We start from the raw sequence: 206,111 nt of genomic DNA on the forward strand, positions 1-206,111 counted from the left end.
ACTAAAAGCCATGGACTTTTTCCTTGGGTGAGCCATAGGTACGGTAGGTAACATCCAACAATTTCGGCTACAGCTGTTAGAAGGAATAGCAGAACGGTTCTGATTTCAAGCATTGAGAATATCTATCCTCATAAATACATGTTTATGTAACAAGCCTGCTCTGATTAGCGATAGCTGTCATCGAAGGAATATAGGCTTCGAAATGTGTTATTACGCCAGCTAATAGCATATTCTAAATGACAGCGTATTTGTTTTTTCTTGTCGGGTGATAAAATTAATGAAAACTTCCGGATTTTGCGCTATCAATTTTGAAACATTTCTCACCCTTGAGCGCCAATCAATCAAAGCCTCCGAAAGTGCATGCTGCGCCTAAGAGCCGCTAAAATAGTAGAAAACTTGTTAATATCCCCGGAGCTTTAGCATGAATAATGCGATATTTGACTTACCGAAAACAAGGCTATGTGCCGCCGTTGTTTTGGCGTGGGGTTATGCTGATCAATTAAAAGTCGAAAACGCCACAACAGCACTACAGGCCGCACTTGGTGCTGGCTGGTCTTCAACAAGTGCTTTTCAATTTATGGCCGGGAAGACGGCAAAAGCCGCTCTGGATACCGCAGACTCCGAAGAACAAATTTCACTGCTGGTCGCTTACCAGCTTGCCAAGTTAGTCAGCCATGAATTTGGCCTGGGTGCCGTCAATAAGCCTGATCATATAGACCGGGCTGAGTTGATGGCCGCAATTTCAGCTAAGCACTAACCCTATCTCTTAACAAGCTTTAACACACGTTTTTCAGGTTCTTGAATAATTGGCTGTTCTGGCGATATTGCTAGGTGAGCGGGCCGGGGCTGATCAATATCAATACCGTATTCCAAAAGTGCCGCTCGGTGCTTCTTAAGCGTTTTTTGTGAGTACAGTGTTGAAATATCCTGATCGTAAAACCAAAGCGATGCCGTAAGCATTACCGAATGCGGCTCTTTTTCCGAAATGGCTTTTAAAATCGACTTTGGATGTTCCGGAGGATAAGCCGGATCCGGTGCAACCACCCAGCATTGCACTGGGATCAGTTCGAACTTATGTGTCTTCGCATGCTTCCATAGAAAGTAAAAATCTCTTGCCTCTTTTTCAGTGGCGAATTCCGCCGCTCGCTCCCGACCGCATATCCTGTGTTTAGCTGAAAGATATTGGCCGTACTCGTATTGAAAGTGCCAAGGCCATGCGTCATCTTGAACCGGGTCGTAAATGCCTATCAAATAACTTAGTTTCAGAATATCCATACCTGTGATACACCGTCAGAAACATGAACAGCCCTATTTATTTCGCCACAAGACGTTTCAGTATTTTATAGGCCATTGTAGAGCTAGCCCAATGTATTCGATTTCGTTGCCAATAATCATAGGCCTCATCTTCGCCGCCGAGGGTTAGAAACCCCTTATGTTTTGATTTAGGTTCACTGTGCTTAGTTTTGATAAGTTCTTTTGCAATATTCGGGTATTGCTCAATTGCGACTGTCAGCACATCGATAGCATCATCCTCTTGATCGAGCTGGAGTAAAGCAATCACCTTGGAAAAGACAATATCTGGGCCCGTGTCAGTGCTGTATTGGACACTCAAATTTAACGCTGACCGCCATTCATTAAGATTGAGATAACACTGCATCAGATGGTATCGACAACCTAAGTTGTCGTTTTGATTTACTGATACAAGACGGGCAAAGATTTCGATGGCCGCAGCAGAACCTCGATTTTCTAATAACGATAAGCCTAACGCATGGTAGGCTCGCATAAATGGCCTATTGTCTAACTCCAGCCAATTCATGTGGCTCGTTTGCCAGGAAAAGTTTGATGGGATCGCTTCCAACCCAATGCGTACAGCCTCACGCCAACATAAATAGGCTTCAAGGTCTAATTCATCTTCGGAGAATATGAGAGCCAAATGGTGTAACGCGTCTATGTAATGAGGGCATACAAACAGCAGTTTACGTAGCGTTTCTTCGGCTTCAACGAGGTTCCCGGACGTATACAATTCAACTGCATCATCAAAACTGTCCTCCGCTCCTTCTGGAAGGTTATGACGAAAAACCCATGTGTTTGGTGATTCTTCAATAAGCTTTATCATGACTTTATGAATGCGAGCGCTGGCAAAAATATAGCTGATGTAAAAAGCGACGTACTTTAACCGTTTGTCATCTGTCACACCAGCACAGTTGCAAACATGCCTCTTATTCAGGTTCTAAGAACCAAATCCATTCGGATTTTTTCAATATTGGTGTCATTAGTTTTTCACTAATTTGGGACACTTTTCACTTTTTGTGGCCACCGACATTTCTTGTCATTTCAAATTAACCCCAAATTCATCAAATGCAATTATGCATGGCAAACATGTATTTATTCGTTGTTGCTTTGCGTTTTAATTGCTTCTAGTCTGCCCTACAATGCATTTGAAAGGTCTCAGATAGGGAAAACATCAAAAAGCCAGTGTGGTTGCGTTTAGTTCGAACGACTCGGAGACACCAATAAGCATCTGGAGGAAAACAATGAAAAACCTAATATTTTGGCTGGCACTACTTGCTTCTGCGCCACTTTTGGCCGATGGCGATCACCACGTTACAGGCATCGGGCAGGAAAAACTGGGTACGGCGAACTTTGCCGTTTCCTGTTCACCGGCAGCGCAGTTAGAGTTTAATCGCGCGGTCGCGATGCTACACTCGTTTTGGTACGACGAAGCCAAGAAAACCTTTGCTCACATCGCCGAACTCGATTCCGATTGTGTTATGGCGCACTGGGGCATTGCAATGAGCCTATACCGCCAGTTATGGGCAACACCGCCCACCCAGGCGGAATTACAAGAAGGACGTGAGGCGTTAACGCGGGCACAAGCTTTGCCGGTGAAGACCGACCGCGAAAGCCTGTACCTGGATGCTGTCGCCCAACTGTACCGATCAGAAGATGCGGACTATGGTCGGCGCAAACAAGCTTACACGCAAGCTATGGCAAAGGTGCAAGCGCAGTTCCCTGACGATCCTGAAGCCAATGTGTTCTATGCCTTAGCCTTGATTTCCACAACCGATCCTCATGACAAGAGTTATGCACAACCCAGAATGGCATTGACGCTCTTACAAAAGGTATTGAACCAAATTCCTGACCATCCCGGCGTAGCCCATTATATTATTCACGCCAGTGACAACCCCGATTTGGCCACACAGGGTTTGGCGGCAGCGCGCGCCTACGCACACATTGCCCCCGCAGTACCCCATGCACTGCATATGCCCTCGCATATTTTCATTCGATTGGGCTTATGGGAAGACGCGGCGGCGTCAAATCTGGCCGCCTATCTCGCGGCCAAAGACTACGCCAAGGATAACTTTCCAGGCAAGGTGTGGGACCAAGAACTTCATTTCATGGATTACTTGCTGTACGCCTATCTACAAGACGGCCAGAACGACAAGGCACAAGCGTTGTGGAAAGAAGTAGCCAAGATTAAAAAGACCCACCCTGAAAATTCGACGTCCGCCTACGCTTTAGCTGCAATACCGGCTCGTTATTTCGTCGAGCGTCACGCATGGACAGAAGCGGCCAAACTCTCAGTGCAGCCTCGCGATTTTCCCTGGGACAAGTTTGGTTGGTGTGAGGCTATTACGCAGTTCGCACGTGGTTTGGGGGCGGCCAGAAGCGGTGAGATACAAGAGGCACAGATCAGTGAGGCGCGACTGGGCGTTATAAGGGATGGGGCAAAAGCCGAGAACAATGCCTATGCTGCGGACCAAATCGAAATTCAACGCTTGGCCGTGGCGGCCTGGATAGCGCAAGCTGATCACCGGGAACAAGAGGCGGAAACGTTACTGCGTAAAGCGGCTGATCTTGAAGACGTAACTGAAAAAGACAATGTCACGCCTGGCCCCATCTTGCCAGCTCGTGAATTGCTGGGTGATTTACTTCTTGAAATGCACCGCCCGCAAGCTGCGGCAGAAGCTTATCGGCTGTCGTTACAAAAATCACCGAAACGCCGGTACGGTCTGCAAGGATTGCGGCTTGCCGAGCAACAATCGCAAGCTCAAAGTAACTGATGGCAAGTTTCTAAGCTACGCTCCATTTAGCGCGGGTTGGCGGCGGCCCGCGCTATTCTCATACAGCCTACGATCCTGTGAAGTAATGCGAGACTGGCTAATACAAGTCTCTTTTTGGTTTTCGCCCTTCCAATAGATCGATTTCGCTAGTCAAAAATTCGACCATGCGATCCCGAAAAATGCGGACTCTTGCCGTGGTGCGTAAATCGACATGACTCAATACCCAAACGTCCTGCCCCGGTTCTATATGCTCGACAGGAATGCGCTCCAATTCAGCCACCTCATCACCCAGCGAACAGGGCAGCAAGGCTAATCCCAAGCCCTCCTTACACATGTTAAACATGGCGACACCGGAGTTCGTCCGATAAGCGCGTTTGAGCTTGGGGAAATTCTTTTTAATCCAGAACGGCAAGGTGACACCGTCGCCTATCCAGGTGATGCAGGGGGGCATATCTAGTGATAAGTTTTCTATTAGCTCCGAATGTCCGTACACTTGGAATGCCATCTTGCAGATGTGTTTACCGACAACATTAGGCGGCGGTTCGTTAACGGCTTGAACCGCAATGTCTGCTTCGCGATTAGCTAGATTTAGCACATGGTCAGCCGTGATCAACTCGATATCGACTTCGGGATAATCGCGTTTGAAATCGCGGATGACCGGCATCACAAAACGCTTGGAACACACATCGGCAACATTGATTCTGATGATCCCTGAAACTTCTTCGGTGTCGATCTCGATTTTTCGATGAATGGCATTGGCTTGTATCGCCATCTCTTCGACTTGCGTGACGATTTTTTCGCCCACCGGCGTAATGACCCATCCTTTTGCCGTGCGATCAAACAGCGGTTTTCCTAACGCGCTCTCAAGGGCAGCAATGCGTCGACTGACGGTTGATTGATTGACACCAAGCCGAATGCCGGCTTCCGTGACATTGCCTGAACGTACAACCTCGATGAAGTAACGCAGATCGTCCCAATTTGTATCATGCATATTTGCAAATCCATTATGTCGGTTTTGGTAGACGCTATGCATTTTAATCGGCATCGTGCTGTCTTACAATGAATTTGAAAGGTCGCAGACCAGGAAAATCTCCGGGAGTCGATAGTGCTACCGATCACTGGTTGAAGCGCTGATTTAACCGGTTCAAATAAAAACGATGGCGTTTGCCTAAATAAACAAATTGACACTGAAAGTGTGTCTTTCAGGGGAGAGTCGAATGAAACTTAAATATTTGCGTCCGGTGCTGCTGATCGCGGCACTGGGCATTTCTGCCTGCGCCGAAACCAGTCGGTCTGTTCATACCAACCTGGCGTCAGGGAAAGCCAAAGTCACCCTCTTGTATAAGGGGCATGTACAAGAGGTTGAGGGTAAAACTTTCTTGCCGTGGTCTACCCATGACGGCGTCCGCTCCTTGTCCACCTCGGTTTTTTTAATTGAAAGTGGTGGCAAAATATTAATCGGCGACCCAGGCGAAGTGAGAAAGGGCGAATGGCCGAAAATCATGGATAAGTTAGCCGATATGGGCATCAGCCCTGAAGACGTGGATTATGTGTGGATCGACCACCACCATCCCGACCATACTATGCATTTAGGTGCATTCCCCAATGCACCGGTGGTCGACTTTTGGTCGATCTATAAAGATGAGATATGGTCGGATCATCCCGATAATTTCGAGATTCTTCCTGGTGTAACGGTCGTCAGGACCCCAGGTCACACCGAAGAAGATAGCAGCCTTTTAGTGGATACCGACGACGGTGTCATGCTCATCACCCATATGTGGTGGCATAACAATTTGACACCTGTCGTCGATCCCGTGGGCGAAGATCAGGCCAGTTTAGACAAGTATCGCAAAGCGTTGCTCCGAAAAGCCGATTTATTGTTTCCAACACACGGCGAAATTATGAAAAATCCTTTCAAGAACAAGGAATGGGATGGTAAACCTTATGTCCCCTAAGAGTTTGACACGGCCCAGACCATTCGCCTAACGCCAACCGATTGCATGAAAAAACTATCGAGAAGAGTCTAAGGCCGAGCAGTATATTTGTTAGTCCAATCCTTTCAAAATCGGTAAGCGGCCAAAGTAAAAGTGCAATGTTTCATACGTTTTACTGAATCGCTTGCCGGATTAATTCTCAACAGCGAGGCTTTTAGCTTGCGTATGCCGCGAGTGAGCTTAACGGTCGTTAGTAATGGGAGATTCGCTGCGTTTCCAGTTTTCGGCAGTGTTTCGGTTTTAACGTTGTTTTACCTAACGAAATTTCCGATTAAGCAAAATATTCGCTTGATCATGACTGACGAGTACCAATTTACCTTGGCATGCAAAGATGCATATCCATCATGCTAAATTAGAGATTGGTAATACGTTTCAGATTTGAGTTATTTTCCGTACAATTTATCTGTCTATTCTGGGGTAGGCAGTTAACTAATTGGTCTCTTCGATTTAATCTAAGGAATATGACTATGGAACAAAGCATGAACGAACTGATGAATCACACGGTCGACATGGGGCAGGCGGAAATGTTTTCCAAGGCCTGGTACAACGAATACTTCCGGCGTGCCGCAGAAAGTCCGACCCACTCACGTTTTTGCGAAGCTGTTTATGGCATCGACTTGTGCCAGCACGGCATGATGGACACCGACGAGATGGATTTTCTAGCCTCATTGCTTAAGCCCGGCGAGAAGGTGCTGGAAATCGGGTGTTCCAACGGCCACATTACAGAATACCTGCACGAAAAGTCGGGCTGCAACATTTTGGGTCTTGATTATGCCGATGCCGCCATTGCCCAGGCACAGGAAAGAACCCGGGATAAAGCCGCCGCATTGAATTTCCAGGCGGTGGACTTGATTCATGACGAATTGCCTGGCTGCGATTACGATGTCATCCTGGCCATTGATTCGATCTACTTCATGGGAGATTACAACAGGACGCTGGCCAAACTCAACGCCCGGCTGCGGCCTGGCGGTCGTATGATTATCGCAGCGTTTCAGGCCAAAGAAGAGCATGATTCCGATACGATTCTGTTGGCCGGCCATACGCGTGTGGATCAGGCTCTACAGACATTGTCATTCCGCTATGTTCAGCACGACTTCACTCCGAATATTCGCAATCACTGGATCAAAAATTACGAATTCTCCTGCAAACTTCAATCCGATTTTGCGGCAGAAGGCAACGCCTTCCTGTGCGAAGCTCGTATGGCCGAGAATGGTTGGTTCAAGGATCATGCCGAGCGTGGGACGCTGGTCAGATTCCTGTATGTGGTTGAAGATAATGCGAATATCGGGCTCTGTTAGGCGGAGATCCTCTCTGCAATAAGTCGAAGGTAAAGGGCCGCAGTGCTACTGGTTATCTTTTTAAAAATTACCGTTATTGATTGCAAAGGAAAATGACTATGTCTGGTTACGTTGATGAGGTTGTCATACCGTATGATCACGATCTTGGTCCTGTACTGTTCGAGCATTACGGCGCTGATACCGCAAGACGCATCGCCGAACAAACGCCGACCGACGTGCTGGAAATCGCTGCCGGCACTGGCATCGTCACGCGTCACTTGCGCACCTTGTTAAAGAAAGAAGCTCGCTTGACCGCCATCGACATTAGCGACTCGATGATGGATGTAGCGCGGCAAAAGTTTCAGCCCGGCGAACAAGTTGTGTTCCAAAACGCCGACGCCACGGCATTACCGTTTGATGACGAGGCCTTTGATGCTGTAATTTGCCAATTTGGCATCATGTTTTTCGACCGGGATAAAGGGTTTCGTGAGGTTTACCGAACCTTGAAGCCGGGCGGTCGATACCTATTCCGAGTGTGGGACTCCGAACGCTACAATCCCTTTGCGAGCTTGAGCTTTGAAGTGCTCAAACAATATTTTCCGTCGGATACTCCTCAGTTTTTATTCGATCCGGTTTCCTGTCATCAAATCGATCCGCTCAAGGAACAGTTGATTCAAATTGGCTTTGATCCGATTGTCATCTCTGTACAGCGTCACGTCTACGATATTCTTGATGTAACGGCCTTTGCGCGGGCTTTGGTGTACACGCCAGTGATCTTTGAAATCAGAGATCGAGGTGATGTCGATCCCGAGGAAATCGTAAAAGAACTGTCGGATGCCTTCAAAAAGGAGTTCGGTTCCAGTCCGACGCGCTATCCGATGCAAGCGATTCTTTTCGAAACAGAAAAGCCCAAGGTTTGATCTCAGCAAACAACAACATTCACTTTTGATCGATCCAGAAAAACCTATGAGACACACGTTATGAAAATAAAATCTATGAAGCTCAATCTTCGTTTCGTTGGGTTGGCGCTGCTGTTAGGACAGAGTGCATCGTATGCGATGCCCGGCATGGATATGCCATCCGGCGCAAACGCCCAAGCGCCTTCGTTGGCCAAAAGCATAGGTGCACCGATCAACTCGGACGCAGCTGAATTCGAAATGACCTACAGTGCCGACGGCAAAACGGTGTTGTTCGTTTCCACGCGTCCTGGCAGCATCGAGTCAAAAGGCAATCCTTACAGCTTTGACATCTGGATGGCGCACAACGTCAATGGTGTTTGGCAAACGCCGATTCATTTGGGGCCGGACATCGACCCCAAAGTCGGCCCGAACATTAATACTGAAGCGTGGGAACTGGAACCCAGTCTGTCCGACGACGGCAACGCGATTTATTTTACCCGCTATCAACCCGGTAATTTTTCAACTGGCGATCTGTATGTGGTACAAAAAATCAATGGGGTATGGCAACAAGCCAAAAGTTGGAATGATGTACCCGAGTTACCTCATTTAAACACTCCGACAGGTGAAGAACATTGCCCAATCATCGCCTCGGATAGTCTGATCTATTTCAGTTATCAGCAACCTGGCGTGACCCAAGACAGCGATATTTGGAAGGTCGAAAAGAAAAACGGTAAATGGCAAAAACCGCAAAGCCTGGGATCGAGAATCAACTCTCCGTACCGCGACCATTTGCATTGGACAGGGTTGTCGAAGGATGGCAAAAGCCTGATCATCACCAGCACACGCACCGACATGGGCTCGCGTGGCGGCCATGATGAATGGATTTCTCACCAAAATACCAAGGGTGAATGGCAAGAGCCATTGAATCTCGGCGATACCATCAATACCGCCGGTGAAGACATGTGCTGGTCATTCACGCCGGACGGCAAGAAGTTTTTTGGTGGCTGGGGGCCTCAAGGGTCATACAACATGGACGTGCTATGGGTCAACAAGGACGATGTCCCGTTGCTGAAAAATTTCGATCCTATTGGTCCGCCGCCAAACCTGATGGCCAAAAACAAGGCGACAGTCAGCAGTAGTAAATAGGCGCTAAGTTCTGCGAAAAGAAGCCATTTCATAATTATGGACACACCTCGGATTCTGCGAATTTGAGGTGCCTGATACTACACATCCGCAGGACAATACATGACATTGCATTTGAATGAAGTCGATACCGGCAAGTTGGAACAACTCCAAGGCAAAGTGATGAATGATGTCGCCGGTTCCATGGGGCTGTTGATGGCGTATATTGGCGACAAACTAGATTTGTACAGCGCGCTACTGGAAATTAGTCCGGCCAGCAGCCAGGAACTGGCCAACAATACCGGCATGGACGAACGCTATCTGCGTGAATGGCTTTCCGCCAATGCCGCCGCTGGCTACGTCAATTACGATGCCGCGTCCGGTAAGTTTTCACTGTCGCCGGAACAATCAGTCATTTTTGCCGCCGAAGGTCATCCAGCCTGCATGCAGGGATTTTTTCAGGCGGTGATGTCGGTGTATGTTGACGAGCCCAAGTTGACCGAGGTTTTCCGTTCCGGCAAAGGATTACCTTGGCGTGATCACAGCCCTTGTCTATTCTGCGGCACCGAGCGCTTTTTCCGGCCGATGTATGCGATGAACTTGATCGACCACTGGCTACCGGCGCTAGACGGTGTGCGAGAAAAACTCGAAGTCGGCGCTCGCGTCGCCGATGTTGGTTGCGGCCATGGCTCTTCGACAATCCTGATGGCTAAGGCGTTTCCCAACTCAACCTTCCACGGCTTCGATTTTCACGAACCCTCGATCGAACATGCCCGTGAACGAGCGCGTGACGCCGGCGTCTCAAGCAACACTATTTTTGAGGTAGTGACGGCGAAGGAATATCCGGGCAAAAACTATGACTTGGTGACCATCTTCGATGCCCTACACGACATGGGCGACCCCATCGGCGCGGCTACACATGTCGCCGGTACACTGGCTAAAGGCGGAACTTTCATGCTGGTCGAACCATTTGCTGGCGATAGTCTGGAGGAGAATCTTCATCCATTGGGGCAAATCTATTATTCGTTCTCGACCATGGTTTGCGTGCCAGCGTCCAAATCGCAAGAAGTCGGTCTTGGCTTAGGTGCCCAGGCCGGACAGAAACGGCTCACTGAAGTGCTGAACGCCGCTGGTTTCGGTCAAGTCAGACGCGCCGCTACGACGCCGACCAATCTGGTGCTAGAGGCAAAATTATAGGCGCGGTGAAGCGTGCCGTTACCGTCAGCATGGCAGGAGAGAAAATTCTTAAAACGCCGTAGAAATAATGCTCGGAAGGACTGATTAACTCCTGATTTTTTCAATACTCCTTGCCCAATCGTGAGCCGGCAAAGGATGTCGTGGATGATAGTGACAATCGGTCACTTCCGAAAAACTCCCGCATCGATATTGTAGTGCTTTAACTTCTGATGCACAGCGCGGCGGCTTATGCCAATCTCACTGGCCACTGCTGTGACATTGCCGTTATGTTTGATTAAGGCGTCCTGTAAGGTTTTGGTTTCTACCTGGCTGGCGGCGAACCGTTTTTTGCCGCGAAGATTACTTTCGTCCGTCGAAACATCGCCGTCAGGATTTACATCTACGCCGACCTTGGTGATGATTTGTCCGGGTGAAAACAGAAATGCTCGTTCCAGTACATTCTCCAACTCCCTAACGTTTCCCGGCCATTCATAGGCCATGATTTGTTGCCAGGCCTCGTTACTCAGAACCTTCGGGGGCTTGCCATAACGATGGGCAATTTGTTTCAACAGATAATTGACCAATGCAGTAATATCTTCGCGGCGTTCCCTCAAAGGCGATATGCGGATGGTCACAACGTTAAGCCGATAATACAGATCCTTGCGGAATCGCCCTTGATCGACAAGTTCCAGCAAGGGGCGGTTCGAGGCGGTTATGATACGAACGTTGCTATGTAGGACCTGCGCACCGCCAACGCGCTCGAATTCGCCTTCCTGGAGTACACGAAGAAGATTGGCTTGAGAGAGGAGCGGTAAGCTATCAATTTCGTCAAGAAAAAGGGTGCCCCCTTCTGCGCGTTCAAAAAATCCGCGCCTGAGATCGTGCGCACCGGTAAAAGCGCCTTTTTCGTGGCCGAATAAGGCGCTTTCGAGCAGGCTTTCCGGAATGGCGCCGCAATTAACCGCGACAAATTTTTGTGTGCTTCGATCACTGAGTGCGTGGATGGCCCGCGCGATGACTTCTTTGCCAACCCCCGTCTCGCCGTTAATCAGCACATTGGCCGACGTGGGAGCAACCAATTCGACTGCTTGCAACGCTTCGCGCATCACCTCGGATTCGGCGATCAGCTCCGGCCGATCCAACCCGCGCTTTTGACCCGAAACAGCCTTTGGATTCCATGTTCGAGCCATTTTTTCCGAAACGCGCGCGGCGACCTCGGCAATCGCTGAACGCGAAACAATCATGCCGCCCTCGTTGAAATATTCGTCACCTTCTTCAATCTGGGCGGCTTCACGATCAGTGTAGATCGTAACTTCGCATTTCCCGTCACCAGTGGCGATACGCTTGTTGAGCACAACCTTTGCGTAGCCGAAATTTCGGGCCGCAATGCCACCAAACACCGAAGCGGTGGTGCGACATAGCTCCGGTGCTTCCTTAACGCGCTCGCCGAATGGGCAATGGAAATTTTCCACGCATAAGCAGCCTGCCGACTCACTTGGGACCTGGGAGAAGCTCCCACCAATTTGTTTCTTGATATGTGTAATGATCGACACATATTGCTCGGGAGTGATTTTACCGGGCAGCCCCAACTGTCGGCGGGCATGGGCTTCAAGATAACTGCTGGCAGTCAACCCTAAGTCCTGGATATGATTGGCCGTCCCTCTTTCACTGTTATATTGCCCCGCCAATTTGACGCTTTGGGTAATAAACATCTGTAGGAAAGATATGGCGCTTAGCTCGGGCAATAAGGTGTCGGACATAAATTAAGCTCCTGAGTTTGTGCCTGAACAGCTAACTTAAAAGATGGCATTTTAACTTCATGGGCTCAAATGGGCTTGACCAACGCATCCATCTTTCTATGCGGAATAATCCATCAAGAACCATAGGTTTGTTTGAAATCTGTTATCTTCAGTTCTTTGATCGCGTTCTACGGACTGTTTGAGCTTCAATAATCGGTGGAGCAATTCTGCTTTTAGAAATTTTCGCCCCAAATTATGTCGTATTATCGAGCCTGCGCCTAAAACCTGATCGGTAGACGTACGAACCGCATGAAAGATCAAGGTTCCGTTCAAGTAAGGCAACGCACCTAATATATCGTGGGTAGTATTATAAGAATGACTAACATAGAATTGCCTATCAACAACGATAGACCCCAAACTGGTTTCTTGAAAAACATGATGACCCAATATAGCGGTCGGTCTATCTTCTACCGCTCGACTTAACCAGTAGTAACTTTCTTCAACGCCTAAAGAAAAATGATTAGGGTAATTGTTCAAATCATTGAATAAATCGGCAAATAAGTCTGATAAAACTTTGCAACTTTTCAAGGCACCTTTTAATTCCAGGCCTGGTTTGATGTTTTCATCTTCTCTGGAATATTCCGAAATACCCTCGATGCCATGATCTTTGTACTGACGCCAGCGGTTGTACAGTATTTTTTGATAGACTTTGGATACCGAAAGGAGAAGATCCCGCTGCTTAGCGTCGTGTTGCTTTTTTCGGATTTCAGATAACTCTTCTATTTCACTTGCTGACAAATTAAGGTGATCGCCAGGCTCGGCGTTTAATAAGGCCAACGCTTCGGAGGTTTGCGCTTCTTGAAAATAAAACGCTTTAAATGTATCTGTGCTCGCATTATCTGGAATGTGGCCGTGGGCCAAAACGTCGCCATGCATGACGGAAATATAATTGTTTCTAATAAATTCAGTCACCAACTGCAAAGGGTATTCTAGGTAAATTGCAGTAATGGTCGCCAATTCCTTTTCGTTTTCTTCGCTTACTTCTTGTGAGATGGGTTCTCCACTTTTTAATTTTGATAGTTGATCGCTATGCAGGCCAATGAGCTTTAAAACCTCGTCTGAAGTCGGCATGGCTGCACAAGGAGTTAAAGTTGAACAAATTAAAATCGGAAAAATAAAGAAATATTTCATTGCCATCAAATATTGTATTTTTCATTTCTGTACAGTGGAGCATGGGCTATTTTTGCTTCCAATACAGGTCCAGTTTCTAGCGGTCGTGTGGTTTTAGTCTCAACCGCCCCTTGTTGATCATGGAAAGCCTCGGCTTGTCCATGAATCCAATACACCAGAAAAATACTGAACGTGATGAGGCCAATTTGCTGAAATGCCGGTTGTTTTGCAATAGCGCTACGTTGATGGAGACTAGGGATAAGATCGGCTATGGCAACGTATAAAAAGCTTGATGCCGCCAATGCCAAAATGTAGGGTAACATTTCATGCAGGTTTGCCAGACTGAAATAGGCCAGCATTCCCCCGACCAGTGTGGATAGACTGGACATCAGGTTATAGCGTAATGCGTTGGCACGGCTGTAACCGCTTTCAATAAGAATAGCAAAGTCACCTATTTCCTGGGGGATCTCATGAGCCGTTACTGCGATGCTGGTAATGATCCCCAGATGTATATCCGTAAGGAAAGCCGCCGCGATAAGGACGCCATCGACAAAGTTGTGGATGGCGTCGCCCAAGATAATCAGGGTGCCAGCCGACCGATGGGAACGTCCCCTGTTATGAGCAACGCAATTGCCAGTATGACAGTGTCGCCATAGCAGCAATTTTTCCAACAGGAAGAAACCGATAATGCCTGCCAAAACCGTGGCCATTAAGCTTTGTGCATGTTTTTCGCCGGCAGTGCGTAGTGCATCCGGCAGGAGATCCAGAAAAGCGACGCTCAACAAGGCCCCAACGGCGAAACTAAGCCCATGAGGTAAGATTCGTGGGTGGTAGCGATTTGGAATCAGTAAAAATAAGCCTGCCGCGCCGACGCTGAGCAGGCCTCCAGTTAGGGTGAAAATGATGATCCAAACGAGTGTGCTCATGGGAGGTTGGCCTGAATTATTCTCTAACCAGTGATGCGATCCGAACGCCGCATCAAGCGGCAGATGAAGAGGATGTCGTGCTGCTAGATGCGTGATGATGGCCCCCGCAACATCCACATCCTGGGCCATGACGATGACTAGCCTCGTCGAGCGGGCGTTGAAGCGAAGCCATTGCTTGGTTTCTGCCTACAGCCATGTAACCGTGAACGGCAGGCGCCGATAAAATTCTTTTTTCCATGATGCTGCCGCACTGGGGGCATTCGGGCGCATTACTGTTGACGGAATGGCGAAATTCCAAATCAGAGCCGCAGTTTTCGCAATGGTAATCATAAGTTGGCATAGAACATTAACTCCAATGTTTAAGGCGCAAAAAAAGTACGCATGGGTTTTGATCGATCCCGGGCTTACGCCCGGGAAAGTACTCCGAGATTGAAGCAGATCAGTTGTTTTCCCGATCAGGGTTAGGCTGACCAGCGAGAAGGCTGCTTGGCGGTAACACCGAATTGAGCAGCAGTGACATCCGTGCGAGCTCGTTTTTGCGCATCAAAAGTTGGAGCACGCAGACGGCGAGTTTCGACTTCCCATACCCAACCGCTAATCAAGACATCTTTCGGAATTAATGGATGGTTACGGAATGTTTCAACAGTTTTAATGCAGGTTTCGTCAACATCATCCATCATGCCAATCCATTTAGCGAAAGCGCCTTTATCGAGTTTAAGCTCTGACAAAGTCGGGTCCAGCGTTAATGAATCAATATCGACTCCTCTAGCACGAAGCATCTTTTCCAAATCGTTCGCGTTAGCGGAAAGCATGCCGCATTGAGTGTGTTGAACGATAACAATTTCCTTGGTCCCAAAGAAATTGCATGTCAGCATCGCTGAACGAATTGCATCATCGGTAACAATCCCACCCGCATTACGGAAACAGTGAGCATCACCACCGCCGACCGGCGAATCCACCTTGATTCCGAGGGCTTCATCAACCGGTAGACGCTCGTCCATACAAGCAAGAACCCATAGACTACGGTCGTTGTGACCATCTGGCCCATATTGACGACGAGAGGCCCAATGATCATAGGCCGCGATACGGGTGGTTAGTTGGTCTTTTAACGATGACATAAACATCTCCTGAATTGGTTATTAGTTTTTGGGTACGTCCAAGTAGCCTGCCCGTACCCATTTTGTTGGCCGTGGCCGTGGTAGCCCGACGAAGATGTAAAATGCATTGAATGTGCCATGTTGATATTGATATAAATATCAATAACTTGCGCATTCTCTGTTGAGTTCAAGTGAGAACTTATAGTTCCCTATCTTCTGATCCGATAATCCCAAATAGATGGATTCTTTCTGAACCGCTTAAAGCGAGAATAAAAGATTCCCACTGGGAAGCGGTGTTACCTATCAACTATTTAAATCAAAACGGAGTGAACCAATCGTCTGGCGAGTGCTCTTTTAGGGGGTATTCAAAACTTATGGGGGGCAAAGGTGTAGCCAATGCTCACCTCAAGTCGGGGGCACTTAATATTGAATGATATTTTTGGTAATGGGATGTGCGTTGACCGACGGGTAGCATCGATTAAGACAATTCGCCTCTATTGCCATGGACATTTATGCTGCGACCCAGCACAAGCCTATTTCTGGTAAATATCTGGCATCTCAGGTTATTCAATAACTTCTTTTCCAACTTGTTTACCCCAACTAAATTCAGAATGTCTGTTTTCAGGCGTGATTCTGCCAAGTAATTGAGTCAAGATACATCTACGTTGAGAATCTGTTTTTTACTTTTATTTGGCACATTAGGTGATTCTTTCATGTTATTTCTTAATATTTTGGCATAAATACAATTTTGCCAAATTTTATCTCATAACAAATTACGGTCTATGAGCTCAAGAATCCTGACCACTACCGCATGCACCGATTGCGCCCCCATTCCGTGAACGGTATAGTCCTTAACAAAATGCGTTAGGTCGCTACCGTCTGGCCAGGTCTCATTTTTGACGGTCAACTTAAGGATTTCAATAAAGTCATCCCCTAAAACTTCCTCATATCCTATTCCGCGAAGTAGTAATATAGGCAAATCCTCTTTATATGGAGAGGATTTTTCATCCGCCGGGGGCGTATCTCTCAGCCTTCGTTGCGCTTCAAAGATATATAAATATCTTTTATCTACATTTATCTCAACACATAGAAATTTTCTACGGATAAACTTATCTTTATCCATAAATGAAAACTGTCGCATCATGCGCTTACGTTGTTTACAGGGCACTTTCGGAAAAAAGGAAAACCATTCTCCCTCTTCTTCGATTCCGTTGCCAACGCAAATAGTTTTTATCTTCCAGGTTGGCCTTATCTTTCTAAGATCATTAATAATTTTGACAAAGGTCTCCAAATCCGGGGAGACAGTCGATTGAGGCCGTTGTTGTGTTGAAAACTCTTGACCAACGGCGGAGCTATTGCCTGACACACCGCCACCTGTACTGGCATTCACTAAACTATCGTCATATTCCTGATTCTTAAATTCTGATTGGTGGGTACTATCCCGCATTTTTTCATGCTTCAGTTTTACACCACGAAGCCCCTCAAATTCTCGATAATCAAGTTCGGAGGTTATTTGAATAGCATTACTTAGTGGCGGTTCATCGCTAACACTTTCTCCATGCTGATCTTGGGGATCATCGTTGGCGGGGCCATGGACAAGCGTATTTGCCCCAGGAAAGGCTACTGGAGCATTTTCTGGCGGAGGTGCTCCTCCAGGACATATTTCGTCACTGTAGCTCAAATTTGCGAACGGAAACGGGCCAGAGCAACCGATAATCTGACACGCCAAAAAAATAAAACCATCTTGTGTTTTTAGTCTACGGCCTTTAAGTTTGAGCCGCGTTTTCCCATTAAATGGAAAATCAGTTCTTGGAAAGCCAAGCCATCCATCAGAATAATTGATCCGATCGACCGTGATCTGTTTAAAAACTCTTTGGACAGCTTTTAACGCTAATCCATTGGGTTCGAAAAGAATTCTTCCAAGTATTGGAGCATCAGCTTGTTTATATCCATGTCGGTATACAAACCGTCCTGACTTGGTGGACGTATCAAACCAAGGGTGCTCATGGATTCTATTAAAAACGCGCACGTATAACTCTTCTTTTTGAAAAGCACCATTAAAAATTTGCTTGCTGGAAAAAGCCGAATTAGTAAAATAAAATCTAATTAACTCCATATCGTGAATTATTGCCGACATTGGAGTTGGTCCATTTTTCAGAATAAATCGTGCAGCACTCTCTCTATCTGACTTAACTAGAAGACCATTAAGTAATTTGATTCCCGATCGTTTTCTAATATCGCTAAAATGGCTTGCTAGTAGTTTTGATTGATCTGCCAAATTCGCGTCATGGAGAGTAGCGTCTTTCACCGCTTCCAAATCTGATGTATCTAACTCAAAGGTAATGGTTTCTGATTGCTGCCACTGACTTAATGGCACATGCTTACCATTTCTAAAAAACTGACCTAGAAAAAGGGATGGAAGATAACCCACTGCAATACCAGCACGGATTTGACCTATATACGCTCTTTGAAAAGTACCCGGGGTGGTTGGCGTAAAAAAACATTCGATGAGTGGGTTGTCTGTTTCATCGCTATTGGGCGAAATCCCACCAAACCAATCCAAACTCAATAAATCTTCAGAATGCTTTAGGTTACGAAATTTCTTAAGATTAAGTGCAGTACCGTTCATATCCTTCTGAATTTGTCCGAAAGATCAAGATAGCTGATGCCGGATGTTTTTGTAATAAATAGCGTTGCTGATATGATTTGAACGCTTTGGCGTTTGATCTAGGCGATTGGGCGGCTTGAGATGAATGGCAATAATATTGCCCTGTTTTCAGATTAGTGTGACATCCTTCAGTGTCTACTTTTCCTGGATGCGCAGCCCCTTGATAGTGAACGGCCAGGATTAAAGCAATCATTACAAATCGAGAAATTATGCCATTGTGTTTCACGCTGCCTTCGCAGGAAATTTCGAGTAAATCAATCTAACGCTTCCAAATCCCGTAACATACATTTTTTTGATCCAAACCAGCAGAGGTTATGGCCTCTCTGAACCGAAGACCTATGGCGCTTCGACGCAATCCTCGTTTGGTTATCGAAGACGTAAATACCTGGCGAACATGATCTAACGGCTGAAGTATAGGTCTTATTTCGTTCCAATACCACTCAAGTTGCCCTCTAATTTGTGCGGGGGTAGTGGCAAATCCGTAACCGTTAAAGACATCATTTTCTGGGCTAATCCTCCGTATTTGTTCTAGTGTGAAGTTCGCTAGTTCGTCTTGACTAAGTTTAAAGATTCGGCCTGCTACGAACATCAGTTTATCTCGGATCAAACAAGCCCGGGCCGTCTCATCGAGAACGCCTTCGATTTGCTTATCTATGCTCGTCAGCACTGCCTCGTATATTTCATCTGAAATTGGTTGTGCGGGTGGCACACATAATTTTCGTCCAAATAATTTTTTGGCTTTTAATGCGCTAAACGTGCCTTGTCGAGTTGTCACAACGTCGATAATCGACTGACGCTCGTCGTGGCTAGTTGCTATGCATGCAGCCCCTGCTTCGCGCTGAATTACATTGTCATACCAGAACGATAAGTGTTCGGCATCGCCCTTCAAATCACAATACCTCAACTTACATTCGGTGATTAGAGCAACAAGCCTTTCCGGCCACTCATATAAGATTTCAGCTAACACGGCAAATACTGCTCGACGTTCTGATAAATCAGCAATTTCCAATCCATTTTTTGGCCAGCCAACCAAACTAGTCGTATCGATTAATTTCGATTTATTTAGTCGCTCCAGTGTCTGTTTTGATGTAATACCGGCAATCAAGGCTCTCAAGCCTTCAAAGTACGAAAGGGAATGCATGTTTTGATTGTCGGCCCACTGAGTAAAGCCATTTTTTATTGCATTTTCCAGTTTGGCCTGGAAAGTCACGATCGACTCTTCTGGTACTGAATGCAATAACGCTATTGGGTTTCGATAATCAAAGCCACATTTCCAGCAACAAACATTAAGCCCGGCCACTGGAAACACAGCTCTCGATTGCATGTCCGAGCGATGCGGGGCCAGTGGCGATTTGCAATTCGGGCAGGTATCCAAAAGATAGCAACGATGCTTTGTACACAAAGTCGCAAAAGCCAAGCGCCATGTCCGTCGAAAAAAGGGCTCGATATCTTCTTGGAGGCATTTGGGGCAAAACATAAGCCCAGGTCGGCGCCGGGAGCGATGAAAAATACCGATTGGAATTATCCATCGACACATGCCGTTTGGCGTGTGACGTTCGAAAAGGGTTCCCTCTAAACTTCGTAGCGTAGTTTGTTCAATACGATCTAATGATGCCCCGGAAACCGTCGATAATATTTTCAAATCTTCCAACGGTGCAAGCTGATCTAAGTCCCTATTCCAGATGTTTGTATTTTGCCCAAACAACATGGCTGACATTGTCTGGATCTTAATACCATGCGCATGTGCTAATCGAATAATCCATGAGCTGAGCAATTCGTCGTCTTTGGGCTGAAGATGTACCGGTAATAACGCACCACTGAGCCCGGATAACATGTCATAGCAACTCGATATCGATATTTCCCTTACGAGAAACATAGGGGCAGCTTGTAATAACTTCCATGCTGATGCGCTCTTCGCCATTTTTTATGGCCTGTTTCGCCGCACTGCGTAATATTTTCGCGACCTCACCGATAACGCCTTCGCTAAGACCATATAGTTTACTTGCTATTTCGCCTTTATATATTTCTGACGGCAATTTCAAGGGAAGAATATATTCAAAATTGTAAAGTAATCTTCGAAAGTCCTCGCCTTGTTGCCAGCGAGGTAACGTCCGTAAAGGAAAACGGCTTTGCAACTGAGCGTCGCTACGAATGGCGTGTTCTGCCTCCAACGTGCCCGCAGCGACAATGCAGATTTGTAATTCATTACTGATAAACTTCAACATATTGAGCATAAATCGTTGCTTTGTTGCGCTACCCGCCAGTAGCGCATTTAACTCATCGACCATCAGTATTTTTGTCTGGAGTCTGGGTAGTATTGCCAGCAACTGCAACAATTTTCGGTCGGAAGAATCATTCGGTTTGACTACTGCCCCCAATAACATCAATAAGTTATTTAGAAAAATATGCTCGCTCGGCCCCGGTGGTGATTGAATATAAATAACCGGCGCATACGCCGTGTCATATCCGCAACGATCTTCTGCCGGGTGACGCTTTAAAAACTCTCTCAAAACTTCGGTTTTGCCATTATCTGACCGGCCTACGATTAAGAAGTTAGGCATTCGGTTAACTTTGGGATGCTCTAATAAATCTTCCATCTCGGCCAATAACTCGGAGGCCCTTTGATACGGAATAAAAAAAGGCTTATCGATGTGGGTAAGTCGCTCCTCGTCAGACGAGTTCAATAATTCCACCGCCCGTTGGGACAGTCGCCTATTATTCCCGCTCATTCAGCCTCCCTGATCCCATCAAACGGGATAAACTCTTCAAACTCTGGAAAGCTTTCCGTCTGTGGAGATTCCTTGTTGGACGTTTTTGAATTTTCTGAGGAAGCTTTGGATGCCGAACCCCACTGTTTTTGTTTTTGTCGTTTCACCCTAGCCGCCTTCGTTTGCTGAGCTTCATCCGCAACCAAAGCACGCATCCTATCGACAGTTTTGAATATCAATTCCTCGTTCGTCGACGCTATGGACTCCTTCTTAAGTTGACGTTTGGCTTCTTTGAGCTCCCACAAACTAATTGGAGGGCGCGATAAATCTCTATAGGGAACCTCGATATATTTCTCAGATTTAGGGTCGAACATCCATATCTTGCTGAGGTTGCGGGGGTCATATCGGCAAACGTACCTCGCCTTGCCAGTACCTAGCTTGGAATCTTCGTCACTAATGAAATATCTAAGCGCATCACACCAATACTGGACGCTGTTGAATTGGATTCCATATCGTTGAACTGTCGGCATAGGCGTAATGATCGGCATAAAATCTAATCGCAGCCGCTCTTCATCAGGAACCCGCATAGGAATTCCTGTACCAATTCCATTGTCTGTTCCATAAATGCCCCTATCCCATTTTACAATTGGCGGCAGGCCATCATTTCCGGCGTGTGGAGATTGATGGTACACACCTAGCAGAAAAAGCGTAAACCACTTTTCAAGGGCATCGAATGTCATTACAGCTTTGCCTTCCGAGTCATATTCCAATTTCTCGTTGACGCTTGAGAACGTTGTACCGGGAAGCTCGTTATGTACCTCGTGCATAAATGTACGAAAAGCCCGTTCGACATGTCCTCCATAGTGGGGTCTTCCTCTGGGGCGTCGTTCGACGATAATGCCGTATTGCTTCGCTGCTAATCCCAGAAGATTGCCCCGAAATTCTTTTGCATTATCCGAGTGAATGCGGGTCATTACTCCCCAACACGGCCATGACATATCATCCAATCCGAGCGCCATTAACAACGACTCTTTTCCTAAGATAGCTCTGGACAGGCACATTCCAGTCGCGAGTGCGCCGGGATGGTTGAGCGACATGTAATAGCCGACGCACATTTTGCTATACACATCGGTAGCGATCGTTAGAAAGGGTCGAATAATAGGTAATCGACTCACGTCATCGACTAAGATAACGTCCATGGGCGTATGGTCAATTTGGACAACCGCCAAGGGGAAATCTGCGCCAGGAAACGAGCCCTGTATAGGATCAAAATGTTCTGCCGCCGCTTTAGAACCGCGACGGCGGCGCATCCGTTGCTCTTCGCTAATTTCCAATATCCTATTGCTTACGGTCTCAGGGTCTGGTTCTTGAAGACCTTTTTGTTTGCATCTTTTGCGTGCCTCTTTTGCAATCTTGGTGATGGTTCGGCGCTGAGGGTCCATATATAGCTCGTTGATCACCTGTTGGATAATTTCTTCCACCTGAGGGTTAAGCCGCTTGGAACCAGTATCTTTTCGGGCTTTTCTGATTAAAGATGAAAGCAGCCCCGTTGACTCGTAATCGTCGATCCAGCGATACACGGTAGCAATATTCCTATCCACTGCATCAGCAACCTTTTTTACATCTGCCCTAGTGCGCCCGTTGTTGCCTAATGCAAGTAGCGGCTCTATAGCGGAATAGATTTCAAGTGCTCTCTCCCATTTGTCAGCGCCGATTATTCCTAAATCCGGCAGGGGCGCTACTGGCTGTTTCAGATCTGGAACTACGTCGCTGGCTTTAACCGTTTTGGTTTTGCCTTCATCATTTTTAACCATTAGATAAGTGGCGCTTACTAAATCAATTACCTGGTAACGTACCGATTCAAAATAAACAACTGCACCCGGAAGAATTCGTAGTCTTGCAAGCTTACTCATCACTCACAACCCATATCACAGACTGCATTGATAAAGGAATTGTTAAATCGCATTTCACCCATAATCGAGAAATCATGCACCAAAGTGTCCATAAAGCTTCACCCCGTAGTTCTCTGGACGAATAACAAACCTCTAGTAATTTTGAAATGCTGGTTTCGCCTAACTCTTCCAAAACCTCTATTAACTTCTCATAGTGATGCTCATGGAAATAGGCGTGGCGATAAGACCATAAAAATTGAACGTTTTTTAGGTAATCAGTCCTGATCTCTCGCTCGGTGAGTACCCGGAATTCATAGTTTTGACTTTTGGCGTAAGCGCGTGCGGCTTTAAACTTTGGCTTAAGCAAGTCCTTCTGTTTCCGTAAATCACTACGATATTTAACTTCGCACAATAATGGTCTACGAGCGCCTCCCTGTTCGATTCCATGAGCACCATCAGTTCGATAAGTTACTAACAAATCTGGTGTGTAGCTCCTTCGCTCACCTAACGCATCTAGGTAATCGATTTTGACTGGCTGACTCTGGTACCAATCTACGCCGTAGTCCCAATGAACGAGCAACAGCAGGTCTCGTTCGAGAGAGGACTCGAACTCCTGTCCGTTAACGTTCCCGGTAAGGCTTCGCACATTCGTTGGAATGCGCCGAACAGCTCCGGATGATTTTTCAATTTTTAGCCATGAATTCACGAGTCGCATTTTACACCCCTATAAATCAAAATAGTCGCATAAAGCGATCTGGTTTACAGGCGGCAGCAACCCCAAACCTGGCGAAATTTCCCTGGCTCATCACGGCGCCTTGTTCCTGGACGAATTACCGGAGTTTGATCGCAAGGTGCTGGAAGTCTTACGTGAACCGTTGGAAACCGGCCATATCACGATTTCCCGCGCGAATCGCCAAGCCGATTTTCCGGCACGGTTTCAGTTGATCGCGGCCATGAACCCTTGTCCTTGCGGCTACTTGGGCGATTCGTCGGGGCGTTGCCGTTGCACCTCTGAGCAAATCGCGCGCTACCGGGCCAGAGTATCGGGCCCGCTACTGGACCGAATCGACATGCACTTGGAAGTCCCCAGGGTGCCGATCTCGGTGTTGCGCGAGGGCGCATCGGCCGGCGAGGAGCGCAGCGAGATCATTCGCGAGCGCGTGGCGGCGGCTCGAAACATCGCCGATAGCCGTTGCGGCAAGGCCAATTCGGCATTATCAGCGGCGGAAGTCAAACGCTACTGCACTCTGACGGACGCAGGCCACCGGCTGCTCGAACAAGCGATGGAAAAGTTCGGACTGTCGCACCGTGCGTATCATCGCATTCTGAAACTGGCCCGCACCATCGCCGACCTGGCCGGTTCCAATACGATCGAAATTCCGCATCTAAGCGAAGCCATCGGCTATCGAAAGCTGGATAGAACCCGAGGCGGGCCAAACTCCGGCGCATAAAAAAGGCGCGTTGCCTCGACAGCAACGCGCCTACAAGCCTAGACCGACGAAGCTTACAGTTTGTCGGCGTTTTTGCTCAAATACTCAGCCACGCCTTGCGGATTGGCGTTCATGCCGGAATCGCCTTTGTTCCAACCGGCGGGACAAACTTCACCATGCTCTTCATGGAATTGCAACGCATCGACCATGCGCAACATTTCGTCGAAGTTGCGACCCAATGGCAAATCGTTAACCACTTGATGGCGCACGACACCTGCTTTGTCGATTAGGAAACTACCGCGAAACGCTACGCCGCCAGCGGATTCAACATCGTAATCTTTGCAGATACTGTGAGTCAGGTCGGCGGCCAGGGTGTAACGAACCGGACCGATACCGCCTTGGTTAACCGGTGTGTTACGCCATGCATTGTGAGTAAAGTGCGAATCGATGGACACGCCAACGACTTCGACACCACGGCTTTTGAACTCGTCGATACGGTGATCCAAAGCGATTAGCTCGCTAGGGCAGACGAAGGTAAAGTCCAGCGGATAGAAGAAAAGTACAGCATATTTGCCGCTCGTGGCTTCAGAAAAACTATAGGAGTCGACGATCTGACCATCGCCCAGAACCGCAGGAACCGTAAAATCGGGGGCTTGCTTACCAACTAAAACACTCATTGAGTTCCTCCAAAATTTTTTAAAAACAAAAGGTTAACAGGGGGGAAACGCCTTTGGGGTAAGGCTGAAGCTTATTCTACACTAAAATACTGGGTATTCACCCAATAATCCAGGCAAATTCTACTTGCAAGATGATGCGATTCGCGCTAACTTGTAGGCAAAAGCTTACACAATTAACAGACAGTCTGCGTGTGTCTGACTTTAAAATTCACCTGCAGACCTTTTGTGAATTTTCTGGTTGGGGTATTAAGTATGGCAAAAGTAAAACACATCACAGAACCCGATGCATTCGGTTTTCAAGTTCGCATCGTTCGGCGCGGCAAGGAGAGCAGCCGTTATTTTTCGCATAAACTTTGGGGTAGCAAAACCAAGTCGCTGAAAGCCGCGATTACTTGGCGCGACCAAATGTTAGTGGTATTAAAAGGCAGCAAGACCCGATTCTTGAAGCCGCCGAAAAACAAAACCACCACCGGCGTAACCGGAGTATCCAGAACCATTAAGTTCGACCATCGCAAGGACAAAAGCTATCTGTGCTATACCGTGTTCTGGGTCAAAGACAGTAAATCCCGCAACAAAACCTTCCAAGTCGGCAACGTCGACACGGTAACCGCCGACGACGAGTTACATGCATTTCGAACCGCCAGACTATTCCGTAGCTGTTACGAACACGCCATCGACCACGATGCCTATTTCGATGACAGCAAGTTCGCGAACTGGAAAAAACTGCGTTTGTACGAAAACGAAATGCTAAACGCGGTCAGCTAAAACGGCCTAGGTTCAGTCGATGCGCATCTGAATGCGCATCGACAAATCGACGGCCTTAATGTTTTTGGTCAAGGCACCAATAGAAATAAAATCCACGCCGGTCTCGGCGACCTCTCGAATATTTTCCAGCGTGATATTACCTGACGCTTCCAATTCCAACTGTCCTTTGTTCTTCGCGACCGCAACCGCCATATCGGCTAGCGAGAAATTATCCAACATAATTCTATCCGGACTGGCTTGCCAAGCCACTTCGAATTCCGCCAGGTTTTCGACCTCCACCTCGACCGGCACACCGGCATAAACCCTAGCAGCCGCTATAGCCGCCGGAATCGATCCGGCCGCCAAGATATGGTTCTCTTTAATCAAGACAGCATCGAATAATCCGATTCGATGGTTAACGCAACCTCCGCAAGCCACGGCGTATTTCTGCGCCACTCGTAGTCCGGGTAAAGTCTTGCGGGTATCCAGCACCCGGCAACCAGTACCTTCCACCGCGTCGGCATATTGACGCGCCAGCGTCGCGGTAGCCGACAACGTCTGCAGCAAATTTAACGCGGTCCGTTCGCCGGTCAACAACGCTCTGGCCTGACCGCGAACCTGGCACAGCTCGCCGCCGGCCGGCACCCGGTCGCCGTCGCCGAATTGCCAATCCACAATCACATCCGGACTCAACTGGCGAAACACCGCATCGAACCAAGCCCTACCGCACAGCACCATGGCGTCGCGCGCGACAACGCTGGCAACCGCCTGAGTTTCCGACGGGATCAGCGCAGCGGTCAAATCCCCCGTACCGACATCTTCGGCGAGGTAAGTAGCAATTTCGGAGTCGGAAGGCCCAGTAGTCATTAGAATCGCCAATCGTTTAGACAAAGCCGTTATTATACCCGGCCAATGTGTCGAGACCGGACTACCCGATGATAACTCAACCGCCAGCCGATGAAAGCTCGCTACCGATCAACCATCACTTGCTGCTTTGCGCCAGGCAAGTTCCATCGCCGAATCACGACGCTCGCCCGAACCCGACCGACATTTCACTGGTCGTAATCCATTGCATCAGTCTACCGCCCGGCGAATTCGGCGGACCGCACATCGATCGGCTGTTTTGCAACCAATTGAATCCCGACGACCACCCATTTTTCGCCGAAATTCAAACGCTACGGGTTTCCGCGCATTTATTGATAAATCGGGAGGGCGACCTGTCTCAGTACGTTGCGTTTGACCGCCGCGCTTGGCACGCGGGGATTTCACGCTACCAAGACCGCGAACGCTGTAACGACTTTTCGATAGGCATCGAATTGGAAGGCGCGGTGGATTGCCCGTACACCGACGAACAATACTTGAGCTTAGCGACGACGATTAAAGCGCTGTTAGCCAACTACCCCGGCTTATCCCACGAACGCATCGCCGGTCATAGCGAAATTGCCCCGGACCGCAAAACCGACCCTGGGCCATTTTTCGATTGGCGACGCTTGCGGCAGTTGTTAGCAGGGGAATAGCGAAGGATTTGCGGATCGATTCACCGGTGGGATTGCAAGATCGCGCAAGCCATCAACCCGGCTTTACGTCCAAATGCATGGCCTTGATAATGGTCAACAGCTCCTTCTGCTGTTGCTCCAGCGGAGCAAGCTCCGACTCCAACTGAGCGATGCTTTCGGCGACGCTGCCTTTGGATTCGTTGATCTTGCGCAGCATGACCAAACGGCTTTCTATCTGCTTTTTATGATCCTTGATTTGGTGCATCAATGGCGTCAACACGCTGTTGCTCCAAGTCACCGCGTCTTTTTGGGCTTGCTGCAAAATGTTTCTCGCCTTGGCGATCAAGGTACTGTACAGCTTATTCACCACGATGCTTTGCTCGGTCATCGTGGTTCGGGCGCTAGTACGGAACGCTTCGCCTTCCTCGAAAATCTGCTCCAGCTCGAATTGATATTGCTTGATCGAGAACAATTGCGGCTCGATTTCCTTGAAGCCGTATTCGTCCTGGAATTTCTTATGTATGGCTTTAATCAAGCGCCGAGTTTCCTCGGTCATATCCACCGAGTCCTGTAACAAATCACGCAACTCGTCGAACAGTTTGCGCATATTTTGCTTCATACCGTAGGTCGTCAGACTTTTACTCATATCGTGACGCGTACGCTTGATGATGTCGTCGATTCTTTCCCTGGAAAACGAATCGATCAGCATCTTGGCCTGCACCGCAAACACCTTGCGACTGGCCTGGAAATTCTCGACATTCGCCATGTAGGCGTTTTGCCGGTCGCGAGTTTCCGCCATTAGCTTGCCGGTCATCTCCTGGTTTTCGAAATCCATTTGCTTGAACTCGTCCAGTTGCTTACTGGCATTACTGATTTTGGCTTCCATCAGCTTGGCCGATTCGCTAACCAAAAATCCGATTTCCTTCTCGACCACGCCTTTCAAAATATCCCGGCGCTGATCCAGAATATCGTCGGACAAATAATTTTCCAGCAAATCCAAACGACTCTTGCGCAGCAGTGCTTCGTCGCCCTTGACCTTGGCCAGCAAGGCCTGCTTGGCGGATACCGGAAACACGACATTCCGATCCAGATTCAGAATAGACGCGGAGGTTTCGATCTGCTTGCGTATCGCCGCGTCGTAGCCGACTTCGCCGATCAAATCGTCCCACATCGAGTCGATTTTGTTCATGACGACCGCCAGGCCCTGCCGGCGCGAACCCGCACGGGAACTGCAGACATGGCTCTTCCACATTTCCAGATCGCTCTTGGTGACGCCGGTGTCGGCCGCCAACACGAACACGATGGCCTGAGCGCTGGGCAACATGCTCAAGGTTAGTTCCGGCTCGGTACCCAACGCGTTCAGGCCCGGCGTATCGAGGATACACAAGCCTTCTTTCAACAAAGGATGCGGAAAACTGATCAGCGCGTGACGCCAGCAAGGCACCTCGACGCTTTCCGGATTAATGATGCCTTGTTCCGCCGCTTCGCGTTCGTTCCATAAGCCCAGCTTGTCGGCCATTTCCCGCGAAATCCGCTTGGTAGCGATCAACTCTTTGAACGCCTCCTGCATCTGGGTGGGCGAATCGCAATTCAAGTCGATCTGAGTCCAACGGTCCGGATTACGCTTGTAATCCATCAGCGAGATGTCTTCCAAACGACTTTCGATATTCAACAAACGGATATAGCTGCCGCCCTTCTCGTCCCAAAACAACTCAGTCGGCGACATCGTGGTCCGTCCCGGCGAGGACGGCAACAAACGCACGCCGGTCTCGGCAAAAAACAACGCGTTAATCAACTCGGTTTTACCGCGCGAGAATTCCGCGACGAAGGCCAATGTCACCCGATCGTTTTGCAAGCCCTGCAGAATATTTAACAAGGTGTCGGTACTTTGCGGATCGCTGAAGCGATAACGCGTACGCCAGTCCCGGTACATGTCGATAGCCTGAATCAGTTGTTCGCGCCAATGCGCGTACTCATGCAACTGTTCCCTAAATTCCAGATTTCTCATGGCTTGCCTTTGTGCTGACGGTACTCGATTTGAGGGCTGATAGTAAGGGCTAAGTGTAGACCATTCTCCGTGAGAGAGCCCGGCCGCACTTCGGCCTAAAGCCCGTATTGCTCGCGATATTCTCGGATCACCGACAACTTATCGGCATAGCCAGCTTCCCGCTCGATAAATACGACAATGTCCGCCAATGTAATAATGGGCAACACCTGAATACCGAACTGGGATTCCACCTCTTGCACCGCGGATCTCTGATTCTGGCCCTTTTCCTGACGATCCAACGCTATGACCACGCCCTCGGGTTCAGCGCCCGCCGCGCGGATGATGTCGACCGACTCCCTAACCGAGGTGCCTGCCGTGATGACATCGTCCAGAATCCAGACCCGCCCCTGCAGCGGCGCCCCTACGAGTACCCCACCTTCGCCGTGATCCTTGGCCTCCTTGCGGTTGAACGTAAACGGGATGTCGCTCTGCATCCTGGCGTAGGCGATTGCCGTCGCACTCACCAACGGAATTCCCTTGTAAGCCGGCCCGTAAAGCACATCGACCGAAACACCCGCGTCTATGATGGCCTGAGCGTAAAACTGGCCCAACCGATCGAGCATCGCTCCGGTATTGAATAATCCGGTATTGAAAAAGTAAGGGCTGCGCCGGCCGGATTTGAGTTGAAAATCGCCGAATTTAAGAACGCCGCAATCCAAGGCGTAACGGATAAACTGGTATTGATAGTCTTGCATGGGCCTATACTAGCGACATAAAACTTGGAATTATACCCGCGCCCTATTCAGGCACGAACTTTTCTAACAACACGTCCAGAAAATCCCAACCGCGCGCCGAACAACGGTAAAAGCCGTCCGCTAGCTCCAGCAAGCCTTCCGCCAGCCCATTCCGCAACGGAGCGGCTAGCGCTTCGCCGGACAAGCCGGTAGCCACCTCGAATTCGCTCAAACGGAAACCGTCCCGCAAGCGCAAACGATTCATCGCAAACTCCAGCGGTAGTTGGTCAAGCTCGATCCGGGATCGGCTGACAGTCCAAGGCTCGCGCAAGTATTGCTCGGGATTTCGCGGTTTCGCGGTGCGGACAATGTTGCTCGGTAAGGCCTGACTGATCTTACCGTGAGCCCCGGCGCCTATTCCTAAATAGTCTCCAAACTGCCAATAGTTACGGTTATGCCGACACTGATTGGCGGTGGAGGCGTAGGCGGACACCTCGTATTGGCTGTAACCGTGTTCGGCCAGCCAAGCCTGACTACGCTTCTGCGCGGCAAAGATGACCTCGTCGTCCGGCAAGCGGGGCGGAAACTTATGGAAATAAGTATTCGGTTCTAAAGTGAGCTGATAAAACGAGATATGCGCGGGCCGTAAACCGGTTGCCAACCTTACATCGTCGAAGGCTTCGGCCTCGCTCTGTCCCGGCAAGCCAAACATCAAGTCTAAATTGAAATTTTCGAAACCGGCCGCCACCGCGATTTCCGCCGCCGTGATCGCTTCCGCCGCCGAGTGAACCCGGCCGAGGGTTTGCAAATGCCGATCTTGAAAGCTTTGAATGCCTATCGACAGGCGATTGATCCCCAGCGCTCGAAATTCGCGGAATTTGCCACTTTCGAAGGTACCGGGGTTGGCCTCCAGCGTGATCTCGCAGTCGACGGCCAGCGACACTAGGCCGCGAACCCCCGCCAGCAAACGATCCAGCATCGGGGGCGAAAACAAGCTGGGAGTGCCTCCGCCCATAAAAATACTGACAACCGCCCGATCCAGGCCAAAGTATTCCAAATCCCTTGCCAAATCGCGCAACAACGCCTCGATATACTCTGCTTCAGGAATCGATTCCTTCACCGCGTGCGAGTTAAAGTCGCAATAAGGGCATTTGCGGATACACCAGGGGAAGTGAATATACAGACTAAGTGGCGGCAAACGGTTCGACCTCACCAGACGCCGGCATTCGCCATCGAAACCCAAGGCTCTTGCGGCGGTAGGGCACCGCCCTTTTGCAACAATTCTATCGATATTTGATCGGGCGAGCGAATAAACGCCATCCAACCGTCGCGTGGCGGCCGGTTGATCGTCACGCCTTGGTCCAACAAGCGCCGACAGACCTCGTATATGTCGTCAACCTCGAAGGCCAAATGGCCGAAATTACGGCCTCCAGCATACTCCTCGACATCCCAATTGTACGTCAGCTCCAACAAGGGAGCGTCTTGAGCGCTAGCACTCGCCAGATCGGCCGGGGCAGCCAGATACACCAATGTAAACCGCCCCGCTTCGCTGTCCATTCGCCTAACTTCGCTCAAGCCAAGCTTGGCGCAGTAAAAGTCCAACGACTCTTCCAGGTTGTTTACGCGGACCATCGTGTGCAAATAGCGCATAGCTAATCTCCATCGCAAAACCGCCATTATCGCCGACACCCAGCGGTCTACGACGAAGATTTTACGAGGTATCGCTAATTGGCTTTTCCGTATTGCTCAATCAACCCGGCGATGGACTCCAGCGGCAACTCTTGCTGAACCGCACCGAGTTTGACCGCTTCCTTGGGCATGCCGTAGACAACGCAAGTCTTTTCGTCCTGGCCGGCGGTACGGGCACCAGCCGCCAACATATCGCGCAAACCGCGAGCACCATCGTCGCCCATCCCGGTCATGATGATACCTAACGCGTTTTTCCCGGCGTATTTCGCCACGGACCGGAACAACACGTCGACCGATGGGCGGTGCCGGTTCACCAACGGACCGTCCTGGACCTCGGCAATGTACTGGGCGCCGCTACGGATTACTGTCATATGCTTACCGCCCGGCGCAATCAACGCCCGGCCCGGAATCACCCGATCGCCACTGACGGCCTCCTTGACTTCGATTTGGCAAATGCCGTTGAGTCTGGCCGCGAAGGCGCCGGTGAATTTCTCAGGCATGTGCTGCACAATCACAATGCCGGGGCTAACCCTCGGCAAATGTGTCAATACCACCTCCAAGGCCTGAGTACCGCCGGTCGATGTTCCTATAGCGACTAGCCTGTCGGTGGTCGCCGCCAGCGCGGAAGGCGCCGATGTCGGCTGGCTTGGTTGATGATGACTTTTAACCTCGGCGGCATGCGATGCCATCGTCATGGCTTTCATCCTCCGCATATCGGTCAACGCCGCCGCTTTGATCGCGTGAACGATATCGCCGCTATCGTCTTCGAGAAAACTCTTTAGTCCCGCTTTCGGTTTGGTAACGATACCCACGGCGCCGGCCGCTAATGCCTGCATCGTGGTTTCCGCGCCTTTTTCGGTCAAGGTTGAGCAGATCACAACCGGCGTGGGACGTACCGACATAATTTTCTTTAGAAACGTGATGCCGTCCATTCTCGGCATCTCGACGTCCAGGACTATCACGTCCGGCCAATCCTGATTCATTTTCGCCATAGCGAATATCGGGTCGGAAGCCGCCCCGATCACGTCGATCTCTTGGCAATGCCCTAAAAAAGCGGTCAGCACTTGCCTGACAACCGCCGAATCATCGACGATCAACACTCGGATTTTGGGTGATGTCATTTGTCGCGCCTGTTTGTGTTAACCTCAGCGGCCCCGCCTCAAACGACGCCGCATTCGAAACCGTGACCGTGACAACCGGGACCTAGAATTTCTCGGGTTTACGGTAAATAGATGGCCGAATCAGTTGCAATTCGGTATTCAAGCCGTTTAGGGACTCGGAATGACTGACGAAAAAATAGCCGCCCGGCTGTAGCGATTTCAGTATCCGCTCCAATAGACGTTGTTTGGTTTCAATATCGAAATAAATCATCACGTTCCGCAAAAATATCACCTCGAACCTACCCAAATCCGGCAGGTTGCCGATCAAATTGGCGTAATCGAATTTGACATTCCTCCGTAGAGCCGGGTCGATCAATAGAAAACCGTCGTACTCACCCGTGCCTTTCAGGCAATATTTTTTCAACAAGTCAGGCGGGATTTTCTCGGAAGCCTGACTAGGATAAAGGCCTCGCTTGGCTTTATCCAAGATGCGAGTGGAAATATCGGTCCCTAGAATTTCCCACTGCATGCCGCGACCGTATTCCGCTAACAACATCGCTAAAGTATAGGCTTCTTCACCGCTGGAACTCGCCGCGCTCCAAACCCGAAAGCTTCGATATGACGAGTATTGCGGCAAAATGCTGCCGGTGAAGAAATCGAAATGGGCGGGCTCGCGAAAAAAATAAGTTTCGTTGGTCGTCAACAAATCGATGGCGATCACTCGTTCGTTTTCGAAGCCCGGCTTGGTAAAAAGCTTGAAATACTCGGTATAGCTCGACAAATCGTAATAACGCAGGCGCTTTTCCAATCGCCCCATCACCATGACTTGCTTGGATTCATTTAGGACAATTCCGGCATTCTTATACAAATAGTCCTTAATCCACAGGAACTCGTGGTGTTGCAATACCGGAGCATTGCCGTAGTGATTTGCCGGTTTGTTCATTACCGTGAATTATTCAGCAAACGCATTTCCGGGGATATGATCGGCCGCTTGTCCCAGCGCCGCCATTTCATCCACCGAAAGCACTTTGTCGACGTTCAATAAAATGACGAAACGATTATCCCGCTTAGCCATCCCGTTGATAAAATCCGGCCGAATACCGGCGCCAAAGCTAGGCGGCGGCTCGATTTCATGCCCGGCAATCTCGACGACCTCGTTGACGGCATCGACGATAATGCCCAAATATTGGCGATTATCGTCGTTATCTCCGACCGAGGTTTCCACGATGACAATCCCCGTCCGCTTGGCGATCATGGTAACCCCTTTGCCGAAACGCGCCAGCAAGTCGATCACGGGCACCACGCTGCCGCGCAAGTTAATCACGCCACGAACAAATACGGGCATCATCGGTACTTCCGTTAGGTTTCCGTAATCGATAATTTCCTTGATGTTTAGTATCCCCAAGGCGTAAACCTCACCCCCTAATACAAAGGTCAGGTATTGGCCGGCCGCCGCAAGTTGTTGCCCGACGACCAAGTCCATAGACTGCGAAGATCTTGTTGCCAATGTGCCCATATGCCCTCCTAGAAGCGCTCGAATTGGTTCAAATCGAATTCAGGCTCGTAATTTCCCACGGGCTCCGAAGTTACCATGCTGTGAGTAGGCGTAGTCTTACGCGGCGTCTTGATCACGGCGCGCCTACTGCCACCCTGTTCTCGGTGACCAATTTTGAAGAAACTCATCAAACTCTGCAGTTGCTCCGCCTGCCCAGTCATTTCCTCGGAAGTGGCCGCCAATTGTTCGCTAGCCGCCGCGTTCTGTTGGGTAATCTGGTTCATTTGGTTCACGGCGTTGTTGATTTGGCCGACACCCGCGGACTGCTCGTGCGAGGCAGCCGCGATCTCTTGGACCAGGTCCGAAGTCTTAGCGATGCTGGGCACGATTTCGTCCAACAACTTGCCGGCGCTTTCCGCGGTTTTCACGCTGTTCTCAGCCAATTCGCCAATTTCCTGTGCCGCGACTTGACTGCGTTCCGCCAACTTCCGTACCTCGGCCGCCACCACGGCAAAGCCTTTGCCGTGATCGCCGGCCCTGGCCGCTTCGATCGCGGCATTCAACGCTAACATATTAGTCTGATAGGCAATATCGTCAATGATGCCGATTTTATTGGCGATCTCTTTCATCGCTTCGACAGTATGCTTGACCGCCTCACCGCCCTCCATGGCTTCTTTCGAAGCCTTACCGGCCATACCGTCGGTGACTTTGGCGTTTTCCGCGTTCTGATTGATACTGGCCGCCATTTCCTCGATGCTGGCGCTGGTTTCCTCGACGCTGGCCGCCTGCTCACTAGCGGATTGCGATAGCGCTTGCGATGTCGAGCTAATTTGCTCGGAAGCATTGCTTAGCTGGTTCGTCGCATCGACAACTTCGCTGATTGTTTGCGACAACTTGGCAATCGTGTTATTCACAGTATCCTTGAAGTCGGCCAATTGCCCCTTATAGTCGCCGTTGACGGTACGGGTCAGATCGCCTTGTTCAACCAGTGACAGCACTTCGACCGCTTCGTTGACCGGCAAAATTACTCGATCCAATGTCTCGTTTACGCCTTCAACGATTTTGCGGAAGTCTCCCTGATGTTTGCCCGCATCCGCCCGAGTCGACAACTGCCCCTCCATGGCCGCCTTCGCCAACATGTTGGCATCGGACACCAAAGCGTTAACCGCTTCAATGCAGGTATTCAGGTTGTTTTTAATCGTATTGAAATCGCCGTTGTAACTGTCGGTAATCTTAGCCGGAATGTTGCCTCGGGATATGTTGTCCACATAATCCGCCGCCACGTTCAACGGCCCAATCACCGCATCCAGGGTTTCGTTGACACCTTCGACAATCTTGCGGTAATCGCCTTGGTGCAGGGTCGCATCGGCGCGAGTCGACAGTTTGCCTTCCACCGCCGCTTGCGACAACATCACCGCGTCCGCCACTAACGCATTGACCGCGTCGATACACGTGTTCAAATTATTTTTGATCACATTGAAGTCGCCGTTGTAACTGTCGGTGATTTTCGCCGGGATGGCGCCTTTTGCAATGCGGTCTACATAGTCGGCCGCCACGTTCAACGGCCCAATCACCGCGTCCAGCGTATTGTTTACACCCTGTACGATCTTCCGATAGTCACCTTGGTACTGGCTCGCATCCGCGCGCGTCGCTAACCGACCTTCGATCGCGGCTTTTTCCAAGCTCGCCGCTTCGGCAACCATATTGCCGATTGCGTCGATACAGTTGTTCAGGTTGTTTTTAATCGTATTGAAATCGCCGTTGTAACTGTCGGTAATCTTAGCCGGAATGTTGCCTCGGGATATGTTGTCCACATAATCCGCCGCCACGTTCAACGGCCCAATCACCGCATCCAGAGTTTCGTTGACACCTTCGACGATCTTGCGGTAATCGCCTTGGTGCAGGGTCGCATCGGCGCGAGTCGACAGTTTGCCTTCCACCGCCGCTTGCGACAACATCACCGCGTCCGCCACTAACGCATTGACCGCGTCGATACACGTGTTCAAATTATTTTTGATCACATTGAAGTCGCCGTTGTAACTGTCGGTGATTTTCGCCGGGATGGCGCCTTTTGCAATGCGGTCTACATAGTCGGCCGCCACGTTCAACGGCCCAATCACCGCGTCCAGCGTATTGTTTACACCCTGTACGATCTTCCGATAGTCACCTTGGTACTGGCTCGCATCCGCGCGCGTCGCTAACCGACCTTCGATCGCGGCTTTTTCCAAGCTCGCCGCTTCGGCGACCATATTGCCGATTGCGTCGATACAGTTGTTCAGGTTGTTTTTAATCGTATTGAAATCGCCGTTGTAACTGTCGGTAATCTTAGCCGGAATGTTGCCTCGGGATATGTTGTCCACATAATCCGCCGCCACGTTCAACGGCCCAATCACCGCATCCAGAGTTTCGTTGACACCTTCGACGATCTTGCGGTAATCGCCTTGGTGCAGGGTCGCATCGGCGCGAGTCGACAGTTTGCCTTCCACCGCCGCTTGCGACAACATCACCGCGTCCGCCACTAACGCATTGACCGCGTCGATACACGTGTTCAAATTATTTTTGATCACATTGAAGTCGCCGTTGTAACTGTCGGTGATTTTCGCCGGGATGGCGCCTTTTGCAATGCGGTCTACATAGTCGGCCGCCACATTCAACGGCCCAATCACCGCGTCCAGCGTATTGTTTACACCCTGTACGATCTTCCGATAGTCACCTTGGTACTGGCTCGCATCCGCGCGCGTCGCTAACCGACCTTCGATCGCGGCTTTTTCCAAGCTCGCCGCTTCGGCGACCATATTGCCGATCGCGTCGATACAGTTGTTCAGGTTGTTTTTAATCGTGTTGAAGTCGCCGTTGTAACTGTCGGTAATCTTAGCCGGAATGTTGCCTCGGGATATGTTATCCACATAATCCGCCGCCACGTTCAACGGCCCAATCACCGCATCCAATGTCGCATTGACCCCTTCCACCAATCTCCGGAAATCGCCCTGATGCTTGCTGGCATCTGCGCGAGTTGCCAATCGCCCTTCCACAGCCGCACTTACCAAATGGTCCGCATCTTGAATGACCGCTTTCAAGTTACCACGCACCAATTCGATCGTGTCATTGATAAACGCTTTTTTACCAGGCAATTTCTCCATACTGGCGTCGAAATCTCCCTGACCGAACTTTGTAAAGACTGCCATCGCTTTCTTTTTGACCGCGATATGGCCGTTAACCATATCGTTGACGCCTTGAGCCATCGCTTTGTAATCACCCTGGAATTTCGCGATATCGACCACCACGTCGATATCGCCTTTTTCGTGCTCGCTGCTCATGCGCTCCATTTCGGCCAGCAGCGCTTTGACGTTGTCGCTCATTCGCTTCATAGCCGCCATCACACTGACGTGATCGCCGTCTTGCAACTCGATTCGAGACGAAAAGTCGCCGACGGCCACTTTCGCAGCAAATGCCGCGACAAAACCCGGTTCTCCGCCCATTTGACGCATCAGATTACGGGTAATCAGCCCTCCGATCGCACCGATGATCGTTATCCCCAACAAAGCGATCAGGCTGGAGAGGAGCGCTGCACTTCCACGTATCGCTTCCGCGGATGCGGAGGAATTTTTACCCAAATCGGCGTTGTATTCGCCGTGGCGCCTAAAATTATTTACGGTCCGGTTCATTAAGGCTTGATTGTCAAGAATCAGATTCTTAGCCTCCGATTTTTGGCCGGCACGCGATAACTCGCGCACCCTGTTCCAAAATAGTCCGTATTCGGCCAACCCGGCTTTATCCGCATCAAGAAGTTTTTTATCTTCGTCGTCGGCCAACAGCGGTTCGTAATCTTTTATTAATTTATCGATTTTGTTGTCGCTCTCGGCAAAACCTCGCTCCAGTTCATCCATTGCCGCCGGCTCGCTTTGCAGCAAGTGTTGCCAAACGTTAGTGCGCATTTTTGCCAGTTCAAAACTAATGTCGTTCAGAATAAGCACGCTCGGCAAAGTATTCTCCGTGTTGAAATTGGCTGCGGTATAGACACGGCCGATCTGAACATAATTAAATCCAGCTAGCCCCCCCAAACCCAAAACCGCCGCTAAAACCAGAAGCAGCATTCGTTGTTTAATCGTCATTTTTTCAACCCCATGCCCACGGAAACTTTCGTTTTTGCTTTCCGCAGGATAAATATTCGCAAACTTGGGTAATAGAACAAGCGATGCTTTGACGCAAGCATCCTTAAAACCGACCCAACCAACATTCATCCCTGCATTAACTGTTACGCCGCAAACCCGCGCACCATATACTGCTCGAAGGCACCCACCAATACCGGGATATCCAGTATCAATGCCACCTCGCCGCTACCGAGTATTGTGGAACCGCCCAAACCTTGAACGTGGCCGAACAATTTACCCAGTGGTTTAATAACTGTTTGAAATTCGCCCAATAATCGATCGACAACCAGCCCAGTCTTCGCACCGGCCACCTCGACCACCACCACGTTGGCACGCCGCGCCGATTCGCCAGGAACGCCGAATAATTTCTTCAAACGGATGAAAGGCAGGACTTCACCTCGCAAATCCATATAGTCGTGCTCGTCATCGTCATGGCTGAGTTCGACGCACTCTACGACCCGGTCAAGCGGAATCACAAAGGATGCCTTGCCGACGCCAACCAAGAACCCGTCGATAATCGCCAACGTCAGCGGCAAACGGATGCGCACGGTGGTGCCGACGTTCTGCGCACTATCAACCTCTATCGATCCGCGTAAATCGGTAACATTCCGCTTGACCACATCCATTCCGACTCCACGTCCGGATAGATTGGAGATTTGCTGAGCCGTGGAAAATCCCGGTTCGAAAATCAATGCATAAACCTCCTGATCAGTCAGTTTGGCATCCGGCTGAATTAAACCTTTTTCGATGGCCTTGGCCAGAATCCGCTCCCGATTCAAACCACCACCGTCGTCCTGCACTTCTATGACAATCACGCCCGACTCGTGATAGGCATTGAGCCGCAGGGTGCCTTGGGCCGACTTGCCATTCTCCCGACGGACTTCGGCTGATTCGATACCGTGATCCATCGCATTGCGGACCAAATGCATTAACGGATCGCCGATTTTTTCGACCACCGATTTGTCCACTTCGGTCTCGCCACCGGAAATCGCCAGCGCAATGTCCTTTCCCAGCTCCTTGCTGACATCGCGAACCACGCGCTGAAAACGACTGAAAGTGGTGCCTATCGGCACCATTCGCAGTTGCAAAGCACTGTCCCTGACTTCTTCGACCAAACGCATCATTTCCCCGGTCGCTTCCAGCAATGCGGTCTGTGCGGTCTGCGACGCGCGCAGGTTCACACCCGCGCTGGATATCACCAACTCACCGATTAAATCGATCAGCTTGTCCAAGCGCTCCGCATCGACACGAATACTCTGGTTTTCTCTGGCCTTGTTGTCTTTAATCTGCTTTTGTTTTTCCAGCGCGGCATTCACCAAGGGCTGCTGGACGGATTGTTGCTCGACTAAAATTTCACCGATAGGCTGAGCGGATTTGGTCGGTTCCGTAGTAGCCTGCTGTTGACTTAAACCTTCCTCAAGCTCCCGGCGCGTTAATACGCCACTTTTGACCAGAAGTTCGCCCAAATAGGTATCGTCTTCCGGCAATGCGCGGATCAACTCGATGTATTCACCTATAGCGCTTTCCAGTGGCAAAATGTGAATCAAGCTATCCTCGCGCACGAACTCGAATACATTCTCCAACGCCTCCTTGCCGGCTTCGCTCTTAATGTCGATTTCGAAGCCTAAATAATTGGTCTCGGGGTCCATCTGCTCCGCCGGAGGAATCGCTTCGCTGATCGTGGTTAGATTGACCAGGGTTCCCAAGGTGGACAAATAGCGAATGAAAGACAACGGATCCATGCCGTTCCGCAGGCTATCCGAACCGAAGCGCAAGGAAATATGCCAGTTGCCGCTTTCCATAACGCCTCCGCCTCCGATGGTCTCCACACGATCGGGGCCGGCGGCGACCACCTCTTTGGCGAAATCCGGCTGCTCCAGAAACGGGCGCAGTTTGGCCAGTAATTCGTCGCCAGCTACCGTCAAATCGGGGTCTTCGTCGGTATTGCCATCGGCAACTGCTCGAATCAACAGCGCAATCTGATCGCAACACGGCAACAAGATGGCGACCAACTCCGGTGTAACCTCCAAAACGCCGTCCCGCAAGGCATCCAACACACTCTCGACCACGTGAGTGAAACGTACAATGTGGTCCAAACCAAACAAGCCGGACGAGCCTTTTATCGTGTGCGCGGCCCGAAATATCGCGTTGATGCGTTCGGACTGATCTTCACCGTTCTCGATCGTCAGCAGGCAATCTTCCATGTCCTGCAACAATTCCAAACTTTCGATGGTGAACGTCACCAAGGCTTGCTTCATTTCGTCGTCGATACTCATCTGTCCCACCTCTTAGTTTTGTGCCAGGACGACCTGGTCGCCGAATGCGGTCGTCAGATTCGCCAATTCCAAAATATCCAGCACCGCTTTGCTGTGCATGACGAACCTTAACTGTTTGCCGGCCAGACCAGCCTCGCGCTTCGACAAGATCAATAATTGCAGGCCCGCCGTATCCATTTCCGCGACTTGCGAAAGGTTAATTTCCAAGTCATCGCCGGTACTTAGAAAATTGAGCAAATTCCGCTTTTGCTCGGCGGCCGTAAAGATGGTCAATTCATCGTCTATAGTGAGCGTTTGCATTGCGAGTTACCTCCGTTCTAACCGATCGGTCGCCGAGCTCAAAGCCAGCATTCGGATCAGGGCAATATCAATTTGGAAACAGCCGCCAACATTTGCGCCGGTTGAAACGGTTTAACAACCCAAGCTTTCGCACCGGCGGCCTGGCCTTCCTGCTTCTTGGATTCTTGCGACTCGGTGGTCAGCATGATCACCGGTGTAAACTTGTAAGCCGCTAATTGCTTGAGTTCCTTTACGAACGTAATGCCGTCCATATTCGGCATGTTGACGTCGGAAATGATCAAGTGAATCTTTTGGCCGTTCAACTTGCTCAAGCCATCCTTGCCGTCCACGGCCTCAATGACGTCATATCCAGCGCCTTTCAAAGCGATTGCGACTACTTGTCGAACGGAAGCCGAGTCATCAACGATTAAAATAGTTTTTGCCATATGTCGTTACCTTAGAAGAAAGTGATTTCGGAAGCGTGGTGTTCGTTAACCGGGGAGCCGGCGCCGTGATGCACGTGCTCCGACTCCATAGTGTAGCTGCTCGTCAGCGCATGCAAGATTTCGTCGGCCACCAGCGGCTTCAACGACAAGGTGCCGCCGGCATGACTCAATTGAACCTGACGCGGAAAATCGTTGATGCTATCGCGCACATGGACTAACACCTGGCCAATTCTGTCTTGAAACTGAAACTGCACAATCGAGCCATTGATTTCCTGCTTGATCATCTGCGCGGACTGATTCAGATTGACCGCGTTATTCTGCAAATTTTCAAACGCTTGCTGCAAACCAGCTAATACGGTCCTGATGTTTTCGCTGGAGGCCGCGACAACAGCCGCTTCTTTTTCGGTACTTTTTTCGACCGCGCTCAAGGTCCCGTGAATCGCGGTACTGACCTGATCGACCTTGGCGCCGATTAATTTACCGGTCTCGCCGGACTGATTGGACAACTTGCGGACTTCGTCAGCCACCACCGCAAACCCGCGCCCCGCTTCTCCGGCTCGCGCGGCTTCTATTGCCGCATTCAATGCAATTAAGTTGGTCTGTTCCGCAATTCTGGCCACTTCCTTGGCCATATTCTTCAATTCACCGACGAAACCGCTGAGGGAGCGAATTCTTTCCAATACCACGACATTTTCTTGTAGCGCGGCATCAAGCGCTTGAACGACTTGCTGCAAACGCGCGTTACTGGAACCGAATATATCTTGGTCGCCACTCTGCAAGGTCGCCGATGACGCGCTGAGTGCGACATCCAGGTTTCGAATGATGCCGCCGAAGCGCATCGTCAACTCTGAAACGGCCTGCTCCATTTGTTGGCGGGAAGATTCGATATGCGCCGACCAAATCGGCGTAACTTCGGTAGCAAAACGTTCGATCCCGTTGGCGTACTTCTCAACCTCGGTCAATGGCAATACCGGAGCGGGGGGGGGCAGGTTGCGCTGTTCCCGCAATAAACGCCGATAGCCAACCCTAACGCCAATCATTACACCGCCAATAAGTACCACCGCCACTAAAACTGCAATCAGATAGATAGGCACTTGCCGGACCTCCACTATTTCGACGGACCCGTTGATACCGCATCTCACCTACGGTTGCGGCGACAACCCTGAAAAAAGTATAGACAGCAATTACCTTGACAACCATGACGGAAAGAATAATTTGTCATGGCTATCGCATTGCCAACAGTAATTTTGTGGCGAAATGGGGATATTTGAAATATTGCGCGACAAGACCCCGCTATTTTTTATAGCTGTGAAACAATAACCAGATTAACTAGAATCCTTACACCTTAATCCAACAAACCTTACGTTATGAATGCTTTGCCAGAAAAAACCTGTTCGATCGATAAACTGATCCGTCACCCAAAATTGATTGCCTCCGCACTGGCCGGACATAAAACCCAGCAACGCCGAGACGGCCTATATGCCTATCCCGGAGAGAGATTTTTTTTGGAAGGGATCGAGTTCGAGATTATCGGCGTGGATCGCCAACGCCTCGGAGATATGACCGATGCCGACGCTGACGCCGAAGGCTATCCGGATTTAGCAAGCTACAAGACAGTGATTTTAAGCATGCATGCCGGCATGCAATGGAACGAGGACGGCTTGGTTTGGGTTCACCGCTTCAGCCGTCGCCTGGAATAACGATGCCTTTCTCGGCGAGTTCGGTCAACATCCTCGCGCCAAACTCCAAAACCGAGGTGCGATCGAGCTGCGGGAACTCTTCACCGAGTTTATCCAGGCAGGCTCGCCCCGGCATTGCGCCGCATTCGTCCAAGATTTGCAAGGCTCGAATTGTTAACGGCGTGGTTTTCAGAAAATGCACGTCGTCATCGATATCGCGGTAAACAATCAAACATGTCGGCTGATCGCCCGGCATTTCCGGTAGAAACGCCGGAGAAATAGCTTGTACTGGAAATTGGTAAAGCAAGGGCCAAGCCAGTGGCGACAGCCGGACGACGCGATTCAGCGAATCGGTTATAAAGTCGGCATCCCCAATCGTGGCTTGCTCTTGGGCGATCGACAACGCCATTTCCACCCATTCGTAATGAGCTAACTCCAGTAGGAAAGGGTAATCCGCTGGGTTATCCCGTTGGTTTTGCAGATAATCGAGAAACTCTTCGGCGATTTGCGAAAAGTATGGCGTTCGGCACGGGTGACGGGCATAAAAATCCTCGGCCATCTCCCGCCATTGCTGGTCGGTCAGCACGGTTTTCAAAACCGGGAAGTTGCTTGCTAAGAAGCTGTCAATATTGTTGAAGAACAATTCGCGGTACATCGCCATCCTGCCCGAATCGACGTCAGCCGGCGGCCGGTTGGCTAGGGGCGCGCGAATATAGCCGGCAAACTCGCGTTGTGTGGTCGAAAAGTCGACCACCATCAGGCAACCTGCTTACGGCTATCCATCAACCAATGCTGTTGGATTTGGCTGATCGTATCAACTTCCCCCAACAATTCGGTCAACGGCGGCAGATTGAAATCGCGTTCTAGCAGGGTCGGAAATACGCCGAACCAGTCATAGGCCTTATTCAGCAATCCCCAAACCGGGTCTACCACGGGGGCGCCGTGCGTATCGACTAGAAAATCCTCGGCTTCGACGTAGTGCCCGGCGATGTGAGCATACGCAATCCGTTCCGCCGGCATCGCCCGCAAGAATGCCTCGGGATCGTAGCCGTGGTTAACGCTGTTGACGTAGATATTGTTGATGTCGATCAACACGTCGCAATCGGCCTCGGCGACCACGGCGTTAAAGAAGTCGATCTCGGCCATTTCCTGGCCCGGCGCGGCGTAGTAGGAAATATTTTCGATGGCGATGCGCTGCTCCAGAATATCCTGAACCCTGCGAATCCGCCCCGCGACATGCCTGACCGCAGCTTCGGTGAACGGTATCGGCATCAAATCGTATAAGTGCCCGCCATCGCTACAATAACTCAGATGCTCGCTGTAAAATTTGATGCGGTGCAGACGCAAAAACCCTTTCAAATCGCGAACAAATTGCTCGTCCAAGGGATCGCTGCTACCGATCGACAGCGATAAACCGTGACAAACAAAAGGGTAGCGCTCGGTCAGCGCTCGAAATTGCTTGCCATATTTGCCGCCGATCGGCATCCAGTTTTCCGGCGCGACCTCATAAAAACCGACATTGGTCGGCGGTGCATTCAGGATTTCACCAATAAAGCCGCGCCGCAATCCCAGGCCGGCGCCATGCACGAGATTGCGAACGCTGTCCATACCTTATTCCTCCGGCTTGTGCGTGGATCGCCAAAACAACACCAATCCAATCGCCACGAGCACGCCCAGAATATACATTTCGTATTTTTTGACTTGGCCCATGATGGATTCGGCAAACTGACCAAAGGTGTAACCTAAATATCCAACCGCTATCGCCCAAATCGCCGCGCCAAGAAAATTCAGCGCGAAGAACTTCAACGGATGGATCTTGCTGGCCCCGATCACAAACGGCGTGACGTTACGCACGCCGTATAAAAACCGGAAACCCAATATGACCGGTATCTGATGCTTGTGCAGCAACTCAAACACTTTGTCGGTCTTGCTGTGCCAGAGCGGCCGCTTCTCCAGAAAGGCGATACCTTTCCAGCGCCCCAGATAGAAAAAAGTCTGGTCCCCGGCAAACGTGCCGAGAAAAGCCGTCAGCATCACCCATTGCAACTCCAAATAACCACCGTGGGCCAGAAAGCCGGCTATCACGAGAATGGTTTCCCCTTCCAAATAGGTACCGATGAATAGCGCGAGATAACCGTAGTCGATAACGAGCTGCTGTAAATCCTGAAAATCCATAATGAGGGTCTATACGGTCATACCAAGAATTAATGGCCGGCCGCTTTATCGGCGTCCACTTTGCCGCCGCAACTACCTTCGCCACCCTTCATCATCGCTCCACAGGAACCGTCTCCACCTTTACCACCTTGCATCATCGCTCCGCAACTGCCTTCGGACGACTTTTTATCCTTATCATTGTCATGATTCATGCCGCCCATCATCATGCCGCACGCCCCATCCTTGCCTTTCATCATCGCTCCGCAGGAATGTTCCATGCCGGGTTTCATTTTGCCGCCCTGCATCATCCCACCGCACATGCCTTCGCCGCAGGAACCCTCAGTTTTTTTAGGTTCGGCTTTTTTGGCACCTTTTACGACTTTTTGGCCGTTGCTATCCATCGCATTCGAACCGCAAGCACCTTCGCTGATTCTGCCGTTGGAATGGCTAGGATGAGTTTCGGCCAACTGCATGTAACCGCCATCCATTTCCGTCAGCGAAAAGGGATTGGCATCGGCTTGGACATTGACGGCCAAACTGGACAAAACGGCGGTACCCATCGCGGCGACCAGCGGAGATTTGTTGAATTTTTTCATACTGTTATCCTCTCGTTGAATTTTTATAATAATTTTGGTCGGCAACCCGAAACCGTTGCTACGACCGATGTACAACCGTATTCGTTCATTCTGATTATTGCATACTCAGGTTAAATTCTTGTCTTTAAATTCGCACAGGTCGGCGATGCAACAAGCCTCGCAACGCGGTTTTCTGGCCACGCAAATATAACGGCCATGCAAGATCAGTAAATGGTGGGCATCTTTCTTGAAAAGCTTGGGTACGGTCTTGTCCAATTGCTTCTCCACCGTCAATACATTTCCGCCCGCCGCCAAGCCGGTCCGATTAGCAACCCGGAAGATATGGGTATCCACCGCGATCGTCGGTTCACCGAAGGCCGTGTTCAAAATCACGTTCGCGGTTTTGCGGCCAACGCCGGCCAAGGCTTCCAGCGCCGCCCGGTCGCGAGGCACCTCGCCGCCGTGCTTTTCGATCAAAGTCTGACAAAGTTTTATGACATTTGCCGCCTTGCTGTTGAATAAGCCTATGGTCTTGATGTGTTCCTTCAGCCCCACTTCGCCTAACGCCAGAATCGCTTGCGGCGTATTCGCGACCGGAAATAATTTCGCGGTAGCCTTGTTGACGCCTTTGTCGGTGGCCTGAGCCGATAGCACCACCGCCACCAACAATTCGAACGGCGTCGTGTAGTTTAACTCGGTAGTGGGCTCGGGGATGGCTTCGGCCAATCGCTGAAAGATCGCCAGACGCTTGGAAGTATTCATGACAGTTGAAGATCGGTTTAAATATGAACCATTCGGTAACCTAGAGAGTCACTGCTAGGCATCCAGTTCGGATGCATTGGAACTACTTTCGGGGGATTTATGAATAAAATAATCACGTTAGCCATCAGCACCCTATTGTTCGCCGCGACCGGCGCCTTCGCCGAAGAGCATGCCGCGACAGCTTTAGAACACGCCAACCAAGCAGTGGTCCACGGTAAGGCCGGCCACGCGTCCGTCTTGGTCGAACATGCCGAAGCCGCGCTACCTCACGCCAAAAAAGGCGAAGAAGTCGCCAAGGGTGAGGCCAAAACCCACTTAAGCGCCGGCGTCAAGTCGCTGGAAAGCGCCATCGAACACGGCAAACTAGGCCACACCGATATGGCAACCAAAGCCGCCGAGGAAGCGGTCGAACACATCAAGGCCGGCAACAAATAAGCGTCAATCAAGCAAAACCAGAGCGGAAATGTCCGCTGCTTAAAACCTCGCCAAACGGCCCCGGCCTAATGCGGCCGGGGCTACTCGACTAAACCGAAACGGTTCCCGCGATATGCGGGTGCGCCCGGTAATCGACCAGCTCGAAGTCCTCGAACGCGTAATCGAAAATTGACGCCGGCCGGCGTTTAAACTTGAGCAGGGGTGGCGGCAGCGGCTCGCGGCTAAGTTGCAACGCGACCTGTTCGAAATGATTGCGATAAATATGCACGTCGCCGAAGGACATAATCAATTCGCCGAGCTGCAAATCGCACTGCTGGGCCAGCATCCCGGTCAATAACGCCACGCTGGCTTGATTGTACGGCACTCCCAAAAAGCAATCGGCGCTACGTTGCGTCATCATGCACGACAATCGGCCGTTAGCGACATAAAACTGATACAGCACATGGCAGGGCGGTAAGGCCATCCGGCCGGCGGCGGCATTTTCACGCGGACCGACCGACTCGTCGGGCAAATGGGCCACGTTCCAACCGCTGATTATATGACGGCGCGAATCCGGCTTTTGCCGCAAACCGTCGACCAATACTTGAATTTGATCGAATTCGCGGCCGTCCGGCCCCGGCCAACGCCGCCATTGCGCGCCATAAACCGGCCCAAGCTCGCCCTCGGCGGTCGCCCATTCGTCCCAAATCGTTACGCCGTGCTCGCGCAAGTAGTGGATATTGGTATCCCCGCGCAAAAACCACAGCAATTCGTAAGCGATCGATTTGAAATGCAGTTTCTTGGTGGTCAGCAACGGAAATCCATCGCTGAGATCGTAGCGGATCTGCCGACCGAATACCGAGCGGGTGCCGGTGCCGGTGCGGTCACTTTTGTCGAGGCCGTTATCCATGATATCGGCGAGCAGTTCCAGATAGGCTTTCATAGTCGGTTAACGCAAAATTGCCGGGCAGTATACCTGACGACCGGTAATCCGCGAGCGGCAACCTTTAATTCAACTTTGTAAGATTTCAGGCTCCCACTTACCGGAGGCTATCGTTCCGGTATGGATTGCCGGCCCCGTTAGAGCGCGGAGCGAATCTAGCCGCCATGGATGATTCGAAGCTCGCCATCCATGGCACTGGATACCTGCGCTTCCCGGCGGGTATGACGGAATCTGACAAATTAGAATTAAGCGTTTAGGCTTTTAACCGCCACCGCCGTCTTTGCCAAGCGCTCGCCCAACACCCAGCACAAACGCTTTTCGTGCTCGGTCAAACCGTTGTCGCTCTCGGCGCAGCGGCTCGGCCCGTAAGGCGTGCCGCCGCTGACGGTTTCGCGCAGGGCGATTTCGTTGCAAGGCATGCTCATGACCAGCATGCCGTGGTGCATCAACGGCAACATCATCGACAGTAATGTACTTTCCTGACCGCCGTGCATGCTGCCTGCCGATGTAAACACCCCGGCCGGTTTCCCCGACAACGCACCGGTAAACCAAAGCGCCGTGGTACCGTCCCAAAAATACTTGAGCGCCGCCGCCATATTGCCGAAATGGGTCGGACTGCCCAGCGCCAAGCCATCGCAGCTCTCCAAGTCTTGCTGGGTCGCGTAGGGTGCGCCGCTATCGGGAATACTGTCGGCCACTTTCTCGCACACCGCCGAAACTTCCGGCACTGTCCGTAACACGGCTTCCGCGCCGGCCACCGACTCGATGCCGCGGGCAATCTGCCTAGCCATCGCCGCGGTACCTCCGTCGCGGCTGTAATACAAAACCAGAATATTCGCCATCGCGCCGCCGTTACAATATCGCCAGTACGGCTTCCGGCGGCCGACCGATCGCCGCCTTGCCGTCTTTCAGAACGATAGGCCGTTCAATCAATTTCGGGATGCGAACCATCACCTCGATCAAGGCTTCGTCGCTCAACGACGGGTCGCCCAAACCATTATCTTTATATTCCGGCTCCTTAGTCCGCATCAAATCGCGCGGCTTGATGCCCAGTTTGCCGAGAATATCGCGCAATTCGCCGGCCGTCGGCGGCGTCTTCAAATATTCAATGACATCCGGCGCAATCCCTTTGGATTCCAACAGTTTCAAGGTGTCGCGGGACTTGCCGCAACGCGGGTTATGGTAAATCTTGACGCTCATGCTTGGCACCTTTCCGAGATCGGGTTGCGGCTATAATAGCACCCTTCGTTTTCCCGTTAAGCCCCAGATCACCATGCAATTACCCAATTATTCCGCCGCCCGCGTCCTGGTGGCCGGCGACCTGATGCTGGACCGTTACTGGCATGGCGCCACTTCGCGTATCTCTCCGGAAGCGCCGGTACCGGTGGTCCACGTCAATCTCGACGAACAGCGGGCCGGCGGCGCCGGCAACGTGGCCTTAAATGTCGCCGCGCTGGGCGCCAAAGTCTCGTTATTGGGTTTTACCGGCGAGGACGAAGCCGCCGGCGCCTTAAAGCAATTGCTGCAAGCCGCCCACGTGCTGTGCCTGTTTCAAACCGTGCCCGGCTATCCGACCATTACCAAACTGCGGGTGATGAGCCGTCATCAGCAATTGATCAGGCTGGACTTCGAAGACGGCTTTCATGCCGTCGATAGCGATCCTCTGCTCCACCTATATCACGCGGAATTGATGCAGTCGCAGGTGGCCGTGCTATCCGACTACGGTAAGGGTACGCTAAACCGGGTTCAACAATTCATCGCGTTAGCCAGACAACTGAAAAAACCGGTCTTGGTCGATCCGAAGGGCAACGACTTCTCGATCTACCGGGATGCGACGTTGATTACCCCCAACCTCGGCGAATTCGAAGCCGTGGTCGGCCGCTGCGCCGACGAAGCCCAAATCGTCGAGCGCGGCCTCAATCTGATTACCGACCTAGGCCTGGATGCCCTGCTGGTTACCCGCGGCGAGCACGGCATGAGCTTGCTTGGCAAGAACGAAGCGCCGCTGCACCTGCCCACCCACGCCCGCGAGGTGTTCGACGTCACCGGTGCCGGCGATACCGTCATCTCGGTATTGGCCGCGAGCCTGGCCGCCAAAAAACCGTTGGCCGAGGCCACGCAACTGGCCAATATCGGGGCCGGTATCGTGGTCGGCAAACTGGGCACCGCCACCGTCAATACTTCGGAATTGGCCGACGCGCTACACGGCCCGCGCGCCCACCAAAAAGGCGTACTCAGCCTGCCGGCCTTGTTGCAAGAACGGTCGGCGGCGCGGCAAAACGGCGAAAAAATCGTCGCCACCAACGGCTGCTTCGACATCCTGCATCCCGGCCACGTCCGCTACCTGCAACAAGCCAAAACCCTCGGCGACCGTTTGGTGGTATTGGTCAACAGCGACGCCTCGGTGCAACGCCTGAAAGGTCCCGAGCGTCCGGTCAACGGCCTGGCACACCGGATGGAAATGCTGGCGGCGCTGGACTGCGTTGACTGGGTCGTGGAGTTTGACCAAGACACCCCCAAGGAAGTCATCGATCAATTACTGCCCGACATCCTAGTCAAGGGCGGCGACTACACCGACATCACCAGCATCGCCGGCCACGAAAGCGTACTGGCCAACGGCGGCGAAGTGAAGATTCTGTCATTTATCGAAGGGCATTCGACGACGGGGATTATTCAGACGATTAAGGATAAAGCCGGCAGCTAGCGCATGCGGTCAATAAAATGCAATACAATGTATGTATCCAGACAAGGACATTATGATTACGTTTGGACGCGAGAAAAATGAATTGCTGAAGCAAAGCCGAGGTATCTGCTTTGAAGATATTATCGCGGCCATCAATGCCGGAAACATACTGGATGTGTTCGATCATCCCGATCAAGTACAGTATCCGCAGCAAAAAATCTATGTGGTTGAGGCGCTTGATTATGTTTATCTGGTGCCGTTTTTACAGAACGAAGACGGCATTTTTCTTAAAACCATCATTCCAAGTCGCAAAGCCAAAAAACGTTACAAAGGAGGAAACCATGTTCGATGACGAAGAAATGTCGATATTAACCGCATTGGAAAATGACCAACTGGTACGCAGCATCAATGCGGATGAAGAAATTGCCTTGGCAAAACAGGCGGCTAAAGAATATCTGTCTAAATCGAAAAATGTCACTATTCGCCTGAGTTTGGGCGACGTGACATTGATTAAAAATCGCGCGCAAGATGTTGGTATCCCTTACCAAACGCTGATTTCTTCATTAGTCCATCAATATGCTACCGGCAAAATTCGGTTGGAAACATAACAAGTTTAGCCGGTTCCGTAATGATCCGCTCGTCAAAATCCGCGAGGTAAAAATTTTGTCGTATATAGATCAGCATTCGAATATAAAACGGCAAATTTTTCACAAGTAGCAACCGAAATTTGTTTAGAAGTCGTAACGACCTAGGAAGGCATGCTGGAAAACGTTCTGCATAACCTGATTGAGCCGCATCGTGGCGAAGATCGGAGTTAATGCGGTTGTTATACGACTTTACCCGCACCGCTAACAATCTTTTCCCATGCTTTCAGTGCATACTCTAGATATTTAAAAGCGTCACCGAGTTTTTTGCCATCCTCGCCGAGCACTATCATTTCTAAATTCACGAATTTAGGATTGGTGACCATCACATTCAAGTCATAAGCTCCGATGCACAGCGAGCCAATTGCTTTCTGTGGGACTTGATATCTTAATACTCCGAGCTGCGGTGATTTCCCTGAACGAGATGTAAATCGTGGATTTTGATCAAGACCTCCATGCTTTAGAGCATTTGCTAAATCAGCACATATACATAGATATGGATCTGCATTTACTTTATTCTCTACCCAATCCTTGCTCTTTCCGCGTTTAACAACATATTTCTTTACATAATCTTTAAGATTCCAAAGCCATATAAACATGGATGAAATATCATCTTCTAATTCTTCAGGAGACTTAACTCCATGAATAGATATGTAATGCGTTTCGCCATTTTCTAGAGTAAAAGGCCAGCCGGTTCCATCACCTTGTTTTTCGTGAAGCCTTTTTCTAAACCTATCGGCACGCCCAATTAGCTTTTCTAATTCGGAATACTCCACGAAATTTCCTTTGCCGTATAACGCATAGCTCAGCGGCGGAGCGTTAGCGGAGTCCGTTGGAGCGTTGCGTCAGGTGTGGTCGTAAAATAATTTAGAGTTCTGTTGAAGAGCGTGTAGCATTCCAGCCATGCTTGCTATTTTCTTGCCTTCAATAGCAAATGAATCATGGCAAACATTCTTTGGAATAAATAATCAAAGTGGTCGCCTGAATTAATTGGTGTTTGATTTAACTCAGTATGCCTAATATAAAAGTTGTTGCCAATATTAGTTAATTGAGCACCTTCTTTATCAAGTAGTTCTTTAAATTTAGGTTCGCTGGAAGCTTTATCAAATAAAAGTTGAATTGAATTCACCTTATTCGATGGGTTTTCCATTGTTTTAAGACGCTCCCACGCACCCCATAATTTTTCCAAAGCTTCACGCCTTAATGTTGGATTAGGGTCAGGACTTAAATATTTTTCTTTTGCTTGCTCAAGCAATTCATTAAGTTCAGCATTGCCTGTATCAAAAAATGATTGCAAAGATTCTTGAAATACAAATGGAATTAAACGAATAACCTGTCCATTTTCTTTTAATTCATAAGCAAGCCCATGCCGTTTAAAAAGCTCATTAATGTATTTACGAAACTCTTTTTGTCCTTTTTCATGATCATAAACATAATGATCGTGATTCCAACAGCTACCATTACCAGTTGATGTTGGTTTTGCAACGTATTTATAACAAAACTCAATCAGGTCTAATACCTTTAATTTTTCTTTATAGAAATTAATATAATCGTAATCTTTTGTACCTATATCTGAAATAAGAGCATTATCAAAGGCTGTTCTATTTATGCCAGATATATCCTGATGATAGCCGCACCTTGCAGGAAAGGCTTCTCCGAAAGCGTTATTTTCGATTAATTTATGTATGATTGAAACTAATCCCAGATAAGCGCGCTCTGTTATTTCTTCTTCGACTTGTGGTGGAAGCCCTGTTTCTCGTTCACTAAAATATAAATTTATTTCCATCATAAAAATCAATAATTAACTGGGTCAATTGCGAACACCTAACAAGTAATTAGATAGCTTCCGTATACCCACCGACATATGGCCTTCAAGTCGATAACTTAATGTTCGGCATATAATTTTTCTTTCTGTATATCATCGGCGGATCTCCGCTATGTCGAATATTGCTAACGTCTATGCTATTGAATCAGACAACGCAATGGCCTGCAATGCGTCGATTTGTTACCAAATTCCGACAAGCTACTCTCAGGCGCTTTATCTTGGCAAATTGCTTTAAAATGCTTGGAAAACACATCCTTTCTGACGACACCGACTACCCGGAATCATGGAAATACTGAAAGACCGCCTCCACCAATACTGGCTCCTGGCCCGCTTCGACAAACCCATCGGTATTTTTATTTTGCTGTGGCCGACACTGTGGGCCTTGTGGATTGCCGGGAACGGCAAGCCGGATTTGTTGGTGTTGATCGTATTTACGTTGGGGGTGGTGTTAATGCGCGCCGCCGGCTGCGTGATCAATGATTATGCCGACAGGGATTTCGATCCGCATGTCGATAGAACCAAGCTCAGGCCCATCGCCGCCGGCAAGGTAACCCCTAAGGAAGCGCTGATCGTGTTCGCGGTATTGTGCCTGACCGCTTTCGGCTTGGTGTTGCTAATGAACTGGTACACCATAGCCCTGTCCTTCATCGGCGCGTTTTTGGCGGCCAGTTATCCGTTCATGAAGCGCTTTACCCATTTGCCGCAGGCTTATCTGGGCGCGGCGTTCGGTTTCGCGGTGCCGATGGCGTTCGCGGCGCAGACCAACGATATTCCACTGCACGGCTGGGTACTGTACTTGGCGGTCCTACTGTGGGCCTTGGTCTACGACACCATGTACGCGATGGTCGATATCGACGACGATTTGAAAATCGGCGTCAAATCCACGGCTATCCTGTTCGGTAAACGGGTGAGGGAGATTACCGGCGGCTTGCAAATCGTCATCTTGAGTCTGCTAACCTGGATAGGCAGCGACCAAAATCTGGCTTGGCCGTATTTCGCTGGTCTAACGGTGGCTGCAGGTCTTGCGATCTATCAGCAAAAGCTGATTTTTTATTTTCACAAGCCGGACTGCTTCAAGGCGTTTTTGAACAATAATTGGTTTGGGCTGGCGGTATTTGCCGGCTTGGTTTTGGCCTATCTGGTGTAAGTGTGGCGAAGTGACGGCTATCTCGGCTTCGACTCCGCTCGGCCAACGGTTAGTTTTAAAACTCAGTCTTCCGCTACTCCTGACATCCAATGAACCCGATCTCGCCCGATATTCTGCTTTCGTATTGGTCCACGCCGCAGATCGAAGTCAACGTCGTGATTTTGATGAACATCGTCGGCGCGCTATTGCTGGGCATGGTGGTCGGTTACGAGCGCTCGTTTCACGGCCGCGCCGCCGGCATGCGCACCTACGGCTTAGTATGCATGGCGTCGGCGGCCCTGACCATCATCGTCGGCTACCCGCATTACTGGTTCGGCGGCTTGCAACCGTTGACGCCGGCCGCCGATCCGACTCGGGTGATACAAGGCATCGTCACCGGCATCGGCTTTCTGGGCGCCGGCGTGATTATGAAGGAAGGCTTGAACATCAGCGGCCTGACCACTGCGGCATCGATTTGGGCCTCGTCGGCCATCGGCATCCTGTGCGGGTCCGGCTTTTATTTTGCCGCCATCGTTCTGACGCTGATCGCCTCGGTGACGATGATCTGGGGCGGCCATATCGAAAATATCCTGCCCTCCCGGCATTCCGCGTCGGTGCAACTGACATTCCGTCCCGGCCAGATTCCCAGCGAGCAACAGGTTCGGGAGCTTGCCGCCGGTCTGGGTTACCGAATCGCCGACGGTGCCACTGCCATCGTTCACGACGGCGAGCACACCGAATGGCATTTGGTGTTTATCGCAACTTCCGAGCGGCCGGTATCGATTCCGGCGCTGTCGGCCGGCCTACAAGCCAGCTCGCTGGTCGCGGGTCACAAAGTGGCGTTTGCCCGCAACTGAGCCGCGAGCGCAACGGGTCTTATTCGACTAGACTTGCCGACTCCGTCACCCCAACTCGCCGTGGAGCCGCCGATGAATTACGCAAAGTTACTGGCCGTTGCTATGAATGAAGCCAGAATCGGATTCGAGGAAGGCGGCGTGCCGGTCGGCGCCGCGTTGTTTGCCGCCGACGGCCGCCTGCTCGGCAGCGGCCGCAATCGGCGAGTGCAGGACGGCGATCCGTCGCTACACGGCGAAACCGACGCTTTTCGCAAGGCCGGCCGCCAGACCGATTACCGCGACAAAATCCTGGTTACGACCCTGGCGCCGTGTTGGTATTGTTCGGGCCTAATCCGCCAATTCAACATCGGCACCGTCGTGATCGGCGAATCGGCCAACTTCGCCGGTCACCCGGATTGGCTGCGCGAGGCCGGCGTCAAACTCGTCGAACTAAACGACCCTGAATGCATTGCACTGATGCGCCGCTTTATCGAGCAGTCGCCAGCCATCTGGTACGAAGACATCGGCTTGCCGCCCGCCCCTTCAATGCCCTGAGCCGGGTGCGACGTTGTCCACGTTAAACCCCTGCAACTCTACCATGACGTTGCGATCCGGCGCGGCCTGTAGGAAATCGGCAATCGCCTCTTGAATATCTTGATCGATGAACAAGGCCTTGGTACCGTCGATCAGTAAATCGCTGTCGTCCGGTATGCTGCTTAAGTGCCGACGCAACAGCGCTTTATTCAAAAACGAGACGTCCTTGTGCATCCGCAACAAATAGTTCTGGCCGTGTTGTGTCAACGTAATCGCTTCGTGGAAATTGGCGCGCAACACGAAGAATATACCGGCCGCCATGCCGATCGCGATGCCTTGCAGCAAATCGGTCAACAAGATCGCCGCGACAGTGATGACGAAGGGTAAAAACTGATTCCAGCCCTTCCGATAGAATTCGATGAACAAATGCGGCTTCGCCAACTTAAAGCCGGTTTGCAGTAAGATCGCCGCCAAGCAAGCCAGCGGAATTTTGTTCAAATACTCGGCGAAAAACAACACGCTGACCAACAACAACACGCCGTGCAAAAAGCAGGATATCCGGGTTTGGCCGCCGGCGTTGATGTTGGCGGAACTGCGCACGATGACCGCGGTAAGCGGCAAGCCGCCGACCAGCCCGCTCAGCAAGTTGCCTAAGCCTTGTGCCTTCAACTCCCGGTTGGTCGGCGCAACGCGTTTATGCGGGTCCAGCTTGTCGACCGCCTCGAGGCTCAGCAAGGTTTCCAGGCTGGCGATGATCGCCAATGTGACCGCCACGCTGTAAACCTTGGGGTTGCTGACGGAACTCCAATCCGGAAAACGTAATTGGCCGATGAAATTTGACAAACTACCGAGATCCGGCAACGCGACCAAGTGGCGCTCGCTGATCGCCCAAGCCGGCGCATTCTCGACCGCCCACAGATTGAACAACACGCCCCAGACCACGGCCAACAACGGCCCCGGCACCAAGCGCAGCCAGTTTATCCGCCTGATTGCCGGCGCATCCCAAATCACCAGGATGATCAAGGCCACCCCGCTGACCAGCGTGGCACCCAACGAAATGCCTTCCAAGGCTTCCAACAGTTCGAAGAAACTGGATTCGGCGGTTTCCTGCATGTAACTCTCGTCGCCGTCGAAGCTGGCGTCGTAGCCGGTGGCATGCGGCGTTTGCTTGATAATCAGGATCAGGCCGATCGCCGCCAGCATGCCTTTAATCACGGCCGCCGGGAAAAACGCGCCGATCAAACCGGCTTGCAGAAAACCCAGCAGCATCTGCAAGCCTCCCGCCAGCACCAGGCTGAACAAGAAGCCGTTGAAGCTCCCCAGCGCTTCGATCGCGTTGAACACGATCACGGTCAGGCCGGCGGCCGGGCCGGAGACGCTGAGTTGCGACCCGCTGGCCCAGGCGACGACCAACCCGCCGATAACGCCGGCAATCACGCCGGAAAACAGCGGCGCGCCGGACGCCAGCGCGATCCCCAGACATAGCGGCAGGGCCACCAGAAACACCACGATACTGGCCGGTACGTCCTGGCCGAGATTTTTAAGATAGTAATCCATTTGCGATTTCATGCGCGTCTCTCTCGTTATGGGCGGTGGTGACTCAATCGGCGTAACGGTAAATCGGATTGATTTGGGTGTTGTGGTCGAGCTTGATCAATTCGCTGATCAAACCGTCGTGCAAACCGTAAACCCAGCCGTGCAGCGACGGCTTATGGCCGTGTTTCCAGGCCGACTGAATAATCGAGGTATGAGCGAGCCGGTAAACCTGCTCGACGATATTCAATTCGATCAAGCGATCCAGTTTTTTGTCCGGCGCGGTGAAATCCAGTTCCTCCTGGTGCAGCCGGTAGACGTCCTTGATGTGCATCAGCCATTTGTTGGCGATGACCAATCCGGCGCTTTGCGGTTGCAAGGCCGCCTTGACACCGCCGCAACCGTAATGGCCGCAGACGATGATGTGCTTGACCTTCAGCACGTCCACCGCGTATTGCAACACGCTCAGGCAATTGAAGTCGGTGGTGATGACCTGGTTGGCGATATTGCGATGGACGAAGATTTCGCCGGGCTGGGCGTTGACGATGGTATCGGCCGGTACCCGGCTGTCGGCGCAGCCTATCCACAAAAATTCGGGTTTTTGCTCCTTGGCCAGATTCTTGAAAAACTCCGGGTTCTTCGAAGAAACCTCCTGCGACCAGGCCTTGTTTTCCAACAGTAACTTCGCGGGTGTATGCATAAAACTCTTCCTTATCAGTGTCGGGTGGGAGATAGATGTTCGACCGGCGGTTTTGTTCAGTCGGTCACCCGACACGGCGGAAAACCCTCGGCATTTAATATCGAATCAAAACTATATTCCAAGCTCTTCGCTTAATCAACCCTCACCCGCCTTTTTGTTCAAACGCGAAATCGGCTTAAATCGACCGGTCCGCCGCCGGCGCCTGAAAACCCGTGACGGGCGCGAGCCTTAGCGCCGGCGGATTCACCCGCGACAGCCATGCCGTCAGCGTGGCCTCCTGGCGGGACAGCAGCCATTGCGGCGACAAACCGAGCGCCAGCACCAACAAGGCCGGGACGATCAACGCCGCCAACTCCCTGCCGCGTAAATCCCGCAATCCGGCCAATTCCGGCGCTTTTAGCGGCCCGAAAAAGCCCTTACGGATGAAGTCCAGGGTATAGGCCGCGCCGAGCACGGCTCCCAGCAAGGCCACCAAGGCCAATACCGGATAGGCTTGCAGAATCCCAAAAATCATCAGCAATTCGGCCGGAAAGCCGTTGCCGCCCGGCACGCCGATAGACGACAGCGCGAACAGAAAGAACAGCGCGGTCAGGCGCGGCAACGGCTTGGCCAGGCCGCCCAACTGCAATGCGTCGTTACTGCCCAGGCGTTGTTGCAACATGCCGGCGATCAGCATCAAACTGGCGGCGACGCTGGCGAAATTCAACAACTGCATCAGCGCGCCTTGCAAACCCGACAAGTTAAAACTGGCGATACCGAGGATCACCATGCCGACATGGCTGACCCCGGCATAGGCCAGCAAGCGGCGCAGATTGGTCTGCCGTAGCGCGACCAGCGCGCCGTAGATCAGCGTCACCGCGCCGCCTATCGCCAGCGGCCAGCGGTATTCGGACGCGGCGGCCGGCGCCAGCGGAATCGCGAAACGCACAATGCCGTAAACCCCCAGTTTCAAACCGAGCAGCAACGCGGCGATTTGCGGCGGCGCCTCCATCGCCACGGTCGGCAGCCAGGTATGAAACGGCAGCAGCGGCGCCTTGACCGCGAAACCCAGCAGCAGCAGGCCGAACACCACCGTCTGCGCCGAAGCCGGTAGCGGCGACCTGAGCAATTCCGGCAAGCCGAACACCGGCAACGCGCCTGGCTCGCCGGCGGTCGCCAGCAATATGAACGCAAACAGCAGCGGCACGCCGCCGAACAACATATACAAGGTGTATTTCATCGCCGCGTAGCGCCGATGCGGACCGACACCCCACAAACCGATCAAAAAAAACAGCGGCGGCAGGGTCAGTTCCCAAAACAAAAAAAACAACACGGTATCCAGCGCGGTAAACACGCCTATCGTCACGCTTTCCAAGGCCAGCAGCAGCGCCAGATAAAACCGGTTCAGACGCTGCACCGCATTCCAGCCGGTCAGCAGGGCCGCCAAGGTCACCAGCGCGGTCATCGGCAGAAAACCGATCGAAATGCCGTCCACGCCCAGCAAAAATCGAGCGTTCAAGCCGGGTATCCAGGGATGGTCTTCGACCAGTTGGAAATCGCCGTCCTCGGGCCGAAATGCCGCGAATGCCCACAAACAAAACAGCAGCTCCAACCCGGCCACCGCCAAGGCCCAACGCCGCGCCGATGTCCGCCCGATCGGCGCCGCCAACGGCAGCGCTCCCAACAGCGGCCAGAACAGACAAAGCGATAACAGCGGAAATCCGTTACTCATGATGCGGCGTATTGCGATGGTGGCTATGGTGCGCGGGGTAGTGTTCGCCGATTTCGCTGGCTTCCTGATCGATGAATTTCAACCACGGCGTCGTGTAAAAGCCGGTGCCGATCAACAAGCCGCAAATCACGACGGCAATGATGCGTTCCTTGATGACCGGATGATGTATGCTGCCGTAGGGCTGCACCCAACGCCGCGGGTGGGCGATGAACAGGCGTTGAAACGCCCACAGCAAAAATGCCGCGGCCAGCACGTTGCCGAGCAATATCGCGATCGCGATCAGCCAGCCGTGCTCTTCTATCGTGCCTTCGATCAACAAATGCGCGGCGTCGAAGCCGGGCGTGCCGGGCATCACCATCGTACTCAACGCCGAAATCATAAACAGCAACGCCAGCGTGGTGTTGGTCTCGAACAATCCGCCCAGGCGGGGTAGAAACGAAGTCCGGGTCCGTTCGTAAATCAGGCCGATACTGAACAGCATGCCGGCGGTCGCCAGACCGTAGGCAACCGACAACAGAATGCTGCCTTCCAACGCGAAATCGTTGAACGAAAACACCCCGATCGCCAGCATGCCGGTATGGCTGATCACCGCGAAGGCCACCAGCCGACGCATGTTGATCTGCATCAGCGCCAACAACGCGCCGTAAAATATTCCGATCAAGCCCAAGGTCAGCACGAAATGCGCCCATTGCTCGGCGGCGCCGGGTACCAGCGGCAGGATGAAGCGAATCAGCGCATAGATGCCCAGCTTGATGCCGTGCAGAAAGATCGCGGCGCTGGCGGCGGTGCCGTGCTCGGCCAACGGCGGCAGCCAGGCGTGAAACGGAAACAGCGGCATCCGCACCGCGAAACCGAACAGCAGCAGGATGAAGATCAAGGTCTCGTTGGGAATCGCCAAATCGTGGTGCTTAAGCGCCAACCAATCGAAACTGAGCGGCATGCCGTTCTGAGCCAGACCGCCGCTAAGCAGCACGAAACCGATCAGACTCATCGCCAGTCCGGACAGCCAGTATTGCAACACCGCTTTGACGACCCGGTTGCGTTGGCGGCCCGTGCCGGCAAACACGGTCAGCAGCACCACCGGCACCAGTTCCAACAGGCACCAAAACCAAAACTGCAAGGTGTTCAACGCGCTGAACGCGCCGATCAGAATGCCCTGATACGCGAGTAGGCAGGCGACGAACAAACGGTCGTCGCGGTGGCGGGTAATCAAGGTATAGACCAAGGCCAACAAGCCCAGGATGGCCGCCAGTGGGATGAATAGCACGTTGGTGCCGTCCACGCCGGTGCGGTAATGCAGACCCAGCCATTCGACGCTCTCGGCCAAGTGAATGCCGGGGGCTTCGGCATCGAACACCCACAGCATGTAAACGCTCAAGGCCACGTTCAGCAACGCGCCGGCGAAGGCCAGGCGTAGCGCGTGCGGCGGCCGTGCCGCCATCACCGCCAACGCGGTCAGCAGCGGCAACAAGGTCAGAACGCTCAAGACCGGCAACGCGGCAGCGGCTTGCCAATAAACGATATCGGTTGTCATCGGTATCCCAGAGCCACCATCAACGTAATCAGAACGAACAGCGCCAAATAGCGCGGACTCAGCAGCAATTTCTCGAAGCGGTTGGCGGCGCGTCCCAAGCGCCGGCCGAACCGAATACTGTCCCCGCCGATGCCGCGCAAAATGAAGCGATATTCGAACCAGCCCAACAGCGCCGCGCTCCATTGCGCCAGTTTGCCGGCCAGACCGCTGCCGTAAGCGAAACTGTCGCGGTCGCTGTCCAAATTCGCGCCGAGCTTGCGCTCCTCCCATTGCGCCAGCGACGAAATCGCCCGCATCGCCGGCGCCGGCGCGCCCAGGGCCGGATCGATGACGTGCTCGTCCAGATACCTTAAATCCTCGGACAAGCGCCGCACCGGCTTGACGAACAGCCGATCCAGCGCCGGTTCCAACCAGCCGCGCTGCAGCGACACCCAAAACGCCCAGCGCCGCCGCGCCAGCCAAGCCGGCACCGGCGCGGTCGGCCGGCAGGCGGTGGCTTGCAAAATCGACGGCGCCGACAGCAGCAAATAGCAGCGCACCACCGCGTGGGCCAGCAAATGCCAGGACGCCAGCGTCCACCAACCCAGCCCGCATTCGACGAACATCAAGCCCAATTGCACCGCCGCCGCGAAAATCTGCGAACTCTTGATGTCGGTCTGACTCAAGCCGACCCAATAGCCGTAGAGCGCGGTCAACGCGCCGAGCTCGGTCAACAGGGCCATCGCCTGCGGCGCCTGCTCGAACAAGGGCTGCAATTGAATCAGCAAAAATACCCCGGCGTGGGTCATCACCCCGCCGTAAAAAATCGCGCTGGACGGCGTCGGCCCTTCCATGGCTCGCCCCAGCCAGAACGTAAACGGAAATTGCGCCGACTTGACGCTGGCCGCCAACGCGAAACAAGTCGCCAACAGCAAAGCGTCGCCTTTTTCCAAATCCGCCGCGCCGTCGTTGATCGCTCGCCAGTCGCAACTTTCCAGCCAGGCCAGGCTCAGACCGATGGCCAGCACAAAACCGGCGTCGCCGATCCGATTGGTAACGAATACCCGCAACGCATTAGCGGTCGCGATCGGCCTGTCGTAGGCATAGCCGATCAGCAAATACGAACACAAGCCGGCCAGTTCCCAGCCGACGAAGGTCAGCAAGGCATTGCCGGCCAGCACCAGCAACAACATCGCCGCCGAGAACAAACTCAGCAGGAAGAAGAAGCGGTGGAAGCCGGCCTCGCGGTGCATATAATTGACCGAGAAACGTAGCGTCACCCACAGCAAAATACCGAACACCCCGGCCACTGCCAGGCGGAACCGGTCGCCGGCCAGCTCCAGACCGATACTGATCTTGCCCAGCCGCAGCCAGTCGCCGTAGGCCTGTGCGTCCAGCCCGGCCGGCCAAGCATTCCAGGCCAGCGCCAACACCAGCAGCGTCGCCGCGCCTATCCCCAGCAAAGCCAATCGGGCCGTGACTTTTTCGCCGGCATCGCCGCTCAGCGCGCCGCCGAACTGTAAAGCGCCGATCACCAGCGCCGACAACAGCGGCAACAACGGTACCAAGGCCAACCAATACGCGCTCATCGCTCGACTCCCGCTTGCCGGATCAGCATCGGCGCCACCGGCTCAACGGCATCGCGGTAGCAATCCGGCGAATTTTCCCGGATCGGCAATTCGTCCGGCAACGGCTGCCACGGCACGAAGCCGTCGCCGCGCTCGAACACGAAAATCTCCCCGCTATCGGGGTCCTGGGCGCTCAGATGCACCCAGCCGCCACCGATCAATTCCCGCAGACCGTCCTGCCGTTGGTAGATCTCGGTCAGCACGCCGATCTTGGCCTCGACCACGAGTTGCAGCCTCATCGCCTCGTGAATTTCGATCATCTGCTTGGGCAAACCGGTGCGCAAATCGCTGCCGGCGCCTTCCATGACCGCGAAGAAACCGGTCGGATTGTGCGGCACCTTGGAACCGCAACCCAGCCGCTCGTTGTTGACCGTGGAAAAGTAGTATTCCAAATTAATGCCGGCGCCGACCGGGCCGACCGCCAGCAAAATACCTTCCAGAATTTGGCCGCTCGGGTCCTGGGTCGGATCATAGGAAATCAAGAACAAGCGCCGATCGAAAAACGCGCCCTGACTAGCCGCGCGCCGACCGACGTAGGCGGCCGCGTTGGTGGCGTGGCCCAATTCCGGCCGGGCTTGCGAAAAATCGGCGGCGCGGTTCAAAAAATGCCGCAGCGCTTGAGCCGGCCTGGGCCGGCGCGGCGCCGACGCCAGCCTTCGGCAGCGTTCGTGGGCCGACATGCGTTGGGCATGGCGTAATTGCTCGTTCAGATTAAGCCAATCCGATCGGCGCTCGGCCGGCAAACCGTCCAGATCGTACCAAGCGATGTCTTCGTCGCAGGTATTGTGCTCGGCGCCAATGAAATAGGTATCGGGCGGAATGACGATGCCGCGTTCCGCCAACAGCAGCCGCACCTCGGCACGATTAGCCATCGCCGCGAACAAACGCGCGTTCGGCCCGCCGTGCCGGCCGCTGCACGCACCGCAGTCGTAAGCGGCCAGATGCGGATTGTTGCGACTCATCGAGCCGTGGCCCATCAACACCACCCATTCGGCAAAGCCGTAGGTCAGGCCGGTATTGCGCAAAAAACCGGCGACCCGCTCGGCTTGCTCAAGGTCGGTAAACCCCAGTCTCGGCTGCTCCGGCGTGGCCGGGGTCGGCTCGGTCGCGGAAAAATTCAGTCGAGTCTTCAGATCCGGCGCGACGATTTTGGCTGCGACGCCCAGCAAATTTTGTTGAGTCCTGGGAAACAGGGTCTTGCCGACCAAGCCGGCCAGCGTCAACGGCGCCATCGCGTTGATTGCCGGATAAGCCAGCCAGGGATCGCGGCGCAAGCGGTGGTGTATAAAATCCGCGAGACCGCGCACGACTCCGCCGCCGGCCCTATGCCGGCTCGCCCTAAGCGGCGCGGTGCCCGGCGCGGCTTGTTCCTCGACATCGTGGGCTGGCACGACCACCACCGGACACAACGGCGTCTTGGCCGCATCGTCCAAGCCCCGGTAATTCATCGGCACCCCGAAAAATCCGGCCGCGCCCAAGGTCTCGACGTCCGGATTCAGTTCCTCCAGATGGCGGCGGAAGCCTTCCTCTCTATCATCCATGCAAAACACGATTTGCGCGGCGGGACGGTGCTCGCGGCGCGCCCAGCGCCCGCGTCGCCGATTGGCGTGCAGTGCTTGCAACACCTGATCGCGGTAATGGCGTTCGTAGGCCCCCAACCAGACCCGGCGCCGGGCGCTGTCGTCGAACCCGTCGCTGGCGCTGAGCCAATGCAGCAACTGGGCCTTACTCAACTGCGCGATCTCGGCGGCGTTCAACCCCAAGGCCCGGCAAATCCGCCACAAGCGCCAGCCGTGATCGTAAACCGCCAAGCCGCCGCCTACCGCAGCCAGCGGGCTGCGTTGCCAAGTCCGGATCCGCTCCGCCAGCCCTTGCCAAGCCGACTTATCGCGGCCGCCGTCGGCGATCTGCACCTGACAGGCTTGCACCAGATATTCCGGCAAGCCGCCGCCGAATAAGGCATCGCGCACGAAAAATTCGTAAACGTGCTTGCCGAAATAACCCGCCAATTTGTCGTAGCGGGCATCGCAGTGCCACAGGGTCCGACAATGGGTTTGCAGAAAGGCCCGATCCAAAATCAAGCGCAGGGCCAAGTAGTCAGCCAATTCCGGGCGAGCCGCGCCGTCCCGGTAGCCGGGATGGGTCTGCCGCCAATTGATCAAGCCGGACCAACCCGGCAGTTCCAGCGCCAAGCGTTGCAGATAACCGGACCAGCGCTGTTCCGGTATCGCCAGGGCTTGCAGTTGCTGAACGACCGCATCGGCGGCATCGTCCGGCAGGGCCGCGACTATATCGTCCCAATCGTCGAGATCGTGAAAAAAACCGCTAGGATCGAAAGCCAAATTGCGCCGCCAGGCCCGATATAAACCCAATCCCTCGCGGTCGGGCAACTGCCAGGCCGCCAAACCTTCGTCCAGCCAGGAGGCGCACAGTCCGATTAATATCGGGCGCACCTGATCCAGCACATCGACACCGGTCAGCGCCGCCAGCAAACCGCGTAAGCTCAAGCCGTGACCGATCCGGGCAAAGCACTCGTCAACGACGCCAGCCGCCCGTTGCCGCAAATCGCCTTCGCCGCTCAGCCAATCTTCGGCCTGCTCGGCGCTCAAATCCAGCAAATCCTCGGCATGCAGTTGCGGTTCGCGCAATTCCAGAATCGCCAGCAGCGCCCGCCAAGCGGCAGCGGCTTCCGGCTCGGCCAATACACCCAGTTCGCCGACCTGCCAGGACCATTGCGCCGGGGACACCGGGCTGATGTCTTCCAGTAGCGCCAAGCGGTACAACGCGCGGAGCGTGACCGGCCGGCCGCCGCTACGGGCGATCACCGATTCGATGTCGTCGCCGAAATGGCGGGCGAGTTCGGCGTCCAATTCGGCGTCGGAAATCCGCCCTTGCCGGTAAAACTCGCGAAAGCGCTCGATCGGTAGATAACAATCGATACCGGTCAGTGCGGTGAATTCGGCCAAGGCCTGTTCGAACGGCAGATGTTGAAAACCGTGCAGGGTGTTGTGGTGGACGAAATCGTGGATCGGCGCCTGGCCGGGCAACACGTGATCGAGATGGGCAATGGCGTCCAGAACGATTTGGCGCGGCTCCCGGCCGGCGGCGGTGGAGGCTGACATGGCTTAAATCCGGAAAACGGCAGGGCGGCGATCCACGCGGCCGGCCGGAGAGACTATCCAATTCACGGCAGGCGCTCTCCTATCACCGCCAACATTCTATCCACCGTGACGCTGGACAACTCGATCAGCGGCGCCGGCAGCAAACCCAACGCGACGATGCCACCGACCAACACCCCGGACGCCAGCATTTCGACCGGCCGCAAATCGGCGATCTCGCGCATTTTCGGCTTGACCGGTCCGGTAAACAACAGGCCGACGGTGCGCATCGCGTAAGCGGCGCTGATCAGGATGCTCAGGCTGAAAAACACCATCAAGCCGCCCCATTGCCGGAAACCGCCGATCAGCGTGTGCAACTCGGCGACGAATCCGACCGAGCCCGGCAAGCCCATCGCCGCCAGCAAGGTCAGCGTCGTAAACACCGCGAAACGCGGCATGACCTGGACCAGCGAGCTGTAGTCCGGCAGGTGACGGGTATGGGTGCGTTCGTAGAGCAGTCCGACCAGCAGGAACAAGGCGCCGGCGATCAGGCCGTGCGCGGTCATCTGCAAAATCGCGCCGGTGAAACCGGTATGATTCAACGCCGCGATGCCCAGCAGCACCACGCCCATATGACTCAAGGACGAATAGGCCACCATCGCCTTGATGTCGGTCTGCCGCCAAGCCAGCAAGCCGCCGTAGAGCATGCCGAACAAGGCCAGGAACAGCAACGCCGGCTGCAGCAATTGGGCGGCGACCGGCAGCATCACGCACGACCGGATCAGACCGTAGGCGCCCATCTTCAGCAGGATACCGGACAGCAGAATGCTGATCGGACTGGGGGCTTCGACGTGCGCCAGCGGCAACCAGCCATGCAGAGGGAAAATCGGCATTTTGACGCCAAAGCCGATCAAGAAACCCAGCAAAACCAGAACTTGCTCGACCACCGGCATGGTTTGCGCCGCCTGACCCATTGCCGCCATCAGCGAACCCTGCTTTTCCAGGTCGTACTCGCTGATCGCCAGCAGACTAAGCAACATGAATACCGACCCACCCATCGTGTACAACACGAAGTTGAGACTGGCCGCGTGGCGGCGCTTGCCGCCCCAACGATCGATCAGGAAGTAGAGCGGAATCAGCGTGACTTCCCAGAAAATGTAAAACAGCGCCCAATCCTGCGCCATGAACACGCCCAACATACCGAATTCCAGCAGCAACACGCAGATATGATAACCCTTGACGCCGTCGCTGACCGACACCGAAGCCAGCAACGCAATCGCGGTCAGCAAGGTGGCCAAGACCAGCATCGGCAGCGACAAACCGTCGATGCCGAGCGCGTAGGCGCTGCCGAGCTTGGGATTGAGCGGATAGAATTCGCCGAATTGCATCGCGCTGTCGCCGGCGTCGAAATCCAACAACAGCTTGCCGGCCAAGGCCAGCGCGCAAAGACTCACGAGGTTGCCGAGGATGCGGATCAGCCTGACACGGTCGCCGGAAACCGGTACCAACATCAGCGCCCCTAGCGCCGGGGTCCACAGCAACGCGCTTAAAATCGCCATTTCGAGGTGGTGGTTGAAGTCCAATTCCGGCCATTCTAAAGGCAGCCGGGCCGGCTTGACCAGCCTGAATTCGCGGCTTGGGCCGTTTTCCGGGCCGGCTCGGCGCCGGAATCGGCCGTTCGGTTTAAAAATCCGGCGGCTTCGTGTACTCTAGCCGGCTGGCGTGGCCCACGGGCGACGCTACTTTTTAACCCCGCGCAGGCCGCCACCGCGTCCTCGGTGTCCGCCTCAAACCACGATGCAAATTCACCTGATAGCAGTCGGCAACAAGATGCCGGACTGGGTACAGCAAGGTTATAATGAATACGCCAAACGCCTGCCGCGCGAATGCGAACTGGTCTTGCGGGAAATCGCGCCGGATAAGCGCAAAAGCGGCGACATTGCTCGTATCGCCCGCGACGAAGGCGAGCGGATGCTGGCGGCGTTGCCGCCCAGAGCTCACGTCGTGACCCTGGATATCCCCGGCAAACCCTGGGCCACCTCGGATTTGGCGCAAGCCCTGCAACGCTGGCTGGGCAACGGCCAACCGGTAGCGTTGATGGTAGGCGGCCCGGAGGGCCTGTCGGAGCAAGTCAAAAGCGTCGCCAAGGAATCCTGGAGCCTGTCGCCGTTGACCTTTCCCCACCCGCTGGTACGCATCGTCGTGGCCGAACAAATCTACCGGGCCTGGAGTCTGCTCAACCACCATCCTTACCACCGCTGACCATGAGCCCACAAATCATTCTCGCCTCCGCCTCGCCGCGCCGTAGCGAATTGCTGAAGCAAATCGGCGTGCGCCACCGCGTCGTCTCGGTCGACATCGACGAAGCACCGCTGCCCCACGAAGCACCGGATGCTTATGTCGCCAGGGTCGCCGCCGAAAAATCCGAAGCCTGCCGGCTTGTAGACCGTTCCGGCCTGCCGATTCTGGCGGCCGATACCAGCGTGATCCTGGACGGCCGCATCCTCGGCAAGCCCGCAGACTTGCAACACGCGATCGAGATGCTGAGCCGGCTGTCCGGCCGTACCCATCAGGTTTTCAGCGCGGTGTCGCTACGCGGCGATCGGCATTGGCAAGCCATCAGCGTCAGCGAGGTGCGTTTTCGACCGCTCAGCCACCAGGAAATCGTCGCCTATTGGCAAACCGGGGAACCATGCGATAAAGCCGGCGCCTATGCCATACAGGGCTTGGCCGTCACGTTTATCGAATCGATGGCCGGCAGTTTCTCCGGCGTGATGGGTTTGCCACTGTTCGAAACCGCCCAATTACTGGCCCAACAAGGCATTACCATCCTCCCATGAGCGAAGAAATTTTAATTAATGTGACGCCGCCGGAAACCCGGGTCGCGGTCATCGAAAACGGCGTCTTGCAGGAATTGATCATCGAGCGGCTGCGCCAGAAAGGCCTGGTCGGCAATATCTACAAGGGCGAAGTTTGTCGGGTACTACCGGGCATGCAGGCCGCCTTCGTCGACATCGGCCTGGAACGGGCGGCATTTTTGCATTTGTCGGATTTCAGCAGCCAGGAATTGGCCGAGAAGGCCTCGGAAAACATCGAACACTATCTGAAGGAAGGTCAGAAACTGGTGGTCCAGGTCACCAAGGACCCGATCGGCAACAAGGGCGCCCGGCTGACCACCGATATTTCGATACCGTCGCGCTACCAGGTTTACATGCCCTACGCGGGCAACTCCGGCGTGTCGCAACGCATCGAATGTGAAGCCGAACGTGGCCGTCTGCGCGCCTGTATCGAGTCCTATCAGCAAAAACACAGCGTGCCGGGCGGCTTTATCGCCCGCACCGCCGCAGAATGCGTCGAGGAAGCCATTCTGTATTCGGACATGACTTTTTTGCACAAGCTCTGGGAATCCATCCTGGAAAAAAGTCAAAAAGCTAAGGTCAAGACCCTGATCCACGAGGACTTGCCGCTCAGCGTTCGCACCCTGCGCGATTTGTACAAGGAAGGCATCGAGAAAATCCGCGTCGATTCCAAGGAAACCTATCTGCGCATGGTCGAATTCGCCGAAACCTTCGTGCCGGAAGTGGTCACGGTCATCGAGCACTATTCCGGCGAGCGGCCGGTGTTCGACATTTACAATGTCGAGGACGAGATCAGCAAAGCATTGGATCGCAAGGTCAAACTCAAATCCGGCGGACATCTGGTATTCGACCAAACCGAATCGATGACGACGGTGGACGTGAATACCGGCGGCTACGTCGGCGGACGCAATCTGGAAGAAACCATCTTCAAGACCAATCTGGAGGCGGCGCAGACCATTTCCCGACAACTGCGCTTGCGCAATCTGGGCGGCATCATCATCATCGATTTCATCGACATGCAGAGCGACGAGCACAAAAAACAAGTGCTCCAGGCCCTACAGCGCAACCTCGACAAAGACCACGCCAAGACCAAAATCACCGAGGTCTCGGCACTGGGTCTGGTGGAAATGACCCGCAAGCGCACCCGCGAAAGCCTGGAACACATCCTCTGCGAGCCTTGCTCCACTTGCGGCGGACGCGGCGTGCTGAAAACCGCCGAATCGATTTGTCTGGAAATCTTTCGCGAGATTATCCGAGTGGTGCGCCAATATTCGGTTCAGCAAATTCTAGTGTTGGCCTCCGAGCAGGTCGTCGAAATGTTGCTCGACGAAGAGGCGGACATGCTGGCCGAACTGGAAATGTTTCTGAAGGTGGCGATCAAGATTCGCGCCGAAGCCGAATACAATCAGGAACACTACGACGTGGTGCTGTTATAGGCCGTCGCCTTGGTGATTCGACACGTCAGCCGCGCGAGTCGGCATCTGCTATTCTGGTCGCTGATAACGGCGGCGCTGGTGCTCAGCGCCTTCCGGATTTGGCTGACCGACATCGCCGACTATAAACCGGAGCTGGAACGGCGCATCCGGGAGGCGGCCGGCATCGCCGTGCATATCGGCCGGCTGGATGCGAACATGCGCGGTTTCAGCCCGGAGTTGAAACTGATCGACATTGCCGTCGATTCGGCCGACTCGGCGGCCCGGCCGGCCATCCGCCTCAGGGAAATCCGGATCGGCATCGATCTGCTGGCCTGGCTGTTCAGCCAGGACCCGATGGCCTCGGGCTGGGTCAGCTTGGTCGGCGCCAAGCTGGACATTATTCGCAACAGCGACGGCAGCCTGGCTGTCAAGGGCTTGCCGAGCAGCGACGAACAACCGCTGTGGCTGTTGCAAGGCGGAAAGTACGAGATACTGCAAAGCCAGCTGACTTGGCAAGACCTGAAACGCGGCAGCCCGAAAGTTGCCGTCGACGACTTCGATTTGCTGATTAAAAACACCGCCGACGGCGCCAATCACGAAGTCCATCTGCTGGCGAAACTGCCGGAAAGCCACGGCGACCGACTGCGGGTTTCCGCGCGGCTGACAGGCAATCCGTTCCAGCCGGACACAATAGACGGCAGCCTTTACCTCGAAGCCGACAATCTGCAAGGCCCGGCTTGGCTGAACGACGCATTTCCCGAAGGCCCGAGGCTGAACTCCGGTTCCGGCGATTTCCGAATCTGGAGCGAATGGCGCCACGCGCTACCTTACCGGATCGCCGGCTATGCGCAGGCGCAACAAATCCAGCTCAGCCGTCCGCAAGGCGCGGCGTTGCAACTCGACACGCTGGAAGGTAACTTCGTTTGGCGCGACGAGGCCGGCAGCCAACGCTGGTGCGGCTACGACGTCAATCTCGTCGCCAAGCACCAACGTTGGCCGAACGCCGAATTCTGCGTCGGCCGCAATGCCGACGGCGCGTTGTCCGGTTTAATAGAAAGGATCGACTTGCAAGCGCTGATGCACTTGGCCGCCGCCTGGACCCCGGCCGACGATAGGCAGGCCCAATGGCTGAAGATCAATCCGCACGGGATTCTGCGGCAAGTCGGCTTTTACGCCGACGCCAACTTCGACCGCTATGCCTTGCACGGCGACTTTACCGAGCTGGGCAGTGAAGCAGCCGACGTATTTCCGCAACTCCAATCCGTGAACGGCACGTTCTCGATCGCCGATGCCGGCGGCCACCTGCGACTGAACGGCCACGAAGTCTTGTTGAACGCACCGGCGCTGTTCCGCAATCCGTTGACTTTGCATAACCTCGACGGCAGTCTGAGCTGGCGACAAACCGCCGACGCCTGGCAAATCCACGGCGCCGATCTGATGATCGACGCCGATATGCGCACCGCCAGCGCATTCGACCTACTCGTGCCTAAAAACGGCGATAGCCCGACGCTGGCGATGCGTACCCGCTTCAGCGACTTTAACGACATCGGCAAAGTACCGCTGTATCTCCCGGCCAAAGTCATGAGCCAGGACGCGGTGGCCTGGCTGGACGACGCCTTCGTCGCCGGCCGGATCGAACGCGGCGAAATGGTCTTGTCCGGCCGTCTGGCGGATTTTCCGTTCGAACAAGGTAACGGCCGTTTCGAAACAGTCTTCGCGATCGACGGCGGCGAAATTCAGATCAACGAGGATTGGCCGCATCTGCAAGACGTACACGCCGACGTGCAGTTTCTCGGCGCCGACTTGCAGGTGGCCATCGACGGCGGGCACAGCGAACAGGTCGACATAAGCCAAGCGGTCGTGGCGATACCCGATTTGGCCAATAGCGAGGCGGTTTACGTGTGGGGCCGGGTCGGCGGCAAGCTGGCGGCCGGCCTGAGTTATCTGCAAAAGACGCCGTTGCACGGCAAGGTCGATCCGCTGGTCAAGGCCTTTAGCGCCGAAGGCGAGGTCCGCGTCGACCTGGATCTGAAGATCCCGTATTACGAGAACCAACCGACCGTCTCCGAGGTCGCCGCCCATTTGACCGAGGCGAAATTAACGTTGAATTCGGTGGCGCTGGCGATCTCCGACATCAACGGCGTTCTGCATTTCAGCGAAGACGGCGCTAGCGGCGAACGCCTGGACGCCCGCGCGCTAGGCCACCCGATTCGCGGTACTTTGAGTCACGACCAAAGCAGTACCCGACTGGTCTTAGACGGGACCACTGGTACCGCCGAATTGCAAAAGCAATTCGCCTTCCTGAAAAACCAAAGCGCCGCCGGGACATTCCGTTACAGGGCCGATTTGCTGATACCCTACGCCGCCGAACGCCCGTCGGTCTTGACGATCACCAGCGACTTACAAGGCGTCGCCGTCAACGGTCCCGACTGGCTGGCCAAATCGGCCGAACAGAGTCTGCCGATCGCGCTGAATTTTCGTTTGGACAGCGGCGACCGCCTGCCGCTGGACATCCGCTACGGTCAGGATCTGAGCTTGGCGCTAACGATAGACACCAAGCAGAATCGGCTATATGCCGGCCATGTCGTCTATGGTGGCAGCCAAGCCGAGCCCTATCCGGCCGCCGGTCTGAAGCTGGACATCGACCGACCGACCTTTAAATTGTCCGAAGCCCTGGCCGCCTTCGGCGACAGCGAGCAACAGCAGCGCCTGCCGCCGTTGCGGGAGATTGGTCTGACCACCGAACAATTGATCTGGCAGGGCCGCGACATCGGACCCTTTCATTGCAGTTTGACCCGTCGCGATCAAGGTTGGCAAGGCAGTATCGACAGCAAATTCGCCCGCGGTCAGCTGAATATTCCCAACCTGCGCGGCGGCGGCGAACGTTTTGTGTTGAACATGGATTATTTGAATCTGTCGGCGGCCGATCAACTGGATTTCGACGCCGCCGAAGATGTCGTCACCGAATTGCCGCTGATCGAAATCGACAGCCAGCAATTGCTCTGGCGCGGCGTCGATCTGGGCAAATTGAAATTGCGTAGCGAACGCCGTCCGCAAGGCATGCACTTCAAGCAGATCCAGCTCAACAAGGGCGGCCGGACCATGGAATTCCGCGCGGACTGGACCAAATTGGCCGGCGCCAGCGTCACCCAATTGAGCGGCCGCTTGACCACCGACGGTTTCGGCCAATTTCTGACCGAACTGGGTTACACCGATGAAATCAAGGAAACCCATGCCGACATCAGTATCAACGGCGGCTGGAGCGGCGCGCCGCATCAGTTTTCGCTGGCCGGCTTCGACGGCACCGTCCAAATCGACCTCAGCGACGGCCGGATTTCCAGCATCGAGCCTGGCTTCGGCCGACTGCTGGGCCTGATTGCGATGGAACAATGGGCCAAACGCTTGAGCCTGGATTTCAGCGACGTTTACCGCCAGGGCTTTGCCTTCGACCGGATTACCGGCCATTTCCGTTTCAGCAACGCCCAAGCCTACACCGACGATCTAGTCATCGACGGCGTGGCCGCGAAGCTTAGTTTGGCCGGCACCGCCGATCTCGCCAAAAAGACCGTGGACCATCGCGTCGCGGTAATACCCAAGAGTTCCGACGCCTTGCCCATAGCTGGTACAATCGTGGGCGGGATTGCCGCGATGATTACGCAAGTGGTTACCGACGATTATAAAGAAGGTTATTTCTTCGGCTCCCAATACAAACTCGCCGGCCCTTGGGGCAATGTTGAAGTCACACCGCTGCACGATCAAGACGGTCTGGTGAAAAAGGCCTGGCGCAGTCTGACCGGCTTCGAGTGGCTGAACGATCTGACAAAATAACGCGATACCGCCAATCTCCTCGCCAAACAATTAGAACAACAAGGACAACATGACTATCTGTGCCGCCATTCAAATGGCCTCCGGGCCGCAAGTCAGCGCCAATCTGCTCGAAGCCGACAAACTGATCGCCGAGGCCGCCAAGGCCGGCGCTAAACTGGTCGCGCTGCCGGAAAATTTCGCGATCATGGGCATGCACGAGACCGACAAGATCAAGGTCGGCGAACAAGACGGCAGCGGCCCCATTCAGGACTTCCTCGCCGCCACCGCCAAAAAATACGGGATCTGGCTGATCGGCGGCACGATACCGGTATTCGGCGAAGCCGCCAACAAGGTGCGCGCCACCTGCCTGGTGTTCGACGAGAAGGGCGAGCGAGTAGCCCGCTACGACAAGGTACACTTGTTCGACGTCAACGTGCCGGATTCGGCCGAGGTCTACCGCGAATCGGATTCCATCGAGGCCGGCGAAACCCCTTGCCTGATCGATTCACCGTTCGGCAAGATCGGCATCGCGGTCTGCTACGACCTACGCTTCCCGGAGTTTTTTCGGCCGATGGCGCGCAAGGGCATGGACATTCTGGTGTTGCCGGCCGCTTTCACCGCCAAAACCGGCGCGGCGCATTGGGAGGTTCTGCTGCGGGCGCGCGCGATCGAAAACCTATGCTACGTCTTAGCCCCCAACCAGGGCGGCTTTCATATGAACGGCCGACAAACTTACGGCCACAGCATGTTCGTCGATCCCTGGGGCGTCGTGCTGGATTGCTATAAAACCGGCCCCGGCTTCGTCAGCGGCGACGTGGACCGTGGCCGTCTGGAAAAAACCCGAGCGTCGTTTCCGGTCCTGGAACATCGCCGCTTTTTTTGCGAGTAAGCCCCATGTTGAAAACGTTGCGTTACACCCTGCCTTGTCTGCTATTGGCCGGTTGCGCCGACGCCCCGGAAAAATATCGCGACATCAAGCACCTGGAATTGCCGCCGGTACTGCCGATCGAGAATCCCCATCCGCAACCAGCCATCGCCGCCGACGATCTGACCGGCTCGAAAAGCGGGGGAAAATCCATGCTGGCGGGCTTGGTTGACTTCAAGGACGACGGTCAAAAACCGCAGCTAACGTTGATGACCCGGCTGGATCGGGCCTGGGAAATGGTGGAAACCGCGCTGACGCTGAGCGATATCGACATCGTCGACAAAAACCGCAACGACAACAAAATCCAAGTCCGCTACGACCCGGATACCGGCGGCAAAACCAAAAGCCTGTTGAACCGGCTATTTTTGGATAACGACTTCCCGGAAGCGGAATACACCATTTCATTGACCGACGCGATTTCCGGCGTCAAAGTCAATGCCGCTCTGGGCAAACCGGACGACTTCGCCGCCAACGAAGACGGCTCGGCCGCACTGATCCGCCTGCTGCACGACACCATCGATAAGAAGATCATCAACCGCGACGAGAAGGCAAAACCGGAGGAGTAAGCGCTGGGAGCCCGTTCGGCACTGTTCGGCCGTATTGAACGCGATGGCGATGGATACGTCTCGCTACGAACTCCGGTCAAACCGACTCAGCGCTCCAAAAAATTCCGCAACATGTCGTGCCCGTGCTCGGTCAAAATCGACTCGGGGTGAAACTGCACGCCTTCGATGTCCAGGGTTTTGTGGCGCACACCCATGATTTCGTCGATGTTACCGGCTTCGTCCTGGGTCCAGGCGGTGACTTCCAGGCAATCGGGAATGGTCGCCTGTTCGATGACCAGCGAGTGATAGCGGGTGGCGGTAAACGGATTGCTCAAGCCTTTGAACACACCCAAATCTTTGTGATACACCGGCGACACCTTGCCATGCATGATTTGCTTAGCATGGATGATGTTGCCGCCGAAGGCGTAGCCTATGCTTTGATGGCCCAGGCAGACGCCAAGAATCGGATACTTGCCGGCGTAGCGGTGGATGGTTTCGACCGAGATGCCGGCCTCTTTGGGGGTGCAGGGGCCGGGGGAAATCACGATTTTGTCCGGGCGCAGCCCTTCGATGTCTTCCACCGTCACTTCGTCGTTACGCACCACCGCCACCTCGGCACCCAGTTCGCCGAAATATTGCACCAGGTTGTAGGTGAACGAATCGTAGTTGTCGACCATCACCAATCTGACGCCGCTCATGCTTTGCCTCCGAGGCCGGCTTCGGCCATGCTGACGGCGCGGAACACCGCGCGGCCCTTGTTCATTGTTTCATCCCATTCGCTGCGCGGCACGGAATCGTAAACGATGCCGGCGCCGGCTTGAATGTGCAGGGTTTGATCTTTAATCACCGCCGTGCGGATGGCGATGGCGGTATCCAGATTGCCGGACCAGGAGATGTAACCGACCGCGCCGGAATAAATGCCGCGCTTAACTGGCTCCAGTTCGGCGATGATTTCCATGGCCCGAATCTTGGGCGCGCCGCTGACGGTGCCGGCCGGGAAGGTGGCCGCCAGCACGTCGAAGGCGTTTTTGCCTTCCTGCAATTCGCCGGTGACGTTGGAAACGATGTGCATCACGTGCGAATAACGCTCGACGATCATCTTGTCGGTGAGTTTGACGCTACCGATTTTCGCGACCCGACCGGTGTCGTTACGACCCAGATCGATCAGCATCAAATGCTCGGCAATTTCTTTCGGGTCGGCGAGCAGTTCTTTTTCCAGCTCCAGATCCTGCTCGTGGGTTTCGCCTCGGCGGCGGGTGCCGGCGATCGGCCTGACCGTGACTTCGTTGTCTTCCAGGCGGACCAAAATTTCCGGCGACGAGCCGACCACGTGCAAATCGCCGAGATTCATGAAAAACATGTACGGCGATGGATTCAAACAACGCAAGGCCCGGTACAAATCCAGCGGCGAGGCCTCGAACGGAATCGACATCCGTTGCGACAACACCACCTGCATGCAATCGCCGTCGGTAATGTATTGCTTGGCTTTCATGACCGCGGCTTCGAAACCTTGCTGGGTAAAGCCGGACACGAAGTCGGTTTCCCGCACATGCTTGGTCGTCGCGCTCGATTGCGGGTGGGCGTGCGGCTCGCGCAGCTTCGCAACCAAGCTATCCAGCCGGGCCTTGGCGTTGTGATAGGCATTGTCCTGGGCCGGGTCGGCGTGAGTCAGCAACAGCATTTTGCCGGACAGATTGTCGAACACCAATAAGTCCTGCGAGACCATCAACAAGATATCCGGCGCGCCGATGGGATCGGGTTTGTCGCCGGGTGTTAGGCGCGGTTCGATGTAAGCGATGGTCTCGTAGCCGAAATAGCCGACCAAACCGCCGTTAAAGCGCGGCAGACCGGGCACGTCCGGCACCTGGTATTGCCCGCGAAACTCTTCAATCCAGGCCAGTGGCCGCGCGTGTTCGAAGGTCTCGGCGGCCGCTCCGTCGCGTTCGACCGTGATCGTCAAACCGTGGATTTTGATGCGCGTGTTACACGGCAAGCCGATAATCGAATAGCGTCCCCACTGCTCCCCGCCGTGTACCGATTCGAGCAAATAGGAATAAGCGCCGTCGGCCAGCTTCAAATAAGCGCTGAGCGGCGTATCCAGGTCGGCTAAAACTTCGCGGCAAACCGGAATGCGGTTGTAGCCCTGTTGGGCATATTCGGCAAATTGGGCGGGTGTCATCAGTGTTGCTCAGAATGGGTCGTAGCGACCGTTGCGAATCAACGTGCGATTGTACCCCACAACGCGACTAGCGGGCGAACGCCCGCCGAGCGCCGCCGCCAAAACCCGGCCGATCGGCTAAAATGACCGATTTTCGGATCGAGCGATTATATGAAACTGGTAACTTTTCTAAGTAACGGCGCTTGCAAGATCGGCGCGCTGGTCGGCGATGCGATCGTCGCCGCCGACGACAGCTTGCCGAACGATATGATCGGTTTTTTGGCGGCGGGCGTCGAAGCCAGACGGGCCTTGCAAGCGCTGATCGACGGCGGCGCGCCGAGATTGGCGCTGGCCGACGTGACCTTGCTGGCGCCGATCCCCAGACCCGGCAAATTGCTCGGCATCGGCCTGAACTATGCCGACCATATCAACGAAACCGGCTGGGAAAAGCCCGAATACCCGACTTTTTTCACCAAACAAAGCACTTGTGTCATTGGCCCCGACGCCGCGATCCATATCCCGCCAATATCGGACAAGGTCGATTACGAAGGCGAATTGGCCTTCGTAATCGGCAAACGCTGCAAATATGTCGGCGTGGAGAACGCCCGCGACGTCATCGCCGGATATACCATCTGCAACGATGTCACGGTTCGGGACTGGCAGGCACGTACGCCGACCTGGACGCTGGGCAAATCCTTCGACAGCCACGGTCCGCTCGGCCCGTGGCTGGTCACCGCCGACGAAATTGCCGATCCGCACAATCTCACGTTGAAGACCTGGGTGGGCGGCGAATTGCGGCAGAACGCCAACACCGGTGAGATGATCTTCAATTGCTACGAAATGGTCGCCTATCTGACCCAGGCGATGACACTGGAGCCGGGGGACGTGATTACCACCGGCACCCCGGCCGGCGTTGGCGTAAAGATGAAGCCGCGCGGCTATTTGAAACCTGGACAGACCGTGCGCATCGAAATCGAGGGACTTGGTGCGCTAAGCAATCCGGTGATTACCGAACCGCCCGGAAATCAGGGCGCGTAAAGACCGCCGCGCTACTCGCTGGCCATCCGGCTTAGGCCGAAACGGTCGATTTTCTTGTACAGCGTGGTGCGGGTGATACCTAGCGCCTTGGCCGCCTGCGAAATGTTGCCGGCGCAGGCCCGCAACGTGGTTTTGATGCCGTAAAGCTCCCAATCCTCCAGCGTCATCGCCCGTCCCGGCTGCGACGCCCTGGGCGAGGCCTCCAACTCCGGTTCGGACTCCCGCGCGGTTTTCGCCAGTTCCGCGACAAAATCCACCGGCAGATCCTCGCGCGTGATGAAATTGCCGCCGGCGGTATACAGCGTGGCGCGTATCACGTTGATCAATTGCCGAATATTGCCTGGCCACGGATGCTGCTCGATCAAGGCAATGACGCTGGGACATATGCCGATCGCTTGCGCGTTGGGCATTTTCGCGAGTTCGCGCTGCAGAATGTGATGGATGATGGCCTGTTTGTCCTGCCGCTCGCGCAGTGGCGGCAGGTGAATTTGCGCACCGTTGAGACGGTAATACAAATCGCGCCGAAAGCGACCGGCCTCGACCGCATCCAGCAAAGGCACATTGGTAGCCGCGACGATCTGCACATCGACCCGAATCGGCTTGGCGCCGCCGACCGGCGTGAATTCGGAGGTTTCCAATACCCGGAGCAACGTGGATTGCAAATCCAGGCTCATATCGCCGATTTCATCCAAAAACAAAATGCCGCCGTCGGCCAACAAAAATTTGCCCGGTTTGCCGCCGCTGCGGGCGCCGGTGAAGCTGCCGGCTTCATAGCCAAATAACTCGCTTTCGATCAAATCGTGCGGTATCGAGGCGCAATTGATCGCGATCAAGGGTTGCTCCCGGCGTGGCCCGGCATGCTTGAGGAGATTGACGAAGTGATCCTTACCGACGCCGGATTCGCCGGTGATCAGGATGGGAATCTTGTATTGCTGCAACTTGACCGCCTTATCAACCAAGGCCGCCAATTGCTCCGACATGGCCGGTTCCTCGGTTTGCGGCGGCCTTTTCGCTAATTTGAACGGGATTTTTTCCAAGACCCTGGCCTGCGCCGCCGGACTTCGCGTTAACGGTAGATTGGTATTCAACACCACGCATAGCAGATGCAGAAAGGCGAACAAGGAATTCATACTCTCCTGGCGATCGGCAATCAGGCCGATCACCGCCAGCAATTCGCCGCTGTCGTCCAGCAACGGGTAACCGACCGTGCTGAAAGGATGTAACAAACTCAAGAAATGCTCCATGCCTTGAAAGGCGACCGGCCGTTTCAGCAAGGCCGCGCTACCGATACCATTGTTGCCCAGCACCGCTTCGCTCCAACGGCTGTTTTGTTCGTACAGGTTGCGCATGAACGGGCTGGGGAAGGGATTTTCACCTAGAGCTTGTAACAACGCGCCGTCTGCGGCGGTCAGCACCAGCATCACGCCGGCTTCTTTCAAAAACACGTGAAATTGGTGACCCAAGTCCGCCAGCGACTCGGCGATCTGGCGGGACTGCGCATCGCCGCCGACAACGCCCTGGCCCGAACGCTGCCAATTGGCGAAATTCCCTAGCGGCAATTGATAGTCCTCCAAGCAACGCCGCCAAGCTTCGGCCACTTCCGGCCGAACCCAGTCGCTCTGATCGGGGACGGAGCGGGTTTGATTCATCCATCGCCAGGCTTGAACCGGGCGGTCGACTTCGAATTCCAGCGTACGCTTGTACAGAAAGGTTTCCTGAACAATTTTGGCGGTTTCGGGTAACCGTAACGCAATATCCATTTCTTGTCTCGATGTCCGGGCGCCGATTTTGGTTTTGGCGCGAAACTAAATAAAAAACAGCGGCTTAGACTGTTTTTCGTTCGTTTTGAGTAGAACGCGCACCATAACAAAATAAAAAAAAGAGGCAATGCGACATAACGTCACATTGCCTGTTCTCGGAGTTGCAAGATTCCCGGAGCGGAGAATCCTCTAGTCGAGAGAGGAGGTTTAAGAGGTAGGTTGCATCACGCGCGCGGGTCCTCGCGAGTCGCCGCGGCCCATTCCGGCGAATAGCCGGCCATAATGGTGGGATCGGGCACATCCATCACCACTGATTCGCTGGCCATTAACGTGCCAACGATGCTCACTGCATTACGTAATCCCAAACGGACTACCTTCACCGGATCGATGATGCCGATGTCCAAGAAGGGACCCAAGCGTTGCCGCTGCGTATCGTAGGCGTAACTCTCGCCGGCGTGTCGGCGTAAGTCCGCCGCGACGATTTCCCCATTCAGACCGGCGTTGCTGAGTATTTGTCGCAACGGCGCGAATAAGGCCTGACTCAAAATCGCCACGCCGCGCTGTTGTTCGGCATTCTCGGCGATGACCTCGTCCAAGACCGCCGCGACGGCGACAAGCCCGGCACCACCGCCGGGCATGACGCCTTCCTCCAGCGCCGCTTGCACCGACTTGTAGGCGTTTTCGATGCGGACCATGCGTTCCTTGATTTCGATGTCGGTGACACCTCCGACGCTGAACACCCCGGTTTTACCGGACAGCATCGCGATGCGTTCTTCCAACTCGTCCGCTTCGTGCTGATTGCCGGTCGGGGAGCCGTCGCCCGGTTTGCGGGCGCGCACGTCCGCGAGCGCTTGACGCAAGCCGGACACAACCCGCGCGACGGCTTCGGAATCACCGGCGCCGGCCAGTATGGTAGTTGTTTCCGCGCCGACGATTGCGCGCTCCGCCTGGCCCAGTTGCGCCAACGTCAGATCTTCCAACCGAGTCCCGTGGCTTTGTAGGACCGGCGTGGCGCCTGTCAACAAGGCTAAGTCGTTCAATCTTTCCAGCCGGCGATCGCCAAAACCGGGCGGCTTGACCGCGACAGTTTTGAACACGCCCCGAATGTGGTTCAGCAGCATGCCGGTCAACGCGCTGTCGCGGACATCGTCGGCGATCACTAATAACGAACGATGCTGGTCGGCGACTTGTTCCAAGATGGGCACCAAATCCATCAAGTCGACGATTTCCCGATCGCAGAGCAGGATGTAAGGACGCTCAAGTTCCGCCGTGGCCCGATTGCGGTCGGTCACGAAATAGGGCGACAAATAGCCCTGGTCGTAGCGAATACCCTCGACAATATCCAGTTCGTCGTCCCGCCCGTTACCCAGTTGAAAAGTCAAGGGGCCATCTTGACCCAATTCGGCGAAAGCTCGGTTGAGCAATGTGCCGACGCCGGGCTCATCCTTGCTGGCGACTGCCGCTATTCGGGCGATCCATTCCGGCGTGACGTCTGTCAATGCCCGGCGCCGCAATTCAATTTCAACCAGCGTCAGCGCCAGATCCAGGCCTTTTTGCAGTTGCAGTGGATGGAAGCCGGCCGCGACGCTTTTCAAACATTCCGCGGCGATCGCTCGAGCCAATACGATCGCCGTGGTGGTGCCGTCGCCGACTTGCCGCGACACGGATCCCGCGACGTCGCGCAGCATTCGCCCACCCAGATCGGCAACCCGGTCTTCGAGAATGATCGAGTTGGCGACGGTCACCCCGTCGCGAGTAAAGATGGGCGGCATGCCATCGGTACGGTGCTGAATCAGTACCGCCGGCCCGGAACTGCCTAGCGTTGCCGCCGCGGCCCTAGCCACGGTGTCCATGCCTTGCATGATCCGTAAGCGGGCCTCGGGGTTGTAAATAATTTGTTTACTCATAAGTCTCGTATGCTGGTGACGGACCAACGCTCCCCGCCAAAATCGGCTTGCTCCCGAAGGGAGAACCGGCGAGGGCGCTAACCCAAGTTCTTAAAACCCAAACCGCCCCCTAAAAGCCATTCGTCCGGAACAGCTTTTCAGAAAGGTATCCTTTTGCCTTTGGGGAAGGTTGGGAACTAGTGCGGCAATCAAGTTCGGTTTTTCATCAACGCCTGACCGGCCCGCGCTCGCGACAATCTGGCCCGCTTCAGCCTCAGCCAAACCCAAGTCAGTTTTTTGTCGTTATGGTCCAGCGCCAGTCGAAAGGCCTCTTCGTCCTCGGGCGGCATGCGCCTTTCCCAGTACTCCAGCAACTCGGCAACGCGCTCGTCGCCGAGCTTGGCAACCAAACGGATTTCTTCGGCGGCAAGCGCCCGAATGCTGTCTTCCAATTCCATGACCATTTCGTTGATAAACGCTTGATCTTCGCTTTTCATCGGATTCAAGCGGCGCTAGGCAAAAATTTTTCCAGGTAGATTTTGTCGCGCGGGATGCCGACTTCGGCGCAGACCGCGTAAGTGGCATCGACCATGCCCGGCGGACCGCACAAATACAAATCCGGTTTGACGCCGGTACCCTGCAAGTCACGGCGTAAAATATCCACGACGCTGCCTTTCTCGCCATGCCAGCCGTCGCTGGCCTTCCAAACGCAAATACGCACCGACAAGGTCGGCATGGCTTGTTCCAGTTGCTGGAGCTGATCTCCGTAGAACACTTCCTGCTCGGTGTTGACGCCGAAATAGATCACGCAGGGCTGAGGTTCTTCCCATTCGTGCATGCGGCGTACCATTGATAGGATCGGTGCCAGTCCGGTACCGCCGGCCACGAAATAACGTGGCGTAAAACCGTTTTCCTTCAATCCGAACACGCCCAAGGGCCCAACTACGTGAATGGTCTGGCCGACATAGGCATCCTGTTGCAAATAGGAAGAAAACTTACCGTTGTCGACGATACGAATTAAAAACTCCAACTCGCCGCGATTGTTGGCGGTATTGGCCGGCGAATAAGACCGACTGATTTCCGTACCCGGAATGACCAAGTTGTAGTACTGTCCCGAATCCAGCCGAATTTGCTGATCGTCACCGAGCTTTTGCAAACGCAATTTCACAACGTTACTGGACACCTGCGCCAATTCAACAATTTCGGCGTCGAATTCCAAACCCTCCGGCGAAAACGAAATCCGGTCATAGGTATACGGCACTTCGATTTCCAGATTAGTCGTCGGGAAACAACGGCACAACAATACGAAACCCTCTTCGGCCTCGTCGGGCGGCAGGGCCTGGACACTGACCTTACCGATTTCGTAATCGCCTTCGGTACAAAATCCCTTGCAGGTCGCGCAACCGCCCTCGCGACATGAGGCCATCAGATAGATATCCTGGCGCAATCCGGCGCTGATGATATCTTCGTCGTCTCCGCAATCGAAGGCGACCGATTCACCGTCCTCGGTGATGATTTTGACATTATGCATCATGTTAAGCGTCTCCCTGGCCGACGCGCGCCGCAGAGACATTGAAAAACGCCATCACGTGCTCAACTGCCCGGCGAGAGGCGTCCAGCGTCAACGAGCACCCTTCTTGCACCAGCTTGCGGTCGCGGTAGATGGTCCAGCGCCACATGAAGTCCAAGTCTTCGCCGAATGCGGTATAGGGGGCAACATCGTATAACTTGGTCACCGGCGCGGAGGCGTCCGGAAACGGCGGTGGCGTCGCCGATTTGATATTGGCTAGTAAATCCATCGTACTGTCTATCGAGTTAGATTGAGAATAAGCCGAGACGCGATCCGGCGCCCCAACCGAAAAAACCGGGGGAAAGAAGAGCCCGCCATCCATGGCGGAACCCTAACATGCCGGAGAACGGGCCTCCCGCATACGAATAAAGGCCCGTTCGCCGACAATTCGATGCCCGACTATTGCAATGTCACGACTCTGACGCCACGCACTTTGCGTAGATCTTCGAGAGACATTTCGTAATAGTCGGTGTTACGCAACTCCATCAGCTTGGTGCCGAGAATGCGGTCGGTATCCATGAATACGTTGACCGGCATCATCGGCGGCTTGAAGGCTTGGCGGAAACCAATATGGATTTTTTCCGCCGCGAATTTATCGGTGCAGGCCGCCATTTTGGCAAGCACCGCATCCGCTTCCTTCTGGGCATCGGCGCCGTTGGCGCATTGGTTTTGGATTTGCTGATCGTTAAGCTCCTTGTGTTTCAACAAGGCTACTTTTTCCTCGAGCTTGCACTCGATCCAACCCCAATCGAGTTCAAGATCATAGCTTGCACGAAGCGGCGTGGTGTACTTGAGACGAAACTCGTTAAGCATTTCCACGCCTTTGGCCAGCGTATTGAGCGAACCGATTTTTTTGATCCATTCATCGCGAACCGGGTTGTCATGAATGTTGTAATTTGCCATGGGTAAAAACTCCTATGATTTCAGGTCTTCCAATTGACGATCCAGGCCCATCAACTCCGAAGTGATGGTGAATTTCTCGCCCAGGGTAAAGGCACGGCCGATCGTGGACGAAACGTCCACCAGGAAGTCATAGACGCTGAAGTGACGACCCAACAACTCCGAGACTTCCTCGCAATCGACTTCGATTTTGCCGGTGGCTTTCAACCACCAGTAGCCGGCGCGGTCTTCGACCACTAAAGTCGGATTGTCGGCCTTGCGATCGCCCAGCAAGATTTCGTCGACGACGATGTTAATCTCGTCGGATTTTTTCAGCACCAGAACCACTTCGTTGCTTTCATGCACCACTTGGTTTTCTTCGGCGAAATACTCGTCGGCAAAAGCTTTGCCGGTTTTGGCCATAATGCCGGCGCCGTACGCGTTAGAACTGACTGACATGTTGCTCTCCTTATTTCAAGCCTTGCAGAATGGTTTTGATAATGGCCGCTTTGTCGAATTTGTAGCTGACTTTGTCGGCATAATCGAGTTTCCAGTCGTCGAAGACCCGCTCTAACGCAGCCTCAACGGCATCCTTGCTGGTCACACCGGGAATGGTCGGGATTTTTGTAAAAATGCCCATGAAATCCTGCAATGCTTGCACTGTTCTTGGCAACCATTTGTCGGTCCAAGCCCGCATCATCCGGCGGTTGTAGTCGCCGAACTCAGCGTCGTCACCTAGACATTCGAAGAACATGTCGGAGGTGATGCCCTTGGTTTGCGAGAAATACAACTGCATTTGGTTGATAAAAAACGGCGTCAAGGTATCACCGTAGTAGGAGGACAGGCGTTGGAAAAACTCCCGACGCACGAACTGGCCGAACAAGGGGTCGTAAACCATGTGGCAAGACCACAGGATTTCGTTCCAGTCGTACGTGGCTTGCCAGATGTCCTGAACCGTTTCGCGCGCACCTTTGTAGATGGCCCCTTGCGTCCATTCGCGTTTCGGTTCGTCGGTGGATTCAGGAAATCCAGGCACCAATTTCGCCAAAAAGGTTCTTTCCAATTGTATCATTTGCGCGTTATCGACTTTATCGAAGCCGATCATCGCGATACTCATCCGCAAGGTATCGCCCAGGCAGTCGCGGGACGCCGAGGAATGCGCGTTGAACAAACCGTACTCGTTGAAGCAAAACGCGCCGAGATAGTCGTTCAATACTTCGTCGCGCCAAATGGGGTCGATCGAGCGCACTTGACCTTCGGATGAATACGCCAGCAGGAAACGATCGGTGTAACGCCATTCCTCCGCTTTGTCTTTCACGTACGGTGCGTGCCAACGTTTAGCGGGATCGCGGTGTTTGTGCCAGTCGGTGGAATGCAGTTCAGTAGTCTCGTTACCCCAGGACGGACGGCCGCCGTGGAATTTTTGAGTCCAATCGCCCCAGTCCAACCCCCCGGGAATCCAGTCCGGGGTGGGTTGCGCATAGCAGGTCAATACTTCGTATTCGGTCAGCCGGCGACCGCGCGGCTTAACGAAGTAGTTCATCTTACGTTGTGTATCCAGCGGCTGATCGGGAATGGCTTCCAGAATTTCTTTGACCATGTCCGGATCGGTCAATCCGCGTTTTCCTTGTTGTACTTGTACAGACATTGAGCTGTCTCCTAAGATAGTGGTAAGAACGACGTTTACAGAGCGTCCAACGGGTCTTTAAACACGCAGTTCAGCTTTTTGATGTCGTCCAAGGTCCACAACTTGCCGTTTTTGTTGGTGTGCGGTTGGGCGATCAAGGTTTTACCGTCGCTACGCACGCCGTGCTGTTCGGCGATTACTTCGGACAATTCGCGTCCCGCATATTGTTCGAACATGTTTTGGCATTCGTAACGTTCCGGCTCGCTCAACCACATCCGCTCGCCCCATTCGTCGCTAAACGAATGTTTTTTGCCGTTGTACTCGTGGACTCTCAGCGTGCTGGCGCCTTTGCACAATGAAGGGCAGAACGGTACTTGCGAAACGCGGTCGATGTAGATCGGATGGTTGTTTTCGATGAACCACATCAACGGAATAAAGCCGCTGTTCGGATCTTCGCAACCGCGCGCGCGCCACTCGTCGTAGATTTTGCCGTATTGGTCGTACCAGCCTGGATAGTTGGCTTCGAACCAGTCCGCTTCTTCGGCGGTCGGCAGCGTCAAGCGGAAGAAACCGGTGGGCCACAAGGCATAGGCCAACAGGAACAGGTCGTGGTGAGCCCAATACGCGTCTTTTTTCGCATCGCGCAAACTGCGTGGCGATTCGACACCATATTTGCCTAGACGGCCGATCCAGATGCCACCCCAGTCTTCGTAAACCCAGCGGTTCCAGGTTTTGACCCAAGGCTCGACTTTGAATTTCGAGCCGTACTCAAACAACATACCCAATACCGGCGTGAAGTATTTTTGTTGGGTCCAGAACGCGTTGTTCAAATCGGTGTTCAGATATTTGGAAGCCGCCGCGTCGTTGGCGATGGACACCACGGTTTGATAACCGTTGGCCATGTGGCGCAACTCGTCGGTTTCGATCGACAGGAACACGGTCGGGGTAATTTCGTCGCCGTTGGCCGCCGCCCATTCAGTGATCGCGACGATCAACGGATTGGTGAAGCAAGCCTCGCCGACCAATTGCAGGTTAACCGAGCACTCGACGGCGTCACCGGAGATAAAGCCGTCGGAGAACACCCGCTTCATACCTTTCCACAGCGGGCCGATGGTACGAGTCCGGCGTGCATCGTTATGGCCGGCGGGATCGTGGAAATGCTTACTGAAGTAGTAGTTTACGTAACCGCATTGGTTGGTGTGGCGAATTTCATCCAACACCTGAGCCAAGTAGCCGTTTTTTTGCTCGGGCGCGGAAGCCGAATCCCACAGCATGCCGGTCGCGGCGATGGCGTTGTATTCGCCGACTTCCAAGAAGTTGGAAGCGACTTTCATGGTTTCGCCCCATTTCGGATGTACGCGATTGCCCGCATCCAAGCGAGTCAGCACGTCTTGCAAACTGCCGAACTGGCGCTCGTCCTTGACCGACTCCATTCTGGCGTATTCCTTGGCGATCAGCTTGAACTGTTCCTTGGTTTCATTCGCCATTTTGTACTTGGTAGGATACTTGGTGCGATTTTTGTCAAAGTCCCAAGTGAAACTTTGCAACCACCGATGGACTTCCTGGGCGTTGACGCTGGTTGGCGCGCGATTGACGGCCAAGGCATCGGTTGCGGCTTTTGTTGCTGCACTTATAGCCATGTTGATTCCTCATTGTACTGTTATAGGTTTGATCGAGGCCGGCGCCGATCGGCGGGGTGCTTTTCGTCGTCTTGAAGTGCTTTCATCTGCGGGGCGGCGCAGGCCTCGGTGCCTAATAGTGCAAGCAGCGTACCAACTTGAACAAAAGCAATTTTTTTGATCTGAATCAATAATTTGAAAGCCGCCGAAGCCAGCGCCAATACAGCGGAATTAGCGTCCACTTTCTGGACGTTGCTTAGAAATAAGACGTTCAATCGAAGCGACCGGTTCGCGGCGATTAAGCGGCCATTAAGGGGACGCGGCTACTCTGGAACCCACTCAAATCAATCGAGCGAACAGCCCAGAGGCACCGTATGAAAACCTTGCAAGTCACGATACTGGCGATTGCCGCGTTCACCCTGTCGGGTTGTGCGACGGGTTATTACCAACGTGGCTACACCGGTTACGGGTATGGCTCCAGTTACGGCGTGTATCAGCCCTATCAGGGTTACGGTAGCGGTTATTACTCTCCCGGCACGCAATTCAACTACGGCACCTATTACATTCAACCCGGCCACTACCGCGATCATCACGATAGGGATCGCCATGAGCACCATGAGCGACGCGAATCGAATTCCGGAAACCACGAACATCACGAGAGTAACTGGCATGGTGGGGTGGGGCACCACGAGTCGCACGGAAGCGAGGGCTGGGGGGAACGCGGCCATCGGAGCGAGACCGAGACAAGACACGATTTCAGCGGCGGGCCTACCGCCAATGCCGCCGGCAGCGAACATCATCGCCATCACGAACACGGCGAACGCCGCCATTGAAAATCATCGCTTGGGAAAGCAGCGACCCGACGTTAGCCGGGCCTCGGCCAACGGGATTTAGTCGCTTAGAGTTCTATGCGAATGCCTAACTCGATCACGCGCTCGACGGGGATTTTGAAGTACTCGATCGCACTGGTCGAGTTATGAGTCAGGAAACTGAATAAGGAACGGCGCCATTTAGGCATCGGGCTCTTGCGGCGGAACGACAAGCGCTCGCTACCAATGAAAAACGACACGGTCTTTTGGTTGATGTCCAAACCTTCATGGCAACACAGTTGCAAAGCGCGGCGCACATCCTGTTCCTCCTGAAAACCGAAATAGAGCTTCACTCGGTAAAAACTGCGGTTATGGCCGAACGCCCTGATTTTTACGCGATGAGATTCGTCGACGTAAGGCTCTTCGGTGGTCACGATCGTCAACACGATGATCTTCTCGTGTAACACCCGGTTGTGCTCCAAATTGTGCAACAAAACTTGCGGAACCCCGTGCATGCTGCGGGCCATGTAAATCGCGGTGCCGGGCACCGTCACCGGCGGCTGGGTCTTCAACCGTTCTTCCAGTTCTTCGAACAACACCCGCCGATCTTCGAGATATTTGGCCAGTAATTCGCGCCCCTTGATCCAAGTCGTCATCACCAAGAACAATATTGCGCCCACCACCAGCGGCAGCCAGCCGCCAGTCGGAATCTTCAAGCTGTTGGACGCCAAGAACAACAAATCCACCGACAGGAAAATAGACAGGAATGCGATGCTAGTAGGGCGATTCCAACGCCACAAGCCCTGAATGACGATGAAGGCCAGAACTGTATCGACGATCATGGTACCTGTCACGGCGATGCCGTAAGCGGAAGCCAACGCCGAAGCCGATTTAAAACTTAACACCAGCACGAACACGCAAACCGCCATCAAACCGTTGATGGCCGGCACGTAAACCTGGCGCATTTCATAGCCGGAGGTATGCCGCACGGTCATCCGTGGGCAATAACCGAGTTGTATCGCCTGCCGGGTCACCGAAAACGCGCCGGAAATCACGGCCTGCGAAGCGATCACCGTCGTCAGCGTCGACAAAATCAGCAGCGGATATTGCGCCCAATTCGGCGCCAACAGATAAAACGGATTGCGTATCGCCGACGGATCGCTGATCAGCAAGGCGCCCTGACCAAAATAATTCAGCATCAGCGCCGGAAACACCACGAAGAACCATGCGCAACGTATCGGCTTCAAACCGAAATGCCCCATGTCGGCATACAAGGCCTCAGCGCCGGTGATGACCAACACGATGGCTCCCATGATCAAAAAGCCCTTCCAGCCGATCTCTACCAACAAATGCAGAGCATGAAAGGGATTGATCGCCATCAGGACCTCGGGGGCGCTACCAATATTGACGATGCCCAGCAATGCCAGGGTGGCGAACCAAGCGCACATGATCGGCGAGAACAAGCGGCCGACGACGCCGGTACCCTTGACTTGCAAAATGAACAACAAGCTCAATACCGCGATCGCGGCCGGCACGACGTATTCGTGTAAACGGGGCGCGATGACCTTTAAGCCCTCCACCGCACCCAACACCGAGATTGCCGGCGTAATAATGCTATCGCCGTAAAACAACGAGGCGCCAAGCAAACCCAGCGTGACGATGAATCCCTTACGGCGCGGATCGTTTCTGGCGCCTCGCAGCGCCAGCGCCATCAAGGCCATGATGCCGCCTTCGCCGCGATTGTCGGCCCGCATGATAAACGTGGCATATTTGGTGCTGACGACCAGTGTCAGCGACCAAAAGATCAGCGACAACACCCCGAGCACATGTTCGGTATCGGTTGGCAAGCCGCCGTGAAACACCTCTTTCATCGCGTAAAGCGGACTCGTGCCGATATCGCCAAACACCACGCCGATAGCGCTTAGCGCGAGAGTAGAAAGTTTTTCCTTGGGGGGGAATGGGTGTTTCGAAGGCATGGCGAGTGTTGGATGCAAGCGAAAAGCTGTTGAAATTATGCCACATAACCCAGAATTGACCGCAATCGCAATTCTTTGGTGGGGATTTTATTTTCTGAATCGTCTTATGTTAATGAGGCTGTTTTCCAGGGAATGACTAACTCGCAGATGAAGCGAAGTTCATCCCGGACCGGCAAATAACTTACAATGTAAGATCGAATTTAGAACCTGCATACCTTCCAGCACTCATTGCATTCATGTATTTATTTAAAACCCACGAAGAGGCTTTGCAGATCAGCCCGCTAGCAAACTTTGGCGGCACGGGACCATCTCCGCGGGAGGCGAGAACTTCGATTTGGCGAACATTGCTGGGCGAGGAAAAGCCTTCCAATATGCTGAGTTTGCTGAGCGTGTTGGTACTGCTGGTTCATGTTTGGGGCTTGCGACAACTGTTGCAGCCTGTGGAAGCCTTGACGCAAGCGCAACCGCTGATGATGGAAGTGTCGATGATCGCGATCTCGGCGCCCAAACCCAGCGTGGCGCCGCCACCGCCCGCCCCGGCGCCTCCCGAGAAAAAACCGCCCGAAATCAAACCCAAGCCCAAACCCAAGCCGCTGCCCAAAAAGGCGCCACCCATCGTGCAAAAAGCACCGGAGTACGCGCCCAGCGAAGCGGCGGCCGAAACCCAGCCGACGCCAGTGACCGCACCGGCCAATCCGTCGCCGTCAGTGACGCAAACCACCAGTACCGCAACTCAGGCCGAGCCCTTTACCGAAGCCAATTTTCGGGCTAACTACGCTCATAATCCCAAGCCGGAATATCCGATGATCGCCAAAAGTCGGGGCTGGCAAGGAAAGGTCTTGCTGAAAGTGCAAGTGTCCGCCGAAGGCTTGGCCGATGCCGTGGCGCTGGAGCACAGCAGCGGTCACGAGGTTTTGGACGACTCGGCGGTCGAAGCGGTCAAACAATGGAAATTCATCCCTGCCAAACGCGGCGAAACACCGGTAGCCAGCTCGGTGATCGTCCCCATCATCTTTACATTGCGTGAATAAAAACGGAGAAATTAATGCCCTACCATATAGCCCCGGAATTGGTTATCGACGCCACGTTGTATACGTTGCTGGCGTTTTCGTTGATAACCTGGACTTTGATTTTTTTCAAAATCTGGCAGTTCGCTAAAAACAACTATTACAACAAGCAATTCAACGAAGCGTTTTGGGACTCCGCCGATCTATCCGCCGCCCAGCAATTGCCAGCCGAAAAGTTGCGCGGCCCTAAGGCGCGTGTCGCAACCTGCGGCTTTACTTGGCTGGCTGAAATGAGCCATCCCGAGACTTGCGCAAGCCTGCGATTCCGCGGCTCGCCGCAAGACTTGCTGGAGCAAACCTTGCGGCACCAAACCCAGATGGAACAGCGCAAAATGGAAAGCGGACTGACGATGCTGGCCAGTATCGGCAGCACCGCGCCGTTCGTCGGCTTATTCGGCACAGTGTTGGGCATCATGCACGCAATGCACGACATCAGCGCCAGCGGCTCGGCCAGTCTGGACGTGGTCGCCGGTCCGATCGGCGACGCGCTAATCGCCACCGCGATCGGTATCGCGGTAGCGGTTCCGGCCGTATTGGCCTACAATTTTTTCATGCGCCGGGCTAAGCATCACCGCGCCTCACTGGAAAATTTCGTGGACGGTTTCCTGCATATCGCGTTCGGCGACAACGCCAAAGACAAGGAGTAATCGATGGGCTTTAAAACCAATTCCGAAGAAGACGAAGCCGTTAGCGAAATCAACGTCACGCCGCTGGTCGACGTCATGTTGGTACTGGTGATCATCCTGCTGGTCACCGCGCCGCTGTTAACGCAATCGGTCAATGTGGCGCTACCCAAAACCGCCTCGACCACCCCTGACACCGAAAAACAGCCGATGCAACTCGGCATCGACGCGCAGGGCGGCGTCACGCTGAACAAAAACCCGATCGCCGACTTGGCTGGATTGGAGACCACGTTGCAGGGCGAATTAGCCGCCAATCCCGACATCGTGATCCACATCTACGCGGACCAAGGCGTTAACTACGGTAAAGTCGCCGAAGTGATGGCAACGGTGCAACATGCCGGTATTTCCAAACTGGCCTTCGTCACTGTCGAGCAATAAAGCGCCAAACCAAGCATTGCCTAAGGCCTAGTGCTTTAACTTGGCGAGTTCGGCCTCGAACTCATCCATCGTTAAGGCACCGCTCTTACCTGTTCGCCGATGAGCCGCATCGAAGAAATAGGTTCTAGGCAATTCCCCGAACCACGCCGGATCGATTTCATAACGCAATTTTTCCGAATTTTCGTCGGCGAACACCCAGTTATCCAGCGCCGCCAGGCGCTCATCGCCAATGATTCTGCGTATCTCCGGCAAAGCCTCGCCGTCGTCGACCGCGAGCATGACGATCTTCAGCTCCGGATGTTTTTCGTGCAGCGCCCTTAAGTTCTTCATGTCTTTCAGGCAGGACGGACAATCCACCGACCAAATCGCCAACAACAACGGCGCGTGCGCGGACTCGGCAAGAATTTGCCGATAGCTATCGATCCGAAACGGCTTGAACGCTATCTCATCGGCAACAGCCGAATGCCAGCCGGCCAGCACGCACGCAACCCAAACCAGCCATCTAAGTATTTTCATCATTTCCTCGGCAATACGGAGTAAAACTCCGTCAAATAACATAGTTTTAAAATCATTTGCCGCCACCATTTTGCGACCAAGAATCTCAAGCGTCACGGTTCGCCCGAATTGCCGAAAATTGTTTGAGCACTATCGCAGATTTGGCTTCAACGGCTTAATAACCGCCAATCTGCCGGACCCCGCCGCAGTCCATTTTCGGTGATTTCCCAGATACTGCCAGCCATTAATATTTTATATAACATAGTTTATTTAAATATTGGCTCCCTCCCGAATAAAACCATTTATTTATCATTGCCTTGAATTACAGGCTCCAAAATTGCTCGCGCAACGCTATTCCCAAAACCGGGCGAACACGCTTCCGTCCGGCCTTGGCGAGCCAATTTTATTTTCAAGGAACACTCGACATGCGAGAAACCATAAAAAAGACATCATTGCTACTGGCACTACCCACCATCCTGCATTCATCGCATAATTTGCAAGCGGCGGAATCCAAGGACAACACACTAGCCGATGTTATCGTTTCGGAAGATTCCGAAGACGGCCGCCCGGAAAAGCCCTCGAAAACCGACCTATCAACGCCTAAAACCAAAATCTCCAAGAAAGACATCGCCGAGACCAACGCCGTCACCACCTCCGATTCAATCAAATTCGAATCCGGCGTATTCGTCAGACAACGTTATATCGGCGATCCGAATGCACCGGTCGGCATGCGCGGCTCCAATCCTTACCAAGGCGGCCGGGTCATGGTATTTATGGATGGCATGCCAATCTGGAACGCCTTGCAATATTCGTTCAACGGCTCGCCGCGCTGGGGATTGATCGGTCCGGGCGAAATCAAATCGGTCGATATTCTATCGGGACCGTTCTCCGCCGAATACAGCGGCAACGCCATGGGCGGCGTGATCAACTTCAATACTCTGCTACCGCAAAAGCGCGAGGTCTATACCGAGGCAACCTATATCTTCCAACCCTATCAGTTCGAAGGCACCAGCAAAAACCTGCAAGGATTCCGGACCTTCGGCTCTTACGGCGATAAGTTCGGCGACTTCAGCAGCTACTTCTCTTACAACCATTTAGAGAACGAAGGCCAGCCGATGACCACCTATAACTACTCGAATACGTCCGGTGCCAACGGCGGCGCGCTAAGAGCCTACACCTCCGGAGCCGGATCGGTCAGCGGCGCCTATCTCGAGCGCAATCCCCGAGCCGTCGGAAATCAGGCCAACCAAGGCGGTTATGCCGGCCAGCCTCGACTATCCTATGGCGACAGCGGTGTCGTGCATTCGGTGGACGATTTGTACAAATGGAAAGGCGGCTATCAAATCAATCCGCAACTCGACGCTTTGTTCACCGTCGCTTTCGAAAATCTGGACGTCACCAGCGTTGGCCAAACTTATCTGCGCAAGGCCGACGGTACGCCGGTCTACGGTAACGGCAGCACGACTTACAACTACAACGGCTTACGGATCGTCCCGGTCGGGACCAATTTCGGCGCCAGCCAACAAAATCGGCAAACTCTAACGCTAGGTGGCGGCTTGAAAGGCCAGCTATTCGGCAATTGGAACACCGACACCCACGTCAGTTATTTTGACGTCCTGCACGACCAGACGATCTCCTCGTCCTTGAATCCCAGCGACCCCAACAATACCAATGCCGGCCAAATCAGCGATGTCGACAGCATGGGCTGGGTCAATATTTCAACGAAATTCGACAACCAAAAGTTCTTCGATCGCGAAGACCTGTCGTTTTCGACCGGCATGGAATATCAACACGCCAAAATGTTCACCAGCCAATACAGTACCAGCAACTATACGGCCACCAACCGCGATCGGCTAACCTTGCGTAGCGGCGGCGCGACCGACACCTACGGCCTGTTCGGCCAACTGTCATGGCGGTTTATCCAGGACTGGGACGCCACATTCGGTAGCCGGTTGGAACGTTGGAACGTGTCGGACGGCATTTATCTGTCCGGCAACAATAATTACTCGCCACGGGACCGTCAAGCATCGACATGGTCGCCAAAATTCTCGTTGGGCTACGAACCGGGCCGCTGGAAATTCCGCTACTCGGTCGCCAAAGCCTACCGGTTTCCGCTGGTGGGCGAATTGTTCGACAACTCGAACAGTTTGAGGGGTAGCGTCAGTCTGGCCAATTCGCTATTGAAGCCGGAAGACGGAACCCACCACAACCTGATGGGGGAGTACGATTTCAATAACGGGTATATCCGCTTGAATCTGTTCCATGAAAACGTGCGCAACGCCATTTACAGTTCGACGATCTCCAACTCGTTATTGATCGCTCAAGACCCCGCTACCTTCGGGCCGGGCGGCTTGAACCTGAACGCCAGCAACTTCAGCAGCCTGTTGGCGTCAATCGACGAAGTGGAAATTAACGGTATCGATTTGACAATCAACCAAGACCGGGTATTCGACTCGAATTTCGACATCAAACTGGATACGACGATTTTGAATTCGAAAATTCTGAAGAACGATGCCAACGTCAATTACGTCAGCAAGAGCTTTCCGCTGCTACCTGACTATCGAGCCAACCTGTTAACGACCTACCACTACGGCAAAGACTGGGACTTTTCGGTCGGTACCCGCTACCAAGGCAGAATGTACGCCCAGCTCGACAACAAGGATCTGCAATTGCCCTATTACGCGGCCTTTACCGAATCGGTCTACGTCGATCTGAAAGCCACTTACCGCTTCAACAATGCCGGACATATCTCGGCGGGGGTCGATAATATCAACGACTATCAAGCCTTCTTTAACCATCCGTTGCCGCAACGGACATTCTTTGCTCAAATCGGCTACAAGTTCTAGACGGCAAACCCGCCACCGAACAGCCGATGTCCGCTACCCAGCGGCCCGGACCCGAAACAGCGGGGCTATTGGAAACAGCCCCGCCCGACAACCGCCGCCGACTTCCGGAAGCACGACCGGAGCGCCGGCTAAACACTTCACCTCATGAAAAAAACCTTTGTTTTTGCAATCGCGGCGCTTTGGCTATTTAATGGCTGCGCCGAACAACCGCTGTCGACCGAATCGCCAACCTTGGCCGAAGCATCGCCCGCCGATCAGGCGCCGGCTTGCCCGGCACCGACACCCCATCGCGCTTGCTCGGATACCGTCACACCGACCTTCGACGCCGACGGCACGCTTTGGATCGTCTGGGCCAACGACAAGCACGTTTATTTACAATCCTCGACCGACAAAGGCCAGCACTTCTCCGAGCCATCGCGGGTCAATGCCGAACCGGAAGCCGTCGCCTCGCACGGCGAATATCGGCCTAAAATCAAAGCCGATCGACAAGGCAATTTATTCGTGACTTGGACTCAAAATCTGGAAAAACGCCATAGCGGGCACATTCGATTTTCTCGTTCCAACGATGGCGGGCGAAGTTTTAGCAAACCGGTCACGATCAACGACGATCCCAATATCACCGGCCACCGCTTCGACAGCCTTGCGGTTGGACAAAATGGCGAAGTCTTCATCGCATGGCTGGACGCTCGCGATAAGGACAAGGCCAAAGCCGAAAATCGGCCCTTCGACGGCTCGGCGGTCTATTTCACGTGGTCGCGGGACGGCGGACAAAGCTTTCAACCCAACCGGATACTGGCCCCTCACAGTTGCGAATGCTGCCGTCTGGGTACCGAGATCGACAGCGACAATCTGCCGGTAGTCCTTTGGCGGCATGTTTTCGACGGCGGCATCCGCGATCACGCCATCGACAAATTCGTAGACTGGGACACGCCTGGCCCCGTCAAGCGCGTCGAAAACGCAAACTGGAAAATCGACGCCTGTCCTCACCACGGCCCGGCGCTGTCCATCGACGACGGCGCCTATCATGTGGTCTGGTTTAGCGGCACCGAATCCCGGCCGGGCCTGTTTTATACCCGCTCGATCAATCAGGGCCGAGACTTTTCCCCGCCGTATCCATTTGGCGGCGCCGGCGCCAAACACCCCCACGTGCTAGCCAAAGACCGACAAGTTTGGGTGGTTTGGTCCGAATTCGACGGCAATCGGAATATAGTGAGGCACCTGCACTCGGGCGATTCCGGCGAAAGCTGGTCGCCGGCAGAAACCTTGGCAACCACGACAGGCAAGGCCGATGACGCCTTTCTGATCGGAGACGACCGGGACGTGTATTTGTCCTGGCAAACGGATCGCGGCTACCGCTTCGTTCCGCTGACCCAGTAAACAGCCGAACTTATGCCGGCTTTTTTTTGGCGTTTTTTTCGATATATTCGATCATCAAGCCGGCGATGTCCTTACCACAGGTTTTTTCGATACCTTCCAGCCCCGGCGAGGAATTGACTTCCATCACCAACGGTCCGCGCTTGGAACGCAGCAAATCCACGCCGCAGACATCCAAACCCATCACTTTCGCGGCGCCGACTGCGGTGGCGCGTTCTTGCGGCGTCAGCCGGACCACGCTGGCGCTGCCGCCGCGATGCAGATTGGAGCGGAACTCGCCTTCGCGGCCTTGGCGTTTCATCGCCGCCACCACCTTTTCGCCGATGACAAAACAGCGAATGTCGCTGCCGGCCGCTTCCTGGATAAATTCCTGCACCATTATGTTGGCGTTCAAACCCATAAAGGCCTGAATCACGCTATGCGCGGCGTTATGCGTTTCGGCCAGCACCACGCCGATGCCTTGCGAGCCTTCCACCAATTTAATCACCAGCGGCGCGCCGCCGACTTCGGCGATCAGGTCTTCGATGTTGTCGGGATTGTGCGCGAACGCGGTAATCGGCAGATCGATACCTTTGCGGGCCAATAATTGGCTGGATGCCAGTTTGTCGCGGGAACGGCTGATCGCCGCCGAGTTATTCAACGTGAACGTGTTCATCACCTCGAACTGGCGCAATACCGCCGTGCCGTAAAAGGTGATCGACGCGCCGATGCGCGGAATCACCGCATCGTAACTCAACAAATCCTCACCCATATAATGGATAGACGGCTTCATCGAGGTGATGTTCATATAGCAATGGGTCGGGTCGAACACCCTGGCCTGATGTCCGCGCGCCGTGGCGGCCTCGACCAGACGCACACTGGAATACAGAGTGGCGTCGCGGGACAGAATCGCAATTTTCATGGCCGCCGGCCGTGGTTAGGGTTGAACCGCGTCGAAATCGGCGACTTGCGGATGCTCAGCATCGAGATTGGGTACTTGCTCGCGCACCAGCCAGCGCGTCGCCATGCCGGCTTCGCGAGCCGCATCCAGTTCTTCGCGTATGTCCGACAGGAATAAAATCCGATCGGCCGGGAAACCCAGCGCGGCGGCGATACGCCGGTAGGAATCGGCTTCGCGCTTGCCGCCGATATGAGTGTCGAAGTAGCCGGAAAACAGCGGCGTCAAATCGCCGAAATCGCTATGGCCGAACAACAATTTTTGCGCCTGCACCGAGCCGGACGAGTACACGTACAGCTGATAGCCCTGGGCATGCCAAGCCTTAAGATTGCGTACCGCATCCTCATAAATGTGACCGGTGAAATCGCCGTTGCGGTAGCCGTCCAGCCAGATCAGGCCCTGCAAGGATTTCAAAGGCGTAATCTTTTGATCGGCGTCTATCCAGGCTCTCAATTGTTCGACAATCGCGGCCCGATCCGCCGTCCCGCCCATCAATTGAGCGGCATCGTCCAACAACGTCCGGACTTGCGGCTCGTCGGCGTGGCTGGCGACATAATCGGCCAAATGCGTCCGCGCGTAAGGAAACAACACCTCCTTGACGAAGGACAGTGACGACGTAGTGCCTTCGATGTCGGTGACGATGGCTTCGATCATAGCGTCGCCAGGTATTGATCCAGAGTCGGAAAGCGCTCGGCAATCTTGTCGCCGGTAAACTCGGCCACCCAGCCGTCCTCGGTCGTGAACAGGCGGATGCATTTGAAATGGGGATGCTCGCCCATATCGAACCAATGCCGGGTGTTGGCCGGTACGCTGATCAAATCGCCTTGCTCGCACAACACCGCGTGGACTTGGTCCTCGACATGCAGATAAAACAAACCCTTACCCTCGACGAAAAACCGCACCTCGAAATCGCTGTGGGTGTGCTCGGATAAAAACTTCTGCCGCAAAGCCTCCTTGTTCGGATGCTCGGCGTTCAGACTGATCACGTCCACCGACTGAAAACCGTATTGCCGTTTCAGTTGGTTGATCGAAGCTTGGTAAGCGCTTAAAACCGTGTCGCTATCGGCATCGGCGCCGAACGCTTGCTCGGCTTGCCAGCGCTCGAATTGCACGCCTAAATCGCGCAAACGATCGGCGATGTCGGCAAACTCGCGGAAGGTGCGGCCTTGATCGGGTTGGCCGGCGGGAAAAATCGTTAAAGCGCTCATAAGCGTGTTACTCCATGTAGGCGAATTTCAATATCGAATAAAAACTCCAGGGCTTCCAAATGGCGCAAGGCATCGTCCACCGACGCGCCCCACGTGTAAAACCCGTGGCCGGCGATGATGTAGCCGTGGACATCGCCGTGGGCATCCATATAGGCCTCGACCCTGGCCGCCAAGCGCGGAATATCCTGATCGTTGGCGAAAATCGGCACGACGATCCGGGTTTCGTGGGTGGCGATGCCGGGCAAGGCCTTCAACAATTCGTAGTCTTCCAGCACGATTTCGTGTTGAAACAGGCGCGCCGTCAGCGTGGCGTTGACCGAATGCGGATGCAACACCGCTTGCACTTGCGGAAAACGTTGGTAAATCGAGGTATGCAGCAAGGTCTCCGCTGACGGCTTCTTACCGTCCAGCGACTGGCCGCGACTGTCGATCAACATAATGTCGTCCGGTTCCAGCCGGCCCTTGTGGCGGCCGGAGACGGTAATCGCGATATTGCCGTCGGAAAGTCTGGCCGAAAAATTGCCGCTGGTCGCCGGCACCCAGCCCTTGCTGTCGATGAAACGGCCGGCGGCAATCAATTGCTCCGCCTTCCGGAAAAATTCGTCGGTCTTGGATGTCATGGAATATTTTGCGGATTGCAAAAGAAGGGAAAGAGTTGGCCTGTAAGCCGGGTTCTGTCGTGAACAGCCATTCATCTAGGCGCTTGATCACCCAAGCGCTCAAGCAATCTACCCAGGAACAGCGCGGGCCACGCCAATGCTCCTCTATTTGATCTTGCTCCGGGTGGGGTTTACCCTGCCACACCTGTTACCAGTTGCGCGGTGCGCTCTTACCGCACCATTTCACCCTTACCGGGTTCGATTCGAACCAGGCGGTATATTTTCTGCGGCACTTTCCGTAGGCTCGCGCCTCCCAGGCATTACCTGGCACCCTGCCCTATGGAGCCCGGACTTTCCTCCCTCCCGCTTGCGCGGAACGGCGACTGTTCGGCCAACTCTGGCGGCGATTATACAGACAAAGCCAAAAAATTGGGCGGGACGAACGCGAAAGGCCGCCAAAACTCAAGCGACCCACTCGGCAATCCGCACGGCGGCGGCGCTGTCGCCCTTTAGATTCGAACGGACGCCGGCTTCCGAGCACCCACGACGGAGAAACTTGCACGCATGGCTTTTTGCGTTACTGGCAAAACGATCAGAATCTAGCGCTTGCCACTCGAATCCCTTCGGCTCCGCTCAGGGAACGCGGGGCGTGTTCCTGGAGCACCTCAGCGCCGCACGTGCCCGAAAGCCGGAGTCCAGCAGAGCCGAAGGGAACAACGGCTAATTTCCCCCGAGCAGCTCACGCGTTCCCAACCATCCGAAACATTCCCCGCTCAGCTGGAGTGCGCTCCCTGAGCGGAGCCGAAGGGAACAACGGCTAATTTCCCCCCGAGCAGCTCACGCGTTCCCAACCATCCGAAACATTCCTCGCGCAGCCGGAGCCCGTTCCCTGAGCAGAGCCGAAGGGAACAACGGCTAATTTCCCCCCAAGCGGCTCACGCGTTCCCAATCACCCGGAACATTCCCCGCTCAGCTGGAGTCCGCTCCCTGAGCGGAGCCGAAGGGAACATCAGTAACGAGCCCCCAAGCGCCAGCAACAAAGCCGGCAAATCGCGGTCTATTCGGTCGGTGTGGCGTGGTGCTGGCTGTGCTCCGGCAACGCCGCGCTACCGTGCTCGGCGATCTGCGCGTCGAACCAATGGTGTAGGGCCGTCAGCAGCGGCGCGTATTCGGTCGAGAAATGGATTTGGCCGCCGTCGGGCAATCGCTTAAAGTCGTAACGAATCTCGCCGGGCTGGGCCGCTTTCATCTGCGCCAAACCGGGCATGTCCGGGCCGTGATAGCGTTCCGTCGACGAAAAGTCGCCTTTCTGGAATTCGGCGGCGGTTTGCCGCAAATAGTCTTGTATCCGCCGAACCTGCTCGGCGTTGCTCGCCGATTTCGCCACGATATGCAGGATGCCGCCGTGGACGGTTTTCGAGAAGGACTCCAAGGCCTGAGCCCTGTCATAAGGCACCGATGGACTATGCGCCGCCGACGGCGGCTCGGCCGTTGGTTTCGCTGCCGCCCCGCCCGCGAACAGGGCAACGATCAATAATAGGATGGTTTTCATGGCCTCCCCCTTGTCGATTCGACATTGCGAACGTTTAAAACAAGAAGACCCGGACTGGCGGCGGTAGTTCAGCCGAACACCAGGGTATCGCCGGCATCCTCGCTTTCATCGAGACTTACGCTTAAAGCCATTTGCTGGCGGCGAGGACCGTTTCGGTTCAATCGAGCAGCACACAGGTCCAAGCTTGCGGCGACTTGGCTTGACCGAGTAGCAAATCGGCCCAAGCACGCGCTTATCCAGCCCTACTTTTGAACCACGTTGGTGCAACGGATGCCCTATTTGGCTTGCGCGAGAACCGCTATCGGTTGACGATTAAAGCGATGTGCCGCAATCGAGCACCGGATTGGCCGGCGCCTCGGCCGATTCGGCTTGGCCTTGCAGCTATTTGGCTTAAGCGACCGCCGATTCGGTCATCGAGCTGGCTTTTCCGCCGGGACATTTGCGCCAATAGGTTGACCGGGATCGCGAATGACAGAGCGCGACCGGCGCTTAGGTTTAGCGGGTTTCCGGAAAGCGGGGCGGTTACGCTAAACAGGCCGACGCTTGCTGCCAAACGCCCACCCCGAATAGCGTTTATTATCGGCGGCTGAAAATGGCGGCCAGCCCGTCACCCGTGGCTCAATACCGTTAAGTTAATCCGGTCGCAGAGCAAAGCCGAAACGAAATGACGGGCTTCGACTCCGTTCGCTGGCTGAGCGGAGTCGAAGCCCCTCGAGCGGCTTACATGGGCTGTCACCGCTTCACTTAACGGCATGGTCCCGAGTCCGGCCGCGGATTCCACCGCGATCCTTAGCGGGCGGGTGGTTCGACTTTAGCCTTGGCGCCGCGATTGATGCGCGCCGCCATTGCCTGGCGCAGCGTTTCCAATGCCGCACCCTTACCGGCAATTTTCAGCGAGGCATAGGCATCCAGACAAAATCTGTAGATGTCGCTGCCCAAGGCCATATCGGTATCGTCGCCCCGCGCCAGCAAATCCCGCAGCCGATGCAAGCGGGGCCGGATTTGATCCAGGCAGTTGAAATCGGCTTGGGCTTCGGACATATTCAGACTGGGCGGCAACGCCTGACTATTCTGCGCGGCCAGCAGCATGGTCTGCCGACAAAAGGCTTCGGTCTTATCGCCCATTTTCAAAATATTGCGGCGCTGCTCGGGCGACAACGACGATAAGTCGGCGAAGTGGCGCTCCAAGGTACTCAAAGCCGCGTCGATCTCCGCCAACGCCACGTCGCTGAAAGTTAACGAAACCAAATTTTGATTCATCTCGATCTCCTACAAAGTTGCCGAATACGCGCACCGACCGCGCCGGTCCGCACAGCAAAAGCGCAGGCTATTTTTCTAAAAGCAAATGGTTTTATATGTTAGATATTGGCGTTTTTTGGGTAAGTCGCGTGGGCTAAGCGAACCTAACCCAATATTGGGAATTAAACTCCCAATGATTACCTTATGGCTTAAAGCGGACATTTGCCGATCACCGCGCTTCGGCTTTAGTAACCGCTATCGAATGGAGAACCGGCTGGTAGCGTATAGGATTGCAATCGGGGCGTGTCTTGTGCGTCGATAAAGAGTTAGCGGAACGAGGAGGTTGGCCCTTGCTGAATCTGAAATTGACGATCTACTGAAGACAAGCTACCCGCTAGCAGCCTGCGCCCGTTTGCTCCATTCGCTACAAAGCTTTCTAAACGAGCGACTACGGTCAAACGCTAGCTGCAAGTCTATTTGCGCGGAAAATGCCGGTTGATCGGTAGTTTCGCCATACGAACGGTTGGTCATGCAAGCCTTAATCCACCCCTTGGCATCGCGCGGCTGTTCAGGATCGACAAGCTTTGCCGAATCATAAGTAAAGCCTCGATATCCCTGCAGCGATTCGGCGGCTGCGATAAACCAGGCCTCGTACTCTCTGTTTGCCAACACCACGGAAATTTTCCGGTGCGGGACGATACTTTCAGCGCGGTGTAAAATCTCTTGACCCAGTTCTGCGGGGCAGTCATCATCCGCGTCGAAAAGAATCAATATCCAGCCCTCGTCCCCGCATTTGTTAGCGGCAAGACTTAAGTGGCGGCGAAATTCGTCCTCTCTGTTTAAAAAGCGGTCGCGACGAACTCGAATCGGATACCCCACATTGACGTATATGTCCGGGGTTAACCACTGGTTGAGTCGCCGTAACAGAATGGGTAAAGCGATGACTTCGCCATCGCCTTCCACAATCGTGGTTACATTGATCACGGCCGACTATCTCCAAATAAATCAGTTTGCTTTTGTTCTTCCAATTCCAGTTGTTTGCGGTCGGGAACCAGTTGATTGAGGCGCAGCAATTCGCCGGCAGAGAACAGCGAGTCTCGAATCATTTGCCGAGAGGCTTCGTCGATGGGACCTATCCGGGTTTCGCCTTTTTCGGAAACCACCGACAATACTGAATCGGCGCTTAACTGCAAATCGTCGAGCAGGTCTGGACTATGGCTGGTAACAATGATCTGAGTTTCTTGCGACGCCCGATTCAGCGCTTCTCGCAAAGCCGAACTTGCCGCCGGATGCAAAGCCGTTTCCGGCTCTTCGATACCAATCAAGGTGGGGGCATAATCCCGGTTACCCTGAAATAGCGCAGCCAATATTCCCAGTGCCCTTAACGTGCCGTCCGACATGTTTTGCGCCAGGAAACGCCAGGGATGCTTAGCGCCGGCCATGTCCTGCCGAAATTCCAAAGTCTCCATCGGGCCAATGGACTTACGCTCCACGCCATGAACCATAGGTACGACGGTTTGCAAATAGTCCTGGATGATGGTCATGCGTTCCGGAGAAACTCTTTCTAAATGACCTATGACACTAGCGATGTTTTCTCCAACCGGCTTTAATAACCTGCCCTCTTGCGGTTTTTGCAGCTCGCGCATTAGCTTGGGATTCAAATTGTAAAATCCCATGGTGGAGAGCAAATCGAAAACCGGACGAAATTCGGTCAAGCCGGAAGCAGCGACCAAGGCCAAGCGGTCGGAGGTCACAGAGGGGAACGTCGACTCGCTAGTGTTGCGCAGTTTACCTTTATCGATCTGGAAAAAAGGGCCTCTACCGATACTTTCCAATACGCATTCCTCGGTCTGCACTTTGTAGCCTTGGCCGGAAAGCGCGCCAACATTGAATGCATAATGTCCTTTTTGCCCGTTAGCAAGCGAGAATTCCAGACGAATGCCGAAATGGTTTGGGTGGCCGCTCGAATATCTGCGCACTTCCGACAGGCCGCCGCGTTCGTTTAAGGCGTTGTCCAACGAACTGGTTAAGGCATCTCGCACCAAGTGTAAGGCGTCGAGGAAATTGCTTTTACCGGAACCGTTTGCCCCAACCAAATAAGTCAGCTGGTCCAATTTTACGTTGCAATAACCGATGCTTTTGTAGTTCCGTAATACGACGCGAGTGATATGGGCATGGGCCATGGGGCTAGGCTCTCTAGAGTGGATATACAACAACAGCGGTCAAACAATTCCGTCATTACGCATATAGCTTTTGGTTGCCGCACAATTGGAGTAACGTTGATTTCAACCTGAAATGCGCAATCTAATCTCAACACTTATTCGAATAACAACTAAATTGTTCTTTCTTGTCCTTGGAAATTATTATACGGACGGGAATTGGATGTGCATCAAGCTTCACTTGATCCCATAAACACACACGATTACGAGTCTGCACATAAATAACAGGCCGAGAATCAATGCAAAGGGCTTGCCGAACATTGATTCGACAAGCCCTTAACTTACAATCGCAACCCCTCGGAATCCGTTCCGTCTAAATCGCCGCTATTCCACCGTCACCGACTTGGCCAGGTTTCTGGGTTGATCGACGTCGGTGCCTTTCAGCACGGCGACGTGGTAGGACAGCAGTTGCAGCGGTATCGTGTAGATGATCGGCGAGATGGCGTTGGCGACGCTGGGCATTTTGACGATTTGCACGTTCTCGTCGGCGGCGTCGCTTTCGGCCAAGTCCTCGTCCATGAACACGATCAACTGCCCGCCGCGAGCGCTGACTTCCTGGATGTTGGATTTGAGCTTTTCCAGCAGGTTGTTGTTGGGCGCGACCGTGACCACCGGCATTTCGGCGTCGATCAAGGCCAGCGGGCCGTGCTTCAATTCGCCGGCCGGATAGGCCTCGGCATGGATGTAGGAAATCTCCTTCAGCTTCAACGCGCCTTCCATCGCGATCGGGTAATGGGTACCGCGACCGAGGAATAGCGCGTTGTGCTTGTCGGCGAAACGCTGCGACAACAGTTCGATGGCGTTATCCAGCTTCAGCACTTTTTCGATGTTGCCGGGCAGGGCGAACAGTTGCGAGACGATGTGTTCCTCTTTCTCGGCACTGAGTTCGAAACGGCGGCCGACCGCGATAATCAGCATCAACAAGGCCACCAACTGGGTGGTGAAGGCCTTGGTCGAAGCGACGCCGATTTCCGGGCCGGCGCGGGTCATCAACACCAATTCGGATTCGCGCACCAGCGAGCTTTCCGGCGCGTTGCAGATCACCAGCGAGTGCTTGACGCCGAGCTTTTTGGCTTCCTGTAACGCGGCCAGCGTGTCGGCGGTTTCGCCGGACTGGGAAATGGTCACGACCAAGGTATCCGGCGCCACGACCGGATTGCGGTAGCGGAATTCGCTGGCGATTTCAATAGCGCAGGGCACGCGGGCGTATTTTTCGAACCAGTAGCGGGCAACCAAGCCGGAATGGTAGCTTGTGCCGCACGCCAGAATCAGCACCGATTTAATTTGGTCGAACACGTCGGCGGCATTGTGGCCGAAAGCGTTATCCTGCAGGCGGTTGTCGATAAAGCGGCCTTCCAGGGTTTCGGAAACCGCCCAAGCTTGCTCGTAGATTTCCTTGAGCATGTAGTGGCGGTATTTGCCTTTGTCGACCGAGTCGGCTTTCAGCTGGCTTTCGATGACCGGACGGACCACACGGCGGCCGGCTTCGTCGAATATCGTGACGCCGTTGATGGTCAATTCGGCCACGTCACCGTCTTCCAGAAAGATGAAGCGCTGAGTGACCGGCAGTAAGGCGGCGATGTCGGAGGCGATGAAGTATTCGCCGATGCCGATGCCGATCACCAATGGGCTGCCTTTGCGGCAGGCGACTAGCACGTCCGGTTGCTCGCAGTCGATCACGCCCAGCGCATAGGCGCCGCGCAGGCTTTTGACGGTTTTACCGACCGCGTCGAGCAAATTGCCGGCAGCTTTCAGCTCTTCGGCAACCTTGTGGACGATGACTTCGGTATCGGTCTCGGAAGTGAATACGTAGCCGTTTTCCTGCAACGCGGCGCGCAGGTGGTCGTGATTTTCGATGATGCCGTTATGTACCACCGCCACTCTGTCCTTGCTGACGTGCGGGTGAGCGTTGCGGGTACTCGGCTTGCCGTGGGTGGCCCAGCGAGTGTGAGCGATGCCGATTCGGCCTTCGATCGGGTCGGCGCCGATTAGCGCTTCCAGGCCCTTAACCTTGCCCAGTTCGCGCTTGCGGAAGATTTCGCCACCGTTAATGACGGCCAGGCCGGCCGAATCATAACCCCGGTACTCCAGACGCTTTAAACCTTCAATCAAAATCGGAACCACGTTGCGTTGGGCAACGCCCGCGACTATGCCGCACATATTATTTCTCCGGCCGACTGCTTTGTTGGGAGTGCGGAGCACTGTCTGTTTCAGGGCCCGCTTGTTTAACCGGTCTTTGCCAACCGGCGATACTGACTTGCTTGACGCGGCTTAGGGTCAATTGCTCGGCGGGGGTGTCCTTGGTAATCGTCGAACCCGCGCCTATCGTGGCGTTTTTGCCGATCCTGACCGGTGCCACCAATTGCGAGTCGGAGCCGATGAAGGCGCCGTCTTCGATGACGGTTTTGAATTTATTCACCCCGTCGTAATTACAGGTAATGGTGCCGGCGCCGACGTTGACCTTGCTGCCGATTTCGCTGTCGCCAATATAGCTCAAATGGTTAATCTTGCTGCCGACGCCGACGTCGGCTTTCTTGATTTCGACGAAATTGCCGATGTGGACCTGCTCGGCCAAGCGGGTTTGCGGTCGCAGACGGGCGAACGGGCCGATCCGGCTGCCGGCGCCGATTTCGGCATCCTCGATGACGCTGTTAGGCAGAATTTCCACGCCTTCGCCGATAGTGGCGTTCTTGATCATGCAATGGGCGCCGATCTTGACGTTGGAGGCGATGCGGTTCACGCCTTCGAAGATCACGTTGATGTCGATGTCGATGTCTTGACCAAGCTCGGCGAAAACGCCGCGCACGTCTAGGCGGGCCGGATCCCGCAAGGTCACACCCTTCTCCATCAGCGCCTGGGCTTGTTCGCGTTGGTAAACCCTTTCCAAATGGGCCAATTGCGCGCGATTATTGACACCCAGCACTTCGTCGGCACTGGCGGCCTGACTGGTTTCTATCGTCAAACCGTCGTCTACCGCCATTTCGATAATGTCGGTCAGATAGTATTCGTTCTGGGCGTTGTTGTTGGACAGCCGTGCCAGCCACTGCTTGAGCTGGCTGCCCTTGCAAGCCAGGATGCCGGTATTGCCTTCGTTGATTTGCGCCTCTGCCTCGTTGGCGTCTTTTTGTTCGACGATCTTGATGACCGCATGATCCTTGTCGCGGACGATGCGGCCGTAGCCGGTAGGATCGTCCAAAGTCACGGTCAGCAACGCCAATGAAGTCAGACTGGCTTTGCGCAACAGGGTTTGTATCGTCTGCGTTTTCAGCAACGGTACGTCGCCGTATAGGATCAAGACGGTATCGCCGTCTTCGACATGGTCGATGGCTTGCTGTACCGCGTGACCGGTGCCAAGTTGCTGCTTTTGCTCTATCCAGGTGGCGTCCAACGCACTCAGGGTTTGTTTAACCGCCTCGCCACCGTGGCCGTAGACGATAAAGATTTGATTGTCCTCTAGCCCGCGGCTAGTTTGGTATACGTGCTCCAGCAATGCCCGGTTGGCGATTTCATGTAGCACTTTGGGCCGAGCCGAACGCATCCGCGTACCTTGGCCGGCGGCGAGTATTATGGTTTTTATCGACATCGTGATTCCTAAAACAAAAAAGCCCGATGACGTCTAGCGCCATCGGGCTGTATTTTTACGCGATTCCGAGCTTACGCGCCACGTTTTCTTAATCTATCCAGAGTCCGTAGCTTCATAACCGCGTCGGCCAATTCGGCCTGCGCGAGGGCGTAGTCGATTTTACCGCTCTTGTCGGACAGCATTTCCTCGGCTTTGGCCTTGGCTTGCAAGGCGGCGGCTTCGTCAATGTCCTTGGCCCTAATCGCGGTGTCGGCCAATACCGTGGCGACATGCGGCTGCACTTCCAGGAAGCCGCCGGTAATGTAAAACGCGTGCTGCTCCTTGTCGCTGATCTTGACCCTGACTTCGCCAGGTTTCAATTTAGTGATCAGCGGTGCGTGCCGCGCCGCGATACCGACATCGCCCATTTCGGCCGGCGCGAACAACATTTCCGCCAAACCGGAATAGATTTCCTGCTCGGCGCTGACTATGTCAACATGGATGGTCATTACCATGATCGAACCCTCCTATGCCGAGTTACATGTTTTTGGCTTTTTCGATGGCTTCGTCGATTGTTCCCACCATATAAAAAGCTTGTTCGGGCAAGCTGTCGTACTCGCCGCTGATAATGCCTTTGAAGCCGGCGATGGTGTCTTTCAAGGACACGTATTTGCCGGGCGAACCGGTAAATACCTCGGCCACGAAGAACGGTTGCGACAGGAAGCGTTGCACTTTACGCGCGCGAGCCACCGTCAGCTTATCTTCTTCGGACAATTCGTCCATGCCCAAGATGGCGATGATATCGCGCAACTCTTTATAGCGTTGCAAGATACCTTGCACGGTTCGGGCGGTTTCGTAATGTTCCTGGCCGATCACCAGCGGGTCCAACTGACGGCTGGTGGAATCCAACGGATCGATCGCCGGGTAAATACCCAACTCGGCAATTTGACGGGACAATACCACGGTCGCGTCCAAGTGAGCGAACGTAGTGGCTGGCGACGGGTCGGTCAAGTCGTCGGCTGGTACGTAAACCGCTTGGATAGACGTTATAGAACCGGTTTTGGTCGAGGTAATCCGTTCTTGCAGAACACCCATTTCCTCCGCCAGGGTCGGCTGGTAACCTACTGCGGAAGGCATACGGCCCAACAACGCCGATACTTCGGTACCGGCTAGGGTATAACGATAAATGTTATCGACGAAGAACAACACGTCACGGCCTTCATCACGGAAAAACTCCGCCATGGTCAGACCGGTCAACGCAACGCGCAAACGGTTTCCCGGCGGCTCGTTCATCTGTCCGTAAACCAACGATACTTTGTCGATAACGTTGGAATCGGTCATTTCGTGATAGAAGTCGTTACCTTCGCGGGTCCGCTCACCAACGCCGGCAAATACCGAATAACCGCTGTGCTCGATCGCGATGTTACGGATCAATTCCATCATGTTCACGGTCTTGCCTACGCCCGCGCCGCCGAACAGGCCGACTTTACCGCCTTTGGCGAACGGGCAAACCAAGTCGATCACCTTGATGCCGGTTTCCAGCAACTCATTGGCTGGCGCTTGATCGGCGTAAGAGGGCGCGTCGCGGTGGATAACCCATTTTTCTTTCTCGCCGATAGGCCCTTTTTCGTCGATGGCGTCGCCGAGGACGTTCATGATACGGCCCAGCGTGGCTTGGCCGACCGGTACCTTGATCGCTTCACCGGTGTTGCTGACGCCGGCGCCGCGTTTCAGACCGTCGGTAGAACCCATCGCAATCGTGCGAACCACGCCGTCGCCCAATTGTTGCTGGACTTCCAGAACCAGACCGCCGTCAACATTCAACGCGTCGTATACTTTCGGCAGGTTTTCGCGCGGAAATTCCACGTCGACGACCGCTCCGATGATCTGAACGATTTTACCCAAACTCATTATGTCGTCCTCTTTAAAAATCTATCTAAACTTGTCTTGAAAGGCCTAAACGGCGGATGCACCGGCAACGATCTCGGAAATTTCCTGGGTGATGGCGGCCTGTCTGGCTTTGTTGTACACCAGTTGCAATTCCTTGATGATGTTTCCGGCATTGTCGGAAGCACTCTTCATCGCCACCATCCGGGCGGCCTGCTCGCAAGCGTTGTTTTCCACCAAACCTTGAAACACCGTGGATTCGACGTAACGAATCAGTAAACTGTCCAGAACGTCCTTGGCACTGGGCTCGTACAAATAGTCCCAATGGCCGGACAAAGCCGGCTCCAACTCGCCAACTTGCACCGGCAACAACTGTTGCAGAACCGGCTTCTGCGTCATCGTGTTGACGAAGTCGTTGCTGATCAGAAACACTTGGTCGATCCGGCCCGCTTCGTAGGCATCCAGCATTATTTTCACGGTCCCGATGATGTCGGTTTGGTGCGGCGTGTCGCCGAGCTTGGTCGCCTGACCGAGCAGGTTGGCATTCAGCAGGTTGAAAAACACGGCCGCCTTGCCGCCGATCGCGCACACATCGATTTCGATGCCGTTAGCGCGCCATTGCTGCATTTCGACCAATATCTTCCTAAACAGGTTGGCGTTCAGGCCGCCGCACAAGCCGCGGTCGGAACTAACCACGATAATGCCCACCCGCTTAACCTCGCGTTCGATCAGGAACGGATGTTTATATTCCGGATTGGCATAGGCCAGATGCCGAATGATCTGACCTATTTTTTTTGCGTAAGGCCGGGTTGCTTGCATGCGGTCCTTGGTTTTCCGCATCTTGCTCGCCGCCACCATTTCCATGGCTCGGGTGATCTTCTGAGTATTTTTGATACTCGCGATCTTGGTACGTATCTCTTTGCCAACAGCCATGTGCGGACCCTTTACCAGCTACCGGTCTTGACGAAACGCTCGATGGCGCTGTGAATGCCTTTTTGAATTTCGTCGTTGTAGTCGCCTTTCTCGTTGATTTTAGCCATCAGCGCGGATTCTTCGTTGCGCATGAAATCCAGCAGCGCCGCTTCGAACGCACGGACTTGCTTGACTTCCAAGCTATCCAGGAAACCGGAGTTCGCCGCGTATAACGAAACACCCATTTCGGCAACCGACATCGGCGCGTATTGGTTTTGCTTCATCAACTCGGTCACGCGTTGTCCGCGTTCGATTTGCTTGCGGGTGCTTTCGTCCAAATCGGATGCGAACTGCGCGAAGGCCGCCAACTCGCGGAACTGCGCCAAGTCCAGACGAATACCGCCGCCCAGTTTTTTGATGATCTTGGTTTGCGCCGCGCCGCCAACCCGCGATACCGACAGACCCGCGTTGACCGCCGGACGAATACCTGAGTTGAACAGACCGGTCTCCAGGAAGATCTGGCCGTCGGTGATCGAAATCACGTTGGTCGGAACGAAGGCCGAAACGTCGCCGCCTTGGGTTTCGATGATCGGCAGAGCGGTCAACGAACCGGTTTTACCTTGCACTTTACCGCCGGTTAGCTTCTCGACTTCGGCTGCATTAATACGGGCCGCGCGCTCTAACAAACGAGAGTGAATGTAGAATACGTCGCCTGGGTAAGCTTCGCGTCCCGGAGGACGGCGCAACAGCAGCGAAATCTGACGATACGCCCAAGCCTGCTTGGTCAAGTCGTCATAAATGATCAGCGCGTCTTCGCCTTTATCGCGGAAGTACTCGCCCATCGAGCAGCCGGTGTACGGCGCGATGAATTGCAGCGCGGCGGATTCCGAGGCTGACGCCACGACGATAATGGTGTGATCCATCGCGCCGTGTTCTTCCAGTTTGCGGACCACGTTGGCGATAGACGAGCGTTTTTGCCCGATCGCAACGTAGATGCATTTAATACCGGTACCTTTTTGATTGATGATCGCGTCGACGGCAATTGCTGTCTTACCGGTTTGACGGTCGCCGATGATCAGCTCCCGTTGGCCGCGGCCGACCGGAATCATCGAGTCGATCGCTTTCAAGCCGATTTGGACCGGTTGATCAACCGATTGACGGGCAATAACGCCTGGAGCGATTTTTTCGATCGGCGAGCTCAAGGCGGTATCGATCGGACCCTTGCCGTCGATCGGATTACCCAACGCGTCGACCACGCGACCCAGCAGCGCGTCCCCAACCGGCACTTCCAAAATCCGGCCGGTGCATTTGACGGTGTCGCCTTCGGTGATGTCTTGATAACCGCCCAACATGACCACACCGACGGAATCGCGTTCCAAGTTCAATGCCATGCCATAAGAGCCGCCGGGAAACTCCAGCATTTCGCCTTGCATTACTTCCGACAATCCGTGAACCCTAACGATACCGTCGGTCACACTGACCACGGTACCTTCCGTATGGGCTTCAAGGTGGGCGTCGAAATTTTCGATCTTCTTCTTGATCAGATCACTGATTTCTGATGGATTTAATTGCATGTTATTTTCCCGCTCTAACTCTTAAAGTCTTTTGGCTAATTGATGAAGCTGGCCTCTGACGGAACCGTCGATGACTTTATCGCCGGCTCTGGCGAGTATGCCCCCAATTAACGATTTATCGACAGAAACGGCAGCGTTGACTTTTTTGTTCAAGACTTTTTCAAGCATGGCGACATATTTGCCTTGCTCGGCCTTGCTCAACGCGTATGCACTGTACAAGTCGACATTGATATAGCCTTCGTCGTCGGCTTTGTGCTGTTCGAACATTGTCGCAATTTGCGGCAACAGCGACAGCTTGTCGTTGTCTATCAGTATCTTGATCAGATTTTTCGCTTCATCCAGAACATGGTCTCCGCAAATGTCGAAAACCAAGTTCGTAATGTTCTGTTTACCCACTCTAGGGTTATTCAAAATGTCGGACAGGGCCGGTTCCCGCAGCGCCAAAGACAAAAAAGCCAACGAATCGGACCATGCGGCGACAGCGTCGCCCTCCTTGGCACGCTTGAACACAGCTTCGGCATAAGGTCTTGCTAGTGTCGCTAACTCAGCCATGGCCTAACCCAATTGGTCCGCTGCTTTGCTGAGAATATCCTGATGCTTGGCCTTGTCGATTTCTTCTTTCAATATCTGTTCGGCCGCGCGCAACGCCAACGAGGAAACTTCCTTACGCAGACTTTCCCTGGCTTGCAGCAATTCTTGCTCGATTTGGGCCTTGGCCGCTTCCAATAACCGTTCGCCTTCTTTTTTGGCTTGGTCCTTGGCATCCTCGACTAACAGGTTGGCGCGCTTTTGAGCGGCACCGACAATCTCGGAAGATTGCTCCTTGGCTTCCTTCAAGATGGATTTGGCTTTTTTCTCGGCCAATTTGATTTCTTCTTGGCCTCTCTCGGCCGCCGCCAATCCTTCGGCGATCTTTTTTCTGCGCTCTTCCAAAACGCCCAATAGGTATGACCAGACGTACTTCTCGGTGAACCACACCAGAAGCGCGAAGGTAATCATCTGCCCGATTAGGGTTAGATTGATACTCATGAATGTTCCTCGTTATACCGTTGCCCGATTGATTATTGAGGTAAGGCTATGCCGTAACCCCGATCGACAATCTTGCAATTAGCCAGCAACCGCTTGAACAGCCGCCAGGAACGGGTTTGCAAACGCCAACATCAACGCCAGACCCACACCGATCATCGCTACCGCGTCCAACAGACCGGCGATCAAAAACATTTTGCCTTGCAGCATCGGCACCAATTCAGGTTGGCGAGCGGCGGCTTCCAGGAATTTACCGCCCAACAGACCGAAACCAATCGCGGTGCCAATGGCGGCCAAGCCGAGGATAATGCCCACTGCGATTGCGGTAGAGGCTTGAACATTGGCAATTAATGATGCGATTTCCATAGTGTCTCCTAATAAAAGGTAAGTAGTTATAAAGTGAATGAATTAGTGGTCTTCGTGGGCCAAACTCAAATAAACGATAGTCAGGACCATGAAGATGAAGGCTTGCAGCGTGATAACCAGAATGTGAAATATCGCCCAAGGAAAACCCAAGATCGGTTGTATCGCTGGCGGCAGCAACGCGATCAGAATAAAGATCAATTCGCCGGCATACAAGTTACCGAACAACCGCAAACCCAGAGAAATCGGCTTGGCCAGCTCTTCCACGGTTTTCAGGATCAGGTTGAACGGAATCATGACCGGATGATGGAAAGGCGTCAGCGTGAATTCCTTGATGAAACCCAATACGCCCTTAATCTTGATGCTGTAAAAGAAGATCAGCACGAATACGCTCAGCGACAACGCGAAAGTCCCGTTCAAATCGGTACTCGGTACCACGCGCAAATAGGGGATTCCCATCCAGCCGCCCAACATCGGCAACAGGTCCACCGGCAACATGTCCATCGCATTCCACAGGAATACCCAACAGAAAATCGTCAACGCCAGTGGAGCAATCAATTTGCTACGGCCGTGAAACGTGTCCTTCACCTGGGTATCGACGAACTCGATCAACAGCTCGGCGAAATTCTGCGCCAAGCCCGGCACTCCGGTGGTTGCCTTGCCGACGACGGTCTTAAAAAAGCCCAGAAATAAACCACCCAATACGGCCGAAAAAAACAGAGTATCCAGATGTAGAGCCCAAAAACCCTCGCCAACCGACAGCGGAGTCAAGTGATGGACTATATAACCTGTCGCGCCACCTTCACTAGCCATTTTTCCTCGCAAAAATCTAAATGCGCTACGTCAACAGCGCAAACCAAAATACCGATAATACTGCGGCGTAACCCAACAGCAACATCAAAAAATCGATGGCGGGAATCTGTAACGCCAAGATGAACAGAGCCGCGGTCAAAGCCAATTTAATCGTTTCACCCGAATAAAAGGCATTCACGACTTTTCTGGCGCCGCCATGTCTGACCAGATGCAGCCGGTAAGCAAAATACAGATTCGGTATCAATGCCACCAAACCGCCCAGCAACGCTGACAGCGCGGATTTCCAAGCGCCCATCAATAAAAATCCCGATGCCACCAACGCGGCCATCAGGACCTGTCCAAGCAAGACTTTTCCGACAGTAGAAAACGCATTTCCAACTGCCATCCGCTTCCCCTTTTCTTTTAAGCCGAGGGATTATATCCAGCCCCACCTGCTAAAGCAAGGTAAGGGCTTGGGAAGCCCCGTCCCAACCGCCCCCAGAAACCACAACAATCATCTGTGATTTTAGGTTTTCGGAGTATAAGCAACTGCCATGCCAGCACAAAAAACCCGATTTTCCTGTCAATTTCGACGCCTTCCTTGTTGCGAACCTTACAATTCCGCCGGATCGATGGCGTAAGCCCGACACTGCAAGCATCCTGCCCGAGAAATTTATCGGAATGGAGATAGCCAAGCATCGCTTGGGCCGCCAAACCGATCGCTCACGCCACCCGCTAATCAGCCTGGCTAAAAACCCGCTGTCAGCCTATTCGGCCGATAATCCCCTCCAGCTCCTCCAAACTACTGTAATTGATGACCAGCTTGCCCTTACCGTTGCTTTGGTGATTGATCTCGACCTTTGCCCCGGTGCGTTCGGACAATTCGCGCTGCAATCTCAAGGTGTCCGGGTCGAGCTTCTTGGCGACGGCCGGCTTTTCGTCGTGCAGTTCGCGCACCAGCTTTTCGACGGCGCGCACGGTCAGATGCTGTTTCACGGCCTTGTTGGCGATTTCGACTTGCTTGGCCTCATCCAAGCCCAGCATGGCGCGGGCATGGCCCATTTCCAATTGTCCGCGCGCCAGCATGGTTTTAACCTCGCCGGCGAGATCCAGCAAGCGCAACAAATTCGTCACTGTGGTCCGCGACTTGCCGACCGACTCGGCAATCTGCTGATGCGTCAATTCGAATTCGTCGAGCAAGCGGTGCAAGGCCTCGGCCTCTTCGAGCGCATTCAAATCCTCGCGCTGGATGTTCTCGATCAAAGCCACCGCCATCACCGAGCGGTCGTCGATGTCCTTGACGATGACCGGCACTTCGGCCAGCTCCGCCAACTGAGCGGCGCGCCAACGACGCTCGCCGGCAATTATCTCGTATTTATCGCCATCGGTCTTGCGCACGACGATCGGCTGAATGATGCCCTGCGCGGCAATCGAATCCGACAGTTCCTTCAGTTTTTCCGGGTCCATGTCTCGGCGCGGCTGGTATTTGCCGCGCTGCAGAAATTCGATGGGGAGTTTCTGCACGTCTTGCGGCTTCTCGGCGCTGGCCGGTGGCGATACCACGTCGCCAAGCAGCTCGCTCAATCCCCGGCCTAATCCGCGTTTTTTTTGCATCATGATTTGGCAGCCTTGTGTTTTCGTATCAGTTCGCCGGCCAACGCGATATAGGCCACCGCGCCGCGCGAAGCCTTATCGTAGGTCAGCACCGGTACGCCGTGACTCGGCGCTTCGGCCAGCCGAATGTTTCGGGGTATCGTGGTCCTGAACACCTTGTCACCGAAATACTCGATCAATTGGTCGGACACATCCTTGCCGAGGCGACTGCGATTGTCGACCATGGTGCGCAGGATGCCTTCCAGATGCAGGCCGGGGTTGACGCTGTCGCGGATATTACGCAACGTGGACATCAGCGACGACAAGCCTTCCAGCGAGTAATACTCGCACTGCATCGGAATCAGTACGCTCTGGGCGGCCACCATGGCGTTCAGCGTCAACATGTTCAAGGACGGCGGGCAGTCGATCAGAATGTAATCGTATTGCTCCCTGACCGGCAGCAATGCGTCGGCCAGCCGCCGCTCGCGGTGCTGGGCACCCATTAATTTGACTTCGGCGGCGGTCAGATCGGCGTTGCCGGGAATCAGGTCGAAACCCAACTCGCGATTTTTCAGAATGATGCCGGAGACCGGCACCTCTTCCAGCAGCAATTCGCAACTGGAATATTCCAGCTCATCCTTGTTCACGCCGCAGCCCATCGCCGCGTTGCCTTGCGGATCGAGGTCGATCAATAACACCTTACGCTTGGTGGCGGCCAAGGCCGCCGCCAGATTGACGCTGGTCGTGGTTTTGCCGACCCCGCCCTTTTGATTGGTGATCGCGATAATCTTAGCCATGCTTGATTCCTTGTACCCGAATCAGACAACGCTCGGCGTCTATGCCGGGCACCGTCAGCGGTATCAGTTGAGTTTCGGCGTCGATTCCCGCCAGTTCGTCGCGCGGATTTTGGCCCTTCATCGCCAGCAGGATACCGTCTTCGGCCAGTAAATGGCCGGTCAGCGCGATGATGTCGGGCAACGAAGCGAAAGCGCGAGTCAACACCGCATCGAATCCGGCATCCGGCGCCCACTGTTCGACTCGCGCATGCACGACGTCGACATTGCCCAGCTTTAGTTCCAGCGCGGCCTGTCGCACGAAACGAGTTTTCTTGGAATTGGAGTCGACCAGCGTAAAACGGCAATCCGGCCGGCAAATCGCCAGAGGAATACCCGGCAAACCGGCACCGGTACCGATGTCGGCGATTCGGGTCGGTTTCAAATGCGGCAGAATCGCCAAACTGTCGAGCAAATGCAGACTGACCATCTCCAACGGATCGCGCACGGCGGTCAGATTATAAGCCTTGTTCCACTTAACCATCAGCTGGATGAAGCGCAGCAGTGCGTCGATCTCACTGTCGCTGGTCGGCAAAGCCAAGGCCGTCAAGCCTTGCAGCAGTTTTTCCCGGCAAGCATCCATCAGGCGCTTTTCTTTTTAAGATGCACCAATAACAGCGAAATTGCCGCCGGGGTGATGCCGGGAATCCGCGACGCCTGGCCCAGTGTTTCCGGCCTTTGTTTTTTCAGCTTCTCGCTGACTTCGTTGGACAGTCCAGATACCAGACTGTAATCGACGTTTTCCGGTAGCTTCAAATGCTCGTAGCGCTGAGTTCGGTTGATCTCGGTTTGTTGGCGGTCGATGTAGCCGGCGTATTTGGCCTGGATCGCCACTTGCTCGGCGACTTGTTCGTCGATGTCGCCTTCGTCGCTGAAATGCTGCAATAAATTGTCGACGTCCACTTCCGGCCGGCGCAGCATCTCCATCAGACTGGCTTCCTTCAACAGCTTTTTGCCCCACAACTCTTCGGCCAACGCCGCTTCGTCGGATTCGGTGCGTATCCATTTTTTAGCCAGCTTGCCCTGTAGATTAGCGATAGCTTCGCGCTTTTCCTCGAAGCGGCGCCAGCGTTCGTCGTCGACCAAACCCAATTCTCGGCCTTGTTCGGTCAGGCGCAAATCGGCATTGTCCTCGCGCAACTGCAAGCGGTATTCGGCGCGGCTGGTGAACATCCGGTAGGGTTCGGCGGTGCCGCGCGTGATCAAATCGTCGATCATCACGCCGATGTAGGCTTCCTCGCGGCCGGGGCACCAACTTTCCAAACCTTTCGCCAATCTTGCCGCGTTCAAGCCGGCGATCAAACCTTGAGCGGCGGCTTCTTCGTAGCCGGTGGTGCCGTTGATCTGGCCGGCAAAGAACAGCGCATTCATATGCTTGGTTTCCAGCGAGGTTTTCAAATCGCGCGGGTCGAAGAAATCGTATTCGATCGCATAGCCGGGCCTGACGATTTCGGCGTTTTCGAAGCCGAGCATGGTGCGGATAAACCGATACTGAATGTCGAACGGCAGGCTGGTGGAGATGCCGTTGGGATAGACCTCGTTGGTGGTCAGACCTTCCGGTTCGACGAAAATTTGATGCGAATCGCGCTCGGCAAAGCGCACCACCTTATCTTCTATCGACGGGCAATAACGCGGGCCGACGCCTTCGATGATGCCGGAATACATCGGCGATCTATCCAGACCGGAGCGGATAATGTCGTGGGTTTGCTGGTTGGTGCGGGTGATATGACAGCAGATTTGCCTTGGATGCTGTTCGCGGCTGCCCATGAACGAAAATACCGGCAGCGGCGTGTCGCCGTGCTGCTCTTGCAATTTGCCGTAGTCGATGGTCCGGCCGTCGATCCGGGCCGGCGTACCGGTTTTCAAGCGACCGATGCGAAACGGGAGTTCGCGCAGGCGCTGCGCCAAATCGATCGAAGCCGCATCGCCGGCGCGGCCGCCACTATAATTTTCCAGCCCGATGTGGATGCGGCCGGCCAGAAAGGTACCGGCGGTCAACACCACGGCTTTGGCGCTAAATTCCAAGCCCATCTGGGTTTTAACGCCGGTCACCCGGTCGCCCTGCACGATCAAGTCCGAAACGGTTTGCTGAAACAAGGCCAGATTCGGCTGATTTTCCAACGCGGAACGCACCGCCTGTTTATACAGCATCCGATCCGCCTGCGCGCGGGTCGCGCGCACCGCCGGACCCTTGCTGGCGTTCAGAATCCGAAACTGGATGCCGCCTTTATCGATGGCTTTGGCCATGACGCCGCCAAGCGCATCGACCTCTTTCACCAAATGGCCCTTGCCGATGCCGCCGATGGCTGGATTGCAGCTCATTTGCCCCAAGGTTTCGATGTTTTGGGTCAACAGCAGGGTTTGCGCGCCGGTGCGAGCCGCCGCCAGCGCCGCCTCGGTGCCGGCATGGCCGCCGCCGACCACGATCACATCAAAGTCTTTCTGGAATTTCACAGGCAATTCACGCTCGAATAGGGTTAAAATAACACGCTATTTTAATGGCTTACGGAGAAAAAAGCATGAAAAAACAAAAGCAGGGCAAGGGTTTGCATGAACCGCCCACCCATAACCCGGTCGCGAAATTCGCCCACCGTTACAACAAACACCAAATTTTCGCCGATAAACGCGCCTACCAACGCAAAGGCAAACACCGCGGGCAGGAGCCCTTTGCCATCGTTTCGGCCGAGCCGATGGCAAAGGGCTTAGCCGAACTAAACCAGCGTGTTCCGACCCGCCTCGGGCCGGTCGGTTCCGCCAGACTACGCTAACCGCCCATCGAGACGATTCCGGCCGCCCCCTGGCCGTACTTTGAGGATTTCCCGCGCAGTGAAAGCAAGCATAGAAGACAAAGTTCAAACCCGAATTCCCACCAAACACGGCGAATTCATCCTGCACTACTACAGCAACAGTCTGGACGACAAGGAACACGTCGCCTTCGTCAAGGGCGAGGTCGCCGGCAAGGACAACGTACCGGTACGCATACACTCCGAATGCTTCACCGGCGACGTATTGGGTTCGCGGCGTTGCGACTGCGGCGCTCAACTGGACATGGCGCTGGGCTTGATCGAGCAGGCCGGCTGCGGCGTGTTGATTTACCTGCGCCAGGAAGGCCGCGGCATCGGCCTGCTGAAAAAGCTGCAAGCTTACAATTTGCAGGATCAGGGGCTGGACACCGTCGATGCTAATATCAAACTGGGACATCTGGCCGACGAACGCCAATACGACATTGCCGCGCTGATTCTCAGCGCCTTACAAGTACGCTCGATCAATTTGATCACCAACAATCCGCAAAAAATCGACGAACTGACCAAACTGGGCGTAAAGGTCCACGACCGGATCGCCATCGAAACCCGGGTTCACGACGACAACGTCGATTATCTGAAAACCAAGGCTGAACGCATGCGCCACATGCTGAACATGCCCGACAGCGAATAAATCTATGCTGGACCATCTGAAACTGCCCGCGTCCGCGCTGAAGCTGACGTTAGACCTGCCGCACCCAACGGCCCCAAACCCGGCGCCCGGCATCCTCGGCCAACAACGCGCCCAATCGGCGCTGGCCTTCGGCATCGCGATGAAGGCACCGGGCTACAATATTTTCGTGATGGGCGAACCCGGCACCGGCCGACTGTCGATGGTCAGTCAATATCTCGGCGAACAGGCCGAACGCCAGGAATCGCCGCTGTCCTACGCCTATGTCGAGAATTTCGACAACCCGCGCGAACCGGTCGCCATCGAGCTACCGTCCGGCGAAGGCCATAACTTCGCCAAGGACATCGAAAAATTGATAGACGGCGTCCTGGCCACCTTTCCGGCCTCGTTCGAAAGTCCCAGTTACCAGCAAAAAAAAACCGCGATCGAGCGCCGTTTCAGCCAACGCTATAACAGCGCGATCGATCTGGTCGACAAAAAGGCCCGCGAGATGGATGTCGCGCTGTACCGCGACAACGACGCCATCACCTTTTTGCCGATCCAAAACAACAAAGCGCTGGACGAGGAACAATTCACACTGCTGCCGCAAGCAGAGCGCGACGCCTTCCATCAACACACCGAGGAACTGGAAGAATATCTGAGCGAAGTGTTGCTGGAGCTGCCGCAGTGGCGGCGGGCGCTGGTCGAGGAAATGCGCCAGCTCGACAACGACACCATCAAGCTGGCCTTGGAGCCGCTGTTGGCCGAATTGACAGGCACCTATCAGAACGTCGACGACGTCATCACCTATCTGGCCGAAGTCGAGAAAAACCTGAGCCTGACCATCGGCGACCTACTGATGCCCAGCCGCAGCGGCGAAGGCCGCGAATTCGTCAGCAAACGCCAAATCCTGATCGAGCAATATCTGCCGAATATTCTGGTCGATTGCAAACACGACGGCGTCGGCGCGCCGGTAATTTACGAACCGCATCCGATTTACCAAAATCTGTTCGGCCGCATCGAGTACGTCAGCGACCAAGGCACATTAGTCACCAACTATCGACGCATCTGTCCCGGTTCGCTGCACCGCGCCAACGGCGGCTATCTGATCCTCGACGCCGAAAAAGTGTTGACCTACCCCTTTGTCTGGGAAGGCCTGAAACGGGCGCTGAAAGCGGGCAAAATCGAAATCGAATCGCCGTACTCGGAATTGGGCATCAACACCATCACGTTAAAACCGGAAGTGATTCCGCTCAACGTCAAGGTCGTTCTGGTCGGCGATCGCGACATCTACTACCTGCTGGAAGAGCTGGATAGCGAATTCAACGAGATGTTCCGGGTGCTGGCCGATTTCGACGACCACATCAAACGCACGCCCGACAACGTCGGCCAGTTCGTGCAACTACTGACCCGCCACGCCGCCGACTCCGGCGCCAAAGCCTTGACCGACCAGGCCTTGCTGCGGCTAATCGAACACAGTTGCCGCTTGGCGGAGGATCAAGGCCGCTTGTCGGCCCACGTCAATCAATGCCTGGAAATCATCGCCGAGGCCAATTTACTCGCCGGACAATCTGGCGCCGACGATATCGGCAAACCGGAAATCGAACTGGCGCTGAGCGCCCGCGAGCAGCGCAACGGCCGTATCGCCGAGGCGATACTCGAGGAAATGCTGGACGGCACGATTTTGATCGATACCGACGGCCAAGCCATCGGCAAGGTCAACGGGCTGACCGTAATGGACATCGGCGGCAGCAGCTTCGGCGCGCCGGCCCGAATCACCGCGACGGTACATCCCGGCTCGCGAGGCATCGTCGACATCGAACGCGAAGTCGAACTCGGCCAGCCCATCCATTCCAAGGGCGTGATGATCTTGACCGGCTATCTGGGCCATTGTTACGCCCAGCAATTTCCGCTGGCGATCTCGGCCAGCATCGCGATGGAGCAATCTTACGGCCACATCGACGGCGACAGCGCCTCGCTGGCCGAATTGTGCTGCTTGATCTCCGCGCTGACCCGCACCCCGATCCGACAAGACTTGGCGATGACCGGATCGATCAATCAATACGGGGAAGTGCAGGCCATCGGCGGCGTCAACGAAAAAATCGAAGGCTTCTTCGCGCTGTGCCAGGCGCGCGGCCTGACCGGTACCCAGGGCGTGATCATACCAACCTCCAATAAACGCCATTTGATGTTGAAACAGGATGTCATCGACGCGGTGGAAAAAGGCCTGTTCGAAATTTACGCGGTATCCAAGGCCGACGAAGCGCTCAGTCTGTTAACCGGCCAGGACGCCGGCGCGATGAACGAAGCCGGGCAATATCCGGAAGGCAGCGTGAATTTCAAGGCCGTGGCCCGCTTGAAGGAAATTTCCGATCTGGCCTCCGACGACGACAAGGAAACCGAAACCGGTTAACCCTGCCAAGGCAGCCGCCCAAACTTAGCTTAGGGCGGCAAGCTCCTTCCCCGGCTCGGCTTGCTCGGCGACGGGGAAGAATCAAGTTTGCTAGGCCGAACGCCTTCCGCCAAGTAAGCGCAGCATCGCGATACCGGACAGCATCAATGGTAACGCGGCCGGTACCGGGACCGTCGCGATACCTTCCCGGAACCACAGATCGAACGGCGCCTCAATGCCCGCGTAAACGGCGCCCCCGAAATACGGCTCGCCTTGCGCATAGGCATCGATTTTAAACCCGGTACCGAAGATGCCCAGGTCCGAGGACTCGGCACCGTTGCGGAAAACTTCCCACACGTAAGTATTGCCGGCCGTCAAACCGACCGGCGCGGCGAAATTGAAACGCACCATTTCCGGCGCATGAAAAGGCCGCGACTCCGGTTGATCGGCAAAAAACACCGTCTCGCTGACGCCCAGAATCGTGCCGCTAATGTCGGCTTCGCGAATTCTGAGCGCAATGTCGTCGCCGGCTCCGAAATCCGGATTTTGGTCGTTGATCATCAACTCTACGAAATCCAGCGACGCCAGACCGGGCCGGAAGCTTTGCCCGATCGGGCCGGCGTTGAGGGTAAAACCGCCGGAAACGATGCTGTCGTTGGCTTGATCGACAATATCGGCCAACGCCGCCCGACTCGACAAACCCAGCGTTAATGCCAATCCCAGCGTAAACAAACCGGCCTTGCAAGCCGGCGCTATCCAGCGCCCCGCGCCGGTGTCGGAATAGAGGTAATCCATGGTATTTCTCCCGTCAATTCTAAGAACCGGCCGTCGCGGCCGACATGAGTTCACGCCAACGCGACCATCACCGAAACGGGCTTAGGCGAGACACCGGCGAACCACGTAAACCGTGTATTCCATCGTCTCGAATCGTTAGCGTTGGGAAGTGTAAAAAAGACGGGGCCGGTTGGCGGTGAACTATTTCACCGCCAACCGGCGAATACTGCACTTTGCCGCCGCGACGACACTACAACGGAGAGCGAAAGTCCTTGAATAGCGACGTCCGCCTGACCAATAGTCGGCGGCTCTTTCCGCTTTAAACTATCCGGCGTTTGCGGTTGCCCGCCAAAAACCCTAACAAACCGCTTGCAAACAACCCGGCCGCCGCCGGCAAAGGAACCGCGGCCGGCGCGCCGTACAAGTATTGCGCGCCGGCGATGTCGTCGGCGTCCAATTCGCGATTGATCCTGAACCAACAAGCCGAATCGTCGACCTGCATCACCGGACAACCGCCGCCGACCGGCGGGTGAGCCAAGCCTAATGCGTGTCCCATTTCATGCAGCAACAAACTCTCGAAATCGTTGGGCGCGGTGGAGTCACTGGGGAATAAATCGCCGTCGTTACCCGGTTGGAAAGCATAAAACGAGTTTGCCGCGAAGATGATGTCGCCGCTACCGGTGCCGCCGTTGGGCGGTGGCGCGTAGCCGACCGCGCCGCCGCCGGAACTGAAATCGAAAGCGCCGATGCGAATGTCCGGCGTGCCGGCGCCGGCGTGATTGATCGGCAAACCGGAGTCGGACAGCGGCCCGACAAAGCTGATGTTGGCAACGCCGGCCCATTTGTCGAAAGCCGCCTGGATGTAGCCGATTAAATCGGTCAGCGGCGTCAGCGTATAACCGGTACCGGGTGAGTTTTCGATCCAAATCGACGTTTTCGCGGTACCGGAGCACGCGCTATCGCAATATGCCGAACCGGCCGTGCCTTCCGGAATAAAGCCCCAAGTCACGCTGCCGCCGGGGGTACCGGGCGTATTGTCGCCACCCCATTTCAAAACGCCGCCGTTCCCATCGGGAAATGTCGCGTAAGCCTGGGCGGCCCCGGACAATACCGCCAAACCTAAACCGACCACCATTGCATACGATCGATAACTCATAAATACCCCCTCCACACGAGAGTCAATGAAGACGCCGGCCAGACCGGCACAGAAAATCAGCCGAGCGCGGACCGCTCGGCAACAGATACTCCGGTTCCAGGGCGGGCATCGACGCGGGCCAGACCGGTTTTTTACTTGACGCGCATCACAAAATTTGCCGCGCCAGTGCGCTCTATAGCACGTTTTTTAAAAAAATCAAAAATTTTGCTTGACCGTGCCTAGCGTTTGGCGTCAGACCGGCTTTTCCAGTCGCTCCAAGCTCAAGTCGGTCACCTTAGGCTGCCAAAGCATTGGATTTTCCGGGAATGGGAGCAGAACGCCCGTGCGCCGATAACCGCGGCGCTGGTAATACGCTAGCAATTCGGCGCGGCGTGGAATCACGAACATCGCGAAACGTTCGATCGGCCAAGTTCGCGCCGCCAAGTCTTCGGCGGCGCCCAACAAGCGCCGGCCCACGCCCCGGTTCTGCCGCGCCGGATCGACCGTAAGCATGCCTATCTGGGCTTCGCGATCGGCCAGGCGCACTTGCACGCAAGCCACCAGCCGGTCGGCTTCGAAACCGGCAACCATTAATACAGCGGGGTCCGTCAGCGCGGCCGTCAGCTCCTCGGCATCGGTGCGCTTGCCGTCCAGCAAATCGGCCTCGGTGGTCCAACCCAAACGGCTGGCCTCGCCGCGATAGGCTGAATTGACTAAATCCGCCAAGGCTGGGGCATCGTGAAGTTGAGCACGCAGGAAGGTCAGTGGGAACATACGGTGATCTGGCGTTGAGAAATTGCCGGCACTCGGGCCGGGTCGGGAATTGCTGCTAGGCTAGACGATAACCAGACCGCGCTCAAGCGCATGTTTTCGGGAGCCCGCCGTGGACACCTGCCCTAAATGCCAACACGCCCTAGCACAACCCGCCCCGACCATCTGCCCCCACTGCGGCGTGGTGTTCGAAAAGTATTTGCGCTATCACGCGGATCCAAACCGGCCAGCCCCGATGCCAACCACTCGGGTCGAATTTGCGCCAACGCCCTCGGCCGATTGGCTCTCGGATACCTATGCCGACAGCGAGTTCGCCTTCTGGGGCCGAGCGCTATTGCTCGCGTTGTTCGCGCTATGGAGTTGGATATTGATCGTTCCGCCGATCGCCGCTAACGCCGCCGGCTCGTCGTTTTTGCATTTGGTCAATCTGCCTTTCCACGAAGCCGGCCATCTCATTTTCCGACCCTTCGGCGCCTTTGTCACATCGCTGGGCGGCACATTGGGCCAGTTACTGATGCCGACGATTTGCATGGCAACCCTGTTCATAAAAACCCGCGACCCGTTTGGTGCCGCGCTGTGTTTGTGGTGGCTGGGCGAAAATTTTTTGGACATCGCCCCCTACATCGACGACGCTCGGGCCGGGCAACTACCATTGCTGGGCGGCAACTTTGGCCACTCCGCACCTTACGGTTTTCACGACTGGGAATATTTGCTGACCGAATCCGGCCTGCTGGCCCACGATCACGCCATCGCCAAATTTTCCAAATTCGTCGGGTCGCTGACGATGCTGGCGGCACTGGCCGGCGGAAGTGCTATTCTGGTTCGGCAGCGCGCCATCCTGGCGGCGCGGCGCTAACCGAGCCGGACTGTTAACGCTTCAGCCAGGTTTTCACCCGGTCCTTAACTCGCTGTTTGGCGAGTCTGGACCAACGGTACAAGGCCGTCTCGGCGATTTTGGCGTGCGCCCAGCGTAACCAGCCGGTAATCGTGCCGTACAGCCAGGCCAATACCGCAAAACTCAGCAATTGCGGCTTGGTCAGAGTGAACACGCGCGCCACCAACAACGTACCCAACAATTTGGCGACGATTTCCAGTACCAAACCTTGCAGCAACAAACCGTGCAGCAGCAACCACAGCGCCGCCAGATTCAACGGCGTAACCAGTAAAATCGGTACGGTAATGGCTATTAGCGCGACACCCGGCGAGCAGCGGCTTAGCCAGCGTTCGATGCGTTCCAGGCCCAGCGCCAGCGCCAGATAGTGGCCGCAAGCGGACAGAAAATCCCACAACCATTCCTCGACGATCAGCGCGACGGCCAACAAGGTCAGCAATAATCTGTTCATGATTTCCTCGGGATGCCGGTATCGCCGACCACTATAACCGATCGCGGCCCAAGCCGTCCGCAGTCTGCAATCGTACCGGGCGGTAGCCGTGGCGGCTCAACTATGCGAGGATAATGCCGCCTCTTTAGCGCAGGAACCACCGATGATTGAAAACGCCTATTTGGAATCCGCGTCCGGCGTGCGCATGCCGCCACTCATTTACGGCACCGCCTGGAAACAGGAACGCACCGCCGAGTGGGTCGAGCTCGCTCTCACCCAAGGATTTCGCGGTATAGATACCGCCTGTCAACCCAAACATTACCATGAAGCCGGCGTCGGGGCCGGTCTGGCGACCGCGCTGACTCGCTTGAACCTGGATCGCGCCGCGATTTATCTACAAACCAAATTCACGCCGCTCAACGGCCATGATCCGCTACGCATACCCTACGACCCGAACGCCAGCCTGGAACAGCAAGTCGCCCAGTCGTTCGCGGTGTCGCTACAAAATCTGCGCACCGACTATTTGGACTGCTTGGTATTGCACTCGCCGCTAGCCGACCGCCAGCAGCTGTTAACCGTGTGGCAAGCCATGCAGACCATTCAGCGCAACGGCGGCACCCGGCAACTGGGCATCAGCAATTGCTACGATCCGGAGCTCTTCGAATTCCTGTACCAACAAGCCGAAGTCAAACCCGCCGTGCTGCAAAACCGCTTTTACGCCGACACCGGTTACGACAAGGCGCTGCGGGTGTTCTGCCGGACTAACCGCGTGGTTTACCAAAGTTTCTGGACCTTGACGGCCAACCCCAAAATATTGACCGGCAGCGTCGTCGCCAATCTGGCCGAGCGCTTGGGCCGCCGCCCGGCACAAGTGTTTTTCCGATTTTTGACCCAAATCGGCATCGTACCGTTGACCGGCACCACCTCGGCCGATCACATGCGCGAGGATTTGGCGATTTTCGATTTCGAACTCAGCGAAGCCGAATGCGCCGAGTTGGCGGCACTATTGGACTAGCGCCAACCGCCGCCGTCCCGCGCCGGCTAAGCTACAATAGTTCATTGGTTTGTTGTTAATCCGGCCACCACGTATTCGAACCGCCGAATTCTCCACCGTTTCGGCCTTTTATTCCGGAACCGCCCGGCGCAAGCCGGGCGGGTTTAATCGTATCCCGACTATTCGTGCTTACCCGCCTGCTTAAATCCGCGCTGCTCAGCGCCAGCGTTTGGCTGAGCGAGCCGGCTTTTGCCCTGGATAACCCCAGCCGGGAATTCCAACTGAAATCCGCCTATCTGTTTCATTTCGCCGAATTAACGCAGTGGCCGGCCATGGGCCCGATCACGATTTGTCTGAGGGGCGACAGTCCGATACGGCATTTTCTACCGGCGCTGGAAGGTCAAAAAATCGAAGGCAATATAGTCCATGTTTTGCTGGAGCCGCCGGCCACGCTGGAGGCTTGCAACATCCTGTTTGTCGGCGATATCGACGAACTGAAGCCCCGCCTGTTCGAACAAGCCCGCGCCGCCCACATCCTGTTGGTCGGCGACGTGGACGGTTTCGCCGCCCAAGGCGGCATGGTGCAATTCACATTGCGCGACAACAAGTTGAAACTAGTGGTAAATTTAGGTTCGGTAAAATCGGCGGATTTAAAATTGAGCTCCAAATTGCTGCGGATGGCGGAGATTATCGAATGACATCGTCACCCCCCCCACGTATTTCGATCAGCCGCAAGTTGGGCAACAATCTGCGGCTGATGGTGGTACTGAGTCTGGCCGTCGCGACCTTCTCACTGTCGATCCGCGAATATTCCGCGTTGCAAGACGCCATCGACAACAAGTTGAAGCTGACCGCCAACCTGATCGGCCAAAACAGCAGCGTGGCCCTGGTATTCGACGACACCCAAACCGCCCAGGAAATTCTGGACGCCTTGGTCTACGATCCGGACATCATCGCCGGCTCAATCCGACTGCCAACCGGCCAGGCTCTGGTCAGCCACCAAAAGGAAGCGCCGCGCTGGCCGGCGTGGTGGCCGGACTGGTTACCGAAAACCCAACAATACACGCAACCGATCTTGCACAAAAACCAACGCATCGTCGGTCATATTTCGCTGATCGCCAGCATGGTCCAACCGTATCGGACGATGCTTTGGAATGCGTCGATCAATGCCGGCATCGTGATGATTGCATTGAGTCTGGCCGCCTTGTATGTGCGCCGCTTGCAACGCATTTTCCTGCGGCCGCTGCTGAATTTGGCCGACACCGCCCATCAAATTGAAAAAGATCACGACTACAGCCGGCGTTCGCGCTACGACGGCAACGACGAAATCAGCGATTTGGCCGAAGCCTTCAACAACATGCTGGCACAGATCGAGGCCAACGAAGCGGATCTGGAAACCCAGGTGCAAACCCGCACCCGCGAGCTGGAAATCGCCACCCGCGACGCGGAATCCGCCAATCGCGCCAAAAGTCAGTTCCTGGCCAACATGAGCCACGAAATCCGCACGCCGATGAACGCCATCGTCGGTCTGGTGGAACTGAGTCTGAATACCCAGTTGACCTACAAACAACGTGAATATCTGCAACGCGTGGAATCCTCGGCCCATTCGTTGATGACCTTGATCGACGACATTCTGGACTTTTCCAAAATGGAAGCCGGCAAGATGCAGATCGAGACCATTCCCTTCCTGCTCGAGGAGATGTTGGAGCACGTGTTTTCGACGATGTCGCAACTCAGCGCCGACAAAGGCATCCGCCTGATTCTCCCCGACTGCGGCCCGCAATATCACGCGGTAGTCGGCGACCCGCAGCGTTTGCGGCAAGTGCTGATCAATCTGATCGGAAACGCGATCAAATTTACCGAGCGCGGCCACGTCGCCATCGCTTTCAACGAACTCAGCCGCGACGATAACCGCATCGTGTTGCAATTTTCGATTCAGGACACCGGCATCGGTATCAAACCCGAACAGCAACCCAAGTTGTTTCAAGCCTTTAGTCAGGGAGACAGTAGCGTGACCCGCAATTACGGCGGCACCGGCCTGGGTTTGATTATCTCCAAGCAATTGGTCGAGCAAATGGGCGGCAGCATCGGCGTGACCAGCCAAGCCAATATCGGCTCGACCTTTACCTTCAGTGTCGCGCTGGGTTTGAGCGACTTGGCGACGATACGCCACTTCCAACTCCGCCGACACCGTGCCAGCATGGATTCGTTGCGCTTGGAGCCCTTGCACGACAGCCGGGTCCTGCTGGTCGAGGATAACGAGATTAACCGGATGGTGGCGATCGAATTACTGGAACAAGCCCGCATCCGGGTCGATGTCGCCGAGAACGGCGAAATCGCGCTGGCCAAATTGCGGGAAAATCGATACCAATGCGTGCTGATGGACGTGCAAATGCCGGTCATGGACGGCTACCAAGCCACCCGCGAACTGCGCAAGCTGCCCGCCTGTCAAGCGCTACCGGTGATTGCGATGACCGCCAACGTGATGAGTGCCGACCACCAGCTATGTCTGGACGCCGGCATGAACGACTTTATCGGCAAACCCATTCTGCCCGCCAAGCTTTATGAGGTGTTGTTGAAATGGATCAACGCCGAACAGACTCTGGAAAACCGCAAGCAACTGGGCGTCTAAGCCCGGATCATTTGCCCCAGGGCATCACCGGCACGGTCGAAACGCTGTTGGCCGGCGCGCCTTCGATGACTTTCCGGCTGATCGCCAGATACACCAGTGTATTGTGCTTGGCATCCCATAGCCGGGTGATATTGGTGGATTTGAACAACAACGACGTGCCTTCGCTGAACACCAGTTCCTCTTCCGGCAATTTGGCCGGCAAATTGATCGGGCCGATCTGCCGACAAGCCAGCGAAAACTGCGACGGATCTTCCGCCAAACCCAACCCGCCGGCGATGCCGCCGGTCCGGGCCTGACTGATGTGACAGATCACGTTGGAAATCTTCGGGTCCTCGAAGGCATCGACGCAGACCTTATGATTGGCGCCGATCAGTTTCCACGCCGTGGTCACGCAGCCAACTTCCTCGGCGCGGACCGCGCCGGCCAACAAGCCCAAACCGCAAAACAGCCAAGCCGATCTCTTCGAAAACGCGCGCATCGCATACTCCCAACCCTGATTGAACACAGACCGTCAGCCTAACAAGCTTGCGGGATTCTCGCAAACCCGCCCGCATCGTCGCTTCACCGGTAAATTACCAAGCCGGCCGCCGGCGCCGTTAGCCGCACAGCCAAACCGTTTTTCGGTTGTATGTCGGCGGTCGTGCCGATCTGGGCCGAATCGGTGGAGTACAAACAGGTCAGTTTTTCGCCCGGCCTATGCAACGCCGCATCTATCGTCACCCAGGCCGTTTTGGCGGCATTGGGGTCGGTATTGATCGCCACGACGACTTCATGATCGGCCAGAATCCGCGACCACGGCACCAGCGACAGCAATTTGCCGCCCAACATCGTCGGCAAACCGAAATTTTGGCCATCGCCGGAAATTGGCCGCAAATACTGCCGCCCCCGCCGCAGGGCCGGATGGGCGGCGCGGATCGCCATCAATTTGGCGAATTCGAGATAAACCGGATGACCTTCGTCGAAAAAGTGCACGCCTCTGGACTCGAACGCGCCGAATTCACCGCCGAACATCGCCTCGCGGATATAGCGGTCCGAATCGCCGCCGTGACCGTCGAAACCCTGCTCGGTGCCGTAATACACGCAAGGGATCCCCAAGGTCAGCGCGTTGACCGCCAGCGCGTTCAACACCAGTTTGGCCTTATCGGCATCGGCGCAAAACCGCGCCTTGGCCCGGCCGACCTGATCATGGTCGTTAAACATCGTCACCACTTTGTTGCGGAACCACGTGTGGCTATCCTTGCCGATCAACAGCGAATTGCGGAACAGACTGAAATAGTCGTTGGGATTACTACCGCCCTTGACCATCAACTCCAATTTGCTCGGAATATCGTCGATGCCCAATGCCGCGTCCAGACCGGTCGTTTCCAGGGTATCGAAGGCCCGGTAGCGGCCACCGGTAATTTCGCCGACCAGCAGAAAATTGTCCTTGCCGATGCTTTGCGCGAATTCGTGAATCGCCGAGCCGAATATCCGGGTCGCGCCGTCCTGCATGTGCTTGACGGTATCGATCCGAAAGCCGTCCAGATCGGCGTACGCGATCCAATACTTGTAAACGTCGATCAGGGACAGCAAGCCCGGAGCCGGCGCAAAGTCGTCGGTGCCGCCGAAGCCGTGATGCAAATCCTTGAGATCGAAGAAATCGCCCTCGCGAAATTCCGGGTCGTAATCGAAGCTGGCAATACGGCCCTTCTGGGTAAAGTATTCCGGATTCTGAAATTCGACCGGCCAGATCGCCCCGTCCTTGGCCGGCCAGCTCGCCGGCGCCGCCGGATTGGCGGTGACGAACGGAATATTGGCGTGGCCGGCCGCGTCGTTAAAGCCGGTCACCGGATAGTGGCCGCCGTCCCAGCGCGGGTCGAAATGGCCGCTACCGTCTTTATAGTTGGGCTGGCGGTTGGGATCGTAACTAAACACGTTGCCGGAATGATTCAAGATGATGTCCAGGATCACCAAAATCCCCTGCTGGTGTGCGGCGGCCACCAAGTCCTTCAATGCCTGATTGGTGCCGAAGCGCGGATTGACCTGCAAAAAATCCTGGATGCCGTAGCCGTGGTAAGTTTCCTGAAACGCCACCTGCTTGAAGATCGGGCTGATCCAGATCGCGGTCACGCCCAGACGCTTCAAATAACCCAGCTTGCTTTTCAAGCCGGCCAGGGTACCGCCGACGTACTTGCCGCCGGCGTCGCTCCATTTCGCGGCGGCGGCCGGGGTTTGAATCGCGTTGCGCTTGTCGGCGGCCTGGCCCAAGGGCGTGGCGCCACCGGCGACCGGCTTGCCGTCGATATCGCGGAATCCGCCGCTTTCGTTACCGTCGGAAAACCGGTCCAGCATCAAAAAGTACAATACCTTATCCTCCCACGCGGTAGGGGAAGGGGTGTAGGAAACGTTGGAAGTAAGTTGACTCAAATCGACATCGGCTAAACGGGATTCGGACATGGCGGCACTCCGGCAGGAAATGGGAAGGCGATAGACAGCGGCGAACGCGGCCATGGGTAAGCCGCATCGCTGTTAGACTTTCTAACAAAGACATTCCGCGAAAGCAAGTGAAGTTAGGCGCTCAGGCAAGCGGCAATCCGAGTGCGCCATCGAGCGGTTTACGTGAAATTTCTTAGCGGCACGGCTGCTGGAAGATTGATCTTCGACTCTTGGCCTTGAAAGAATCGCGGTGGATTTTAACAGCGCGGGTGGCGGCGGGTTTGCAATAGCCGTTTGTTGAAGTGATCAGGGGCGGGATACAATCGGAACAGTTAACCTCAGGACAGGACGGCGATATGGCATTGGCGGAAAAATTAAACCTCAGCGTGGCGGATTACCTGCAAGGCGAACTGATCAGCGAAGTTAAATACGAATATATCAATGGTGAAGTGTATGCGATGGTGGGCGTAAAACGTGCTCACGATACCGTGACCACCAATTTGATTGCGTTTTTGCACGCTCATTTACGTGGCACATCCTGCCGAGTCCACTCCGGCGAAATGAAAGTCCGCGTGCAAACCGCCGCCACCGACTGCTTTTTCTACCCCGACCTGCATGTCACCTGCTCGGCCAGCGATACCGAAGAGCTGTTCAACAGCCAGCCCAAGTTGATCGTCGAAGTGCTGTCCGATGCCACCGAACGCTACGACAGAGCCGAAAAATTCCACCATTACCGCAAACTGGCCAGTCTGGAAGAATACGTGTTAATTGCCCAAGACACTCCCCGTGTTGAATGCTACCGGCGCGGCGATGCTTGGGATCTTCAGATTTATCAACAAGGCGAGCAGGCGGTTTTCCAATCGTTAGGTTTTGAACTGGCGGTAGCGGATATCTATGAAGGGGTATTCGCGGGATAATCCGAGGTTTTTCCGGTTCCCAAACTCCGGTTTGGGAACCGGCGCAACGAATACCGGACAGCCAATATGCTTGAGCAAATTAAATTATTTTTTGAAAAACACCTGTCCTTACCGTCACCCGAGGTTGCAACAGAAACGCTGCTTCAAGAGGCGTTGACGGCCTTAATGACGGAAATGATGACCATGGACGATGTCTGTCAGGATGTCGAACGAACCAAGATTCTGTCCTTGGTCAAACAGTGTTTTTCGCTCTCCACTGAACAGGCTGAGACCTTGATGGCTAATGCGGAACAAAAGCGTCGGCAGGCGGTTGATTATTACGAATTCACGTCGACGATCAACCAATGTTTTAGCCCTGAGGACAAGACAAAGTTTGTTAAATCTCTCTGGCAAATCGCCTATGCCGACGGCAATATCGACCCGCAAGAGGAGTATATGGTGCGGAAGATTGCCGACCTTCTTGGCGTCTCGCACACCGATTTTATTCTGGCCAAATTGCGCGCGAATCCCAATCCCTGAATATCGCCGGACCAACACCGTTTAAAACGAATCGCTGATGAAAAAAATCAAGAAAAATAAAAATCTGTGGCTAAAAGAAGCTGAAATCGAGGTCGGTGATTTGTACTTCACCACCGCCCGGCAATACCGTGCGGTCCTGGCGATCAACGGCGATTTCTTGATTTACGCACCCAGCTCTGAAGGCATGCAGCCGTTAACGACCGATAGCCAAATGCCGTTTGCAAATTCGCCCGCTAAAAAATGTCAGATCGCCACATTTGCGCAAAAAGAATATCAAGCATTCGATTGGCACGGTACGGCAGCCGTTAAACATAAACTCACTCAGTCGCAGCGGGACGAGGCTATTAGCCAATGTAATGCCAAGGCCCAAATCGCGGGGTTGATGGCTGAATAATTCTAGTTTGTCGGATTGGTTCAAGACTGTCACACATAAGGCCTTATTCAAGTTTTCACCTTTTAAAAAGCTGCTTGAGGATGCTGGCTGCGAAAATGCTGGTCAGAAAATTCATTTTTCAAATATACCGCTTCGTTAAATCATCAATTTGATTTATAGCTTCGACCGCACTCACTTCAAAAGATCTGCATTTGATGACCTCACCCAAAAAATAGACCCCTCCAAAATTCGCAGCTTCATCCGTCGCCAGGGTCGCGCCACCGCCGGCCAGAAGCTGGCGCTAGAAAGCCATTGGGATAAGCCCGGTAGGGTACGCACTGCGTACCTTCTGGCTTTTGGTACCATGATGGCTCCGATGGTACGCAGTGCGTACCCTACATCTGATATGCAATTAGCATTTGACCGAACGTTATAGGCTCCGGACCAGACTACAGAAAGGAAACCCAACAGTTCACTTCTAGCTCCGTCCCTTTGATCAGCCGGTCGGTTTGGCGGCGGCAAACGTAAAGGCTTTCGCCTTGTGCGCAACTCTAAATGCCTTGCGAGGCAACCTGGGGGCGATAGTAAGCCTCAGGTAAAAGACCTCACTTAGGGCATTCTGCTCCGCGCCCCGTCCCGCGACCGCCCGGCCGGGTCCGGCTTATTCCACGCTGCCCTGCAAACGGGTAATCCAAGATTCCCTGGCCGCCGGATCGACGTGGAAGGCCAGCGCCGCCGGTTTGTGCAGCAGGCCGTCCTCGCCGGAGGCGTTGGGGTTGAGTTGGCGCTTTTGCACGAAATCCACCAAGCGGCGCAGGTGGTAAATCGCCAGTACCCGGTTGGTCTCGCTGCCGGCGTAGATCAGATAGCCGACGTTGTCCTCGTTCAGCGCCGGGTTGCGGGCGATTAACGCGTCCAAAGCGGCGTTGTCGGCGGCCAGATTTTTCAACACCGAATCGGGCCGCTGGCAGACCAACGTCCGCCAATGTAGGGCCAGACTACCGTTGAGCTGGTGACGCTGCATCGCCCGCACCTCGTCGTCGCCGCACACGAAACTTTCCGCGACCAGATAATGGCGATCGCGCTCGCCGTCGTTGGCGAACAACGCCAACTTGTCCAGCGCGGTATCGGCCAAGGCCAGCAAAAAGGCGTGCGGGGAGCGGATGTGTTTGTCTATCGTCACCACCCAGGGCAGGGCGCGGCCGGTGGTTTCGAAGCGGGCCGTGACACTGCCGATCACCCCGGCTCGCGATAATTCCTGCTCGCGGCCGGCCGGCTTCACCAAAAATGCATCGACTGCCGCGATCTGGGTGTTGAAGCCGGCGGCGTGGTATTGCTGGACGATCGTCGAATAGCGCGGCTGATAAGGAATGGCGGTGCCGTCGTAGAGGATGTTGATGCGCCGCAAGCGAGCTTGCTCGGCGACCAAATCGCGCAAGCGGTTGGCGAAGGGTTCGACGTAGACATAGTCGTCGCTGTGGTGGTCGGCGGCGGTCAATAGACGGTACAAATCGCTGAGTTTGCGAAATTCGTCGAGCGAGGCAATCACGAAATTATCGCCGCATCGCGCCTTGGCGATTTCCTCGACCGCGGTTTTGCCGGCGCCGGCCCCACCCATGCACATGAACAAGGTCGGCCGCTCGACCGGCGCCTTGCCGGCGAAAATCGCCTCGAGGATAGCCGATAAAATCCCGTCGATTTTGGTCAGCCGCTGATAGGCGATCTCCACGGTGCGCATCAAGCGGTTTTCGCCGTGGCTGGCGGCCAGCATCTTGTTTTTCAACGGCTCGTTGCCGGCCAGCGTAAACAAACTGGCCTGCTCGCCGGCGCATTGCTTCAACAAGTCCAACAGCTCGGCGTGGCTGGGCGGCCTTAGCGATGTCAGGATGTTGATGTCCAGGCAAAACAGCGGCGCCACGCCGTCGGCGCGGATTGGAATCGCGTCGATCTCGGTCTTGCCGGGCTGGCGCAAGTCCTCGGTACCCGGCAAATAGCCGAGAATGTACTCGGACACGCCGAGCGGATTGTCGACGAAATGCTGACCGGTGATGAATTCCTCGGCCCGGATACTGTGCAAGGGCACCAGACCGCCGGTCACGGTGACCAGGCATTTGACGCCGTCCGCCGTGGTATAGGACAAAAACGGCAAGCCTTGCAGAAAATACTTGTTCTCCGGCCACTTACCGTAGCGGTTGGCCTGATTGCTCAGGCTTTGGGTGCGCGCCGGGTCCAGCGCGTGCTCGAAAGCCCGACGCAACGCGGCGTGATCGGCGGCAGGATCGTGCAGGGCGCGAGCGTCGTCGCAGCTCAGTCGGCGAAAATCGATGCCCTGTTCGTAAACCGCCTTGAAGGCCGGTAAATTGCCGAGCGCGGTGATGAAAAAATCCAGCGTGATCCGGTTGCCGTAGCCGTAGGGCCGAATGCCGCGCAAGGCTTGATACAGCTTGGCCAGCCGGTCGGCGATATCGGCGCTGCACACCACGAAACCGTTGTTGTCGAACAAGGCGGTTTCGAGATTGTCGTCGCCGTCGAGCACCAGGCTTTCAATCGCGATCCGAAACCGCGTGCGGCAATCGGCTTCCGGCATCGTGCCCGGCCGGTGGTGTACCGTCACCTGTTCCTTCCAGTCGCTGAACATTTCCCGGTGTATCCGGGTGAACAGGCTGGTTAGATAGGTCACCCGCTTGGTTTGATCGTGCGACACCGTGGCTTCCAGCTCCTGAGCCAATTTGGCCTGCAAGCGCACGCCCTGCGCCACCGCCAACGCGGTACGCAAGCGCTTGAGCTGCCGATAGGCCGGGATGTTTCGGCCGGGATTTGAATTCATGCGCTCCCCCAGTGCACCGCTCGTTCCCCGGTCTTTCCGGTTGGGCGGCTTTATCGTTATTATTATTTCGAGCCGACTCGCGGCGGGGGCATGATAGCGCGAGATGGGGTCGGGTAGCGATATGACCGGCGCTGCCGGCGCGAAATGCGCCGGCGGTTCGGTATTGGAACGGCTAAGAATCAGGATTCGGCCAAAGCCGTCCGGCTCAACTCGGCCAGCGTTTCGCCGCGAGCGATCACCAGATGGACCGATGCGCTGACGAAGCGGGCGCCGGGGGCTATTTTCAGCATGAAGCGGTCGGCTGGATGATTGGCGATTTCGTCGACAAGCGCCATGCCGGCGTGGTCGTCGACCATATCTTCGATCGGCTCGCCGTTCTTGGTTAAACCTGCCGGAAAAAACTGCGAAATCACGGTATGGATTTTGTCGATCGAGTGTTCGTCGAATACCAGTCGAGTCGCCCGGTCGAAACTGAACCGGCCATGCACGTAGTCGCGAATCCTCACCTGGATATGAGCGGTCTCCGGGTCGTGCCAGCCGGGATAGACGCTGAAAAACTTGGCCTCGCCGCAATGATCGGTTGCCTGGTAACCCCGCAAGAAGTCCTCGTCGGCCAGATTCGCTCCGCCCGGATTGGTCATCCCGGAATAATGGCCGTCGCCATCGCTATGCCACAGATCGACGCAGGCGCCCGGTAGTGGGGCGATGTTGCCATCGCCGTCGAGCTCGGAAATCGTCAACTTCAGCACTAACGGAAAGCCAGTGGCAGCCGTACCGGTTGCGCTGCTGACCCGGATATCGGCGCGAGGTTGGTCGTGTGTAACGCTATCGAGGCGAAACGGCCAGGCCGCCACGGTCGGTGCCAGCGTATGCTTGGTCAATACCGCCCGGTTAAGTCTACCGGAGGTGGCGGCGTCGCAGATCGCCATCGATCCCTTGACGGTCATGATTAAACTCTCCGGATAACCCGGCATTTTGGAGGTTTGAATATTGTTCATGGCAAATGTTGTCGGCGTAGTTGAGTGTGATGAATATCAAGCCATCGAACACGTCATTCCGGCCTACCCTCTAAAGAGAAAACCGGGGCTTTCGGCGACAGTCGCGCAATCTCAAAACAGCAAAAGCGAATGCGAAACTCAGCCGAAAGTCCAATCCTATGGCTGCGAACACTAGCGTTTTGACTGCCGCGAGTGAAGGTGCTTCGAACAAGTCGTATTCTTTCCGAATTCGCCAAGCGCGTTACGAACGGAAAAGCGCTTTCAGTACGTGACAGCCTGCCGAAACACTTATTCGTGGCACCCTTAGCCTGGTCGAAGCCGGAACCGTTCGCTACTCGCCGCCGCTCGGCAGACGATTCCATAACTTTCGAACCAACCATTCGGATTGGAGGATGACGCGTCATCCCTGCATGGCGGCTGTGTCCGGTGCAAAGCGTGGGTCGAATATCTTTGCTGACCGCGGACAGGGTATAGCCGCTCATACCGTTATGTTAGTACGTTTAGGATTAGTTTAGTTCCTCTATTTTGTCGGATTCTTTTACAGCCTTGTGGAAGCCCTTGATCGCTTCGCCCAAATCAGCGCCGACCCCTTGCAATCGTTTAGTGCCAAACACCAACATAACAATCGCCAGCACCACCAACAAATGCGGTACGCTTAAGCCCATACTGCCTCCTAAAATAGGTAATCGATATCGCGAACGCGTCTTTGCGCCGCTCTGGAAAAAACCGCCGCGCGCATCCGGCGCACGGCGAGTCACGCTGGCTCAAGGCCGGACTAACCGCCGGGGCGTGTTGGCGGTGTGCCGGTGGGAGGTGTACCGGTAGGTGGTGTGCCGCCACCCGACGTGCTGCCGGAGGTATCGGCAACCGTCGGACAACTCAAGCTGGCCACACCTTCGCTGGTCGCAATGACCAAATTGATCGACGCAGTCACATAGTTGCCGTTGTTGGCCAAAGTCAGCATCAGATGGTCGCCGGAATCGCTGGTGATGCCGTCGGTGGCCGATTGATTGGAACCGCCGGTGAATACCGAGTCGGTTGCGTTGGCGGTATCTTTCAAACCGTGGGAAAGGTATTGGCTGATCGTGGTGTAGATCTGTTCGGTTAGCGATTCGTCGAAAAAAAACTGAGTCGCCTGATCGTAGACAGCAGTGCTGCCCGAGAAAGTACGGATGCGGACGTGGATGTGTGTAGTGCGCGAGGTGTACCAACCGGGATAAATGCTGATGAACTTCACTGCTCCGCGCGCATTGGTGATTTGGTAGCCACGCAAATAATCCTCGGCGGTCAGGTCGGCAGCGCCCATATTGGTCTCGCCCGAATAGTTACCGTCGGCGTCGCAGTGCCAGATGTCGACGTAAGCGCCGTTGATCGGCGAAATCGTGCCGTTGGCGTTCAGTTTGGATACCGTGACCGTCAGAACCAGCGGGAAGCCGGTCGCAATCTTACCGGTTACGCTGCTGGTGCGAATATCGGAGCGCAGCAAGTTGTTGGCAACGCTGTCCAGGCAAAACGGCCCTTCGGTAACGGTGGGCGCCAAGGAGTAGGCTGCCAGTGCCGAACGGCTGACGCCACCCAGCATGGTGGCGGCGACCAAGCCGGCGGCACCCTTGGCGGTCATCAGCAACATATCCCGGCGAGCCGGCATTGTTAAGTCTTTTGAATTTTCCATAACTATGTCCTTAATCAAGCGCCAATAACGCCGAGGCGTGGGCCGCGAGCGAATCCGACAATGCCAGCCAGACCGGTCAGCATCAACGGTAGCGACATCGGCACGGGTACCGCGGCCGGCGTCACGCTGACGCTCATCTGAAAGGGATAGCTGGTGGAGGAGGACCAATAGCTGCCGTCCCACTCGGCCCAAGCATTGGCGCTGCCGTCGTCGGTAGCCTGGAAAGACCAGTCGGTAGCGCCGGTGACATTGCTTAGTACCACCCAATAGGTGGTGTTGGCGGTAAGGGAGAAATCGCCCGCCAAAAACGTCGTGGCTGCCAGACTGGACGAATAGGCACCGCTCAGCGTTAAGGTAGCCAGCGCTTGAGACGGCGCCGAATAAGCGTCGGAATAGAGGCTAACCGAAGTTCCCTGATCGAGACTGGAAATCAGCAAACTTATCGAATCCAGCAAGTAAGCCTGATTGTCGGTGCTAAAACTTTGCGCTTCCCAAGTACTACCGCTGACGGTTATTGTTCCGCCGGAATCGGCTGCCAAATTTTCGCCGAATCCAGAGGCCTGCACCGGCGCCGCACCCGAAATCCAGAACGCGGCCGCAACCGGCAACACCCATGTCGTATTTGTTCCAACCATTTGATTATCCTATTATTTAATATTAAAAAATCCGCTTTCCCTTTGTTGCGGACTGATAATAGGCGTATCAAAGGTTAATAGACGTAAACCGGCGTAAAATATTGTAAATCTTTATAAAACGCCCAATTTCAGGCCGGAGTCGCCAGGCGCGAGCCAATAACTCTTGAATCACGCCAGCCAATCCCAGTCGCTGAAACACGCCGCCTGTCCGTAAGGCCGGCCGTCGCCGTCCAGTACGTTCCAAACCACCGCACCGCGTATCATGAAACGCCGGCCGGATTTGGCGATGCGCACGCCGGCATAATCGTCGATATAGCCTTGCCGGGCGACTTTGGCCAGCAAGCGCTCGCGTTCCTCGCGATTGACCGGTTCGGCGGAAAACCGCGACGGCATGCCGACCAGTTCTTGCCAGGTCAATTCGAACAATCCCAAGGCTTTGCGGTTGGCGTAGTTGAACAGCGGATCGGGATCGGTGTTGTGCGACAGCAAGGCGAAGTCGGCTTCGTAAACCACCCGTCCAAAATCGTCGCCTACCGCGTCCAGCAACGGCTCGCCAAGCAAGCGCCGATAGCTATCCAACAGCAAATTGACGTGGGCTTGGTGATAACGATTGTCGGGGCCGGGCGGTTGCAAATCGAGCATGATTAACGTTCCGATACGCTGGGGTTATTGACAGAAACGAGTTCTTTTTTGTACACGGCCTTGATGCGCTCGCCATCCCATACATAGCAAAAATGCGCGCCCTGTTTGACCGGTTTCAGCAACCGGGGTTTGAACACCGCGACGCAGTCGCCGCCGGGATTGCGGACGCTGGCATAGGCGAGGCCATTGCCGCAGGCGTCCTGCACTTGTTTTGCCAACCGCTGGGCGGCGGCGTAAGCACTGGTATCGGCGGCGTAGATTTCCGGCCACTCGGCCTGACGGCCGCGAATGTCGTGTAAGTCCGCATCCAAATCCGAGGCATAGCTACGCATGTCGATTTCGATCGGCGGTTGCCGGGTCGCGCTCAGAAAGCGAGCCCGGTGGAAACAGGTTTCGGCGATCGCGGTGTCCAGGTCGTAGGCGGCATAGTAAACGCCGTAGCTGCCGTCGCTAAACCGGCTGCCTTCCGGATTCAGATGGGTGAAAGCCGCCATGATCGGCGTCGTGCCGGGGCCGGCGATCCTGTCCTCCGGCGCCACCAGCCGAATGTCGCCGGCTTGTTCGCGCAAGCGGTCGTTGGTCAGGGCTTCGATCGCGAACACGATATCCAGATCGGCCGGCGCGGCAACCCGATCGAACAAACCGTCCGGCGGAAACCGGCTGGGCACCAGCCGCCAGCAGGGCAGCCAGGTAATGCGGTTGACCGCGATCGTCGCCAGATCGATCACGATTAGCCGCGCTGGCCGTCCAGATATTGGCGGACCACGTACAAATCGGCCACCCGCCCGGACAGCATGCGTTGCAAGGCCGACTGGCCGGCGAACGGCGCGGCCTGATTGGCTTGGTGCAGCCACTGATCGGCCGCCTCGGCGCGCGGCAGTAAAATTTGCAGGGCCTTGTAAATGCCGAAAATGTAAGACAAACGCTCCAGCTTGTCGGCGTTCAAACTGGCCGACTCCGGCTGCTTCTTCCACTTAAAGTACGTACTGCGCGAGTCCAGACCCAACAACACCATCGCCTGTTCGGCATTGAGTTTCCAAGCCTCGGCAATATTGAAAAAGGTCCGCAACGCCGCACCGGCCACGGCGGCGCTATCGGCGGATAAGAGATTTTGCGCTGGGGCCAACATCAGCCCTCCCGGTTTCGAATAAACTTGAATTGAAAATAAGTCTATATATGGACTTTGTCAAGCGACTGCCGCCGAACGAAAAAGATCGCGTGGAAAAGACCGAAGGCAGAGCGATTCCGTAGCCCAAGTCGGAAACCGCGATACCGTATTCCGAATACGGAGGGATGATCAAAAAGCGGTCATGCCGCGCGCGTTAACTAACGGCGGCAAACCAGCCATATGCCGCCAATGATTGGGTATTTCTGATACCGGATGTAGGGTACGCATCGCGTACCCTTTAAATTTTGATCGTGCGGTTAAGTGCTTTTACCAGATGTAGGGTGGGCAAATTTGCCCACCATTGCAACCCGCGTGGGCACAAAAAGCCGTGCCCGCGCTTGGCTAGACTTGACTTGAGTCTGTCAAATTTGTTTGGGTTCGGACCTCAACTCAACCTACCGTGCTGGCGCCTGCGACTCATCTCGATCGCAGCTTCTGTCGTGATAAATACATACACTTCCTTGTTGGTTTCCGTATTCTGCAGCCTACTAATATGCATTGGCTGAGCGACAACCGAACCAAACAAGTCTCCTTTGGAAAAGACGTCCTGGTACGGGACTAGCTTCTCAAGGTCGCCCCACGTGACTTGGACCAGCATAAAGCTCATGTTCTCTGGCACCCCGGAACCGGCGAATTTTGTCTCAATCTTGGTCTTTGCTTTCCCCCAAATCAGTTCAACCACCTTGTCCCGAGAAGGAGTAGGCCAGCCGGAGATATCTACATTCGAGACTTCAACCAGATGTTGTCGCTCCCCGTCCGAAAGCAGATAGTCAATGCTATTACCATTTGAAAGTCTGTATTCTACCTTGAGCAACCTATAGACGTTACTACTCAACAATTTCGCCAGGACGCAAAGTTCACCGACGTAGCTCTGGATTCTCGACTCGTTGTCGTCAAAGTTGAGAAACAAGTTTTTCATCGTCGAGCGAAACTCACGGCAGAGTGCTGGATCAATGTTCTTCATGATGACGGCGCATTGCGCCTCAATGAATGCTAGATAGTCTACTGCAAAAGGAACACCCTCTTCGGCTTTCCAAATTAGGTCTACCAAGCTGTTCTCGATGTAAAAACTCTCGGAAACAGCTAGTTGTTTTTCATAGAAGGCATATCGAGTTTCAAAACGATTGAATACAAGAGAGATATCTGCTGGAGTTGGATCGAAAAGTTTCATCACGTTTGGAAGAAATTGTTTGAGGTATCTGGAGAAGTCTTCAACGTCAAACTTCGCTTGTCTCTTCTTAGTCATAATTTCCTGGTCAATCTAAGGCGCACCCCAGCGGCCGGAGGTTGCGAACTTGAACGCAGCTCGTGGGTGGTAGAGGCGCTAGCCGAAACCCTTCAAAAATACCATCGATTACGCCAAATCCAATTCAGGATAGATGTCGCCCGCCCAATCTTCCGGGAGAATGCCGCGTTTGACGAAGTCTTCCGCGCTTCTAATTCGATGCCCCCAAAACCGTCTTTGCCGCTTGTGCCCGTTGGGTAAATACCGCGTTCCTGTTTGTGTTCACGGCTTTTGGAAATTCGTTCGCCTTTTTCAACCTATTTGGCTTCGATTGATGGGTTTCGCTTCGCACTAACCATCCTACTGTCGGCAATCGGCTCACCCCCGGTCATTGGGTAACTCCTATCGGTCGATTGCTAGCATTCACCACCCACTATTCCGACGCAAGAGGCCGTGAGTAATACCGCGCGCCTCCTCATCAGCACTCGATCAAATTCACCGCCAAGCCGCCGCGCGAGGTTTCCTTGTATTTGGTTTTCATGTCGGCGCCGGTTTCGCGCATGGTTTTGATGACCTTGTCCAGCGACACAAAATGTTTGCCGTCGCCGCGTAGCGCGATCCGCGCGGCGTTGATGGCCTTGACCGAGCCCATCGCGTTGCGTTCGATGCAAGGCACTTGCACCAGGCCGCCGACCGGATCGCAGGTCAGGCCCAGATTGTGTTCCATCCCGATTTCGGCGGCGTTTTCGACTTGCTCCGGGGTGCCGCCCAGGACTTCGGCCAAGGCGCCGGCCGCCATCGAACAGGCCACGCCGATCTCGCCCTGGCAACCGACTTCGGCGCCGGACAGCGAGGCGTTTTCCTTGTACAAAATCGCGATGGCCGCCGCCGTCAGCAGGAAGCGGATGACGCCGTCTTCGCTGGCGTCCGGGCAAAACCGCCAGTAATAATGCAGCACCGCTGGGATAATGCCGGCCGCGCCGTTGGTCGGGGCGGTGACGACTCGGCCGCCGGCGGCGTTCTCCTCGCTAACCGCCAACGCGAATAGATTGACCCATTCCATCGTGCCGACCGGTAGGTTCGGCGTCTGGCTGGGAATTTCGCCGGTCAATTGCCGGTGCAGATTGGCGGCGCGGCGCTTGACCTTCATGCCGCCCGGCAAAATGCCTTCCTCGTGCAAGCCGCGTTCGACGCAAGCCTGCATCACGTGCCAGATGTTCAACAATTTGGCGCGGATTTGCTCCTCGCTTTGCCAGGCTTTTTCGTTGCTCAGCATCAGCTCGCTGATCGGCTTGCGGTGGGTGTGGCAAAGCTTCAGCAGCGCGGCGCCGGTGCGAAACGGGTAGGGCAAGCGGGTATCGTCGTGGGTCAGTTGGTCCAGCGCCGCCGCCGCGTCGGTGACGACGAAGCCGCCGCCGACCGAATAAAAATCCGCTTGGGCCAATTCGGCGGCGTCCGCGTCGAACACGCTGAAGCGCATGCCGTTGGCGTGATAGGGCAGCGCCTTGCGGTGAAACAGCAAGTCGGCTTTTTCGTTAAACGGCAACGGATAACGTTGCAGCAGGTTCAACAGGCCGGTATCGCGGATTGCCGCCAAGCGGGTCGGGATAATCGCCGGATCGATCAAGTCCGGCGCTTCGCCTTCCAGGCCCAGCATCACCGCCTTGTCGCTGCCGTGCCCCTTGCCGGTGGCGCCCAACGAGCCGAACAGCTCGATTTTGACCCGGCGTATCGCCGGCGCGATACCGCGTTGCTCCATGTTGGCGGCAAAGGTCGCCGCCGCCCGCATCGGCCCGACCGTATGCGAACTGGACGGGCCTATGCCGATTTTAAAAATGTCGAAAACGCTGATTGCCATGAAGGTTGCCCGAAATTCGAAAGTAATATCGGCAGTTTACCAATTGCAGCGCAAAACACCTCGTCGATCGGCATTCTCGGCGGCACCCGGCCGGCAAACGGCGGCGAACGGTTTCTCGCTTAGCCGCGAACATCGCACAGACCCCAGACGAATGCGATAATCGTGCCCACCCTTTACCAAGCATTCGAAGTCCGCGATGACCAACCCAACCGACCCCGCAGCCTTCCTGGCCGCCAGCGAATACATCGACTGGCGGCATCCGGCCGTTTTGGCCCAAGCCGCCGTTTTGGCGGCCGGCGCGGACGGCGATGAAGACATCGCCAAACGCTGCTTCGAATTCGTCCGCGACCGCATCCAACACAGTTGGGATTACCGCAAAAACCCGGTGACCTGCCGCGCCTCCGAGGTTTTAAGCCACGCCACCGGCTATTGTTACGCCAAGAGCCATTTGCTGGCCGCGTTGCTGCGCGCCAACCGAATTCCGGCCGGCTTGTGCTACCAGCGCCTATCTCTAGACGGCGACATTCCGCCGTATTGTCTGCACGGCTTGAACGCGGTGTATTTAACCGACCACGGTTGGTACCGGCTCGACGCGCGCGGCAACAAAGCCGGCGTCGCCGCCGAGTTTTGCCCGCCGACCGAACGCTTGGCCTTCGAACCGCGCGCGCCAGGCGAAACCGACATCGCCGGTATTTGGGCCGAACCGCTGCCGCCGGTAATCCGGGCCTTGACCGCGCACGCCGACATCGAACAGGTTTACCGCCATTTACCCGATTTCGAGCCTGGCGATTTTGGCCCGGCCTTGCTCCCGTTCCACGGCCAACGCAATGGCGCGCATCAAGTGCCATAGCCCGGCTTCCCAACGCATCCTCCCAACCATCGCCGCTGAGCCCCATGTACAGTCCCGAACAGTTCGCCGAACCCCGCATAGAAGTCATGCAAGACCTAATCCGCCAATATCCGTTGGCGACACTGGTGACGCTGGCCGGCGACGGTCTGAACGCCAACCACATTCCGCTGCATTTATGCGGCGACGACGGCTCGGCTTACGGCTGCTTGCGCGGTCACGTCGCCAGAGCCAACCCGCTGTGGCGCGCCGACGAGTCGTCCACGGAACTACTGGCGATTTTCCAAGCCCCGAATGCCTATATTTCGCCAAGCTGGTACGCCAGCAAACGCGAAACCGGCCGGGTGGTGCCGACTTGGAATTACGCCGCCGTCCACGCCTACGGCCGTTTGCGAGCCTTGGACGATCCGGTCTGGATACGCGAACAAATCGCCGCTATGACGGCGGCACAGGAGGCGGCGTTCGCCGAGCCTTGGGCCGTCGCCGACGCCCCGGCGGATTTTACCGAGCGCCTGCTGACCCAAATCGTCGGCATCGAAATCCGGATAACGCGCTTGCTGGGCAAATGGAAAGTCAGTCAAAATCAACCGGCGGCGAACCGGAGCAGCGTGATCGCCGGCTTACGGGAAGCCGGGCACGACGACATGGCCGACTTGGTTGCGGAACGCTCCGAATCCGCCGCCCGCAACCCACCCGAAACTTGAACGACGGACCTCATATGGCCAGAAATATCGAAATCAAAGCCCGAATCGCCAGCGTCGCCGCGCTGCTGCCGCTGGTCGCCGGTATCGCCGATCAGGGACCGTTCACGCTGACACAGGACGACACCTTTTTTCAGTGTCCGAACGGCCGCCTCAAGTTGCGGGCGTTTTCCGACAACAGCGGCGAACTGATTTTCTACCAGCGTCCGGATCAAGCCGGACCGAAAACTTCGTTTTATCGAATCTCGCCCACCGACGCGCCGGCCAGCCTGCGCGACGCGCTGACGCTGGCCTACGGCACCATCGGCCGGGTCCGCAAGCAACGCACCTTGTTCTTGGTCGGCCGCACCCGCATCCATTTGGATCAGGTCGAAGGCTTGGGCGATTTTCTGGAGTTGGAAGTGGTGTTGAACGACGCCGAAAGCGAAGCCGCCGGCCGAGCGGTCGCCGACGGCTTGATCGCGGCGTTGGACATACGCCCGGAACAGTTGCTGGCCACCGCTTACCTGGATTTGCTAGCCGAGGCTAGGCCTTCCGAGGATTCGGTAGCAAACTCGAATCGCGACGATGAAACGCCATCTGCTTAGCGCCGCGCTGCTGCTGACCGCGCTAGCCTGCTATTGGGCCGGCTATGCCGGCGCCGGCACGATAGCCTTCGCGGTCGGCGGCGTTTTCGAGGCCGGGTTTTGGTACCGGATTTTGTTCGGGCCGATGGCGGACAAAGAAAAAGAGTAGGCGATTATCTTAGGCAGGGATGGACATTAGCCGGTTTTGATCTAACTTCAGATGTCGGAAATCGGAAATCGCAAGCCGAATCGACCATTACCCAAACGGCGGCGCGCGAACCGCCGTCGCCCCTCCACACCCGCCAATCCAACCAGCCTATCGCCTAGGAGGCATCATGCCATCGAAAACTCTCCCCCAACAAAACGGCAATTCTTGCGCGGCGCATTGCACGGTCATTGCGATCGCCGAACTTTCTAACAATCAGCTGTGTTTGGACCAGACATTTGCCGAAAAAACCGTCTGGCCGGCCATCCAATTCGTATCCACGGGCGGTTTGGCGCCCGGAATCGACCAGCTCGCCGCCGCCAAAAATAGCGACCCGCGCAAAATCATCACCGAAACCGACAAAATCTCGAACAAGACGGTAAAGGCCGAGTTGGTTTGCGACGATAGCCAAAAGACCGGCGCGCTGGTTTACGTAACCGACCTCGCAACAAAACAAGGGCTGGGTTCGCTGTTTAATTTGATTAAAGGCGGCGGGACAAGCACCAGCCTTACGCTAACCGACGGCGTTTTCTATAACGCCAGCTACTTGATGTTTAACGGCGCCAAAGCAGCCACCGGCACCTTTACCGGTATGCACAATATCTTGGTGACCCGCGAAGGCGGCAAGGATTACTACTACAACCCCAACGAAAACAAACCCGGCTGGAGTTTAACTTCGGATTGGAAAGTACTCGACAACCAAAACGGCGGAAACCACAGCTACGTGTTCACGGGCGTTTGCGTGGAGATGAAAAAGTAGGGCAAGTTGACGATCAAAAAAAGGATTTCGCGCTGAGTATGAAACACGTCCTTCCGGGAGAGGCTTTAACTGCGATTACCGGTGTGTCGGCCGGATAATACCTAGGCTCAACGGTCGGTCGGGCACTCCGCCGCCGATGGCAATAGCCCGTCCGTTTTGGCTTGGCGCAATGCCTTGAGCGAGTTCGGCCAAAAATAAATTTCGTCGACCGGGCCGTCGTAGACCGAAACCCGCAGATCGTCGGCACTCGAGTCCAAAGCCTCACCGAATTCGTGGTCGCTTACCCAGACCCATTGCTTGCGCTCGACGTGCAAGCATTCTCGCTGCATCGCCAGCACGTTGGCCGGCACGAACGGCACTTTCGCGACGAAGGTTAGAAACGCTGAGTCCGGCGACCGGGACGGCCCGCGGATATTCGCATCGGTAAGCGCCGCCAATCGATAGACGCAGTTCGACTCCTCGAAAAACTCCCTGGCGGCCGTCTCAATTGGCGATTCGCTACCTTCCCGCGTGCCGCCGAAATGCGCCCAACCTTGCCGTCCCGGCGCGTCGTCGAACGCCAACAGATGAAGAATCTGCCCATTCCGGCACGCATACGCCGCAATGCCGGCCGGCGGCCCCGGTTCGGCAACGGATGAGCCGACGAGAAACCATAAAAATAAGGCAATAGGCACCGAAAGAATGAAGCGCATGGTTCGAACTCCCCGAAGGCAATGTATCGATCGGCCAATACTATACGGCGACTTCTCGATGGCAAATAGCGATTTTCCGCCGCGTTAAAAATTCGCGACCGGCTGGTGTCCATGGCAATTGCCGAGTTATACGTCATAAGCTTTCGAACCATGCCGTATCAATGCTGACGCGTTCCACGAGTTCCGTTTTTACCCCGAGCGCCAACTCTTTCAATTTCTCCGCTAACTCGTCGCCATCAACCAGATCGATTGGCGGCGCACCATCTCTGGTGACTTCTTTTACGGGGAAACGTGAAAACTCATGAAACCATGGATACGGGCAATGCCTTCGCTTCAATTCCGCAATCCAGACGGCACGAACGAATCGAAGCTTGCCATCATCCGTGGCACTGGATGCCCGTTTCCCGGCGGGCATGACGGCGTTGCTTAAATCCGAAAACCTTATTTCAGTCAGGCGCTTTTCTTGAAATGATGAAAATCCTGAATGCTATCTAACTCAGCCTGTTCAAATTGCTGGGTTTGATAAAGATCCCAACGAATTTGTATATTCAGCCAAAAATCGGCGGACATGCCAAAAAAACGGGCGAGCCGTAAAGCAAGGCTGGAGTTAACGCTATCATTTTGCTGAATCAAATCCTCGATTTTTTGCAGAGGCACATGAATCGCTTCGGCCAATTGCTGACCCGTGAATTGCATCGGCTTTAAAAACTCTTCTTCCAACATTTCGCCCGGATGAGTGGGTTTTCTATGGGTTGGTATGCGTACCATGGGTCACCTCTAGTGGTAATCGACGATTTCGACCTCGTCCGGCCCTGACTCCGACCACTTGAAACAAATTCTAAACTGATCGTTAATGCGAATACTGTATTGCCCTTTTCTGTCCCCCGATAACGCTTCAAGACGATTCCCCGGCGGAACCCTTAATTCCTCCAGAAAAATGGCCGAATCCAACTGATCGAGCTTTCTAGCGACGATTCGCCAAATGGCTTGCGGGCAAGCTTTTCTGGCGATCGCCGAAGATACGCCGTTGAAAATATCTTCGGTAGCCTAATCTTTGAATGCAACGATCATGAACACAGCTTAACAAGCATCGTTTAGTCCATTCGCCAATGGATTCCCGGTAAACTCATCCGAAGCTTGGGGCGGCGAGCCTTACCTCATTCGAATCGTAGCACGGCCTCGCCCGTTTTAACCAGATAAACGCCGATACAACGCCAGCATCCGCTCCGCGATCCCGCCGTCGCTGCAATACAACACGCCGCAATGGTTTAGATAAGTCGAGCCTTCCGGATTCAAGGCCAGCGGCCGGCCGCGCATGTCGCTAAACGGCGCGCCGGCTTCGCGAAACAGGCAGGCGGTGGCGGCATAGTCCCAGATGCTGCCGCCGCCGACTTGGGGTTTGGGGTATTTGAAGTAGCAAGCCGGGGTTTGCAGCGCCAGGCAGGCGTTCAGGGCCGCGCCGCCTTGCAGTTTCAATTCGGTCTTTGCGTAGCCCAGTTCGGCGGCGATGCGCTCGAGCTCGGGCAAGGTCGCGGCGTAAAGCGGGTCGTCGGCGAAGCTTTTATCGGTGACGAAGGTCAGGATCGGGCTGCTCGGACGCGCCGGCAACCGTTGCCGATTGCGCCAAGCGCCCCGGCCGGCAACGGCGCTATACAAGGTTTGGCTCAACGGGTCGTAGACCACGCCGATCGCCGGCGTGCCGTCGCGAGCCACCAGCGCGATGGCCACCGAATAGCCCGGCACGCCTTCGATAAACGGCAAGGTGCCGTCCAGCGGGTCTATGCACCAGAAATAATCCCGGTCCAGCCGCGCCCTATCGTCCGGGCTTTCCTCGGACAACAGCGCCAAGTCGTAATGCGCGCAGGTCGGCAGCAACACTTGCAAAATCACATCCTGGCTGAGATGGTCGACTTCGGTGACCACTTGCGCGGCCAGGCTGGCGCCACCGGCCTTGGTGTTGACCGCTACCTCGCGCGCGGCGTGGCGGGCGATCAGTTGGCCGGCCTGGTAGGCGGCCGAGATCGCGGCTTGGCCGAGCAGGTGCAAGTCCAGGTCGCTCAATCGCATTGGACCTCCTTCAGTTGGGTTATCACTTGCCGCGCCAGCCGTTCGCTGTAGCTGTCGCGCGGCCAATGGCCTGGACTCCAGCCTTTTAAAAAGCGGTGAAAATCGGTCCAGGCCAGCGGATACAAGGCCCGCCAGTCGCGTTCCAGCGCGTCGGCATCGATATCCGGGCGCTTGACGCTTAAGGCCCGGCGCAGTTCGGCGAAATACACCGCCAACAATTCGGCCTCGCGCCGTTCGCATTCCGGCAAGGGCAAGCAACTGTCGATGAAATAGGCCACGTCCTTGACGCCGGGCCCGCCGCCGACGTATTGAAAATCCACCGCCGCGACTGGGCCGCACTCGGCGAAGCAAAAGTTGTCCAGCTTGGCATCGCCGTGGACCAGGGTTTGAAACGGGCTGGCGCTCAGCGCCCGGTCGATCGCGGCGGCGGCCTGTTGTAACGGCGGATCGTTCAACGCCTGCAACTCGTCGGGCCGGGTCGCCAGATGCCAGTAAGTGCCGGTCGGCCACAAGCCCTCCGGCTTATCGCCAAGAAAAGTCGCGTGAAAATTCGCCAGCCAGGCCAAACAGGCGCTTAAATCGTCCTCCGTAATCCGCGAGCGGCGCCGGCCGAAACCGGCGGCATCCAGGTCTTCCAGGATCAGCACCACTTCGTCGCCGAACCTGGCCGAAGCCAAGCTCGCCGGCACCCGGCAAGCATGATCGCAACGCGAACTCCAATCGCTATACCAGACGGTTTCGACTTGATAGGAGCGCAATTTGCGCCGGTGCGAGAGGTCGCCGTGCCCGATGCGCGGCGGCTTGACGTGCTTGACCACGACGCCGGCGCGGTCGGCGCCGTGCAAGCGGTAGCGGACGATCCGGCCGTAGCCGCTCCACAGCCGTTGCACGACTTGGTGCGGCTCGGTCTGGACGGCGCCGGTGGCTTGGCAAATCAGGGCGGCGATGTCGGGCGGCATAAGCAGTCGGGCTGAGAAAATCGTCATTATACAAAGCGGCGATCTGGGTTAAGGTAGAGCGACCTTTGCACTCAGGATTTGCGATGAACTTTGCCTCCGACAACTGGGCCGGCGCTCACCCGGCCATCGCCCAACATTTGCTGGCCGCATCGGCCGGTTTCGCCGCGCCTTACGGTGCCAGCGAGCTGGACAAAGCGATCGAATGGCGCTTTAACGAACTGTTCGAACGCGAGGTGGCGGTGTACTTCGTCGGCACCGGCACCGCCGCCAACTCGCTGGCGCTGGCCGCGATCAACCGGCCCGGCGGCGTGACCTTCTGCCATCGCGAAGCCCACATGCTGGAAGACGAATGCGGCGCGCCGGAATTTTTCACCCACGGCGCCCGGCTGGCGGCGGTCGACGGCGAGTTGGGCAAGCTCGATCCGGCCAAGCTGGCCGCCGAAATTCGCCGCTTTCCGGCCGATTTCATCCACGCCGGCCAGCCGATGGCGGTGTCCATCACCCAAGCCAGCGAAATCGGCACCGTTTACCGTCCCGACGAAATCGCCGCGATCGCCGAGGTGGCGCAAACCCACGGGCTGCCGCTGCACATGGACGGCGCCCGCTTCGCCAACGCCTTGATCGCGCTGGACCTGACGCCGGCCGACATGACCTGGAAACTCGGCGTGGACATCGTATCGTTCGGCGCCACCAAAAACGGTTGCTGGTGCGCCGAGGCGCTGGTGTTCATGAACCCGGCCGCGGCCAAGGATCTGCCCTTCATCCGCAAGCGCGCGGCGCAGTTGTTTTCCAAAAGCCGCTTTATCGCCGCGCAATTCCAGGCCTATCTGCACGACGGCCTGTGGCTGGCATTGGCCGGCCACGCCAACGCGATGGCCGCGCAACTGCAACAAGGCATCGCCGCCTCCGGCCGCGCCCGGCTGGCCTGGCCGGCCGAAGCCAACGAGGTGTTCGCGATTTTGACCCAGGCCGACGCCGCCCGGCTGCGCGCGGCCGGCGCGGTGTTTTATCCGTGGAATCCGCCGCACGCCGCGCCGGGTCTACTCGCCGAGCACGAAACCCTGGTCCGCCTGGTCGCCAGCTTCGCCACTAAGCCGGACGACGTGGAGAGGTTTATCGATGTGTTGGGTTAATTGATACGGCGGAACCGCCGACGCGTTCCGCCGAGTTTTCACCGACCAAAAAACGCAAAAACCCCAAGGTCTGGGGATTCTAGGGTTACCGGCATGAATAAAAATGAATCATGGAGACTAGCGCCACGCCCGATGATTCAAGCATTTCGCTGATTACAAAGCCGTCCCACCCTTGGCTAAGCTCCAGCGACATGCGGTGTCGAGTATTTTTGCCCGGCCGACTACCAGCGATACTCGGCGCCGAATGTTTTTTGCTCGGCCGACCACCAGCGATACGAACCCACCTTTCCCGCCAGCCGGAGTCGCCCAAACAACTCGGCCGGAGTACAAACCTAGGTTTGTACTCCAATGCAACTATCCCCTGGCGCCAAGCTCCGCAGCGAGAAATCGAGTGGATAGGCTTAACAACATCTCGGCCAGAACTTGCCCCGCCTAATCGAGCAAAACGCGGTTTATTTAGGCTCAGGGAAGTCCATCAAACGCCCCGCCGGAATCGCGGGACAGTGGTTGGGGATTGAGGTCAGGTAGGGCGGAAGCCATCAGGCGTTCCACCTTACGGGTTTGATCCACCAGCTGGAAGGAGAGCACTGTTGGCGCCGAACTGAAACCGCCTGTCGATAGCGCAACGACGACAGCAAGAGACAGGAGCACCGAGGCGAGACGGAGCATGACGGCTAACGTAGAGCTAACCGGGCGCGGCACGAAAAGCTGAAAAAATAAGACTGCATCACAACCCCGCTCCGGTTGAGCGCCAGGTTAGGCTCTCGCATGCCAAATGGCGGGATCTCTGCTGCAATGAAATACCGCCAAGACAACGATGCGATGATCTTCTGCGCGAAAATAAACGTTGTACGGGAAACGATTGGCAACAACACGTCGTATGTCCGCACGAACAATGGCAAACTGGAGCGGCTGTTTAGATGCCAGCGATACGCAACGTTCAATTTCAGCCATGAACTCAAGTGCAAGACCAATTCGCTTGGCCTCATACCACGCACTTGCCTCGATGAACTCTGCACTGGCGGCACGATGAAACGTGACGCGCAGACTCATTGCCTGATTTTGGCAAGAGCAGCGGCTTTTACTTCACTCCAGGGAACTACATCATCGGGGTTGGCAAGGTGGTCCGCGAGGCGGCGGTCAAGTTCCGTTTTTTGCGCTTCGGTCAACGATGGCGTGGCGCCACGACTAACAATACCATCCCATATAGCTTCAACCAGTTCGATCTGCTCATCAATGCCAAGTACACGAGCTTGCTGTAAGAGTTGTGTATTCATGATCTGGCCCCCGTTCAAAGCTAACTAAGAATTCTACCGAGCTTTGCTGCCAATGTCGAACAGAGGGCTAACGTGAAAGTGAGCTGACCTGCGCGGCTTTTCGCGCAGGTCGCCTCGAACGCAGGGTTAGGGTTAGGTTTCATGGATGAATTCCCTGCTTACTCGGTAGTGCCGTCGTGCTCGATCTTGCGAAGCACGACATGAATGGTGGCAAGGTAGCGGAAATAGAACATCCAACTTAACCAAAGAACCTGGTAGGGTACGCACCGCGTACCTTCTTCATCGGAAACCTCGAAAATGGCATGCGGCGCATGCATGGCTGTTGTTTACGATTTGAAAACCCGCCAATCAGGAATTTCCAATACCTAACGCTCATGAAACAGTTGCGTCGCCCCGGCAAATGAAAGTCCCTGGCGTGGGAGCGGCTCTAGCCGCGATTGACAACGCTACGACACCGAATTGAGTGACCGCTTCGGGTGACTTTCAGAGTAATGAATCGGTAACAGCGTGTCGCGTGGGCACAAACACCGTGCCCACCCTACCTGGCTGTAGGGTGGGCAAGTTTGCCCACCGGTAGCGTTTGATTCCGCGTGGGCACTAAATCGTGCCGACCTTACATTACTACCCGCCAACAATTCTACTCGCGGCGGGGTTAATCCCCTGATGCCGCGCCGAGCACCGAAGGGTTCGAGCGGAAATTGCCCGGCAGGGGCGCGGCAGGGATGCCGCGCGTTTTTGGAGGGCTATGGATAGCCCTTCCAAAAACCCCGCTCAAACCCGCAGGAGCGCAGGATACAAGCGGCATGGGGTGTCCTTTCTTTTGGATACTTTTCTTTGGACAAGCAAAGAAAAGTATCTCGGCTGTCGGGCCGAAACCCGACATTAAATCAGCTTCACGTTAGCGAAACACAAAATAAATTTGCTTTCAATCCGCGTGGGCACAAACACCGTGCCCACCCAGGCTGTTGGTTTGGCGGAACCGCTAACGCGTTCCGCCTTACGGGTTACCCGATTAACTTAGCGCTTCACTGCACTGACAAGCGATGCAAAAAACGCCGGCACCATAAAGAGCAGACCCGGTGCCGCGAAAAGAAGCGCGAAGAACCAATGCCAGTCCCAGATGTTCTTGGCGAAAAGGAATGCGCCAAGAACTATTGGAATGGTGAATCGGAAAAAAATTGCAGCAACCGCTGCCGCACACCCCCAGCCCCAGCCAAACGAATCCTCGATTCCGGCCCAGCCAGCGCCAAGCTGCAGGATGCCGAAACCAAATAAGAGGATTGCGAACCCGCAACCGAATGTGCTCTCAAGCTTCTCCCCCATGTTGGTTCCCCTTGTTGAGTCGTAACACTTTATGGCCATACCAAGCCACAACCCCAATCGTCACGACATTGACGATAGACCAAATCTCCCGATTGGCATGCACGGGAAAGATTGGGTTGTAGATACCAGCGATCACTCCCCAGCACCAAGCCCACTCCTCGCACTCATTGCGGTATGACGTGAGTGCAAGCCGCGCGCATGACGCACAGACAACCCAGCGCATTACGGAGTAGTAGCCATACGGTAGTGACGGAATGAGGGCCACAACAACCGCGATACCAACAACCCATAGGATGCCGTTTGTGCGCATGCCGTGATTCCTACGTTCAGGTCAAAGGCGTTGCGCGGCATTATCGCGCAGCGTCCCATGGACCGCAGGGTTGGGTGTCGGCGTCAAAGAGCACCTTCCTGATCTGCCAAATACATGACTCTCGCAATCTTTTTCAATTCGGCCAAATATGCCGATTCGAAGATGGGAATGTATGAGGCAACGGAGAGTTGGAGTGGCAAACTGGTAGAGATACCTACAGGGGATTTAACGGTGGGCGAACCACTCTGGAAGGATGAAATCAGGAAGTTGGCAAATTTCTCCTCTGGGGGAACGTCTTTGTATTTTTCATCGTATGAATAAGCCATGCTGCGTTTTAGGAGTAGCTCCGTTGGCAAGTCGAAGTTCGTTTTGCTTTCCAGTAGCGAACTAGTGATATTGGCGGAAACCTTCAAGCACTCGAAATACGCGTCATCCTCGGGTTCTTCATCATCAGCGTTGAGGATCTCGCGCATCAACCAGTAGTGGCAGAACGCGGCGGCCTCGAAAGTAACTGCGTCATAAGCGAATGGACTGTTGGTGCCCCTAGTCTTTGCCAGAGATGTCAGCATTTCGCGCAACCCAGTTGAGAACCGATGAGCGAGGTATAGAACCCAGGTCGATAGGGCAGCAGGAAGACGGAGACTCTCATCTTTCACAGATCGGTAGGTTGCTTGGGACTGCTCCGGCGTTACTAAACTTACAAACGCTTCAAGTGGCGTTTGCACCGCGTGTTTCTGGAATAGCTTGGAGAAGATGCCCATCTAAGTAGCCCTGTGGATTTAAGACGCCTAACTATTGATCATCAGGCAAATCCGCCCGTATAAGCCAATATTAACCGCCTTTTCAGGCAATCCTGCCTGCGCATTAATTTGCCGCCGACTCTATCAGGTAGGCACTCTATGTCAAGCGAGATTCCCGTAGCCACAAGCACCCAACGAATACCCAACCCATCAATCGTCCTCACGTCTCCCGTCTCTTCCGTTTATTGAGCAACACACCCGCGCCCAGCAATCCCGCCAGCCCAGCCCATAACAATCCCGGCATCAGATAGAAATGGGTCTGATAGAAAGTGGCGGGCGGTTCGGCCACGAAGGGTACGTGATAAGACTCGGCCCAGCGGGTATGAAAGGGCGAAAACGCCAACACGTCGCCGTTGGCCAGCGACACGGTGGAAATGCCGGTATTGGTGACCCGCAACACCGGACGGCGGAATTCGATGCCGCGCGCCAAGGTCATGTACAGGTGCTGGTAGGGTTCCTGCCAGGTGCCGTACCAGGAATCGTTGGTGACGTTGACGATGAATTGCGCGCCCAAGTCGGCCAGGCCCTTGGAAAACTCCGGAAACAAACTTTCGTAACAGACTTGCGGCCCCATTTTGAAGCCGTTCATCTCCAGCAGTACCGTCGGCCCCGGCCCGCGGCCGAACTGGCCGACCATCGGCAACAGTTGTTTCAGCCAGGGGAAGGTTTCCGCGCCGGGCAGGTATTCGCCCAGCGCCAGCAGAATGGTTTTGCTGTAGTGCGGCTCCAGCACCTTGCCGGTCTGATCGACCGCGAACAGCGAATTGGTGATGTCGCCGTTGCGGTCCCGGCCGTAGGCGCCGGTCAGCAGCGGCAATTGGCGGTTGCGCAGGTATTCGCTCAGCAATGCGGCGTAAGGCGATTGGTTGAATTCGCCGCCGAGCAGCGACGGGAACGCGGTTTCCGACCACATCGCAAAATGCACGTTTGGCGATTTTTCCAGGCCAAGGTCGGTGGCTCGGAAATATTCGGTCAGGATTTCGGCCCGGTAACCCTTGCCGCCCTCCATCGCCCGCTTTTGGCCGTTGTCGATATTGGCTTGCACCAGCAACACGTCCAACGCGGCGTCCGGCTCCGGCAAGCGCTGTTTCAGCCACAGGCCACCGCCGTTGGCGCCGGCGAAGGCCAGCAAAAAAACCAGCAAGGCCAGTTTGCCGGCCCGTTGCCGGCGGCGCTGCCAGACGAACAGCAGCCACAGATTGGCGAGTATCGTCAGCATGCTGAGGCCGGCGAAGCCGACGAACTCGGCCCACTGGTAAAGCGGCAGGCCGGCGCCGTACCAGCTATAGCCGAAATTCCATTTGAACAGCATCGGCACGTACAACTCGGCCAGGGCGGTGGTTACCGCCATCAGTCCGTAGGACAGCCCGGCGCGGCCAGCCGCGAACCGGCGCAGCCCAAACCAGGCAATTCCGGCAAGCGGCGCGAACACATGGCCGAACATCGCGAAAATCAGCATGCCGATCCCGGCGACCAACCAATTCACCTGGGCGAATTCGTGCAGCGTATACGTCACCCAATTGAAGCCGATCAGGGTGTAGACGGTGCTGGTCAGCACACCGCCGTAAACGACCGGCTTCAACGCGGTTTGCCGCTGCCAGAACAGCCACAACGGCACGAAGCCGAACAGCGAGGCCCAGGGCGGAAACGGAATGTAACTGGTGCCGATGAATAGGCCGGACAGAACCGGCAGCCACCACTCGGAAAGGTTGCGCGCCCGGTCCGCCGGCGCCGTCGAAATGCTTGTCATGAGTCGTTGTTCCGGCCCGGCCGGATTCGGTTGAGGAAAGAGGATGGTCCGGCGCCGGCTTATTCCGGCAAGACCTCGAGCACACCCGGCCGGGCCGGGCCGAACAGCGCCGCCGGTTGGCCATTTTGCCAGAAGGCTTGCTGGTCGCGGTAATGGGCCGATAGAAAATGGCCGGACTGACCGCCCGGCATTTGCAGAATCGCGTCTTCCGGATGCGCAGGCGACAGCACCAGACGTTCGCTGGCGCCGTGGGCGTTGTCCATGACCCGCACGCAAACGCTGGCGCAACCTGGGCTGGCGAAGGCGGGCAGATTCAATACGGCGGCCAGTTGCGGCATCGCTTTGGTGAACGGGTGTTGCAGGCCGATGGCGTGGGCTTCGCCCCAAGTCAGCCGATCCGGCTCGGTCCGCGGATATTGTTGCCGCAGTGCCCGCACGGTTTCGCGCAGGGTATCGGAGATCATCGCCGACCAATCGTCGCGGTAGGACTCGGCCAGCAAGCCTGGCGGGCGTTCGGTCAGCAGTTGGCGTAGCGGGGTTTCCATGGCCCGCCAGGCATAACGAAACTCCGGATCGTAAACCCGGCAAGCCGCGACGATCTTGGCGAACACGGTTTCCGCCAGGCGTTTGCGAAATTCGTTGACCACGGCTGCGCCGACGCTATCGGCGTTCATGCGGCCGTCCCAGGCCTGCAACGCGCGTTCGGCGCTTTGCAAATCGCCGTCCTTGTTGGATAGGTTTCGCAGTTCGTCCAGCGCCAGTTGCTGGTAAAAGTCCAGCGCGCCGGCCCGGCTATCGAGCTGAATCGCCAACATGGCCGATTCGTCGATCTTGTCCTTGCCGCGCAATAATTCGGCGATCCGAAACGCGCGGTAGCCCAGGGCCCAGTTGTGGCCGATCACGTACGGATAGTCGGCGCCCAGCGTGCGATTGTTGGCGGTGGCGATAAAGCCCTCGGCCGGGTCCACCAATCTCGGCAATTGCTCCGGCGGGATGAAGCCTTGCCAGCCGATGTCGCCGTCCGCCCAGGAACGGCTAATCAAGCCGTCGAAGCCGCTCCGTTTTGGGAAACGGCCCATGTAGGTCCAGCCGATGCGCCCGTCCCGGTCGGCAACGACCACGTTTTGCGGCGGACCGGCGGCTTGATTGATCAGCGTCAATGCCTGATCGACGTTGGCGGCGCCGTCCAGATCGAGCAAGCCCAAATCGACGCCGTAGCGTTCCAGCGCGGTCCATTTGATCGCGACCGGCTTACCCAGCAAGGGCTGGTCGGATACCGGTCCCCAAATCGTGTCGCGCAATTCGATGTCGACGTCCGGCTGGCCTTTGACCTTGATGGTTTCGCGCCGGCTGGCGAAGGGTTGCCAACCTTGCGGGGTGCGGTAGGCGCCGGGATGGTCGGCGTCGGTTTCCAAGCTCACCAAGTCGAACAGGTCGGCGGTGACGTTGGTAAAACCCCAGGCTACCCGACCGTTGCCGCCGACGATGACGCCCGGTACGCCGGGCAGCGTAACGCCGGCGACCTGCCGGTCCCGGTATTGCAACTCGGCGCGGTACCAGATGTTGGGCAGGCCCAGCGCCAAGTGCATGTCATTGGCGACGATGGCCCGGCCGTCGGCGGTCTTGCGCCCGGATACCGCCCAATTGTTGGAACCGGCGACCGCGTTGTCGGCATCGACGCGGTTGACCGCCAGTTGCCGGCCGGCTTCCGGCAATGCCGCCAGCGCATCGCGGGGCAGGTTTGGACTGTAGCGGCGCGGTCGGTCGCCGCCGGTCAGTACGGTCGCGTAGGGATCGGTGTCGGGGGTTAGGAAGGTCAGCAAATCGGCCGGCAACGCCTTGGCCATCACGCTGGCCATGCGCTCGTCCTGCTCGTAGCCGTTCAGAGTTTGGAACATCGCCAACACCACCAGCAGGCTGTCTTCCGGCCGCCACGGCTCAGGGCGCAAGTGCAGCGCCAGAAATTCCGGCGCCAATATCGTGGTTCGAGTCAGATACGCGTTGACGCCGGCGGCGTAAGCCTGCAAAGCCGAACGCTGGGTTTCCGGCATATCCGCAAAGATTTGCCCGGCGACCCGCTCGAAACCGAAAATCCGCTGCTTGCGGTCCAGGGCCAGCGCCGAATCGCCGAACAACTCGGCCAGGCGGCCGGCGCTCTTGCGCCGCATCAATTCCATTTGAAACAACCGGTCGCGGGCGTGCAGAAAGCCCAGCACCCGAAAGGCGTCGTCCCGATTCCGCGCCGCGATCGTCGGAATCGCCAAGTCGTCGCTCCGCACCGTCGCTTCCGCCGACAAGCCCGACAAACGGATCTCGCCGTCTTGGTTCGGCAACGATGCCGCGAGCAGTCCGTAAACTACGGCGGCGATCGCGAGAATCAGTCCGAATATCGAAAAACCGGCGGTTTTCATGGCGGCAATTGGTTCGCTGTTGAATGGATGGAACGGATCGAAGCCTCGCGCCGGACCTCGACGATCGGGATTGCGGATAGGCTTGGGCTAGCCTTCACGCGGGATCGCCGGCACTATCCGGCGCTTTCAAGCGCTCGCTTCGGACGAAAATCCAAACCATTCGTCCAACACCTGGTGTACGTCGTCGATGCCGGTTTTATTCAAGGCCGAAAACAATTGCAGGCTGACGACGATTTCGGCCCGGCTCAAATCGCGCTGCACTTGCAACAACGTGGTTTTGGCGGCGCCGAATTTCAATTTGTCGGCTTTGGTCAGCAGGATGTGCAGCGGCAACTTGCTGACCTCGCACCATTCGACCATTTGCCAATCGAAATCGGTTAGCGGATGGCGAATGTCCATCACCAACACGATGCCGGATAGCGCTTTGCGATTCTTCAGATAGGTTTCCATCATTTGCTGCCATTCCCGTTTCATCGCCTCCGGCACCTTGGCGTAGCCGTAGCCGGGCAAATCGACCAACTTGCGGTCGTCGTCGATGCGAAAGAAATTCAACAGTTGGGTGCGGCCGGGGGTTTTACTGACCCTGGCCAACGCATTTTGCTGCACCAGCGTATTGATCGCGCTGGATTTGCCGGCATTGGAACGGCCGGCAAAGGCGATTTCCATCCCTTGATCCGGCGGCGCATCTTGCAATCTCGGCGCGCTGGCGACGAATGAGGCCTGATGATAAAGGGGGTTCATGACGATCTCGCTTAGTCAAATTAAATCGGTTAGAATCCCGGCATTATAACGTCTATAGGCAAGTGTCCATTTGCTTATGTCGATCCATCATCCTGAACAGGGGCTTCAAATAATGATAAAAAAACTGCTGACTGTTTCCGTCACCCTGGCGCTGGCCTTTACCGGCCACGCGTACGCGCAGGGGAATAGCGCGGGCAAAACCAAGGCTGCGGCTTGCGCCGGTTGCCACGGCGAAGACGGCAACAGCATGATGCCTAGCTTTCCCAAACTGGCCGGCCAACACCAAAATTATCTGGCCAAACAGTTGCAAGCGTTTAAATCCGGCACCCGCAATTCGCCGATGATGGCGCCGTTGGCGGCCGGCCTGGACGAACAAGCGATACAAGAAATCGCCACCTATTATTCGGCTAACCGCATCGCCGGCAACCCGGCTCCGAAACTACCGGACAATGACGACGACGAGGCGCCCGCCAAAACCGACGAACAGAAAAAGGCCGAATTGACCGCGCTGATCGCTCAAGGCAGCGACCTGTACCGTAACGGCGACTTGAGCCGCGAGGTTTCCGCTTGCGTGGCCTGCCACGGCCCCTTCGGCGAAGGCAACAAACCGGCCGCGTTCCCAGCCCTGCACTCTCAGCATGCCGATTATTTGATCAAATCGCTGACCGACTTTAAATCCGGTGCGCGTAGCAACAACCCGGAAAACATGATGCACATGATTGCCGGGAAAATGACCGATCAGCAAATCCAGGCCGTTGCGTACTACATCTCCACGATGAAGTAGCCTAATCCGCCGCCGGCCTTTTCGGACCGGCGGCGCCATCTGTCGCTGTTTCGCCAAACAAGCCGGTTGAATCGGCTCACCGCCTCCCTCCGCATTGTCGGCCCGCAACGGGCGACATCCGACCTCCTCCTAAAACAGCCGGATGCGGAGCTTGCCGAATCGGCGTCCAGCGTAACGCCAACCGTCGCGCCAACCCGTCTTCATCCGCCCGGATTTTGCGTTTTTCGTAGTGCCCGCTATAGTGTCGGCACTTTATCGGGACAGCCGAGTCTAAACCGACAATGCCGGATTCGGCGGCCATGTATCCTGTTCCATTCATGTCGACCGGGATAACGTTTTTGTTGGGATTTCATTCTTACGGAGAACTATAGATGTTGAAAAAAATCGCGATATTAGGCCTGTTCTGCTTCACCGCGCTGGCGCGCGCGGAAGGCGGCTACGAAACCTTGACCCCCGCTCAGCCGGTGCAAAATCCGGAGAAAGTCGAAGTCATCGAATTCTTTTGGTACGGCTGCCCGCATTGCTACAGCTTGGAACCGTCGATGGCGGAATGGTTGAAAACCAAGCCGGCCAACGTCGAGTTCATCCGCCAACCCGCGGTTTTTAGCGACATCTGGGGCAAGCACGCCAAGGCATATTTTACGGCGGAGGCCCTCGGCGTCCTTGAAAAGGTCCACGCCGACTTTTTCGACACCATTCAGAACAAAAAACAAAAACTGATCAGCGAAGACGAACTGGCTAAATTCTTCGCCGAACACGGTGTCAAGGACGAAGATTTTCGCAATGCTTACAATTCTTTCCTGGTGGACGCCAAATTGCGTCAGGCCGAAGCGATGGGGCCGCGCTACGGCATCACCGGCGTACCGGCCTTGATTATTAACGGCAAATATAAAGTGACCGGGCAATCCGCCAAATCCCAAGCCAATATGATTAGCGTGACCAACGAACTGATCGCGCAAGAATCCCAAAAGAAATAACCAGCCCCAGCGCGTTTTTCGGCCGGGCCAAGGTCCGGCCGCCGCGCGACTTATATTGAATAGTCTATAATTCTCCGTCGGCGAATTGTAAATTTTGGGGCATGTTTCATGGTTTTTTTCAGGAACAAGGATGACGGGCAGGAACAGTGGAAGGAAAAGTACTTCCACCTGCTTGAAGACCAGGAAAAAACCGAAAAACAGTACAAGGCCAACGAAGATCTGCTTTGTAAAACCATCGTCCGTTTCGCGTTGGCGGTTAAGGGTCTCAATCGCCAATTGGACCCCCACTTAAACCGGATACGCAACCTACTGAAAAATGGCTTGCAAAGCCAGTTGCTGCAAAAGGAACTGACCGCGTTCTCCAGTGCCTTGATCATGCTGGAAGACGATGGCGCCAATCATCCGCTCGATTCCACATTGCTGTTCGAATTTCTGGGCAAGCTGTATCCGCAATGGCCAGACCAGTTCGAAGATATACAGCAACGCTACCAAAACCGGCAATTCGCCAATAATCAAGCGCTGTACATGGCGCTGCTGGAGTTGATCGACCAGGACAAATCGGCCAACAGTATCGATTTGGCGCTGGATTTCGCCGAGATCGACAAGAAGGCCATCAATCTGCAGTTAATGAGACTGCTTGAAAGCATCGATATTCCAACCCAATTCGCCGAGAAATCGGCGCAACTCAAGCACCGTCTGAACGAAAACCAGTCATTGGGACCCATTTTCGACGACACCGTGGCGTTATTGCTCACCATCAAAAAATACATGGAAGCCGAGCAATTGGAAATGGCGGCGTTTCTGTCGAAATTGACCGAACAATTGACCGAGCTGGGCATCAAGGCCATCGGCGTCAATCTGGCTAACGAATCTTCGGCCAAAAAACGTAACCTGCTGGATCGCACGGTCTCGGATCAACTGGTGGATTTGCAAACGCAATCGGCCAACGCCACCCAGCTCGAACCCCTCAAACAGTTGATCAATAGCCGCTTGCAGACCATTAGCCAACAAATCCAAGCTCACAATCAACTGGAACAGCAGGAACGCGAAAAAGTCGACCGCGAATTGCGCGTGTTAACGGAAAAATTGAAAGACATGGAAGCGGAATCCGGCGAATTGCGGGAACGCTTGGACCAAGCGCAACACCGCGCCACGCGGGATCCGTTGACCGGTTTGGCAAACCGGCTTGCGTTCGAAGAACGGATTGACCTCGAAATCGCGCGTTATCGCCGCACTCTTCAGGCGTTCTCGTTGATCGTCTGGGACGTGGACTTTTTCAAGGCCATCAACGACACCTACGGCCACAAATCCGGCGATAAGGCCTTGGTAGCCATCGCCAAACTGTTATCCAAACACTGTCGGCAAAGCGACTTCGTTGCCCGCTTCGGCGGCGAGGAATTCGTGATGCTGTTGCCGGACACCGATGCCCAAGCGGCATTGTCGGTCGCCGAAAAATTGCGGGCCATCGTCGGCAACAGCGGCTTCGTAGCGAACGGTAACCGTTTGGCGATCACGATTTCCGGAGGCATCAGTCAATTTGCCGCCAACGACACCCAAGAAACCATCTTCGACAGGGCCGATAAAGGTTTATATCAAGCCAAACAGAACGGCCGAAATCGTTGCATAGTCGCATAATCGGGATTTATTAAATGGAAGTCATGTCCCCGTACGCCAAACCGGCCGACATCGAAAAGTTTTTGTACAAATTGGTGTTGCAACTGCTGATATTTAGCCAGGGCAGCCACAAATTATTGGAACCCCATTTGGTGACGATAGGCGGCAAGCTCAGAAACGGCGCCAATTTGAACGATTTGGTCGGCGACTTACACTCGGTTTCCAAAACCCTGCTACATATTTCCAAAACCAAACAGGACGTCAAACCGGAAACGCAAACCTACCCAGCCGCCCAGGACGATTATCTATTAAACCGCCTGGACGAACTGCTCGCCGAATCCGAAGTACCGCTACGCTTCCAGCAACATACCACGTCATTGCGGCAACGCATTCGAGAACGCGACGGCGAACAATCCTATCGAAAAGTCATCGATTCGGCCTTCAGCCTGTTGTTGAACGTTCGGGATTTTACCGTCTCCGAACAATCCGGCGTTGATGCGTTCTTATCCGATTTGAGCAATCAATTGATCGAGATCGAGCAACAAGCTGAAATCGCCAGCGAAGCAAATCGACTGTCGATCGATAGTCGCGACTCGTTGAATCATTCGATACAACGCCAAGTTCACGATTTTCAGGATACGATGCGTTCTGTCGACGAATTGAGCAGCGTCAAAAGCAAGACCGGCGAACATCTGGATAGGCTGTTACTACAACTGTTGGAACACAAACAGCAAGAAGATGCCAGACAACAAGAAGCCCAGCTGAAGATTGAGACGATGGCACTCAAGCTGATGGAACTGGAATCGGAAACCGAATCGCTGCGGACCAAACTGAAAATTGAACACGACCGCGCCTTGGGCGATCCGTTGACCGGGCTACCGAACCGCGCCGCCTACAATAACCGGGCCGAAATGGAGCAAAACCGGTGGCGCCGCTATCGTTCGCCGTTGTCTCTGGTGATTTGGGATATCGATTATTTCAAGCGCATCAACGATACTTACGGACACAAAGCCGGCGACAAAACCCTGACCCTGGTTGGTCAATTGCTGGCTAACAATTGTCGCGAAACCGATTTCGTGGCGCGCTATGGCGGCGAAGAGTTCGTGATGTTGATGCCCAACACCAGCGCGCTGCAAGCACTGGAAGTCGCCGAGCATTTGCGGAAAATGATTCAAGGATGCGGCTTTAATTCCAACGGCGAGCAAATCGATCTGACGTTAAGCTGCGGTATTAGCGCATTCGACAACGACGATACGCACGACGATGTCTTTGTCCGAGCCGACAAGGCCTTGTACCATTCAAAACGCTTGGGCCGCAACCGATGCACGGTGTATGCGGCCGAGATTGACAACTAACCGAATCGACTTGTTTGTTTCGACAAAACGGCTAAATTCGGTGGCAATAACGATTACGCGTAACTTACCGTTCTCGTAAACTTTTGAAATAGAGCCACCGGCTCCAAGCAACGATCGAAAATACCGATTGCCTCGTCACAGGAAATGACTTCCTGCTGACTATCCAGGATAAAATTCGCCAAACTTAATATACATTGCCAATGGCAGGAGTTTTCGACGAAACGGAAAGCCTGTTCCAGCAATTCCTGCATTTTTTCTTCGCGCTGAGCTTTGGAAGCGATGAAACATTCCAAATACCCTTCGGCTTTTTCCAAGTCGCTGTAACCGCCGTAATTATGTAGGGCTTCAAAACTCATTAGACCCAGGTTGAAAACCTCGTCGTCTCGAATAGCCACATATTTAGCTTCGGCCAAAGGCCCGACCAATAAGTTGACGACATCGGCTTCGTAAGCCCTTTGACAACTATGCTGATAGGGTTCGTCGGAAAATGTGGCGAAACTTTCCAGCACCGCTATCGGCAAATTTTGAATTAAATTGCCATCGACGACTTTGGCGGTAAAGTATCGACTATCGAGGCTGGGACGTTTAAGTTGGATTTCGAAAAATACTGGGGGTAATTGTTTTTGGCGGTTGCCTAAATGTATCGCAGCGGCATGCCCCGCTTCATGGAAAGCCGTCCGCCGATTTAACTCGTTGGGATGAACAAACGCGGACTTAGTAGAGCAAAAGTTCCGTTCCATAAGTAACCTCGTCCAAAAAAAGATGCGGCACAGAGGCCGCATTGAGGAAGGATATTAAACTCTTTACCCTTTAGGAGAGGGAGCGCATACAAGAGTTGCACATAGTTTATTGGCATCCGCTCGATTTGAAAATGTGACAAATTGCCGCGCGGCAAACTGTCACTCAATCCGCGACAAAAGAAACTCAAGCATGGAGCCGCGCCGGAATCAATTTCGTTCCGCGCTGTTACGATTAGTCCAGAACGGCAACGACAACGTCACCAAGCAACCCAACCAACTCAAGAGTTGCCAGTTATATAAGGTATATTCCAGCGCCACAGGTAAACCGGCGGACAATCCAGGATGGGCCTGGATAAAATCTCGGCCGCCCAAGAAGGCCATAGCTTCTCCGAAGACCATCGCCAAACAGGCTAACGTCAGGAAATACGCAATCAGCGGATCGCGCCGACGACCTAAATTCCAACCGATTAATTGATCGAAAGACAACAGCTGACCATTGATCTTCCCGTGCGCCAGCCACTGACAAGCCATCAAGCCCAGGATACCGAGCGCGGGTATTGCAAACTGTTCGATTGGAAAACTCAAATATCGGCCGTGAAAAGCCAAACCGTATGTTTTATAGAACGCCAAACCGATAAACAGCATATACGCGGTGCGCAAGATATTGGCCATTCCGAAATCGCCGGCTTTATCGCGTAAAATCGCCGAACAACGATGTAACAACGCGGCCGCCAAACCGGTATTGGCAAGCGTGATAACCACGGTATAGGCGCGTTGCCAAACGCTATAACTGGTATACCAAAGAAAATCAGCCAAACCCACCAAACAGGCGGCAAACACTTGGGCCAACGCCAAAAACAAAATCAAGCGACTAATAGGCAACGTCGCCAGTGAATTTCGAAAAAGCCCAGCCGCCAACAGCAGCAATAACGAGGCGAGCGCATAAGTAATCGGCCAATCCGGGTTTTCGTAAACCGGTCCGGTCAACGGAAACACCGGCTCCCTATCGACCGACAACAAACCCCAATTGGCGCCGACCACGCCTTCCAGCTCGCTTTTCCAGGGTTGGTTGAAGGCTTCCACGATGTTGTAGTCGAAGCCGTGCCGATTGGCGACCTGTATCATGCCGCGAATGAACTTGGCTTCGTTGACCACGCCGGGTACCGCCATGCCCCGTTGCCGCCCGGCGCTGGGCCAGCCCGACTCGCCAATTAATATCGGCTTGCCCGGTGCCACGCCGCGCGCTTCGTTTTCGACTTGGCGAACGATCTTTTCCAAATGCTGGGAGGCGTTATCGACCGAAATCGGCTCGTCCTCCCAATAGGGCAAAATATGGATGGTGATGAAATCCACCTCGGCGAACAACTTGGGATGCTTCATATACATCGACCACACATCGGCGTAAGACACCGGTTGCTTGACCGCCCGCTTCACCTCGCGGATGTAGCCGATCAGCCGATCCACGTCCAACTCGCCGCGCAGCAGCACCTCGTTACCGACAATCACCCGTTTCACCACATCCGGATTGGCGTTGGCGGATTGGATCAAAGCATCGACTTCCTTGCGGTTATCCTTATAACCTCCGCCTATCCAGGCGCCTTGTATCATTTTCAAGCCGGATTTGCGGGCCAAATCCGGCGTCGGCTGCAAACCGCCCAGACTCGAATAGGTGCGGATGGTTTCGGTCTTATCGGCCACCACCTGCAAATCTTCTTCGACGTGTTCGGCGAGCGGATAAATCTCCTCGAGTGGACTATAGCCCTCGCGGAATGGCGCGAACGACAAACTGCGCAGTTTGCCGGAAGGCACGTCGATACCCGCGTCTTGCGGGCGATTGGACAACCAGTCGTAACCGCCGTGAACGGCAAGTATCAACAATAGGAACAGCAGGATTCTGGAGCTGGGCATGATAGCGATGAAATCAGTGAAGAAGGCCGGATCGGCTAGTAATTTGCTAGCGTCGTGGAATTATAAAGGGCATTGTTTGGTTTGCGAAAACCGCATCTATCCAAGCGGCTCCGGTAATAAAGAATTGCTGTACTTTGCCTATGGGTTCTGGTTACAGTATCGCGCTTTTCTAATGTTCTTGGCCGCCACCCGGGTGGCTAGATAGTCGTCTGCTTTATGAGGTTTTTCTATGCATAAAAAGGTTATCCCCATGCTGTGTGGGGCTCTGCTGCTGCCGTTGTCTCCGCTTGCCCTAGCGGTCGCCGACAAGCTGCCGAGCTCGACCAGCGTTAAATTGGGTGCGGCAGAGGAAGTTTGTTCGGAATTTACCGATGCCAAATGGCGTGACGCGCAAGTGATCGACGGTGTGGAAATACAAGAATCACGGATGTGTAACCCAGATAATCCCGCCGAGGTCGCGGCCTTCGTCAAAGGCACCAACAATATATCGATGGCGACGCTGATGGAAACACAGTTGGCCGCCGACGCGCTGACTGTCAGCAACGATATGGACGGCGACGGCGATCCCGACCATTACATCATCAAGCTGGAAATCGCCGAACTGAACGGCCATTCGCCCGACATGCGCGAACCGACCACCACTTTCGACATCGCGCCCGGCATTCAACCGACCTTCTGGGTATTCGCGCCGAAAACTCGCGACATGTCGACGCTGAGTCTTTACGAACCCATCGCCAACCCTTTGCTCAGAGCACCCTCGCCAACCATAAGGGTCGAGCAGGGCGACATTGTCTGGATCGTACTGGAAAACAATCATTACTTTCCGCACTCCATCCATTTGCACGGCATCGACCATCCCTACATGGATCATAGCGGCGAAGGCAACGACGGCGTCGGTCAAACCAGCCAAATGGACGTGCTGCCCGGCCAAAGCAAAACTTACGTGATCAAGCCGCGCCAACCCGGCACGATGTATTACCACTGCCACGTCCAGCCGCATGTCCACATTCCGATGGGCTTGCAAGGCATTTTCGTCGTCGAGGAAAACCGGCCGAACAACTGGGTGCAAGTTTTCAACGTCGGCAACGGCCAGGTTCGCCATCCTTCGGTCGCCGTCAAGGAAAAGTACGCGGCCGAATACGACTTACACTACCAGTCCGCCGACAAGGAATTGCACGAAATGGCTCGGTCGGCCAATGATCCGCGCCTATTGGCGCGCCGCTTGAATCAGGAATACGACATCACCGATGCCAAGCCGGATTACTTCATGCTGAACGGCCGCTCGTTTCCGTACACCTTGCGGGAATCGTTGATTCTGATGGAAGAAAACAAAAAGGTGAAACTGCGGGTTCTCAACGGTCATGAAGAAGCCTTCGCGCTGCACATACACGGCCACAAGCCGATGGTGACGCACTACGACGGCGTCGATAACGGCCCGTCTTCCTACATCAAACGCGACGTACACGGCATGGTGCCGGCGCAGCGTCTGGATTTGGAACTGAACGGCGTCGACGACGGCCTGAATAGCTTCGGTCAAGGCGTGTGGATGTTCCACGACCACGTCGAAAAATCGTTCACGACCAACGGCATGGGCGAGGGCGGCGACATCAGCTTGGTCGTCTACAAAGGGTTCATGGACGAACGGGGCATACCCAAAGTTCACGGCATGAGTCTGGCGCCTTATTTCACCAAGGAATTCTGGCAAGGCAAATTTCCGGCCTGGCAAGATTACGACGCCTGGAAAAGTTTAGGCTTGCCGGAAATCACCACTAAAAAGCAGGCCGCTTTCGTGCCGCCCCCGCCGGTAGCGCCGAAAACCGACGCAACGGCGCAACCGACCGGCTCGGACACGTCGTTCTTCGGTCAACTGTTTAACGGTATTCTGCTTGGCGGCTTGCTGTACGCGGCTTACATCAACCGCGAACGCATCCTGTCGATGTTCGCCAAAAAATAATGCTGCACGGCTCCGAGCGCCTCGCTCGGAGCCGCTCCCGCTTCAATAAACGTAAAACTGCCGCATCATCCCCAAATCCTCGTGCTCGAGGTTATGGCAGTGGTAAAGAAACAAGCCTTTATAATCCTGAAACGGTTTGGCGATTTCCACGACTTCTCCCGGCATCACCAGCACCGTATCTTTCCAACCGCTGTCGATAAATCCGTCCTTGACGCTGGCGTAGCCATCGGTATCGGCGGCATGTCGGGACAGAATCTGATATTGCTGGCCGTGTAGATGAATCGGATGGGCCATATTCATCATCGCTCCTCCCATTCCCCCCATATCATGCTCGGGGTTCGGGTCTGCGTCGCCTCCATGCCGCATACCGCCCATCATACCCATGCCGCCACGGTGACCGCCGCGGGAATGGTCGTGAAAAATCCGGATCTTCTTGATCGATCCCAACGGTACTTTCTCGGCTTCCACGACCCTGTCCATCGCAAACGACATGCCGTTCAATAGCGGCCGCATCGGCTGCATCGAAAGCGCGATCGGCAGCGGGCTATCGGCATTGTCGGTGTCGGCGGCGGTCAAGCGCCGGAACGGCACCAGTTTTTCCGGCAATTTCGGCGAATCGGAGACTTTTTCGGTAACTTCAAATACCGCGATTGGAAATTTAGCGCCTTGGTGTATACCGCCGTGCATCATGCCTCCGTGCCCCATCCGTTCGTACATCGCCGGCATCGCCCCGCTGTACGGCAGACTATATAGCGTCAATTTCGATCCGACCGCGCGGCCGCTGAAGTCCAGCCACAAATCGATACGCTCGCCCGGCGCCAACATCAGATAAGGCCGGGTTTCCGGCCGGGCCAGTAAACCGGCGTCGGTAGCGATGGCGGTCAGCGGCGTGCCGTCGTCCCAGCCCAGCTTATAAATTCGGGAATTGGACCCGTTCAAGGCCCTGAACCGATAGGCCCTGGATTTGACTTGAAACCCGGCGTTCGGCTTGCCGTTGACTAGAATCGTATCGCCGAGAAAGCCCATCATCCGTTGCGGCATGCCGTGTACATAACGGAGCTGGTTGCGGTTGTCGAAGCTTCGATCTTGTATCACCAGCGGTAGGTCGTAGTCTCCGTCCGGCAAATCCAGCTTGGCTTCCTCGACGTCCCGGACCACGATCAACCCCGACAATCCCCGATAGACCTGCTCGGCGGTCAGATTATGCGCGTGCGAGTGGTAAAAACTGGTGCCGGCCGGGTTACGTACTTCGAACTCGTACACATACTGCTCGCCCGGCGCTATCGTATACATCGGGTGGCCGTCGCTGCTTTGCGGAACATGCAAGCCGTGCCAATGTATGATTGTGGCCTCGCTAAGCTGATTGGTGAAATAAACCCGTACTTTCTGGCCCTGCTGGAGGTTCAAAATCGGCCCAAGGTAGTTGTTGGGCAATTGCACGAGGCTATTCGCCGGGCCCTTGCGCACAGTGCCGAAAAATTTCTGTACCGCCGTCGCCGGTCCTTGGTTCAATATCTCGACCCGAGCGAGCTTGGCCGTGAAGTCCAGCTCGACGTCCGGATGGAAACCGGCCGTCGGGGCATTTCGAAGCGTCTCGGCACTCACCCATCGCGGACAAGCCGCCCACGCACCGCCCAGGGCGGAATACTTTAAAAACCGGCGTCTGCCGGCGTCGATAGACATGGATGTACCCATGAGTTCCCCCCTTCCTCGTTGTGATTGGCTTAATCGATAAGCTCTCGTTATTGACGCCGACCATACTCTTTTTCCTACCCCTAAACAACGCCCTATTACGCCAACCGAGTCCCTTACCGCGAAAGGTCACAATCCGGATTTGGGTGTTAGAATGCTCGGCTGGGGGCGATCTCTAATCACCGGCCGCGCGGCAAAGCGCCCATCGCGGCGGTGCCGGAATCTAAGCAAAGAGGAAATTATGCGTAACTGGAAACTGTTACCCGCGTTCGTGGCGGCGACCTTGGTCGCCGTTGTCGTGTCATACGTCGCGTTTTACTTCGTGTTTCTCGATTTTTTTGTCGATTTGTGGTGGTTTCGTTCGCTGGAATTCGAACCCTATTTTTGGCTGAGATTACTTTATCGCTTCATCTTCTCCGGTGCCGTGACGGTATTCTTCTTCGCCGTCTTCATGTTCCATTTCTGGATCGCCTCCCGCTACCTGGGCCTAAATCCACCCGACGAGGTGCTGCTCGACGACGGCAAACGTAAGCGCTTCCAACGCTTCGCCGAGATCTTCATGAGCGGCTCGACCAAGATCTACACGCCGGTATCCCTGCTACTGGCGATCGCGATCGCCGTACCGTTCTATCTGCAATGGGAACAAGCCCTGCTGTTTTTTTTCGGCAACGCGTCGGGCGTCATCGATCCGGTTTACGGCAACGACGTCAGCTTTTACATGTTTGCCTACCCGATCTACATACTGATTCAGAAAGAGTTGCTGATCACCGCCACTCTAGTGTTGGCGGCCACCGGCGTGCTCTATTGGCTGGAGCACATCTTCGTTCCCAACCAGAGCAAGGAATTCCCGCTTGGCGCGAAAATCCATCTGGGCGCACTGTTCCTGTTCGTCGTTGCTTTCGTGATCTGGGGATATTTGCTGGAGCGTTTCTCGCTACTGTACGTGGACAGCAACGAACCGGTGTTTTTCGGCCCCGGCTTCGTTGAGTTGCACTATCAGCTGCCGCTGATCTGGCTGGAAATCTTCTTCGTGGTAGCGATCGCCGCGGCCGCGCTGTTCTACGTGTTTTCCGAACGCCATCGCAGCAAGGTGCCGGCGGTGCTGGCGACCTTGGGTTTACTGAGCGTGGGCGGATTGAAACACACGCATTCTATTCCCGAGATGATCGAGAAATTCATCGTCAAGCCCAATTTTACGCGTACCGAAAGCGAATCGATGTTGAGTAACATCGACGCCACGTTGGCGGCATACGACCTGAACAATATCAAAACTATCGATTTTCAGGTCAATCTGGACGCCACCAAGGACATCGAAGAGTGGTCGACCAAAAAACATTTCGAAAATATTCCGGTTTGGGACCGCGAATTTTTGATCGACAGTTACATGCAATTGCAAGGCATACGGCCGTATTACGTGTTTCCGACCGTTGACGAGGATCGATATTTCATCAACGGCCATCATCAACAAGTCAATCTGGCCGCACGCGAGGTCAATATCGAACGCCTGCCCAAGGAAGCGCAAAACTGGGAAAACAAACACTTGCGCTATACGCACGGTTATGGCGCGGTGATTTCGCCGGCCGCTCAAGATGCCGGCATCCCTATCGTTTGGTATTTGCGCGACCTGAACATGAGTTCCGAAGTTGGCTTCTCGGTCACGCACCCGGATATTTACTACGGTCAGGAAAAGTATCAATACGCGATCGTACCGAACAATTTAACGGTCAAGGACATTTCCAGCTCGCGCGACAGCAGCAACTACGAAGGCAAATCCGGCATCCCGATTCCATCGTATTTTCGGAAAATGTTGCTGGCGTTTTATTTGCGGGACGAAAAGATCTTTTTCTCGCCGAACATTTCCAACCAAAGCAAGGTGTTGATCCGCCGCAATATCGACGAGCGGATTACCGCGCTGACACCGTTCCTGCATCTGGATAAAGATCCCTATCTGGTCGTCGACAAAGACCGGCTCTATTGGATTCAGGACGCTTACACGCTATCCAATTACTATCCGGTCTCCAAGCCGGCCGCCGACGATTATTTGGACGGCAAGCATAAATTCAATTACATTCGCAATTCGGTGAAAATCGTTGTCGACGCCTATGACGGCGACGTCGATTACTACATCTCCGATCCCAAAGATCCGATTATCGCCGCCTATAATCGGGCATATCCAGGGCTATTCAAAAAGCTCAAGGATATGCCGGACCAACTGCTGCAACATTTGCGTTATCCGCGCGATCTGTACTACATGCAGATGAAGATCTACGCAAAGTATCATCAGCGCAGCCCGGAGCTTTTCTACGAGCAGGCCGAAACCTGGGAATACGCTAGCGTGGACGGCCAATCGGTGTTGCCTTATTTCATTACGATGGACTTCGACCGCTGTAACGACGAAGAAGAATTCGTCATGATCAATCCAATGACGCCGGTGCACAGAGACAATTTGAGCATGGTAGGCGTTGCCGGCACGATGGACCCGATCAATTGCGATCACAGCTACCAACCCGGCTTGACGATATTCAAGTTTCCCAAAGCGGTCCAGGTCAACGGTCCATCCCAGGTCAATGCGCTGATCGACCAAAATCCGGAAATCGCCGCCCAATTCACGCTATGGAACCAACAAGGCTCCGAAGTTCGGAAAGGCCGTATGGTGATATTGCCGATGGGCAATTCGATATTGTATGTGCAGCCGATTTATATGTTGGCGACCAAAACCCGGATACCGGAACTGGCCAGGGTCATCGTTTCGATCGGCAATCAAGTGGTAATGGATAAAACTCTGCTGGCGGCCTTCAGCCGAATGAAAGACTTGTTCGTCAAAGGTGCCAGCGGTTCGGCTTCCGGCACCTCGGGCGATGAACCGAAATAGCTTGCCGCCGGCGTTGGATCGGCGGTAGCGAAGATCGGTCAATGCAGCAACATAGAACAAAGCCGGTCTTCAAGTTCCATCCGCTCGGCTAGATGTTCGCCGAGTTTGGACAGGTCGCTGGCTAAATCGTCGGTCTTGAAATTGCGCCGACCGTCATCGTAGCGTTCGCTGAACGTCACCGCCGACTCGGTGGTATTCGAGTACACCGGATAAATCTTACCTGCGTAAGACAGCAATTCCGACGCACCTTCAGCGTCGCTCAATACGTGCTCGTAGATCCCAAAATGACCGAGCGACACGTAATCGATCAGCAGTTGCGAAAATTGGGATAGCATCGGCCTAACCTGACCAGCGTCGCTGAAAGGTTTCATTTCCGCGATTTGGCAATACAGGGACCAAAGCGCGCTACGTTCCTCGCGCAGGGCTTCAACCCAGTGCAGATGGGTGGATGTGGTTTCGGTCACTGACGAATGGGATGCGATCACGGTACGTCTCCTTTTCAAATTGACGAAGTCTAAATTTAAGTGAGTTATTAATAAGCTTCAACAATCTGTTAATTAATAAAGATAATTTTCTCGAAAAATGTGACCCACTCTGCACCTTACCGCTTTGTTTTTACCGCGCTCGCCTGCGAAGCCAAACCGCTGATCCGCGCCTGGAGTCTGAAAAAGACTTCCGACAGTTCGGCATTTTCGATGTACAGCGGCCCTGCCGGCACCGTGGTCGTCAGCGGTATCGGCAAAACGGCGATGGCCGGCGCGGTGGCGTATGCCTTAGCCCTGCGGCCGGTAACTAATCCGGTATTGCTTAATCTCGGCGTCGCCGGTCATCCGGAATATCCGATCGGCCACGTCTGTTTGGCCGACAAGGTCGTCGACGCCGACACCGGCCGCTGTTTCTTTCCGCAGTTGCCGTTCGACGTTCTCTGCCCGACCGCCAGCCTGATCACCTCGTCGAAACCGAACACGGCATACCTCCAAGACGCCTTATATGACATGGAAGCGTCGGCGTTTTACGAAACCGCCGTCCGCTTCGGCAGCAGCGAATTGATCCATTGCTTGAAAATCGTCTCCGACAACCCCGGTCGATCGATAGCGGCGATTAGCGAAATTCAAGTCGAAAGCTGGATAGGCACTCAAGTGCCGATGATCGAGAACGTACTCGGACAATTACAGGGCTTACGTCGGCAAATCGCCGTGGGTGGCGGAAACGATTGGTATGACGCTTGTCTGGCTCGTTGGCATTTCAGCGTCAGCAATGCCGGCAAACTGAAGAACCTGCTGGCTCGGTGGGACCTACTGACAAAACACGCCGAACCCGACTGGGACCCTTCTACGTTGAGAAGCGCCGCCGATGCGTTGAATTGGCTGGAAAATAAATTGGCGGAGATGCCGTTTTCGTTGCGCGAAACCGACGGGGGATAAAAAACAGGGTGCCGAAGGCACCCTGTTAAAAAACATTACAGCAATTTTTTCAGACCTTCGGTACCGGCTTTAGCTTTTGCCAAATGCTCTTTCGCTTCTTGCAGGTTCGCGGATTTCGCGGAAGTGATGGCTGCTTTCAGGTGACCCCTGACTTTGGAGTTTTCTCTGGAAACTTTGTCGTTGGCGTTGATTTCTTCTGAGAAATCAGCGGCTTTTTTGATCAGAGCCGCAACTTCGGCGTCTTCCGCGCCGTTGTTGATTGCAGCTTCGGCTGCACTGATGCGCTCGATCACGATGTTGACCGCGTCGATTGGCTTATAACTAACCCGGCCTTTGTCGGACTCGGCGCTGGCCGAAGTCGAAAAAGAACCCATCGCGACAGCCAAGGAGAAAGCGACAACAGCACTTTTGAAAATTTTCATGTAATAAACCTCACAGTTGTTTTTATTAAGAACATAGACCGGTTAATAGACCGCGTTAACCGCCATATGTCGGGCCGGGATAATAGCATAGATCATGCGGTTTGCGACCCGTTTATTACCCCTAAATGACCTCGAAAACGGCCATTTCCTTTAAAATACCAATGTTATTCGACGCTGACCAGCAAGCGGTCCAGCCAAGCCGTCGGCAACAGCCGTTTCAACCAGGCGAACACATAGGTCGGCAGCGTGACCGGATAACGGCTGCGCGGCTTTTCAGACTCCAACGCATGGCGGACTTTTTCGGCCACCGCCGTCGCCGGCAATGTAAACGGCGAAGCCGGACCTTGTTTTTGCAGTCGGGCTTCCATCGCCAGATAAGTGTCTCGATGCGCGCTGTGTTCCGGATCGATGTATTTTTGGTAAAGCGCGAAAGCGTTCTGCCGGAAATTGCTCTTGATCGGACCGGGCTCTATCAGCACGATGTGAATGCCGCTGCCGCGCAACTCCAATCTCAAGGTATCGGCCAAACCTTCCAACGCGTATTTGCTGGCGTTGTACGCGCCGCGAAATTTCATCGCCACAAAACCCAGCACCGAACTGTTGTAAATGATCCGGCCATGGCCTTGCTTGCGCATCAGCGGCAAGATCAGATTGGTCAATTCGTGAGTACCGAATAAATTGGTTTCGAACTGATGCCGCAACACCTCGCGGCTCAAATCCTCGACCGCGCCGGGCTGGCCAAACGCGCCGTTGTTGAACAAGGCGTCGATTCGACCGCCGGTCAGTTCTATCAAGGCCGCGACGGCCACCTGGATGCTGGCCGAATCGGCCAGATCCAGTTGCAGGCATTCGTATCCCTCCGACCGCAAGCGTTCGACATCTTCGGGTTTACGCGCCGAGCAGATTACCCGGTGACCGCGCTCGCGTAAGTAATAGGCGGTGCTGTAGCCGATACCCGACGAACAGCCGGTGATCAGCACGATTTTGCTGGAGGTCATGGTGGACTTAATTCCGATTCAGTGAAAGTAAAGGTCTTACCGCTGCTGCAATTGATCAAAAACACCAATTGTTCCAGCTTGCTCTTGGCGGTCAATTCGTCGGCTTCGACCCGTTGACACTCGCCGCTACTCAAGGCTTTTTGCGCGGCTAGCCGACGGAATTTCTCGACATCCGGCAATCGGCTTTCGAAGGGCTTGACCTGAGCCGGCAATTTTTCGGGATCGTAAGGCGGAATCGCAAACGCCGAAAACTGCAATGGATTCTGCTTGATCAGCGCCTGCGTCAATTCGGCTTGCGCCTTGGCGTCTTGCTTACGCTGGACGATCGCGTCCAGCTTGGCCTGTTGTTCGGCCTGTTCCTGCAAGGATTGCTGTTTCTTCCGTTCGGCTTCCTCGGCCTGCAAACGCTCGCTGGCGGTCAAATCAACCTTGCCGCCGGTGATGGTATTGACCTGCTCGGCCTTGTGTTCCTCGTTGCAGGGCGAGGATTGGTAATTGGTATGGCCGGAAGCATCGGTGCATTTATAAACGCCGGCCCAGCTCTCGGCGGCCAGACACAGGGTTAGAAGGCAGAAAAGTTTTCTCATTGTATTCCTGTCGGTTAAACGCTACTGTAAAACTATTACCCAGCTTACGCCGCCTGTAAATCATTTTTTCCACCGCCGATGTTCGTTCTACACAGCTCCAACAAAACTGAAAACCTGCTGGAGCATTTGGCGACCGTCATCGGCGCGGCACCGCTGGCGTCGCCGTTCGCTCCGGAAATTTTCCTGATTCAAAGCCAAGGCATGGAACGCTGGCTGTCGCAACAACTGGCCGAACGATTTCAGGTCTGGGGCCATTTTCGCTATCTGTTTCCAGCCAAGTTTTTCGGGGAACTGGCGGCTCGGCTGCACGAGCAACTACCGGATGCAGATTTCGACCGCCAACGCCTGCTGTGGCGTTTCGAAGCCTTGCTGCGCGATCTCGACGACGAAGTCTATCAGGCTCCACGCCAATATCTAGCCGGCGACAACGTCGATTTGAAACGCTACCAACTCGCACTGCAACTGGCCCGGCTATTCGACCAATACCAGATGCTCAGACCCGACCTACTGAGCGCCTGGCAAAGTCGGCAAACGTTGTACGACAACGATAATGAGCGTTGGCAAGCCGCACTGTGGCGCCGCCTCTCGGCTGCCGGCGGCAAACATCGCGGCCAGCACTGGTTGGAAACGATCGCCAAATTGAACACCGCTCCGCCCGGCACCTGGCAGCATGATTTACCGGAACGAGTCTCGGTGTTCGGCGTCAACAGCCTGCCGCCGTTGCTACTGACCTATTTGCAAGCCTTGTCGCGCCATTGCGACGTGCATCTCTACCTGCTGAATCCGGTGCAAGGCTACTGGGCCGACCTGCCCGGCAAGCGGCTGTTGGCGCAACTTCAAGAATTCGACGGTCACCCTTTATTGGTCAGGCTGGGGCAGCAAGGCCGCGAATTTCAACAAATGCTGTTGGAACAAGTCGAGTTCGCCTTCGAACCCAGCAGCTTCGAAAGCGCCGACACCGCCGGCTTGTTGGGCAGCCTGCAAAACGACATCCTCGCCAATGCCGGCGCCGCCGGCCCACAAGCGGCCGACGCCAGCTTGAGCATACACGCCTGCCACTCGCGGCTGCGCGAGGTCCAGGTTCTAAAAAATCTATTGCTGGACGCGCTGGAAAGCGACGCCGATCTGGCCTTGCGCGACATTGTCGTGATGGCGCCGGACATTCAGCTGTACGCCCCCTTCATCAGCGCGGTTTTCGACGATATTCAGCACGCCGTCGCCGATCGTAGCCTGAAAATCAGCAACGCCGCGCTGGATGCCTTCGTCCGCTTTCTGGCCTTATCGCAAAGCCGGCTGGGCTGGCAAACCGTACTGGATTTACTGGAACAACCATTGATCGCCGCCGGTTTCGATCTGGACGGCAATGATTTGGAGCTGATTCGCCACTGGCTGCTCGACACCCGAGTCCGGTGGGGGCGCTCGGCCGAGGCCAAACGGAGCCAAGGTTTGCCGGCGATTGCCCAAAACACTTGGCAGGCCAGTCTGGAGCGGCTGTTTGTCGGTTACGCGGCCGCCGACACCGAGTTCATCGACGGCATTCTGCCTTACCCGGACATCGAAGGCGCTTCTGCCGCCGCGCTGGGCGGACTGGCCGACTTCCTGAAACTGCTGTTTAGGGCAGGGGACGAACTGACCGCCGCCAAGTCGCTGGCCGAATGGTGCAAAACCCTGGATTATTACGCCGGCCGCCTGCTGGCCGGCGCCGATCCGGCCGACCGCCAGCCCTTGCAGGATCTGCTGGCCGAACTCGCCGAACTGGCCGACATTCACGACCAACCGGTAGCCTTGAGCGTCGTCGTCGCCTGGTTGAGCGGACGCCTCGACGAAACCAAGTCCGGTAACGGCTTTTTACGCGGCCAGCTGACGTTCTGCTCGATGCTGCCGATGCGTTCGATTCCGTGTCAAGTCATCGCCTTACTGGGCATGAACGACGGCGAATTTCCCAAACTCGACCGCCAACCCACTTTCGATCTGCTGGCCGAACATCCCCGCCTCGGCGACCGCTCCCGGCGCGCCGACGACCGCTACCAGTTTCTGGAAATCCTGCTGTCGGCGCGGCGCCGGCTGATTCTGACTTACGTTGGCCAATCGCAACGCGACAACAGCGAAATCCCTCCGTCGCCGATCGTCAGCGAATTGCTGGACGTGTTGCGCGACCATTACGGCTTGGCCGATCCGGTCGTCCGTCATCCGCTGCATGCCTTCAGTCCGCGCTATTTCAACGGTGCCGAACCGACCTTGTTCAGCTACGCCGGCCACGATTGCGCAACCGCCGCGCAATTGCGCGGCGAGCGCCGCCCGACCGAAGCCTGGTGGCGGGGCGAATTGGAAGCCGAACCGTTGACCGTCGTCGAAATTTCCGAATTACTGAATTTTTTCCAGCATCCGCAACGCTATTTTCTGCGCCGGCAACTGGACGTAAGGCTGCCGGTGTTGATTGCCGATGCCGAAGAACGCGAGCCGTTCGCGGTGGACGGCCTGGACGACTATCAAATCGCTCAGGACTGGGTGGCCGCCGAGTTGGCCGGCCGGCCGTTTTCGCTGGCCAAGCTGCAAGCCCGGGGCCTCTGGCCGGCGGCAGGTCCCGGCGAACTCGCTTGGCGGCGCCGCGAGCCGGGCGTTGCCGAATTCGCCGAGCGGATTCGGGCACTGGCCTTGGGTGCCGCGCTGCCGGCAGAGCATTTGGAGTTGAGCGTCGGCGATTTACGCTTGGTCGGCAAATTGGGCAATCTCTACGAAAACGGCGGATTATTGTACCGTTACAGCAAACTGAAAGGCCGCGACCTGCTGGCCGCCTGGTTGCATCATCTGCTGATCAATCGCCGGCAGCCGCAATCGACTTATCTATTGGCCGCCGACGCCGAATTGCATTTTCCCCCTGACCTGGCCGATCCCGCCCAACTACCCTATTGGCTCGGGCTGTTCGAGCAAGGCCGGCGTCGGCCGGATGCGTTTTTCAGCGAAGCCGCGTTGGCCTACTTGCCGCACGACGAACCCGAGCGAGCGCGCAAGGCCGCGCTGGACCAAATCGTCAACGCGGTCGCGCTGGGTTACGAGCCGGAGATTGCTCAGTTGCTGGCTTACCGCGACCTGGACAGCTTAATCGACGCCGACTTCGAAACCGCCTGCCGGGACTGGCTGCAACCGATCTGGAGGGCCGCGCATGGCGCATGAAGCCTTCGATGCGATCGCCACGCCGTTGAAAACCGGCATCAATCTGCTGGAGGCCAGCGCCGGCACCGGCAAGACCTACACGATCGCGATGCTGGTATTGCGTTTCGTGGTCGAACGCGAACTGGACATCAAGCAGTTACTGGTGGTGACCTTCACCAAAGCGGCCACCGAAGAGCTCAAGGAGCGTATTCGCGCCCGTCTGACCGAAGCCCGCCAGGCCGTACTGAACCCAACCGCCGCCGATTCGACGATAGCCGCTTGGCTGGCCGGCTTGGGGCTAGCGCCGGACATCGTCTGCCAACGCCTGGACGCCGCGTTGCTGGACATCGATCAGGCGGCGATCTTCACGATCCACGGCTTCTGCCAGCGCGCCCTAGCCGAGCACGCGCTGGCCAGCGGCCAGTTGTTCGATTGCGAATTAAGCGGCGATATCGCCGAACTGCAACAGCAATGCGCCGACGATTTCTGGCGCCGCCGGGTCGCCGACCGGCCTGCCTGGCAAATCGCGGTGCTGACCCGTGCTTTTCCGACGCCGGATAGCCTACTGGCCAGCGTCGTCCGGGTCGGCGGTCAGCAAGCCTTTCAACCGGCCGACACCGATCTGGATAGACAACTAGCCGAACTGGACAATGCGATTGCCGCCGCCAGCAGCGGTTTGGCGACGCTGGCCGCCACGCTGCAAACCGCCTTCCCGGAGGGCCTGTTCAGCGCCAGCTTCGTCCGCGATTTTCCGGCCCGCTTTGAGGCCTGGAAAACCTGGCTGGCCGACCGCGCGGCCGAACTGCCGAGTCTGGACGGCCTAACCCGCGAAGCCCTGCTCGGCGGTTTGAACGGCGTCAAGTTCAAGACCGGCAAGGCCAAACCGCAAACGCCGGCCGAACAGAAACAAGCTTATCTGGACGGTCTCGGCGTCGATACGACGGCTTTCGATGGCTTGGCCGCGGCAGCCGGCCAGCTGCAAACCGGACTGCGCGCCGCGCTGTTGGCAGATTTACGCGCCACGCTGGACGGCTTGCTGCAACAGCGCAATTTGATGTCTTTCGACGATTTGATCGTCCGGCTGGCCGGCGCGCTGACCGGCGCCAACGGCGAATTGTTGATCGCCGAATTGCGCCGGCGTTTCGCGGCGGCGTTGATCGACGAATTTCAAGACACAGACCTGCACCAATGGCAAATCTTCTCGACCCTGTTTGGCGCGCCGGATCTGTATTTGTATTTGATCGGCGATCCTAAACAGGCCATCTATAAATTTCGCGGCGCAGACATCTTTTCCTATTTCGCCGCCCAGCGCCAAGCCGCGCAACATTACACACTATCCCACAACTGGCGCTCGCATCCCGATCTGGTCGGCGCCGTCAACCGGCTGTTTCAACGGCCAAGACCGTTTTTATTCGAGCAACTGGACTTTCACCCAGTCCAGGCCGGCCGAGGTAGCGCCGACGGCAAGCTCGCCGACGGCGCGCCGCTGGTGTTGTGGCAGTTGGATAAACATTCGGACAAACAGGCACACTGGACCGCGCGGCAGGGCAGTTCCAGCGAAGTGGCCGAACGGCTGCGCGCCGCGACCGTCGCCGAAATCGGTCGGCTGCTGGCGGACGGTACCATCGTCGAAAACAACCAAACTCGCCCATTAGCGGCCGGCGACATCGCGGTGCTGGTCCGCAGCAACCGCGCGGCAGCCGATTACCAAACCGCGCTGCAAAGCGCCGGCATCGCCGCCGTATTGAACAGCAAACAGTCGGTATTTGCTTCCGAACAAGCACTGGAATTACATGCCGTGCTGCAAGCCGTGGCGCAAGCCGGCCAGCTGGAAGCCTTGAAATCGGCGCTGACCGTATCCTGGTTCGGTTTGACCGGTCAGGCGCTTTACCGCTTGTTGCAAGACGAAACCGCGCTGGACGGCTGGATGAATCGCTTTCAGGATTATCTGCAATGCTGGCAACGCCACGGGCTGCTGGCGATGCTGCAGCAACTGCTACGGCGCGAGGGCGTCGAAACCCGCTTGTCCGGACAAATCCAGGCCGAGCGAGCGTTGACCAATATTCACCACCTGGCCGAACGTCTGCAACAGGCCGCGCTGGACGAGCATCTGGCGCTCCACAAAACCCTGGATTGGCTGCGGCGCGCGATCTTGCAAGCCGAGCGCGACAACGGCGACGATCGGCAATTGCGGCTGGAAAGCGATGCCGACGCGGTCAAGATCGTCACCACTCACAGCGCCAAGGGTCTGGAATATCCGGTAGTGTTTTGCCCTGACTTGTGGCGGCGTAGCGACCGGCTGAAAAACGAGCGCTGGCTGGTGCAATGCCACGAAGACGGCGCGATGATGGCGGATTTGGGTTCCGCCGAGTTCGAGCGGCGCCGGGAACTCGCCTTGCGGGAAGAACTGGCCGAAGACCTGCGCTTGTTTTATGTCGCCGTCACCCGTGCCAAATACCGCTGCTATTTGTTTTGGGCCGACGTACGCGGCAAGGAGCGGCCCAACGAGTCGGCGATGGCTTACTTATTCGAGTTCGCCGATCTGGATTTCGCCGGTCAACGGCAAGTCTTGGCCGGTCTGGCCCAAGCCGAGCCGGCCAGCTTCGAACACCGCCTGTTGGCAAGCGATGCCGGCGCGACTTTGATTCCGGCGGCCAGACCGCAACGGCCGAGCGCCGTTGCCGCACTGGAATACCGTCGGCAAACCCGGGACCTACGTAGCCTGTGGCAAATGAGCAGCTATACCGCGTTGGCCGAATCCGGCCACGATACCGCTCCGGAACTGCCGGCCGACAAGGCCGCCGAACCGGCCGACGCCTACGTCGAAGCCGGCGGCCTGCCCAAGGGCGCCGCCACCGGCAACGTCGTACACAGTTTGTTGGAGACGCTGAGCTTTCAAGCCTTGGCCGCCGGCGCGGATTTGGGCCGGCCGCGCGACATGGCTTGTCTGCGCCACGGACTACACCTGACTCAACCGGAGTTGCTTGACCAACTGCTGGCGGCGACAGTCAGCACGCCGTTAGCCGCGAACGGCGGGTTTCGGCTAGCGGATTTACCGGCCGAGCGCTGCATCAAGGAAATGCCGTTTTATCTGTCGCTAGCCTATCCTATCGATACCGCCCGCATCAACCGGCTGTTGGCCGGGTGTCCGACCTATCAAGCCCTGGCTCCAAAACGTCTGAACGGCTATCTAACCGGCTTCATCGACTTGGTTTGCGAATACGGCGGCCAATATTTTCTGATGGATTACAAGACCAACACCTTGGCCGATTACGGCCACGACTCGCTCACGTTGGCGATGCGCGAACACAACTACGGTTTGCAATATTGGTTGTACAGCGTGGTGCTGGATCGTTATTTACGACTACGCCTGCCGGATTACGACTATCAACGCCATTTCGGCGGCATCAAATATTTGTTCGTGCGCGGCATGCGCCCGGATCAACCCGACCATGCGGTCTACGCCGACCGACCCGACCGGGAAACCTTGAACGGCTTGGCGGCAATTTTCTTCCCCGCCGGCTGAAACCCGGCCGGATTGAATTTGGGTAACCCTCAAGTTTTCGGCCCATCGTCCGCTAACCAGACAGGCCGGCTATCGCCGGCCCCAACTCAACGAGGTATCGCCATGCTGGATTCCGTCCCGTCCATCGCCGCGTTCGCGACGCAATTGTCCAACCAAAAAACCGGCCAACAACTCGAAGTCGCCGTGCTGAACAAAGCCAAGGAATTGCAAGAGCAACAAGGCCAGGCCGCGCTGAAACTGCTGGAATCGGCTGCCGCGCCTACCGGGGGCATCGACGTCAGAGTCTAAGCACGGCCCAAGCCGGTTCCGCCACGGCGAAACCGGCGTTCATTTCTTGGCCTTTTTACTGTAACGGCGGCCGGACTGCACCGCATAATGCTTGGCCTTGTCCTTGCTCGGTTCCTTGAAGTAGTTCTGATAAGTGTCGCTGCCGCGATTGGCGATCGCCTGAGCGAAATCCTTGAATAAATAGGTGTCGTCCAGCACCGCGCGCGGACTGACGCCGTGCTGTTTAGTCAGATAAAACGACACGCTCATCAAATAAGCCTTTTCCCGGCCGTTCAATTTCAACAGACTATGCTTGGCCTTGACGTAAACGAAATACGACGTCAGCGCCAGAATGCTAAGCCCGAAAAACTTGGTCCACAGCAGGATGTAGTCATCGTCTTCGTACAAGGTTTTACCCTTACGCAAGATCGCCTCGGTTAAATTCATAAAACTCCCCGGTTGGTTGAGGCCGGCATGTTAATGCATTGTCGGAGGATTTTGGCGGGGAATCTGCGTCCGGAACACTTAGCCGAATTGGTCGGTCTGCGATTAGAATTCAGCGTGAATAAGCCGCGCGCTCGGCGAAAATCACTCCCGCTTGACAAACCCAGTGTTTCAAGAGAAATAATCGCCCGCCCGCCGTACCGAAATCCGACGAGACCCCCCTGTTGAAAATCCTAGCTTCGAGGAGGCCACATGGAGCTGAACCTGACCCGCGTCGAATTCACCGACGAAAGCACGATAGGCGAATTAAGTATTAACGGAACCTTCGAATGTTACACCTTGGAGGACAAGGTCCGGCCGGTCAAAGTCAAGGGCATGACCGCGATTCCGGCCGGCTCCTACGAAATCATCATCAATTTTTCCGAGCGCTTTAAAAAACCGTTGCCGCTACTGCTAAACGTGCCGAATTTCGACGGCGTCCGGATACATCCCGGCAATAGCGCCAAGGATACCGAGGGCTGCATTCTGGTCGGGAAATCGAAATCGGCCGATTTCGTCGGCTCCAGCCGGGCGGCTTTCGAAACGCTGTTCGAGAAACTCAAACGCGCCGCCGAAAACGAGAAAATCTTTATCCATATCGTTTGAAATTGCCCGGCGCTTGGGAAAACTTTTGCCGCTTTGAATGCCGGGTTCCGCTTCATCCTGGCTAGGTTTCCGCTTGGAGCCGCGTCAGCAACGCGCCGAGCGCGGCAAAACCGACATACTCCTGCTCCAACCTCAGGTTTTGGCCGAAACGGTTATCGCGCAACGCGTCGTACAGCGCGCTTTCCTCAAAGGTTAAACCGGATAAATCGGCGCGGCCCGGAGCGGTTTCCGCAACCCAGGACTCGCGGTGCGCCAACAAGGTCGCTTGGTCCATCAGCAATGAGCTGGTTTGCGGAAAGTATTGGCGGAACTGGCTCAAAATCGCGAAGCCGTGGGTGTCGATGTCGCCCCAGTAGTGAATTTCCTTATCCTTCAACCATTCGACTTGCGCCAAGGCATCGAAGCCGTAGCCTCTGCCGAAAATCACCATGCCGCCCTGAACGTTCGGAAATGCCAGGCCGTTGATGTCGTTTTCGGTGACGAATACCCGCTTGACCTGCAAATTCAAAGTCGCGAATTCGCCGGCGGTCACCGTCAGATCGCTCAAGCCGGCGATGCGCAGCCGACTATCCAGCAAGCGGAAGCGAATCGTCGCCGGCTTCGCCAAAAAGCCGTAGCGCGCTTCGAAGCCGGCGACACCGGTTTGCGCGGTATCGATCGCCACGGCCGGTAACAGCAAGTCCAGCCATTCGCCGAGCAACTTCTTGCGGCTTTCGATGAATTTGCTGTCGATACTGGGCAAGCTGATTTGGCGTAGATAAATGCCTGGCCGAGGATGTTTTACGACCCAGCCGGCCACGCTCAACAATTTTTGCCATTCGTCGGCGTGCTCCAAGACGCGTAACGGATATTTCAATAACCAAGGCCGCAGGGCGGCGAAATCGTCAACCAGCGATGCCGCCAATTGCCCGAAAACCGCCAATTCCTTGGCTTTTTTCAAATACGCCGCCGCGTCGTCCGGCTTGTCGAAAACCACCGCCGCCGGCAAACGGTTGCGCCCCGACAGCCGATGATTAATGTCGCGCCATTCGACGGCAAAATGCTTGGCCTCAACGGCCAACCAAGGCTCCACCCAAGCCTGCACGGCAGAAAAATCGGCGGCCAGTTGCGTCGGACTGGGTGGCTTTAAAGGAATACGCAGCGGAAACAAGCCGCTGGGCACGAGACTTTCCGTCAAAATTTGCCCGCGCTGCCAGCGCTTGTCCAGTTCGGCGCGCAACTCGGCCGGCAAGGTCCAGACCGGCTTGCTCATCCGCCGCGCGCCGCACGTTCGGCGTGGTACTCTTCGATGCTCAGATTGCGCAGCTTGGACGCACGTCCTTCCTCGTTATGCACGAAGCCGACCGCTGCGACGTAGGGCTCGATGATGTGAATTTTCTGCAGCGGCGTGACGATCAACAGTTGCAGATTGAGTTTTTCGAACAGCCGTAAGCCGTATTGCGCCGATTCGTCGGAGCCGCGGCCGAAGGCCTCGTCGATCACCACGAAGCGGAACGAACGCGAGCGCACCGCGCCCCATTCCAAACCGAATTGATAGGCCAAGCTGGCGGCCAGGATCGTGTAAGCCAGTTTTTCCTTCTGGCCACCGGATTTGCCGCCGGAGTCGGAATAATGCTCGTGCTCGCTGTTGTCCTCGCGCCAACGCTCGCTGGCGCCGAAGCTGAACCAGTTGCGCACGTCGGTAACCTTGGCTGTCCAGCGCCGGTCTTGCTCGGCCTGGCCCTCGCGGCCGCGAAAACGCTCGATGATTTTTTTGACTTCCAGAAACTTGTTTTCCGAATATTGCTCGTCGTCGGAACCGGTCAGCGCGCCCTCGGTGCAGGCGCGTAACTCGCTTTGAAAGTCGCGCACGTCGGCGTCCGGCGTCGGTTGCGCTTCCAGCACGATGAAGCGGTTGGTGTTGTAGTCGATCTGAGTCAAGGACTCGTTGATCAGGGCGATGCGCTCCTTGATGGTTTCCCGCTCGCGGGCCAGTTGCGACTGGAAGTTAGCGACCTCGCGGATGGTATTTTCGTTGAGCAATTCCTTGAAGCGAGCCTCGAAGCGCGGGAAGGCCGCGCAATAGCCGCTCATCGCGTCGATGATCTTGTCGCGCAGATAATTGAGCTTTTTGGTCTCGTTTTCGATTTTGGTCTGCAACCAATCGCGCATCTCGCGTTCGCGGTTGTCGCAGGACTCCACCGTGACTTGCCGTTCGGCCAGCACTTCGCCGCGTAGCGCTTCCAAAGCAGGATATTGCGCGCCGTGTGCGTCACCGGCTTCGTTCAGGATGTCGGAAGTCTGCGTCAGCAACGCTTCGGCGGCCTGTTTGCGTTGCTCGGTGGCGCCGATTTCCTTGATTTTGTCGTTCAGCGCGTGCTCGGTATCGGCCAAAGCATGTTGCAGCGCTTCCAGCCGCTCCGTCAGTTGCTTGAGCAGATCGGACGCCGCTTCCAGCTCGCGCTTCTCGTGTTCCAGCCGAGCAATCTCCGCAGCCAAAGGCTGCCAGTCCAGTTCGCGGAAATCGCGGTATTCGCCCAGCTTGCTTAAGGTTTCCAATTGCGCCTTGACCGTGGCTTGTGCTTTGGCGATGTCGGCCAAGCGACCGGCCAGATCGGCTAGCTGATTTTCCAATAGCTTGGCCTTGGCTTCCAGCGCGGCTATCTTGGCGGCATTGGACCAGCCCAACACATAGCGGCTGCGGTCGTCCAGGCGGTGGCGGTCGTCTTTTTCGTGGCGTTCGCCGGGTGCCTTGATCTGGCCGGCGCGGGTGATGGCTTTTTGCTCGCGGCGGAATTGCTCCTGGGTCGCGCAGCAAGCTACGTCGAAGCGGTGACCGATCTCGCGCTCCAGCCAATCGTAAAACGCCGAATCGGGTTTAATCGCCAATTTGCGCGCCAACGAATCGCGGTGCGGCTCCGGCAGCTCGGCGCGCTGGCCGGGCCTGACCCGGAAGTAGACCAGCCGGCCGCGCAAATGGGTTTGATCCACCCAATCGGCTACCGCCGAATAATGCGCATCCGGCACCAGCAGCGATAGGCCGAAATTGCGCAACATGCGTTCGGCGGCGCCTTCCCAATCCTTGTCTTCATCGCGCACCTGGATCAATTCGCCGGCGAACGGCATCCGGTCCTCGGCCAGATTCAGCGCTTCACAAAGCGCCTGGCGCATTTTGATTTGCGCATCGTCGATATTGCTACGCCGGGCCTTCAGGCTGGTCAATTCGGCTTGCAGGAGTTGATGTTCGTTGCGACCTTGCGCAAACGCCACGCCGATTTCGCTAGCTTGGTTTTGCAGATCGGCTTCGCGCGCGGACGCACTGTCCCGTAACTCCAGAAAACGGACTTGCTGCGCCAGAAAGGCTTCGGCGTCTACCGGTGCCGGCAAATCCAAGCTTTGCAGCAGTTTTTCATAGCGGGCGGATTTATCGCGGCGGCGCGCCATATCATCTTGCAGACGCTCGATTTCCAATCCCAATTGAGCGATGCGGTCGCCGCCGTTGGCGGCAATATGGCGTTGCAGTTCGCCCGCCTGCATTTGCAGTTGTCGCTTGCGTTCGCTCAGCCGCTCGAGCTGGGCGTTTTGCCGGGCAAGCTCTTCATCCAATGTTGCCAGACGCTTTTCCAGCAAACCTTGCTTTAGGCCCGCGAAAAACGGCCGCAAGGCTTCGCGGCAGGCGCGCAGGGTTTCGGTTTGCTCGTTGAGTTGAGTGTGACGCTGGCAATCGGCGACCAGAGGCGTTAACAGGCTCATCTGCCGCTTGGCCTTCAAAACCGCGTCGTGGGCGCGGTTCAGGTCGTCGAAATGGTTGATCAAAGCGGTGATGCGCGGCGCGACTTCCGAGGGTTCCAGCATGTGGCTGCGCACAAAATCGGTCAGATTGCCGACCGACTTCATCGATACGGTTTGATGGAACAATTCCAGCGCTTGCTCGTTGTCGATGCCGAAACGACGGCGGAACCAGGCGCCATAAGGCGGAAAGCTGTCATGCAACTCCGCGCCCAAGCCGCGCAGCTTCTTGCGCAGTTGACCGATGTCGCTGCCGAAGTCGGAAAAATCGCGAGCTATGCTCAAGTCCCGTTCGGCACCGACGAACAGCCGCGCCGGCTGGCCCTGGCGGTCGCTGATCCAGAACACTTGGGCCAGCGTCACGGTCTGATCGTAGCCAGCGTTGTGGAAAACGCCCAAGATCACCGAATAACTGTTGTCGCCGCGCAAGGCCACTGGCTTGGCGCTGCCGCTGACCTCATTGCGCTCGGACTTGTAATGGCCCAGCACATAGGATCGCAGGCTGCGCTCTTTGGCGTCGGCGCCGGCCGCCTTGTTATAGGCGATACGATGGGCCGGCACCAATAAGGTCGTGACCGCATCGACCAGGGTCGATTTGCCGGAACCGATGTCGCCGGTCAACAAAGCGTTGCGGCCATTCAAGTTCAAGACCCAAACCCGGCCGTCGAAGGTTCCCCAATTATAGACTTCCAGACGTTGCAGCCGGAAGCCGGACAGGGTGTCGTCGTCGACGAAATCCAGCGACAGTTGCAGGTTGTTATTGGTGATCATCACGCGGTGGATTTTGGTTGATAAACGCCCTGAGCCTTTTTCCAAAGCAAGGCGTCGTAAAACGGGCTGGAAGTCCCCCTCTCCCTGAGGGAGAGGGCTAGGGTGAGGGGAATCAAGCTTAAAACCAATCATTCGCCACCCTCCGCACCGCCGGCCAGTTGCGTCTGATACTCCGCCAGCCGCGAATCCAATTCCGACAACCATTGCGCATCGACAAAAGCCTTGAGTATCCGCCTGACCTCGTAACTGGCGGCTTGATTGGTGCTGGTCTTGAGCTTGCGCAAAAAACCCAGTTCGACCACCTTGTTGATATGGGTTTCGATCTGATCGATCAGCCTAGCCTCGTTGCTACGCTGCGGCAAAAACACCCGGATCAATTCGACGATGTCCTCGCGCGACAACACCAGCCGAGTCTCGCCGCCGCCCTTGTCAAACTCGGCCAAGCGCTTGCGCAACAAGGCCAGCAACAAACTGACCGGAAACGACAACGGCCGACGCGCGATCAAACGCGGCAACTTGGGTGCCGCATCGTCGTCTTCGACGTCCGTCTGGCGCGAACGCAAGAACGCATAACCCTCGGCCTCGTCCAACACCAATTCCAAACCCAGCACCGAGATGTAGTCCCGCACCCTGGCCTGTAGATTCAGCAAGGCATTCCACAAACCGCCGTCGCTTTCCTGATAGACCACACCTTTCAATAATGGAATGACCACGGCCGACAGGTCGTATTGGGGTGCGGCTTCGAGCTCGGTTTCTGTCATCGCGTTTGGGATCGCTGGGATAAAGTCGGGGATTTTACGGGGAAGAGACGGAGAAATCGAACCTACTTGCTTTACACGCGCAAGCATTGCCTCAGAACTTTTTAAAGACTATATTAAGTCCTTTCTAAAAAGTTCGAGGCAGTCATGCGTTACTCATCTCAAGTCAAACCGATCAGTTACCTGAAAGCCAACGCCGCCGAAGTGTTGTTAAAACTGGCCGAATGCCGCGAACCTTTGGTCATTACCCAAAACGGCGAAGCCAAGGCCGTATTGCAGGACGTGGCCTCCTACGAGGAAACCCAGGAAACCCTGGCCTTATTGAAAATATTGGCCTTGGGCAACCGGGAAATCGAGAGCGGCAACGTCAAACCCGTGGCCGAAGTCGCCGCCCGACTGCGCGCGAAAAAGACTAGCAGCTAATGCCCGAAGCATCTTATCAAGTCTTGTTGACTCGCGGTGCCGAGCAGGATTTGGAAAGCCTGTACCATTACATCGCCGAATTCGATTCGCCGGCCAATGCCGATGCCGTCTTGGACAAGTTGTTGCAAACGCTGGACGATTTGGCGAGTTTCCCGGAACGCGGCAACTTCCCGAAAGAGCTTGCCGCCTTAGGCATACAGGAATACCGCCAAGTCTTCTTCAAACCCTACCGCATCGTCTATCGCATCATAGCCCGACAAGTCTATGTTTATCTGATCGCCGACGGCCGGCGGGACATGCAAGCTTTGTTGACGAGGCGGTTGCTGGGTGGATAAGGCGGATTAGATCATGGATACTTTATGGGGCCTACCCCGGCCGACCGGTAGCCGATATTCTTCCCATTACGGATGACTGTGTTTCTTCCGTAACTGACGGTGGTTGAAAGTCTGCCTGTCCGACGCTTGATTGCAAGAGCAGACCTCGATTTATTCGTAGGATGTGGTGAGTTTACGAACCGCACCAATCGCGAACGATGCGGTGCACGTCGTTTACCGCATCCTACTCCCCTGGAAAACGGAGCAGCCTTGGTGTGAAAAACATCGGAAAGCCGTGTGCGTTAATAGCGTATGCACGGTTTGATGTGGGAGGGTAGGCGTAAGCCTGTTCTCTACTCTACCCGATTTTGTTTAACGTTCAAAGACCCAATATATAATTGTATTGCCCGGCAGTAGTCCGATGTCACATGAAAATTTGTTACTACCTTTGTTATTAATTTTAGAATTGTGTTCGAGGACTTGCCCGCTAATTAAGTTAGCATATAGAATAAATTGATGATTTTGCTTTGGTGGGGTGTCGAAAGCGATTTCAACTGTAAGATTATTGATAGAACCATAGTAACAAGCCTGAGGAACAAATACTAAATCCCAATGTGGTAACATTACATCATCCCAATCATCCGAAAAAGAAATATCAATCACTGTACCTTTTTGCCAGCCAATACGTAGAGGAATATTTATACAGGCTATTCGATCCATATAGGTATGTGAAGCGGATTGAACTTCTACCCACTTTCTACCTTCCTTTACTTTTACCTTATATTTATAGCTTCCGTCATTCGGTATTCCAGCTCCAACTTGAAATATTTTTATTCCTGTTTTATTCGGAGATTCAATGAATCTGAATTTGTAATCTTCATTTGTAATAATTTTCTTACCAGATATCTTGAATTTTCGTTTAAGCTCTAACACCTCTAAATGGTCGCATTCAAGGCTTTTCGGATTAAGAAAATCTCCGTTTAATAGGGCGTTATTCAAGAATGATGATAGCGAGTTATAAGTGTCTTGAGGAATTCTTGTTCTTAATGGGGAAAGAAAATCCATATGACTCCTTGTCTTTTTTATAGAAAGTTTTTTGGCTGAAAAACAAATAAACTTGCCTATGATAGGTTTAAGGTTTTGTAAAAATCGCCATAATATGATAAACAGTACAGGAATAACTACAACGAAAAAGACATTGCTTGGATTAGTGAAAATGGTTTTAAGAAGCTCTTTAATTGTATCTGATGTGATCGATAATAGTAAATCTTTTCCAAGCTCCATAAATCCTGAAATCCACATAATATCTAGCAATGATAGTTAAAGTCGCCTGTTTTATAATAAAGTCAGCGTATGATAAAACTTGCGGGATCATTGCTTAGATAAAGACCAGACCAACAATTTGGTTGTAATCTGGTTACAACATTATGAACGAAGTAATAGCCTGTTGCGTATGTCGGAAAATATAGTTTCCACTTTATAGCGAACAACAAGGCGGTCTCTGCTTTTTCTTTTGAACACCATGTATTTCTTACGAGTTCTTCAGAGGCTTCTTCTTTTGTCATTGTGCCTGATAAAATCTTAATTGCTAAATTATGACGAACATCAGTAAAAACTTTGTCATAGACAAAGCCCATATAATCACTAACTGTTAAGGATGTTTTAAAGTATTCTAGTGAATAATCAGCAAGACCCTCAGATAAAAGGTTACGTGGAGTGTTTAAAAGCTGGAGAGTATAAAACGAACTTATTTCATTTTTTCGATACAAATATTCCCGAATAGCCGCTTCCGCAACATGGCCAGGAAAAACTTCATGGAAAGCGAATAGGGCGCATTGATCTTGATAGAGTGGATACTTTCCATTGATTTCTATCGTATATTTAAATTCATCTTCATAGATACAATATGCTTGCCAATTGTCTTTAGTATCTACTATTTTATATTTTCCTTTCAAACTCCCAATAATTGAGTTTATATCGTGTTTGTCTAAAAAACTCGGAAGAATTTCTGTAGAGGCTAACTGAGTACCTAGTTGAACAAAAGCAGATAATCTATTAAGGTATTCGTCTGCTGAAACAATGTTGTCTTCTCTCCATTGTTCAAAAGCAGATTTCAAGCTACGGGCTGGATAGGCGGTATGTAAAAAATCATGGAGTTCTTTGAAACGCGCTAGAATTTTTCCTTGATCAATTTCTTCAATTTTTACCTGATAGATGTCTTCTAAATTATTTACGTAAGAATTTTGATTAAAGTTATCCGAACTTTGCAAAACTGTAACTAAAGCACTTATTGCTAGCCCCATGTCACGTTTCAATTGATGGGAGATGGTTGATTTAGTTGCTTCTTGGCTGAGTTGCGACAAATTAGCTATAGCATCATCAACGCTTTGTAGTATTTTTGGCGGATTGGCTGGCCTGGGACCTCTATCAACAATAGATCCTGCACCAAGTAGCTCATCAATCGAAAAACATAGTGATATGAATTTTGAGACGCAAGGGTGTTCGTTATTCATTTGTTGAGCTTCCATTTGCTGAGGGGTTGGCAGGTGTGGGTTGAGAAATATGACGCCCGAGATATTAAACTTTTTTTTAATTACAGCATTGTTTTCAGTCCGCGTAGCTCCGATTGGCGATAGCGTAATCGGAGGAATGTTGGCTTCGAAATGTGCGATTACGCAAGCTAATCGCACATTTCGAAGGACAGCTTCATTGCCATTTGTTGCCCCTGCTAATTAAATCTTATTCGGCAGCAAAGGGATCGCCTATCGACAACCTGAATACTATTTTCTGATCTCCATTCACCAAATCCGTCTAACCCCATAACTATCGAACAACACTTCATTGCTGATCAAGGCAATATTCTCGGCCTGAGCCTGGGCGATCAACATTCGGTCGAAAGGGTCGCGGTGCGGACCAGGCAGGCTGCCGGCTCTCAACGCGTGGTCGGTTGTGATAGCCAGCGGGGTAAAACCTTGTTCCTTTAGGCAATCCTGGTAGCTATCGACCACGGCTTCGGCACCCGGCAATTTGCCGATACGTACCTTGGTGGCGATCTCCCAGGCCGAAGCGGCGCTGATCAGCACGACGTGGCTGGGCTCGGCAATCCATTCTTTTGCAATCGGAGACAGCTTCTCGTCGCCGTCCAACCACCACAACAAAGTATGGGTATCCAACAGCACTTTCATCTATTGCGCCCAGGCATCCAATTCGTCGTCCGGTAATGGTTCGAAGAAGGCTTCGGTCACCGGAGCTTGACCTTTCATGGCGCCGAATCGCCGTTGCGGACGACTTTCGGTGATCGGCACCAGCTTGACCAACGGCACCTTGCCCTTGGCGATGATCACTTCCTCACCGGCGAATGCTTGTTCGACCAAGCTGGATAAATGGGTTTTGGCGTTATAAAGCGTATAAGTGCTCACAAGCATACTCCTTGACCAAGTAATTTGACTAACCCAGTATAGCAAACCCCCGCATCGTGGCAACGCAACCTTTTATTGAGCAGTCACCTAACAAAAATCACCCTAGGCAACCGTGCCTGTTTGCTCAACTCCCGGCCTTCGCCATCCACAGCCTGCCAAACGATCACATCCTCCACGCCTTCATCGACCGTGGTTTTAAAGCTGTCGCCGCCGAGTTGCAGATAGGCGACCAGTTCCGCCAGGCCGTGTTGCAGCGGGCGGGCGCGGCAGAGTTCCGCCAGCGTGATTTGCGGTTTGTCTTGCAGGGCGTGGCGGATGTGGCGGGCCAGTTGCGTCTTGTCGATGACGATTTGCGAGAACAGCGCGGCGGCGTCCAGGTCTTCGTCGCCGGTTTGCGGGATGATGCTTTCGATGCGCGGTTTGACCGGTGGCGTGTGTAGCGGCCGTTCCATCGGCAGCTCGATGTCGGCGGCGGCTTCGGCGACGATCATGACTTCACCGGCGGGTTGTTTTTCGCGTAAGGCCAGGGCCTTGGCTTCGATGCCGTGCAGGATTTCCATGATCCGGCGATTTTCCAGCCAGGCCTGGTCGTCGAGAAAACGGCGCAATTGCCGGCTCAGTTCGGCGACGGTGCGCTGGGTATGCTCGCCGGCTTCCAACCAATCGTAATGCACCCGGCGAATGCGGGCGTCGGGCTTGAGTTCGGCGACAGGCTCCAAAGCCAACACCCGTTCCAGCAAGGCCGACAATTCTTCCTGGCGGCGGCTGGACATTAGAAAATCCCAGAAGGCGCGGAAACTGCGGCCTTGGTCGGAGTCGGCTATGGCGTCGCGTTCGCCCATGATGTCTTGCAGCAGTTCGCCCTTGCCGCCTTCCCACAAGGCGATGCGCTCCCGCACTCGCCGGTCCAGGCCGCGAAAGTTATGTTCAACTTCGCGAAAGTCGCCCAGCAGTTCGCGGGCCAGCCCGGTGAATTGCTGGAAGCGGTCCTTCAACGCGGTGTCGTCCAGCACTTGCAGGTCGCCGGCGCGGATGCGGGCGATTTCGGCATCGAGATCGGCACGGCGTTTTTCCAGTTCGACGATGCGGGTTTCCGGGTCGGTCTCGCTGCCTTCGCTGATTTGTTTGAGCAGCTCGAATAAGGTCAACAGTCTGGACTCGGTGCCGACGAAGGCGCGTTCGGTCAGGCTATCCAACCAAGCGATGGCTTTTTCGGTGGCTGGCGTCAGGTCGAAAAACGGCTCGTCGGAACCTTGCCGGTAAAACTTGCGCAACCAAGCCTTGTCGTTGCCGGCCCAGTCGTTCAGATAGTCCAGCGCGGGCTTAGGGAAAGCATCGTTACCCAGCCGTTCGCGTAACGCAAACAACTCATCTTCCAGCGCTTCGGCCAGATCGGCCTGACCGATCAGACGCTGATTGGGGGCGACGAAGACCCGGTGCAGGAAGCTGGCGATCAGCGGCGCATGGTCGGAGCGCAATAACCGCCAGGCCGGGTGGTTTTGTTTCAGCAGCTCCAGCGTGGCGTAGTCCAGGCTCATTCGGCGGCGTCCGCATCCATTTGTTCGGTCAGGCTCTTGGGTAGTTTCTTTTTCACTTTCACGCCCAGTTCTTCGAGTGCGCCGGCTTGGCGCAACAGATTGCCCTGGCCACTGCTGAGTTTGTTGACGATGCCGTCGTAGGTTTTTTGCACGGTGCCGAGTTGGTGGCCGAGTTTTTCGATGTCTTCGACGAAGCCGCGGATCTTGTCGTACAGTGCGCCGGCCTTGTCGGCAATCAACCGGGCGTTTTCGTTTTGCTGCTCGTAACGCCAGATGTTTTGGATGGTTCTTAGCGTCGCGAGCAAGGTGGTCGGCGTAACGACGACGATTTTGTGTTCGAAGGCGTCGTTGAATAATTTCTCGTCGCCTTGGAAGGCGGCCATGAAGGCGGCTTCGATCGGCATGAATAGCAGCACGAAGTCCAGCGAACGCAGGCCTTTCAGGCTGGAATAATCCTTGCCGCTGAGGCCTTTGATGTGGGCGCGCACCGCTTCGACGTGTTGTTTCAGCGCTTCCGCGCGTTCAGCATCGTCTTCGCTGGAACAGTAGCGCTCGTAAGCGTTCAACGAGACTTTGGAATCGATCACCACATCCTTGTTGTCCGGCAAGCGGACGATCACGTCGGGTTTGAACAGTCGGTTGTCTTCGTCGCGGAAAGCGCCCTGGGTTTCGTATTCGATGCCCTTGCGCAGGCCGGATTGTTCCAGCACCTTTTCCAGAATCATCTCGCCCCAGTTGCCTTGCGCCTTGTGGTCGCCTTTCAACGCCCGGGTCAAATTCAGCGCTTCCTGGTTCATCTTCTGAGTATCGCGGCGCAACGAGACGATTTCCTCGCGTAGCGAGATGCGATCCTTGGTTTCGTTGTCGTAGACGCTTTCGACGCGACTTTTGAATTCGCCGAGTTGCTGTTTCAACGGCGCCACCAAGCCTTCGATACTGACTTTATTATGCTCGACAAACTGCTTGCCGCGTTCTTCGAAAATCCTGTGCGCCAGATTCTCGAACTGGGTTTTTAACTGATTTTCCGCATCTTGCAGTAGGCGGATTTTCTCTTCGTTGTGTTTATGCTGCTCCTGCTGGCGGGTATTAAGTTCGGCGTTTTCGGTTTTCAATGCCAAAAGCTGTTGTTGCAAGGCTTGCAACTCGGATTCGCGCCGATTCAATAGGCTTAGCCTTTCCTCGGCCACCGCCAGCTTTACGGTTTGTTGCTGTAAAACCTGTTGTTGCAGATCGATTTCCGCTTGCAGGGTCTGGCGCCGCGCGCCCATCAGACGGGCGCCGATAAAGTAGCCAAGCGATGCGGCAACGGCGAGACTCGCTGGCCAAAGCCACGGAGTGATTTCCAAGAATGTCATTTTCGATGCAACGCCGACGCGTGCTTGAGGGGTGAATTGAACCGGATTGGACGAATCGGTCAATTGTAAGGGAAGTCAGCACCGACAGTCTGGAAAAACCGGCACGACGACGGCAAGCCGGAATACGGCCTGCCGTCGGGCTTGCTAGAAAGAACGCCGGTTAGGCTGATTTACGGCGAACCGCGAGGATACCGGCCAAGGCCGAACCGAACAACCACAACGCGCCCGGTAACGGAACCGCGGTCGGCGTCAGCACGAACAAGCGCGAGTTGGGGTAGGCGCTGCCGTTGTTCTCGGCAACCAAGTAGATGTTGCCTAGCGTATCCACGGTGACGCCTTCGATGGCTTGCTGGGTAACGGAGGACAGATCGAAGCTGCTGACTATTTGACCGGCCGTCGTCAATTCCACCAACATTTTTGAATCCAGACTCAGAATCAGCAAGTTGTCGGCCCCCGCGCCGCCGGCCAGACTATCGACGGCGGACAAGGTTTGCACGTCGGACAGACTGTTCAAGCCAAACAACGAACCGCTACCGGAAAACAGCGTCGTCGTCGATGCGGTGCCGTAGCCGATCGCAAAGTCCAGCGTACTTTTACGCAACTGCGCCGGATTGTCTTGCTTGACCGAGTAAAAGCTGCCGTCGCGCGGATCGACGCTGATGCCTTCGGTTCCGACATTGCCGACACTGGCCGTGCTGCCGGTAATCGCCACTTTCGGCTGATTGTTTAGCGCCACGCTGCCGCCGGCACTGTAGGTAAATTGATAAGCCACTTGCGGACGTTCGTCGACAACGACCAGCCGGCCATTACCCAAATAGGTCAGGCCTTCGGCATCGTTATTGCTGCTCCCGGTTCCCGCCCAATTGAACGCCATGGAACCCAGGGTTTGCCCGGTCAACGACACTTCGACGACGCCGAGGCCTTCGTCGCCGACGAAGAACAGCGTGTTGCGGTCGCTGGCGTAAGTCACCGCCGAGGCTTCCAGACCGATACCACCCAAGGTATCCAGCGCGTAGTTGCCGGTTAATTGGTAGTTGGCCAAATTCAAAGAGCTTGCCGCTTGGACGCCGCCGGCACTGACCGCCAGCGCAATCGCGCCGATCAAGGATTGGAGTTTCATAGTCTAAATTCCTGAAAAAAGATAAATAACAAAACGGGATAGCTGAAGCCTATGCGCGTTTCTTACGACCTATCGAGGACAGAGCCAATCCGCTCAACATTAACGGAAACGCCGCCGGAACCGGCACGGCCGCCGGCGCCAACGCGAATCTGCCGGGGTTGGCGACAAATTCGCCGGACACGCTGGCTATGGAGCCGAAACTGTCGCCTACGCTAGACAATACCCAGTCCGAAGTTACGTTGTCTTGATCCAAGACGGCCAAGTTGCCAGGATTGCCGCTGATATTTTGAGTACGGATCGTGCCGGGAAGATTGCCGTCGCCGTAACTCAGCCGGTCGATCAGCATGTTGGCGGCGTTATAAAGATTGATTTCGTCGTTGCGGCCGAGATTTACCGTGTTACCGCCAATGATTTTGACCGACGCCGACAAATTCCAGTGGCTCCTGAACGTAGCGGCATCGTTTTCCGCCAGAATCACTGACTCGCCAGCCGCGACTAAGCCGAAAGCCGAGAGGCTGACCGTGCCGGGAGAACGTGAATCGTCGTCGTAGCTCCAGCCGCTGAAATCGACGGCCGCGTTGGTCAGGTTGGTGAATTCGATAAACTCGTCACCGTTATACATCCATTCGGTAACGGCCACGGTGGACGCCGAAGCGGTCGCGGCGAACAGCGAGGAAGCGGCGAATATGCCGAAAGCCGCGGCGCGGCGGAATTTTTTGACTGACATGGTACCTTCCGAAATTGTTGAATTGGGGGAACAAGGGACGGATCGGCCGCTTGCGCGGCGAAAGCCGATCCCCGCCGGAAGGTACAAAAAAAATGTGACGCGGTTATTACTTTTGCAGCGTCTTGAATAGCATTGCGCGAATCATCGCAGCGGCAATCGATGTCGTTCGCAATGTCCGCCGATCGCAAAAATATAAATATAGTGGTCGTCGAACTTATAAATCAGCCAGATAAACACAGCGTATGTTCAAGCCAAAAGCTTGGCAAGCAGCGGCATGACTTCGGCGGCACATACCAAGCCGAGCATCCATTTGACAATCAATAAATCCGATTTGACCGGCGCAAGCTCGATTTGCACATCCTTTTTGGTGAGCGGATCGGCTTCAGTTTGGGCGTCGCGAAAAGCTTTCCCACCTGTTTTTCGTCAAAACCGGCTTCTTTCAACTTACACACAAATTTGTGAGTATCAAAAGTCACAGTAGCCGTTGCTTATCTCTTTTCAATATACCTATCAGCGTACAAGAATTAAATGAGTTTTCAGGGATTGAAACCATACGCTACATTCAATTCCGCAGGTATTTAAATACCTCGGCCGCCGCCTCCACCGTTGCCTGCAAATCCCCATCCGTATGAGCCGCAGAGACAAACCCCGCCTCGAACGCCGACGGCGCCAGATAAACTCCGTGTTCCAACATCGCATGGAAGAAATGTTTGAAGCTCTCGACGTCACAGGCCATCACTTGCGCGAAACGGCTGACGGTTTTTTCTTCAGTGAAAAACAATCCGAACATCGCCCCGACCTGATTGGTGGTGAAAGCGATGCCAGCCTGATCGGCGGCGTTCTGCAAGCCGGCCAGCAATTGCGTGGTTTTGGCGGTCAAGGCCTCGTAGAAACCGGATACGGAAATCAATTCCAGGGTTTTCAATCCGGCGGCCATCGCCACAGGACACCCGGACAGCGTGCCGGCTTGATAAACCGGGCCCAGCGGTGCCAGATATTCCATGATCTTGCGGCTGCCGCCGAAAGCGCCGACTGGCAGGCCGCCGCCGATGATTTTACCCAGCGTGGTCAAATCCGGCTTAATGCAGTACAGACCTTGAGCGCCTTGCAAGCCGACGCGGAAGCCGGTCATCACTTCATCGAATATCAGCACGCTGCCGTACTGGTCGCAGACTTCCCGCAAGGTTTGCAGGAAACCGGGTTCCGGTGGAATGCAGTTCATGTTGCCGGCTACCGGTTCGACGATGATGCAGGCGATTTTATCGCCGACTTCGGCAAAGGTCTGCTTCACCGCGTCGCTGTCATTGTAAGCCAGCGTGATGGTATCGGCGGCCAGCGCGGCCGGCACGCCGGGCGAGCTGGGTACTCCCAGCGTCAATGCGCCGGAACCGGCTTTTACTAATAAGGAATCGGAATGGCCGTGATAGCAGCCTTCGAATTTGACGATCTTGTCGCGGCCGGTGTAACCGCGCGCCAAGCGCAACGCGCTCATGGTGGCTTCAGTGCCGGAGCTAACCATGCGGATCATTTCTATCGAAGGCAGCAACTCGCAAACCGTTTGCGCCATCAGCGTTTCGATCTCGGTCGGCGCGCCGAAACTCAGACCTTTTTCCGCGCTGAGTTTGACTGCATCGATCACGGCCGGATGGGCGTGGCCGACAATCATCGGCCCCCAGGAGCCGACGTAATCGATATAGCGTTTGCCTTCGGCGTCCCAAACGTAAGCGCCTTGAGCGCGATCGAAATACACTGGCGTGCCACCGACGCCCTTGAAGGCCCGCACCGGCGAGTTGACGCCGCCGGGAATGACTTGTTGAGCTTGAGAAAAAAGTTCGCTGGATGAGGTCATGATGAAAAAATCCGTTGGCAAATCGCTATCGCTAATCGAGGGAAAGGGCATTTCCGGCCATTCTCCGGCAGACTAGTTTTCAAGCGGTTGACTGTGAAATAAAGTTAAAACCCGAGGAGACTCCGGACAATATAATTGGTTTAGGGTTTTTCTACCTCGCCAAAAACGGAATCCACCGTTTTCCGTGAATCCCGAACTCATTGCTCCGGCTAGAAATTGTCAGGGCTATTCGCATTGAGCCGTTCGACCAGGCGGGGAAAGACTTGTCGAAACACCAGCCGCCCTCACTATATAAAGTCACCGGACGCCGCCACCCAATCCGGTGTCGGAATGCTGTCAATCGCGGCTAAAGCCGCTCCCACAGGTCTTATGTTTCGGCGGCGAATGCTGGTTTATTGTTGACCAGCATCAGCCTAAACCGGTTTGGGTTTACTAAGGTTTGCCGTAACTATTCAGCGCGAAGTAAAAACGCCTTCTCCCAACGGAGCAGGGGAATGAACACCTCAACCTCAACCTCAGCTACGCCGCTCGCTGAGCGGAGTCGAAGCGAAATCGCTGGCTTCGGCTCCGCTCAGCCAACGCCTTATTTCTACTCCGCTTAGCCAACTGCTTACATCGACTGTAACCATTCAACTTAACGCCAATGGTAACCAACTTACCCAAGCGCCCTCTGAACAGTTACGGCTTGCCGAACAAATGCGGACCTTTAGGTACCGGTTTGTTTTGCAGGCAAAAATAGGCCGCCGCATCGAACTTGATTTGCAGCGAGTGGGTATCTTCGTGTTCTTTCAAATACTTTTCGGCTTCGGTATCTGCCAAGTCTTCGGACATATGCCGAGCGATACAGCCGCAGCTTTCTTCCAAGCGCGGTTTATCCACATCAGGATTGTTCGAGTTACGCAATTCGCGTTCAGTACATTTTTGTGCGAATTCCTTTTCGAATCGAAACTTGGCGGTGTCGGTGGCTTCGCCGTGCTCGACGTGTTTTTTCTCCGGCGCCTTGGCCTTGGCAGCGGATTTTTCCGAACCGGCCGGCTGCGACTTATCGTCCGAACAAGCGGTGATCGTCAAGGCCGCCACGGATAGCAGAACCGCGCCGATAAGTTTTGATTTGGGATGGATGGTCTTCATGTGGCTTATCTATAGTTAGTTGAGTAAGTTTTCCAGCAAACCGGCAATTTGTTGCTGTTGTCGCCGCTGAGCGACCCGGTTGGCGATCACGATGCTTTTTAATTGGTTTAGCGCGGTTTCGAAGTCGTCGTTGACCACCAGATAATCGAATTCCGGATAGTGGCTGATTTCGGTGACGGCGTCTTGCATCCGGCGGGCGATGGTTTCCTCGGTATCTTGGCCGCGCCCGCGCAAGCGCTGTTTTAAAATCTCGATCGACGGCGGCAAGACAAAGATCGACTCGCTGTCCGGCAGCATATTCCTAACCTGTTGAGCGCCTTGCCAGTCGATTTCCAAAATCACATCGGTACCGTCCGCCAACGCCAATTCGACGGTCCGTTGGGCCGTGCCATAGAAATTGTCGAATACCTGAGCGTGTTCGAGAAAGGCCTGCCGTTCTATCATGGCTTCGAATTCGTCAAGCGACACGAAAAAATAATCGACGCCGTTTTGTTCGCCGACCCGCATCGGCCGCGTCGTATGCGAAATCGATACGGTCAGACCGTCCAGTTCGGCGGTCAAACGTTTGACCAAACTGGTTTTCCCTGCGCCGGAAGGCGCGGAAACGATGTAAAGTTTGCCGGTAGTCATTGTAAAAAGCTGGAAATCGATGCGGCCGCCATTCTTTTCTGATAACGACCAAGAGTCAAGCCCTATCCCGCCGCTGTGCTATCATTTGCCGTCTTTTTTAGACGTCTTAGACACCCCCA

194 protein-coding genes, 1 other RNA gene and 1 pseudogene (1 of these 196 only partly in view) are annotated in these 206,111 nt (G+C 55.0%); 60 read left to right on the forward strand and 136 right to left on the reverse strand.

The window, feature by feature from the left end; translation table 11 throughout:
• A protein-coding gene (locus ACQE3D_RS23555; RefSeq protein ID WP_427551315.1) for a YnfA family protein crosses the window boundary here: on the reverse strand, positions 1 to 113 show its 5' end (the start). It extends 220 nt beyond the left edge of the window; only the first 113 of its 333 coding nucleotides appear in the window; its start codon is at positions 111 to 113; its stop codon lies beyond the left edge, outside the window.
• A gap of 308 nt (positions 114 to 421) precedes the next feature.
• On the opposite strand from ACQE3D_RS23555, the gene ACQE3D_RS23560 reads away from it, so the two are divergent.
• Positions 422 to 757: a hypothetical protein gene (locus tag ACQE3D_RS23560; RefSeq protein ID WP_202054406.1), complete on the forward strand. Its 336-nt coding sequence runs from the start codon at positions 422 to 424 to the stop codon at positions 755 to 757.
• A gap of 2 nt (positions 758 to 759) precedes the next feature.
• On the opposite strand, the gene ACQE3D_RS23565 is transcribed toward ACQE3D_RS23560, so the two are convergent.
• Both ACQE3D_RS23565 and ACQE3D_RS23570 read right to left on the reverse strand, forming a co-directional pair.
• Positions 760 to 1,275: a hypothetical protein gene (locus ACQE3D_RS23565; RefSeq protein WP_427551317.1), complete on the reverse strand. Its 516-nt coding sequence runs from the start codon at positions 1,273 to 1,275 to the stop codon at positions 760 to 762.
• A 37-nt stretch (positions 1,276 to 1,312) separates the two neighbouring features.
• Complete coding sequence (locus ACQE3D_RS23570; protein WP_202054404.1) at positions 1,313 to 2,194, reverse strand: tetratricopeptide repeat protein; 882 nt, start codon at positions 2,192 to 2,194, stop codon at positions 1,313 to 1,315.
• Positions 2,195 to 2,534: 340 nt separating this feature from the next.
• Here ACQE3D_RS23570 and ACQE3D_RS23575 point away from each other — a divergent pair, with 340 nt between their 5' ends.
• Positions 2,535 to 4,064, forward strand: coding sequence for a hypothetical protein (locus ACQE3D_RS23575; RefSeq protein ID WP_202054403.1), 1,530 nt, complete (start codon positions 2,535 to 2,537; stop codon positions 4,062 to 4,064).
• 97 nt (positions 4,065 to 4,161) lie between these two features.
• On the opposite strand, the gene ACQE3D_RS23580 is transcribed toward ACQE3D_RS23575, so the two are convergent.
• Complete coding sequence (locus tag ACQE3D_RS23580) at positions 4,162 to 5,055, reverse strand: LysR family transcriptional regulator (RefSeq protein WP_202054411.1); 894 nt, start codon at positions 5,053 to 5,055, stop codon at positions 4,162 to 4,164.
• 226 nt (positions 5,056 to 5,281) lie between these two features.
• Here ACQE3D_RS23580 and ACQE3D_RS23585 point away from each other — a divergent pair, with 226 nt between their 5' ends.
• The 5 genes from ACQE3D_RS23585 (at position 5,282) to ACQE3D_RS23605 (ending at position 10,553) form a co-directional block, all read left to right on the forward strand.
• The gene (locus ACQE3D_RS23585; protein WP_427551318.1) at positions 5,282 to 6,019 is read left to right on the forward strand and encodes an MBL fold metallo-hydrolase; all 738 of its coding nucleotides are present in this window, start codon (positions 5,282 to 5,284) and stop codon (positions 6,017 to 6,019) included.
• Between the two features lie 518 nt (positions 6,020 to 6,537).
• On the forward strand, positions 6,538 to 7,356 hold the full coding sequence (locus ACQE3D_RS23590; protein WP_202054401.1) for a class I SAM-dependent methyltransferase: 819 nt from the start codon (positions 6,538 to 6,540) through the stop codon (positions 7,354 to 7,356).
• Between the two features lie 98 nt (positions 7,357 to 7,454).
• Positions 7,455 to 8,255 carry a class I SAM-dependent methyltransferase gene (locus tag ACQE3D_RS23595; RefSeq protein ID WP_202054400.1) on the forward strand — a complete coding sequence of 267 codons (801 nt, stop codon included), beginning with the start codon at positions 7,455 to 7,457 and terminating at the stop codon, positions 8,253 to 8,255.
• Between the two features lie 60 nt (positions 8,256 to 8,315).
• Positions 8,316 to 9,380, forward strand: a complete 1,065-nt coding sequence (locus ACQE3D_RS23600; RefSeq protein ID WP_427551319.1) for a TolB family protein — start codon at positions 8,316 to 8,318, stop codon at positions 9,378 to 9,380.
• A gap of 159 nt (positions 9,381 to 9,539) precedes the next feature.
• On the forward strand, positions 9,540 to 10,553 hold the full coding sequence (locus ACQE3D_RS23605; RefSeq protein WP_427551321.1) for a class I SAM-dependent methyltransferase: 1,014 nt from the start codon (positions 9,540 to 9,542) through the stop codon (positions 10,551 to 10,553).
• Between the two features lie 161 nt (positions 10,554 to 10,714).
• Here the strand turns inward: ACQE3D_RS23605 and ACQE3D_RS23610 are convergent, their stop codons facing one another.
• The 11 genes from ACQE3D_RS23610 to ACQE3D_RS23660 all read right to left on the reverse strand — a co-directional run bounded on the left by ACQE3D_RS23610 (position 10,715) and on the right by ACQE3D_RS23660 (position 23,447).
• The gene (locus ACQE3D_RS23610) at positions 10,715 to 12,292 is read right to left on the reverse strand and encodes a sigma 54-interacting transcriptional regulator (RefSeq protein ID WP_427551323.1); all 1,578 of its coding nucleotides are present in this window, start codon (positions 12,290 to 12,292) and stop codon (positions 10,715 to 10,717) included.
• 96 nt (positions 12,293 to 12,388) lie between these two features.
• Positions 12,389 to 13,468 (reverse strand): hypothetical protein, encoded by a 1,080-nt coding sequence (locus ACQE3D_RS23615; protein ID WP_427551325.1) that lies wholly within the window; start codon positions 13,466 to 13,468, stop codon positions 12,389 to 12,391.
• Entirely contained in the window at positions 13,468 to 14,496 is a 1,029-nt protein-coding gene (locus ACQE3D_RS23620) for a ZIP family metal transporter (RefSeq protein ID WP_427551327.1), read from the reverse strand. Before ACQE3D_RS23620 ends, ACQE3D_RS23615 begins: the two co-directional genes overlap by 1 nt.
• On the reverse strand, positions 14,420 to 14,707 hold the full coding sequence (locus tag ACQE3D_RS23625; protein ID WP_427551328.1) for an FmdB family zinc ribbon protein: 288 nt from the start codon (positions 14,705 to 14,707) through the stop codon (positions 14,420 to 14,422). The genes ACQE3D_RS23620 and ACQE3D_RS23625 overlap by 77 nt, the downstream gene beginning before the upstream one ends.
• 121 nt (positions 14,708 to 14,828) lie before the next feature.
• Positions 14,829 to 15,485, reverse strand: a complete 657-nt coding sequence (locus tag ACQE3D_RS23630) for a beta-class carbonic anhydrase (RefSeq protein ID WP_064028266.1) — start codon at positions 15,483 to 15,485, stop codon at positions 14,829 to 14,831.
• 742 nt (positions 15,486 to 16,227) lie between these two features.
• Entirely contained in the window at positions 16,228 to 18,093 is a 1,866-nt protein-coding gene (locus tag ACQE3D_RS23635; RefSeq protein WP_427551330.1) for a hypothetical protein, read from the reverse strand.
• The gene (locus ACQE3D_RS23640) at positions 18,074 to 18,325 is read right to left on the reverse strand and encodes a YHYH domain-containing protein (protein WP_427551331.1); all 252 of its coding nucleotides are present in this window, start codon (positions 18,323 to 18,325) and stop codon (positions 18,074 to 18,076) included. Before ACQE3D_RS23640 ends, ACQE3D_RS23635 begins: the two co-directional genes overlap by 20 nt.
• 66 nt (positions 18,326 to 18,391) lie before the next feature.
• Complete coding sequence (locus ACQE3D_RS23645; RefSeq protein ID WP_427551332.1) at positions 18,392 to 19,966, reverse strand: TniQ family protein; 1,575 nt, start codon at positions 19,964 to 19,966, stop codon at positions 18,392 to 18,394.
• A gap of 1 nt (position 19,967) precedes the next feature.
• Positions 19,968 to 20,861, reverse strand: coding sequence for a TniB family NTP-binding protein (locus ACQE3D_RS23650; protein WP_427551333.1), 894 nt, complete (start codon positions 20,859 to 20,861; stop codon positions 19,968 to 19,970).
• Positions 20,858 to 22,753, reverse strand: coding sequence for a Mu transposase C-terminal domain-containing protein (locus ACQE3D_RS23655; protein ID WP_427551334.1), 1,896 nt, complete (start codon positions 22,751 to 22,753; stop codon positions 20,858 to 20,860). The genes ACQE3D_RS23650 and ACQE3D_RS23655 overlap by 4 nt, the downstream gene beginning before the upstream one ends.
• The gene (locus ACQE3D_RS23660; RefSeq protein ID WP_427551337.1) at positions 22,746 to 23,447 is read right to left on the reverse strand and encodes a TnsA endonuclease N-terminal domain-containing protein; all 702 of its coding nucleotides are present in this window, start codon (positions 23,445 to 23,447) and stop codon (positions 22,746 to 22,748) included. The genes ACQE3D_RS23655 and ACQE3D_RS23660 overlap by 8 nt, the downstream gene beginning before the upstream one ends.
• A 49-nt stretch (positions 23,448 to 23,496) precedes the next feature.
• Here ACQE3D_RS23660 and ACQE3D_RS23665 point away from each other — a divergent pair.
• Positions 23,497 to 24,183, forward strand: a pseudogene (locus ACQE3D_RS23665) (ATP-binding protein); the annotation flags it as partial.
• A 53-nt stretch (positions 24,184 to 24,236) separates the two neighbouring features.
• On the opposite strand, the gene ACQE3D_RS23670 reads toward ACQE3D_RS23665, so the two are convergent.
• Positions 24,237 to 24,839, reverse strand: a complete 603-nt coding sequence (locus ACQE3D_RS23670) for a peroxiredoxin (protein WP_064031397.1) — start codon at positions 24,837 to 24,839, stop codon at positions 24,237 to 24,239.
• 252 nt (positions 24,840 to 25,091) lie between these two features.
• On the opposite strand from ACQE3D_RS23670, the gene ACQE3D_RS23675 reads away from it, so the two are divergent.
• Positions 25,092 to 25,604 carry a hypothetical protein gene (locus ACQE3D_RS23675; RefSeq protein WP_064031398.1) on the forward strand — a complete coding sequence of 171 codons (513 nt, stop codon included), beginning with the start codon at positions 25,092 to 25,094 and terminating at the stop codon, positions 25,602 to 25,604.
• Positions 25,605 to 25,616: 12 nt separating this feature from the next.
• On the opposite strand, the gene nadC is transcribed toward ACQE3D_RS23675, so the two are convergent.
• Positions 25,617 to 26,450, reverse strand: a complete 834-nt coding sequence (gene nadC / locus ACQE3D_RS23680) for a carboxylating nicotinate-nucleotide diphosphorylase (RefSeq protein ID WP_313731052.1) — start codon at positions 26,448 to 26,450, stop codon at positions 25,617 to 25,619.
• Positions 26,451 to 26,518: 68 nt separating this feature from the next.
• Between nadC and ampD the strand changes: the two genes are divergently transcribed.
• The gene (gene ampD, locus ACQE3D_RS23685; protein WP_313731051.1) at positions 26,519 to 27,100 is read left to right on the forward strand and encodes a 1,6-anhydro-N-acetylmuramyl-L-alanine amidase AmpD; all 582 of its coding nucleotides are present in this window, start codon (positions 26,519 to 26,521) and stop codon (positions 27,098 to 27,100) included.
• Positions 27,101 to 27,152: 52 nt separating this feature from the next.
• Here ampD and ACQE3D_RS23690 read toward each other — a convergent pair whose 3' ends face one another.
• The 12 genes from ACQE3D_RS23690 to ACQE3D_RS23745 all read right to left on the reverse strand — a co-directional run bounded on the left by ACQE3D_RS23690 (position 27,153) and on the right by ACQE3D_RS23745 (position 42,276).
• Positions 27,153 to 29,087 (reverse strand): dynamin family protein, encoded by a 1,935-nt coding sequence (locus ACQE3D_RS23690; protein WP_071159232.1) that lies wholly within the window; start codon positions 29,085 to 29,087, stop codon positions 27,153 to 27,155.
• Positions 29,088 to 29,182: 95 nt separating this feature from the next.
• Positions 29,183 to 29,821: an orotate phosphoribosyltransferase gene (pyrE, locus tag ACQE3D_RS23695; protein WP_313731050.1), complete on the reverse strand. Its 639-nt coding sequence runs from the start codon at positions 29,819 to 29,821 to the stop codon at positions 29,183 to 29,185.
• Positions 29,822 to 29,864: 43 nt separating this feature from the next.
• The gene (gene hemW / locus ACQE3D_RS23700; protein ID WP_313731049.1) at positions 29,865 to 30,998 is read right to left on the reverse strand and encodes a radical SAM family heme chaperone HemW; all 1,134 of its coding nucleotides are present in this window, start codon (positions 30,996 to 30,998) and stop codon (positions 29,865 to 29,867) included.
• Between the two features lie 11 nt (positions 30,999 to 31,009).
• Entirely contained in the window at positions 31,010 to 31,450 is a 441-nt protein-coding gene (locus ACQE3D_RS23705) for a VOC family protein (protein WP_064031402.1), read from the reverse strand.
• 74 nt (positions 31,451 to 31,524) lie between these two features.
• Positions 31,525 to 32,610 carry a protein-glutamate methylesterase/protein-glutamine glutaminase gene (locus ACQE3D_RS23710; protein ID WP_313731046.1) on the reverse strand — a complete coding sequence of 362 codons (1,086 nt, stop codon included), beginning with the start codon at positions 32,608 to 32,610 and terminating at the stop codon, positions 31,525 to 31,527.
• 82 nt (positions 32,611 to 32,692) lie between these two features.
• Positions 32,693 to 33,532 carry a CheR family methyltransferase gene (locus ACQE3D_RS23715; RefSeq protein ID WP_064031404.1) on the reverse strand — a complete coding sequence of 280 codons (840 nt, stop codon included), beginning with the start codon at positions 33,530 to 33,532 and terminating at the stop codon, positions 32,693 to 32,695.
• A gap of 9 nt (positions 33,533 to 33,541) precedes the next feature.
• On the reverse strand, positions 33,542 to 34,105 hold the full coding sequence (locus ACQE3D_RS23720) for a chemotaxis protein CheW (protein WP_064031405.1): 564 nt from the start codon (positions 34,103 to 34,105) through the stop codon (positions 33,542 to 33,544).
• A gap of 8 nt (positions 34,106 to 34,113) precedes the next feature.
• Positions 34,114 to 38,196: a methyl-accepting chemotaxis protein gene (locus ACQE3D_RS23725; RefSeq protein ID WP_313731044.1), complete on the reverse strand. Its 4,083-nt coding sequence runs from the start codon at positions 38,194 to 38,196 to the stop codon at positions 34,114 to 34,116.
• A gap of 143 nt (positions 38,197 to 38,339) precedes the next feature.
• Entirely contained in the window at positions 38,340 to 40,511 is a 2,172-nt protein-coding gene (locus ACQE3D_RS23730) for a chemotaxis protein CheA (protein ID WP_064024005.1), read from the reverse strand.
• A gap of 12 nt (positions 40,512 to 40,523) precedes the next feature.
• Complete coding sequence (locus tag ACQE3D_RS23735; protein ID WP_064023982.1) at positions 40,524 to 40,811, reverse strand: STAS domain-containing protein; 288 nt, start codon at positions 40,809 to 40,811, stop codon at positions 40,524 to 40,526.
• Positions 40,812 to 40,867: 56 nt separating this feature from the next.
• On the reverse strand, positions 40,868 to 41,236 hold the full coding sequence (locus tag ACQE3D_RS23740) for a response regulator (protein WP_064023983.1): 369 nt from the start codon (positions 41,234 to 41,236) through the stop codon (positions 40,868 to 40,870).
• 11 nt (positions 41,237 to 41,247) lie between these two features.
• A complete protein-coding gene (locus tag ACQE3D_RS23745; RefSeq protein ID WP_281021751.1) occupies positions 41,248 to 42,276 on the reverse strand; it encodes a methyl-accepting chemotaxis protein in 1,029 nt (342 codons plus the stop codon).
• Between the two features lie 327 nt (positions 42,277 to 42,603).
• On the opposite strand from ACQE3D_RS23745, the gene ACQE3D_RS23750 reads away from it, so the two are divergent.
• Positions 42,604 to 42,936 carry an ASCH domain-containing protein gene (locus ACQE3D_RS23750; RefSeq protein WP_064023985.1) on the forward strand — a complete coding sequence of 111 codons (333 nt, stop codon included), beginning with the start codon at positions 42,604 to 42,606 and terminating at the stop codon, positions 42,934 to 42,936.
• Here ACQE3D_RS23750 and ACQE3D_RS23755 read toward each other — a convergent pair.
• The 5 genes from ACQE3D_RS23755 to nth all read right to left on the reverse strand — a co-directional run bounded on the left by ACQE3D_RS23755 (position 42,917) and on the right by nth (position 46,406).
• Positions 42,917 to 43,672, reverse strand: a complete 756-nt coding sequence (locus tag ACQE3D_RS23755; RefSeq protein ID WP_313731040.1) for an HvfC family RiPP maturation protein — start codon at positions 43,670 to 43,672, stop codon at positions 42,917 to 42,919. The genes ACQE3D_RS23750 and ACQE3D_RS23755 overlap by 20 nt on opposite strands.
• Complete coding sequence (locus tag ACQE3D_RS23760; protein ID WP_313731038.1) at positions 43,672 to 44,523, reverse strand: HvfB family MNIO-type RiPP peptide maturase; 852 nt, start codon at positions 44,521 to 44,523, stop codon at positions 43,672 to 43,674. Before ACQE3D_RS23760 ends, ACQE3D_RS23755 begins: the two co-directional genes overlap by 1 nt.
• A 3-nt stretch (positions 44,524 to 44,526) precedes the next feature.
• Positions 44,527 to 45,090: a DedA family protein gene (locus ACQE3D_RS23765; RefSeq protein ID WP_064023988.1), complete on the reverse strand. Its 564-nt coding sequence runs from the start codon at positions 45,088 to 45,090 to the stop codon at positions 44,527 to 44,529.
• Between the two features lie 29 nt (positions 45,091 to 45,119).
• Positions 45,120 to 45,665 carry a hypothetical protein gene (locus tag ACQE3D_RS23770; RefSeq protein ID WP_168028499.1) on the reverse strand — a complete coding sequence of 182 codons (546 nt, stop codon included), beginning with the start codon at positions 45,663 to 45,665 and terminating at the stop codon, positions 45,120 to 45,122.
• A gap of 105 nt (positions 45,666 to 45,770) precedes the next feature.
• Positions 45,771 to 46,406, reverse strand: a complete 636-nt coding sequence (gene nth / locus ACQE3D_RS23775) for an endonuclease III (protein WP_313731037.1) — start codon at positions 46,404 to 46,406, stop codon at positions 45,771 to 45,773.
• A gap of 99 nt (positions 46,407 to 46,505) precedes the next feature.
• Here nth and smbP point away from each other — a divergent pair, with 99 nt between their 5' ends.
• A complete protein-coding gene (gene smbP / locus ACQE3D_RS23780) occupies positions 46,506 to 46,841 on the forward strand; it encodes a small metal-binding protein SmbP (RefSeq protein WP_064023990.1) in 336 nt (111 codons plus the stop codon).
• 88 nt (positions 46,842 to 46,929) lie between these two features.
• Here the strand turns inward: smbP and ACQE3D_RS23785 are convergent, their stop codons facing one another.
• The 3 genes from ACQE3D_RS23785 to arsC all read right to left on the reverse strand — a co-directional run bounded on the left by ACQE3D_RS23785 (position 46,930) and on the right by arsC (position 48,963).
• Positions 46,930 to 47,763, reverse strand: a complete 834-nt coding sequence (locus ACQE3D_RS23785; RefSeq protein ID WP_071160720.1) for a thymidylate synthase — start codon at positions 47,761 to 47,763, stop codon at positions 46,930 to 46,932.
• 245 nt (positions 47,764 to 48,008) lie between these two features.
• Complete coding sequence (wrbA, locus tag ACQE3D_RS23790; RefSeq protein ID WP_064023992.1) at positions 48,009 to 48,605, reverse strand: NAD(P)H:quinone oxidoreductase; 597 nt, start codon at positions 48,603 to 48,605, stop codon at positions 48,009 to 48,011.
• Between the two features lie 10 nt (positions 48,606 to 48,615).
• On the reverse strand, positions 48,616 to 48,963 hold the full coding sequence (gene arsC, locus ACQE3D_RS23795; RefSeq protein ID WP_313731035.1) for an arsenate reductase (glutaredoxin): 348 nt from the start codon (positions 48,961 to 48,963) through the stop codon (positions 48,616 to 48,618).
• 73 nt (positions 48,964 to 49,036) lie between these two features.
• On the opposite strand from arsC, the gene hldE reads away from it, so the two are divergent.
• From hldE to ACQE3D_RS23810, 3 genes are read left to right on the forward strand one after another with little or no spacing between them, the layout of a single operon-like run.
• Complete coding sequence (gene hldE, locus ACQE3D_RS23800; RefSeq protein WP_313731034.1) at positions 49,037 to 50,467, forward strand: bifunctional D-glycero-beta-D-manno-heptose-7-phosphate kinase/D-glycero-beta-D-manno-heptose 1-phosphate adenylyltransferase HldE; 1,431 nt, start codon at positions 49,037 to 49,039, stop codon at positions 50,465 to 50,467.
• A 31-nt stretch (positions 50,468 to 50,498) separates the two neighbouring features.
• Positions 50,499 to 50,798 (forward strand): toxin, encoded by a 300-nt coding sequence (locus ACQE3D_RS23805; RefSeq protein ID WP_313731032.1) that lies wholly within the window; start codon positions 50,499 to 50,501, stop codon positions 50,796 to 50,798.
• Positions 50,788 to 51,054 carry an antitoxin gene (locus ACQE3D_RS23810; protein ID WP_313731030.1) on the forward strand — a complete coding sequence of 89 codons (267 nt, stop codon included), beginning with the start codon at positions 50,788 to 50,790 and terminating at the stop codon, positions 51,052 to 51,054. The genes ACQE3D_RS23805 and ACQE3D_RS23810 overlap by 11 nt, the downstream gene beginning before the upstream one ends.
• Positions 51,055 to 51,272: 218 nt before the next feature.
• Here the strand turns inward: ACQE3D_RS23810 and ACQE3D_RS23815 are convergent, their stop codons facing one another.
• Positions 51,273 to 51,866 carry a hypothetical protein gene (locus tag ACQE3D_RS23815; protein ID WP_313731029.1) on the reverse strand — a complete coding sequence of 198 codons (594 nt, stop codon included), beginning with the start codon at positions 51,864 to 51,866 and terminating at the stop codon, positions 51,273 to 51,275.
• A 134-nt stretch (positions 51,867 to 52,000) separates the two neighbouring features.
• A complete protein-coding gene (locus tag ACQE3D_RS23820; protein WP_427551338.1) occupies positions 52,001 to 52,879 on the reverse strand; it encodes an AbiJ-NTD4 domain-containing protein in 879 nt (292 codons plus the stop codon).
• Positions 52,880 to 53,198: 319 nt separating this feature from the next.
• Here ACQE3D_RS23820 and ubiA point away from each other — a divergent pair, with 319 nt between their 5' ends.
• From ubiA to ACQE3D_RS23835, 3 genes are all read left to right on the forward strand, one after another.
• A complete protein-coding gene (gene ubiA / locus ACQE3D_RS23825; protein WP_313731027.1) occupies positions 53,199 to 54,062 on the forward strand; it encodes a 4-hydroxybenzoate octaprenyltransferase in 864 nt (287 codons plus the stop codon).
• A gap of 89 nt (positions 54,063 to 54,151) precedes the next feature.
• The gene (locus ACQE3D_RS23830) at positions 54,152 to 54,898 is read left to right on the forward strand and encodes an MgtC/SapB family protein (protein WP_313731025.1); all 747 of its coding nucleotides are present in this window, start codon (positions 54,152 to 54,154) and stop codon (positions 54,896 to 54,898) included.
• Between the two features lie 72 nt (positions 54,899 to 54,970).
• Positions 54,971 to 55,432, forward strand: a complete 462-nt coding sequence (locus ACQE3D_RS23835) for a nucleoside deaminase (RefSeq protein WP_168028512.1) — start codon at positions 54,971 to 54,973, stop codon at positions 55,430 to 55,432.
• Here ACQE3D_RS23835 and ACQE3D_RS23840 read toward each other — a convergent pair.
• From ACQE3D_RS23840 to ACQE3D_RS23870, 7 genes are all read right to left on the reverse strand, one after another.
• A complete protein-coding gene (locus tag ACQE3D_RS23840) occupies positions 55,421 to 56,980 on the reverse strand; it encodes a SulP family inorganic anion transporter (RefSeq protein WP_281021763.1) in 1,560 nt (519 codons plus the stop codon). The genes ACQE3D_RS23835 and ACQE3D_RS23840 overlap by 12 nt on opposite strands.
• Before the next feature lie 31 nt (positions 56,981 to 57,011).
• Positions 57,012 to 57,644 carry a carbonate dehydratase gene (gene can, locus ACQE3D_RS23845; RefSeq protein ID WP_064024003.1) on the reverse strand — a complete coding sequence of 211 codons (633 nt, stop codon included), beginning with the start codon at positions 57,642 to 57,644 and terminating at the stop codon, positions 57,012 to 57,014.
• Positions 57,645 to 57,819: 175 nt separating this feature from the next.
• Positions 57,820 to 59,355, reverse strand: coding sequence for a complex I subunit 4 family protein (locus tag ACQE3D_RS23850; protein WP_313731023.1), 1,536 nt, complete (start codon positions 59,353 to 59,355; stop codon positions 57,820 to 57,822).
• Positions 59,348 to 60,889 carry a complex I subunit 4 family protein gene (locus tag ACQE3D_RS23855; protein ID WP_168028518.1) on the reverse strand — a complete coding sequence of 514 codons (1,542 nt, stop codon included), beginning with the start codon at positions 60,887 to 60,889 and terminating at the stop codon, positions 59,348 to 59,350. The genes ACQE3D_RS23850 and ACQE3D_RS23855 overlap by 8 nt, the downstream gene beginning before the upstream one ends.
• Positions 60,886 to 62,457 carry a proton-conducting transporter membrane subunit gene (locus ACQE3D_RS23860; protein ID WP_313731022.1) on the reverse strand — a complete coding sequence of 524 codons (1,572 nt, stop codon included), beginning with the start codon at positions 62,455 to 62,457 and terminating at the stop codon, positions 60,886 to 60,888. The genes ACQE3D_RS23855 and ACQE3D_RS23860 overlap by 4 nt, the downstream gene beginning before the upstream one ends.
• Positions 62,454 to 65,618 (reverse strand): DUF2309 domain-containing protein, encoded by a 3,165-nt coding sequence (locus ACQE3D_RS23865; RefSeq protein WP_313731021.1) that lies wholly within the window; start codon positions 65,616 to 65,618, stop codon positions 62,454 to 62,456. The genes ACQE3D_RS23860 and ACQE3D_RS23865 overlap by 4 nt, the downstream gene beginning before the upstream one ends.
• Before the next feature lie 62 nt (positions 65,619 to 65,680).
• The gene (locus ACQE3D_RS23870; RefSeq protein WP_313731020.1) at positions 65,681 to 67,153 is read right to left on the reverse strand and encodes a complex I subunit 4 family protein; all 1,473 of its coding nucleotides are present in this window, start codon (positions 67,151 to 67,153) and stop codon (positions 65,681 to 65,683) included.
• A gap of 238 nt (positions 67,154 to 67,391) precedes the next feature.
• Between ACQE3D_RS23870 and rlmH the strand changes: the two genes are divergently transcribed.
• Genes rlmH through ACQE3D_RS23900 form a run of 6 tightly spaced genes read left to right on the forward strand, consistent with a single transcriptional unit; the run spans position 67,392 to position 75,165 of the window.
• A complete protein-coding gene (gene rlmH, locus ACQE3D_RS23875; protein ID WP_064028363.1) occupies positions 67,392 to 67,856 on the forward strand; it encodes a 23S rRNA (pseudouridine(1915)-N(3))-methyltransferase RlmH in 465 nt (154 codons plus the stop codon).
• A gap of 2 nt (positions 67,857 to 67,858) precedes the next feature.
• Positions 67,859 to 68,434 carry a Maf family protein gene (locus ACQE3D_RS23880; protein ID WP_313731018.1) on the forward strand — a complete coding sequence of 192 codons (576 nt, stop codon included), beginning with the start codon at positions 67,859 to 67,861 and terminating at the stop codon, positions 68,432 to 68,434.
• A complete protein-coding gene (gene rng / locus ACQE3D_RS23885; protein ID WP_064028367.1) occupies positions 68,431 to 69,888 on the forward strand; it encodes a ribonuclease G in 1,458 nt (485 codons plus the stop codon). The genes ACQE3D_RS23880 and rng overlap by 4 nt, the downstream gene beginning before the upstream one ends.
• 12 nt (positions 69,889 to 69,900) lie before the next feature.
• Complete coding sequence (locus tag ACQE3D_RS23890; RefSeq protein ID WP_313731072.1) at positions 69,901 to 73,695, forward strand: YhdP family protein; 3,795 nt, start codon at positions 69,901 to 69,903, stop codon at positions 73,693 to 73,695.
• Between the two features lie 49 nt (positions 73,696 to 73,744).
• The gene (locus ACQE3D_RS23895; protein ID WP_064028371.1) at positions 73,745 to 74,563 is read left to right on the forward strand and encodes a carbon-nitrogen hydrolase family protein; all 819 of its coding nucleotides are present in this window, start codon (positions 73,745 to 73,747) and stop codon (positions 74,561 to 74,563) included.
• Positions 74,564 to 74,568: 5 nt separating this feature from the next.
• Positions 74,569 to 75,165 carry an outer membrane protein assembly factor BamC gene (locus tag ACQE3D_RS23900; protein ID WP_064028373.1) on the forward strand — a complete coding sequence of 199 codons (597 nt, stop codon included), beginning with the start codon at positions 74,569 to 74,571 and terminating at the stop codon, positions 75,163 to 75,165.
• Positions 75,166 to 75,251: 86 nt separating this feature from the next.
• On the opposite strand, the gene ACQE3D_RS23905 is transcribed toward ACQE3D_RS23900, so the two are convergent.
• A complete protein-coding gene (locus ACQE3D_RS23905) occupies positions 75,252 to 75,842 on the reverse strand; it encodes an anthranilate synthase component II (protein WP_071160739.1) in 591 nt (196 codons plus the stop codon).
• On the reverse strand, positions 75,839 to 77,323 hold the full coding sequence (gene trpE / locus ACQE3D_RS23910; protein WP_313731016.1) for an anthranilate synthase component I: 1,485 nt from the start codon (positions 77,321 to 77,323) through the stop codon (positions 75,839 to 75,841). The genes ACQE3D_RS23905 and trpE overlap by 4 nt, the downstream gene beginning before the upstream one ends.
• 150 nt (positions 77,324 to 77,473) lie before the next feature.
• Between trpE and ACQE3D_RS23915 the strand changes: the two genes are divergently transcribed.
• On the forward strand, positions 77,474 to 78,340 hold the full coding sequence (locus tag ACQE3D_RS23915; protein ID WP_313731014.1) for a fumarylacetoacetate hydrolase family protein: 867 nt from the start codon (positions 77,474 to 77,476) through the stop codon (positions 78,338 to 78,340).
• Between the two features lie 11 nt (positions 78,341 to 78,351).
• Here the strand turns inward: ACQE3D_RS23915 and ACQE3D_RS23920 are convergent, their stop codons facing one another.
• From ACQE3D_RS23920 to ACQE3D_RS23965, 10 genes are all read right to left on the reverse strand, one after another.
• Positions 78,352 to 80,100 (reverse strand): sigma-54-dependent Fis family transcriptional regulator, encoded by a 1,749-nt coding sequence (locus ACQE3D_RS23920; protein WP_064028381.1) that lies wholly within the window; start codon positions 80,098 to 80,100, stop codon positions 78,352 to 78,354.
• A 224-nt stretch (positions 80,101 to 80,324) separates the two neighbouring features.
• Positions 80,325 to 82,007, reverse strand: a complete 1,683-nt coding sequence (groEL, locus tag ACQE3D_RS23925) for a chaperonin GroEL (protein WP_313731012.1) — start codon at positions 82,005 to 82,007, stop codon at positions 80,325 to 80,327.
• 188 nt (positions 82,008 to 82,195) lie between these two features.
• The gene (locus ACQE3D_RS23930; protein WP_064028385.1) at positions 82,196 to 82,483 is read right to left on the reverse strand and encodes a hypothetical protein; all 288 of its coding nucleotides are present in this window, start codon (positions 82,481 to 82,483) and stop codon (positions 82,196 to 82,198) included.
• Between the two features lie 5 nt (positions 82,484 to 82,488).
• Positions 82,489 to 83,520, reverse strand: coding sequence for an aromatic/alkene monooxygenase hydroxylase FAD-binding subunit MmoC (gene mmoC, locus ACQE3D_RS23935; protein ID WP_231883651.1), 1,032 nt, complete (start codon positions 83,518 to 83,520; stop codon positions 82,489 to 82,491).
• Between the two features lies 1 nt (position 83,521).
• On the reverse strand, positions 83,522 to 83,785 hold the full coding sequence (mmoD, locus tag ACQE3D_RS23940) for a soluble methane monooxygenase-binding protein MmoD (protein ID WP_064028387.1): 264 nt from the start codon (positions 83,783 to 83,785) through the stop codon (positions 83,522 to 83,524).
• Between the two features lie 170 nt (positions 83,786 to 83,955).
• Positions 83,956 to 84,459 (reverse strand): aromatic/alkene monooxygenase hydroxylase subunit gamma, encoded by a 504-nt coding sequence (gene mmoZ / locus ACQE3D_RS23945; RefSeq protein WP_064028389.1) that lies wholly within the window; start codon positions 84,457 to 84,459, stop codon positions 83,956 to 83,958.
• A 12-nt stretch (positions 84,460 to 84,471) separates the two neighbouring features.
• Positions 84,472 to 84,894: a methane monooxygenase regulator MmoB gene (gene mmoB, locus ACQE3D_RS23950; protein ID WP_064028391.1), complete on the reverse strand. Its 423-nt coding sequence runs from the start codon at positions 84,892 to 84,894 to the stop codon at positions 84,472 to 84,474.
• 10 nt (positions 84,895 to 84,904) lie between these two features.
• Complete coding sequence (gene mmoY, locus ACQE3D_RS23955) at positions 84,905 to 86,083, reverse strand: aromatic/alkene monooxygenase hydroxylase subunit beta (RefSeq protein WP_168028529.1); 1,179 nt, start codon at positions 86,081 to 86,083, stop codon at positions 84,905 to 84,907.
• Positions 86,084 to 86,118: 35 nt separating this feature from the next.
• Positions 86,119 to 87,702, reverse strand: coding sequence for an aromatic/alkene monooxygenase hydroxylase subunit alpha (gene mmoX, locus ACQE3D_RS23960; RefSeq protein WP_064028395.1), 1,584 nt, complete (start codon positions 87,700 to 87,702; stop codon positions 86,119 to 86,121).
• Positions 87,703 to 87,722: 20 nt separating this feature from the next.
• Positions 87,723 to 87,956, reverse strand: a complete 234-nt coding sequence (locus ACQE3D_RS23965; RefSeq protein ID WP_139306385.1) for a hypothetical protein — start codon at positions 87,954 to 87,956, stop codon at positions 87,723 to 87,725.
• Between the two features lie 99 nt (positions 87,957 to 88,055).
• Between ACQE3D_RS23965 and ACQE3D_RS23970 the strand changes: the two genes are divergently transcribed.
• Entirely contained in the window at positions 88,056 to 88,514 is a 459-nt protein-coding gene (locus tag ACQE3D_RS23970; RefSeq protein ID WP_071160744.1) for a hypothetical protein, read from the forward strand.
• A gap of 65 nt (positions 88,515 to 88,579) precedes the next feature.
• Here ACQE3D_RS23970 and ACQE3D_RS23975 read toward each other — a convergent pair whose 3' ends face one another.
• Positions 88,580 to 90,466 carry a potassium transporter Kup gene (locus ACQE3D_RS23975; protein WP_064028403.1) on the reverse strand — a complete coding sequence of 629 codons (1,887 nt, stop codon included), beginning with the start codon at positions 90,464 to 90,466 and terminating at the stop codon, positions 88,580 to 88,582.
• Between the two features lie 236 nt (positions 90,467 to 90,702).
• Here ACQE3D_RS23975 and ACQE3D_RS23980 point away from each other — a divergent pair, with 236 nt between their 5' ends.
• From ACQE3D_RS23980 to ACQE3D_RS23990, 3 genes are read left to right on the forward strand one after another with little or no spacing between them, the layout of a single operon-like run.
• Positions 90,703 to 91,497 (forward strand): energy transducer TonB, encoded by a 795-nt coding sequence (locus ACQE3D_RS23980; RefSeq protein ID WP_427551340.1) that lies wholly within the window; start codon positions 90,703 to 90,705, stop codon positions 91,495 to 91,497.
• Between the two features lie 14 nt (positions 91,498 to 91,511).
• Positions 91,512 to 92,180: a MotA/TolQ/ExbB proton channel family protein gene (locus ACQE3D_RS23985; protein WP_064028407.1), complete on the forward strand. Its 669-nt coding sequence runs from the start codon at positions 91,512 to 91,514 to the stop codon at positions 92,178 to 92,180.
• A gap of 3 nt (positions 92,181 to 92,183) precedes the next feature.
• Positions 92,184 to 92,594: an ExbD/TolR family protein gene (locus tag ACQE3D_RS23990; protein WP_064028409.1), complete on the forward strand. Its 411-nt coding sequence runs from the start codon at positions 92,184 to 92,186 to the stop codon at positions 92,592 to 92,594.
• Between the two features lie 27 nt (positions 92,595 to 92,621).
• Here the strand turns inward: ACQE3D_RS23990 and ACQE3D_RS23995 are convergent, their stop codons facing one another.
• Positions 92,622 to 93,110: a TlpA family protein disulfide reductase gene (locus ACQE3D_RS23995; protein WP_313731005.1), complete on the reverse strand. Its 489-nt coding sequence runs from the start codon at positions 93,108 to 93,110 to the stop codon at positions 92,622 to 92,624.
• A 404-nt stretch (positions 93,111 to 93,514) separates the two neighbouring features.
• Between ACQE3D_RS23995 and ACQE3D_RS24000 the strand changes: the two genes are divergently transcribed.
• Positions 93,515 to 95,935: a TonB-dependent receptor gene (locus ACQE3D_RS24000; RefSeq protein ID WP_071160745.1), complete on the forward strand. Its 2,421-nt coding sequence runs from the start codon at positions 93,515 to 93,517 to the stop codon at positions 95,933 to 95,935.
• Positions 95,936 to 96,079: 144 nt separating this feature from the next.
• On the forward strand, positions 96,080 to 97,312 hold the full coding sequence (locus tag ACQE3D_RS24005; RefSeq protein WP_313731003.1) for a sialidase family protein: 1,233 nt from the start codon (positions 96,080 to 96,082) through the stop codon (positions 97,310 to 97,312).
• A gap of 10 nt (positions 97,313 to 97,322) precedes the next feature.
• Here ACQE3D_RS24005 and rimK read toward each other — a convergent pair whose 3' ends face one another.
• The 24 genes from rimK to mnmG form a co-directional block, all read right to left on the reverse strand.
• Positions 97,323 to 98,210 (reverse strand): 30S ribosomal protein S6--L-glutamate ligase, encoded by an 888-nt coding sequence (rimK, locus tag ACQE3D_RS24010; RefSeq protein WP_064028416.1) that lies wholly within the window; start codon positions 98,208 to 98,210, stop codon positions 97,323 to 97,325.
• 15 nt (positions 98,211 to 98,225) lie between these two features.
• Positions 98,226 to 98,900 (reverse strand): acireductone synthase, encoded by a 675-nt coding sequence (gene mtnC / locus ACQE3D_RS24015; protein ID WP_313731002.1) that lies wholly within the window; start codon positions 98,898 to 98,900, stop codon positions 98,226 to 98,228.
• Complete coding sequence (locus tag ACQE3D_RS24020) at positions 98,897 to 99,454, reverse strand: 1,2-dihydroxy-3-keto-5-methylthiopentene dioxygenase (protein WP_313731001.1); 558 nt, start codon at positions 99,452 to 99,454, stop codon at positions 98,897 to 98,899. The genes mtnC and ACQE3D_RS24020 overlap by 4 nt, the downstream gene beginning before the upstream one ends.
• Positions 99,451 to 100,074 carry a methylthioribulose 1-phosphate dehydratase gene (locus ACQE3D_RS24025; RefSeq protein ID WP_083386211.1) on the reverse strand — a complete coding sequence of 208 codons (624 nt, stop codon included), beginning with the start codon at positions 100,072 to 100,074 and terminating at the stop codon, positions 99,451 to 99,453. Before ACQE3D_RS24025 ends, ACQE3D_RS24020 begins: the two co-directional genes overlap by 4 nt.
• A 27-nt stretch (positions 100,075 to 100,101) precedes the next feature.
• An RNA gene (gene rnpB / locus ACQE3D_RS24030) (RNase P RNA component class A) lies at positions 100,102 to 100,452 on the reverse strand.
• Between the two features lie 658 nt (positions 100,453 to 101,110).
• Entirely contained in the window at positions 101,111 to 101,605 is a 495-nt protein-coding gene (locus tag ACQE3D_RS24035; RefSeq protein ID WP_071160750.1) for an aspartate carbamoyltransferase, read from the reverse strand.
• Positions 101,606 to 102,394: 789 nt separating this feature from the next.
• Positions 102,395 to 102,865: a hypothetical protein gene (locus ACQE3D_RS24040; RefSeq protein WP_313730999.1), complete on the reverse strand. Its 471-nt coding sequence runs from the start codon at positions 102,863 to 102,865 to the stop codon at positions 102,395 to 102,397.
• Between the two features lie 366 nt (positions 102,866 to 103,231).
• Complete coding sequence (locus tag ACQE3D_RS24045) at positions 103,232 to 103,828, reverse strand: DUF4276 family protein (protein ID WP_071160752.1); 597 nt, start codon at positions 103,826 to 103,828, stop codon at positions 103,232 to 103,234.
• The gene (locus ACQE3D_RS24050; protein WP_313730997.1) at positions 103,825 to 105,027 is read right to left on the reverse strand and encodes an AAA family ATPase; all 1,203 of its coding nucleotides are present in this window, start codon (positions 105,025 to 105,027) and stop codon (positions 103,825 to 103,827) included. Before ACQE3D_RS24050 ends, ACQE3D_RS24045 begins: the two co-directional genes overlap by 4 nt.
• Positions 105,028 to 105,387: 360 nt before the next feature.
• Positions 105,388 to 107,223, reverse strand: a complete 1,836-nt coding sequence (glmS, locus tag ACQE3D_RS24055) for a glutamine--fructose-6-phosphate transaminase (isomerizing) (protein WP_313730995.1) — start codon at positions 107,221 to 107,223, stop codon at positions 105,388 to 105,390.
• A gap of 1 nt (position 107,224) precedes the next feature.
• Positions 107,225 to 108,646, reverse strand: coding sequence for a bifunctional UDP-N-acetylglucosamine diphosphorylase/glucosamine-1-phosphate N-acetyltransferase GlmU (gene glmU, locus ACQE3D_RS24060; RefSeq protein ID WP_313730993.1), 1,422 nt, complete (start codon positions 108,644 to 108,646; stop codon positions 107,225 to 107,227).
• Positions 108,647 to 108,717: 71 nt separating this feature from the next.
• Positions 108,718 to 109,140 carry a F0F1 ATP synthase subunit epsilon gene (locus tag ACQE3D_RS24065; RefSeq protein ID WP_064028288.1) on the reverse strand — a complete coding sequence of 141 codons (423 nt, stop codon included), beginning with the start codon at positions 109,138 to 109,140 and terminating at the stop codon, positions 108,718 to 108,720.
• A gap of 22 nt (positions 109,141 to 109,162) precedes the next feature.
• The gene (atpD, locus tag ACQE3D_RS24070; RefSeq protein WP_064028291.1) at positions 109,163 to 110,536 is read right to left on the reverse strand and encodes a F0F1 ATP synthase subunit beta; all 1,374 of its coding nucleotides are present in this window, start codon (positions 110,534 to 110,536) and stop codon (positions 109,163 to 109,165) included.
• A gap of 45 nt (positions 110,537 to 110,581) precedes the next feature.
• Complete coding sequence (gene atpG, locus ACQE3D_RS24075; protein WP_313730991.1) at positions 110,582 to 111,445, reverse strand: F0F1 ATP synthase subunit gamma; 864 nt, start codon at positions 111,443 to 111,445, stop codon at positions 110,582 to 110,584.
• Between the two features lie 11 nt (positions 111,446 to 111,456).
• Entirely contained in the window at positions 111,457 to 112,998 is a 1,542-nt protein-coding gene (gene atpA, locus ACQE3D_RS24080; RefSeq protein WP_064028295.1) for a F0F1 ATP synthase subunit alpha, read from the reverse strand.
• A gap of 21 nt (positions 112,999 to 113,019) precedes the next feature.
• Positions 113,020 to 113,550 (reverse strand): F0F1 ATP synthase subunit delta, encoded by a 531-nt coding sequence (locus ACQE3D_RS24085; RefSeq protein ID WP_313730990.1) that lies wholly within the window; start codon positions 113,548 to 113,550, stop codon positions 113,020 to 113,022.
• Between the two features lie 3 nt (positions 113,551 to 113,553).
• Entirely contained in the window at positions 113,554 to 114,027 is a 474-nt protein-coding gene (locus tag ACQE3D_RS24090; RefSeq protein ID WP_064028299.1) for a F0F1 ATP synthase subunit B, read from the reverse strand.
• 78 nt (positions 114,028 to 114,105) lie between these two features.
• Entirely contained in the window at positions 114,106 to 114,390 is a 285-nt protein-coding gene (gene atpE / locus ACQE3D_RS24095) for a F0F1 ATP synthase subunit C (RefSeq protein WP_064028301.1), read from the reverse strand.
• A gap of 42 nt (positions 114,391 to 114,432) precedes the next feature.
• Positions 114,433 to 115,200: a F0F1 ATP synthase subunit A gene (atpB, locus tag ACQE3D_RS24100; protein WP_064028303.1), complete on the reverse strand. Its 768-nt coding sequence runs from the start codon at positions 115,198 to 115,200 to the stop codon at positions 114,433 to 114,435.
• A gap of 25 nt (positions 115,201 to 115,225) precedes the next feature.
• Positions 115,226 to 115,585 carry an ATP synthase subunit I gene (locus tag ACQE3D_RS24105; protein WP_313730989.1) on the reverse strand — a complete coding sequence of 120 codons (360 nt, stop codon included), beginning with the start codon at positions 115,583 to 115,585 and terminating at the stop codon, positions 115,226 to 115,228.
• Between the two features lie 356 nt (positions 115,586 to 115,941).
• Positions 115,942 to 116,796 (reverse strand): ParB/RepB/Spo0J family partition protein, encoded by an 855-nt coding sequence (locus tag ACQE3D_RS24110; RefSeq protein WP_313730988.1) that lies wholly within the window; start codon positions 116,794 to 116,796, stop codon positions 115,942 to 115,944.
• Positions 116,793 to 117,569, reverse strand: coding sequence for a ParA family protein (locus ACQE3D_RS24115; protein WP_313730987.1), 777 nt, complete (start codon positions 117,567 to 117,569; stop codon positions 116,793 to 116,795). The genes ACQE3D_RS24110 and ACQE3D_RS24115 overlap by 4 nt, the downstream gene beginning before the upstream one ends.
• A complete protein-coding gene (gene rsmG / locus ACQE3D_RS24120) occupies positions 117,562 to 118,188 on the reverse strand; it encodes a 16S rRNA (guanine(527)-N(7))-methyltransferase RsmG (RefSeq protein ID WP_313730985.1) in 627 nt (208 codons plus the stop codon). The genes ACQE3D_RS24115 and rsmG overlap by 8 nt, the downstream gene beginning before the upstream one ends.
• Positions 118,188 to 120,059 (reverse strand): tRNA uridine-5-carboxymethylaminomethyl(34) synthesis enzyme MnmG, encoded by a 1,872-nt coding sequence (gene mnmG / locus ACQE3D_RS24125; RefSeq protein ID WP_313731071.1) that lies wholly within the window; start codon positions 120,057 to 120,059, stop codon positions 118,188 to 118,190. Before mnmG ends, rsmG begins: the two co-directional genes overlap by 1 nt.
• 65 nt (positions 120,060 to 120,124) lie before the next feature.
• Between mnmG and ACQE3D_RS24130 the strand changes: the two genes are divergently transcribed.
• From ACQE3D_RS24130 to ACQE3D_RS24140, 3 genes are read left to right on the forward strand one after another with little or no spacing between them, the layout of a single operon-like run.
• Positions 120,125 to 120,373, forward strand: coding sequence for a DUF7230 family protein (locus ACQE3D_RS24130; protein WP_313730984.1), 249 nt, complete (start codon positions 120,125 to 120,127; stop codon positions 120,371 to 120,373).
• A gap of 58 nt (positions 120,374 to 120,431) precedes the next feature.
• The gene (ribA, locus tag ACQE3D_RS24135; RefSeq protein ID WP_071160763.1) at positions 120,432 to 121,040 is read left to right on the forward strand and encodes a GTP cyclohydrolase II; all 609 of its coding nucleotides are present in this window, start codon (positions 120,432 to 120,434) and stop codon (positions 121,038 to 121,040) included.
• 4 nt (positions 121,041 to 121,044) lie between these two features.
• Entirely contained in the window at positions 121,045 to 123,429 is a 2,385-nt protein-coding gene (locus ACQE3D_RS24140) for a Lon protease family protein (RefSeq protein WP_313730983.1), read from the forward strand.
• A 90-nt stretch (positions 123,430 to 123,519) separates the two neighbouring features.
• On the opposite strand, the gene ACQE3D_RS24145 is transcribed toward ACQE3D_RS24140, so the two are convergent.
• The 3 genes from ACQE3D_RS24145 to ACQE3D_RS24155 all read right to left on the reverse strand — a co-directional run bounded on the left by ACQE3D_RS24145 (position 123,520) and on the right by ACQE3D_RS24155 (position 126,091).
• Entirely contained in the window at positions 123,520 to 124,203 is a 684-nt protein-coding gene (locus ACQE3D_RS24145) for a hypothetical protein (RefSeq protein ID WP_313730982.1), read from the reverse strand.
• Between the two features lie 298 nt (positions 124,204 to 124,501).
• Positions 124,502 to 125,338 carry a matrixin family metalloprotease gene (locus ACQE3D_RS24150; RefSeq protein WP_313730981.1) on the reverse strand — a complete coding sequence of 279 codons (837 nt, stop codon included), beginning with the start codon at positions 125,336 to 125,338 and terminating at the stop codon, positions 124,502 to 124,504.
• Positions 125,339 to 125,569: 231 nt separating this feature from the next.
• Entirely contained in the window at positions 125,570 to 126,091 is a 522-nt protein-coding gene (locus ACQE3D_RS24155; RefSeq protein ID WP_313730980.1) for a GNAT family N-acetyltransferase, read from the reverse strand.
• 232 nt (positions 126,092 to 126,323) lie between these two features.
• Here ACQE3D_RS24155 and ACQE3D_RS24160 point away from each other — a divergent pair, with 232 nt between their 5' ends.
• Positions 126,324 to 126,944, forward strand: a complete 621-nt coding sequence (locus tag ACQE3D_RS24160) for a zinc ribbon domain-containing protein (protein WP_313730979.1) — start codon at positions 126,324 to 126,326, stop codon at positions 126,942 to 126,944.
• Positions 126,945 to 126,957: 13 nt separating this feature from the next.
• Here the strand turns inward: ACQE3D_RS24160 and ACQE3D_RS24165 are convergent, their stop codons facing one another.
• Positions 126,958 to 127,431, reverse strand: coding sequence for a hypothetical protein (locus ACQE3D_RS24165; RefSeq protein ID WP_175463773.1), 474 nt, complete (start codon positions 127,429 to 127,431; stop codon positions 126,958 to 126,960).
• Positions 127,432 to 127,573: 142 nt separating this feature from the next.
• Between ACQE3D_RS24165 and ACQE3D_RS24170 the strand changes: the two genes are divergently transcribed.
• The 3 genes from ACQE3D_RS24170 (at position 127,574) to ACQE3D_RS24180 (ending at position 131,036) form a co-directional block, all read left to right on the forward strand.
• The gene (locus tag ACQE3D_RS24170) at positions 127,574 to 128,425 is read left to right on the forward strand and encodes an aldo/keto reductase family protein (RefSeq protein WP_313730978.1); all 852 of its coding nucleotides are present in this window, start codon (positions 127,574 to 127,576) and stop codon (positions 128,423 to 128,425) included.
• Between the two features lie 164 nt (positions 128,426 to 128,589).
• The gene (locus ACQE3D_RS24175) at positions 128,590 to 129,102 is read left to right on the forward strand and encodes a YfiR family protein (protein WP_082885511.1); all 513 of its coding nucleotides are present in this window, start codon (positions 128,590 to 128,592) and stop codon (positions 129,100 to 129,102) included.
• Entirely contained in the window at positions 129,099 to 131,036 is a 1,938-nt protein-coding gene (locus tag ACQE3D_RS24180) for a hybrid sensor histidine kinase/response regulator (protein ID WP_064028335.1), read from the forward strand. The genes ACQE3D_RS24175 and ACQE3D_RS24180 overlap by 4 nt, the downstream gene beginning before the upstream one ends.
• A gap of 7 nt (positions 131,037 to 131,043) precedes the next feature.
• Here ACQE3D_RS24180 and ACQE3D_RS24185 read toward each other — a convergent pair whose 3' ends face one another.
• Complete coding sequence (locus tag ACQE3D_RS24185; RefSeq protein ID WP_313730977.1) at positions 131,044 to 131,514, reverse strand: CreA family protein; 471 nt, start codon at positions 131,512 to 131,514, stop codon at positions 131,044 to 131,046.
• Between the two features lie 83 nt (positions 131,515 to 131,597).
• Complete coding sequence (locus ACQE3D_RS24190; RefSeq protein WP_313730976.1) at positions 131,598 to 133,472, reverse strand: alpha-amylase family glycosyl hydrolase; 1,875 nt, start codon at positions 133,470 to 133,472, stop codon at positions 131,598 to 131,600.
• Between the two features lie 335 nt (positions 133,473 to 133,807).
• Between ACQE3D_RS24190 and ACQE3D_RS24195 the strand changes: the two genes are divergently transcribed.
• The 3 genes from ACQE3D_RS24195 to ACQE3D_RS24205 all read left to right on the forward strand — a co-directional run bounded on the left by ACQE3D_RS24195 (position 133,808) and on the right by ACQE3D_RS24205 (position 135,281).
• A complete protein-coding gene (locus ACQE3D_RS24195) occupies positions 133,808 to 134,368 on the forward strand; it encodes a Uma2 family endonuclease (RefSeq protein ID WP_313730975.1) in 561 nt (186 codons plus the stop codon).
• Between the two features lie 66 nt (positions 134,369 to 134,434).
• Entirely contained in the window at positions 134,435 to 134,887 is a 453-nt protein-coding gene (locus ACQE3D_RS24200; RefSeq protein ID WP_313730973.1) for a TerB family tellurite resistance protein, read from the forward strand.
• A 37-nt stretch (positions 134,888 to 134,924) separates the two neighbouring features.
• Complete coding sequence (locus ACQE3D_RS24205; protein WP_313730971.1) at positions 134,925 to 135,281, forward strand: hypothetical protein; 357 nt, start codon at positions 134,925 to 134,927, stop codon at positions 135,279 to 135,281.
• A 640-nt stretch (positions 135,282 to 135,921) separates the two neighbouring features.
• On the opposite strand, the gene ACQE3D_RS24210 is transcribed toward ACQE3D_RS24205, so the two are convergent.
• The 10 genes from ACQE3D_RS24210 to ACQE3D_RS24255 all read right to left on the reverse strand — a co-directional run bounded on the left by ACQE3D_RS24210 (position 135,922) and on the right by ACQE3D_RS24255 (position 146,285).
• Entirely contained in the window at positions 135,922 to 138,087 is a 2,166-nt protein-coding gene (locus ACQE3D_RS24210) for a zeta toxin family protein (protein ID WP_313730970.1), read from the reverse strand.
• A 179-nt stretch (positions 138,088 to 138,266) separates the two neighbouring features.
• Complete coding sequence (locus tag ACQE3D_RS24215) at positions 138,267 to 139,085, reverse strand: hypothetical protein (RefSeq protein WP_313730968.1); 819 nt, start codon at positions 139,083 to 139,085, stop codon at positions 138,267 to 138,269.
• Between the two features lie 506 nt (positions 139,086 to 139,591).
• A complete protein-coding gene (gene tatA, locus ACQE3D_RS24220) occupies positions 139,592 to 139,750 on the reverse strand; it encodes a twin-arginine translocase TatA/TatE family subunit (RefSeq protein WP_313730966.1) in 159 nt (52 codons plus the stop codon).
• Positions 139,751 to 139,860: 110 nt separating this feature from the next.
• Positions 139,861 to 140,757 carry a hypothetical protein gene (locus tag ACQE3D_RS24225; RefSeq protein WP_313730965.1) on the reverse strand — a complete coding sequence of 299 codons (897 nt, stop codon included), beginning with the start codon at positions 140,755 to 140,757 and terminating at the stop codon, positions 139,861 to 139,863.
• A 14-nt stretch (positions 140,758 to 140,771) separates the two neighbouring features.
• Entirely contained in the window at positions 140,772 to 141,392 is a 621-nt protein-coding gene (locus ACQE3D_RS24230) for a choice-of-anchor R domain-containing protein (protein WP_313730964.1), read from the reverse strand.
• 168 nt (positions 141,393 to 141,560) lie between these two features.
• On the reverse strand, positions 141,561 to 142,034 hold the full coding sequence (locus ACQE3D_RS24235) for an MEKHLA domain-containing protein (protein ID WP_313730963.1): 474 nt from the start codon (positions 142,032 to 142,034) through the stop codon (positions 141,561 to 141,563).
• A gap of 2 nt (positions 142,035 to 142,036) precedes the next feature.
• Positions 142,037 to 142,762, reverse strand: a complete 726-nt coding sequence (locus ACQE3D_RS24240) for an RES family NAD+ phosphorylase (protein WP_313730962.1) — start codon at positions 142,760 to 142,762, stop codon at positions 142,037 to 142,039.
• Positions 142,763 to 142,764: 2 nt separating this feature from the next.
• Positions 142,765 to 143,163, reverse strand: a complete 399-nt coding sequence (locus ACQE3D_RS24245) for an MbcA/ParS/Xre antitoxin family protein (RefSeq protein WP_313730961.1) — start codon at positions 143,161 to 143,163, stop codon at positions 142,765 to 142,767.
• Positions 143,164 to 143,587: 424 nt separating this feature from the next.
• Complete coding sequence (locus ACQE3D_RS24250; protein ID WP_064027694.1) at positions 143,588 to 144,448, reverse strand: hypothetical protein; 861 nt, start codon at positions 144,446 to 144,448, stop codon at positions 143,588 to 143,590.
• Between the two features lie 457 nt (positions 144,449 to 144,905).
• Positions 144,906 to 146,285 carry an L-serine ammonia-lyase gene (locus tag ACQE3D_RS24255; protein ID WP_281021814.1) on the reverse strand — a complete coding sequence of 460 codons (1,380 nt, stop codon included), beginning with the start codon at positions 146,283 to 146,285 and terminating at the stop codon, positions 144,906 to 144,908.
• Between the two features lie 196 nt (positions 146,286 to 146,481).
• On the opposite strand from ACQE3D_RS24255, the gene ACQE3D_RS24260 reads away from it, so the two are divergent.
• From ACQE3D_RS24260 to ACQE3D_RS24280, 5 genes are all read left to right on the forward strand, one after another.
• A complete protein-coding gene (locus ACQE3D_RS24260; protein ID WP_313730960.1) occupies positions 146,482 to 147,135 on the forward strand; it encodes a transglutaminase-like domain-containing protein in 654 nt (217 codons plus the stop codon).
• Positions 147,136 to 147,179: 44 nt separating this feature from the next.
• Complete coding sequence (locus ACQE3D_RS24265) at positions 147,180 to 147,836, forward strand: FMN-binding negative transcriptional regulator (RefSeq protein ID WP_313730958.1); 657 nt, start codon at positions 147,180 to 147,182, stop codon at positions 147,834 to 147,836.
• Positions 147,837 to 147,850: 14 nt separating this feature from the next.
• Entirely contained in the window at positions 147,851 to 148,420 is a 570-nt protein-coding gene (locus ACQE3D_RS24270; RefSeq protein ID WP_313730957.1) for a class IV adenylate cyclase, read from the forward strand.
• On the forward strand, positions 148,401 to 148,568 hold the full coding sequence (locus ACQE3D_RS24275) for a hypothetical protein (protein WP_313730956.1): 168 nt from the start codon (positions 148,401 to 148,403) through the stop codon (positions 148,566 to 148,568). The genes ACQE3D_RS24270 and ACQE3D_RS24275 overlap by 20 nt, the downstream gene beginning before the upstream one ends.
• A 166-nt stretch (positions 148,569 to 148,734) precedes the next feature.
• The gene (locus ACQE3D_RS24280) at positions 148,735 to 149,364 is read left to right on the forward strand and encodes a hypothetical protein (RefSeq protein WP_313730954.1); all 630 of its coding nucleotides are present in this window, start codon (positions 148,735 to 148,737) and stop codon (positions 149,362 to 149,364) included.
• Between the two features lie 107 nt (positions 149,365 to 149,471).
• Here the strand turns inward: ACQE3D_RS24280 and ACQE3D_RS24285 are convergent, their stop codons facing one another.
• The 6 genes from ACQE3D_RS24285 to ACQE3D_RS24310 all read right to left on the reverse strand — a co-directional run bounded on the left by ACQE3D_RS24285 (position 149,472) and on the right by ACQE3D_RS24310 (position 153,082).
• Entirely contained in the window at positions 149,472 to 150,056 is a 585-nt protein-coding gene (locus ACQE3D_RS24285) for an NUDIX domain-containing protein (RefSeq protein WP_313730953.1), read from the reverse strand.
• Positions 150,057 to 150,189: 133 nt separating this feature from the next.
• Complete coding sequence (locus ACQE3D_RS24290; protein WP_313730952.1) at positions 150,190 to 150,471, reverse strand: hypothetical protein; 282 nt, start codon at positions 150,469 to 150,471, stop codon at positions 150,190 to 150,192.
• 35 nt (positions 150,472 to 150,506) lie between these two features.
• Positions 150,507 to 150,824: a HigA family addiction module antitoxin gene (locus ACQE3D_RS24295; protein WP_313730951.1), complete on the reverse strand. Its 318-nt coding sequence runs from the start codon at positions 150,822 to 150,824 to the stop codon at positions 150,507 to 150,509.
• 9 nt (positions 150,825 to 150,833) lie between these two features.
• A complete protein-coding gene (locus ACQE3D_RS24300) occupies positions 150,834 to 151,091 on the reverse strand; it encodes a type II toxin-antitoxin system RelE/ParE family toxin (protein WP_427501662.1) in 258 nt (85 codons plus the stop codon).
• Positions 151,092 to 151,244: 153 nt separating this feature from the next.
• Entirely contained in the window at positions 151,245 to 152,123 is an 879-nt protein-coding gene (locus ACQE3D_RS24305; protein ID WP_313730948.1) for a 3'(2'),5'-bisphosphate nucleotidase CysQ family protein, read from the reverse strand.
• A complete protein-coding gene (locus ACQE3D_RS24310) occupies positions 152,114 to 153,082 on the reverse strand; it encodes a phosphotransferase (protein WP_313730947.1) in 969 nt (322 codons plus the stop codon). The genes ACQE3D_RS24305 and ACQE3D_RS24310 overlap by 10 nt, the downstream gene beginning before the upstream one ends.
• Positions 153,083 to 153,165: 83 nt before the next feature.
• On the opposite strand from ACQE3D_RS24310, the gene ACQE3D_RS24315 reads away from it, so the two are divergent.
• Positions 153,166 to 154,215, forward strand: coding sequence for a threonine aldolase family protein (locus ACQE3D_RS24315; protein WP_313730946.1), 1,050 nt, complete (start codon positions 153,166 to 153,168; stop codon positions 154,213 to 154,215).
• 756 nt (positions 154,216 to 154,971) lie between these two features.
• On the opposite strand, the gene ACQE3D_RS24320 is transcribed toward ACQE3D_RS24315, so the two are convergent.
• The 8 genes from ACQE3D_RS24320 to yihA all read right to left on the reverse strand — a co-directional run bounded on the left by ACQE3D_RS24320 (position 154,972) and on the right by yihA (position 162,827).
• Positions 154,972 to 155,268 carry a type II toxin-antitoxin system RelE/ParE family toxin gene (locus ACQE3D_RS24320; RefSeq protein WP_313730945.1) on the reverse strand — a complete coding sequence of 99 codons (297 nt, stop codon included), beginning with the start codon at positions 155,266 to 155,268 and terminating at the stop codon, positions 154,972 to 154,974.
• Positions 155,265 to 155,492 carry an addiction module protein gene (locus ACQE3D_RS24325; protein ID WP_071160799.1) on the reverse strand — a complete coding sequence of 76 codons (228 nt, stop codon included), beginning with the start codon at positions 155,490 to 155,492 and terminating at the stop codon, positions 155,265 to 155,267. The genes ACQE3D_RS24320 and ACQE3D_RS24325 overlap by 4 nt, the downstream gene beginning before the upstream one ends.
• 1,017 nt (positions 155,493 to 156,509) lie before the next feature.
• Positions 156,510 to 156,815, reverse strand: coding sequence for a hypothetical protein (locus ACQE3D_RS24330; RefSeq protein ID WP_313730944.1), 306 nt, complete (start codon positions 156,813 to 156,815; stop codon positions 156,510 to 156,512).
• Positions 156,799 to 157,125 (reverse strand): DUF6804 family protein, encoded by a 327-nt coding sequence (locus ACQE3D_RS24335; protein ID WP_409521130.1) that lies wholly within the window; start codon positions 157,123 to 157,125, stop codon positions 156,799 to 156,801. Before ACQE3D_RS24335 ends, ACQE3D_RS24330 begins: the two co-directional genes overlap by 17 nt.
• An 83-nt stretch (positions 157,126 to 157,208) precedes the next feature.
• Complete coding sequence (locus ACQE3D_RS24340) at positions 157,209 to 157,886, reverse strand: hypothetical protein (protein ID WP_313730942.1); 678 nt, start codon at positions 157,884 to 157,886, stop codon at positions 157,209 to 157,211.
• Positions 157,887 to 158,085: 199 nt separating this feature from the next.
• On the reverse strand, positions 158,086 to 159,675 hold the full coding sequence (gene lnt / locus ACQE3D_RS24345; protein WP_313730940.1) for an apolipoprotein N-acyltransferase: 1,590 nt from the start codon (positions 159,673 to 159,675) through the stop codon (positions 158,086 to 158,088).
• Positions 159,676 to 159,734: 59 nt separating this feature from the next.
• The gene (locus ACQE3D_RS24350; protein WP_313730939.1) at positions 159,735 to 162,086 is read right to left on the reverse strand and encodes a penicillin acylase family protein; all 2,352 of its coding nucleotides are present in this window, start codon (positions 162,084 to 162,086) and stop codon (positions 159,735 to 159,737) included.
• Between the two features lie 126 nt (positions 162,087 to 162,212).
• On the reverse strand, positions 162,213 to 162,827 hold the full coding sequence (yihA, locus tag ACQE3D_RS24355) for a ribosome biogenesis GTP-binding protein YihA/YsxC (RefSeq protein ID WP_313730937.1): 615 nt from the start codon (positions 162,825 to 162,827) through the stop codon (positions 162,213 to 162,215).
• Between the two features lie 112 nt (positions 162,828 to 162,939).
• On the opposite strand from yihA, the gene ACQE3D_RS24360 reads away from it, so the two are divergent.
• The 4 genes from ACQE3D_RS24360 to ACQE3D_RS24375 all read left to right on the forward strand — a co-directional run bounded on the left by ACQE3D_RS24360 (position 162,940) and on the right by ACQE3D_RS24375 (position 167,557).
• Positions 162,940 to 163,611 carry a c-type cytochrome gene (locus ACQE3D_RS24360; protein ID WP_064031452.1) on the forward strand — a complete coding sequence of 224 codons (672 nt, stop codon included), beginning with the start codon at positions 162,940 to 162,942 and terminating at the stop codon, positions 163,609 to 163,611.
• A gap of 371 nt (positions 163,612 to 163,982) precedes the next feature.
• The gene (locus tag ACQE3D_RS24365) at positions 163,983 to 164,588 is read left to right on the forward strand and encodes a thiol:disulfide interchange protein DsbA/DsbL (RefSeq protein WP_064031453.1); all 606 of its coding nucleotides are present in this window, start codon (positions 163,983 to 163,985) and stop codon (positions 164,586 to 164,588) included.
• A 108-nt stretch (positions 164,589 to 164,696) separates the two neighbouring features.
• Positions 164,697 to 166,223 (forward strand): GGDEF domain-containing protein, encoded by a 1,527-nt coding sequence (locus tag ACQE3D_RS24370; protein WP_313730935.1) that lies wholly within the window; start codon positions 164,697 to 164,699, stop codon positions 166,221 to 166,223.
• Between the two features lie 14 nt (positions 166,224 to 166,237).
• Positions 166,238 to 167,557 (forward strand): GGDEF domain-containing protein, encoded by a 1,320-nt coding sequence (locus ACQE3D_RS24375; RefSeq protein ID WP_313730934.1) that lies wholly within the window; start codon positions 166,238 to 166,240, stop codon positions 167,555 to 167,557.
• Between the two features lie 53 nt (positions 167,558 to 167,610).
• On the opposite strand, the gene ACQE3D_RS24380 is transcribed toward ACQE3D_RS24375, so the two are convergent.
• Both ACQE3D_RS24380 and ACQE3D_RS24385 read right to left on the reverse strand, forming a co-directional pair.
• Positions 167,611 to 168,297 (reverse strand): hypothetical protein, encoded by a 687-nt coding sequence (locus tag ACQE3D_RS24380; RefSeq protein ID WP_064031456.1) that lies wholly within the window; start codon positions 168,295 to 168,297, stop codon positions 167,611 to 167,613.
• A gap of 207 nt (positions 168,298 to 168,504) precedes the next feature.
• Positions 168,505 to 170,205 carry an exo-beta-1,3-glucanase gene (locus ACQE3D_RS24385; RefSeq protein ID WP_313730933.1) on the reverse strand — a complete coding sequence of 567 codons (1,701 nt, stop codon included), beginning with the start codon at positions 170,203 to 170,205 and terminating at the stop codon, positions 168,505 to 168,507.
• Positions 170,206 to 170,434: 229 nt separating this feature from the next.
• Here ACQE3D_RS24385 and ACQE3D_RS24390 point away from each other — a divergent pair, with 229 nt between their 5' ends.
• Positions 170,435 to 172,159: a multicopper oxidase domain-containing protein gene (locus ACQE3D_RS24390; protein ID WP_064031459.1), complete on the forward strand. Its 1,725-nt coding sequence runs from the start codon at positions 170,435 to 170,437 to the stop codon at positions 172,157 to 172,159.
• A 42-nt stretch (positions 172,160 to 172,201) separates the two neighbouring features.
• On the opposite strand, the gene ACQE3D_RS24395 is transcribed toward ACQE3D_RS24390, so the two are convergent.
• Positions 172,202 to 173,842 carry a multicopper oxidase family protein gene (locus tag ACQE3D_RS24395; RefSeq protein WP_313730931.1) on the reverse strand — a complete coding sequence of 547 codons (1,641 nt, stop codon included), beginning with the start codon at positions 173,840 to 173,842 and terminating at the stop codon, positions 172,202 to 172,204.
• 250 nt (positions 173,843 to 174,092) lie between these two features.
• Here ACQE3D_RS24395 and ACQE3D_RS24400 point away from each other — a divergent pair, with 250 nt between their 5' ends.
• Positions 174,093 to 176,723 (forward strand): UPF0182 family protein, encoded by a 2,631-nt coding sequence (locus tag ACQE3D_RS24400; protein WP_313730930.1) that lies wholly within the window; start codon positions 174,093 to 174,095, stop codon positions 176,721 to 176,723.
• Positions 176,724 to 176,761: 38 nt separating this feature from the next.
• Here ACQE3D_RS24400 and ACQE3D_RS24405 read toward each other — a convergent pair whose 3' ends face one another.
• Positions 176,762 to 177,208 (reverse strand): Rsd/AlgQ family anti-sigma factor, encoded by a 447-nt coding sequence (locus tag ACQE3D_RS24405; protein WP_254786882.1) that lies wholly within the window; start codon positions 177,206 to 177,208, stop codon positions 176,762 to 176,764.
• A gap of 99 nt (positions 177,209 to 177,307) precedes the next feature.
• On the opposite strand from ACQE3D_RS24405, the gene ACQE3D_RS24410 reads away from it, so the two are divergent.
• Entirely contained in the window at positions 177,308 to 178,147 is an 840-nt protein-coding gene (locus ACQE3D_RS24410; protein WP_313730929.1) for a hypothetical protein, read from the forward strand.
• Between the two features lie 35 nt (positions 178,148 to 178,182).
• Here ACQE3D_RS24410 and ACQE3D_RS24415 read toward each other — a convergent pair whose 3' ends face one another.
• The 3 genes from ACQE3D_RS24415 to ACQE3D_RS24425 all read right to left on the reverse strand — a co-directional run bounded on the left by ACQE3D_RS24415 (position 178,183) and on the right by ACQE3D_RS24425 (position 180,154).
• Positions 178,183 to 178,569 carry a hypothetical protein gene (locus tag ACQE3D_RS24415; RefSeq protein WP_064031462.1) on the reverse strand — a complete coding sequence of 129 codons (387 nt, stop codon included), beginning with the start codon at positions 178,567 to 178,569 and terminating at the stop codon, positions 178,183 to 178,185.
• A 164-nt stretch (positions 178,570 to 178,733) separates the two neighbouring features.
• Positions 178,734 to 179,567, reverse strand: coding sequence for an SDR family oxidoreductase (locus ACQE3D_RS24420; RefSeq protein WP_064031463.1), 834 nt, complete (start codon positions 179,565 to 179,567; stop codon positions 178,734 to 178,736).
• Positions 179,564 to 180,154, reverse strand: a complete 591-nt coding sequence (locus tag ACQE3D_RS24425; RefSeq protein WP_064031464.1) for a DUF4124 domain-containing protein — start codon at positions 180,152 to 180,154, stop codon at positions 179,564 to 179,566. Before ACQE3D_RS24425 ends, ACQE3D_RS24420 begins: the two co-directional genes overlap by 4 nt.
• 78 nt (positions 180,155 to 180,232) lie before the next feature.
• Here ACQE3D_RS24425 and recC point away from each other — a divergent pair, with 78 nt between their 5' ends.
• The 3 genes from recC to ACQE3D_RS24440 all read left to right on the forward strand — a co-directional run bounded on the left by recC (position 180,233) and on the right by ACQE3D_RS24440 (position 187,121).
• Positions 180,233 to 183,328 carry an exodeoxyribonuclease V subunit gamma gene (recC, locus tag ACQE3D_RS24430; protein WP_313730928.1) on the forward strand — a complete coding sequence of 1,032 codons (3,096 nt, stop codon included), beginning with the start codon at positions 180,233 to 180,235 and terminating at the stop codon, positions 183,326 to 183,328.
• On the forward strand, positions 183,318 to 186,833 hold the full coding sequence (gene recB, locus ACQE3D_RS24435) for an exodeoxyribonuclease V subunit beta (RefSeq protein ID WP_313730927.1): 3,516 nt from the start codon (positions 183,318 to 183,320) through the stop codon (positions 186,831 to 186,833). Before recC ends, recB begins: the two co-directional genes overlap by 11 nt.
• A 102-nt stretch (positions 186,834 to 186,935) precedes the next feature.
• Positions 186,936 to 187,121 (forward strand): YjfB family protein, encoded by a 186-nt coding sequence (locus tag ACQE3D_RS24440; protein WP_313730926.1) that lies wholly within the window; start codon positions 186,936 to 186,938, stop codon positions 187,119 to 187,121.
• Positions 187,122 to 187,160: 39 nt separating this feature from the next.
• On the opposite strand, the gene ACQE3D_RS24445 is transcribed toward ACQE3D_RS24440, so the two are convergent.
• Positions 187,161 to 187,547, reverse strand: a complete 387-nt coding sequence (locus tag ACQE3D_RS24445; protein ID WP_313730925.1) for a hypothetical protein — start codon at positions 187,545 to 187,547, stop codon at positions 187,161 to 187,163.
• Between the two features lie 249 nt (positions 187,548 to 187,796).
• Here ACQE3D_RS24445 and ACQE3D_RS24450 point away from each other — a divergent pair, with 249 nt between their 5' ends.
• The gene (locus tag ACQE3D_RS24450; RefSeq protein ID WP_168028652.1) at positions 187,797 to 188,189 is read left to right on the forward strand and encodes a DUF5675 family protein; all 393 of its coding nucleotides are present in this window, start codon (positions 187,797 to 187,799) and stop codon (positions 188,187 to 188,189) included.
• A gap of 61 nt (positions 188,190 to 188,250) precedes the next feature.
• Here the strand turns inward: ACQE3D_RS24450 and ACQE3D_RS24455 are convergent, their stop codons facing one another.
• The 3 genes from ACQE3D_RS24455 to ACQE3D_RS24465 form a co-directional block, all read right to left on the reverse strand.
• Positions 188,251 to 189,441: a Wadjet anti-phage system protein JetD domain-containing protein gene (locus ACQE3D_RS24455; RefSeq protein WP_313730922.1), complete on the reverse strand. Its 1,191-nt coding sequence runs from the start codon at positions 189,439 to 189,441 to the stop codon at positions 188,251 to 188,253.
• The gene (locus ACQE3D_RS24460) at positions 189,438 to 192,728 is read right to left on the reverse strand and encodes an ATP-binding protein (RefSeq protein ID WP_313731069.1); all 3,291 of its coding nucleotides are present in this window, start codon (positions 192,726 to 192,728) and stop codon (positions 189,438 to 189,440) included. The genes ACQE3D_RS24455 and ACQE3D_RS24460 overlap by 4 nt, the downstream gene beginning before the upstream one ends.
• A gap of 128 nt (positions 192,729 to 192,856) precedes the next feature.
• On the reverse strand, positions 192,857 to 193,489 hold the full coding sequence (locus ACQE3D_RS24465) for a DUF4194 domain-containing protein (RefSeq protein WP_313730920.1): 633 nt from the start codon (positions 193,487 to 193,489) through the stop codon (positions 192,857 to 192,859).
• A gap of 144 nt (positions 193,490 to 193,633) precedes the next feature.
• On the opposite strand from ACQE3D_RS24465, the gene ACQE3D_RS24470 reads away from it, so the two are divergent.
• Positions 193,634 to 193,909, forward strand: coding sequence for a type II toxin-antitoxin system Phd/YefM family antitoxin (locus ACQE3D_RS24470; protein ID WP_071160822.1), 276 nt, complete (start codon positions 193,634 to 193,636; stop codon positions 193,907 to 193,909).
• Complete coding sequence (locus tag ACQE3D_RS24475; RefSeq protein ID WP_313730919.1) at positions 193,909 to 194,244, forward strand: type II toxin-antitoxin system RelE/ParE family toxin; 336 nt, start codon at positions 193,909 to 193,911, stop codon at positions 194,242 to 194,244. Before ACQE3D_RS24470 ends, ACQE3D_RS24475 begins: the two co-directional genes overlap by 1 nt.
• 351 nt (positions 194,245 to 194,595) lie before the next feature.
• On the opposite strand, the gene ACQE3D_RS24480 is transcribed toward ACQE3D_RS24475, so the two are convergent.
• The 11 genes from ACQE3D_RS24480 to gmk form a co-directional block, all read right to left on the reverse strand.
• Entirely contained in the window at positions 194,596 to 195,537 is a 942-nt protein-coding gene (locus tag ACQE3D_RS24480) for a hypothetical protein (protein WP_313730918.1), read from the reverse strand.
• 32 nt (positions 195,538 to 195,569) lie between these two features.
• A complete protein-coding gene (locus ACQE3D_RS24485) occupies positions 195,570 to 196,736 on the reverse strand; it encodes a hypothetical protein (protein WP_313730917.1) in 1,167 nt (388 codons plus the stop codon).
• A 285-nt stretch (positions 196,737 to 197,021) separates the two neighbouring features.
• Complete coding sequence (locus ACQE3D_RS24490) at positions 197,022 to 197,408, reverse strand: type II toxin-antitoxin system VapC family toxin (RefSeq protein WP_313730916.1); 387 nt, start codon at positions 197,406 to 197,408, stop codon at positions 197,022 to 197,024.
• On the reverse strand, positions 197,409 to 197,642 hold the full coding sequence (locus ACQE3D_RS24495) for a type II toxin-antitoxin system Phd/YefM family antitoxin (RefSeq protein ID WP_281021847.1): 234 nt from the start codon (positions 197,640 to 197,642) through the stop codon (positions 197,409 to 197,411). It abuts the gene before it with no gap.
• An 83-nt stretch (positions 197,643 to 197,725) separates the two neighbouring features.
• The gene (locus ACQE3D_RS24500) at positions 197,726 to 199,180 is read right to left on the reverse strand and encodes a DUF3375 domain-containing protein (protein ID WP_313730915.1); all 1,455 of its coding nucleotides are present in this window, start codon (positions 199,178 to 199,180) and stop codon (positions 197,726 to 197,728) included.
• Positions 199,177 to 200,535 carry a DNA recombination protein RmuC gene (locus tag ACQE3D_RS24505; RefSeq protein WP_313730914.1) on the reverse strand — a complete coding sequence of 453 codons (1,359 nt, stop codon included), beginning with the start codon at positions 200,533 to 200,535 and terminating at the stop codon, positions 199,177 to 199,179. Before ACQE3D_RS24505 ends, ACQE3D_RS24500 begins: the two co-directional genes overlap by 4 nt.
• Positions 200,536 to 200,695: 160 nt before the next feature.
• The gene (locus ACQE3D_RS24510; RefSeq protein ID WP_313730913.1) at positions 200,696 to 201,655 is read right to left on the reverse strand and encodes an SdiA-regulated domain-containing protein; all 960 of its coding nucleotides are present in this window, start codon (positions 201,653 to 201,655) and stop codon (positions 200,696 to 200,698) included.
• Positions 201,656 to 201,704: 49 nt separating this feature from the next.
• On the reverse strand, positions 201,705 to 202,382 hold the full coding sequence (locus ACQE3D_RS24515; protein ID WP_313730911.1) for a lamin tail domain-containing protein: 678 nt from the start codon (positions 202,380 to 202,382) through the stop codon (positions 201,705 to 201,707).
• Between the two features lie 562 nt (positions 202,383 to 202,944).
• Positions 202,945 to 204,231: a glutamate-1-semialdehyde 2,1-aminomutase gene (gene hemL / locus ACQE3D_RS24520; RefSeq protein WP_313730910.1), complete on the reverse strand. Its 1,287-nt coding sequence runs from the start codon at positions 204,229 to 204,231 to the stop codon at positions 202,945 to 202,947.
• A 678-nt stretch (positions 204,232 to 204,909) separates the two neighbouring features.
• The gene (locus ACQE3D_RS24525; protein WP_064031439.1) at positions 204,910 to 205,362 is read right to left on the reverse strand and encodes a hypothetical protein; all 453 of its coding nucleotides are present in this window, start codon (positions 205,360 to 205,362) and stop codon (positions 204,910 to 204,912) included.
• 15 nt (positions 205,363 to 205,377) lie between these two features.
• Positions 205,378 to 205,992 (reverse strand): guanylate kinase, encoded by a 615-nt coding sequence (gene gmk / locus ACQE3D_RS24530; protein ID WP_313730907.1) that lies wholly within the window; start codon positions 205,990 to 205,992, stop codon positions 205,378 to 205,380.
• Between the last annotated feature and the right edge of the window lie 119 nt (positions 205,993 to 206,111).

Source organism: Methylomonas sp. MS20, assembly GCF_050275925.1.
In the GTDB taxonomy this organism is placed as follows: Bacteria; Pseudomonadota; Gammaproteobacteria; order Methylococcales; family Methylomonadaceae; genus Methylomonas; species Methylomonas koyamae_A.

Excerpts from the sequence above, each read along its gene's own strand:
- ACQE3D_RS23560 (WP_202054406.1), top strand. The coding sequence starts at position 422 with ATGAATAATGCGATATTTGACTTACCGAAAACAAGGCTATGTGCCGCC.
- ACQE3D_RS23565 (WP_427551317.1), bottom strand. The coding sequence starts at position 1,275 with ATGGATATTCTGAAACTAAGTTATTTGATAGGCATTTACGACCCGGTT.
- ACQE3D_RS23575 (WP_202054403.1), top strand. The coding sequence starts at position 2,535 with ATGAAAAACCTAATATTTTGGCTGGCACTACTTGCTTCTGCGCCACTT.
- ACQE3D_RS23580 (WP_202054411.1), bottom strand. The coding sequence starts at position 5,055 with ATGCATGATACAAATTGGGACGATCTGCGTTACTTCATCGAGGTTGTA.
- ACQE3D_RS23585 (WP_427551318.1), top strand. The coding sequence starts at position 5,282 with ATGAAACTTAAATATTTGCGTCCGGTGCTGCTGATCGCGGCACTGGGC.
- ACQE3D_RS23590 (WP_202054401.1), top strand. The coding sequence starts at position 6,538 with ATGAACGAACTGATGAATCACACGGTCGACATGGGGCAGGCGGAAATG.
- ACQE3D_RS23595 (WP_202054400.1), top strand. The coding sequence starts at position 7,455 with ATGTCTGGTTACGTTGATGAGGTTGTCATACCGTATGATCACGATCTT.
- ACQE3D_RS23600 (WP_427551319.1), top strand. The coding sequence starts at position 8,316 with ATGAAAATAAAATCTATGAAGCTCAATCTTCGTTTCGTTGGGTTGGCG.
- ACQE3D_RS23605 (WP_427551321.1), top strand. The coding sequence starts at position 9,540 with ATGAATGATGTCGCCGGTTCCATGGGGCTGTTGATGGCGTATATTGGC.
- ACQE3D_RS23610 (WP_427551323.1), bottom strand. The coding sequence starts at position 12,292 with ATGTCCGACACCTTATTGCCCGAGCTAAGCGCCATATCTTTCCTACAG.
- ACQE3D_RS23615 (WP_427551325.1), bottom strand. The coding sequence starts at position 13,468 with ATGGCAATGAAATATTTCTTTATTTTTCCGATTTTAATTTGTTCAACT.
- ACQE3D_RS23620 (WP_427551327.1), bottom strand. The coding sequence starts at position 14,496 with ATGGCCCAGGATGTGGATGTTGCGGGGGCCATCATCACGCATCTAGCA.
- ACQE3D_RS23625 (WP_427551328.1), bottom strand. The coding sequence starts at position 14,707 with ATGCCAACTTATGATTACCATTGCGAAAACTGCGGCTCTGATTTGGAA.
- ACQE3D_RS23630 (WP_064028266.1), bottom strand. The coding sequence starts at position 15,485 with ATGTCATCGTTAAAAGACCAACTAACCACCCGTATCGCGGCCTATGAT.
- ACQE3D_RS23635 (WP_427551330.1), bottom strand. The coding sequence starts at position 18,093 with ATGAACGGTACTGCACTTAATCTTAAGAAATTTCGTAACCTAAAGCAT.
- ACQE3D_RS23640 (WP_427551331.1), bottom strand. The coding sequence starts at position 18,325 with ATGATTGCTTTAATCCTGGCCGTTCACTATCAAGGGGCTGCGCATCCA.
- ACQE3D_RS23645 (WP_427551332.1), bottom strand. The coding sequence starts at position 19,966 with ATGTTATCCGGGCTCAGTGGTGCGTTATTACCGGTACATCTTCAGCCC.
- ACQE3D_RS23650 (WP_427551333.1), bottom strand. The coding sequence starts at position 20,861 with ATGAGCGGGAATAATAGGCGACTGTCCCAACGGGCGGTGGAATTATTG.
- ACQE3D_RS23655 (WP_427551334.1), bottom strand. The coding sequence starts at position 22,753 with ATGAGTAAGCTTGCAAGACTACGAATTCTTCCGGGTGCAGTTGTTTAT.
- ACQE3D_RS23660 (WP_427551337.1), bottom strand. The coding sequence starts at position 23,447 with ATGCGACTCGTGAATTCATGGCTAAAAATTGAAAAATCATCCGGAGCT.
- ACQE3D_RS23670 (WP_064031397.1), bottom strand. The coding sequence starts at position 24,839 with ATGAGTGTTTTAGTTGGTAAGCAAGCCCCCGATTTTACGGTTCCTGCG.
- ACQE3D_RS23675 (WP_064031398.1), top strand. The coding sequence starts at position 25,092 with ATGGCAAAAGTAAAACACATCACAGAACCCGATGCATTCGGTTTTCAA.
- nadC (WP_313731052.1), bottom strand. The coding sequence starts at position 26,450 with ATGACTACTGGGCCTTCCGACTCCGAAATTGCTACTTACCTCGCCGAA.
- ampD (WP_313731051.1), top strand. The coding sequence starts at position 26,519 with ATGATAACTCAACCGCCAGCCGATGAAAGCTCGCTACCGATCAACCAT.
- ACQE3D_RS23690 (WP_071159232.1), bottom strand. The coding sequence starts at position 29,087 with ATGAGAAATCTGGAATTTAGGGAACAGTTGCATGAGTACGCGCATTGG.
- pyrE (WP_313731050.1), bottom strand. The coding sequence starts at position 29,821 with ATGCAAGACTATCAATACCAGTTTATCCGTTACGCCTTGGATTGCGGC.
- ACQE3D_RS23705 (WP_064031402.1), bottom strand. The coding sequence starts at position 31,450 with ATGCGCTATTTGCACACGATGGTCCGCGTAAACAACCTGGAAGAGTCG.
- ACQE3D_RS23710 (WP_313731046.1), bottom strand. The coding sequence starts at position 32,610 with ATGACATCACCCAAAATCCGAGTGTTGATCGTCGATGATTCGGCGGTT.
- ACQE3D_RS23715 (WP_064031404.1), bottom strand. The coding sequence starts at position 33,532 with ATGAACAAACCGGCAAATCACTACGGCAATGCTCCGGTATTGCAACAC.
- ACQE3D_RS23720 (WP_064031405.1), bottom strand. The coding sequence starts at position 34,105 with ATGGGCACATTGGCAACAAGATCTTCGCAGTCTATGGACTTGGTCGTC.
- ACQE3D_RS23725 (WP_313731044.1), bottom strand. The coding sequence starts at position 38,196 with ATGACGATTAAACAACGAATGCTGCTTCTGGTTTTAGCGGCGGTTTTG.
- ACQE3D_RS23730 (WP_064024005.1), bottom strand. The coding sequence starts at position 40,511 with ATGAGTATCGACGACGAAATGAAGCAAGCCTTGGTGACGTTCACCATC.
- ACQE3D_RS23735 (WP_064023982.1), bottom strand. The coding sequence starts at position 40,811 with ATGCAAACGCTCACTATAGACGATGAATTGACCATCTTTACGGCCGCC.
- ACQE3D_RS23740 (WP_064023983.1), bottom strand. The coding sequence starts at position 41,236 with ATGGCAAAAACTATTTTAATCGTTGATGACTCGGCTTCCGTTCGACAA.
- ACQE3D_RS23745 (WP_281021751.1), bottom strand. The coding sequence starts at position 42,276 with ATGATTGGCGTTAGGGTTGGCTATCGGCGTTTATTGCGGGAACAGCGC.
- ACQE3D_RS23750 (WP_064023985.1), top strand. The coding sequence starts at position 42,604 with ATGAATGCTTTGCCAGAAAAAACCTGTTCGATCGATAAACTGATCCGT.
- ACQE3D_RS23755 (WP_313731040.1), bottom strand. The coding sequence starts at position 43,672 with ATGGTGGTCGACTTTTCGACCACACAACGCGAGTTTGCCGGCTATATT.
- ACQE3D_RS23760 (WP_313731038.1), bottom strand. The coding sequence starts at position 44,523 with ATGGACAGCGTTCGCAATCTCGTGCATGGCGCCGGCCTGGGATTGCGG.
- ACQE3D_RS23765 (WP_064023988.1), bottom strand. The coding sequence starts at position 45,090 with ATGGATTTTCAGGATTTACAGCAGCTCGTTATCGACTACGGTTATCTC.
- ACQE3D_RS23770 (WP_168028499.1), bottom strand. The coding sequence starts at position 45,665 with ATGAAAAAATTCAACAAATCTCCGCTGGTCGCCGCGATGGGTACCGCC.
- nth (WP_313731037.1), bottom strand. The coding sequence starts at position 46,406 with ATGAATACTTCCAAGCGTCTGGCGATCTTTCAGCGATTGGCCGAAGCC.
- smbP (WP_064023990.1), top strand. The coding sequence starts at position 46,506 with ATGAATAAAATAATCACGTTAGCCATCAGCACCCTATTGTTCGCCGCG.
- ACQE3D_RS23785 (WP_071160720.1), bottom strand. The coding sequence starts at position 47,763 with ATGAAAGCCTATCTGGAACTGCTCGCCGATATCATGGATAACGGCCTC.
- wrbA (WP_064023992.1), bottom strand. The coding sequence starts at position 48,605 with ATGGCGAATATTCTGGTTTTGTATTACAGCCGCGACGGAGGTACCGCG.
- arsC (WP_313731035.1), bottom strand. The coding sequence starts at position 48,963 with ATGAGCGTCAAGATTTACCATAACCCGCGTTGCGGCAAGTCCCGCGAC.
- hldE (WP_313731034.1), top strand. The coding sequence starts at position 49,037 with ATGCAATTACCCAATTATTCCGCCGCCCGCGTCCTGGTGGCCGGCGAC.
- ACQE3D_RS23805 (WP_313731032.1), top strand. The coding sequence starts at position 50,499 with ATGTATCCAGACAAGGACATTATGATTACGTTTGGACGCGAGAAAAAT.
- ACQE3D_RS23810 (WP_313731030.1), top strand. The coding sequence starts at position 50,788 with ATGTTCGATGACGAAGAAATGTCGATATTAACCGCATTGGAAAATGAC.
- ACQE3D_RS23820 (WP_427551338.1), bottom strand. The coding sequence starts at position 52,879 with ATGATGGAAATAAATTTATATTTTAGTGAACGAGAAACAGGGCTTCCA.
- ubiA (WP_313731027.1), top strand. The coding sequence starts at position 53,199 with ATGGAAATACTGAAAGACCGCCTCCACCAATACTGGCTCCTGGCCCGC.
- ACQE3D_RS23830 (WP_313731025.1), top strand. The coding sequence starts at position 54,152 with ATGAACCCGATCTCGCCCGATATTCTGCTTTCGTATTGGTCCACGCCG.
- ACQE3D_RS23835 (WP_168028512.1), top strand. The coding sequence starts at position 54,971 with ATGAATTACGCAAAGTTACTGGCCGTTGCTATGAATGAAGCCAGAATC.
- ACQE3D_RS23840 (WP_281021763.1), bottom strand. The coding sequence starts at position 56,980 with ATGAAATCGCAAATGGATTACTATCTTAAAAATCTCGGCCAGGACGTA.
- can (WP_064024003.1), bottom strand. The coding sequence starts at position 57,644 with ATGCATACACCCGCGAAGTTACTGTTGGAAAACAAGGCCTGGTCGCAG.
- ACQE3D_RS23850 (WP_313731023.1), bottom strand. The coding sequence starts at position 59,355 with ATGAGTAACGGATTTCCGCTGTTATCGCTTTGTCTGTTCTGGCCGCTG.
- ACQE3D_RS23855 (WP_168028518.1), bottom strand. The coding sequence starts at position 60,889 with ATGACAACCGATATCGTTTATTGGCAAGCCGCTGCCGCGTTGCCGGTC.
- ACQE3D_RS23860 (WP_313731022.1), bottom strand. The coding sequence starts at position 62,457 with ATGAGCGCGTATTGGTTGGCCTTGGTACCGTTGTTGCCGCTGTTGTCG.
- ACQE3D_RS23865 (WP_313731021.1), bottom strand. The coding sequence starts at position 65,618 with ATGTCAGCCTCCACCGCCGCCGGCCGGGAGCCGCGCCAAATCGTTCTG.
- ACQE3D_RS23870 (WP_313731020.1), bottom strand. The coding sequence starts at position 67,153 with ATGGCGATTTTAAGCGCGTTGCTGTGGACCCCGGCGCTAGGGGCGCTG.
- rlmH (WP_064028363.1), top strand. The coding sequence starts at position 67,392 with ATGCAAATTCACCTGATAGCAGTCGGCAACAAGATGCCGGACTGGGTA.
- ACQE3D_RS23880 (WP_313731018.1), top strand. The coding sequence starts at position 67,859 with ATGAGCCCACAAATCATTCTCGCCTCCGCCTCGCCGCGCCGTAGCGAA.
- rng (WP_064028367.1), top strand. The coding sequence starts at position 68,431 with ATGAGCGAAGAAATTTTAATTAATGTGACGCCGCCGGAAACCCGGGTC.
- ACQE3D_RS23895 (WP_064028371.1), top strand. The coding sequence starts at position 73,745 with ATGACTATCTGTGCCGCCATTCAAATGGCCTCCGGGCCGCAAGTCAGC.
- ACQE3D_RS23900 (WP_064028373.1), top strand. The coding sequence starts at position 74,569 with ATGTTGAAAACGTTGCGTTACACCCTGCCTTGTCTGCTATTGGCCGGT.
- ACQE3D_RS23905 (WP_071160739.1), bottom strand. The coding sequence starts at position 75,842 with ATGAGCGGCGTCAGATTGGTGATGGTCGACAACTACGATTCGTTCACC.
- trpE (WP_313731016.1), bottom strand. The coding sequence starts at position 77,323 with ATGACACCCGCCCAATTTGCCGAATATGCCCAACAGGGCTACAACCGC.
- ACQE3D_RS23915 (WP_313731014.1), top strand. The coding sequence starts at position 77,474 with ATGAAACTGGTAACTTTTCTAAGTAACGGCGCTTGCAAGATCGGCGCG.
- ACQE3D_RS23920 (WP_064028381.1), bottom strand. The coding sequence starts at position 80,100 with ATGGATATTGCGTTACGGTTACCCGAAACCGCCAAAATTGTTCAGGAA.
- groEL (WP_313731012.1), bottom strand. The coding sequence starts at position 82,007 with ATGAGTAAACAAATTATTTACAACCCCGAGGCCCGCTTACGGATCATG.
- ACQE3D_RS23930 (WP_064028385.1), bottom strand. The coding sequence starts at position 82,483 with ATGAAAAGCGAAGATCAAGCGTTTATCAACGAAATGGTCATGGAATTG.
- mmoC (WP_231883651.1), bottom strand. The coding sequence starts at position 83,520 with ATGATGCATAATGTCAAAATCATCACCGAGGACGGTGAATCGGTCGCC.
- mmoD (WP_064028387.1), bottom strand. The coding sequence starts at position 83,785 with ATGGATTTACTAGCCAATATCAAATCGGCGACGCCACCGCCGTTTCCG.
- mmoZ (WP_064028389.1), bottom strand. The coding sequence starts at position 84,459 with ATGGCAAATTACAACATTCATGACAACCCGGTTCGCGATGAATGGATC.
- mmoB (WP_064028391.1), bottom strand. The coding sequence starts at position 84,894 with ATGTCAGTCAGTTCTAACGCGTACGGCGCCGGCATTATGGCCAAAACC.
- mmoY (WP_168028529.1), bottom strand. The coding sequence starts at position 86,083 with ATGTCTGTACAAGTACAACAAGGAAAACGCGGATTGACCGATCCGGAC.
- mmoX (WP_064028395.1), bottom strand. The coding sequence starts at position 87,702 with ATGGCTATAAGTGCAGCAACAAAAGCCGCAACCGATGCCTTGGCCGTC.
- ACQE3D_RS23970 (WP_071160744.1), top strand. The coding sequence starts at position 88,056 with ATGAAAACCTTGCAAGTCACGATACTGGCGATTGCCGCGTTCACCCTG.
- ACQE3D_RS23975 (WP_064028403.1), bottom strand. The coding sequence starts at position 90,466 with ATGCCTTCGAAACACCCATTCCCCCCCAAGGAAAAACTTTCTACTCTC.
- ACQE3D_RS23980 (WP_427551340.1), top strand. The coding sequence starts at position 90,703 with ATGTATTTATTTAAAACCCACGAAGAGGCTTTGCAGATCAGCCCGCTA.
- ACQE3D_RS23985 (WP_064028407.1), top strand. The coding sequence starts at position 91,512 with ATGCCCTACCATATAGCCCCGGAATTGGTTATCGACGCCACGTTGTAT.
- ACQE3D_RS23990 (WP_064028409.1), top strand. The coding sequence starts at position 92,184 with ATGGGCTTTAAAACCAATTCCGAAGAAGACGAAGCCGTTAGCGAAATC.
- ACQE3D_RS23995 (WP_313731005.1), bottom strand. The coding sequence starts at position 93,110 with ATGAAAATACTTAGATGGCTGGTTTGGGTTGCGTGCGTGCTGGCCGGC.
- ACQE3D_RS24000 (WP_071160745.1), top strand. The coding sequence starts at position 93,515 with ATGCGAGAAACCATAAAAAAGACATCATTGCTACTGGCACTACCCACC.
- ACQE3D_RS24005 (WP_313731003.1), top strand. The coding sequence starts at position 96,080 with ATGAAAAAAACCTTTGTTTTTGCAATCGCGGCGCTTTGGCTATTTAAT.
- rimK (WP_064028416.1), bottom strand. The coding sequence starts at position 98,210 with ATGAAAATTGCGATTCTGTCCCGCGACGCCACTCTGTATTCCAGTGTG.
- mtnC (WP_313731002.1), bottom strand. The coding sequence starts at position 98,900 with ATGATCGAAGCCATCGTCACCGACATCGAAGGCACTACGTCGTCACTG.
- ACQE3D_RS24020 (WP_313731001.1), bottom strand. The coding sequence starts at position 99,454 with ATGAGCGCTTTAACGATTTTTCCCGCCGGCCAACCCGATCAAGGCCGC.
- ACQE3D_RS24025 (WP_083386211.1), bottom strand. The coding sequence starts at position 100,074 with ATGACATCCAAGACCGACGAATTTTTCCGGAAGGCGGAGCAATTGATT.
- ACQE3D_RS24035 (WP_071160750.1), bottom strand. The coding sequence starts at position 101,605 with ATGAAAACCATCCTATTATTGATCGTTGCCCTGTTCGCGGGCGGGGCG.
- ACQE3D_RS24040 (WP_313730999.1), bottom strand. The coding sequence starts at position 102,865 with ATGAATCAAAATTTGGTTTCGTTAACTTTCAGCGACGTGGCGTTGGCG.
- ACQE3D_RS24050 (WP_313730997.1), bottom strand. The coding sequence starts at position 105,027 with ATGGCCCATGCCCATATCACTCGCGTCGTATTACGGAACTACAAAAGC.
- glmS (WP_313730995.1), bottom strand. The coding sequence starts at position 107,223 with ATGTGCGGCATAGTCGCGGGCGTTGCCCAACGCAACGTGGTTCCGATT.
- glmU (WP_313730993.1), bottom strand. The coding sequence starts at position 108,646 with ATGTCGATAAAAACCATAATACTCGCCGCCGGCCAAGGTACGCGGATG.
- ACQE3D_RS24065 (WP_064028288.1), bottom strand. The coding sequence starts at position 109,140 with ATGGTAATGACCATCCATGTTGACATAGTCAGCGCCGAGCAGGAAATC.
- atpD (WP_064028291.1), bottom strand. The coding sequence starts at position 110,536 with ATGAGTTTGGGTAAAATCGTTCAGATCATCGGAGCGGTCGTCGACGTG.
- atpG (WP_313730991.1), bottom strand. The coding sequence starts at position 111,445 with ATGGCTGTTGGCAAAGAGATACGTACCAAGATCGCGAGTATCAAAAAT.
- atpA (WP_064028295.1), bottom strand. The coding sequence starts at position 112,998 with ATGCAATTAAATCCATCAGAAATCAGTGATCTGATCAAGAAGAAGATC.
- ACQE3D_RS24085 (WP_313730990.1), bottom strand. The coding sequence starts at position 113,550 with ATGGCTGAGTTAGCGACACTAGCAAGACCTTATGCCGAAGCTGTGTTC.
- ACQE3D_RS24090 (WP_064028299.1), bottom strand. The coding sequence starts at position 114,027 with ATGAGTATCAATCTAACCCTAATCGGGCAGATGATTACCTTCGCGCTT.
- atpE (WP_064028301.1), bottom strand. The coding sequence starts at position 114,390 with ATGGAAATCGCATCATTAATTGCCAATGTTCAAGCCTCTACCGCAATC.
- atpB (WP_064028303.1), bottom strand. The coding sequence starts at position 115,200 with ATGGCTAGTGAAGGTGGCGCGACAGGTTATATAGTCCATCACTTGACT.
- ACQE3D_RS24105 (WP_313730989.1), bottom strand. The coding sequence starts at position 115,585 with ATGGCAGTTGGAAATGCGTTTTCTACTGTCGGAAAAGTCTTGCTTGGA.
- ACQE3D_RS24110 (WP_313730988.1), bottom strand. The coding sequence starts at position 116,796 with ATGATGCAAAAAAAACGCGGATTAGGCCGGGGATTGAGCGAGCTGCTT.
- ACQE3D_RS24115 (WP_313730987.1), bottom strand. The coding sequence starts at position 117,569 with ATGGCTAAGATTATCGCGATCACCAATCAAAAGGGCGGGGTCGGCAAA.
- rsmG (WP_313730985.1), bottom strand. The coding sequence starts at position 118,188 with ATGGATGCTTGCCGGGAAAAACTGCTGCAAGGCTTGACGGCCTTGGCT.
- ACQE3D_RS24130 (WP_313730984.1), top strand. The coding sequence starts at position 120,125 with ATGAAAAAACAAAAGCAGGGCAAGGGTTTGCATGAACCGCCCACCCAT.
- ACQE3D_RS24140 (WP_313730983.1), top strand. The coding sequence starts at position 121,045 with ATGCTGGACCATCTGAAACTGCCCGCGTCCGCGCTGAAGCTGACGTTA.
- ACQE3D_RS24145 (WP_313730982.1), bottom strand. The coding sequence starts at position 124,203 with ATGGATTACCTCTATTCCGACACCGGCGCGGGGCGCTGGATAGCGCCG.
- ACQE3D_RS24150 (WP_313730981.1), bottom strand. The coding sequence starts at position 125,338 with ATGAGTTATCGATCGTATGCAATGGTGGTCGGTTTAGGTTTGGCGGTA.
- ACQE3D_RS24155 (WP_313730980.1), bottom strand. The coding sequence starts at position 126,091 with ATGTTCCCACTGACCTTCCTGCGTGCTCAACTTCACGATGCCCCAGCC.
- ACQE3D_RS24160 (WP_313730979.1), top strand. The coding sequence starts at position 126,324 with ATGCCAACCACTCGGGTCGAATTTGCGCCAACGCCCTCGGCCGATTGG.
- ACQE3D_RS24165 (WP_175463773.1), bottom strand. The coding sequence starts at position 127,431 with ATGAACAGATTATTGCTGACCTTGTTGGCCGTCGCGCTGATCGTCGAG.
- ACQE3D_RS24170 (WP_313730978.1), top strand. The coding sequence starts at position 127,574 with ATGATTGAAAACGCCTATTTGGAATCCGCGTCCGGCGTGCGCATGCCG.
- ACQE3D_RS24180 (WP_064028335.1), top strand. The coding sequence starts at position 129,099 with ATGACATCGTCACCCCCCCCACGTATTTCGATCAGCCGCAAGTTGGGC.
- ACQE3D_RS24185 (WP_313730977.1), bottom strand. The coding sequence starts at position 131,514 with ATGCGCGCGTTTTCGAAGAGATCGGCTTGGCTGTTTTGCGGTTTGGGC.
- ACQE3D_RS24190 (WP_313730976.1), bottom strand. The coding sequence starts at position 133,472 with ATGTCCGAATCCCGTTTAGCCGATGTCGATTTGAGTCAACTTACTTCC.
- ACQE3D_RS24195 (WP_313730975.1), top strand. The coding sequence starts at position 133,808 with ATGGCATTGGCGGAAAAATTAAACCTCAGCGTGGCGGATTACCTGCAA.
- ACQE3D_RS24200 (WP_313730973.1), top strand. The coding sequence starts at position 134,435 with ATGCTTGAGCAAATTAAATTATTTTTTGAAAAACACCTGTCCTTACCG.
- ACQE3D_RS24205 (WP_313730971.1), top strand. The coding sequence starts at position 134,925 with ATGAAAAAAATCAAGAAAAATAAAAATCTGTGGCTAAAAGAAGCTGAA.
- ACQE3D_RS24210 (WP_313730970.1), bottom strand. The coding sequence starts at position 138,087 with ATGAATTCAAATCCCGGCCGAAACATCCCGGCCTATCGGCAGCTCAAG.
- ACQE3D_RS24215 (WP_313730968.1), bottom strand. The coding sequence starts at position 139,085 with ATGAACAATATTCAAACCTCCAAAATGCCGGGTTATCCGGAGAGTTTA.
- tatA (WP_313730966.1), bottom strand. The coding sequence starts at position 139,750 with ATGGGCTTAAGCGTACCGCATTTGTTGGTGGTGCTGGCGATTGTTATG.
- ACQE3D_RS24225 (WP_313730965.1), bottom strand. The coding sequence starts at position 140,757 with ATGGAAAATTCAAAAGACTTAACAATGCCGGCTCGCCGGGATATGTTG.
- ACQE3D_RS24230 (WP_313730964.1), bottom strand. The coding sequence starts at position 141,392 with ATGGTTGGAACAAATACGACATGGGTGTTGCCGGTTGCGGCCGCGTTC.
- ACQE3D_RS24235 (WP_313730963.1), bottom strand. The coding sequence starts at position 142,034 with ATGCTCGATTTGCAACCGCCCGGCCCCGACAATCGTTATCACCAAGCC.
- ACQE3D_RS24245 (WP_313730961.1), bottom strand. The coding sequence starts at position 143,163 with ATGTTGGCCCCAGCGCAAAATCTCTTATCCGCCGATAGCGCCGCCGTG.
- ACQE3D_RS24250 (WP_064027694.1), bottom strand. The coding sequence starts at position 144,448 with ATGACTAAGAAGAGACAAGCGAAGTTTGACGTTGAAGACTTCTCCAGA.
- ACQE3D_RS24255 (WP_281021814.1), bottom strand. The coding sequence starts at position 146,285 with ATGGCAATCAGCGTTTTCGACATTTTTAAAATCGGCATAGGCCCGTCC.
- ACQE3D_RS24260 (WP_313730960.1), top strand. The coding sequence starts at position 146,482 with ATGACCAACCCAACCGACCCCGCAGCCTTCCTGGCCGCCAGCGAATAC.
- ACQE3D_RS24265 (WP_313730958.1), top strand. The coding sequence starts at position 147,180 with ATGTACAGTCCCGAACAGTTCGCCGAACCCCGCATAGAAGTCATGCAA.
- ACQE3D_RS24270 (WP_313730957.1), top strand. The coding sequence starts at position 147,851 with ATGGCCAGAAATATCGAAATCAAAGCCCGAATCGCCAGCGTCGCCGCG.
- ACQE3D_RS24275 (WP_313730956.1), top strand. The coding sequence starts at position 148,401 with ATGAAACGCCATCTGCTTAGCGCCGCGCTGCTGCTGACCGCGCTAGCC.
- ACQE3D_RS24280 (WP_313730954.1), top strand. The coding sequence starts at position 148,735 with ATGCCATCGAAAACTCTCCCCCAACAAAACGGCAATTCTTGCGCGGCG.
- ACQE3D_RS24285 (WP_313730953.1), bottom strand. The coding sequence starts at position 150,056 with ATGCGCTTCATTCTTTCGGTGCCTATTGCCTTATTTTTATGGTTTCTC.
- ACQE3D_RS24290 (WP_313730952.1), bottom strand. The coding sequence starts at position 150,471 with ATGCCCGCCGGGAAACGGGCATCCAGTGCCACGGATGATGGCAAGCTT.
- ACQE3D_RS24295 (WP_313730951.1), bottom strand. The coding sequence starts at position 150,824 with ATGGTACGCATACCAACCCATAGAAAACCCACTCATCCGGGCGAAATG.
- ACQE3D_RS24305 (WP_313730948.1), bottom strand. The coding sequence starts at position 152,123 with ATGCGATTGAGCGACCTGGACTTGCACCTGCTCGGCCAAGCCGCGATC.
- ACQE3D_RS24310 (WP_313730947.1), bottom strand. The coding sequence starts at position 153,082 with ATGCCGCCCGACATCGCCGCCCTGATTTGCCAAGCCACCGGCGCCGTC.
- ACQE3D_RS24315 (WP_313730946.1), top strand. The coding sequence starts at position 153,166 with ATGAACTTTGCCTCCGACAACTGGGCCGGCGCTCACCCGGCCATCGCC.
- ACQE3D_RS24320 (WP_313730945.1), bottom strand. The coding sequence starts at position 155,268 with ATGAGTCTGCGCGTCACGTTTCATCGTGCCGCCAGTGCAGAGTTCATC.
- ACQE3D_RS24325 (WP_071160799.1), bottom strand. The coding sequence starts at position 155,492 with ATGAATACACAACTCTTACAGCAAGCTCGTGTACTTGGCATTGATGAG.
- ACQE3D_RS24330 (WP_313730944.1), bottom strand. The coding sequence starts at position 156,815 with ATGGGGGAGAAGCTTGAGAGCACATTCGGTTGCGGGTTCGCAATCCTC.
- ACQE3D_RS24335 (WP_409521130.1), bottom strand. The coding sequence starts at position 157,125 with ATGCGCACAAACGGCATCCTATGGGTTGTTGGTATCGCGGTTGTTGTG.
- ACQE3D_RS24340 (WP_313730942.1), bottom strand. The coding sequence starts at position 157,886 with ATGGGCATCTTCTCCAAGCTATTCCAGAAACACGCGGTGCAAACGCCA.
- lnt (WP_313730940.1), bottom strand. The coding sequence starts at position 159,675 with ATGACAAGCATTTCGACGGCGCCGGCGGACCGGGCGCGCAACCTTTCC.
- ACQE3D_RS24350 (WP_313730939.1), bottom strand. The coding sequence starts at position 162,086 with ATGAAAACCGCCGGTTTTTCGATATTCGGACTGATTCTCGCGATCGCC.
- yihA (WP_313730937.1), bottom strand. The coding sequence starts at position 162,827 with ATGAACCCCCTTTATCATCAGGCCTCATTCGTCGCCAGCGCGCCGAGA.
- ACQE3D_RS24360 (WP_064031452.1), top strand. The coding sequence starts at position 162,940 with ATGATAAAAAAACTGCTGACTGTTTCCGTCACCCTGGCGCTGGCCTTT.
- ACQE3D_RS24365 (WP_064031453.1), top strand. The coding sequence starts at position 163,983 with ATGTTGAAAAAAATCGCGATATTAGGCCTGTTCTGCTTCACCGCGCTG.
- ACQE3D_RS24370 (WP_313730935.1), top strand. The coding sequence starts at position 164,697 with ATGGTTTTTTTCAGGAACAAGGATGACGGGCAGGAACAGTGGAAGGAA.
- ACQE3D_RS24375 (WP_313730934.1), top strand. The coding sequence starts at position 166,238 with ATGGAAGTCATGTCCCCGTACGCCAAACCGGCCGACATCGAAAAGTTT.
- ACQE3D_RS24380 (WP_064031456.1), bottom strand. The coding sequence starts at position 168,297 with ATGGAACGGAACTTTTGCTCTACTAAGTCCGCGTTTGTTCATCCCAAC.
- ACQE3D_RS24385 (WP_313730933.1), bottom strand. The coding sequence starts at position 170,205 with ATGCCCAGCTCCAGAATCCTGCTGTTCCTATTGTTGATACTTGCCGTT.
- ACQE3D_RS24390 (WP_064031459.1), top strand. The coding sequence starts at position 170,435 with ATGCATAAAAAGGTTATCCCCATGCTGTGTGGGGCTCTGCTGCTGCCG.
- ACQE3D_RS24395 (WP_313730931.1), bottom strand. The coding sequence starts at position 173,842 with ATGTCTATCGACGCCGGCAGACGCCGGTTTTTAAAGTATTCCGCCCTG.
- ACQE3D_RS24400 (WP_313730930.1), top strand. The coding sequence starts at position 174,093 with ATGCGTAACTGGAAACTGTTACCCGCGTTCGTGGCGGCGACCTTGGTC.
- ACQE3D_RS24415 (WP_064031462.1), bottom strand. The coding sequence starts at position 178,569 with ATGAAAATTTTCAAAAGTGCTGTTGTCGCTTTCTCCTTGGCTGTCGCG.
- ACQE3D_RS24420 (WP_064031463.1), bottom strand. The coding sequence starts at position 179,567 with ATGACCTCCAGCAAAATCGTGCTGATCACCGGCTGTTCGTCGGGTATC.
- ACQE3D_RS24425 (WP_064031464.1), bottom strand. The coding sequence starts at position 180,154 with ATGAGAAAACTTTTCTGCCTTCTAACCCTGTGTCTGGCCGCCGAGAGC.
- recC (WP_313730928.1), top strand. The coding sequence starts at position 180,233 with ATGTTCGTTCTACACAGCTCCAACAAAACTGAAAACCTGCTGGAGCAT.
- recB (WP_313730927.1), top strand. The coding sequence starts at position 183,318 with ATGGCGCATGAAGCCTTCGATGCGATCGCCACGCCGTTGAAAACCGGC.
- ACQE3D_RS24440 (WP_313730926.1), top strand. The coding sequence starts at position 186,936 with ATGCTGGATTCCGTCCCGTCCATCGCCGCGTTCGCGACGCAATTGTCC.
- ACQE3D_RS24445 (WP_313730925.1), bottom strand. The coding sequence starts at position 187,547 with ATGAATTTAACCGAGGCGATCTTGCGTAAGGGTAAAACCTTGTACGAA.
- ACQE3D_RS24450 (WP_168028652.1), top strand. The coding sequence starts at position 187,797 with ATGGAGCTGAACCTGACCCGCGTCGAATTCACCGACGAAAGCACGATA.
- ACQE3D_RS24455 (WP_313730922.1), bottom strand. The coding sequence starts at position 189,441 with ATGAGCAAGCCGGTCTGGACCTTGCCGGCCGAGTTGCGCGCCGAACTG.
- ACQE3D_RS24460 (WP_313731069.1), bottom strand. The coding sequence starts at position 192,728 with ATGATCACCAATAACAACCTGCAACTGTCGCTGGATTTCGTCGACGAC.
- ACQE3D_RS24465 (WP_313730920.1), bottom strand. The coding sequence starts at position 193,489 with ATGACAGAAACCGAGCTCGAAGCCGCACCCCAATACGACCTGTCGGCC.
- ACQE3D_RS24470 (WP_071160822.1), top strand. The coding sequence starts at position 193,634 with ATGCGTTACTCATCTCAAGTCAAACCGATCAGTTACCTGAAAGCCAAC.
- ACQE3D_RS24475 (WP_313730919.1), top strand. The coding sequence starts at position 193,909 with ATGCCCGAAGCATCTTATCAAGTCTTGTTGACTCGCGGTGCCGAGCAG.
- ACQE3D_RS24485 (WP_313730917.1), bottom strand. The coding sequence starts at position 196,736 with ATGAATAACGAACACCCTTGCGTCTCAAAATTCATATCACTATGTTTT.
- ACQE3D_RS24490 (WP_313730916.1), bottom strand. The coding sequence starts at position 197,408 with ATGAAAGTGCTGTTGGATACCCATACTTTGTTGTGGTGGTTGGACGGC.
- ACQE3D_RS24500 (WP_313730915.1), bottom strand. The coding sequence starts at position 199,180 with ATGAGCCTGGACTACGCCACGCTGGAGCTGCTGAAACAAAACCACCCG.
- ACQE3D_RS24505 (WP_313730914.1), bottom strand. The coding sequence starts at position 200,535 with ATGACATTCTTGGAAATCACTCCGTGGCTTTGGCCAGCGAGTCTCGCC.
- ACQE3D_RS24510 (WP_313730913.1), bottom strand. The coding sequence starts at position 201,655 with ATGAAACTCCAATCCTTGATCGGCGCGATTGCGCTGGCGGTCAGTGCC.
- ACQE3D_RS24515 (WP_313730911.1), bottom strand. The coding sequence starts at position 202,382 with ATGTCAGTCAAAAAATTCCGCCGCGCCGCGGCTTTCGGCATATTCGCC.
- hemL (WP_313730910.1), bottom strand. The coding sequence starts at position 204,231 with ATGACCTCATCCAGCGAACTTTTTTCTCAAGCTCAACAAGTCATTCCC.
- ACQE3D_RS24525 (WP_064031439.1), bottom strand. The coding sequence starts at position 205,362 with ATGAAGACCATCCATCCCAAATCAAAACTTATCGGCGCGGTTCTGCTA.
- gmk (WP_313730907.1), bottom strand. The coding sequence starts at position 205,992 with ATGACTACCGGCAAACTTTACATCGTTTCCGCGCCTTCCGGCGCAGGG.